This window comes from Saccharothrix saharensis (assembly GCF_006716745.1).
GTDB lineage: Bacteria > Actinomycetota > Actinomycetes > Mycobacteriales > Pseudonocardiaceae > Actinosynnema > Actinosynnema saharense.
The window spans coordinates 1,951,909-2,182,594 of record NZ_VFPP01000001.1 but is presented as its reverse complement, the minus strand read 5'-3'; the positions used below and the strand labels follow the sequence as shown (position 1 = coordinate 2,182,594).

General features: G+C 71.6%; 179 protein-coding genes and 3 pseudogenes (2 of these 182 running past the window's edge). 120 read left to right on the top strand and 62 right to left on the bottom strand.

The genetic code is table 11. From position 1 onward, the window contains the following. A protein-coding gene (locus FHX81_RS08640; RefSeq protein ID WP_141976732.1) for a galactose-binding domain-containing protein crosses the window boundary here: on the bottom strand, positions 1-748 show its 5' end (the start). 3,083 nt of this gene lie to the left of the window's left edge; the window shows 748 of its 3,831 coding nt (coding positions 1-748); the start codon lies at positions 746-748; the stop codon falls past the left edge of the window. 345 nt (positions 749-1,093) lie between these two features. Here FHX81_RS08640 and FHX81_RS08635 point away from each other — a divergent pair, with 345 nt between their 5' ends. The 4 genes from FHX81_RS08635 to FHX81_RS08620 all read left to right on the top strand — a co-directional run bounded on the left by FHX81_RS08635 (position 1,094) and on the right by FHX81_RS08620 (position 4,542). Further along, on the top strand, positions 1,094-2,674 hold the full coding sequence (locus FHX81_RS08635) for a PP2C family protein-serine/threonine phosphatase (RefSeq protein WP_246107703.1): 1,581 nt from the start codon (positions 1,094-1,096) through the stop codon (positions 2,672-2,674). Continuing rightward, the gene (locus FHX81_RS08630) at positions 2,671-3,735 is read left to right on the top strand and encodes a cobalamin B12-binding domain-containing protein (RefSeq protein ID WP_141976728.1); all 1,065 of its coding nucleotides are present in this window, start codon (positions 2,671-2,673) and stop codon (positions 3,733-3,735) included. Before FHX81_RS08635 ends, FHX81_RS08630 begins: the two co-directional genes overlap by 4 nt. Then, a complete protein-coding gene (locus FHX81_RS08625) occupies positions 3,732-4,085 on the top strand; it encodes an STAS domain-containing protein (RefSeq protein WP_141976726.1) in 354 nt (117 codons plus the stop codon). Before FHX81_RS08630 ends, FHX81_RS08625 begins: the two co-directional genes overlap by 4 nt. A gap of 247 nt (positions 4,086-4,332) precedes the next feature. After that, positions 4,333-4,542: a hypothetical protein gene (locus FHX81_RS08620; RefSeq protein WP_141976724.1), complete on the top strand. Its 210-nt coding sequence runs from the start codon at positions 4,333-4,335 to the stop codon at positions 4,540-4,542. Between the two features lie 488 nt (positions 4,543-5,030). Here the strand turns inward: FHX81_RS08620 and FHX81_RS08615 are convergent, their stop codons facing one another. The 5 genes from FHX81_RS08615 to FHX81_RS08595 form a co-directional block, all read right to left on the bottom strand. Then, positions 5,031-8,882, bottom strand: coding sequence for an nSTAND1 domain-containing NTPase (locus FHX81_RS08615; protein ID WP_141976722.1), 3,852 nt, complete (start codon positions 8,880-8,882; stop codon positions 5,031-5,033). 142 nt (positions 8,883-9,024) lie between these two features. Then, positions 9,025-10,002, bottom strand: coding sequence for a galactofuranose ABC transporter, permease protein YjfF (gene yjfF / locus FHX81_RS08610; protein ID WP_141983823.1), 978 nt, complete (start codon positions 10,000-10,002; stop codon positions 9,025-9,027). Positions 10,003-10,037: 35 nt separating this feature from the next. Continuing rightward, complete coding sequence (locus tag FHX81_RS08605; RefSeq protein ID WP_141976720.1) at positions 10,038-11,000, bottom strand: ABC transporter permease; 963 nt, start codon at positions 10,998-11,000, stop codon at positions 10,038-10,040. Beyond that, on the bottom strand, positions 10,997-12,508 hold the full coding sequence (locus tag FHX81_RS08600; protein WP_141983822.1) for a sugar ABC transporter ATP-binding protein: 1,512 nt from the start codon (positions 12,506-12,508) through the stop codon (positions 10,997-10,999). Before FHX81_RS08600 ends, FHX81_RS08605 begins: the two co-directional genes overlap by 4 nt. A gap of 140 nt (positions 12,509-12,648) precedes the next feature. After that, a complete protein-coding gene (locus tag FHX81_RS08595; protein WP_141976718.1) occupies positions 12,649-13,635 on the bottom strand; it encodes an ABC transporter substrate-binding protein in 987 nt (328 codons plus the stop codon). A gap of 483 nt (positions 13,636-14,118) precedes the next feature. On the opposite strand from FHX81_RS08595, the gene FHX81_RS08590 reads away from it, so the two are divergent. The 13 genes from FHX81_RS08590 to FHX81_RS08530 all read left to right on the top strand — a co-directional run bounded on the left by FHX81_RS08590 (position 14,119) and on the right by FHX81_RS08530 (position 31,761). Next, on the top strand, positions 14,119-16,092 hold the full coding sequence (locus FHX81_RS08590) for an immunoglobulin-like domain-containing protein (RefSeq protein WP_246107702.1): 1,974 nt from the start codon (positions 14,119-14,121) through the stop codon (positions 16,090-16,092). 275 nt (positions 16,093-16,367) lie between these two features. After that, complete coding sequence (locus tag FHX81_RS08585) at positions 16,368-17,354, top strand: LacI family DNA-binding transcriptional regulator (protein ID WP_141976714.1); 987 nt, start codon at positions 16,368-16,370, stop codon at positions 17,352-17,354. Between the two features lie 286 nt (positions 17,355-17,640). Further along, positions 17,641-19,296: a ribulokinase gene (gene araB / locus FHX81_RS08580; protein WP_141976711.1), complete on the top strand. Its 1,656-nt coding sequence runs from the start codon at positions 17,641-17,643 to the stop codon at positions 19,294-19,296. A 3-nt stretch (positions 19,297-19,299) separates the two neighbouring features. Further along, positions 19,300-19,953, top strand: coding sequence for an L-ribulose-5-phosphate 4-epimerase (locus FHX81_RS08575; RefSeq protein WP_141976709.1), 654 nt, complete (start codon positions 19,300-19,302; stop codon positions 19,951-19,953). A 20-nt stretch (positions 19,954-19,973) separates the two neighbouring features. After that, positions 19,974-21,482, top strand: coding sequence for an L-arabinose isomerase (gene araA / locus FHX81_RS08570; RefSeq protein ID WP_141976707.1), 1,509 nt, complete (start codon positions 19,974-19,976; stop codon positions 21,480-21,482). Positions 21,483-21,527: 45 nt separating this feature from the next. Beyond that, a complete protein-coding gene (gene chvE, locus FHX81_RS08565) occupies positions 21,528-22,637 on the top strand; it encodes a multiple monosaccharide ABC transporter substrate-binding protein (protein WP_141976705.1) in 1,110 nt (369 codons plus the stop codon). Positions 22,638-22,648: 11 nt separating this feature from the next. Beyond that, the gene (gene mmsA / locus FHX81_RS08560) at positions 22,649-24,175 is read left to right on the top strand and encodes a multiple monosaccharide ABC transporter ATP-binding protein (RefSeq protein ID WP_141976703.1); all 1,527 of its coding nucleotides are present in this window, start codon (positions 22,649-22,651) and stop codon (positions 24,173-24,175) included. Continuing rightward, positions 24,172-25,383: a multiple monosaccharide ABC transporter permease gene (gene mmsB, locus FHX81_RS08555; protein WP_141976701.1), complete on the top strand. Its 1,212-nt coding sequence runs from the start codon at positions 24,172-24,174 to the stop codon at positions 25,381-25,383. Before mmsA ends, mmsB begins: the two co-directional genes overlap by 4 nt. Positions 25,384-25,434: 51 nt before the next feature. Beyond that, on the top strand, positions 25,435-26,625 hold the full coding sequence (locus FHX81_RS08550) for a C39 family peptidase (protein WP_141976699.1): 1,191 nt from the start codon (positions 25,435-25,437) through the stop codon (positions 26,623-26,625). 226 nt (positions 26,626-26,851) lie between these two features. Then, positions 26,852-27,955, top strand: a complete 1,104-nt coding sequence (locus tag FHX81_RS08545; protein WP_211363430.1) for a right-handed parallel beta-helix repeat-containing protein — start codon at positions 26,852-26,854, stop codon at positions 27,953-27,955. Between the two features lie 748 nt (positions 27,956-28,703). Further along, complete coding sequence (locus FHX81_RS08540; protein WP_246107701.1) at positions 28,704-29,990, top strand: ABC transporter substrate-binding protein; 1,287 nt, start codon at positions 28,704-28,706, stop codon at positions 29,988-29,990. Continuing rightward, positions 29,987-30,919: a carbohydrate ABC transporter permease gene (locus FHX81_RS08535; RefSeq protein ID WP_141976691.1), complete on the top strand. Its 933-nt coding sequence runs from the start codon at positions 29,987-29,989 to the stop codon at positions 30,917-30,919. The genes FHX81_RS08540 and FHX81_RS08535 overlap by 4 nt, the downstream gene beginning before the upstream one ends. Then, on the top strand, positions 30,916-31,761 hold the full coding sequence (locus tag FHX81_RS08530) for a carbohydrate ABC transporter permease (RefSeq protein WP_141976689.1): 846 nt from the start codon (positions 30,916-30,918) through the stop codon (positions 31,759-31,761). Before FHX81_RS08535 ends, FHX81_RS08530 begins: the two co-directional genes overlap by 4 nt. A gap of 75 nt (positions 31,762-31,836) precedes the next feature. Here FHX81_RS08530 and FHX81_RS08525 read toward each other — a convergent pair whose 3' ends face one another. Further along, the gene (locus FHX81_RS08525) at positions 31,837-34,524 is read right to left on the bottom strand and encodes a lectin (protein ID WP_141976687.1); all 2,688 of its coding nucleotides are present in this window, start codon (positions 34,522-34,524) and stop codon (positions 31,837-31,839) included. Between the two features lie 660 nt (positions 34,525-35,184). Next, on the bottom strand, positions 35,185-35,487 hold the full coding sequence (locus FHX81_RS08515) for an ArsR/SmtB family transcription factor (RefSeq protein WP_211363429.1): 303 nt from the start codon (positions 35,485-35,487) through the stop codon (positions 35,185-35,187). Positions 35,488-35,548: 61 nt separating this feature from the next. Between FHX81_RS08515 and FHX81_RS08510 the strand changes: the two genes are divergently transcribed. After that, the gene (locus FHX81_RS08510; RefSeq protein ID WP_141983820.1) at positions 35,549-36,583 is read left to right on the top strand and encodes a flavin-containing monooxygenase; all 1,035 of its coding nucleotides are present in this window, start codon (positions 35,549-35,551) and stop codon (positions 36,581-36,583) included. Here FHX81_RS08510 and FHX81_RS08505 read toward each other — a convergent pair. From FHX81_RS08505 to FHX81_RS08495, 3 genes are read right to left on the bottom strand one after another with little or no spacing between them, the layout of a single operon-like run. Beyond that, positions 36,572-36,982: an arsenate-mycothiol transferase ArsC gene (locus tag FHX81_RS08505; protein ID WP_141976685.1), complete on the bottom strand. Its 411-nt coding sequence runs from the start codon at positions 36,980-36,982 to the stop codon at positions 36,572-36,574. The two genes, FHX81_RS08510 and FHX81_RS08505, sit on opposite strands and share 12 nt — an antisense overlap. Next, positions 36,979-37,689: an aquaporin gene (locus FHX81_RS08500; protein WP_141976683.1), complete on the bottom strand. Its 711-nt coding sequence runs from the start codon at positions 37,687-37,689 to the stop codon at positions 36,979-36,981. Before FHX81_RS08500 ends, FHX81_RS08505 begins: the two co-directional genes overlap by 4 nt. Next, positions 37,690-38,379, bottom strand: coding sequence for an arsenate reductase/protein-tyrosine-phosphatase family protein (locus FHX81_RS08495; RefSeq protein ID WP_141976681.1), 690 nt, complete (start codon positions 38,377-38,379; stop codon positions 37,690-37,692). A gap of 7 nt (positions 38,380-38,386) precedes the next feature. Here FHX81_RS08495 and FHX81_RS08490 point away from each other — a divergent pair, with 7 nt between their 5' ends. After that, the gene (locus FHX81_RS08490) at positions 38,387-39,508 is read left to right on the top strand and encodes an NAD(P)-binding domain-containing protein (RefSeq protein WP_246107700.1); all 1,122 of its coding nucleotides are present in this window, start codon (positions 38,387-38,389) and stop codon (positions 39,506-39,508) included. Positions 39,509-39,735: 227 nt separating this feature from the next. On the opposite strand, the gene FHX81_RS08485 is transcribed toward FHX81_RS08490, so the two are convergent. The 4 genes from FHX81_RS08485 to FHX81_RS08470 all read right to left on the bottom strand — a co-directional run bounded on the left by FHX81_RS08485 (position 39,736) and on the right by FHX81_RS08470 (position 44,878). Next, positions 39,736-40,110 carry an ArsR/SmtB family transcription factor gene (locus FHX81_RS08485; RefSeq protein ID WP_141983818.1) on the bottom strand — a complete coding sequence of 125 codons (375 nt, stop codon included), beginning with the start codon at positions 40,108-40,110 and terminating at the stop codon, positions 39,736-39,738. 457 nt (positions 40,111-40,567) lie between these two features. After that, the gene (locus FHX81_RS08480) at positions 40,568-41,626 is read right to left on the bottom strand and encodes an inorganic phosphate transporter (protein WP_141976679.1); all 1,059 of its coding nucleotides are present in this window, start codon (positions 41,624-41,626) and stop codon (positions 40,568-40,570) included. 261 nt (positions 41,627-41,887) lie between these two features. After that, on the bottom strand, positions 41,888-42,271 hold the full coding sequence (locus tag FHX81_RS08475) for an ArsI/CadI family heavy metal resistance metalloenzyme (protein WP_141976677.1): 384 nt from the start codon (positions 42,269-42,271) through the stop codon (positions 41,888-41,890). An 81-nt stretch (positions 42,272-42,352) separates the two neighbouring features. Continuing rightward, complete coding sequence (locus FHX81_RS08470; protein ID WP_141976675.1) at positions 42,353-44,878, bottom strand: molybdopterin-containing oxidoreductase family protein; 2,526 nt, start codon at positions 44,876-44,878, stop codon at positions 42,353-42,355. A 919-nt stretch (positions 44,879-45,797) separates the two neighbouring features. Here FHX81_RS08470 and FHX81_RS08465 point away from each other — a divergent pair. The 21 genes from FHX81_RS08465 to FHX81_RS08365 all read left to right on the top strand — a co-directional run bounded on the left by FHX81_RS08465 (position 45,798) and on the right by FHX81_RS08365 (position 72,172). Then, a complete protein-coding gene (locus tag FHX81_RS08465; RefSeq protein ID WP_170231979.1) occupies positions 45,798-46,520 on the top strand; it encodes a glutamine amidotransferase-related protein in 723 nt (240 codons plus the stop codon). Further along, on the top strand, positions 46,520-46,927 hold the full coding sequence (locus FHX81_RS08460; protein ID WP_141976673.1) for a cupredoxin domain-containing protein: 408 nt from the start codon (positions 46,520-46,522) through the stop codon (positions 46,925-46,927). Before FHX81_RS08465 ends, FHX81_RS08460 begins: the two co-directional genes overlap by 1 nt. 35 nt (positions 46,928-46,962) lie before the next feature. Further along, positions 46,963-47,715, top strand: a complete 753-nt coding sequence (locus FHX81_RS08455) for an SDR family NAD(P)-dependent oxidoreductase (RefSeq protein ID WP_141976671.1) — start codon at positions 46,963-46,965, stop codon at positions 47,713-47,715. Positions 47,716-47,802: 87 nt separating this feature from the next. Then, positions 47,803-49,122 (top strand): 3-phosphoshikimate 1-carboxyvinyltransferase, encoded by a 1,320-nt coding sequence (gene aroA / locus FHX81_RS08450; RefSeq protein ID WP_141976669.1) that lies wholly within the window; start codon positions 47,803-47,805, stop codon positions 49,120-49,122. Beyond that, entirely contained in the window at positions 49,119-50,702 is a 1,584-nt protein-coding gene (gene gpmI / locus FHX81_RS08445; RefSeq protein WP_141976667.1) for a 2,3-bisphosphoglycerate-independent phosphoglycerate mutase, read from the top strand. Before aroA ends, gpmI begins: the two co-directional genes overlap by 4 nt. A gap of 13 nt (positions 50,703-50,715) precedes the next feature. Continuing rightward, a complete protein-coding gene (locus FHX81_RS08440; RefSeq protein ID WP_141976664.1) occupies positions 50,716-57,660 on the top strand; it encodes a type I polyketide synthase in 6,945 nt (2,314 codons plus the stop codon). Continuing rightward, positions 57,657-58,796, top strand: a complete 1,140-nt coding sequence (locus tag FHX81_RS08435) for a ketoacyl-ACP synthase III family protein (RefSeq protein WP_141976662.1) — start codon at positions 57,657-57,659, stop codon at positions 58,794-58,796. The genes FHX81_RS08440 and FHX81_RS08435 overlap by 4 nt, the downstream gene beginning before the upstream one ends. Continuing rightward, positions 58,793-59,914 carry a phosphonopyruvate decarboxylase gene (gene aepY / locus FHX81_RS08430; RefSeq protein WP_141976660.1) on the top strand — a complete coding sequence of 374 codons (1,122 nt, stop codon included), beginning with the start codon at positions 58,793-58,795 and terminating at the stop codon, positions 59,912-59,914. The genes FHX81_RS08435 and aepY overlap by 4 nt, the downstream gene beginning before the upstream one ends. 78 nt (positions 59,915-59,992) lie before the next feature. Next, positions 59,993-60,910 (top strand): phosphate/phosphite/phosphonate ABC transporter substrate-binding protein, encoded by a 918-nt coding sequence (locus FHX81_RS08425; protein WP_141976658.1) that lies wholly within the window; start codon positions 59,993-59,995, stop codon positions 60,908-60,910. Positions 60,911-60,982: 72 nt separating this feature from the next. After that, positions 60,983-61,789 carry a phosphonate ABC transporter ATP-binding protein gene (phnC, locus tag FHX81_RS08420; protein ID WP_141976656.1) on the top strand — a complete coding sequence of 269 codons (807 nt, stop codon included), beginning with the start codon at positions 60,983-60,985 and terminating at the stop codon, positions 61,787-61,789. Positions 61,790-61,881: 92 nt separating this feature from the next. Then, complete coding sequence (gene phnE, locus FHX81_RS08415; RefSeq protein ID WP_246107699.1) at positions 61,882-63,531, top strand: phosphonate ABC transporter, permease protein PhnE; 1,650 nt, start codon at positions 61,882-61,884, stop codon at positions 63,529-63,531. 70 nt (positions 63,532-63,601) lie between these two features. Beyond that, positions 63,602-63,967 carry an ArsR/SmtB family transcription factor gene (locus FHX81_RS08410; protein ID WP_141976653.1) on the top strand — a complete coding sequence of 122 codons (366 nt, stop codon included), beginning with the start codon at positions 63,602-63,604 and terminating at the stop codon, positions 63,965-63,967. Between the two features lie 35 nt (positions 63,968-64,002). Continuing rightward, positions 64,003-64,851, top strand: a complete 849-nt coding sequence (locus FHX81_RS08405) for a permease (protein WP_246107698.1) — start codon at positions 64,003-64,005, stop codon at positions 64,849-64,851. Positions 64,852-64,895: 44 nt separating this feature from the next. Beyond that, a complete protein-coding gene (locus FHX81_RS08400; protein ID WP_141976651.1) occupies positions 64,896-65,393 on the top strand; it encodes a hypothetical protein in 498 nt (165 codons plus the stop codon). A 339-nt stretch (positions 65,394-65,732) separates the two neighbouring features. Further along, entirely contained in the window at positions 65,733-67,118 is a 1,386-nt protein-coding gene (locus FHX81_RS08395; protein ID WP_141976650.1) for an MFS transporter, read from the top strand. Between the two features lie 107 nt (positions 67,119-67,225). After that, complete coding sequence (locus FHX81_RS08390; protein WP_141976649.1) at positions 67,226-68,038, top strand: maleylpyruvate isomerase family mycothiol-dependent enzyme; 813 nt, start codon at positions 67,226-67,228, stop codon at positions 68,036-68,038. A gap of 17 nt (positions 68,039-68,055) precedes the next feature. After that, the gene (locus tag FHX81_RS08385; RefSeq protein ID WP_141976648.1) at positions 68,056-69,213 is read left to right on the top strand and encodes an acyl-CoA dehydrogenase family protein; all 1,158 of its coding nucleotides are present in this window, start codon (positions 68,056-68,058) and stop codon (positions 69,211-69,213) included. Positions 69,214-69,299: 86 nt separating this feature from the next. Beyond that, complete coding sequence (locus FHX81_RS08380) at positions 69,300-69,662, top strand: ArsR/SmtB family transcription factor (protein ID WP_141976647.1); 363 nt, start codon at positions 69,300-69,302, stop codon at positions 69,660-69,662. Between the two features lie 107 nt (positions 69,663-69,769). Beyond that, positions 69,770-70,147: an ArsR/SmtB family transcription factor gene (locus FHX81_RS08375; RefSeq protein ID WP_141976646.1), complete on the top strand. Its 378-nt coding sequence runs from the start codon at positions 69,770-69,772 to the stop codon at positions 70,145-70,147. 127 nt (positions 70,148-70,274) lie between these two features. After that, on the top strand, positions 70,275-71,450 hold the full coding sequence (locus FHX81_RS08370; RefSeq protein WP_246107697.1) for an MFS transporter: 1,176 nt from the start codon (positions 70,275-70,277) through the stop codon (positions 71,448-71,450). A 32-nt stretch (positions 71,451-71,482) separates the two neighbouring features. Next, positions 71,483-72,172 carry an arsenate reductase/protein-tyrosine-phosphatase family protein gene (locus FHX81_RS08365; protein ID WP_141976645.1) on the top strand — a complete coding sequence of 230 codons (690 nt, stop codon included), beginning with the start codon at positions 71,483-71,485 and terminating at the stop codon, positions 72,170-72,172. A gap of 88 nt (positions 72,173-72,260) precedes the next feature. On the opposite strand, the gene FHX81_RS08360 is transcribed toward FHX81_RS08365, so the two are convergent. Then, complete coding sequence (locus FHX81_RS08360; protein ID WP_141976644.1) at positions 72,261-73,586, bottom strand: NAD(P)-binding domain-containing protein; 1,326 nt, start codon at positions 73,584-73,586, stop codon at positions 72,261-72,263. A 96-nt stretch (positions 73,587-73,682) separates the two neighbouring features. On the opposite strand from FHX81_RS08360, the gene FHX81_RS08355 reads away from it, so the two are divergent. Then, positions 73,683-74,552 (top strand): helix-turn-helix domain-containing GNAT family N-acetyltransferase, encoded by an 870-nt coding sequence (locus FHX81_RS08355; protein WP_141976642.1) that lies wholly within the window; start codon positions 73,683-73,685, stop codon positions 74,550-74,552. Between the two features lie 305 nt (positions 74,553-74,857). Then, complete coding sequence (locus FHX81_RS08350) at positions 74,858-77,881, top strand: WD40 domain-containing protein (RefSeq protein WP_170231978.1); 3,024 nt, start codon at positions 74,858-74,860, stop codon at positions 77,879-77,881. 205 nt (positions 77,882-78,086) lie between these two features. On the opposite strand, the gene FHX81_RS08345 is transcribed toward FHX81_RS08350, so the two are convergent. The 3 genes from FHX81_RS08345 to FHX81_RS08335 all read right to left on the bottom strand — a co-directional run bounded on the left by FHX81_RS08345 (position 78,087) and on the right by FHX81_RS08335 (position 80,458). Further along, entirely contained in the window at positions 78,087-79,103 is a 1,017-nt protein-coding gene (locus tag FHX81_RS08345; RefSeq protein ID WP_211363428.1) for an endo-1,4-beta-xylanase, read from the bottom strand. Between the two features lie 371 nt (positions 79,104-79,474). Next, the gene (locus FHX81_RS42580; protein WP_281291778.1) at positions 79,475-79,858 is read right to left on the bottom strand and encodes an integrase core domain-containing protein; all 384 of its coding nucleotides are present in this window, start codon (positions 79,856-79,858) and stop codon (positions 79,475-79,477) included. Positions 79,859-79,873: 15 nt separating this feature from the next. Continuing rightward, positions 79,874-80,458: a hypothetical protein gene (locus tag FHX81_RS08335; protein ID WP_141976636.1), complete on the bottom strand. Its 585-nt coding sequence runs from the start codon at positions 80,456-80,458 to the stop codon at positions 79,874-79,876. Positions 80,459-80,787: 329 nt separating this feature from the next. Between FHX81_RS08335 and FHX81_RS42820 the strand changes: the two genes are divergently transcribed. Continuing rightward, entirely contained in the window at positions 80,788-81,183 is a 396-nt protein-coding gene (locus tag FHX81_RS42820; protein ID WP_425473877.1) for a nucleotide disphospho-sugar-binding domain-containing protein, read from the top strand. Here FHX81_RS42820 and FHX81_RS08325 read toward each other — a convergent pair. Together FHX81_RS08325 and FHX81_RS08320 are read right to left on the bottom strand one after the other, a co-directional pair. After that, positions 81,116-81,631 carry a mycothiol transferase gene (locus FHX81_RS08325; RefSeq protein WP_141976634.1) on the bottom strand — a complete coding sequence of 172 codons (516 nt, stop codon included), beginning with the start codon at positions 81,629-81,631 and terminating at the stop codon, positions 81,116-81,118. The two genes, FHX81_RS42820 and FHX81_RS08325, sit on opposite strands and share 68 nt — an antisense overlap. Positions 81,632-81,749: 118 nt before the next feature. Further along, positions 81,750-81,941: a DUF2795 domain-containing protein gene (locus FHX81_RS08320; protein ID WP_141976632.1), complete on the bottom strand. Its 192-nt coding sequence runs from the start codon at positions 81,939-81,941 to the stop codon at positions 81,750-81,752. 349 nt (positions 81,942-82,290) lie between these two features. On the opposite strand from FHX81_RS08320, the gene FHX81_RS08315 reads away from it, so the two are divergent. The 14 genes from FHX81_RS08315 (at position 82,291) to FHX81_RS08250 (ending at position 95,672) form a co-directional block, all read left to right on the top strand. Beyond that, the gene (locus FHX81_RS08315) at positions 82,291-82,908 is read left to right on the top strand and encodes a flavodoxin family protein (RefSeq protein ID WP_141976630.1); all 618 of its coding nucleotides are present in this window, start codon (positions 82,291-82,293) and stop codon (positions 82,906-82,908) included. 11 nt (positions 82,909-82,919) lie between these two features. Further along, entirely contained in the window at positions 82,920-83,990 is a 1,071-nt protein-coding gene (locus FHX81_RS08310) for an L-dopachrome tautomerase-related protein (protein ID WP_246107696.1), read from the top strand. A 25-nt stretch (positions 83,991-84,015) separates the two neighbouring features. Next, the gene (locus FHX81_RS08305) at positions 84,016-84,423 is read left to right on the top strand and encodes a four-helix bundle copper-binding protein (protein ID WP_246107695.1); all 408 of its coding nucleotides are present in this window, start codon (positions 84,016-84,018) and stop codon (positions 84,421-84,423) included. A 14-nt stretch (positions 84,424-84,437) separates the two neighbouring features. Next, complete coding sequence (locus tag FHX81_RS08300) at positions 84,438-84,596, top strand: zinc ribbon-containing protein (RefSeq protein WP_141976628.1); 159 nt, start codon at positions 84,438-84,440, stop codon at positions 84,594-84,596. 83 nt (positions 84,597-84,679) lie between these two features. Next, positions 84,680-85,891, top strand: a complete 1,212-nt coding sequence (locus FHX81_RS08295; RefSeq protein WP_141976626.1) for a zinc-dependent alcohol dehydrogenase — start codon at positions 84,680-84,682, stop codon at positions 85,889-85,891. Next, entirely contained in the window at positions 85,888-87,669 is a 1,782-nt protein-coding gene (locus tag FHX81_RS08290) for a thiamine pyrophosphate-requiring protein (RefSeq protein WP_141976624.1), read from the top strand. The genes FHX81_RS08295 and FHX81_RS08290 overlap by 4 nt, the downstream gene beginning before the upstream one ends. After that, complete coding sequence (locus FHX81_RS08285; protein ID WP_141976622.1) at positions 87,611-87,976, top strand: hypothetical protein; 366 nt, start codon at positions 87,611-87,613, stop codon at positions 87,974-87,976. Before FHX81_RS08290 ends, FHX81_RS08285 begins: the two co-directional genes overlap by 59 nt. 68 nt (positions 87,977-88,044) lie before the next feature. Beyond that, positions 88,045-90,552: a molybdopterin oxidoreductase family protein gene (locus FHX81_RS08280; protein ID WP_141976620.1), complete on the top strand. Its 2,508-nt coding sequence runs from the start codon at positions 88,045-88,047 to the stop codon at positions 90,550-90,552. Positions 90,553-90,555: 3 nt separating this feature from the next. Beyond that, positions 90,556-91,014, top strand: a complete 459-nt coding sequence (locus FHX81_RS08275) for a hypothetical protein (RefSeq protein WP_141976618.1) — start codon at positions 90,556-90,558, stop codon at positions 91,012-91,014. After that, positions 91,011-91,562 carry an HPP family protein gene (locus FHX81_RS08270; RefSeq protein ID WP_246107694.1) on the top strand — a complete coding sequence of 184 codons (552 nt, stop codon included), beginning with the start codon at positions 91,011-91,013 and terminating at the stop codon, positions 91,560-91,562. Before FHX81_RS08275 ends, FHX81_RS08270 begins: the two co-directional genes overlap by 4 nt. Before the next feature lie 125 nt (positions 91,563-91,687). Next, positions 91,688-91,903, top strand: coding sequence for a hypervirulence associated TUDOR domain-containing protein (locus tag FHX81_RS08265; protein WP_141976616.1), 216 nt, complete (start codon positions 91,688-91,690; stop codon positions 91,901-91,903). Continuing rightward, on the top strand, positions 91,900-92,208 hold the full coding sequence (locus FHX81_RS08260; protein WP_141976614.1) for a DUF3140 domain-containing protein: 309 nt from the start codon (positions 91,900-91,902) through the stop codon (positions 92,206-92,208). The genes FHX81_RS08265 and FHX81_RS08260 overlap by 4 nt, the downstream gene beginning before the upstream one ends. A 42-nt stretch (positions 92,209-92,250) precedes the next feature. Beyond that, complete coding sequence (locus tag FHX81_RS08255) at positions 92,251-94,584, top strand: phosphoketolase family protein (RefSeq protein WP_141976611.1); 2,334 nt, start codon at positions 92,251-92,253, stop codon at positions 94,582-94,584. Continuing rightward, entirely contained in the window at positions 94,581-95,672 is a 1,092-nt protein-coding gene (locus FHX81_RS08250; protein ID WP_141976609.1) for an acetate/propionate family kinase, read from the top strand. Before FHX81_RS08255 ends, FHX81_RS08250 begins: the two co-directional genes overlap by 4 nt. Before the next feature lie 192 nt (positions 95,673-95,864). On the opposite strand, the gene FHX81_RS08245 is transcribed toward FHX81_RS08250, so the two are convergent. Both FHX81_RS08245 and FHX81_RS08240 read right to left on the bottom strand, forming a co-directional pair. Then, positions 95,865-96,293 (bottom strand): PRC-barrel domain containing protein, encoded by a 429-nt coding sequence (locus FHX81_RS08245; RefSeq protein ID WP_141976607.1) that lies wholly within the window; start codon positions 96,291-96,293, stop codon positions 95,865-95,867. A gap of 386 nt (positions 96,294-96,679) precedes the next feature. Next, positions 96,680-97,492 carry a hypothetical protein gene (locus tag FHX81_RS08240; RefSeq protein WP_141976605.1) on the bottom strand — a complete coding sequence of 271 codons (813 nt, stop codon included), beginning with the start codon at positions 97,490-97,492 and terminating at the stop codon, positions 96,680-96,682. An 89-nt stretch (positions 97,493-97,581) separates the two neighbouring features. Here FHX81_RS08240 and FHX81_RS08235 point away from each other — a divergent pair. Continuing rightward, a pseudogene (locus FHX81_RS08235) lies at positions 97,582-98,149 on the top strand (phytanoyl-CoA dioxygenase family protein); the annotation flags it as partial. A gap of 943 nt (positions 98,150-99,092) precedes the next feature. Here FHX81_RS08235 and FHX81_RS08230 read toward each other — a convergent pair. From FHX81_RS08230 to FHX81_RS08205, 6 genes are all read right to left on the bottom strand, one after another. Then, a complete protein-coding gene (locus FHX81_RS08230) occupies positions 99,093-100,115 on the bottom strand; it encodes an ABC transporter substrate-binding protein (RefSeq protein ID WP_141976603.1) in 1,023 nt (340 codons plus the stop codon). Positions 100,116-101,412: 1,297 nt separating this feature from the next. Next, positions 101,413-102,276 carry a hypothetical protein gene (locus FHX81_RS08225; protein ID WP_141976600.1) on the bottom strand — a complete coding sequence of 288 codons (864 nt, stop codon included), beginning with the start codon at positions 102,274-102,276 and terminating at the stop codon, positions 101,413-101,415. Then, entirely contained in the window at positions 102,276-102,629 is a 354-nt protein-coding gene (locus tag FHX81_RS08220; RefSeq protein ID WP_141976598.1) for a type VII secretion target, read from the bottom strand. The genes FHX81_RS08225 and FHX81_RS08220 overlap by 1 nt, the downstream gene beginning before the upstream one ends. Positions 102,630-102,645: 16 nt before the next feature. After that, positions 102,646-103,173: a YbaB/EbfC family nucleoid-associated protein gene (locus tag FHX81_RS08215; RefSeq protein ID WP_141976596.1), complete on the bottom strand. Its 528-nt coding sequence runs from the start codon at positions 103,171-103,173 to the stop codon at positions 102,646-102,648. Between the two features lie 91 nt (positions 103,174-103,264). Further along, complete coding sequence (locus FHX81_RS08210; RefSeq protein ID WP_141976594.1) at positions 103,265-104,047, bottom strand: hypothetical protein; 783 nt, start codon at positions 104,045-104,047, stop codon at positions 103,265-103,267. A 343-nt stretch (positions 104,048-104,390) separates the two neighbouring features. Continuing rightward, positions 104,391-106,445 carry an acyltransferase family protein gene (locus FHX81_RS08205; protein WP_141983812.1) on the bottom strand — a complete coding sequence of 685 codons (2,055 nt, stop codon included), beginning with the start codon at positions 106,443-106,445 and terminating at the stop codon, positions 104,391-104,393. 588 nt (positions 106,446-107,033) lie between these two features. Here FHX81_RS08205 and FHX81_RS08200 point away from each other — a divergent pair. From FHX81_RS08200 to FHX81_RS08185, 4 genes are all read left to right on the top strand, one after another. Further along, on the top strand, positions 107,034-107,891 hold the full coding sequence (locus FHX81_RS08200; protein WP_246107693.1) for an SAM-dependent methyltransferase: 858 nt from the start codon (positions 107,034-107,036) through the stop codon (positions 107,889-107,891). A 109-nt stretch (positions 107,892-108,000) separates the two neighbouring features. Continuing rightward, positions 108,001-109,155, top strand: coding sequence for a PucR family transcriptional regulator (locus tag FHX81_RS08195; protein WP_211363425.1), 1,155 nt, complete (start codon positions 108,001-108,003; stop codon positions 109,153-109,155). 144 nt (positions 109,156-109,299) lie between these two features. Further along, positions 109,300-109,749 (top strand): NfeD family protein, encoded by a 450-nt coding sequence (locus FHX81_RS08190; RefSeq protein ID WP_141976592.1) that lies wholly within the window; start codon positions 109,300-109,302, stop codon positions 109,747-109,749. Continuing rightward, the gene (locus tag FHX81_RS08185; protein ID WP_141976590.1) at positions 109,734-110,747 is read left to right on the top strand and encodes an SPFH domain-containing protein; all 1,014 of its coding nucleotides are present in this window, start codon (positions 109,734-109,736) and stop codon (positions 110,745-110,747) included. Before FHX81_RS08190 ends, FHX81_RS08185 begins: the two co-directional genes overlap by 16 nt. A gap of 165 nt (positions 110,748-110,912) precedes the next feature. Here the strand turns inward: FHX81_RS08185 and FHX81_RS08180 are convergent, their stop codons facing one another. The 3 genes from FHX81_RS08180 to nhaA are packed head-to-tail and all read right to left on the bottom strand — an operon-like array spanning position 110,913 to position 114,272. Then, positions 110,913-111,503 carry an acyl-CoA-like ligand-binding transcription factor gene (locus FHX81_RS08180; protein WP_141976588.1) on the bottom strand — a complete coding sequence of 197 codons (591 nt, stop codon included), beginning with the start codon at positions 111,501-111,503 and terminating at the stop codon, positions 110,913-110,915. Then, the gene (locus FHX81_RS08175; RefSeq protein WP_141976586.1) at positions 111,500-112,894 is read right to left on the bottom strand and encodes an FAD-dependent monooxygenase; all 1,395 of its coding nucleotides are present in this window, start codon (positions 112,892-112,894) and stop codon (positions 111,500-111,502) included. The genes FHX81_RS08180 and FHX81_RS08175 overlap by 4 nt, the downstream gene beginning before the upstream one ends. A 28-nt stretch (positions 112,895-112,922) precedes the next feature. Further along, the gene (gene nhaA, locus FHX81_RS08170; protein ID WP_141976584.1) at positions 112,923-114,272 is read right to left on the bottom strand and encodes a Na+/H+ antiporter NhaA; all 1,350 of its coding nucleotides are present in this window, start codon (positions 114,270-114,272) and stop codon (positions 112,923-112,925) included. Positions 114,273-114,737: 465 nt separating this feature from the next. Here nhaA and FHX81_RS08165 point away from each other — a divergent pair, with 465 nt between their 5' ends. The 3 genes from FHX81_RS08165 (at position 114,738) to FHX81_RS08155 (ending at position 118,882) form a co-directional block, all read left to right on the top strand. Then, a complete protein-coding gene (locus tag FHX81_RS08165; RefSeq protein ID WP_246108235.1) occupies positions 114,738-116,795 on the top strand; it encodes an acyltransferase family protein in 2,058 nt (685 codons plus the stop codon). A 162-nt stretch (positions 116,796-116,957) separates the two neighbouring features. Continuing rightward, positions 116,958-117,605 carry a TetR/AcrR family transcriptional regulator gene (locus tag FHX81_RS08160; protein ID WP_246107691.1) on the top strand — a complete coding sequence of 216 codons (648 nt, stop codon included), beginning with the start codon at positions 116,958-116,960 and terminating at the stop codon, positions 117,603-117,605. After that, a complete protein-coding gene (locus FHX81_RS08155) occupies positions 117,602-118,882 on the top strand; it encodes a glycosyltransferase (RefSeq protein ID WP_141976580.1) in 1,281 nt (426 codons plus the stop codon). The genes FHX81_RS08160 and FHX81_RS08155 overlap by 4 nt, the downstream gene beginning before the upstream one ends. A 7-nt stretch (positions 118,883-118,889) precedes the next feature. On the opposite strand, the gene FHX81_RS08150 is transcribed toward FHX81_RS08155, so the two are convergent. Next, entirely contained in the window at positions 118,890-122,693 is a 3,804-nt protein-coding gene (locus FHX81_RS08150) for an NACHT domain-containing protein (protein WP_170231976.1), read from the bottom strand. Positions 122,694-122,712: 19 nt separating this feature from the next. Here FHX81_RS08150 and FHX81_RS40370 point away from each other — a divergent pair, with 19 nt between their 5' ends. The 3 genes from FHX81_RS40370 to FHX81_RS08140 all read left to right on the top strand — a co-directional run bounded on the left by FHX81_RS40370 (position 122,713) and on the right by FHX81_RS08140 (position 127,405). Further along, positions 122,713-122,946 carry a hypothetical protein gene (locus tag FHX81_RS40370; protein ID WP_170231975.1) on the top strand — a complete coding sequence of 78 codons (234 nt, stop codon included), beginning with the start codon at positions 122,713-122,715 and terminating at the stop codon, positions 122,944-122,946. A 398-nt stretch (positions 122,947-123,344) separates the two neighbouring features. Continuing rightward, on the top strand, positions 123,345-126,275 hold the full coding sequence (locus tag FHX81_RS41205) for an NACHT domain-containing protein (RefSeq protein ID WP_211363424.1): 2,931 nt from the start codon (positions 123,345-123,347) through the stop codon (positions 126,273-126,275). Between the two features lie 581 nt (positions 126,276-126,856). Continuing rightward, positions 126,857-127,405: an EF-hand domain-containing protein gene (locus FHX81_RS08140; RefSeq protein WP_211363423.1), complete on the top strand. Its 549-nt coding sequence runs from the start codon at positions 126,857-126,859 to the stop codon at positions 127,403-127,405. Positions 127,406-127,546: 141 nt separating this feature from the next. On the opposite strand, the gene FHX81_RS08135 is transcribed toward FHX81_RS08140, so the two are convergent. From FHX81_RS08135 to FHX81_RS08120, 4 genes are all read right to left on the bottom strand, one after another. After that, positions 127,547-128,611, bottom strand: coding sequence for a spore photoproduct lyase family protein (locus tag FHX81_RS08135; protein ID WP_246107690.1), 1,065 nt, complete (start codon positions 128,609-128,611; stop codon positions 127,547-127,549). Positions 128,612-128,884: 273 nt separating this feature from the next. Beyond that, complete coding sequence (locus tag FHX81_RS08130) at positions 128,885-130,108, bottom strand: hypothetical protein (protein ID WP_246107689.1); 1,224 nt, start codon at positions 130,106-130,108, stop codon at positions 128,885-128,887. Next, positions 130,105-131,619: an alkaline phosphatase D family protein gene (locus FHX81_RS08125; RefSeq protein ID WP_141976574.1), complete on the bottom strand. Its 1,515-nt coding sequence runs from the start codon at positions 131,617-131,619 to the stop codon at positions 130,105-130,107. Before FHX81_RS08125 ends, FHX81_RS08130 begins: the two co-directional genes overlap by 4 nt. Before the next feature lie 240 nt (positions 131,620-131,859). Further along, the gene (locus tag FHX81_RS08120; protein WP_141976572.1) at positions 131,860-132,867 is read right to left on the bottom strand and encodes a LacI family DNA-binding transcriptional regulator; all 1,008 of its coding nucleotides are present in this window, start codon (positions 132,865-132,867) and stop codon (positions 131,860-131,862) included. Positions 132,868-133,067: 200 nt separating this feature from the next. Here FHX81_RS08120 and FHX81_RS08115 point away from each other — a divergent pair, with 200 nt between their 5' ends. Together FHX81_RS08115 and FHX81_RS08110 are read left to right on the top strand one after the other, a co-directional pair. Then, entirely contained in the window at positions 133,068-135,791 is a 2,724-nt protein-coding gene (locus FHX81_RS08115) for an AbfB domain-containing protein (protein ID WP_141976570.1), read from the top strand. A 55-nt stretch (positions 135,792-135,846) separates the two neighbouring features. Continuing rightward, a complete protein-coding gene (locus FHX81_RS08110) occupies positions 135,847-136,146 on the top strand; it encodes a hypothetical protein (RefSeq protein WP_141976568.1) in 300 nt (99 codons plus the stop codon). Here the strand turns inward: FHX81_RS08110 and FHX81_RS08105 are convergent. Continuing rightward, complete coding sequence (locus FHX81_RS08105; protein ID WP_211363422.1) at positions 136,086-136,664, bottom strand: hypothetical protein; 579 nt, start codon at positions 136,662-136,664, stop codon at positions 136,086-136,088. The two genes, FHX81_RS08110 and FHX81_RS08105, sit on opposite strands and share 61 nt — an antisense overlap. 273 nt (positions 136,665-136,937) lie before the next feature. On the opposite strand from FHX81_RS08105, the gene FHX81_RS08100 reads away from it, so the two are divergent. From FHX81_RS08100 to FHX81_RS08085, 4 genes are all read left to right on the top strand, one after another. After that, on the top strand, positions 136,938-137,327 hold the full coding sequence (locus FHX81_RS08100) for a toll/interleukin-1 receptor domain-containing protein (RefSeq protein WP_141976566.1): 390 nt from the start codon (positions 136,938-136,940) through the stop codon (positions 137,325-137,327). Positions 137,328-137,338: 11 nt separating this feature from the next. Further along, entirely contained in the window at positions 137,339-140,785 is a 3,447-nt protein-coding gene (locus FHX81_RS08095) for an NACHT domain-containing protein (protein ID WP_211363421.1), read from the top strand. Positions 140,786-140,858: 73 nt separating this feature from the next. Beyond that, entirely contained in the window at positions 140,859-141,908 is a 1,050-nt protein-coding gene (locus FHX81_RS08090; RefSeq protein WP_141976562.1) for a sensor histidine kinase, read from the top strand. Next, complete coding sequence (locus tag FHX81_RS08085; protein ID WP_141976560.1) at positions 141,905-142,522, top strand: response regulator; 618 nt, start codon at positions 141,905-141,907, stop codon at positions 142,520-142,522. The genes FHX81_RS08090 and FHX81_RS08085 overlap by 4 nt, the downstream gene beginning before the upstream one ends. A gap of 2 nt (positions 142,523-142,524) precedes the next feature. On the opposite strand, the gene FHX81_RS08080 is transcribed toward FHX81_RS08085, so the two are convergent. Next, positions 142,525-143,724 (bottom strand): S8 family peptidase, encoded by a 1,200-nt coding sequence (locus FHX81_RS08080; protein ID WP_141976558.1) that lies wholly within the window; start codon positions 143,722-143,724, stop codon positions 142,525-142,527. A gap of 262 nt (positions 143,725-143,986) precedes the next feature. On the opposite strand from FHX81_RS08080, the gene FHX81_RS08075 reads away from it, so the two are divergent. Both FHX81_RS08075 and FHX81_RS40365 read left to right on the top strand, forming a co-directional pair. Next, on the top strand, positions 143,987-145,816 hold the full coding sequence (locus tag FHX81_RS08075; RefSeq protein WP_141976556.1) for a DNA/RNA non-specific endonuclease: 1,830 nt from the start codon (positions 143,987-143,989) through the stop codon (positions 145,814-145,816). Then, complete coding sequence (locus FHX81_RS40365; RefSeq protein WP_170231973.1) at positions 145,813-145,962, top strand: hypothetical protein; 150 nt, start codon at positions 145,813-145,815, stop codon at positions 145,960-145,962. The genes FHX81_RS08075 and FHX81_RS40365 overlap by 4 nt, the downstream gene beginning before the upstream one ends. A 60-nt stretch (positions 145,963-146,022) precedes the next feature. On the opposite strand, the gene FHX81_RS08070 is transcribed toward FHX81_RS40365, so the two are convergent. Continuing rightward, positions 146,023-146,607, bottom strand: a complete 585-nt coding sequence (locus FHX81_RS08070; RefSeq protein WP_141976554.1) for a CGNR zinc finger domain-containing protein — start codon at positions 146,605-146,607, stop codon at positions 146,023-146,025. 84 nt (positions 146,608-146,691) lie between these two features. On the opposite strand from FHX81_RS08070, the gene FHX81_RS08065 reads away from it, so the two are divergent. Beyond that, entirely contained in the window at positions 146,692-147,474 is a 783-nt protein-coding gene (locus tag FHX81_RS08065; protein ID WP_141976552.1) for an MBL fold metallo-hydrolase, read from the top strand. Between the two features lie 97 nt (positions 147,475-147,571). Here FHX81_RS08065 and FHX81_RS08060 read toward each other — a convergent pair whose 3' ends face one another. Then, complete coding sequence (locus FHX81_RS08060) at positions 147,572-148,579, bottom strand: TerC/Alx family metal homeostasis membrane protein (protein WP_141976550.1); 1,008 nt, start codon at positions 148,577-148,579, stop codon at positions 147,572-147,574. A gap of 235 nt (positions 148,580-148,814) precedes the next feature. Between FHX81_RS08060 and FHX81_RS08055 the strand changes: the two genes are divergently transcribed. Then, positions 148,815-150,311, top strand: a complete 1,497-nt coding sequence (locus FHX81_RS08055) for a glycoside hydrolase family protein (RefSeq protein ID WP_141976548.1) — start codon at positions 148,815-148,817, stop codon at positions 150,309-150,311. Positions 150,312-150,381: 70 nt separating this feature from the next. Further along, entirely contained in the window at positions 150,382-151,725 is a 1,344-nt protein-coding gene (locus tag FHX81_RS08050; RefSeq protein ID WP_141976546.1) for a hypothetical protein, read from the top strand. 123 nt (positions 151,726-151,848) lie between these two features. Here the strand turns inward: FHX81_RS08050 and FHX81_RS08045 are convergent. The 5 genes and pseudogenes from FHX81_RS08045 to rpmB all read right to left on the bottom strand — a co-directional run. Beyond that, positions 151,849-152,029 (bottom strand): annotated as a pseudogene (locus FHX81_RS08045) (GTP-binding protein); the annotation flags it as partial. 57 nt (positions 152,030-152,086) lie between these two features. Further along, positions 152,087-152,320 (bottom strand): 30S ribosomal protein S18, encoded by a 234-nt coding sequence (gene rpsR / locus FHX81_RS08040; RefSeq protein ID WP_141976544.1) that lies wholly within the window; start codon positions 152,318-152,320, stop codon positions 152,087-152,089. 9 nt (positions 152,321-152,329) lie between these two features. Beyond that, positions 152,330-152,626: a 30S ribosomal protein S14 gene (gene rpsN, locus FHX81_RS08035; protein ID WP_141976542.1), complete on the bottom strand. Its 297-nt coding sequence runs from the start codon at positions 152,624-152,626 to the stop codon at positions 152,330-152,332. Further along, on the bottom strand, positions 152,626-152,793 hold the full coding sequence (rpmG, locus tag FHX81_RS08030) for a 50S ribosomal protein L33 (protein ID WP_033439124.1): 168 nt from the start codon (positions 152,791-152,793) through the stop codon (positions 152,626-152,628). Before rpmG ends, rpsN begins: the two co-directional genes overlap by 1 nt. Further along, positions 152,793-153,032, bottom strand: coding sequence for a 50S ribosomal protein L28 (gene rpmB, locus FHX81_RS08025; RefSeq protein ID WP_141976540.1), 240 nt, complete (start codon positions 153,030-153,032; stop codon positions 152,793-152,795). The genes rpmG and rpmB overlap by 1 nt, the downstream gene beginning before the upstream one ends. A gap of 47 nt (positions 153,033-153,079) precedes the next feature. On the opposite strand from rpmB, the gene mrf reads away from it, so the two are divergent. Both mrf and FHX81_RS41200 read left to right on the top strand, forming a co-directional pair. Further along, positions 153,080-154,174 (top strand): ribosome hibernation factor-recruiting GTPase MRF, encoded by a 1,095-nt coding sequence (gene mrf / locus FHX81_RS08020; RefSeq protein WP_141976538.1) that lies wholly within the window; start codon positions 153,080-153,082, stop codon positions 154,172-154,174. A 51-nt stretch (positions 154,175-154,225) separates the two neighbouring features. Further along, positions 154,226-154,402 (top strand): annotated as a pseudogene (locus FHX81_RS41200) (HAD family hydrolase); the annotation flags it as partial. Positions 154,403-154,630: 228 nt separating this feature from the next. Here FHX81_RS41200 and FHX81_RS41195 read toward each other — a convergent pair. Next, positions 154,631-155,674, bottom strand: a complete 1,044-nt coding sequence (locus FHX81_RS41195) for a lytic polysaccharide monooxygenase auxiliary activity family 9 protein (RefSeq protein WP_246107688.1) — start codon at positions 155,672-155,674, stop codon at positions 154,631-154,633. A gap of 330 nt (positions 155,675-156,004) precedes the next feature. Between FHX81_RS41195 and FHX81_RS08010 the strand changes: the two genes are divergently transcribed. Then, a complete protein-coding gene (locus FHX81_RS08010; protein ID WP_141976536.1) occupies positions 156,005-156,682 on the top strand; it encodes a GNAT family N-acetyltransferase in 678 nt (225 codons plus the stop codon). 67 nt (positions 156,683-156,749) lie between these two features. Here FHX81_RS08010 and FHX81_RS08005 read toward each other — a convergent pair whose 3' ends face one another. Beyond that, on the bottom strand, positions 156,750-157,538 hold the full coding sequence (locus FHX81_RS08005; RefSeq protein WP_141976534.1) for an MOSC domain-containing protein: 789 nt from the start codon (positions 157,536-157,538) through the stop codon (positions 156,750-156,752). 151 nt (positions 157,539-157,689) lie between these two features. On the opposite strand from FHX81_RS08005, the gene FHX81_RS08000 reads away from it, so the two are divergent. From FHX81_RS08000 to FHX81_RS07980, 5 genes are all read left to right on the top strand, one after another. After that, positions 157,690-159,180, top strand: coding sequence for a serine hydrolase domain-containing protein (locus tag FHX81_RS08000; protein ID WP_246107687.1), 1,491 nt, complete (start codon positions 157,690-157,692; stop codon positions 159,178-159,180). Positions 159,181-159,302: 122 nt separating this feature from the next. After that, a complete protein-coding gene (locus FHX81_RS07995; protein WP_141976532.1) occupies positions 159,303-160,634 on the top strand; it encodes an extracellular catalytic domain type 1 short-chain-length polyhydroxyalkanoate depolymerase in 1,332 nt (443 codons plus the stop codon). Positions 160,635-161,078: 444 nt separating this feature from the next. Next, on the top strand, positions 161,079-161,471 hold the full coding sequence (locus tag FHX81_RS07990; RefSeq protein WP_170231972.1) for an SgcJ/EcaC family oxidoreductase: 393 nt from the start codon (positions 161,079-161,081) through the stop codon (positions 161,469-161,471). A gap of 56 nt (positions 161,472-161,527) precedes the next feature. Beyond that, positions 161,528-162,940: a hypothetical protein gene (locus FHX81_RS07985; protein WP_141976528.1), complete on the top strand. Its 1,413-nt coding sequence runs from the start codon at positions 161,528-161,530 to the stop codon at positions 162,938-162,940. Next, the gene (locus tag FHX81_RS07980) at positions 162,937-163,212 is read left to right on the top strand and encodes a 2Fe-2S iron-sulfur cluster-binding protein (protein WP_141976526.1); all 276 of its coding nucleotides are present in this window, start codon (positions 162,937-162,939) and stop codon (positions 163,210-163,212) included. Before FHX81_RS07985 ends, FHX81_RS07980 begins: the two co-directional genes overlap by 4 nt. Positions 163,213-163,321: 109 nt before the next feature. Here the strand turns inward: FHX81_RS07980 and FHX81_RS07975 are convergent, their stop codons facing one another. The 7 genes from FHX81_RS07975 to FHX81_RS07945 form a co-directional block, all read right to left on the bottom strand. Beyond that, on the bottom strand, positions 163,322-165,250 hold the full coding sequence (locus FHX81_RS07975; RefSeq protein ID WP_211363419.1) for a family 43 glycosylhydrolase: 1,929 nt from the start codon (positions 165,248-165,250) through the stop codon (positions 163,322-163,324). 67 nt (positions 165,251-165,317) lie between these two features. Continuing rightward, positions 165,318-166,286 (bottom strand): hypothetical protein, encoded by a 969-nt coding sequence (locus FHX81_RS07970; protein ID WP_141976524.1) that lies wholly within the window; start codon positions 166,284-166,286, stop codon positions 165,318-165,320. Between the two features lie 28 nt (positions 166,287-166,314). Next, a complete protein-coding gene (locus FHX81_RS07965) occupies positions 166,315-167,841 on the bottom strand; it encodes an OmpL47-type beta-barrel domain-containing protein (RefSeq protein ID WP_141976522.1) in 1,527 nt (508 codons plus the stop codon). A gap of 37 nt (positions 167,842-167,878) precedes the next feature. Beyond that, on the bottom strand, positions 167,879-171,847 hold the full coding sequence (locus FHX81_RS07960; protein WP_141976520.1) for a ThuA domain-containing protein: 3,969 nt from the start codon (positions 171,845-171,847) through the stop codon (positions 167,879-167,881). 32 nt (positions 171,848-171,879) lie between these two features. Next, entirely contained in the window at positions 171,880-172,926 is a 1,047-nt protein-coding gene (locus FHX81_RS07955) for a multicopper oxidase domain-containing protein (protein ID WP_141976518.1), read from the bottom strand. 972 nt (positions 172,927-173,898) lie between these two features. Beyond that, on the bottom strand, positions 173,899-174,987 hold the full coding sequence (locus FHX81_RS07950; RefSeq protein WP_425473807.1) for a polyprenyl synthetase family protein: 1,089 nt from the start codon (positions 174,985-174,987) through the stop codon (positions 173,899-173,901). A gap of 47 nt (positions 174,988-175,034) precedes the next feature. Further along, positions 175,035-176,213 (bottom strand): ROK family transcriptional regulator, encoded by a 1,179-nt coding sequence (locus FHX81_RS07945; protein ID WP_246107686.1) that lies wholly within the window; start codon positions 176,211-176,213, stop codon positions 175,035-175,037. Positions 176,214-176,441: 228 nt separating this feature from the next. Here FHX81_RS07945 and FHX81_RS07940 point away from each other — a divergent pair, with 228 nt between their 5' ends. From FHX81_RS07940 to FHX81_RS42815, 9 genes are all read left to right on the top strand, one after another. After that, a complete protein-coding gene (locus FHX81_RS07940; RefSeq protein WP_141976512.1) occupies positions 176,442-177,599 on the top strand; it encodes an inositol-3-phosphate synthase in 1,158 nt (385 codons plus the stop codon). Continuing rightward, positions 177,596-178,450 carry an SCO3242 family prenyltransferase gene (locus tag FHX81_RS07935; RefSeq protein WP_141976510.1) on the top strand — a complete coding sequence of 285 codons (855 nt, stop codon included), beginning with the start codon at positions 177,596-177,598 and terminating at the stop codon, positions 178,448-178,450. The genes FHX81_RS07940 and FHX81_RS07935 overlap by 4 nt, the downstream gene beginning before the upstream one ends. Then, positions 178,447-179,859: an EboA domain-containing protein gene (locus tag FHX81_RS07930; protein ID WP_141976508.1), complete on the top strand. Its 1,413-nt coding sequence runs from the start codon at positions 178,447-178,449 to the stop codon at positions 179,857-179,859. The genes FHX81_RS07935 and FHX81_RS07930 overlap by 4 nt, the downstream gene beginning before the upstream one ends. Next, positions 179,859-180,707, top strand: a complete 849-nt coding sequence (locus FHX81_RS07925) for a TatD family hydrolase (RefSeq protein WP_141976506.1) — start codon at positions 179,859-179,861, stop codon at positions 180,705-180,707. The genes FHX81_RS07930 and FHX81_RS07925 overlap by 1 nt, the downstream gene beginning before the upstream one ends. Next, the gene (eboE, locus tag FHX81_RS07920; RefSeq protein WP_141983803.1) at positions 180,707-181,816 is read left to right on the top strand and encodes a metabolite traffic protein EboE; all 1,110 of its coding nucleotides are present in this window, start codon (positions 180,707-180,709) and stop codon (positions 181,814-181,816) included. The genes FHX81_RS07925 and eboE overlap by 1 nt, the downstream gene beginning before the upstream one ends. After that, positions 181,813-183,222 carry an alkaline phosphatase family protein gene (locus FHX81_RS07915; RefSeq protein WP_141976504.1) on the top strand — a complete coding sequence of 470 codons (1,410 nt, stop codon included), beginning with the start codon at positions 181,813-181,815 and terminating at the stop codon, positions 183,220-183,222. Before eboE ends, FHX81_RS07915 begins: the two co-directional genes overlap by 4 nt. Before the next feature lie 287 nt (positions 183,223-183,509). Then, complete coding sequence (locus FHX81_RS07910; RefSeq protein WP_141976502.1) at positions 183,510-185,894, top strand: ricin-type beta-trefoil lectin domain protein; 2,385 nt, start codon at positions 183,510-183,512, stop codon at positions 185,892-185,894. Positions 185,895-185,998: 104 nt separating this feature from the next. After that, on the top strand, positions 185,999-188,833 hold the full coding sequence (locus tag FHX81_RS07905) for a carbohydrate-binding protein (protein WP_141976500.1): 2,835 nt from the start codon (positions 185,999-186,001) through the stop codon (positions 188,831-188,833). Positions 188,834-188,861: 28 nt separating this feature from the next. After that, entirely contained in the window at positions 188,862-190,559 is a 1,698-nt protein-coding gene (locus FHX81_RS42815) for a ThuA domain-containing protein (RefSeq protein WP_141976498.1), read from the top strand. 181 nt (positions 190,560-190,740) lie between these two features. Here the strand turns inward: FHX81_RS42815 and FHX81_RS07895 are convergent, their stop codons facing one another. Beyond that, complete coding sequence (locus FHX81_RS07895; protein ID WP_141976496.1) at positions 190,741-190,956, bottom strand: hypothetical protein; 216 nt, start codon at positions 190,954-190,956, stop codon at positions 190,741-190,743. Between the two features lie 166 nt (positions 190,957-191,122). Between FHX81_RS07895 and FHX81_RS07890 the strand changes: the two genes are divergently transcribed. From FHX81_RS07890 to FHX81_RS07880, 3 genes are all read left to right on the top strand, one after another. Next, positions 191,123-191,833 carry a class I SAM-dependent methyltransferase gene (locus tag FHX81_RS07890; RefSeq protein ID WP_141976494.1) on the top strand — a complete coding sequence of 237 codons (711 nt, stop codon included), beginning with the start codon at positions 191,123-191,125 and terminating at the stop codon, positions 191,831-191,833. Between the two features lie 125 nt (positions 191,834-191,958). Continuing rightward, positions 191,959-192,687 carry a hypothetical protein gene (locus FHX81_RS07885; protein WP_141976492.1) on the top strand — a complete coding sequence of 243 codons (729 nt, stop codon included), beginning with the start codon at positions 191,959-191,961 and terminating at the stop codon, positions 192,685-192,687. Between the two features lie 218 nt (positions 192,688-192,905). After that, a complete protein-coding gene (locus tag FHX81_RS07880; protein WP_141976490.1) occupies positions 192,906-196,367 on the top strand; it encodes a hypothetical protein in 3,462 nt (1,153 codons plus the stop codon). A gap of 15 nt (positions 196,368-196,382) precedes the next feature. Here the strand turns inward: FHX81_RS07880 and FHX81_RS07875 are convergent, their stop codons facing one another. Continuing rightward, a complete protein-coding gene (locus FHX81_RS07875) occupies positions 196,383-197,066 on the bottom strand; it encodes a PIG-L deacetylase family protein (protein ID WP_141976488.1) in 684 nt (227 codons plus the stop codon). 363 nt (positions 197,067-197,429) lie between these two features. Here FHX81_RS07875 and FHX81_RS07870 point away from each other — a divergent pair, with 363 nt between their 5' ends. The 5 genes from FHX81_RS07870 to FHX81_RS07855 all read left to right on the top strand — a co-directional run bounded on the left by FHX81_RS07870 (position 197,430) and on the right by FHX81_RS07855 (position 205,137). Then, on the top strand, positions 197,430-200,612 hold the full coding sequence (locus FHX81_RS07870; protein WP_141976485.1) for a LamG-like jellyroll fold domain-containing protein: 3,183 nt from the start codon (positions 197,430-197,432) through the stop codon (positions 200,610-200,612). Between the two features lie 638 nt (positions 200,613-201,250). Then, positions 201,251-201,400, top strand: a complete 150-nt coding sequence (locus tag FHX81_RS40360; RefSeq protein ID WP_170231971.1) for a hypothetical protein — start codon at positions 201,251-201,253, stop codon at positions 201,398-201,400. Positions 201,401-201,641: 241 nt separating this feature from the next. Then, a complete protein-coding gene (locus FHX81_RS07865; protein WP_211363418.1) occupies positions 201,642-203,093 on the top strand; it encodes an RICIN domain-containing protein in 1,452 nt (483 codons plus the stop codon). Between the two features lie 107 nt (positions 203,094-203,200). Continuing rightward, positions 203,201-204,247 carry a rhamnogalacturonan acetylesterase gene (locus FHX81_RS07860; RefSeq protein WP_211363417.1) on the top strand — a complete coding sequence of 349 codons (1,047 nt, stop codon included), beginning with the start codon at positions 203,201-203,203 and terminating at the stop codon, positions 204,245-204,247. 26 nt (positions 204,248-204,273) lie between these two features. Continuing rightward, entirely contained in the window at positions 204,274-205,137 is an 864-nt protein-coding gene (locus FHX81_RS07855; RefSeq protein WP_141976483.1) for a GDSL-type esterase/lipase family protein, read from the top strand. A gap of 45 nt (positions 205,138-205,182) precedes the next feature. Here FHX81_RS07855 and FHX81_RS07850 read toward each other — a convergent pair whose 3' ends face one another. Continuing rightward, positions 205,183-206,469 carry an APC family permease gene (locus tag FHX81_RS07850; RefSeq protein ID WP_281291719.1) on the bottom strand — a complete coding sequence of 429 codons (1,287 nt, stop codon included), beginning with the start codon at positions 206,467-206,469 and terminating at the stop codon, positions 205,183-205,185. A 145-nt stretch (positions 206,470-206,614) separates the two neighbouring features. Further along, positions 206,615-207,943 carry an amidohydrolase family protein gene (locus tag FHX81_RS07845; RefSeq protein WP_170231970.1) on the bottom strand — a complete coding sequence of 443 codons (1,329 nt, stop codon included), beginning with the start codon at positions 207,941-207,943 and terminating at the stop codon, positions 206,615-206,617. 411 nt (positions 207,944-208,354) lie between these two features. On the opposite strand from FHX81_RS07845, the gene FHX81_RS07840 reads away from it, so the two are divergent. The 9 genes from FHX81_RS07840 to FHX81_RS07800 all read left to right on the top strand — a co-directional run bounded on the left by FHX81_RS07840 (position 208,355) and on the right by FHX81_RS07800 (position 222,410). Further along, the gene (locus FHX81_RS07840; protein ID WP_141976478.1) at positions 208,355-209,941 is read left to right on the top strand and encodes an ABC transporter substrate-binding protein; all 1,587 of its coding nucleotides are present in this window, start codon (positions 208,355-208,357) and stop codon (positions 209,939-209,941) included. After that, on the top strand, positions 209,923-210,939 hold the full coding sequence (locus FHX81_RS07835; RefSeq protein ID WP_246107685.1) for an ABC transporter permease: 1,017 nt from the start codon (positions 209,923-209,925) through the stop codon (positions 210,937-210,939). Before FHX81_RS07840 ends, FHX81_RS07835 begins: the two co-directional genes overlap by 19 nt. Then, positions 210,936-211,784: an ABC transporter permease gene (locus FHX81_RS07830; protein WP_141976476.1), complete on the top strand. Its 849-nt coding sequence runs from the start codon at positions 210,936-210,938 to the stop codon at positions 211,782-211,784. The genes FHX81_RS07835 and FHX81_RS07830 overlap by 4 nt, the downstream gene beginning before the upstream one ends. After that, a complete protein-coding gene (locus FHX81_RS07825; protein WP_246107684.1) occupies positions 211,781-212,590 on the top strand; it encodes an ATP-binding cassette domain-containing protein in 810 nt (269 codons plus the stop codon). The genes FHX81_RS07830 and FHX81_RS07825 overlap by 4 nt, the downstream gene beginning before the upstream one ends. Next, complete coding sequence (locus FHX81_RS07820; RefSeq protein ID WP_141976474.1) at positions 212,587-213,243, top strand: ABC transporter ATP-binding protein; 657 nt, start codon at positions 212,587-212,589, stop codon at positions 213,241-213,243. The genes FHX81_RS07825 and FHX81_RS07820 overlap by 4 nt, the downstream gene beginning before the upstream one ends. A gap of 99 nt (positions 213,244-213,342) precedes the next feature. Beyond that, positions 213,343-214,620 (top strand): hypothetical protein, encoded by a 1,278-nt coding sequence (locus FHX81_RS07815; protein WP_141976471.1) that lies wholly within the window; start codon positions 213,343-213,345, stop codon positions 214,618-214,620. 106 nt (positions 214,621-214,726) lie between these two features. Then, positions 214,727-215,218 (top strand): DUF4396 domain-containing protein, encoded by a 492-nt coding sequence (locus FHX81_RS07810; RefSeq protein WP_141976469.1) that lies wholly within the window; start codon positions 214,727-214,729, stop codon positions 215,216-215,218. 263 nt (positions 215,219-215,481) lie between these two features. After that, the gene (locus FHX81_RS07805) at positions 215,482-220,038 is read left to right on the top strand and encodes a hybrid sensor histidine kinase/response regulator (RefSeq protein WP_141976467.1); all 4,557 of its coding nucleotides are present in this window, start codon (positions 215,482-215,484) and stop codon (positions 220,036-220,038) included. Further along, positions 220,035-222,410 (top strand): SpoIIE family protein phosphatase, encoded by a 2,376-nt coding sequence (locus FHX81_RS07800; protein WP_246107683.1) that lies wholly within the window; start codon positions 220,035-220,037, stop codon positions 222,408-222,410. The genes FHX81_RS07805 and FHX81_RS07800 overlap by 4 nt, the downstream gene beginning before the upstream one ends. 12 nt (positions 222,411-222,422) lie before the next feature. Here FHX81_RS07800 and FHX81_RS07795 read toward each other — a convergent pair whose 3' ends face one another. Beyond that, positions 222,423-223,100, bottom strand: a complete 678-nt coding sequence (locus FHX81_RS07795) for a DUF4097 family beta strand repeat-containing protein (RefSeq protein ID WP_141976463.1) — start codon at positions 223,098-223,100, stop codon at positions 222,423-222,425. A gap of 168 nt (positions 223,101-223,268) precedes the next feature. On the opposite strand from FHX81_RS07795, the gene FHX81_RS07790 reads away from it, so the two are divergent. Beyond that, positions 223,269-224,396 (top strand): sensor histidine kinase, encoded by a 1,128-nt coding sequence (locus FHX81_RS07790; protein ID WP_141976461.1) that lies wholly within the window; start codon positions 223,269-223,271, stop codon positions 224,394-224,396. Next, on the top strand, positions 224,393-225,043 hold the full coding sequence (locus tag FHX81_RS07785) for a response regulator (protein WP_141976459.1): 651 nt from the start codon (positions 224,393-224,395) through the stop codon (positions 225,041-225,043). The genes FHX81_RS07790 and FHX81_RS07785 overlap by 4 nt, the downstream gene beginning before the upstream one ends. A gap of 74 nt (positions 225,044-225,117) precedes the next feature. Here FHX81_RS07785 and FHX81_RS07780 read toward each other — a convergent pair whose 3' ends face one another. Further along, positions 225,118-225,390, bottom strand: coding sequence for a GlsB/YeaQ/YmgE family stress response membrane protein (locus tag FHX81_RS07780; RefSeq protein WP_141976457.1), 273 nt, complete (start codon positions 225,388-225,390; stop codon positions 225,118-225,120). Positions 225,391-225,601: 211 nt separating this feature from the next. Here FHX81_RS07780 and FHX81_RS07775 point away from each other — a divergent pair, with 211 nt between their 5' ends. Then, positions 225,602-226,378, top strand: coding sequence for an endonuclease/exonuclease/phosphatase family protein (locus FHX81_RS07775; protein WP_141976455.1), 777 nt, complete (start codon positions 225,602-225,604; stop codon positions 226,376-226,378). Positions 226,379-226,400: 22 nt separating this feature from the next. On the opposite strand, the gene FHX81_RS07770 is transcribed toward FHX81_RS07775, so the two are convergent. Further along, complete coding sequence (locus FHX81_RS07770) at positions 226,401-226,703, bottom strand: hypothetical protein (protein ID WP_141976453.1); 303 nt, start codon at positions 226,701-226,703, stop codon at positions 226,401-226,403. Positions 226,704-226,924: 221 nt separating this feature from the next. Between FHX81_RS07770 and FHX81_RS07765 the strand changes: the two genes are divergently transcribed. The 4 genes from FHX81_RS07765 to FHX81_RS07750 form a co-directional block, all read left to right on the top strand. After that, positions 226,925-228,217, top strand: a complete 1,293-nt coding sequence (locus FHX81_RS07765; RefSeq protein WP_246107682.1) for a cation:proton antiporter — start codon at positions 226,925-226,927, stop codon at positions 228,215-228,217. Positions 228,218-228,309: 92 nt separating this feature from the next. Continuing rightward, the gene (locus tag FHX81_RS07760) at positions 228,310-228,708 is read left to right on the top strand and encodes a hypothetical protein (protein ID WP_141976449.1); all 399 of its coding nucleotides are present in this window, start codon (positions 228,310-228,312) and stop codon (positions 228,706-228,708) included. A 14-nt stretch (positions 228,709-228,722) separates the two neighbouring features. After that, positions 228,723-230,180: a peptide MFS transporter gene (locus FHX81_RS07755; protein ID WP_141976447.1), complete on the top strand. Its 1,458-nt coding sequence runs from the start codon at positions 228,723-228,725 to the stop codon at positions 230,178-230,180. Between the two features lie 48 nt (positions 230,181-230,228). Next, on the top strand, positions 230,229-230,686 hold the 5' portion of the coding sequence (locus tag FHX81_RS07750) for a HEAT repeat domain-containing protein (RefSeq protein ID WP_141976445.1). Its footprint extends 226 nt past the window's final position; only the first 458 of its 684 coding nucleotides appear in the window; the start codon lies at positions 230,229-230,231; its stop codon lies off the right edge, out of view.

Here is a 230,686-nt window from a genome sequence, read left to right as displayed (position 1 = left end):
GCACCTCGAACTCGGAGATCTGACCGGCGGGCCAGGCGGTGTTGCCGGTGATCAGCAGCCGCACGTACCGCGTGGTCGCGGCGGTGAACTGGATGGTCACCGTGTTGTTCGAGGCCGGGTCGAACCGGTGCTGGCCGGCCGGGACGAGGTCGCCGAAGTTCTGGCCGTCGGCGCTGTGCTGCACGGCCAGCGTCTGCGTGCGCGCGCCCCAGTTCGCCGTGGGCAGCTTGAGCACGACCCGGTCGACCTTGACCGCCGCGCCGAGGTCGGCCCGCAACCACTGCGGGAACGCGTTGTTGGCGCTCTCCCAGTAGGTGGCCTGGTTGCCGTCACCCGCGTTGGCCGCCTGGTAGACGTCGTTGTGGCTGCTGGCGCTGTAGGTGGCGGCGAGCTTCGCGGTCACGTCGGCCGCCGCGCGGACGTCGATGTCCCGCACCGGCGCGCCGTCCACGCGCACGTAGCGCACCAGCGTGGGGTCGAAGTCGAACGTCTGGCGGTCGCCCGCGCGCGGCGCGGACGGCACCAGGGTGGCGAAGCCCCGGCCGTCGAGGCTGGTCTGGACGGAGAACGTGGACTCGTCGTCCGGCAGGGACAGCCGGACCTGGTCGATGCGGGTGGGCGCACCGAGGTCGAGCACCCCGGCGGACGGCGCGGCCTGAGCGGCAGGGGGGCTCAGGGTGAACGCGGTGAGGGAGAGGGCGAGCAGGGAGGCGGCAAGGCGCGAACGGGCGCGTGTCGTCGTTGACATCGTCGGGCAGGGCCCTTCTCTTAGGGCAATTCCGGGTTCTTGTCAGAAAGTTCCGCGTAGTTGTCGATTTCTTGCGTAACCGGCTCGCAGCGTTGCAGAGCAGCGTTCGAGAAGTCAACGGTCCGGGGCACGTCACCCGGTCGTTTCGGCCATCCGGCGCAACCCCGAAGCGCCGGGGCTGACCGGCGATGTTCGCAACGGGACTGGTCATCTGGCAGGCTGGGGCGGGTCGCAAGGCCGTCGTCAGCGACGGTGAGTCGGGTATACGAGTGAGGTGGAGGCGCCCGCGCGGGGGCCGACGAGTTCGTGGTGGAGACCAGTCCTGCCGTCCGGCGACCGGGAGGCGTGACCGACTTCGGGTGGTCGCGCGCGCCCTACCCGGCCGTGCTCGTCGACGAGACGGGCGTGGTCCGGGCCGTGAACGAGGCCGCGCGGCTGGTGTTCCCCGACGCGCGCCCCGGGTCGGTGCTGACCGACCTGGCCGACTGGCTCGTCCCGGCGCCGGGGGAACCGCACGCCGGACCGGTGAGCGGGGTGCACGGCGACCGGAGCTTCGAGGCGCACCCCGTCGGCCACGGCGACGGCACGGCGACGTGGTGGCTGGTGGAGGACACCGACGCCCGGCTCGCGCGGGAGGCGCTGCGCGTCGAGCGGGAGCGCACCGCGGTGCTCGGCGAGGTGTCGTCGGCCCTGCTGACCTCGCTCAACCCCGAGCGGTGCATGAAGATCACCGCCGAGCTCGCGGCCACCCACCTGGCCGACGCGGCCTGGGTCGTCGCACCGGGCGGTCGGCGCGACCACCCGGTCGCGTGGTGCGTGCGCGGCGGTGAGGCGGTGCACGAGCGGATACCGCTCGACCCGGTGGACGTGGCCGGCCTCGCCGAGGCGTTGCAGGGCTTCCCGCCGGTGCCGTCGCGCTGGATCGAGCCGTCCTCCGCGCCGGCCTGGCTGGTGCCCGAGGGGTTCGGCGAAGTGGGGTCGATCGTGGTGACGCCGCTGCCCGGCCACGGCGTCCCGGCCGGCGCGCTGGTGCTGCTGCGCCGCGTCGAGCAGCGGGCGTTCACCGAGGGCGAGGAGTCGTTCGCGCGGCTGTTCGCGGCCCGTGCCGGCGTGGCGATGTCGGCGGCGCGGATGTTCGCCCAGCAGTTGTCGATCACCGAGACGCTGATGCGCGAGCTGCTGCCCCCCATGCTGCGCAGCGTCGACGGCGTCGAGTTCGCGGGCCGGTACCGACCCGCGCTGGACACCGAGCGCGTCGGCGGCGACTTCTACGACGTCCACCAGGTCGGGGACGGCGAGTCGCTGGCCGTGCTCGGCGACGTGTGCGGCAAGGGGCTGGCCGCCGCGGTGATGACCGGCAAGGTCCGCACCACCCTCCAGGCACTGCTGCCGCTGGCGGGCGACCACCGGCGGATGCTCACCCTGCTCAACGGTGCGCTGCTCAGCGCGCACGACACCCGGTTCGTCACGCTCGTGCTGGCGTCGGTGACCCGCGTCGGCTCCGACGTGCGGCTGCGGGTGACCAGCGGCGGGCACCTGCCGCCCCTGGTGGTGCGGGCGAACGGCGAGGTGCACGAGGTGCCCACCCGCGGCACGCTGATCGGCGTCCTGCCCGAGGTGGACGCGGTGACCGCCGAGGTCGTCCTCGCGCCGGGCGAGACGTGCCTGCTCTACACCGACGGCATCACCGAGGCCGTCGGCGGACCGGTCGGCGGCGAGATGTTCGGCGAGGAGCGGTTGCACCGGGTGCTCGCGGCGTGCGCCGGGATGCCCGCGGACGCGGTGGTCGAGCACGTGCACATGGTCGCGTCGCAGTGGATCGGCGGAGGCGGCCACGACGACATCGCGCTGCTCGCGATCACCGCGCCGCGCGGCAGGCACCTGAGCGCGGTGGCCGACCTGGAGCCGGGGGAGCGGACCGCGTGAGCACCCCCGCGCCGGAGGCCGGCGGCTGCGCGCTGCGGCTGTGGGACGCCGTCGTGGACGGTGACGAGGACGGCGCGACCGAGGTGGTGCTGGGCGCGCTCGCCGGTGGGCTCGACGCGGAGGCCGTGCTGCTCGACGTGGTCGGCGCGGTGCAGCGGCGGGTCGGCGCCGAGTGGGCGGCCAACCGGCTGACCGTCGCCCAGGAGCACGCGGCCACGGCGATCAACGAGCGCGTGGTGTCCACGCTGGCCGTGACCGTGCGACGGCCACCGGTCCATCGGGGTCGGATCACCGTGGCCTGCGTCGACGGGGAGTGGCACGCCCTGCCCGCGCGGCTGCTGGCCGAGGTGCTGAAGCTGCGCGGCTTCCGCGTCGACTACCTGGGCGCCCAGGTGCCCGCGCCGCACCTGATCACCCACCTGCACAGCACCGGGCCGGACGCCGTCGCGCTGTCCGGCTCGCTGGCCACCCGGCTGCCGACCGCGCACGCCACCATCACCGCGTGCCAGGCCGCCGGGGTGCCCGTGGTGGTGGGCGGCGCGGCGTTCGGCCCGGACGGCCGGTACGCGCGGTTGCTCCGCGCGGACGTGTGGGCGCCCGACGCCCGCGCCGCCGCGGACCGGTTGGCGTCCGACCCGCCGTCCCGCCCGCGCGGCGGCTACCAGCCCATCGACCACCTGCCGCACCTGGGTGACCAGGAGTACACGATGGTCTCCCGCACCAGCGGGCAGCTCGTGAAGGCCGTGCACACGGGTCTGGAGCGGCAGGTCCCCGCGATGCGGTCCTACACCGACCTCCAGCGCCAGCACACCGCCGAAGACCTGGCGCACATCGTCGACTACCTCGCCACCGCGCTCTACACCGACGACGACACGCTGTTCACCGGGTTCCTGACCTGGACCGCGTCGATCCTCGGCGCGCGCGGCGTGCCGGCCCGGCACCTGCTGCCCGCGCTGGCGCTGCTCGTGACCGAGCTGCACGACTTCCCCCGCGCGAGGCGCATCCTGGGCGCCGCGCGCGACGAGCTGTCCCGCACCCTAGACCCCGGACCGGCCGCATGAACCCGCAAGCGTTGCAGTGCACCCTCGCCGTCCTCGACGCGCACACGGCGCGCATCGTCCTGTCCGGTGACATCGTCTACGACAACGGTGACCAGCTGCTGGTCATGGTGGACGAGCTGCTCACGGTGCACGGGGTGCGCGCGATCCGGCTGGACTGCGGCGGTATCGGCTTCTGCGACTCCTACGGGCTGTCGACCCTGCTCGCGGTGCGCCGGCGGGTCGCCGCCGCGGGCGCGCAGCTCGAGCTGGACAACCGGCGGCCCTCGCTCGACCGCCTGATGCGGCGGACCCACACCTTCCAGCACCTGACCGGCACCGTCGCGCGGCAGCGCGAGGAAGCCGACAGCTGACCGCGCGACGGACGAGGCCCGCCGCATGGCCGATCGGTTCACCGACCAACGCCGGGTGGCCGTCCCAACCGCCCCTTGAGGACGCGGGATTCACCCGAGTCGCTGCTGCACGTCCCGAGGTCACCCGGCAAGCCGTTGGCCGCGCCGCTGTGCGAAGAGATGGAACAACGCCCCGGCTCCGACGTCGCCGACGTGCGTCTGCACGACGACACCGCTGACCGGATGTCGACAAGCACACCCTGGGCTCATGCTGATTCAGGTTGTGCAGCAACGCCGAGGCCCCGTGGCGGGCACGTACAACGGCACCGACGTGCGGTTCAGCGACCTCGGCGAACAGGTTCGAAGGCGGCCGAGGCCGGCGCCACCCGCGCCATGGCGGCTCACCGCCCCAGCGACGGTCACCGACCAGCAAGGCCATAACCTCACCGCCACAGAAGTCGCGCCGCCGGTTACCTGACCAAGATCGACAGAAGTTGACCCGCCGGCACCGGATCGCTGTGTGGGCTGGGTCGTCGCTCACCGTCGTGCGCATGCTGAACCTGCTCCTCCGCGTCGGCGGCACGCGGGAAGAACCAGATGCGGTGGCTGGACGAGAACCTGCTGTCCGACCCCAGCCCAACAGCAGGCGACATCCACCAGGCTGCACGAGTTCACCGTCGAGATCGCCGTCCCGGCTAGCAGCCCTGCAGGCCGTCACCAACGACGCCACGAACCTCATCGCGACCATCCCGGACCAGCCCGGTTCGCGCGAGCGCACCCGGATGGGCCTCTTCGACCCTGAGGTTTCAGCACGTCGCCGGCGCGATCGACCACCTCTTCAACCGGCTCGCGACCTTCAACCACCTGAGGGACGTCCAAGCCGCGCCCGCCCTACGCGGCATCGGAACCGCCCCCGTGCACCGACGTGAGATCCCTACGGGCCAGCGGCCTCCACCCGGCCCGTGCTCAGCAGTACTCCTGGTAGGACATCTCCCCGAGGTAGGTGTTCCAGTTCGACTCGTCCACCAGGCGTGGGAACTCATCGCAGAGACGTGCGGCGGCCCGCTCGGGGTCCAACTCCCAGGTGTGCACACTCCTGTCGTGACCACCACTCGCCAGTGTGGTCCCATCCGGCGCCAGGTCGACAGTGCGAACGTATCCGTCGTGACCGCTCAGCGTCGCAACCGCCGCGGGCGCTCCCGGGTTCCGCACGTCCACCAACTCGATTCGCCCGGACTCGGTGGCCAACGCCATCAACGAGTCCTGGTTGATCATGATCGATCCGACATGGTCGTCGCCGTGGGTCGACACGGCCAAGAGACCGGGATTGGCGGGGTCGCGCACGTCCCACAGCCGCACCTTCCCGCTCGTCCCGCCCACGGCGAGTGTCGTGCCGTCCGGAGTGAAGGCCGCGGCCCAGATCACCTCGCTGAGTCTGGAAGTCCGTCCCACTTCCCGAGGCGTGTCCCGGTCCGTGACGTCCCACATCGTGATGACGTCGTCCTCGCTGCCGACCGCTAGCAGGTCGCGGTCGGCAGCTCGACCGATTGCGACCCTGGTGATCCTGCCGACCCGCTGTTCGAGTTGCCGACCGCCGGTGATCCGGCCGTCTTTGACCGACCACAGTTTGAGCGCACCATCGAACCCGCCAGTGAACAGGGCGTCCCCGTCCGCCGTGAGTACGGCGGTGACAACGCCGGTGTGGGGCCCCCGGGCACCGTGAGCGTCCGGAACGGCGTCGAGCAGACGAGGCCGAGCCCGGTCGGTGACGTCCCACAGCCGGATCGAGCCGTCCAAGCTTGCTGTGGTGAGGGTGGAATCATCCGGACTCCACAGGGTGACGTCTACGTTGTCGCCGTGCGCTTCCAGCGTGCTGAGCAGGCGCAGGTGACGGCGGTCTCGCGCGTCCCACAACTGGAACTTCCGGTCCATGCCGGAAGACGCGAGGACGTCACCTCGGTGGTTGAACTTCGTCGACAGCACAGGGCCGGCGTGGGCCGGCGCTATGGTCATGACGTCCCACATGCGGGCGGTGGCTTCGCCGCCCGCCGACACCAGCACCTTTGCGCGCGGGTCGATGGCGGCCGACGTCACCGGCGATCCAAGGCTGCTCTGCTCCGTGAGCAGGATCGGTGCTGTCGGGTCGGAGATGTCCCACCAGCGCGTGGCTCCGTCGTGGTTGGTCGTGGCGAGGTGCTTCCGATCGGGGCTGAACACGACGGCAGACACCCACGACGGCGCCCCATCGGCGACCTCGCTGACCTTTGTCAGCGGATCGAGGCGCCACAACGCCACCTTGCCCTCGGACGTGCCGGTGCCCAGGTAGCGCCCGTCGGGGCTGAACCCCACCGAGCGCACGCCCTCCGCTTGAAGCGTCGTGGCGTCGACTTCGTGGACGTTCAGCGTGTGGTCCACCCGCCACACCGTCACGGTGCGGTCGACGCTCGCGGTGGCGAAGGTCCGGCCGTCCGGGTGGAAGGCGACGCGGACCTCGTCGGTGTGCCGGTCGATGAGGCGCAACTGTCGTGCGTCGTGCGGGAGGAGCAGGTCCCAGAGCGTGGCCGTGTGGTCGGAACCGCCGACGAGGAGGAACCTGCCGTTCGCGCTCAGGGCGACCGAGCGGACCTCGCCGGTCACCTCGATCGTGTCGATGACCTTCACGTCGTCGGTCGTGGTGTCCCACAGCACCACCTTCCTGTCGGCCCCACCGGTCGCCATGAGGCGGCCGGTGCCGTCGAACGCCACCGATCGCACGGCGCCCTCGTGGCGGCTGAGCGTCAGTGGGTCGCGCGGCGCGCGGAAGTTCGTGACGTCCCAGAGGGTTACCGCACCGTCGTTGCCCGCGATCGCGAGCCTCGTGCCGTCACGTCCGAAGGCGACCGCCTCGATGTCGTCGGAGTGCCGCAACCGGGTCCAGATCGGTGACGGCGACCCCACGGCGCTCAGCAGGCCGCCCAACGCATCCGGCGTCGGGTGCATCCGGTACGCGGCGAGCTCGAGTTGCGCCGCGATCACCGGGTCGACGTCGCGCAACGGGTTTGCCGCGCCCGACGCCTTCCGCGAGTCCGCCATGTCCCTCAGGGCGTACGCGGTTTTGGCGGCGAAGTAGCCGCCGATCCCGATACCGAGCACGGCGATCAGTGACAGACCCGCGGTGGCGACCAGGCGACGGGCCCGGCGCGTGATGCGCCGGGCCTCGCGGGCACTCGCCTCGATGTACTCCCTTTCGACGTCGTCCAGCAGGTCCGCGCCGGCACGCAGGCGTTCCCGCGCGTCGGCGAGCGGGGTGCCGCGCAACAGCGCCCCGGCGTCGCGCCCCCCTTCGACCCACTGGTCGATGTTGCCGTTCAGCCGCGCCTTCCACGACAGGAACTCGCGGTGCTCCGCCAGCCACTCGGCGAGCTGGTCCCAGTGCCGCACCAAGGCCTCGTGGGCGATCGAGACGTACTCCGCGCCGTCGACGCCCCGTCGGATGACCAGGAGTCGTGCCGCGCTCAGCTCCGCGGCCAGTGCGCCCAACCCCTGATCGAGGCGGTCGAGCCGGACGGGGGACAGGATGTAGCCCCGGCCGTCGTCGTCGCGCGGACGGGCCAGGCGGACGAGCAGGTTCCGGAACCGCGCGGCGTCCGCCGGTGTCGGCATCTGCTCGTAGATCTCCTGGGCACGTTGGCGCAGCGCCCCCTTCACTCCGCCGAGCCGGTCGTACTTCTTGACCGTGAGCAGGCTCGCAGGCTCGGCCGCCCACAATTCGGTCAGCATGAACTCCACGAGCGGGAGTTGGGACGGTTGGCCGTCCGCGTGTCGGACGATCCGCTCGACCAGTCCGGGTTCGAAGTCACGCCCGACCTTCACCGCCGGTTCCCGGATCGCCTCGGCGAGCTCCCCGTCTGCCATGCGCCGGACCAGGAAACCGCCGCCCTCCACCACGTCCGCCGCACCGGGCAGGTCGTGCAGGTCGGCAGAGGACCGGACGGTGACCACCACCCGCGCCGCCGGGTCTTCCCGGACCAGGCCGAGCAGCAGTTCGAACAGGTCCCGCGCCGCCGCGGCATCGGACGCGACGAGTTGTTCAAACTGGTCGACGCACACCACGGCGTTGTCGCGGACGCCGGACAGCCAGGAACGGAGCTGGGAGTCGTGCGCGTCGAACACGACCACCGTTCTGCCCGCGGCGCGCAACGCGGGTACCAGTCCCGCGCGGACCAGCGATGACTTGCCGCTGCCCGAGTCGCCCTCCACCGCGAGGACTGCCCGCCGCGCCAGCCGGTCGACGAGCCTCACGACCTCGCGCGAACGTCCGAAGAAGTACTCGTGGTCGTCCTCGGTGAACGCGTCCAGACCTCGGTAAGGACAGGGCGGCGGCTGCAGCACGGCGAGCAACCTGACGACCAGTTTGTCGATCGTGCCGTCAATCGTGTTCTTTTCCAACCGGATGAACTGGATCCCGGCGAGTGCCGTGAGATCAGGTGGCAGGTCCTTGGTCTCGAGCGGGTCCGCCCCGTCGACCAGGACCGGGAGTACCGGGCGTTCGGCCGTCAGCATGAACCGGATCTCGCGGCGCACCCAGTCATCCGGGTTGTCGATCCCGCGTCGACCGCCATCCGACTTGGCCGTCCAGTTCGGGCCGATGACCGCGATGAGCACGTGGCTGCGGGCGAGTGCGTCACACAGGCGTTGTTGCCAGTAGTCCCCCACCCGGATGGAATCGTGCGAGTAGAAGACGTCGCGCTCGCCGAAGTGGTTGACGAGGCGCTCGACGATCCGCTTGGCTGCCCAACCCTCGTCACCATTGCGGAAGCTGACGAAGATCGCGCTCATCGTCCCCCCGGGTCGCGCAATGATTCTTGAGTCTGGCAGTGTCGTGCGACCGCACCAAGACCACTTTCGGGTGACTTGCAACGCCGAAGGCCCGCCGCCCGGGCCGGTGCCGGACGACGGGCCTCGAGTGGCCGGCGCAGGATCAGGTCTTGCGCACGATGATCCGCTGCAACGCGATGAACGCCAGCAGCAGCGCACCGATCACGATCTTCGTCCACCACGACGACAACGTGCCCTCGAACGAGATCAGCGTCTGGATCGTGCCCAGCACCAGCACGCCGACCACGGACCCGATCACGAACCCGACACCGCCGGACAGCAGGCTGCCGCCGACCACCACCGCGGCGATGGCGTCCAGCTCCATGCCCACCGCGTGCAGGCTGTACCCGGACAGCATGTAGAGGCTGAACAGCAACCCGCCCAGCGCCGAGCAGAACCCGCTGATCACGTACACGCCGATCTTCACCCGCGTGGTCGCCAGGCCCATCAGCCGAGCCGACGACTCGCTGCCGCCCACCGCGTACACCGTGCGCCCGAACCGCGTCAGGTGCAGCACGTACACCGCCGCCAGCACGGCCACCAGCGCGATCACCACGCCGTAGGTGATGGTCACGCCACCGGGCAGCTCGATCGAGCCCGTGGCCAACTCCCGGAACGCCGGGTCCTTGATCGACACCGACTCGACGCTGATCACGAAGCACAGCCCGCGGGCCAGGAACATGCCGGCCAGCGTCACGATGAACGGCTGCACGCCGAACCGGTGGATCACCCAGCCCATCGCCAGCCCCAAGCCGGACCCGGCGGCGAGCACCGTGACCACCACCAGCCACGCGGGCCACCCGGCCTGCAGCGCCGACGCCGCGATCATCGTCGACAGCGCCACCACCGACCCGACCGACAGGTCGATGCCGCCGGTCAGGATCACGAACGTCATCCCGACCGCCAACACGATCAGGAACGCGTTGTCGATGAACAGGTTCGCCATCACCTGCCCGGAGGCGAACCCCTCGTACCGGACCGAGCCGACGCCGAACGTGGCCACGAACACCACGAACGTGGCGATCACCGGCAGGAACCGCTTGGGCACGCGCACGAGCCCGCCACGCGCCCGGGACGGCACCGCGACCGACTCCGGCTCCACGACCACTGACTGCTTCACGCGGGCACCCCCTGCCTGACCCGAATCCGAACCGGCGCCTGCATCAGGCACACCGCGATCACCACGACCGCCTTGAACACCAGCGTGATCTCCGGCGCGATGCCGATCGTGTAGACCGTCGTGGTCAACGTCTGGATGATCAGCGCGCCGAGCAGCGTTCCGGTCAGCGAGTACCGGCCGCCCGCCAGCGACGTGCCGCCGATCACGACGGCCAGGATCGCGTCCATCTCGATCCACAACCCGGCGTTGTTGGCGTCCGCCGCGCTCACGTTCGAGCTGATCATCAACCCGGCCACGGCCGCGCACAGCGCCGCGAACACGTACACCGTCCAGATGATCGTCCGCGCCCGCACGCCGGCCAGCCGCGACGCCGCCGGGTTCACCCCGACCGACTCGATCAGCAGCCCCAGCGCGGTCCGCCGGGTCACCAGCGCCACCAGGCCCAGCACGGCCAGGCTGATCAGGATCGCGATGGGCAGCACCAGGAAGCCCGCGCCCACCTGGCGGTAGGTCGGCGAGTCGACCGTGACGATCTGGCCCTCGGTGATGAGCATCGCGATACCGCGGCCGGCGGTCATGAGCACCAGCGTCGCGATGATCGGCTGAATGCCCAGCACCGACACCAGGAACCCGTTCCACAGCCCCAGCAGCGCGCACAGCGCCAGCGCCAGGCCCATCGCCACCCACGGGTTGCCGCCGGCGGCGATGTGCGTGCACGTCACCGCGCCCGCGATCGCCGCCACCGCGCCGACCGACAGGTCGATGCCGCGGGTCGCGATCACCAGCGTCATGCCCAGCGCGATCAGCAGCGTGGGCGCGCCGTTGCGCAGGATGTCGATCAAGCTGCCGTACAGGTGGCCGTCCTGGAGCCTGATCGAGAAGAACGACGGCGTCACCACCACGTTCAGGATCAAGAGGGCGACCAGCGCCAGCACCGGCCAGAGCAGTCGGTTCTTCACGACACCACCGCCGTCTCCGCCACCGCGCCGACGCCATCCGTGCCGCCACCCGCGATGAGCGCCATCACGTCGTCCACGCCCGCTCCACCGTCCAACTCGGCCACCTTCTGCCGGTCACGCATCACCACGACGCGGTCGGACACGCGCACCACCTCCTCCAGCTCGGCGGAGATGAACAGCACGGCCATGCCCTCCGCGGCCAGGTCCGCGACGACCTTCTGGATCTGCGCCTTCGCGCCGACGTCGATGCCGCGCGTCGGCTCGTCCAGGATCAACAGCTTCGGCTGGGTCACCAGCCACCGGGCCAGCAGCACCTTCTGCTGGTTGCCGCCCGACAGGTTCCCGACCGCCCGGTCCGGGTCGGCGGGCCGGATGTCGAGCAGCTCGATGTACTTGGCCACCAGCTCGTCCGCGAGCTTGCGCGGCACGGGCCGGGCCCAGCCGCGCGCGGCCTGCATCGCCAGGATCAGGTTGTCGCGCACGCTCAGGTCGGCCACGATGCCCTCGGCCTTGCGGTCCTCCGACGAGAACGCGATGCCGACCTCGATCGCCGCCCTGGGCCCGGTCAGCCGCAGCGGCTTGCCGTTGACCAGGAGCCGGCCCGAGTCGGCCTTGTCCGCGCCGAACAGCAACCGCGCGACCTCCGTGCGGCCGGAGCCGAGCAGCCCGGCCAGCCCGACCACCTCGCCCGCCCTGATCTCCAGGTCGAACGGCGCGACCGAGCCCTTGCGCCCCAGCCCCTCGGCGACCAGCAGCGCCTCGCCGGGCGTGCCCGAACGGCGCTCGATCTCCTCCAGCACGCCCATCTCGCGGCCGAGCATCGCCGACACCAGGTCGATCCGGCTCAGCGCGGCGGTCATGTGCTCGCCGACCAGGCGGCCGTTGCGCAGCACCGTCATGCGGTCGGAGATCTCGTAGACCTGCTCCAGGAAGTGCGTCACGAACAGCACCGCGACACCCTCGTCGCGCAGCACCCGGATGATCCGGAACAGCTCCGCGACCTCGTCGGCGTCCAGGCTGGACGTCGGCTCGTCCAGCACGAGCACCCGCGCGTCGACCGCCACCGCCCGCGCGATGGCGACGAGCTGCTGCACGGCGATCGGGTGGCTCTCCAGCACCGAGCCCGGGTCGATGTGCAGCCCGATGCGCGCCAACAGCTCCGCGGCGCGCGCCCGCATCGCCTTGCCGTCGATGCGGCCGAGCTTGCGCGGCTCGCGCCCGAGCAGGATGTTCTCCGCGACGGTCAGGTTCCCGCACAGGTTGACCTCTTGGTACACCGTGCTGATCCCGGCGGCCTGCGCCTGCGCCGGACCGTGGAACGACACGGGCTCGCCGGCGTAGCGGACCTCGCCCGCGGCGAGCGGGTGCACGCCCGTCAGCGCCTTGATGAGCGTGGACTTGCCCGCTCCGTTCTCACCCATCAACGCGTGGACCTCGCCGGGGAACAGCCGGAAATCCACCTCTTGCAGGGCTTTCACTCCGGGGAACTCCACCGAGATGCCCCGCATGTCGACGACCGGCTCGGTCACCGGACAACTCCCCTCACGACAAGACCCTCACGACCCTCACGACCGGATCCTCACGTAAAAGACGGATGCGGCCCCCCGCCACCACACCCGGAGGGTGGCGGGGGGCCGCGGCTGGCGCATCAGTACTTGCGGTTGGGCAGCTCGGTCTTGGCCTGCTCGGAGGTGAACGTGGTCTCCTCGGTCACCACGCGCGGCGGCACTTCCTCGCCCGCCACGACCTTCTTCGCGAGCTCCATCAGCTGGTCGCCCAGCAGCGGGTTGCACTCGACGATGAAGTTGATCTCACCGGCGGCCAGCGCGGTCATGCCGTCCTTCACCGCGTCCACGGTGATGATCTTGATGTCCTTGCCGGGCACCTTGCCCGCGGCCTTGATGGCCTCGATCGCGCCCAGGCCCATGTCGTCGTTGTGAGCGTAGACCACGTCGATCTGCGGCACCGACTTCAGGAACGCCTCCATGACCTGCTTGCCGCCCGACCGCGTGAAGTCACCGGTCTGCGTGGCCACGATCTTGAGGTCCGTGCCCGCGATGGCGTCCTCGAAGCCCTTCTTGCGGTCGATCGCCGGCGCCGCGCCCGTCGTGCCCTGGAGCTCGACCACGTTCTTGGCGCCCGCCGCGTTGGCCTTCAGCCACTCGCCGGCCTTCTTGCCCTCTTCCACGAAGTCGGAGCCGAGGAACGTCTTGTAGAGCGACGTGTCGTCGGAGTCGACCGCGCGGTCGGTGAGGATCACCGGGATGTTCGCGCGCTTGGCCTCCAGCAGCACGGCGTCCCAACCCGTCTCCACCACCGGGCTGAAGGCGATGACGTCCACCTTCTGCTGGATGTAGGACCGGATGGCCTTGATCTGGTTCTCCTGCTTCTGCTGCGCGTCGGAGAACTTGAGCTCGATCCCGGCCTTCTCGGCGGACTCCTGGATCGACTTGGTGTTCGCGGTGCGCCAGCCGCTCTCGGCACCCACCTGGGCGAAGCCCATGGTGATCTTGCCGTCGCTGTTGGCGTTGGCGTTGCCCGACGACGACCCCGCGTCCCCGGATCCACCGGACCCGCACGCGGTCAACGCGGCCAACAGGACCGCGGCGGCGGCGGTCGTGATCTTCTTCAACACTGGTCTTCCTCCGTGTGAACCCGAGACACTGACGGGAACGGCGAACCGCGTGACGGTGGTCACCTGGGGCACAAGAGTGAACGCTCACAATCGGCCAGTCAACCCCTCGGAAACGTCAACTTTGCATCCTTGACATGTTCGTTAGGGCCGACCTATGTTAGCGCTCACTTTTGTGATGCGGCACACCCATACCTTCGGATGCCCCTGTTCCGCCGCGGCTCGGCGCCGCGCGCAAGACGAGAGCGACGCCCCATGGTCACCGTTCGTCATCGCCCACGCACCCTCGTCGCGACCCTCGTCGCGGCGGTGGCCGCGGCGGTTCTGAGCGCTCCGACGGCCTCCGCCGCCGACGGTCTCGTGCTCCACTACCCCCTCACCGAAACCCAAGGCGCCGTCGCTGCCGACACCTCGGGCGGAGGTCGCAACGGAACCGTTATCGGTGACGCCGCTCCGGGCGGTGCTGAAGGGCTCCAGTTGGGCGGCGTGACCGGGCACGTGAAGCTGCCCGACAACGTCCTGCGCGGACTGACCGAGGTCAGTGTTTCGATTCAGCTCCGCCTCGCGACCGACCAGGCGACGCCGTACTTCGTGTACGGCCTGGGCAACTCCTCGGGCACCGCGGGCAACGGCTACCTGTTCACCACCGGCAACGCCTACCGGTCGTCCATCGCGACCGGGAACTGGTCCACCGAGCAGACCGTGACAGCCGGTCGCGACCTCGCCCGGGGCGTCTGGAAGACGCTCACCTACACGCTCGGCGGCGGCACCGCCGTGCTCTACGAGGACGGTGTGGAGGTCGCCCGGAAGACCGGCGTCACCACCACCCCGGCGATGATCGGCGGCGGCACGACGACCGCCAACTACATCGGCCGCTCCGTCTACAGCGGCGACCGCCACCTCAAGGGCGCGGTCCGCGACTTCCGCCTCTACGACCGCGCCCTCAGCGCGGCCGAGGCGCACGCCCTCGGCTTCATCCCCGACGACGAGAAGGGGCGACGCGACCTGGCCTCGATCGACCTCGGCGACACCTCGGCGGTCACCGCGAACCTGACCCTGCCGACCACCGGCCCGTACGGCTCGACGATCACGTGGGGGTCCGGCGACCCGGCGGTCGTGTCCGCCGCGGGCGTCGTCACCCGCCCCGCACCCGGCAGCGCCCCCGCGACCGTGACGCTCACCGCGACCGCGTTCGACCGGACCCGCGACTTCCGGGTCACCGTCCGCCCGGAGCTCACCGACGACGAGAAGGTCGCCGAGGCCGACGCCGCCCTCGTGGTGTGGGACGAGGACGACATCCGCGGCAACATCACCCTGCCGACCACCGGCCCGCACGGCACCACGATCACGTGGAAGAGCAACAAGCCCGGGGTCGTCACGCCCACCGGTGAGGTCACCCGGCCCGCGTTCGGCGACAAGCCGGTGAAGGTGCAGCTGACCGCCGAGATCCGCGCCGGCGAGGAGACCACCCGCAAGAAGTTCAAGGTCACCGTCACGCCGCTGCCCGAGCGGCGAGCCTACGAGGGCTACCTGTTCGGCTACTTCACCGGCGAGGGCTCGGCCACCGGCGAGCAGGTCCACTTCGCCGCCAGCCGCGGCAACGACGCGCTCAAGTGGGACGAGCTGAACAAGGGCAACCCCGTGCTCACGTCCTCGTTGGGGGACAAGGGCGTGCGCGACCCGTTCATCATCCGGTCGCCGGAGGGCGACAAGTTCTACCTCATCGCCACCGACCTGAAGATCCACGGCAACGGCAACTGGGACCTCGTGCAGCGCAAGGGCAGCCGCTACATCGAGGTCTGGGAGTCCACCGACCTGGTGAACTGGGGTCGGCAGCGGCACGTCCTGGTGTCGCCGGAGACCGCGGGCAACACGTGGGCGCCCGAGGCGTACTACGACGAGTCGATCGGCGCTTACGTCGTGTTCTGGGCCTCGAAGCTGTACGCCGAGGACGACCCCGACCACGCCGGCAACACCCACAACAAGATGCTGTACGCGACCACGCGGGACTTCCGCACGTTCAGCGAGCCGCGGGTGTGGGTCGACCCGGGCTACTCGGTCATCGACTCGACCGTGATCAAGCACGGCGACGAGTACTACCGGTTCACCAAGGACGAGCGGAACAACTCGTCGTCCACGCCGTGCAGCAAGTTCATCCTGGCCGAGAAGTCGACGCGGCTGCGCGACACGTCGTACGACTTCGTCGCCGACTGCATCGGCAAGGGCTCGATCAACCAGGGCGAGGGCCCGACGGTGTTCAAGTCCAACACCGAGGACCGCTGGTACCTGTTCATCGACGAGTTCGGCGGTCGCGGCTACGTGCCGTTCGAGACCACCGACCTGGCCTCGGGCAAGTGGACCCTCGCGACCGGCTACGAGCTGCCCAGCCGGCCGCGGCACGGCACGGTCCTGCCGGTCACCAAGGCCGAGCTGGACCGGGTCCGCGCCGCCTTCCCCTGACCGGTCGGGGGAGTGGTCCTCGGGTTCCGACCGGGTCGACGCGCCATCGGGCGGCCGACGTGCCGCCCGATGGTGGTCACCCGGCCGGGTGAGTGCGACTTTTCGGTGGTGACGACGCGTCCCTGCGCTGGTGGGAACGGTCCCTGGTGGACAATGGACCGTGAGCACCTTCGCGGTGAACCGGGCGTGTTATCGCTAACATCACGTTCGAAGGCTGCAGTGTCGACAGGGGAGATGGGGCGGTAGTGGAGCACAAGACCTCGCGCGATCCCGCGATGACGGATGTCGCCCGGCTCGCCGGGGTCTCGCACCAGACGGTGTCGAGGGTGTTGAACGGGCATCCCAACGTCCGGGAGCAGACCCGGCTGCGCGTGCGCGCGGCCATCGCCGAGCTGGGCTACCGGCCCAACAAGGCGGCCCGCGCGCTGGTGACCGGCCGGTCCCAGCTGATCGGGGTGGTGGCGCAGAACTCCACCCTCTACGGCCCGGCGTCGCTGCTGGCCGCGTTCGAGGCGGCGGCGGCCGAGGCCGGGTTCGCGGTGAGCGTGGGCCGGGTGAACGTGCTGGACCGCAACTCCATCTCCGACGCCGTGGAGCGCCACCGCGACCAGCGGGTCGCCGGGATAGTCGTCATCGCGCCGACGGCGTCGGCCAACGACGCGGTCGGCGACGTGTCCGCGGGCATCCCGCTGGTCACCGTGGACGGCGACCCGGAGCGCTCGACCCCGTTGGTGACGGTCGACCAGGCGGCGGGCGCGTTCGCGGCGACCACCCACCTGCTGGAGGCGGGCCACCGCACGGTGTGGCACGTCTCGGGGCCGTCGGACTGGTTCGACAGCCTCGGCCGCATAAGGGGTTGGCGGTCGGCGCTGGAGACGGCGGGCCTGGAGGTGCCGCCCGTGGTGCCGGCGGACTGGAGCGCGGCCTCGGGCTACCGGGCGGGCCAGATGCTGGCCCGCATGCCGGAGGTGACCGCGATCTTCGCGGCGAACGACCACCTGGCGCTGGGCATCCTGCGCGCGATGAGCGAGCGCGGTCGCCGCGTGCCGCACGACGTGAGCATCGTCGGGTTCGACGACGTGCCCGAGGCGGCGTACTTCATCCCGCCGCTGACGACCATCAGGCCGGACTTCCACGCCGTGGCCAAGGAGACGCTGGAGCTGCTGCTGGCCCAGGTCGGCGACGGCGACGTGGGCGCGCCGCAGCGCAACGTGGCGCCGTCCCTGGTGAAGCGGGACAGCGTCGCGCCTCCCGCGCGGTGACCCCCCGACGGCGGCACGGCACCGTGCCGCCGTCGGGCCGTCCGGGGCGGCCGTATACCGTCACGCCACCCCGGGGTGGCGCCGCTCGGGGCGCCTCGAAAACGTTTCGTTCGAATTCCGCGCATCTGCGGCCCCGCGCGTGCCCCGATCACGCCTAGGCTGGGGTGGCACCGGGAGCGGGCCCCGAAGCCGATCAACCCCGCTCTTGTGCACGCTCACCACGTCTTTAAGGCCACGTTGCGGGCAGGTCTTGACGTCGTGAATGTTAGCGATAACACTGCTCATCATGGCGAGCGATCCATTGGTGGTGGGTGTCGACTTCGGCACGTTGTCCGGCCGCGCGGTGGTCGTGCGGGTGCGCGACGGCCTCGAACTCGGCACCGCGGTGCACGACTACCGGCACGGGGTGCTGGACCGGGCCCTGCCCGACGGGCGCCCGTTGCCCCCGGACTGGGCGTTGCAGGTGCCGCAGGACTACGTGGACGTGCTCAAGCACGCGGTGCCCGCGGCCATCGCCGACGCCGGGGTCGACCCGGCCGACGTGATCGGCATCGGCACGGACTTCACCGCGTGCACGATGGTCCCCGTCAAGTCCGACGGCACGCCGCTCAACGAGCTGCCCGAGTTCGCGGACAACCCGCACGCGTACGTGAAGCTGTGGAAGCACCACGCGGCCCAGCCGCAGGCCGACCGGATCAACCACCTGGCCGCGCAGCGCGGTGAGAGTTGGCTGCCCCGCTACGGCGGCCTGATCTCCTCGGAGTGGGAGTTCGCCAAGGGTCTGCAGCTGCTGGAGGAGGCCCCCGAGGTCTACGCGGCGATGGACCACTGGGTCGAGGCCGCCGACTGGATCGTCTGGCAGCTCGCCGGCACCTACGTGCGCAACGCGTGCACCGCCGGTTACAAGGGCATCTACCAGGACGGTTACCCGTCCGAGGACTTCCTGTCCGCGCTGAACCCCGATTTCGGGACCTTCGTCTCGGCCAAGCTCGACCACCGGCTCGGCCAGCTCGGCGACCGCGCCGGCGGGCTCACCGAGCAGGCTGCCGGATGGACCGGCCTCAAGCCCGGCATCGCGGTAGCCGTCGGCAACGTCGACGCGCACGTGACCGCGCCCGCCGCCCGCGCCGTGGAGCCCGGCCAGATGGTGGCGATCATGGGCACGTCCACGTGCCACGTGATGAACGCCGACGTGCTGGCCGACGTGCCCGGCATGTGCGGCGTGGTGGACGGCGGCATCGTGCCCGGCCTGTGGGGCTACGAGTCCGGCCAGAGCGGCGTGGGCGACATCTTCGCCTGGTTCGTCGCGCACAACGTGCCGCCGGAGTACCACGAGCAGGCCGCGGCGCGCGGCATCTCGGTGCACGAGCTGCTGACCGAGCTGGCCGCGCAGCAGCGCATCGGCGAGCACGGCCTGATCGCGCTGGACTGGCACAGCGGCAACCGCTCGGTGCTGGTCGACCACGAGCTGTCGGGCGTCGTCGTCGGGCAGACGCTGGCCACCCGCGCCGAGGACACCTACCGGGCGCTGCTGGAGGCCACGGCCTACGGCACCCGGGTGGTCGTGGACTCCTACACCGACGCGGGCATCCCGGTCACCGAGCTGGTGATCGCGGGCGGCCTGCTGCGCAACCCGCTGCTGATGCAGATCTACGCCGACGTGACGAACCTGCCGCTGTCGGTCATCGGCTCCGAGCAGGGCCCGGCGCTCGGCTCGGCCATGCACGCCGCCGTGGCGGCCGGCGCCCACGCCGACATCCACGCCGCCGCCAAGGCGATGGGCTCGATCAAGCGGGGCGCGTACCTGCCGATCCCGGAGAACGTCGAGGCCTACGAGCGGATGTTCGTGGAGTACCAGGAGCTGCACGACTACTTCGGCCGCGGCGCGAACGAGGTCATGCACCGGTTGAAGGCGCGCCGTCGCGCCGCCAAGGGGGAGTGACCGGTGTCCGTGATCGAAGACCTCCGCCGCACGGTCGCCGACCTGCACCGCGAGCTGACCCGCTACGAGCTGGTGATCTGGACCGCGGGCAACGTCTCGGCCCGCGTGCCCGGCCGGGACCTGATGGTCATCAAGCCGTCCGGCGTGTCCTACGACCAGCTGACCCCCGAGGCCATGGTCGTCACCGACCTGCACGGCAACCTGGTGGAGGGCGACTACTCGCCGTCCTCCGACACGGCCGCGCACGCCTACGTGTACCGGCACATGCCCGAGGTGAACGGCGTGGTGCACACGCACTCCCCGTACGCCACGGCGTGGGCGGCGCGCGGCGAGCCGATCCCGTGCGTGCTGACCATGATCGCCGACGAGTTCGGCGGCGACATCCCGGTGGGCCCGTTCGCGCTCATCGGCGACGACTCGATCGGCCAGGGCATCGTGGAGACGTTGCGCGAGAGCCGGTCGCCGGCCGTGCTGATGCGCAACCACGGCCCGTTCACCATCGGCAAGGACGCCCGGTCGGCGGTGAAGGCCGCGGTGATGCTGGAGGACGTGGCCCGCACCGTCCACTTCGCACACCAGCTCGGCACGCCGAAGCCGATCGAGCAGCACCACGTCGACAGCCTGTACGCCCGTTACCAGAACGTCTACGGGCAATGAGCCCACGAGGGGAGACCCGCATGTCGCCTGCTGGGAAGCCGCAGGTCTGGTTCCTGACCGGAAGCCAGCACCTCTACGGCCCGGAAACGCTCGAACAGGTCGCCCAGCAGTCGCAGCAGATCCAGCGGATGCTCACCGAGTCCGGCCGCATCGCCGCCGAGGTGGTGTGGCAGCCGGTGCTGACCGACACCGCGGCCATCCGCGACGTGATGCTCGCGGCGAACGCCGACCCGTCGTGCATCGGCGTGATCGCGTGGATGCACACGTTCTCGCCCGCCAAGATGTGGATCACCGGGCTGGACGCGCTGCGCAAGCCGCTGCTGCACCTGCACACGCAGCTCAACGAGGCGCTGCCGTGGTCGACCATCGACATGGACTTCATGAACCTCAACCAGGCCGCGCACGGCGACCGCGAGTTCGGGTTCATCCAGACCAGGATCGGCGTGCCGCGCAAGACCGTGGCCGGCCACGCGAGCGACCCGCTGCTGGCCGAGCGGATCGACGGCTGGGTGCGCGCCGCGACCGGCTACAGCCACCTCAACGGGATGAAGCTGGCCCGGTTCGGCGACAACATGCGCGGCGTCGCGGTGACCGAGGGCGACAAGGTGGAGGCCGAGCTGCGCTTCGGCGTCTCGGTGAACACCTACGGCGTGAACGAGCTGGTCGAGGTGGTGGACGCGGTCGAGGACGGTGAGATCGACGTCCTGGTCACCGAGTACGCCGACACCTACCGGCTCGCGGACGCGCTGCAGAAGGGCTCCGAGCGGCACGAGTCGCTGCGCTACGCCGCCCGCATCGAGGCCGGCCTGCGCCGGTTCCTCACCGACGGCGGCTTCGGCGCGTTCACCACCAACTTCGAGGACCTGGGCGGGCTGCGGCAGCTGCCGGGCCTGGCCGTGCAGCGGCTGATGGCCGACGGCTACGGCTTCGGCGGCGAGGGCGACTGGAAGACCTCGGCCCTGCTGGCCGCGGTGAAGGCGATGGGCGCGGGCACGGGCCGCGGCACGTCGTTCATGGAGGACTACACCTACCACTTCGGGCCGGGCGAGCCGAAGATCCTGGGCGCGCACATGCTGGAGGTCTGCCCGACCATCGCGGCCGACCGGCCGTCGTGCGAGATCCACCCGCTGGGCATCGGCGGGCGGGAGGACCCGGTCCGGCTGGTGTTCGACGCGGCGGCGGGTCCCGCCGTGGTCGTCGGCCTGGCCGACCTGGGCGAGCGGTTCCGGTTGGTGGCCAACGAGGTCGAGGTCGTGCCGCCGGACGAGCCGCTGCCGAACCTGCCGGTGGCGCGCGCGGTGTGGAAGCCCGCGCCGTCGCTGTCCACCTCGGCCGAGTCCTGGCTGACCGCGGGAGGGCCGCACCACACCGTGATGACGCAGGCCGTGGGCTCGGACACGCTGCGCGACTTCGCCACCATGGTGAACACCGAACTGGTGGTCATCGACCAGGACACGACGACCGCGTCGTTCGGCGACCGCCTGCGCTGGAACCAGGCGTACTTCCGACTCGCGCAGGGCCTGCGGTAGCGGGTCCTGGGCTTGCACCACCATCTAGGGAGAGAAGAAGAAACAATGAGGTTTCCGCGGATCGCCGCCATCGCCGCGGCCGGCTTGATGCTCGCCGCCTGCGGGTCGGCCGAGAAGACCGTCGACCAGCAGTCCGGGTCGTCGGGTGACGTGCTGGTCGGCGTGACCATGCCCACCCGGTCGTCGGAGCGCTGGATCCACGACGGCGACAACATCAAGAAGGCGTTGGAGGAGAAGGGCTACAAGGTCGACCTCCAGTACGCCGAGAACGACATCCCGACGCAGGCCAACCAGCTGGAGAACCAGATCACGAAGGGCGCCAAGCTGCTCATCGTGGCCTCGATCGACGGCACCGCGATCACCTCGCAGCTGCAGCAGGCGCAGGACGCCGACATCCCGGTCATCGCCTACGACCGGCTGCTGCGCAACACCGACAGCGTCGACTACTACGCCACGTTCGACAACTTCAAGGTCGGCGTGCAGCAGGCGACCTCGCTGCTGACCGGGCTGAACGTGATCAAGGCCGACGGCACCCCCGGTGACGCCAAGGGCCCGCTGAACGTCGAGCTGTTCGCCGGTTCGCCGGACGACAACAACGCCACGTTCTTCTTCAACGGCGCGATGTCGGTGCTCCAGCCCCACATCGACAAGGGCACGCTGGTCGTCAAGAGCGGCCAGACCGACTTCAAGACCGTCGCCATCCTGCGCTGGGACCCGGCCACGGCCCAGAAGCGCATGGAGGACCTGCTCACCTCCACCTACGGCGGTGACAAGGTGCACGGCGTGCTGTCGCCCTACGACGGCCTGTCCATCGGCATCCTGTCCGCGCTCAAGAGCAGCGGCTACGGCACGAGCGGCAACCCGTACCCGATCGTCACGGGTCAGGACGCCGAGGTCGCGTCGGTGAAGTCCATCATCGCGGGCGAGCAGTACTCGACCATCTACAAGGACACCCGCGAGCTCGCGGCGACCACCGTGAAGATGGCCGACGCCGTGCTGAAGGGCGGCAAGCCCGAGGTCAACAACGAGAAGGACTACGACAACGGCAAGAAGGTCGTGCCGTCGTACCTGCTCGAGTCGGTCATCGTGGACAAGGGCAACTACCAGAAGGTCCTCGTGGACAGCGGCTACTACACCGCGGATCAGCTGAAGTAGGTTTGCACACCATGTCCGACGAAATCCTGGTGATGCGCGGCATCACCAAGCGGTTCGCCGGGGTCACCGCGCTGCACGACGTCACGCTCGCCGTGCGGCGCGGTGAGATCCACGCGATCTGCGGTGAGAACGGCGCGGGCAAGTCCACGCTGATGAAGGTGCTCTCGGGCGTGCACCCGCACGGGTCGTACGAGGGCGAGATCGTCTTCGAGGGCGAGCCCTGCTCGTTCGGCGGCGTCCGCGACAGCGAGCGGCGCGGCATCGTGATCATCCACCAGGAGCTGGCGCTGTGCGGCCAGCTGTCCATCGCGGAGAACCTGTTCCTCGGCAACGAGCGGGCCAAGCGCGGGTTCATCGACTGGAACCGCACCAACCACGCGGCGGGCGCCCTGCTCGCCCGCGTGGGCCTGCGGGAGAACCCGACCACGCCGGTCCACGACCTGGGCGTCGGCAAGCAGCAACTGGTGGAGATCGCCAAGGCGCTGGCCAAGGACGTCAAGCTGCTGATCCTGGACGAGCCGACCGCGGCGTTGAACGACGACGACTCCGCGCACCTGCTCGACCTGCTCGACGGGCTGCGCGACGAGGGCATCACCTCGGTGATCATCTCGCACAAGCTCAACGAGGTGACCCGGATCGCCGACAGCATCACGATCCTGCGCGACGGTCGCACGATCGAGACGCTGCCCGCCCGGGACGTGACCGAGGACCGGATCATCTCCGGCATGGTCGGCCGCGACCTGGAGCACCGCTTCCCGCCGCGCACGCCCAAGATCGGCGACGAGGTGCTGCGGATCGAGAACTGGACCGTGCACAGCCCGTCCCAGCCGGACCGGGTCGTGGTCGACGACGCCACCCTCGTGCTGCGGCGCGGCGAGATCGTCGGTCTCGCCGGCCTGATGGGCGCGGGCCGGACCGAGCTGGCGATGAGCGTGTTCGGGCGGTCCTACGGCGTCGGCGTCTCCGGCCGGGTGGTCAAGGACGGCCGCGAGATCGACACGCGCACCGTCCGCAAGGCCATCGAGCACGGCCTGGCCTACGTCAGCGAGGACCGCAAGCGGTACGGGCTGAACCTGATCCAGGACATCAAGCTCAACGTGTCCGCGGCGGGCCTGCACAAGCTCGCCACGCGCGGCTGGGTGAACGAGAACGAGGAGCACTCGGTCGCCGAGCGGTACCGCGGTTCGATGAACATCAAGGCGCCCAGCGTGGCCACCACCACGTCGTCGCTCTCGGGCGGCAACCAGCAGAAGGTCGTGCTGGCGAAGTGGATGTTCACCGACCCGGACGTGCTGATCCTCGACGAGCCGACCCGCGGCATCGACGTCGGCGCGAAGTACGAGATCTACTCGATCATCAACGACCTGGCCGACCAGGGCCGCGCGGTGCTGGTGATCTCCTCCGAGCTGCCGGAGCTCCTCGGCCTGTGCGACCGGGTGTACGCCCTGTCCGAGGGCCGGATCACCGGTGAGCTCGACCGCGCGGAAGCCACCCAGGAACGCCTGATGCACCACATGACCCAGGGACAGACCTCATGACCACCAAGACCGCGGCCGCGCAGGCCGGCGCGCCGCAGCGCAGGTTCACGTTCAACCTGCGGCAGTCCGGCATCTACATCGCGTTCGCGTTGATCGTGGTGCTCTTCACGGTGCTGACGGACGGCGCTCTGCTCACACCGCAGAACATCTCCAACATCATCGTGCAGAACTCGTACGTGCTGATCCTCGCCATCGGCATGATCCTGGTGATCATCGGCGGGCACATCGACCTGTCCGTCGGGTCGGTGGTCGCGCTGACCGGTGCCATCTGCGCGGTGCTGACCGTCCAGATGGGCCTGCCGTGGCCGTTGGCGGTGCTGATCACGCTGCTCGCGGGCGCGGTGATCGGCGCGGCGCAGGGCTACTGGGTGGCGTTCTTCGGCATCCCGGCGTTCATCGTGACGCTGGCGGGCATGCTCGTGTTCCGCGCGCTCACCCTGACCGTGCTCGGCAACCAGGGCATCGGCCCGTTCCCGGACCAGATCCGCACCCTGGCCAACGGCTTCACCGAGGGCTACCTCGGCAACGTCGGCCTCGGCCCGCTGGGCGGCGCGGACCTCGTCAGCCTGCTCGTCGGGGTCGCGGTGGTGGCCGGGTTCGCGTTCAACCAGTGGCGCAACCGCAAGGCGCGGCTGAACTACGGCCAGGTCGTGGACCCGTTCCCGATCTTCGTGGCGAAGATCGCGCTGGCGGCGGCCGTGGTGCTGGCCGTGGTCGTGCAGCTGGCCCGGTTCCGCAACCTGCCGTGGGTGCTCGTGCTGCTCGCGGTGCTGGCGCTGGGCTACTCGGTGATGGCGAACAAGTCGGTGTTCGGCCGGCACATCTACGCCATCGGCGGGAACCTGCAGGCGGCCACGCTGTCCGGCGTGAAGGTCAAGCAGGTCACGTTCTGGGTGTTCGTGAACATGGGCGTGCTGTCGGCCCTGGCCGGCGTGATCTTCGCCGGTCGCCTCAACCAGGCGGGCCCGACCGCGGGCAACGCGTTCGAGCTGGACGCGATCGCGGCGGCGTTCATCGGTGGTGCGGCCGTGCAGGGCGGTGTCGGCCGGGTGGTCGGCGCCATCACCGGTGGCCTGATCATGGGCGTGATCAACAACGGCATGTCGTTGATCGGCGCGCCCAGCGAACGGGTGATGCTGGTCAAGGGCCTGGTGCTGCTGGCCGCCGTCGCCTACGACGTGTGGACCAAGCGCCGCGGTCGCGCGTGACCACTCTGTCGGATGATTACAAAGTAGTTCTCTAGCGCGACAATTCCCGACATGTCGCTGCGCGTCGTGTCGGTCCTGTCGGCCGTGCTCGCCCTCGGCTCCACCGCGGCTCCGCCCGCGGTGGCCGAGGGCGCACGCGTCGACTACCAGGAGTGGCGGTCGACCCGGCTCCTCCAAGGCGCGCACGAGGGCACCGCACCCGTCCCCGGCGGCCTCGCCATCCGCCGCCCGGTCGGCGTCCTCGACGGCTACGACTACGCGCGGTGGACGTCGCCGCGCCGCGTCACCGGCTTCGCCGCCACCCAGGCCGTCGCCTCGTGGAACGCCGACACGCCGCCCGGCACGTGGCTCCAGGTCGAGCTGCGCGGCGACGGCACCCCCTGGTACGTCATGGCCCGCTGGGCGCTCGGCGACCGGGACATCGAGCGCACGACGGTCTCCGGCCAGTCCGACGAGCACGGCTCGGTCGACGTGGACACCTTCCTGGCCGCGCGGCCGCTGCGCGCCTACCAACTCCGCGTCACCCTCTACCGCCTCACCGGCACCCGCACGTCACCGCTGCTGCGCATGGCCGGCGCGATGGCCTCCGCGATCCCGGACCGCTTCACCGTGCCCACCAGCGCACCGGGCGTCGCCCGCGGCGTCGAACTGCCCGTGCCGCGCTACTCGCAGAACGTCCACGAAGGCCACTACCCGGAGTACGACGGTGGTGGCGAGGCGTGGTGCAGCCCCACGTCCACCGCGATGGTCGTCGAGTACCACGGCCGCGGCCCGAGCGCCGACGACCTGTCCTGGGTGGACCCCGACCACGCCGACCGGACCGTCGACCACGCCGCCAGGCACACGTACGACCACGACTACCGCGGCGCGGGCAACTGGCCGTTCAACACCGCGTACGCGGCCACCTTCGGCCTGCGCGGCCACGTCACGCGCCTGCGCTCACTGTCCGAACTGGAGGGCTACATCGCCCGCGGCGTGCCCGTCATCACCTCGCAGTCGTTCCGGGAGGACGAACTGACCGGCGCCGGCTACGGCACCGCCGGTCACATCATGGTCGTCGTCGGCTTCACCGGGGACGGCGACGTGATCGCCAACGACCCGGCGTCCCCCTCGAACGACGCCGTGCGTCGCGTCTACGACCGCGCCCAGTTCGAGAACATCTGGCTGCGCACCAAGCGCCACCGCGCCGACGGCTCGGTCGCCTCGGGCTCGGGCGGCATCGCCTACATCATCAGCCGTTAGCCCGGAAGGCCGTACGCGTCGGGTCTTGACGGCCAATCCGTTATCCGATTCACTACCGGATATCCCTGGGAACGCTCCCAGGCCGACAGCTCGGTGGCGGCCCGTCACGTCCCTCGGCGGGCCGCCGCTGCTCCAACCACCACCGAAGAAGCCGCACCAGATCTCCGCCGCCACCAGGAAAGCGCTTACCAATCCAGGAGATCACCACATGAAAGCACTTCTCGCCGTGTCAGCGTTGACAGCGGCGCTGCTCCAGGTCTCCGCGCCCGAGGCCATGGCAGCCTGCGGCGACGGCACGTACCACGCCGAGGTGACCGGCTCCGGCAGCAGCTTCACCGCCCGCCGGGGCGGCAGCACGGTCTACACCGGCAGCAGCCTGCGCGCCGCGATGCAGGCCGCCAACGACAGCCTCACCGCCAACCGCACCTACAAGGAGCGGATCGTCGTCCGCGCCTCCGGCTCCATCCCCGCGGGCGAGCGCTACTCGATGCGCAGCTACACCACGATCGACGTGTGCGGCACCATCAACGTGACCGGCACCGGCTCCGGCGACTACGCCCCGATCTACGCGCGCGGCGTCCGCGACATCGAGGTCCAGAACCTCACCGTCACCGGAACCCCGCTGTACGGCATCTTCATGCGCAACGTCACCAACGTGGTGATCGGCAACGTCACCATGCGCCTCTCCCGAGGCCTGGGCGTCCGCATCGACAACCGCGGCGACACCAGCCAGTGGACCCGCAACGTCCGCATCGACTACGCCTACGTGCAGGGCGCCAGCAGCCACGCCGTGGAGACCTACGGCGTCGACGGCCTGACCATCGGCACCGTCGTGGCCCGCGGCGTCGGGGAATCCGGTCTGCTGCTCAACCAGACCATCAACGCCACCGTGGGCACCGTCGACGCGGAGAACGCCGGCACCGGCACGGGCTACGCCGCCTTCCGCACCGCCAACCGCAACGGCCGCATCGGCGACAGCTACCCGATCAACGTCCGCGTGGGCCAGGTCATCGCCCGCGGCGGCGGCCGCGGCATCTTCTGCGTCTCGGAGAGCGGCGGCCTCCAGATCGACCGCATCACCATCTCCAACACGGGCAACAACTCGATCCTGATCGAGAACTGCTACAACGTGAACGTCGCCGCCCAGGGCGGCAGCGTCACCGGCGGCGGCGAGATCCGCCTGGCCGCCCGCTCGGAGTTCCCGATCACCCGGGACATCACCATCCAGAACCTGACCGTCACCAACTCGGCCATCACCGAGAACCCCTGCGGCACGAACACCACGTTCCGCAACAACACCCTGGTCAACAGCCGCCAGAGCATCTGCTAGGCCCCGAACCGGGTTTTGTGCGGAGCCGGCAGGCCCGGCGGGACGCTCCTCCCGCCGGGCCTGCCGGCTCCGGCCTTCCTGGAGCACCCGTACAGGCCCCATGTCACTTCGAGCCGGGCTCCCTCCCCTCCCGGAGCCGTCCCCTCGTTCTGTGAACATCCCCCCATATGCCACGTCAGAACGCGAAAGAGTTGCGGTCCGATCACGCCCGCTTCCCACTCCTTGACACGACGCTGTGGCCCGCGACACAGTACCGCCCGTTTTGAACGGTCAAACGTCCGTCGAAGTGTCCGACCGGGTGCTCTCCGTGACCACGCGGCACCGGGTCGGACCGGGGGAGGGGGCAGGCCATGGCACGTCCCGGCTGTCCGGTGACGACCCGCCGGCCTGCGCTCGTCCACCCCACCCGCCCGCTTCTCCCTGCCCGCGCAACCTGCCCCACCGGTGATGCGGAACCTGCTGGACCCCGAAGTCACACCGAACGTGTTGATCGCGTGAATGATCCACTTGCTGTAGGTGTGCACCGGGAAGTACGCCACCACGGCCTCCAACCGTGCACGGACCTCACGGCGACGGGCCGGAACCACTCGCCGCCGCCTCCGTCGTGGACGGTGGACCCGCCGGCCGGCGTGACCGGCGATCGGGGCGTGCCGCTGCCCGGCGTGATCACCAGTCGAGTGATCACCGACCGGCGCAGCGCCCCGATCCGCTTGACAGAGCAAGACCTGAACGAATGGGAGTCTCGGTAATGGGCGTTCGGACAACGGCGGCGCGGGCAACCGCGGCGCTGGGTGTGGCGGTCCTCCTCGCGTCGTGCAGCAGCGGGGGGGACAAAGGCAACGAGCAGCCCAGCGGTGCGCTCGAAGGTCGGGGCGAGGTCACGTTCGCCACCGGCAAGGACACGTCCGGCAACATGCAGAAGCTCGTCGACGAGTGGAACGCCTCGCACGCGAACGAGCAGGTCCGGATCATCGAACTGCCCGAGTCCGCCGACGCCCAGCGCCAGCAGATGGTGCAGAACGCGCAGGTCAAGTCCGACGCGTACACGATCCTCAACCTCGACGTCGTCTGGACCGCGGAGTTCGCGGCCAACCGCTGGGTCGTGGAACTGCCCGCCGACCAGTTCGAGCTGGACAAGTTCCTCCAGCCCGCGGTCAAGACCGCGCAGTACCGCGACAAGCTCTACGCCGCGCCCGTCTACTCCGACGGTGGCCTGCTGTACTACCGCAAGGACCTGCTCGACGCGGCCGGCGTGAAGCCGCCGAAGACGTGGGCCGAGCTCACCTCCGCCTGCCAGGCGGTCAAGGCGGCGCAGCCCGCGATCGGCTGCTACGCCGGTCAGTTCGAGAAGTACGAGGGTCTGACGGTCAACTTCGACGAGGCCGTGCACTCCGCGGGCGGTGACGTGGTCGACTCCACCGGCAAGCCGGTGGTCGACTCGCCCGAGGCGAAGGCCGGGCTGGACTCCCTGGTCACCGGGTTCCAGCAGGGCATCATCCCGGAGAAGGCCATCACCTACAAGGAGGAAGAGGGCCGCCGCGCGTTCCAGGCCGGCGAGCTGCTGTTCCACCGCCAGTGGCCCTACCAGTGGAACCTGGCCGGCAAGACCGACGGCTCGTCGCAGGTGGCGGGCAAGTTCGACGTCGCGCCGCTGCCCGGCCTGAACGGCCCCGGCAGCTCCACCCTCGGCGGGCACAACTTCGCGATCTCCGCGTTCGGCAAGAACAAGGCCACGGCGCTGGACTTCATCAAGTTCTTCACCAGCGAGTCCTCGCAGCGCTCCAACCTGCTGGCCACCTCGCAGGCGCCGACCCTGGCGAGCCTGTACGACGACGCCGAGCTGATCAAGCAGTTCCCGTACCTGCCCACGCTGAAGGAGTCGATCCTCTCCGCGAAGCCGCGCCCGCAGGCCGTCCGCTACGGCGACGTCACGCAGGCCATCCAGGAAGCCGCCTACGCCGCGCTGACCGGTGAGAAGACCAGCGACGTGGCGCTGAAGGACCTGCAGGCGAAGTTGCAGGAGCTCCTGAAGTGACGGCGGTCGCCCGCCGCGCCCGGGGTGCGACCTCGGGCGCGGGGCGACTCGCCGCGGCGCTGCTGTCACCGACGTTCGTCGTCCTCGGCCTGGTGGTCGGGTACCCGTTGGTGGCGGCGCTGCGCGAGTCGGTGTTCCGGGAGGGCACCGACCTCGACGAGAGCGGTTTCGTCGTGGAGGGCTCGCGTTTCGTCGGCATCGACAACTACACCGCGATCTTCGCCGGTGACTCGGCCGCCCGGTTCTGGAACGCGTTCGGCAACACCACGCTGTTCACCGCGATCACGGTCGCGCTCGAAGTCGTGATCGGCGTCGCCATGGCGCTGGTGATGCACCACGCGATCCGCTGGCGCGGCGTCGTGCGGGCCAGCATCCTGGTGCCGTGGGCCGTGCCGACCGCGGTGTCGGCGCTGCTGTGGCGCTGGATCTTCCAGGCCGACGGCGTGGCGAACGCCGTCATCGGCCAGCAGGTCCTGTGGACCACCGAGGGCTGGCAGGCGAAGTTCGCGGTCATCCTCGCCGACGTGTGGAAGACCGCGCCGTTCGTCGGCCTGCTCGTGCTGGCCGGGTTGCAGATCATCCCGAACGACGTCTACGAGGCGGCTCGGGTGGACGGCGCGTCGCCGTGGCGGCAGTTCTGGCGCATCACCCTGCCGCTGGTGAAGCCCGCGCTGCTGGTGGCCGTGCTGTTCCGGGTGCTCGACGCGCTGCGCATGTTCGACCTGCCGTTCGTGCTCATCGGCAGCCGCAAGGAATCGGTGGAGACGTTGTCCATGGTCGCCTTCGACGAGGCGTCGAGCCTGCGGTTCGGCCCCGCGGCCGCGTACGCGACGATCCTGTTCGTCTACGTGGCCGTCACCGCGTTGGTGTTCGTGCGGTTGCTGGGCGCGGACGTCATCGGCGCCGCTCGGGAAAGGGCGCGCAAATGACCGCCACCCAGGGCACCAACTCGTTGCCGCGCAAGGTGCTGACCTTCGCCGGACTGGGCCTGATCCTGGTCTACTGCCTGGCCCCGTTCTACTGGATGGCCGTGTCGGCGTTCCGCCGCCCGTCCGACCAGTTCGAGCTGACCGCGCTGCCCTCGCCGTTCTCGCTGGACAACCTGACCGCGGTGTTCTCGCCCGGCGTCGGGTTCGGCCGGTCGCTGCTGAACAGCCTCGTCGTCGCCGGCACCACCACGGTGCTCACGCTGATCATCGGCGTGTCGGCGGCGTACGCGCTGGCCCGGTTGCACTTCCGGTTCAAGAACGCGGTCGCGGCGCTGATCATCGCCACGTCCATGTTCCCCGGCATCTCGCTGCTCGTGCCGCTGCTGGCGTTGTTCACCGACATCGGCTGGATCAACACCTACCAGTCGATGATCGTGCCCAGCCTGTCGTTCGCGCTGCCCCTCGCGGTGTGGAACCTGACCGCGTTCTTCCGGCAGATGCCGGAGGAGCTGGAGCAGGCGGCGATGATCGACGGCTGCACGCGCGGCCAGGCGTTCCGCAAGGTGATCCTGCCGCTGGCCGCGCCCGGCATCTTCACCACCGCGATCATCACGTTCATCGCGGCGTGGAACGAGTTCATCATCGCGCTGTCGATGGTCAACGACAGCACGATGCAGACCGCCACCGTCGCGATCTCCCGGTTCACCGGGGCGTACGGCTTCGACCAGCCGTTCGGCACGCAGATGGCCGCCGGCGTGATCGTGACCGTGCCGCTGGTCGTGGTGGTGCTGCTGTTCCAGCGGCGGATCATCGCAGGCTTGACCGCAGGAGGCGTCAAGTAGCCACCTCGCGGTGTCAACGGCCGGTCGCCACGTGTTGGGAGAGCCGTGGCGACCGGCCAATTCACCCCGTTCCCCTCAGGGCAGCCGCCACTGCTGGGCACCGGTCCCGTTGCAGTCGTGGATCTGGAGCTGGACCCCGTTCACCGCGTTGCTGTTCGGCACGTCGAGGCACTTGCCGGACGGTGAGTTGACCAGCGTCGACCCCTTGGGCCACCACTGCTGCGCGCCCGTGCCGTTGCACGTCCACAGCTGCACCTTCGCCCCGTTGACCCGGGCACTGCCGCTGACGTCCAGGCACCGCCCCAACGCCCGCACCGTGCCGTCCGACGCGAGGGTCCACTGCTGGGCGGCCGAGGAGTTGCAGTCCCACAGCCGCACGGGTGCGCCGTCGGTCGGACCCGCGGGCTCGGCGTCCGCGCACTTGCCGGCCAACCCGACGACCGCGCCGGACCTGGCCGGGTTCGGCCCCACGTCGAACGACGGCGGCGCGTCACCGGCACCGCTGCCCCAGCTCGACGCGGCCGTGCCCAGCGCGAACTCCAACGACCCTCCCCGCGCGACGAACGACGAGGGCAGCCACGCCTTCCCGGACGCCACCCCGTCGACCTTCAGCGACTGCACGTACTTCACGCTGTCGGACGCGTTCGGCGCGGTGATCGTGATCGTGGCACCGTTGCCCCGCTTGACGGTCGTGCTCGGGAACTGCGGGCTGGCCAGCACCAGCTCCGCCCGGCCCGGCGCCTGCGGGTACAGCCCCAACGCCGCCCAGACCGCCCAGGACGACATCTCGCCCAGGTCGTCGTTGCCCACCAGGCCCTCGGGCGTGGGCGGGAAGAGCGACGTCAACGCCCGCCGCACCACGTCCTGGGTCTTGTGGGGTGCGCCCGCGTACACGTACGCCCAAGGCGTGTTGAGCGTCGGCTCGTTGCCCAGGTAGGCGTAGGGCTTCCTGGGCCCGGCGTTCAGCTCCGTGAAGAACGTGTCCAACCTGGACACGACGGCCGCGTTGCCGCCCATCGCGTCGAACAGCCCCCGGTGGTTGTACGGCACCATCCACGTGTACTGGGCCGCGTTGCCCTCGACGTACTCGTTCTCCTGCGTCGGGCTGAAGCCCGGCCACGTCAGGTCGGTGTTGCGCGGCTGCACGTACTTGCTGCCCGAGTTGAACAGGCTGCGCCAGTTCTGGGCGCGCCGCAGGAAGTTCTCCGCTGTGCCGGTGTCGTTCAGCCTCGCCGCGAACTGCGAGATGGCGAAGTCCGCGCTCGTGTACTCCAACGTGGTCGCGGCCGAGCCCCACACGTCGGGGAGGCCCGTCGGCACGTAGCCGTAGTCGTTGAACTGCAACCACCCCGGCCGCTGCCGGATGTCGTTGACGCCCGCGACCATGCGCCGCAACGCGTCCGCCGTGTCGAAGTCCGTGCCGCCGAACGCGTGCGCGGTGGACACGATGATCGCCATCGGGTCGCCGCTCATCACGCCCGTGCCGCCGTTGGCGACCGTCCAGCGGTCGAAGTACCCGCCCTGCGCGGCCTGGTTGACCGCGGACTGCGCGATGTCCGCCGCCTCACCCGGGCCGAGCAACGCGATCAGCGCCACCTGCGACCGGTAGACGTCCCAGCCGGAGAAGTTCGCGTACTGGGTCCTGGTGGTCGTGTGGGTCTGCCGGTCGAACCCCGTGTACTGGCCGTTGACGTCGCTGAACACGTTGGGGTGCAACAACGAGTGGTACAGCGAGGTGTAGAGCGTGCGGAGCTGGGTGGTGGTGCCACCGGTGACGTCGATGCGGCCGAGCCAGCCGTTCCACGCCGCCCGCGCCGCGGTCCGGACCTCGTCGAACGACCGCGTCCCGGTCTCGGTCGCGAGGTTGGCCTTCGCGTTGTCCAGGCTCACGAACGAAATGCCGACCCGCGCCGTGACCGTCGTCGCGTTGAACGACACGAACGCCGAGGCGGCGAACGGCTGCACGTCCCGCGCGGCCGTGGACGGCGTGGGCACGTGCTGCGTACCGGCGGTCTTCGGTGCGGGCGCGACGCTGCCCCGGCTGCTGCCCTCGACCGCGCGACCGCCCGGCGTCACCTGGCCGTCGGCGATCGTGGCGGTGGTGGCGAACGGCTGGTCGAAGGTGACGTGGAAGTGCAGCCGGTACCGGTTGCCCGCGCCGCAGAACCCGCCGCTGTCGGTGTAGCCGGACAGGCTGTCGGTCCCGACCGTGATCGAACCGCTCGCCGCGTTGAACGCGCGGGCGGCGTCGACGTTCAGCGAGGCGCGCTGGCCGGTGGGGTAGGTGAAGCGGGCGACACCCGACCGCTGGTTCGCGGTCAGCTCGGTGCGGATGCCGTTGTCGAAGCGGACCGAGTAGTAGCCGGGGGACGCCTGCTCGTTCGCGTGGGAGAACGTGGAGTGGGCCGCGGGGGTCGTGCCCAGCGAGGGCATGAACGGCACGTTGCCGAAGTCGCTGCACCCGGGGCCCGACAGGTGGGTGAGGCTGAACCCGCGGATGCGGTTGTCGTCGTAGTGGTAGCCGCCGTGCTGGTGGGTCACCGTGTCGGGGCTCCACTGGAGCATGCCGAACGGCGCGACGGCACCGGGGAAGGTGTTGCCCGCGCCGCCGCCGTGCCCGAAGTCCGGGCCGCCGGGTTTGGTGCCGACGAGCGGGTTGACGTGCTGGGCGTGATCGGTGATGGCGTGCGACGTGCCGGTCACGACCGGGACGGCGAGCGCGGCGAGGGTGAGTGCGGCGACAGCCGCGGAGCGGAGACGCACCTGGAACCTCCGGCAGGGGTAGGAGGCCTGACAACGTTGTCAGGTGCCGATTCTCCCACCGGTGGAACAGCTCGGGAACCCGCTGCGCGGCCGAACGCCGTTGGGCCGGCGGTGTCCACCGGACAGCACCCGGATGCGAAGCTCTCTATAACTTCAGTGTGGACAAATTTCCACCTTCACCTCGCGGGCACCTGACCCGGAAGCGACCTTGGTCTCACCACTGTTGGCAAGCACCTACGACAACGCCCCCGCCTGGCGCGTCAAGGACGAGCTGTTCGCCCGGGGCCGACCCCTGCGCGAAGCGGGAACGCCCGACCCGGATCTTCCGCCGCACGGCCGGCGGCAGCCTGTGGGGTGCCAGTAGCCGGCCACGAAGTTTGCCTGGGGTTGGGCGGCTGCGTGCTCGTACTCGTTGATGAGGCTGCCGAGGACTGGTCGGCGGCGCATCGAGGTCCAGCCCCGCTCTGCGGTCGGGTGGTCGGGCCGTGGTGGTGGTAGTTGCAGGGGGTTTGGTGTGGAACCACTGCCCGCGCCACAGCCGAACCGGGTCCTGCCGCGTCTTCTGTGGAGATCGCACGCAACGGCGACCCCGACGCACGTCCGGGTAAGGCGATTCGCCCCGGCGTTCGGCGCCCGAGAAGTCGGCCGCCGGGTCGGGGGCTATTCGGGACGGGGCGGGCAGCAGGTTCCGAGGCGCTCCTGGAGCTCGGCGAGCGCGGTGGCGATGCCGGTCGGGTTGGCGCGGTAGTAGACGGTCTTGCCCTCGCGGCGGGACGTGAGAAGGCCGCCCAGGCGGAGCAGGGAGAGCTGTTCGGAGGCCGTGGAGTGGGCGATGCCCGCTCGTTCGGCGACCTGGCCCACGGTGAGCTCGGCGTTGCCGGTGAACTCCAGCACGAGCTGTTGCCTGGTCTCGCTGGCCATGGCCTTGAGGAAGCGGCGGGAGGTTTCACCCAGTCGGGTCACGTCGTCAGCGTGGCAGACATATCGTCATTTCGCGAATATCCGATACCATCGAATGGTGTCGATGAATGAGTGGGTCGTGGTCGGTGGCGGGCAGTCGGGACTGGCGGCCGCCTGGGCGGTGAAGGCGGCCGGTGGGCGGCCGGTGGTGCTGGAGGCGGAGGAGCGGCCGACGGGATCGTGGGCCGGCTACTACGACAGCCTCACCTTGTTCTCGCCGGCGAGGTTCAGCTCGCTGCCGGGGCTGGCGTTCGGTGGTGATCCGGAGCGGTACCCGCACCGGGACGAGGTGGTCGACTACCTGACCCGGTATGCGGAGTGGTTGCAGGTCGACGTCCGCACGGGGTGTCGGGTCGAGAAGGTGGTGGCCGGGGACGGCGGCTTCGAGGTGGTGCCGGAAGGTGGCCGGCGCCTGGGCGCGGGACGGGTGATCGCGGCGACCGGTGGGTTCGGCACGCCTCACCGACCGGCGTTGCCGGGGCTCGACCGGTTCACGGGCCCGGTCGTGCACGCGGCCGAGTACCGCGACCCGACGCCGTACGAAGGCCAGCGGGTCGTGGTGGTGGGTGCCGGGAACTCCGCGGTGCAGATCGCGGTCGAGCTGGCCGGTCACGCGCGGGTGACGCTGGCGAGTCGCAAGCCGGTCCGGTTCGTGCCGCAGCGCCCGCTGGGCCGTGACGTGCACTGGTGGTGGACGGTGACCGGGGTGGACCGCGCGCCGGTGGGGCGGTGGCTGCCTCAGCGGTTCTCCACGCCGGTGCTGGACACCGGCGTGTACCGGGCTGCGATCCAAGCCGGTCGTCCGGACCGCAGGCCGATGTTCACCGGTCTGGACGGCATTGCGGTGACGTGGTCCGACGGCAGCCGGGAGCCGGTGGACGCGATCGTGCTGGCCACCGGCTACCGGCCGGGTCTGGGGTACCTGGAGGCGATGGGAGCGCTGGACTCCGACGGCTACCCACAACACCGCGAAGGGTTGTCCACGACCCACCGGGGGTTGGGGTACGTGGGCCTGGAGTGGCAGCGCAGCCTCGCGTCGGCGACGTTGCGGGGTGTCGGGCGTGACGCCCGGTACGTCGTGCGGCGCCTACGAGGCTGAATCGAGCAGTTCGGCGAGCAGGGTGCGCACGCGGCGGTCGATGTCGTCGCGGATGGGCCGGACCGCGTCGACGCCTCGGCCCGCCGGGTCTTCCAGGTCCCAGTCGAGGTACCGCTTGCCGGGGAAGACGGGGCAGGTGTCGCCGCAGCCCATGGTGATGACGACGTCGGAGGCCTCGACGTCCTCGGTGGTGAGCCTGGACGGCACCTCGGCGGTGATGTCCAGGCCGAGTTCGGCCAAGGCCTCGGCGGCCGCGGGGTTCACCTCGTCAGCCGGGGCGGAGCCGGCCGAGCGGACCGTGACGCGGCCCAGCGCGTAGTGCTGGAGCAGGGCGGCGGCCATCTGGGAGCGGCCGGCGTTGTGGACGCAGACGAACAGGACTTCGGGCTTGCGGCTCAACGGACTTGCCCTTCGGTGACGGGTGCGGTGCTGTCGGCGGTGGTCCGGGTGGGGTAGAGCAGGCGCAGCAGTGGCACGGCCACCGCGATGCCGACGACCTGCGCCAGCACGTAGACCGGCACGGACGAGGGCGCGATCCCGGCGAACGAGTCGCTGAACACGCGCCCGACGGTGATCGCCGGGTTGGCGAAGCTGGTGGAGCTGGTGAAGAAGTACGCGGCCCCGATGTAGGCGCCCACGGCGGCCGGTGCGAGCGCGGCCCGTCCCGACCGGGCCAGGGAGAAGATCACCAGCAGCAGGCCCGCGGTGGCCACGACCTCGGACAACCCGTGTGCGGCCGTGGCGCGTTCGGTGGTGCTGATGCTGACCGGCGCGGCGTCGAACATGGCGTTGGCCAGTACCGCGCCGGTGACGCAGCCGAGCACTTGGGCCAGCGCGTAGGCGGGCACGTCGCGCCAGGCCAGGCCCCCGAACACCGCGTCCGCCACGGACACGGCGGGGTTGAAGTGGCCGCCACTGACCGGGCCGAAGATCAGGATGAGGGCGTAGAGGCCGACGGCGGTGGCGGCGGCGTTCTCCAGCAGTTGCAGGCCGACGTCGCCGGGGGAGAGGCGTTGGGCGGCGATGCCGGAGCCGACCACCAGGGCGGCGAGCAGCGAGCTTCCGAGGTACTCGGCCACCAGTCGGTGGTGCAGCGGGCGGGGCATTCAGGATCCCTCGGGAGCGGGGCGGACGGCGGGCACGAGGCGTTCGACGCGGTCGGCGAGGTCGCGGTAGGCGGCGTCGAACGCGTCCGGCGTGCCGACCGCGGCCGGATCGGGCACGGACCAGTGCAGCCGGTCGTCCTGGGCGGCGAGTTCTTCGTGGGCGCTGTCGCACACCGCGACGACCAGGTCACCCGGCCGCAGCACGTCGCGCAGGTGGTGGGGGCGGGCACGGGTGAGCGACAGCCCGTGCGTGCGGGCCGTGGCGACGGCCAGCGGGTGCACGCGTTCGGCGGGCCGGGTGCCGGCGCTCGCGGCGGGCACCTCGCTGCGCCGCTGCCACAGCGCCGCGGCCAACTGCGAGCGCGCCGAGTTGTGGCTGCACACGAACACCACGCGGGGAGCCTCCCGCAACCCGCTGGGCACGAGATCCGTCAGCGTGGACGTGCGCAGGCGCAGGTAGGTGCGTCGGTGATCGCCCTCCGACCGCGACCGCTCCACGATGCCCGCCTGTTCCAGCAGCTTCACGTGGTGGGCGAGCAGGTTGCTGGGCAACCCCAACCGGCGGCCGACCTCGCCGGGCGAAGCGTCACCGAGCACGAGGAGGTCGACCACGGCGAGCCGGGCGGGCTCGCCGAGGGCCGCGTGCACGCGTGCCCGCGCCACCGTGCCCGGAGGCCAGTCAGTATTCATTGACTCAATGATGCTTGAGCGGACGACCGGGGTCAACCCGTGCCGGACGAGGGGTGCGCGCCCCGCTCGCCGAGCTGGACCTTGCGGCCGCCTCGACCCGCCGTGCGACGATCTCGCCGACCTGGCCGAACGGGAGGCCGCGCGACGCCGGCCCGGCAGAAGTGGGGAAGCGCTGAACGTCATCGTCATCGGCGGCGGCCAAGCGGGACTGGCCGCGGGGTACCACCTCCGCCGCGCAGGGTTGGACTTCTCCATCCTCGACGCCCAACCCGGACCGGGTGGGGCGTGGCTGCACGGCTGGGACTCGCTGCGCCTGTTCTCCCCGGCCCGGCACAGCTCCCTGCCCGGCTGGCCGATGCCCCGCTACCCCCACGCGGGCTACCCGACCGCCGACCACGTCGTCGACTACCTCGCGGCGTACGAGAAGCGCTACGAACTGCCCGTCGAACGCTCGACCCGCGTGCGCTCGGTCCGCCGGGTCGACGGGGGCTACGACATCGACGGCCGCTTCGCCGACGCCGTCATCAGCACGACCGGCACGTGGTGGCGCCCATTCATCCCCGCCGCTGCCCGCGGCCTGCCCGGCCGCCAACTGCACACCGCCCACTACCGCAACCCCCGGCAGCTCGCCGGACAGCGCGTGGTCGTGGTGGGCGGCGGCAACTCCGGCGCTCAGATCGCCGCCGACCTGGCCGGTCACGTCGACCTGACTTGGACCACCCGTCGGCCGCCGCGCTACCTGCCCGACGAGATCGACGGCGAAGCACTGTTCGACATCGCCACCCGCCGGCCCGGCGGCGTCGGCGCACTCGGTGACATCGTCGCCGTCCCGCCCGTGCGCGAGGCCCGGGACCGAGGCCTGCTCAACCCCCAACGGATGAACCGCCACACCCTCGCCGGCGCGGACACCGTCATCTGGTGCACCGGCTTCCGCCCCGCGCTCGACCACCTCGCGCCGTTGGGCCTGCGCGACCGCGACGGCCAAGTCCGCGGTGAACCCCGGTCGCACCTGCTGGGCTACGGCGACTGGACCGGCCCCGCCTCAGCCACCTTGGTCGGGGTCGGCCCGACCGCCCGTGCCGCTGTGCGAACGATTGCCGACGCGCTGGGCGTCACGGCTCGCAGGTGATCACTCGATCAGGTGGGCTTGCTGCGGCCAGGTGCAGACGGCGCTCATACCCCGCACGGTCCACCCATGAAGTGGCCGCTGGTCGGTGAGCGCGCGGAGCGGGCCGAGCGGCCTCCGGGGATCGACCGTCGTCGTGATCGACCTGAACCGTCGACACCGGCCCGACCAACACGCCGTCGTCGGCTACTGGGCGTCGCGCATCGGTCGACCCGGACCGGACGCGGCCGTCAGCTGCACCGGCTGCTGTCGGCGCCGCACTCGTCCCCGCAGGCGTCCGTCACCAGTTGCAGGGGGCCGTCGGGGCGGAGCGTCTGCACCATCACGTCCATGCTGTCGGGCCGCAGGCTGTACCAGCTCCAGGTGCCGCGCCGCTCACGGTCCAGCACGCCGGCCTGCACGAGGATCTTGAGGTGGTGGCTCAGCGAGGACTGGGGGACGTCGAAGTGGTCGCGGAGGTCGCAGAAACAGGCCTCCTGGTCGGGCGCCGACCGGACCAGAGCCACCACCTTGAGCCGGATCGGGTCAGCCATCGCTTTGAACAACACGGCCGCCGACACCAGGTCGGTCCTGTCGGCGGAGGATTCCAAGGACAGCGCCGCCATCACCTCGCACCCTCCGTCGTCGTCGGGTTTCCCGAATCCATGGTGTCATCTCCCGTGCCGTGGGCGCACGCCGCAGCGGCGAGCCCTTCGGGTGGCCGGCGCGCTTCGCGCACAGGTCCGATGTGGTTGTGCCGCTGAGTCCTGATCGCATCGAAGGATCTGGATCCAGCGTGATTGTCGGCGAGCGGGCGGCACACGACCCACCTGGACATCGCCCGGGCGGGGACGCGGCGGTCGGTGCTGCGCCGCTCGACCTGTCGGGTGCCGTCGAGTTCGTCCGGAGTTCGGCTGGTGTTAACCCCTTCCTGGTGTGATCGGAGCCGGTGGTGGCTGTGCCGCCGCTGTCGTTCGCGGTGCCTCGCGCCGCGAACCGTGAGGTCCGTACCGCCGTGGTTGCGTCACGGCGGTACGGACCGCGGACGATGACCTGGAAGTTGCGTCTCCAGGTAACCGTGGGTCAACTGAGCAGCAGGTACGCCCCGGCGGAGACGATCGCGGCGAACGGTGGTGTGGCCAGCCAGGCGATCGCGAAGTCGCGGATCGTCTTCTTCTTGAGCCTGGACACGTCCGTGCCGGACAAGCCGGTGATCGCGCCGACCGACACCTGGGTGGTGGACATGGGCAGTCCCTGGAACGCGCCGAAGCTGACCAGGGTCGCGGTCGTGAGGTTGGCGGTGAAGCCCTCCACGTGGGACATGCGGATCACGTCATTGGCCATCCGGTCGGCGATGCGCCGCCCGACGACCAAGCCGCCGATCGCCATCACAGCGGTGACGGCGAGCAGCAACCCGGTGGTCGACATGCTGCCGAGCAGCGCGAACGATCCGATGGCGACGATCTTCGGCGCGTCGTTCATCCCCCGTGCGAAACCGGTGAGGCCGCTGGTGACCCAGTGCAGCACGGTGATCGCCCTGGCCCCGGTCGCCACCGCGGTCGACGCGGCTTCAGCGGTGCTCTCCACCGCCGTGGCGACACCGGTGGGAGTCCCGGTCCGATCCCCGGTGACGGGACGGGCGCGTGCCGCCGACCGCCTGCCGACGGCACGGTTGAGCCTTCGGGCACCGGAGGTGAGCAGCGCGGAGAGCACCCATGCGGCGCCGACGCTGAGCAGGAGCGGCTGCACGACCTTGGTCAACAGCGCCGCCCACTCGACGTGGTTGCTGGAGAAGAGCACTCCGGCACCCAGCAAGCCACCGACCAACGCGTGTGTGGTGCTCACCGGCAGGCGACGCCAGGTGGCGAAGCCCACCCACGCCACCGCTCCGGTCAGCACGGCAGCGGCGAAGGGAGCGGTCGGCGTTGCGGAGACGATGCCACGGGAGAACAAGGCGGTCATCTTCGAGGCGAACTGGAGTGACACGAGGCAGCCGATCGCCGTGGTGATCGTGCCCCAGATGATGGCGGTGCGGATGCGGGCCACGCCCGCGCCGGCCAGCGTCGCCACTCCCTTGGGGACATCGTTGCCGCCGTTGACCGCGGCGAGGGCGAGGACTAATACGAGTACGGCTACTTCCATGGGGCATCCTTCGGGTTGGCTCCGTCATTCGCTCGTCCGGTGGGCGAGACGGTTCAGACGTCCAGTCGGCGCACGGGTGAGCCCCGCTGGACAGCGGTGGTCCACCGTGCCGAGAGCTCGACGCACGCGGGTGGTGGATCAGGTCGGCGCACGCGAAAGGGCCGGACCACCACCTGTCCGGCACCTTGGGCGCACCGAGGTGGGTTCCGGTCGAGTCGCCGATCGCGTGTCGCCACCGCCTGACGCCGTCGCATGCCGGGCTCATCCACCGGCGATCGGGGCGTCCCCCTTCACGACGTAGACTTCCCACGGCTCTTTGCCGGGCCCTTCCACCCAGACCTTGTCCTGGACGGCGTAGCAGCACGTGGTCTCGTTCTCCACGGCTGTGTCCAGGCCTTGGTCGGACAGCCGAGTCGTCGCCGCCTGTACCTCGTCGGTGGACACGACCTCGACTCCGAGGTGGTCCATCACCGTGGACTGTCCGGGTTCACCGGCCAAGAGGACCAGCTTGAGCGGCGGCTGTTCGAGCGCGAAGTTGGCGTAGCCGGGACGCCGCTTCGTGGGCTCGGCACCGAACAGCTTGCGGTAGAAGTCGATGGACGCCTCAAGGTCTCCCACGCGAAGGGCGAGTTGCACTCGGGACATCGGTCCTCCTCCAAGGCGGGCGGTGTTGTGGTCGGGTGTCTCAAGTGCCGGACACCGGTGGACGCGGGTGGCTTGTGGCGATCACGCCTTCCTGACCCGGCAGGCGAAGCACTTGTAGGCCTGCTGCCCGGACAGGTTGTCGTGGAAGCGGTCGTCGACCAGCTCGTTCACCGGGCTGTAGCGGGGTTGACCGAACTGGTCACCGAACTCCTGCGCCGGACCGAAGGTGTTCGGTACGAAGATCGTGTCCTCGCGGATGCCCTCCCAGTGCAGCGCGGTGCCGGTCACCGCGCCCCGCGGGCTCTCCACGACGACCTCGTCGCCGTTCGCGATCCCCAGGCGCCCGGCGGTGCGCGGGTGGATCTGCACCAGGCGCACACCGTTGAGCTGCTTGCCGGTGTGCGTCCAGTGCAGCGCCGACGCGAAGTGCACGACGCTGGGACGTCCGGTGGTGCCCATCAACGGGTACCGCTCGTGCACATCGGAGTCGTTCGGCACGCCGATGGCGGCCTCGATGGTCAACGCTCGCGGGTTGACCGGGTTCGCCACGTACCGGGTGCCGTAGGCGATGGTCGGCAGCCCGCCGGTCACCTCGGGATGGGTGTAGAACACCGGTAACGCGCCGTGCCCGGCGGGACGCAACATCTCGTCCAGTTCCGGGGTGTGGATCTCGACCTTCCCGCTGGGCGTCAAGAAGCGCTTGCCCGCGTTGGCGGGGTTGAGTGATGCAGCGGCCTGGTACCACGACGGGTGGTCGAGGTAGAGCGCGCTGACGCCGGGGTGGCGATCATCGGGACACGGCCAGCGCAAGGGCTCTGCCAGCCCTTCCAGCCTCTGTTGGGACATGCCGCCCATCCCCGGGGTGTGCGCGACGAACTCCTGCCACAGGTCGGAGTAGGTCTTCCAGCCCGCGGGGAAGGCAGCTCGCCAATCGGAGGCGGGGCGTGTGCGGTCGCGCCGTGCCATGGCCCGCGCGAGGTCCAGCCAGATCTCCCAGTCCGGTTTGGACTCGCCGACCCGCGGCACCACCTGCTGTTGCCAGCGGATGCCGCGATCGTCGCGGCGCATGTACACGCCGTCGAGTTCCAAGCCGCCGGCGGCGGGCAGGATCACGTCGGCGTACCGGGCCGCCTCTTCCCTGAACAGGCCGACGTACACGTGGAAGTCGAGCTTCGCGTACGCCTCGCGGACCTTGTGCGTGTTCGCCGAGGCGATCAACGGGTTGCCCTGGTTGATCACCGCTCTGAGGCGGTACGGCGCACCGGACAGGATCGATTCGGCGAAGGAGTCCGGACCGACCGGTAGCGCCGGCTGGGTGATCGGCGGCGCGTCCACCTCCAGCGGGGGCAGGCGCAGCTCACCCGGCCAGGTGTTGTGCATGAAGTTGCACCCACCACCCAGCACGCCGATGTTGCCCGTGATGGCGGACAGGAAGGTCAGCGCCCGGTAGGTGTGGAAGGCGTTGAGCTGGTGGGAGATCCCGGCGTTGCAGAAGATCGCGGCGGGCTTCGCGCGGGCGTACTGCTCGGCCAGCCGTTCGATGTCACGAGCCGGCACGCCGGTGACGCCCTCCGCCCACCGCGGGGTGTAGCCGTGCCGGGTGAGGTGCTCCCGCAGCTGCTCGAAACCGACGACCCACTCCTCGACGAAGCGGCGGTCGTGCAGGCCGGAGTGGATGATCTTGTGCAGCAGTGCGAGCACGAGGGCGAGGTCGGTGTGCGGCTTCGGGCTGATCCACTCGTCGGCCCGCGCCGCGGTGGCCGTCCGGCGCGGGTCCACCACGACGATCCGGGCACCGGTCCGTTGCCTGGCCCGCAGCAGGTAGTCGAAGGTGACGGGGTGCGTCTCCGCCTGGTTGGTGCCCAGGAACAGGTGGAAACGTGCCGCGCCCAGGTCTTCCCGGCCGGTCGCGCCGTCCTTGCCGTAGCCGTTGGTGAAGTTGCTCAAGCCGAACGACGTGCTCAGCGCGTCGCCACCCGCGTCGTTGCAGGTGGGGCCGACGTCCGTGGCGTTGGGGCTGCCCAGCATCGTCAACATGCGTGCGGCCAGCGATCCCGCTCCCTGCGGTAGTCGGCCCGTCGCGCGGTTGGCGATCGCGTGTCCTTCGCCGTTGTCGCGCAACGCCAGGAGCCGGTCGGCGATCAGGTCGAGCGCCTCGTCCCACGAGACCGGGGTGAAGCGCGAGTCCGGGCTTCCCTTGGCCCCCGCTACCCGTTTGAGAGGCGTCGTGACCCGGGCGTGGTTGTAGGTGACCTGCGGCATCATCGGTGCTTTGACGCACAGGGATCCCGCTTGCACGGGGTCGGCGCGCTCTCCGGTGATCGACACGATCTGACCGGCTTTGAGGCCGACCCGCATCCGGCAGTTGGAGTTGCAGAACTGGCAGGCGGTCGTGACGACGCGGTCGGGTTCGAGCGCCGGTGCACCCTCGACGAAAGGCAGCGGGGAAGCGCCGGCGGGACCGGGCGTGATCGGTGGGGCCACGTCGCCGGCCGACGCGGGTGACGCCGTGCCGGCGGCGTGGTCGACCGTGCCGATGGACAGCGCCGAGCCGCCCACCACGGCAGCTCGGACGAACCCCCGCCTCGTGATCGGTGTTTCCCGCACCCGCGCTCCTGTCTGTCCGTTCTCCCGCCCGACGGCGCGCCGGTCGGGTACGTCGCCGTGCGAACGCGTGGCGGACCGGTTGTCCGCGGTGCGACCGCAGCCGGCGGCGCCACCCGCGCTCGCCCTGAGCGCGGGCGTGCAGATGGTCCGTCGATTGTCTGGTGGATTTACTGTGAGGACGGCTCACCGCATACGCGTGACACCGACTTCGCGGCCGCACCAGTCGGTGTCCCGTACCGGCAGTGCCCGCGACGCTACCTCGCGGTTCTGGAAGTGTCCAGGCGTCAAGCAGAACTCCGGCTGGATAACGGAAACGTTGAGCAACTATCTTGTTGTGGCTGGTCGGTGATTATTCCGATTGGAATGGCATCGCTCGACGGGGCGGTGGCGTGCGCTGCCCTCGGGTGCGGTTGTGCCCCCTGCGGTGCCGCACGGCTGTGGCGACCCATGTGGCCTGTAGCTGCGGTGTTGAGCGCCAAGGGCACGTCGGGGCGGTGTGGCCGCGGACGGCGCGGTCCGCCGAGGTGCGGAGAGGGCTTACCGAGATTCGTCCGTTCGGTGGAGTGGTGCTCTCCGCTGTGCGCCTTACCCTGGAACGGTAAGTGTCGATCCAAAATTGGGGATGGATAGCCGCTTCAGGGGGGTTCGCGAGGCTTCCTCGTCGGGCCTTATTGATCTTGTCTTAGCAGTTGAAATGTGTCCACCGCTCGCGTTGGTCGATTATGGCCGGCCATGCCAATGCGACGTGCGTGCTATTTCGCCGTGCCCGCGGGTGGTGCGTCGAGGAACACGGAGCCCGCGGCGACCACTGTGTGACGGCCGGATCGCCGCTTCCACCAACCGGCCCTCGACCACCCATCGATCGACCTCCGCAGGGCGCCGGCCACCGGCCCGAGCAACAACCGACGAGGAGTAGCGAATGCGCTCAGCGCCCCACGCCAAGGTGGCACTGGTCGGTGACCAGTACAACCACGACGAACCCGCGCACCCGAGGATCGAGGCACTGCTGCCCGAGTTGGGCTTCCACTACGAGTGGGTGCCCACCCGGGGGATCACCGACGACACCGACCTGTCCGGTTGGGACGCGATCTGGGTCGTGCCGGGCGCGCCTTACCACGCCCAGCAAGGCGTGCACCGTGCCATCCGGTTCGCGCGCGAGAACGGCGTGCCCTTCCTCGGCACGTGCGGCGGCTTCTACAGCGCGGTGCTCGAGTACGCGCAGAACGTCCTGCACATGGAGGAAACCGCGGAGCTGGGCGACGAGCTCGGCCCCATCGAGCAACTGATCCTGCCGCCGACGTGCGTGCAGAGCGCGGACCACAAGGTCGGGCTGTCGGTCCGGGAAGGCTCCAACCTGTCGGCCATCTACCGGGGTGCGACGCGGGTGCGTGAGATCCTGCAGTGCAACTACGGCATGGTCCAGGAGTTCCTCGACAAAGCCACTCAAGGCGACGTGCGCTTCAGCGCCTGGGACGACGCCGCCGCGCCGCGCGCCCTCGAAATCTCAGGTCATCCGTTCTTCACGGCGTGCCTGTACCAGCCCGAGCTGTCCAGCACGCCTGACTCGGTTCACCCGATCGTGCAGGGTTTCCTGGACGCCGCGGTGGCCAACGCCGGACGCAAGACCTCGGTGAGCGCCTGATGACACCGCTGACCGAGGCGCTCGTCGACGACCGCGCCGCTCACCCGCGTCCGCGGGCGCAGGAGTCGGCCGCGCGCAGGTGCTCGCACCCCGATTCGCTCGCGGCACCGGCGTTGTCCGGGACCGCGACGGCCGAAGCCGTCCGCATCGCACCGGGTTGGCGCGCTGTCCTGCGCACCAGCGCTGATCACACCGTGGAACTGCTGTGCGTGGAGAACACCGCCCAGGCGCCGCAGGAGTTCGCCCCGATCGAGCACTGGCCGTCCGCGCGGACCAGCGGGCATCCGATCACCTTCGTGAGCGGGGAGATCACCTCCGGCCGCACGGTCGACGGCGTCGACTTCTACACCGTTCCACCGGCCGGCTACCTCTGGTTGTGCTGCACCAAGGTCATCGGTCGGCGTTGAGCGCCTTCGACCACCACCACAGGACTGGGGACGACTTGCAACCGAGCGCCGTCATCACGGGCGCCGGCAGTGGCATCGGCGCGGCGACCGCACGCGGCCTCGCCGCCGCCGGGCACCGCGTCGTGCTCGTCGCTCGCCGGCTCGACCGGCTCGAAGCGGTCGCCCGCCGGATCCGCGACGACGGAGCCGAGGCCGTCGTGGCGGAGGTCGACGTCACCGACCAGGCCGCGGTGCGCGACTTCGCGGCATCGCTGCCGCGGTGCGACGTCCTGGTCAACAACGCGGGTGGCGCCATCGGCACCGAACCGGTCGAGGAGGCGCGACCGCAGGACTGGCGCGCCATGTTCGAGACCAACGTCATGGGCTCGCTCCACCTGACGCAGGCCCTGCTCCCGCAGTTGGTCGCCGGTGGCAACGGTGTTGTCGTCGTGCTGACCTCGACCGCGTCGTTCACCGTGTACGACGGTGGCGGCGGGTACAGCGCCGCCAAGCACGCGCAGCACGCCCTCGCGGGCACGCTGCGCATGGAACTGGTCGATCGGCCGGTCCGCGTCATCGAGATCGCCCCGGGCATGGTCCGCACCGAGGAGTTCTCGCTCAACCGCTACCGAGGCGACGCGGCCAAAGCCGCGGCCGTCTACCAGGGCGTCGCCCAGCCCCTGACGGCCGAGGACGTCGCCGACGCCATCACCTGGGCGGTGACCCGCCCACCTCACGTCAACGTGGACTTGCTGGTCGTGCGCCCGCGTGCCCAGGCCGCTCAGCACAAGGTGCACCGAGAGCCCTGAGCGCACCCACCCGGCGCCACCGCCCGACCTCACCGCCAAACCCGCACAACCGGCCCCCGAGCCGCCGCACAACGAGGAGCCAACCCCATGACGTCCACCGCAGACAACGCCGTGCTGTCGCTACCGGAGTGGGAGATCGCCACCCTCGACCAGGTGGACGCCTCGGTCCAAGTCCTCGGCTCGAAGAGCTACACCAACCGGTTCCTCGCGATGGCCGGCTTGAGCAGCCGGCCGACCACCCTGCACAACGCCCTGCTGTCGCAGGACACCATCCTGCTGTCGAAGGCGTTGCGCGCATTCGGCCACGTCGAGGTCGACATCGACGAGTCGAGCAACATCGTCACCGTCACACCCACCGGCAACCCCATGACCGCGCCCGCGCGGGAGATCCACATGGGCAACGCCGGGACGCCCATCCGCCTGCTCATCACCATGGCGGGGCTCGCCCGGGGACGCACGGTGCTCACGGGGAGCGACCGCATGCAGGAGCGTCCGATGGCGCACCTGCTGGAAGCGCTCGCGCCCTTGGGGGTGACGGCCACCGCGCTGCGCGGCAACGGCTCGCCGCCCATCGCGGTCGAGGGGCCGGCCCTGGTCGGCGGCGACACCCGGGTCGACGGCACGGTGAGCAGCCAGTTCACCAGCAGCCTGCTGATCAGCGCGCCCTACGCGCAGAACGACGTGCGGGTCGAGATCGTGGGCGACCTGCTGTCCAAGCCCTACGTCGACATGACCGTCGAGGCGATGAAGCGCAACGGCGTCGTCGTGGAGCGCGACGGCTACACGTCCTTCAGCGTCGCCGCCGGCCAGCGCTACCAGGCAGGTCAGGTCACCGTGGAGCCCGACGCCTCGGGCATGTCGTACTTCCTGGCCGCCGCCGCGATCCTCCGAGGCCGCGTGCGCATCCCCGGCATCACCCGCGCGTCCGTGCAGGGCGATGTCGGGCTCGTCGACGCGCTGGTGCGGATGGGCTGCACCGCCAACGCCGACACGGACTCGATCACGCTCGAGGGTGGCGCCCTCACCGGCATCGACATCGACATGTCGAACATGCCCGACGTCGTGCCCACCCTCGCCATCGTCGCCGCCTACGCCACGGGCAACACCCACATCACCGGCATCGGCAACCTGCGGTTCAAGGAGTGCGACCGCATCGACGCCGTGAGCACCGAGCTGCGCAAGATGGGCGTCACGGTCGACACCACGATCGACACGATGACCATTCACGGCGGTTCGGCGCCGCGCGGCGCCGTGATCGACACCTACGACGACCACCGCATCGCGATGGCCTTCGCCATCATGGGGCTGCGGACCCCTGGCGTCGTGATCAAGGACCCCGGCTGCGTCGCCAAGTCCTTCCCGACGTTCTGGCAGCGCCTCGACGGCCTGCGCCGAGGTGACGCGTGAGCGACCGGCACAACGGCATCCTGCTCATCCTCGACGGGTGGGGCCACGCCCCGCCCGCGCCGGGCAACGCCATCAGCGCGGCGGTGACTCCGGCGTTGGACGACCTGCTGACCAGGTACCCCACCGCGCTGCTGCCGGCCTCGGGCACTGCGGTCGGACTGCCCGACGGCGTGGTGGGCAACTCCGAGATCGGGCACATGGTCATCGGCGCCGGTCGTCCGCTGGAGTACGACAGCCTGTTGGTGCAGCGCCAGGTCGACAGCGGGGAGTTGCGCCGTCACCCCGACCTCGTCGCCGCGTGCACACGACTGGCCGCCAACGGCGGCGCGCTGCACCTGGTGGGGCTGTGCTCGGACGGCCGCATCCATGCCGATGTCGCCCATGTCGCCGAGTTGCTGCACGCTGCGGCCGACGCGGGGCTGCGGCAGGTGTTCCTGCACGCCATCACCGACGGTCGTGACGTCGCCGACGGCAGCGCCGGGCAGCACCTCGACGTCCTGCTCGGGCACGCGGACCGGGCGGGCGCGGGCAGGTGCGTGTCCGTCGTGGGCCGCAACTTCGCGATGGACAAGAGCGGCAAGGCGGACCTCACCGCGATCGCGTGCTCCCTCATCGTCGACGCCGAGGCCGAGCGGGTCGTGCCCGAGCCGCGGGCCGCGGTGGACGGCCAGGCCGGCGACCAGTGGATCCCGGCAACCGTCGTCTCCGGCGACGGTTCCCGCCACCCGGTCCGTGACGGTGACGTCGTGCTGTTCACCAACTTCCGCAGTGACCGCATCTCGCCGCTGGTCGACATGGTGCACACCCGGTTGCGGGACACCGGCCGCTCGTCCGTGCGGCTGCTCAGCCTCGCCCAGTACGACACCACGGCCGAGGTGGTCCCGCTGGTGCGCCGTGCCGATGCCTCCGGCGGCCTCGCCGACGCGCTCGAAGCCGCCGGAGTGCGATCCGTGCGGATCGCCGAACGGGAGAAGTTCGAGCACGTCACGTTCTACGTGAACGGACGGGACCCGTCGGCCCGCCCGTTCGAGGAGCACCAGCTCGTCCCCACCGCGGTGGGGGACGACTACGTCGCCCAGCCGCGGATGAACGTGGCGGAGGTCGCCCGCCGGGTGGTCGAGGCCGCTGAGCGCGACGACGTCGGGGTGGTCGTGGCGAACCTCGCCAACATCGACGTCGTCGGCCACACCGGTGACTACGAGGCCACCGTGGTCGCCACAGGCGCCGTGGACACCGCCGTCGCCACGATCTGCGCCGCCGCGCGGGCACGGGGCAGGTGGGTGCTCCTGGTCGGAGACCACGGCAACGCGGAGCAGATGGTCAAGACCGGCAACACGGGCGAACAGCGCCCCTACGGGGGCCACACCCACAACCCGGTGCCGTGCGTCCTGGTCCCGGCACCGGAGTCGGCCTACGCCCTCGACCCCCGGGTCACCGGTGCCGCGCTGCCCTCGGTGGGCCCCACGGTGCTGCAACTGCTGGGCCTGCCCGTCCCACCCACCATGACGGCTCCCCGGCTGCTGACCGAAGCCGCCGAACCACATCGTCGGCCGGTGCGAGCCGCACCAACCACCAACTGAAGGACTCGCGTCGATGAGGATCAAACCCGGGGCCGACACCGAGCACGTCACCGTCGGCGTCGCCACCCCGCAAGCCGAACCCATCGCCGTCATCGGCATGGCCGGGCGGTTCCCCGGTGCCCATGACCTCGACACCTATTGGGCGAACCTGTGCGCCGGTGTCGACGCCATCACCGAGATCCCGCCGGACCGGTACGACATCGACGCGATCTTCGAATCACCGCCTTCGTCGCCGGGGCGGACGAGCAGCCGCTGGGGCGGGTTCCTGGATCGGATCGACCAGTTCGACACCCGGTTCTTCGGAATCTCGCCTCGCGAGGCGTCGCGGATGGACCCGCAACAGCGGCTGCTCCTCGAGGTGGGGTACGAGGCGATCGAGGACGCCGGTCAGTCCGTGGACGACATCGCGGGGAGCAACGCGGGCACCTTCATCGGCCAGCTCGGCGGCGACTACTGGCACCTGCAGTACCGCACCCCGGAGCAGCTGGAGTTCTACGGCCTGACCGGCGCCGCCGCCAGGGCGATGACGTCCGGCAGGCTGGCGTTCGCCTTCGACCTGCGCGGGCCCAGCATGACCGTGGACACCGCCTGCTCCTCGTCCCTGACCGCCGTGCACCTGGCGGTGCAGACCATCCGGGCGGGTGAGTGCGAACTCGCGCTGGCGGGCGCGAGCAACCTGGTGCTGCTGCCGGAAGAGGGCACCGTCTACTCCGGGGCCAGGATGCTGGCCGATGACGGGCGCTGCAAGTTCGGCGACGCGTCGGCCGACGGGTTCGTCCGCAGCGACGGCGTCGGCATGGTGGTGCTCAAACCGCTCCGGCTGGCCCGTCGCGACGGTGACCGGGTGCGCGCGGTCATCCTCGGCAGTGCCGTGGGCAACGACGGTCAGAGCAGCGGCTACCTGGTCACCCCAGGCGTCGACGGTCAGCGGCGCGTGATCGAGCGGGCACATCGCCAAGCCGGGGTGGCCTCGGGCGACCTGGACTACCTCGAAGCACACGGAACCGGTACCAAGGTCGGCGACGCCGTCGAGCTCGAGGTGTTCGGATCCGTGCTGGGAAGCGGGCGACCGCTGGACCAACCGTGCCTGGTCGGTTCGGTCAAGACCAACATCGGCCATGCCGAGGCGGCGGCTGGCATGGCGGGTCTGATCAAGGCGATCCTGGTCCTCCAGCACGGCGTGGTGCCGCCCAACCTGCACCAGCACTCGCCCAACCCCGCCATCCCGTGGGACGCGTTGCCGATCCGGCTGCCGCGGGAGCTGGTCCCGCTGCCGGATCGGGGTCGTCCGCCCCTCGCCGGTGTGAGCAGCTTCGGCCTCACCGGGACCAACGCGCACGTGGTGCTGACCACCGACCACCCCGGCGTCGGTGAGCCCGCCGCCCCCGACGAGCCGGCGCCGGCCCTGTCCGCGCAACTGCTGACCCTGTCCGGCAACACCCCCGAGGCACGTGACGCCCTGGCGCGCTCCTACCTCGACTTCCTCGCCTCACCAACGGCCGACGCGCAGTGGTGGCGCAACGTCGCTCACAGCGCCGCGAGCCGCCGCACCCACCACGACAGCCGCTTGGCCGTCGTCGCCGACTCCCCGGCAGAGGCGGCCGCGGCGTTGCGCGACTTCCTCGACGCAGGAGCGGCACCGGGCGTGTCCGCCGGTGACTCCATCGACGAGGCCCGTCCCCGGATCGCGTTCGTCTTCCCCGGCCAAGGTTCCCAGTGGATCGGCATGGGCCGTGAACTGCTGGACACCGAACCGGTGTTCCTCGACGCCCTGCGCGGGTGCGACCAGGTCATCGCGGCCGAGAACGGCTGGTCGGTGATCGACCTGCTCCGCGGCCAGGACACCGACCGGTTCGCCGAACTCGACGTCATCCAACCCACGCTGTGGGCGATGGAGGTGGCCCTGGCGGCGTTGTGGCGCTCGTGGGGCATCGAGCCCGATGTGGTCCTGGGGCACAGCATGGGGGAGTCCGCGGCCGCCGTCGTCGCCGGCGCGCTCAGCCTGGCCGACGCCGGTGCCGTGATCTGCCGCCGCAGCCGCGTCGCCAAGCGCCGCAGCGGCCACGGCACCATGGCGTGGGTCGAGCTGTCCGCGACCGACGCCGCCCAGGCGATCGCCGGTCACGAGCACGAGGTGTCGATCGCGGCCGCCAACAGCCCGACGTCCACCCTGCTGTCCGGCGACCGGGAGGCGTTGGCCGCCATCCTCGCCGAGCTGGACCGACGTGAGGTGTTCAACCGCTGGATCAACGTCGACTTCGCCTCGCACGGCCCCCAGATGGACGAGATCCTCGACGACCTCCGGGCCGAGCTGGCCGGCATCAGGCCCCGCCCCGGCACGATCCCCATCCACTCGACCCTGCTCAACGACGTGGTCGACGGTTCGCAGCTGGACGCGCACTACTGGGCGCGCAACATCCGCGAACCCGTCGACTTCGTCGGATCGGTCACCGCCGAACTGGCAGCCGGCCCGATCGTGTTCATCGAGGTCAGCCCCCACCCCGTACTGGTCAGCTCCATCGACACGACCATCCGCGCGGTCGGTGGAGAGGGCGCTGCCGCTCCGTCACTGCGTCGCGAGGAGCGGGAACGCGCGACCATGCTCGCCACGCTCGGCGTGCTGTACACCCGCGGCGTGCGCATCGACTGGGCCGCGGTCACCGGCGGCGGCCATTTCGTCGACCTGCCGCGCTACCCGTGGCAGCGCGACTCCTACTGGTTCGAGCCCCGTGACGCCGAGCCCGTCCCCCGCAGTGCACCGGCCGCCAAGGCACCGGCGGTACCGGCTTCCCCGACGGCCTCTCCGCCATCGGCCGTCCACGTCCGGCACCCACTGCTGGGCGCGGAAGTCTCCGCGCCGCACGGGGTGCGCGCGTGGGAGGGCAGCGTCGACCTGGCGGACCACCCGTACCTCGCCGACCACCAGGTCCAGGGCGTCGCGGTGTTCCCCGGCACCGGTTACGTCGAGCTGGCGGCCGCCGCGGCCCGCGAAGTCCTCGGCGACGTGCCGGTGGCCGTCGGTGAGGTGACCTACCGCGAGGCGATCTTCCTGGATCGCTCCCAGCCCACGTCGATCCGAACCACACTCGACACGATCGGTGCACGGCTCCAACTCCGCGTCCACAGCCGCGCCGGTGAAGACGGGCCGTGGACGCTCAACGGTGAAGCCGTCATCGACCGGACCGCGCCGACGCCCCCGGCGCGGACCGCGGACGTCGCCGCTCTCCGGGCCCGCTGTTCACGCCACCAGGACGCCGAGGAGTTCTACGCCCGGCACGCGGCACGGGGGAACCAGTGGATCGGGTCGTTCCGGGGTGTGCGCGAGGTGTGGATCGGGCGGGACGAGGCTCTCGCCGCGCTGAGCGCGCCGCACGCCTTGCTGGCCGCGTTCGAGCGGCACCGCTTCCACCCGGCGCTGCTCGACGCCGCCGCGCACATGCTGGTCGCCGCCCGTCCTGACGTGGTCGAAGGAGAGGACGGAGCGTTCGTCCTCGGCGGCATCGACCGCGTGCTGCTCCACCGCGGGCCCGGCACCGACCTGTGGAGCCACGCGGTGCTGCGGCCGGAAGCACGCGCCGATTCCTTCACCGGCGACATCCGCGTCTTCGACACCACAGGTGCCCTCGTCGCGGAGCTGCTCGGCCTGCGGCTGCAGTACCTGCTCGGCACAGCCCCCGCACCGCTGACCGCGCAGGCGACCCGACCCGCCCAACCGGCCGATCGCCGACGGTCGCCGCACGAGCCGGCGACGCACGGCGCTTGGCTCCACGACCTGACGTGGATCCCCGTCGCCCGCTCGGTGGCGACGGGGACACCGGCGTCGAGCGGGGCGTGGTTGGTTCTCACCGACAGCGGGCCGGTCGGCCGGGCGGTGGTCCAGCGACTGCGCGACCGAGGTCGGCGGGTCTTCGTCGCGACGGCGGCCGCCACGCGCGCCACGGCGGGCACCGACCGCTACCGGGTCGACCCCGGTTCGCGTGACGACCTGCTGTACCTCCTGCGCGAGGTGGGCGCCGAGGCGCGGATCGACGGGATCGTGCACCTGTGGAGCCTGGACGCCACCCCACCGCACGACGCGGTGGACGCCGAGGTGCAACGCGCACAGCTCCTTGCCTGCCACAGCGTGGCCGCCCTCGTGCAAGCCCTCGACGCCGCCGCTCCGGCGAACGACCCGAGGCTGTGGATGGTGACGGGGTCCGCCCAGGCGGTCCTGCCGACGGACCGGGTCCACACCCCCTTCCAGGCCACCACGTGGGGGTTGGGCCGCACTCTCGCCGCGGAGCACCCCGCATCGAGGCCCAGCCTCATCGACCTCGACCGCCAACCGGCCAGCCTGCGATCAGCCGTCGAGCACATGCTGCGCGACGACGAGGAAGACCAGGTGGCGTTCCGCGACGGAACCCTCTTCGCCGCTCGTCTCGTCCGACGCGCGCCTGATCGGTCACCGACACCGGTGACCGCGCCCGAAGTCGGCGAGATCGCGATCAGCGTCACCCACGTCGGTCTGGCGTCAATGGACTCACCGGCGGGCACACCACCGGTCCCGGTCGAGGCGGCGGTGCACGACGTGGTCGGTGTCGTCGAACAGGTCGGCCCGGAGGTGCGGGACTTCCGGATCGGTGACCAGGTCGTCACCCTGGCCGAAGGAGCGCTCACGGGACGCGTCGTCGTGCCCGCCGCGATCGCGGCCCACAAGCCGGACGGGCTCAGCGGTGCCGAGGCGGCCACCATCCCGCACGCGTTCCTCTCCGCGCACCATGCCCTCGTCACGCTGGCCGGGCTCGAACCCGACGAGCACGTGGTGGTCCACCACGCCGATGGCCACACCGGTACCGCGGTGGCGCAGATCGCCCGGGCTCTGGCGGCCGAGGTGCACGCGATCACGGCGAATGCGGACGCCGGCCCCGGGAACACCTACGACGCCGTGCTCACCGCTTCGGCGGGCGAGGGCGCCGACGTCGTCGTCCAACCACCGCACGGCCCGTCGCTCCGGGAGTCCCTGCCGGTGCTGGCCCCGGCCGGCCGGTACGTCGCCTTCGGACGATCCGGCTCGGCCATGGAGCCGGAGGTGTTCGAGCGCAACCTGTCCATCCACGCCGTCGACATCGACGCGCTGCTCCGACGCAGGCCCGCCCGACTGGGGCATTCCTTGCGCCAGGTGTGCCTGATGTTCGACCAGGGGTTGCTGCGTCCGCTCCCGCACCGGCTGCTGACCGACGTGACCGCTGCGCACCTCGCCGGCTCCCAGCGGGCGACCGCCAAGGTGGTCGTGGAACTCCGGGAGCAGCAGCGGCCGAGCAGCGGCACGGCACCCCACGAGCGCACCGCCCCACCGTTGCGATCCGACGGCACGTACCTGATCACCGGTGGACTGGGCGGGATCGGAGCCCGTCTGGCCGGGTGGCTGGTCGACAACGGCGCCCGGCACCTCCTGCTGACCGGCCGCACGCAGTTGCCCCCGGTGGACACGTGGGACCGCCTGGACGAGCACGACCCGCGCACCGCCGGCACAGCAGTGCTGAGCGACCTGGCCTCACGAGGAGCGGACGTCGAGTACGCCGCCGTGGACGTCGCCGACGTCGATGCCATGCGCGTGGTCCTCGACGAGCGGGCGAGGTCGGGGCTGCCCACGTTGCGTGGTGTGTTCCACGCCGCGGGCTCGGTGGACTACACCCCGGTCCGAGACCTGCGGCCCGAGGACATCACCTCGGTGACCCGGTCGAAGGTCGACGGCGGATGGGCGCTGCACCAGCTCACCCGTGAGCGGGAACTCGACCACTTCGTGCTGTTCTCCTCCGCCGCGGCGATCCTCGGCTCACCGCTGCTGGGCAGCTACGCCGCAGGCAACGCCTTCCTCGACGCCCTTGCTCACCAGCGGATGAAGGACGGACTGCCCGCGACCGCGGTCAACTGGGGCTTCTGGAGCACGGTCGGCATGATGGCCCGCAAGGAGCGGGAGGACCACCGGGTCGTCCTCCCGCGAGGGATGGCCAAGTTCAGCCCTGATGAGGCGTTCGAGATCCTCGGCGACCTGCTCGATGCCGCCGACGCCCCGGTGGGCACGGTCGTGCTGCCGGTGGAGTGGCAGGAGTGGGCACGCAGCTACCCGCGAGCCGCCTCGGCGCCACTGCTGCGCCTCGTGCTCGGCAACCAGCCGGCGAACACACCCGCGCCGCGCGTCGACGTGCCCTCCGTCCGGCTCGCCGCGATGCCGGGAGCACGCGTCGTCACCGGGACGCCGGAGCCCCCGCCCGTCACGGCCACACCACCCGCCGCCGTCGTCACGGTCGTCGAACAACCCACCTCGGACCTGCCCATCGCGTCGGAAGCCGTGCAGCAGCGCCTGGTCGCATTGGCCGCGGAGGTGTTGGGGTTGCGGGCTGATCGGGTTTCGGCGGGTACGGCGTTGAAGAAGATGGGGATGGATTCGTTGATGGCGATGGAGTTCCGGACGCGGATCGAGCGGGAGTTCGGGGTGAAGATCCCGCCGGCGAAGCTGCTCAGCGGCGGATCCATCACCAGGATCGGCCAGATACTCGGCGAGCTCGGGGTCTCGGACGCCTCGTCCGCCGAACCCACGCCGGCGGGGACTCCTGCGCACACGACCGCGCCCGATCCCGATCCGAAGCCGGTTGCCGTCACCACGGTGGTCACACCGCCCGCAGTCGTCGCCGTCATCCCGAACCCGGTCGTCGATGCCGACGTCCAGCAGCGCCTGATCGGTCTGGCCGCGGATGTCCTGGGGTTGCGGGCTGACCGGGTTTCGGCGGGTACGGCGTTGAAGAAGATGGGGATGGATTCGTTGATGGCGATGGAGTTCCGGACGCGGATCGAGCGGGAGTTCGGGGTGAAGATCCCGCCGGCGAAGCTGCTCAGCGGCGGATCCATCACCAAGATCGCCGAGATCGTCGACGAGCAGTCGTCCACGATGTCGCTTCCGGGAGGGCAGGCACGGTGAAAACACCCGGCATCTACGTCTCCGGCCTCGGCGCGGTCATACCGGGGATCATGGACGCCCGTGACGCCGTCGAGCTCGGGCTCTACGACCCCGAGGACTACGAGTGGTTCGGGTGGACCGGTGCGGCGGTCGCGGGGGACACCCCCGCACCGGACCTGGCGGTGCGGGCGGCGCGACAGGCCGTGCAGCGCTCCGGACACAGCGGCGCGGACATCGACGTGCACCTGCACGCCTACAGCTGGGCCCAGGGCCCCATCGGGTGGTCACCACACCACTACATCCTGCGCCACATCACCGACCGGGACGTGCCGTCACTGCTGTTCTGGCAGGCGTGCAGCGGTGTGGTCGGGTCGTTGGAGGTCGCCGCCTCGTACCTCATGGCGGTTCAGGAGCGCAGGGTCGCCGTGGTCACCGGGGCCGACAACGTCGGCGTGCCGAACTTCAACCGGTGGGCGTTCGGCCTGCAGAACGGCGTGATCGGTGACGGCGCGAGTGCGGTCGTGCTGTCGAAGAACGGCGGCTTCGCCAGACTGCTCTCGATCAGGTCCGGGTCCACCTCCGACCTGGAACACCTGTACCGCGGCAACGAGCCGGTCTTCCCGCCTTCGCACGACAACAGCCGGCAGGTCGACTTCCGCGAGCGCATGGCGTCCTTCGGCGACGACACGGACACCAGCGTCGAGAAGGTGATCAGTCGCCAGGGTGAGCTCCGTGCCGAACTGGCGCTGTCCGCTCTCGCGGAAGCCGGCCTCGGTCCGGGTGACGTGAGCCGGGTGACCCACGTGTTCACCGGCCAGGAGAGCTATCTCAAGGTCATCCTCGACCCCATGGGGTTGCGCCCGGAGCAAGGACTGCTGGAGTTCGGCCGCCAGTTCGGGCACATGACCGTCAACGACCAGATCGTCGGCTTGGAGCACCTCGTCGTGACCCGGCAGGTGGGACCGGGGGACAACGTGCTGATGGTCGCCCACGGGGGAGGCACGTCGATCACCTGCGCGGTGGTCCGCATCCTGCACCAGCCCGACTGGGCTGACGGCAGGGCCACGACACCACCACCGGTGGCACCGAGCACCCCGGCGCCGCACGTCAACCGCGTGCGCCTGACACCGCCGCACAGCCGAGGAGGAGCGCGGTGATCACCGCGGAGAAGTTCTGCGACGCTCTCGACGCCCGGGGGTTCACCGCCGCGAGCGGCGTGCCGTGCTCGTTCTTCGGCGGACCGATCGCCCTGCTCGGCCAGACCCCTGGGCGTTACGTCGCGGCCGCGAACGAGGGAGCCGCGCTGGCCACCGCGGCAGGTGTCGCGCTCGCCGGTGGCCGCGCGTACGTGATGATCCAGAACTCGGGGCTGGGCAACCTGGTCAACCCCCTGACCTCCCTGGTCATGGTGTACCGGATCCCGGTGTTGACGTTCGTGAGCTTGCGCGGCTTCCCCGACCCGGACGATGACGAGCCGCAACACGCCATCATGGGACCGGCCACCGCGCCGCTGCTGGACGCGCTGGGGGCACCGCACCAGACGTTGCACGCGGGCGACGGACCAGCCGAGTTCGACCGGCTGCTCGACCACGCCCTGGCCTCGATGAACCAGGGGCAGTCGCCCTTCGTGCTGGTGGAGAAGGGCTCCGTCGGCAAGGTGACCGCACGCACCCCCGTCAACCCGGACCGCATCGACAGCGCGGACGCCATCAGGGCGGTGGTCGCGCTCGCGGGCGACAGCCCGATCGTGGCGACCACCGGTTACACCGGCCGTGAGCTGTTCGGCGTCGACGACCGGCCGGCCAACTTCTACATGCAAGGTTCCATGGGGCACGCGTCCTCGATCGCGTTGGGCATCACGACGACCGATCCGGACCAGGAGGTGATCGTCCTGGACGGTGACGGGGCGGCTCTGATGCACCTCGGGACCCTCTCCGTCATCGGGCACCGGCGTCCGGCGAGGCTGATCCACGTCGTATTGGACAACGGCATCCACGAGTCGACCGGTGGACAACCCACGACCGCGTCCACCACCGAGCTGGACGGGGTGGCGCTGGCGTGCGGGTACACCTCGGCGTCGCGCTGCGATGGCGTCCAGGCGCTTGAGCAGCGCATCGCCGCCGCCCGTCAGACCCCTGGACCGCACCTCCTGGTCGTCCCCACGCGGCCGCGCACGGGTCCCATGGCCCCGCGCGCCACCTCGGCCCACACGTCGACCGGCATCCGTGACCGCTTCAGCGCAGCCCTCGCCGCACACCGGACCGCCCAGGTCTGACCGGCACCCACCCGCCGCCGGCCGGGCTCGATCGGCTCGACGACCGTCCCCGGCAATGAAGAGAGAAGAGCGACCACGATGTTCAGCCACACCACGCTGTCGCGGCGCATCGCCGCGGCCGCGGCCGCCGCAGTGACTGCGCTGGGCCTGACCGCCTGCGGCGAGAGCGCCGCGAACAACAACGCCGCCACCGACCCCGAGACCATCGTGTTCGGCGTCATCCCGTACGAGAACGCCAACTCGATGGCGCAGCTGTGGCAGCCCGTCATCGACGTGCTCGAGCGGGAGACGGGCAAGACCATCGACTTCCAGGTGGTCACCGACTACGCGGCGCTCATCGAGGGCCAGCGGGCGAAGACCGTCCACCTGGCCATGTACGGCCCCCTGTCCTACGTCCTGGCCAAGGACTCCGGGGTCGGGATCGTGCCGGTCGCCTCCGAGGCCTATGCGCAGGGCGAACCGAGCTACAAGTCCTACCTGGTCACCAAGGTCGGCAGCGGCATCGAGCGGCTGGAGGACCTGCGGGGCAAGCAGATCTGCTTCGTCGACCCGAACTCGACCTCGGGCTACCTCTACCCCCTCGGCGCGCTGGCCGGGAAGGGGCTCAAGGAGAAGGTCGACTACAGCCACAAGTACGCGGGTGGGCACGACGCCTCGATGCTCGCGGTGCGCGACGGGGACTGCGACGCGGGCGCCGTCCGCGACACCCTGTTCGACAAGGTCCTGCCGGAGCAGGGCGAGATCAACCCCGCCGACTACGAGAAGATCTGGACGTCGGAGCCGATCGTGAACTCGCCGATGGCCATGATCGACACGCTCAGCCCGGACCTCCAGGAGAAGATCGTCGACGCCATCACGACCGAGGCGAACGCCACCGCCCTCGGTGTCGACGCAGTGGCGGGGTTCTGGGGTTTCATGCCGACCACGGACGAGTTCTACAACCCGATCCGGGAGATCTGCCGCACCACCCAGGCCGAGATCTGCAAGACCGGTTGAGCCCGACGCCCCGAGCAACCACTGCCCGACCGCCGTGAGCACGCCGCTCGCCGCCGATCAGTCGAGGACGACATGACAGCCTCTCCGCCGCCGTCGGAGTCCGTCATCCGGTTCCAGCAGGTCACCAAGCGCTTCGATCCCGACGTGACCGCGCTGGACCGCATCAGCCTGGAAGTCGCGCCGGGTGAGGTCGTGGTCCTGCTCGGCCTGTCGGGCTCGGGCAAGTCCACCTTGCTCCGGCACGTCGACGGCCTGCACCGGCCGACATCGGGCGCCGTCACCGTGCTGGGCACCGACGTCGGGCGGGCCAGACCCCGTGAGCTGCGGCTGCTGCGACGCCGGGTCGGCTTCATCTTCCAGCAGTTCAACCTCGTCGGCAGGCTCACCGTGCTGGAGAACGTCTGCACCGGCGCGTTGGGGCGCCTGCGCGGGCCCAGGCTGGGACTGCGCAGCTACCCCAGGGCACTGCGCCACGAAGCGATCGACCACCTGGATCGCGTGGGACTGGCCGACCAGGTGTTCCAGCGAGCCGACACGTTGTCCGGCGGGCAACAGCAGCGCGTCGCCGTCGCCAGGGCCCTGATGCAGCGCCCCGAGATCCTCCTCGCCGACGAACCGGTCGCATCGCTCGACCCCGAATCGGCCCGCACGGTGATGCAGTTGATCCGCGACATCGCCGAGGAACAGCGCCTGACCGTCATGTGCAGCCTGCACCAGGTCGAGATGGCGCTGTCCTGGGCCGACCGGATCGTCGGCCTTCGCCTGGGTGAGGTGGTCATGGAGGCGTCCACGGGGGCGTTGGACGCCTCGTCGGTGATGAGCGTCTACGAGAAGGTCAGCGCTCCGATGGCACCCGTGACCGCGGGCGAGCGCTTATGAGCACCGGAACCCCCACCCGCCCTCCCGCGACGCGATCGGGGGGAGGCCCGCCGCCGCGGCCCGCCGCACCACCCCTGCCACGGCCGCGCGGCGTGCTGACCGCGGTCCTCCTGGTCGGCTTGCCGGCGGCCGGGATCTGGTCGCTGGTGGACCTGCGCGTCAACGTCGCCACTCTGATCGACGGCTACGCCAACGGCGTGCGCTTCGTGCAGCGGATCTGGCCGCTGGAACCGCCACCGCTGGACGAGGTGCTGCGCCACGTCGGCCTGACCTTGTCGGCGGTGGTGCTGGCCACCGTCCTCTCGGTGTGCCTGAGCATCCCCTTGGCCTTCTGGGCCGCGTCGAACACCAAGAGGGGCGAGGGCAGCCGGCTGGCGGCTCGCAGCGTGATCGTCGCGGCCCGGGCGGTGCCCGACCTCGTCATGGCGATCGTGTTCGTGCGGCTGTTCGGCCTCGGCGTGCTGCCGGGGGTGCTCGCCATGGGCCTGCACTCCATCGGCATGGTGGGCAAGCTCTACGCCGACGCCGTCGAGCAGATCGACGAAGGTCCCCGCGAGGCGCTTCGAGCCGCCGGGGCAGGTCGCGCTCAGCAGTTGCTGGCCGGCGTCCTCCCGCAGGTGCTCCCGGCTTTCGTGGCCGTGGCGCTGCACCGCTTGGACATCAACATCCGGGTCTCGGCGATCCTCGGGTACGTCGGAGTGCTCGGGGTCGGCATGGAGATGTCCCACGCGTTCGCCCGGCTGGACTTCGGCCTGGGCATCTCCTGGGCACTGATCCTCGTGGTGCTGTGCGTCGTGGTCGAGTTGTTGTCCACGGCCCTTCGCCGAGCGCTGCTCGGCGACTCCGCCGAGTTCGACCGCCACAACCGGCACACGCTCGTGTCGGTGGTGCGTCGGCGGGTAGCACGTGCAGAACCCGACCGGCCGCGCGCGACAGCCGCGCGGGGGAGCGCGGCACCCGTGCGTGTCACCCCCGGGTGGACTGCGCGCCGGTTGTTGCGCACGGCCTACTGGGCGGTGTTCGCCGCTGGGCTGGTGTGGGCGGTGCAGGCCAGCGGGGTGCTCGCGAGCGGTCTGAGCGGGGGCGTCGGGGGAGCGGTTCGCACCGTCGGGTTGTTCTGGCCGCCCGGTGCCGCGGGTGTGCTGCCGCAGTTGGTGGAGGCCATGGTCGTGACCGTCCAGATCGCACTCGGGGCCACGCTCATCGGCGCCGTGCTCGCCCTGCCGGTCGGGTCGATGGCGGCGCGCAACGTCGCACCCAATCGGTGGGTCTACCTGATCTGCCGCGGCTTCGTGCTGGCTGTGCGCGGCTTGCCCGAGCTGGTCCTGGCCATCGTGCTGGTCGTCATCGTCGGTCTCGGGCCCGTGGCGGGAACGCTCGCCTTGGGCGTCGGCGCGATCGGCCTGCTGGGCAAGTTGGTCGCGGACTCCCTGGAGGAAGTCGACCCCGGACCACGGGACGCACTGCGCGCGTCCGGAGCTTCCCGTCTGCAGACCTACTTCACCGCCATCCTGCCGCTGAGCGCGCCGGCGATCGTCGGGCACGTCCTGTACCAGCTCGACGTCAACGTCCGTGCCGCCACGTTGCTGGGCATCGTGGGAGGCGGCGGGATCGGCTACATGCTGCTCCAAGCCACCCGAACGCGTGAGTACGAGGTCGTGACGCTGATCATGCTCATCACGTTCGGCGTCGTCCTGGTCGTGGAAGGCCTGGCGATGCTCCTGCGCAGACTGCTCCGCTGACCACAGCCGGCGCTGCTGATCAGCGTCGATGCAATTGACAACAGTCTTCGCTGTTGATAGGAATGGATGTATGGAAGAAGGCTTGGAGGTGCTGCTGCCCTCGAGACAGCTGACCAACCAGGAGAAGGCGCGGCTGCTGGTGCCGATGTTCAAGGCGCTGGCCGACGAGAACCGGATGACCCTCGCCCTGCTCCTGGCCGAGCGCCCGCACACCGTCAAGGAGCTGCAGGAAGCCACCGGCATGAGCCAGACGCTGGTCAGCCACCACCTCGCACCGCTGCGCGAGCAGCGGCTGGTCAACGTCGAGGCGCGCGGCCGGTCCAACGTCTACTCGCTGTGCTGTGAGCAGCTGGGTGCGCCGGTGCAGTGGTTGGCCACGCTGGCGGGGATGACCGAGCTCAACCCCGGCTGCTGCGGAACGGGGGTCGATCCGTGAGCGAGGCGTTACGGGTCACGCTGACCTTCGCCGCGTTGGCCGCCGAGCTCATCGCCCTGTTCCTCCTGGTTTCCATGGCGGTGGTGCTGCTCAACCGCAAGCTCGGCGAGAAGCGCCTGCAGTCCTGGCTCGCCGGTGGCACGTTCATGGCACCGCTCAAGGGCATCGCGCTCGGCGCGCTCACGCCGTTCTGCTCGTGCTCGACACTGCCCATGCTGCTCGGCATGCTGAAGGCGGGTGCGCCCTTCTCCGCGGCCGCCGCCTTCTTGATCTCGTCGCCGCTGCTCGACCCGATCATCCTCGGGGTCGTCGCGCTGCTGTTCGGCTGGAAGATCATGGTCGGTTACGCGGCCGTCACGTTCGTCACCACACTGCTCCTCGCCCTGCTGTGGGACAGGCTCGGGCTGGCCCAGGACGTCAAGCGCGTCCGCGTCGCCGGATCGGGTGAGCACGAGGAGCCCTGGCGCGGTTTCAAGCCGGAACTCCGCCCGGCGTGGGAGCAGACCAAGTCCGGCATGAAGCCCCTGCTCCTGCCGTTGTTCATCGGACTCTCGGTCGGTGCCCTGGTCTACGGGTTCGTGCCCGAGTCGTTCCTCCTCGACGTCGCCGGTCCGGGCAGCTTCTGGGCCGTGCCCATCGCGGCGGTCGTGGGCATCCCGCTCTACGTCCGCACGGAGTCGGCCCTTCCCGTCGGGTTGGCGCTCACCTCGGCGGGCATGGGGATCGGACCGGTCTTCGCCCTCATCATCGGCGGGGCCGGCGCGAGCATCCCGGAAGTCAGCATGCTCACGGCCGTCTTCAAGCCCCGACTGGTCGCGACTTTCGTCGGATCGATTCTGGCGGTCGCGATCACGGGTGGATTCCTGATTCCTTTGTTCGCCTGATCAAATCTAGGACGGAGAAAACGATGGCTACCAGCGGAGGCTTCTTGAAGCGCCTCTTCGGCGGAGGGAAGCAGGACGGCGCGGTCGGCAGTTGCTGTGGTGTCGTCAACATCGTTCCCGACGAGGACCTGCTCGAGGACGACGCCCGGGAAAAGGTCGAGTCGAAGGCGCCCGCACCCGCCGCGCAGGATCCGGCCTCGGCCGCGGGTGGTCCCGAAGTCCTCGTCATCACCGGAAGCTGCTGCAGCCCGATGGCCAAGCCGTTCGACGAGCGGGCGCTGCGCGCGGCGCAGGACGTGATCGCCGAGACCGGCGCGCCCGCCACCTTCCGCACCATCTCGGCCACGGCGGGCATGAACGGCGCGCTGTCGAAGGAGGTGCTCGACGACCTGACCGAGCGTCAGCGCAACGACGGCCTGCAGCTGCCGGTGCTCATGGTCGGCGGCGAGGTGATCGCCGGTGGCCTGATCAAGCCCGAACACGTCCGGGAGGGCCTGGTGAAGGCCGGTGCCCTTGCCCAGGACCAGCCAGTGGGCAACTGAGCGGATTCGCGGCTCCGCTGCCGCCGGACCGGTGCGGGTGTCGCCGGTCCGGCGCCCCCTGCGGATGTCCGGCCGAGTGCCGTCCGGAACTCGGCGGAAGCAGTCGATTCATCGAAGACGACGTTCTCATTCTTCACAGAAGGCGCACGGGTTATCCCGCGTGCCTGTTCGACGTATCCACGATCGGACTTTTCCCGATCGTCTGGAAATTTCTGGTACGGCTTGACAGGTAAAGTCACAGCTGTCACGGTTCGCAATGTGGCTTCAGCAAACGAACCGACTCCGGTAACCGAATCCGTGAATGCCGGCGTCGCCGGCGATCAGCGTTGGTCCGCGAAGATGTGGGCGCTGCTCGCTGTTCTTTGTCTCGCGCTCTTCCTCGACGGGCTCGACTACACGATGGCCGCCGTGAGCCTGCCGTCGATCGGCAGCGAACTCGGGATGTCCACCGCGGAACTGCAGTGGATCATGAACGGGTACATCCTCGGGTTCGGCGGGTTCCTGCTCCTCGGCGGTCGCACCGCCGACCTGCTGGGCAGGCGCAACGTCTTCCTGGTCGCCCTCGCCGTGTTCGCCGTCGCCTCCCTGCTGGGTGGTCTGGTCGACGACAGCCTCCTGCTGATCGTGACCCGGTTCATCAAGGGCGTCGCCGCCGCGTTCACCGCGCCGACCGGCTTGTCGATCATCACGACGACCTTCGCCGAAGGGCGTCAACGCAACCGCGCCCTGTCGATCTACACCGTCTTCGGTGCCAGCGGCTTCTCGTCCGGTCTGATCTTCGGCGGGCTGATGACCGGGATCGACTGGCGTTGGACCTTCCTGTTCCCCGTCCCGATCGCGCTGGTGGCGCTGATCGTGGGCATCGCCCTCGTGCCCAAGGACAGGCCCGCCGCATCCGGGGGTTACGACTTCCTGGGCGCCGTGACGCTGACCGGTGCGATGCTGATGCTCGTCTACACCGTGGTCACCGCTCCCGAGATCGGCTGGCTGCACGTCAAGACGCTGGTCGGGTTCGCCGTCGCCGTCGTGCTGCTCGCGGTCTTCGTCGTCGTCGAGCGGAAGATCCAGTACCCGCTGGTGCGGTTGGGCATCCTCGCCAACGGCGCACTGGTCCGGGCCAACCTCAGCTTCATCGCCCTGCTCGGTTCGTACGCGGCGTTCCAGTTCGTCGTGACGCTGTACTTCCAGCGGTCGTTGGCCTGGTCCCCGTTGGAAATGGCGCTCGCGGTGCTACCCGTGGGCATGCTCGTCGTCCTCGCCGCCCCGTACGCCGGGAAGCTGATCGGTCGCTACGGCACGCCTCCGGTCATCATCGGCGGCCTGCTGTCGCTGTCGCTGGGCCAACTCCTCTTCCTGCGCCTGGACAGCACCCCGAACTACATCCTCGACATCCTGCCCACCACGATCCTCGTGGGCATCGGCTTCGCGCTGACGTTCCCCTCGGCCAGCGTGCAGGCCACCGCGGGCGTGGCCGACCACGAGCAAGGCCTGGCCGCCGGGTTGCTCCAGACCTCCGGCCAGGTGGGCTCCGCGATCGTGCTGGCCGTGACCACCGCCATCATCGCCAGCTCCGGTTCCTCGGACCCGGCGTCCGTCGAGGCGTCGGCAGACGTCGTGCTGGCGCAGTTCCGGCCAGGACTGATCTTCGGCACCGTGATCGCCCTGGTCGGTTTGGCGGTCACCCTGGTGGCTCTGCTGCGAGCGCGATCCCGAGCGACCCGGTGATCGGCCACGGCGGCGACACGAACCGGTAGCACCGATTCCGACCAGGCGGGGTGTGCCTCCCCCAAGCGCACCCCGCCATCCCCACCAGTCGAGAACAGGAGCACGACGTGAGCTGGAACTTCCTGGAGCCCGCGAGCCGCGGCAACCTCGACATGGTGTGGCGACGCGAAGCCGACGGCCTGCTGGAGCTGGTGTCGGACCCCGCGTTGTGGGACGACCCGACCGCGGCGGGCCACTGGCGGGTCCGGGAGGTGGTCGCGCACCTCATCCACAACACCGAGGCCTACCTGCACAGCTTCCACCTGACCACGGTCGACGAGGAACCCGAGCCCCTGCTGTCCGTGCGGGACATGGCGAAGAACATGGACGCCGGAGCGCAGGCCCTGAGCGGGTTACCGCGCCAGGAGCTGATCGACCGGCTCCAAGGGGTCCTGAACTCCATGCTCGCCGTGACGGCGGAGCTCAGCGACAAGGACTGGACCGACCTGCTGGTACCGCACTGGTACATGGGACCGGTACCGGCTTCGTTCTTCCCGATCTGCCAGGCGCTCGAGTACATCGTGCACGGTTGGGACGTGCGCAAGGCCGTGCCGGGCATCCGACCGCTCGACGGTGAGGCGGCCGACCTGCTCGTGCCCCTGTGCTTCCTGATGTGGCCCAACACGAGCGACTTGGACGGGGTGAAGGAGCCCTTCGAGATCGGCGTCCGGGTGCTCGGCGGAGCCAACGCCGGTGACACCGTCGGCAAGGTGCGCCCGGAGGGCATCGAGTTCGTCCCGGGCGACCTGTCCGGCCTCACGGTCATCGAGTTCGACCCGGCAGGTCTGGTGCTCACCGCGTTCGGCAGGGCGGACGCGGGCACCGTGCGCGGCAGTCGAGACCTCGCCGAGAAGTTCCTCAACCTCTTCTTCCGCTTCTGACCCGGCAGGAGAGTCCCATGCCGAGCGACGTCCTGGACCGGATCCGCGACTACGTGCGGGATGAGCTGCTGGACCACCAGGACCAGCTCGACTCGATCGCGGAGATGCCCCTTGCCCGGCAGGTGAGGTTGCACCAGCTCGGACTGGCGAACTGGTGGCTGCCCAAGGACGCCGGCGGCTCGGGCTTGACCCTGGAAGACAGCGTGGACGTCGTTTCGGAGCTGTCCTACGGCGATGCGGGCACGGCCTTCACCCAGTTCATCTCCATCCTCGGCACCACCATGGTGTCGCTGTACGGCAGCCAGGCGTTGCAGGACCGGTACCTGTCGGCGATGGCCGCCACCGGTGGGTTCTGCGCGACGCTCGGCAGTGAGAAGGAGGCGGGCAGCAACCTGGCCGAGATCACCACGACGGTTCGTCGTGCGGGCGGCCACCTGGTGCTGGACGGTCTGAAGTACTTCTCGACGAACACGGCGTTCGCCCAGTTCCTCGTCGTGATCGCCCGCTCCGCCGACGTTCCCGACGAACACCTGGCCGTCGTGGTCCCCGCGGACACGCCGGGCATCCGCATCCTCAAGCGCTGGGAGATGCAGGGCCTGCGTTCCTCGGGCACCTATGAGGTAGCGCTCGACAACTGCCGGGTACCAGCGGACCACGCGCTCGTCGGACCGGGGTTGCGCCTGTTGGAAGTCGCGCTCAACGCCAGCCGGATCCTCATCGCGACCACCGCGGTCGGCGTGTCGCGGCGCATCCGCGACCTGTGCATGGACTACGCCGAGGAGAAGTCCTTGTACGGCGGCGTCCTCGCCGATCACCCGGTGTTCGCCGGGAAGCTCGGCCAGATCGAGATGCGGATCGAGGTGATGCTCAACCAGTGCAAAGCCGCCGCCCGGGAGTTCGACGCGTTGGTCGAAGGTCCGGCGGCCGCCGAGACGCTGGTGAGGAGGGGAACGCTGCGCTCGGCCCTGGCGGCCAAGATGTACTGCGGGCAAGCCGGTTGGGAGAACGCCACGGTCGGCTCCGAGGTGTTCGGCGGCTTCGGCTACACCCGGGAGTCGTTGATCGGCAAGCTGGTGCGGGACATCCGGTACGTGTCCATCGTCGAAGGAGGCGACGACGTCCTGCGGGAGCTGCTGTACAACCGCTACGTCGTCCCGGTGCCCAAACGCCTTTGACGGACGGCTGTGGTTCCGCGGCTTGTATCGACATCGATCAATCCAGCTCGTATGGTGAGGGCATGGGGACCTCTCGGGGTGTGGAGATGGACCGAATCGCCGTCGACGTGACCCGGCCGGTGGACGGAGCCGCCCCGGACCTCGTGAACCGCGCTGACGCCGCCGAACTGGCGGGCCTCTGCCACGCCCTGTCCGACCCCGACCGGCTGCGACTGGTCAGCGTCATCGCGGCCGCCGAGGACGGCTGGATCTGCGAGTGCCGCCTGCGCGACCAGGCGGGTGTCTCCGAAGACGCCCTCGTCCGGCACTTGGCCGTTCTGCGGGATGCCGGACTGGTGAAGGCGGAGACCCGTGCACCGTGGGAGTGGTTCGCGCTGCGGGAGGACCGCTTGGACGCGATCAAGTCGATGCTCGTGCTGTCGGGGACCCGCGATGCCGAGTTAGGCTGACGTCGCGCCGGACCGCATGGCGTGGGCCGTCCGGCAGGCGGGGCGCGTCCTTCCTCGTCGGATGGCATCATGGCAGCCTCCGCACGTGTCAGGCCCGGACGAGTGAGGTGGTAAAGCTGGCCTCCGTGTACTCCGGGCCTGCCTTCCTTGACCCGGCCGATGCCCAGGCCGCGGCGACGTTGTTCAAAGCGCTCGCCGATCCCGTCCGCATCCAGGTCGTGGCCATGGTGCGCAGGGCGGAAGGTGGCGAGATCACCTTCAACGACTTGGCGGACGAGTTCGACATGCCGCAGTCGTCACTCAGCCATCACCTGAACATCCTCGTCAAAGCCGGTGTCCTCAAGCGCGAGCGACGCGGCACGTGGAGCCACTACAAGGTCGAAACCGGGCCTTGGGCGTTCATCGAGCACCTGTTGCGCACCGGGGGACCGCTGGCCGTCGCGCCCAGCCGACGCCGCCGCAGCCACCCGCCCGACTGCCCTTGAACCCGCCGTCGAACCGTAGCGAGGCCCTTTCCCCGACGAACGTGGTGCACACGAACGAGTGGTCGACGAAGGTCGTCCAGCGGTGACCGGTCGTGCGGCCGGCTCGGCCGGAGGTGATTCCGCCGGCTTGGGACGAGTCCTCGTGTCGCTGTGCGTCACCCAGGTCACCAGTTGGGGAGTGCTCGTCTACGCCTTCCCGATCATGGCTCCACGGATCAGCTCGTCCACCGGGTGGCACCCGACGGCGGTGATCGCGGGATTCTCCCTGTCGCAGCTCACGTCCGCGCTCGCGGGGGTAGTGGTGGGACGGGTCCTGGACAGGCGCGGGCCGCGCCTGGTGATGACCTCCGGCTCGCTGCTCGGGGTGTTCGCCACGATCGGGATGGCGCTCGCGCCGTCGTTGCCGGTGTACCTGGTGATGTGGTTCCTGATCGGCGTGTCGACGAGCGCGGTGCTCTACCAGCCGGCGTTCGCCGCGATCACGCGGTGGTACGGATCCGCCCGCGTGCGGGCCCTGACGACCGTGACGTTGATCGGTGGCCTGGCCGGCACGGTGTTCGCCCCGCTCACGGCGGCGTTGCTCGCGAACCTCGACTGGCGGCGGAGCTACATCGTGCTCGCCTGCGTGCTCGCCGCGGTCACCGTGCCGCTGCACGTCTGGGGCTTGCGGCGGCCCTGGTCACCGGCGCCGGTCGTGGACGACGTCGTCGGGGGAGAGCCGGACGATCCGCGGCGCATCGCCCGGAGCGGGGCGTTCGTCATGCTCGTCGTCGCCATGAGCCTCGGTGGTTTCGCCGTCCATGCGGTGGTGGTCGCTTCGGTGCCGCTCTTCGCCGAACGCGGTATGTCGACGACGGTGGCCGCGTGGGCGCTGGGATTGGGAGGTGTCGGACAAGTCCTCAGCCGGCTCGGCTACGCGCGCCTCGCCAACCGCACCACGCCCCGCACCCGTACCGCGGGGATCCTGCTCGCGGCGGCGATCACCACCGCGCTGTTCGCGTTCGTGCCGGGACCCGTAGCCCTGCTGATGGGGATCGCGATGCTCGCCGGTGCGGCGCGTGGCGTGTTCACCCTCCTGCACGCCACCGCGATCACCGACCGTTGGGGCGCTGCCCACTACGGACGCCTCAGCGGCCTCCTGTCCGCGCCGTTGATCTTCACCGGGGCGTTGGCCCCCTGGGTGGCCACCGCGCTCGCCGGGGTTCTGGGGGGCTACCCGATCGTGTTCGGCTTCCTGGCCCTCCTGGCGGGCGGGGCAGCGGTGCTGTCACTCGCCGCCACGCCGTCGCGCCGGGTTCGTTGACGTGGACGCGCGGAATCAAGAAGCTTGACTGGATGACCGCCGATCTGCCGCCCGACCTCGTCGCCCGAGCGCAACTGCACCACGCGCTCGGTGAGCCGATCCGATTAGCCATCGCCGAACACCTGCTCCTGGGTGACGCCTCACCGAGCGAGATCGGCGCGAGGTTGGACCTGCCCAGCAACCTGCTGGCGCACCACGTGAAGATCCTGGAGCAAGCCGGCGTCGTCGAACGACTGCGCTCGGAAGGCGACCGCCGCCGGACCTACCTCAAGCTCAGCGACGCGGGAACCGCGGCAGGACTGCGCGCGGGCACCGTGCGTGCCGACCGGGTGGTGTTCGTCTGCGCCCGCAACTCGGCCCGGTCCCAACTGGCCGCGCGGCTCTGGCAACGCTACAACCGGGTGCCCGCGACCTCGGCGGGCGCTCATCCCTCCCGTCGCATTCACCCTCTTGCGGTCGCGGCGGCACGCAGCCGTGACCTGTCCCTGGAGAACGCGTCGGTGCACAGCCTGGACGAGGTCATCCGACCGGAGGACTTCGTGGTCGTGGTCTGCGACAACTCCCATGAGGAACTCGCCGACGCGCTGCCCGAGAGGTTGCACTGGTCGGTGCGGGATCCGGTCCGCGTCGGCACCGAGGAGGCGTTCGACTCGGCGGTCCGCGACCTGCAAGACCGCGTCCAGCGGTTGGCCCGAGTCGTCGAACCCCGCAAACCGACCTGATCGCCGCGACAGGCGCTCACCGCTACCGCGACGGCCAGGTGCGGAGCGCCGTCGTCCGACGCTCCGCCGGCCGTGCGTCGGGCGGTCGTCAAGCCCGCTTGCCCGGTGCCACCAGGTCCAGCACAGCCGGGGCAGGAGCGCAGCAGCCACCGGTCGACGCTGCGGGCCGAGCGTCGAACAGGTCGGAGCCACCGCACACGCCCGTCTCGGGCAGGGTCAGCTCGACCTTGCCCGCGGCCTCGCGGTCGCCGGCGATGTCCGCGGCCACGCTGCGGACCTGCTCGTACCCGGTCAGCGCGAGGAACGTCGGTGCGCGGCCGTAGCTCTTCATGCCGACGAGGTAGACGTTCGGCTCGGGCTGGCGCAGCTCATCGGCGCCGTGCGGGTACACGGTGCCGCAGGAGTGGACGTTCGGGTCGATCAGCGGAGCGAGCGCGGTCGGCGCCTGCAACACCGGGTCCAGCTCCAGACGGACCTCCGAGAGCCAGCTCAGGTCCGGGCGGAACCCGGTCAGGACGACGACCTCGTCAACCGGTCCCAGGCGGTGGCCGTCCTGCGACTCCAGCACCAGACGACCGCCTGGGTCGCGTTCCACGAGGCTGGTGCGGAAACCGGTGACGACTTCCACGTGGCCGGCCTCGACCGCCGCCTTGGCCTTGAGGCCGAGCGCGCCGCGGGCGGGGAGCTGGTCGGACTGACCGCCGCCGAAGACGTTGCCGACCGCGCCGCGGCGCAGCAGCCACGTGATGTGCGTGCCGGGGTGCCGTTCGGCCAGGCCCGCCAGTGCCACCAACGCGGTGAGCGCGGAGTGGCCACTGCCGGCGACGGCGATCCTCCGACCCGCGTACCGCGCGGTTTCGACGGACAGGTCGGGGACCCGGTAGCTGATCCGATCGGCGGCCGATCGCTCACCGATGGCCGGAAGGCCGTCACCTCCCAGCGGGTTGGGGGTGCTCCAGGTGCGGGAAGCGTCGATCAGCGCGCGAGCCGTGATGCGCTCTTCGCTGCCCGAGGTCTCGACGTGCACGGTCAGCGGCTCACTGTCGCGGCCCGCGTCGACGATGCGGTCACGGCCTCGGCGTGCCACACCCACGACCCGCGTGCCGAACCGGACGTGCTCGCCCAACGCGTCGGCCAGGGGCGCCAGGTACTGCGAGGCCCACTCGGCGCCGGTGGGGTAGGCCTCGGCCTCGGGCGCCGTCCAGCCGGACCGCTCCAGCAGGCGGCGTGCGGCCGGGTCGACCAGCTCCGACCACCGCGAGAACAACCGGACGTGATGCCACCGCGCCACAGCCGCCCCCGCTTGGGGACCGGCTTCCGGCACCAGCGGCCGCAGCCCGCGTTCCAGCAGCTGCGCCGCTGCTGCCAAGCCCACTGGACCCGCGCCCACCACGACTACCGGGAGCTCCTCCACGACCAGGTCTTTTCATCGATATTTCTCGATCAATTACTCGAATGTAGCAAGGGGCGTCGATTGACGCAACCATCGAGAACCATCGATAATCGCATCATGACGACGATGCTGCCCGCGGTGGGCCTCGCGCCCGAGGACGCCTCGACCTACGCCGAGTGGTTCGCCTGCCTGGCCGACCCGACCCGCGTGCGCCTGCTGCACACCGTCGCCACCCACCCCGGCGAGCTCACCGTGGGCGCGCTGACCGAGGCCGTCGGCATCAGCCAGTCGACCTGCTCGCACCACCTGCGCAAACTCGCCGACGTGGGGTTCGTCCGGCTGCGCAAGGAGGGCACCGCGACCCTGGTCTCGGTCAACCGGGCGTGCTGCACGGGCCTGCCGCACGCCGCCGACGCCATCATGGGCACCATCGTCACCAAGCCGTGCTGCCCGACCGACCTGCCCGCCGACGTCACCGTCCGCGCCCTGACCGAGGACGACTGGCCCGACGTGCGCCGGATCTACGCCGAGGGCATCGCCACCGGCGACGCCACCTTCGAGACGGAGACCCCCAGTCGCCGCACGCTGGAGTCGAAGTGGCTGCCCGGGCACCGCTGGGTCGCCGTGGTCGACGGCCGGGTCGCGGGCTGGACCGCCGCCACGCCCGTGTCGACCCGGGAGTGCTACTCCGGCGTGGCCGAGACCTCGGTCTACGTCGGCGACGGCTTCCGCGGCCGGGGCGTGGGCAAGTCCCTGCTCCACCGCCAGGTCACCGCCGCCGACCAGAGCGGGCTGTGGACGTTGCAGACCGCGATCTTCCCGGAGAACCGCGCCGGTATCTCTCTGCACCACTCGGCCGGCTACCGCACCGTCGGCGTTCGCGAGCGCATCGCTCAGCACCACGGCGTGTGGCGCGACACGGTCATGCTGGAACGCCGCGCCGGCTCCCCGTCCGTCCTCACAACGCCCGACCGCGCCACCTGCTGAACGCGGAACGAGCGGGCGGTCTCCCGGGAAGACAGTGGGCGAAGCTCACCTGTGTGCGTCCAAATGACCACTTGAACAGTTCCGCACTACCGTAGGAATGCGGATGAACCGTGGCCGCTTCTCAAGCGGCATCGCACTCCCATGCCACGACCGGTGCCGGCAGGATGTGCTCTGCCCGCCCACGTCAGCGCGTCGGGCGATGCCACCGGCATGAGGGCCGGCGGCCCGGCCCGGGAACAGTGGTCGCGGATCAGCATCTCGAGCAGGCGATCAGCCATCCGCACACCTCGTGGAGGATCTCTCCCATGGCGAGTGACCGCGCCGGCTATGACGCGTTCCTGTCCTACAGCCACGTGGCGGACATGCGCCTGGCCTCTGAGGTGCAACGTGGTCTGCATCGGTTCGCCAAGCGCTGGTACCGCCCCAGGGCGCTGCGGGTGTTCCGGGACCAGACCAGCCTGGGTGCCAACCCGGACCTGTGGCGAACCATCGAGAACGCGCTGGAGTCCTCCCGGTTCTTCATCCTGATGGCGTCCCCGCAGTCCGCCCGGTCGGTCTGGGTGGGGCGGGAGGTCGAGTACTGGCGAGCCAACCGGGAGCGCGAGACGTTCCTCATCGTGCTCAGCGAGGGGGAGATCCGGTGGGATGCGGCCGCTGGGGACTTCGACTGGGAGCGCACCACCGCGTTACCTCGCGCGTTGACCGGCTGGTTCGCGGCCGAACCGCTGTGGGTCGACCTCACCTGGGCTCGCGACCGGCCGCGCCTGTCGATCCGCAACAGCAGCTTCCGGTCCGAGCTCGCCACGCTGGCCGCTCCGCTCCACGGCGAGTCCAAGGACCGGCTGGACAGCGAGGACGACCGGCAGCACCGGATCGCCACCTGGCTGCGGTGGACAGCGGTGGGGCTGGTGGCGCTGCTCGGGCTGATCGCGTTCGTGCAGGGCCAGGCGGCGATCACCCAACGGGACCAGGCGCTGTCCCGGGCGCTCGCGGCGCGCAGCGAGGCGATCGGCGACACCGATCCGGACCTGTCCCGGCTGCTCAGCCTGGCGGCCGCCAAGATCAGCCCGACCGCCGAGGCGGCGACCAGCATGCTGGTCGCCGGCGGCCGGTCCGGGATCGCCCGACTGGACGCGGGCGGCCAAGCAGTCGGCGCGGTGGCGTTCAGCCCGGACGGCACCTCCTTCGCCACGGCGGCGGACACCGTGGTCCGACTGTGGGACAGCCGGACCCGTGCCCCGATCGGCGATCTGCCGGTGTTCTCCGGCACGGTCCGGTCGGTCGAGTTCAGCCCGGACGGCCGGACCCTGGCGGTCGCCGCACACGACAGCGGCGGCACCTTGTGGGACGTGGCCACGCGCCGGGTGGTGGCCACGGAGCTGGACGGCCGCCCCGCCACCGCCACGACCAACGACCACCCCGCTCCCGCCGAGGCGTACGCACCGGACGGGCGATTCCTGGTGGTGAGCATCGACAAGCAGCGGGTACGGCTGCTGGACCCGGTGACGCGGGAGCAGGACGGTGCCGTCATGACGGTCGCCGACTACGGCACTGCCGCCGAAGTGAGTCCCTCGGCCGTGTTCAGCCCGGACAGCCGCACGCTGGTCACCTCGGGGGTGGACGGCACCCTGCGCTTCTGGGACACCGCCACCCAACACCGGATCGGTGCGCCGGTGAAGGCGTACAGAGCCGATGGAGCCTCCCGGGTCGTGCCCGCCCTCGCCATGTCCCCGACCGGGGAGACGCTCGTCAGCGCGGGCGCGGACGGTTCCATCCGGTTCTGGGACGTCGGAACGCGACAGGAGAGCGGACCGGCCATTCCCGCACGCACCGAGGTCGACCGGTTCGGCAACGCACCGCCGGTCGCGTTCTCCCGGGACGGCGGGACCTTGGCCACCGGCGGCCAGGACGGCACCGTCCGGCTGTGGGACACCAGAACCCGGCAAGCCGTCGGTGATCCGCTGGCCGGGCACAGCAGGCAGGTCGCCTCGTTGACCTTCGGCCCGGACGGCCGCACGCTGATCAGTGGGGCCGTGGACGGCACCGCCCGGCTCTGGGACGTCAGCGGTCAACTGCGGGCGAACCGGCCGATGACCGGGCACGTCGGCCCGGTCTACGCTGCCGCGTTCAGCCCGGACGGCCGGACCCTCGCCACGGGCGGCGACTACGGGTGGAGCCCCGAGCAGGCCAGGAACCTGTTCTCCTGCGGACAGGACGGTTGGCGCCTGTGTCTGGCCGGCGCGAACTGGCTGACCACCTTCAGCGGAGTTCGCGGCGTACCGGCCGGCGGTGTGCTGAACGATGTCTTCAGCGGTGAAGTGCGTGGCGGCCTGGCGCTCTCGCCAGGCACGAACCCCGGGACCGACTGGGGAAGCGAAGGGCCGAGCGTGCGGCTCTGGGACGATGCCGACAAGCCAGTGGGCAGCCTGTCGACCGGGATCACCCGAACCGTTCGGTCGATCGCGTTCAGCCCCGACGGCACCGCGGTGGCCCTGGCCGGTGTCGACGTCTGGCGGGACGGCGACAAGCCGATCGAGCAGAGCGGCAGTGTGACGCTGTGGGACCTGCGCACCGGAAGGCAGCTCGATCGCCTGCTCGCGGGTGCGGTGGCCTGGTCGGTCGCGTACAGCCCGGACGGACGGTCCCTCGCGGTGGCCGCGGGGGACTCCGAGGAGGTCAAGCCCGCGGTGTTCCTGTGGGACATCGCGACGAAGACCCGGACGAGGACCCTGCTCGACGGGCCGCCCGCGGTCCGGGTCGTGTTCAGCCCGGACGGGCGGACCGTGGCCGCCGGCCGGGACGACGGCAAGGTCCAGCTGTGGGACCTCACAGACCCGGCACGCGACACGACGCTGACCGTGGCGGGCAACGGTCCGGTCGGTGGCATGGCGTTCAACGCGACCGGCGACCTGCTGGCCACCGGATCCGACGACGGAGTCATCCGACTGTGGGACACCACGACCCGCCGGCAGGTCGGGGAGGCCATCACCGGCCACACCGGGCCGGTGTACTCGGTGGCGTTCAGCCCGGATGGGCGACTGCTGGCCACCGGCAGCGGAGACACCTCGGTGCGGTTGTGGCACATCGGCAGCCGACGTCAGATCAGCCGGCCCTACTTCGGCCATACCCGCCCGGTGCGCGCGATCGCCTTCAGCCCCAACGGTGCGGCACTGGCCAGCGTCGGCGAGGACCACTCGGTGCGGCGGTGGGATCTCGGCTACACCAGCGACATCACCAGGACCCTGTGCGACACGACTCGACGCTCGCTCACCCGCGAGGAGTGGCAGCGTCATGTACCGGAGGTGTCCTACCAGGAGGTCTGCGGCTGAACCCCGTGCCGTGGGCGGGTCGGAGGCGGTCTGGCAGGGTGGCCGGGTCCTCTGAGGCGGTGGATCCGGGCCTCCGCGTTCGAACGCACTGGCTCAGTCGTATCCCGCGCGGGGGTCCAGCCTTCCGGAGGCGGCCCCCCGCGCTGAGCGCGCGTGGTCCCGCCGGGCCGAGGACCCGGCGGGACCACGCGACGACCGCCCTTGCCTACCGCCGGCCCGCGGCCGCCTCGTTCAGCGCGTCGAGCACCGAGAAGTACGCCGGCTTGCGGCTGTAGTCGGCGTCGATCAGCAGGGGCGTCTTGGCGGCGTTCCAGTAGTACTTGTCCGTCACGCCGCCCACGGTGATCACGGTGCAGCGCGGCACCGCCAGGCACGCGCTGACGGCCACGGCGTACCCCTTGGCCTGCGTCTCGCCGGAACCGGTCACGTTCAGCTCGGTCAGGTGCACGTCCACCCCGAGGTCGGCGAAGCGCCGGAGGTTCTCGGCCATGTCCTCGGGCACCCGGTGATCGCTGTTGAAGTACCCTTGGAAGCCGACGCAGTCGATCGGCACGCCGCGCGCGATGAAGTCCCGCACCAGCTCGTACACGGCGTCGGACTTCGGGCCGAACCCGTCGGTGTAGTAGTCGTTGTAGCAGAGCTTCGCGATGGGGTCGGCGGCCTCGGCCGCGCGGAACGCCTCCTCGACCCAGCCGTCGCCGATGCGCTCCTGGAACACCGAGTTGCGCCGGACCCCGCTGTCGCCGAACGCCTCGTTGACCACGTCCCAGTAGTCGACCCGACCGCGGAAGTGGCCCGCGACGCCGGCGACGTGCTCGCGCAGCGCGGCCAGCAGCTCGGTGCCCGAGCTGATGTTGACCACCCAGCCGGGCAGCTGGCTGTGCCACGCCAGCACGCTGCCGCGCACCGCCATGCCGCGGCTCTCGGCGTAGCCGACCAGGCGGTCGGCGGCGGCGAAGTCGAACTTGCCCCGGACCCGCTCGACGATGTTCCACTTCATCTCGTTCTCGGGTGTGACCTGACCGAACTCCTGGTCCAGCGTCTTGGTGTAGTCGGCGACGCCGAGCAGGCCGGCCGGGACCACCGCGCCGAAGACCCGGCCGGTGGCCGCCGCCGCGTCCTTGAGCGTGTGCGCGGCGGCGTGAGCTTGTGGTGCCGCGAGCAAGGCGGTCACCAGCAGGGCGGTTGCCAGGGGCGCCACGGCCCCGAACGGCTTCTTCACGCGTTCCTCCTCGATCCTCGTCGACCAGGCGGCGGGATGGCACTGCGGGACAGCACTGCGGGGCGGAAACTTTCGACAGTTTTGCAGATCTGTTTCGGAGGAGGGAGGTGCTGTTCGGGCAAAGACGGGGTAGGGACGTTCGGGCAACGCGGTCGGTGGCGCCTCGGCGCGACCGGCCTCGGCGTCCGGGCGTGGCGGGTCGCGGTGGGGCGAGCGGGCCGGGTTGCGCCGGGGCCGCGTGGACCTGGCGCGCGGGGTCATCGCGATCGATCCCCCGGGCACCGGGCCGACCAGCCGGAGGGCCACGTCTTCACCGGTCCGGACGGTGGGTCGCCGCGCCGGTCGAGGGCGGCCGTAGGTCCTGCCTGCGATCAGGCGGTTGCGTGTTCGTGCTCGTCGATCAGGCCGCCGAGGACTGGTCGACGGCGCACCGAGGTGCTGCCCGGCTCTGCGATCGGGTAGTCGGGTCGTGGTGGTGCGAGGTGCAGCGCTCGGTGTGGTCGGCGGCGGGGGTAGTCGGCCGCGTAGCGGTTCTGCACCGTTCGCAGGTGGTGTCCGCTGATGATGAGCAGCCGGTCGATGACTTCTCGCCGAACGGTTGCCACGAAGCGTTCGGCGTGGGCGTCGGCTCGTGGACACCGTGGTGGGGGAGACGGCCTCCGTCGACCCGCTGCCGTCCACGAAGCCCCCGGCTCCGCCCCGCTGCCCCTCCGCGCCGGTCCCGCCGGCGCCGGGAACCGGTACCGAGTACCGATCCCGGCACTGGCTGCCTACTCCGGGCGGGTTCGCGCCACCTCCAGGCCGTGGTGGGCGAGGTGGGTCGTCAGGAGCCGGGTCAGGACGGCCGCGACGTCGTCGGTGTCCAGTAGGCGATCGACCTCCGGGTTCCCCCCGGGGAACGGGAAGTGGCCGGGCAGGACCACGGCCCGGGTGAAGAAGTCGGACAGGACGTCGGAGAACTCGTGATCAGGGTGGGCGGAAGCGTTCTCGCCCAGCGCCGTCAGGCCGGCTTCCACGATCGTGTTGAGGTGACGTCGTCGCGCGTTCCGCCGGTGCCGAGCCTCGCCGGAGGGGTCCTCCTCGGTCGCCTCCACCACTCGGAACCCGCCGGGCCCGCCACTCGACCACCAGTCCGCTTCGCGGACCTTCGCCAGAGCCTGCTCCATCGAACCAGCGCGAACGTGGTCCACGCGTCTGACCCCGCCGTCGTGGCCTTCGACCTCGACCCGGTAGCGCGGCAGCTCGTTCTCCCGTGCTTCGCGCACGTCCTCCGACCCGTGGTGCAGGCGGTCGGGTCCGGCGCCTCCCGTGACCGGCAGCCCGTTCGCACTCCGATTCGGCGGTGACCCGTTCATGCGCCCTCCTCGGTCGACCTCGTGGGACTCGCTCGTCCTCGAATTGCGCCGGCGCATCAATGCCTGGCTTCGGCCGCAGGGCATAGCGTAGTGCGGCGGGCGGAACCCGACTGGCAACAGGAGTGGCAGTGGTGGGAAAAGCAGCGGTCTTCATCATGGTGTCGCTGGTCCTGGTCGTCGGCACAGCCGTGGCACAAGGGCTGCGCCCAGCGGTGTTCGCCCTGTTGGGATGCGTTTCGGCGGGGGCGTTGTTGCTCCTCGCCATGCGTTCCCGCTCCGGCAGGCGGTGACCCGGACCGGGCGTCCGGGGGACGGGCGCGCGGGGCGGGATCGCGCCACGGTCCGCACCGGGCGTCCACGTCATCGACCATGCGCCGCACCAGTGGTTGTTCCCGTGGATGAGCGCGGTCGTGCACCACGGGGGAGCGGGCACCACCGCCGCCGCGCTGGCCGCCGGCGTGCCGCAGGTCGTGTGCCCGTTCGTCGCCGACCAACCGCACTGGGCGCGCTGCGCACACGCCGTCGGCGTAGCACCACCACCGATCCGCCGACAACACCTCACCGCCACCGGGCACGGAAGACGGTGTCGTCCAAGCGGTCACCGCACTGGCCCAGCTCGACCGCCGGAACCTCGTCGAACGCGCGGCGTGTTCCGGGTCAGGTGCCGGGGAGGACGCCGCGCACGAAGGCGGCTTGGCCGACGTGCTGGAGGTCGTCCTCGATGACGCTGAGCAGCCGCACGGCCAGCGTCACGGGTGGGTCCCAGGACTCGTCCACGACCCGGGTCAGGTCTTCGGCGCTCAGGGCGCGCACGTACGCCCCGGTGCGCTCGTGCACCGCCCGGTGGTAGCCCAGCAGCAGGTCGGCGGGCGCGGTGACGGCGGCGACCTGGTCGCCGTCGTGCCCGTAGCCGGTGTCGTCGGCGGGCAGTGGCAGGGTGAAGCGCTTGGCCCAGTCGTCGGCCGTCCACACCTGCTCGGTGCCGGCGACCTCGGCCACGTGGTCGTCCTGGACGCGGGTGAGGTGCCAGACGAGCCAGGCGATCGGGTTCGCCGTGCCGCCGACCCGGTGGGCGAGCTGCTCGGGGGACAGGCCGTCCAGCACGCGTTCGACGGACTCGCGGACCCGTCCGAACCCGTCCAGCAGCACGTCCACCGCGGTGACCTCGCCCATGAGCGCCTTTCCTCCAACCGTCCGGTCCGCCACGCCACCGGCTGCTCCCGCCCGGTTCGCGCGGATTCAGGGGGTCGGAGTGGGGTTCGCCTCGTCCCGGCCCCGCCCCGTCGCGTTCCTAGTTCTGCTGACCGATGGCTTCGCTGATGTCGTTGGGGGAGTTGAAGTCGTCGCGCGGCAGGTTGCGCAGGGCTTCGAGGGTGTCGTCGTCGGCGCCCTGGGAGCGCGCGGTCTCGACGATGTCGTCCTTGGTGGCGGGGTAGTCGACACCGGAGAGGAACTTCTGGACCTGGATCGGATTGAGCGTCATGGCCACCGAGTACCCCGGCGTCGGTCGTCTGCACTTCCGCTTCGTCGTGGATCACGCCTGGCGTGGGCTGTGCGAGGACGGGGAATCACGGACCACTCGACCGGGTGCGCGTTGTGCGCCCGCGCCGGATCCGCGGCGAGTCCGACGAAGCCGTGAGCATGGCGTGGCGAACGGGAGCCCGCACCGGTCGGTCACCGCGCGTTCGCGCTGTCCCCTGGTGTGGCGGCGGTGTGGCTGTTGGCGCGCTGGTCGCGGGACGGATCCACCGATGGGTGATCCGCTATCGGGTGCGGGAGGAACCTCCGACGTCGCGCCGATTGGGGCCGGGCTGAGTGGGTAGGCCCTGTGCATGGCTCCCACGACGTTGACCGCGCTCGCGCTGACCTGTTCCCTCAAGCCGTCGCCCGCACCGTCGAGCACCGACAAGCTCGCCCGGCAGGTGCTCGACGAGCTGGCCGCGCACGGTGTGGCGGGCGACCTGATCCGGGTCGTGGACCACGACGTGCGCCCCGGTGTGGAGAAGGACATGGGCGAGGGCGACGAGTGGCCGGTGATCCGGGATCGGGTCCTGGCCGCCGACATCCTCGTCTTCGCCACGCCCACCTGGGTGGGCCACCCGTCCAGCGTGGCCCAGCGGGTGATGGAGCGGCTGGACGCCGAGCTGTCGGAGACCGACGACGAGGGCCGGCTGCTGACCTACGGCAAGGTCGCGGTGGTGGCGGTGGTCGGCAACGAGGACGGCGCGCACAAGATCATCGCCGACTGCTTCCAGGCGCTCAACGACGTGGGCTTCACCATCCCGGCCAGCGGCGGCACGTACTGGAACAACGAGGCGATGACGCCCAAGGACTACATCGAGCTGGAGCGGACCCCCGATCCGGTGGCCTCGACGAACAAGAAGCTGGCGAACAACGCCGCGCACCTGGCGCGGCTGCTGAAGCAGACCCAGTACCCGCCGGTCCAGTGAGGGGTGCCCGCGTGAGCGAGCTGGAAGTGGTCCACGAGTTCACCGGCCCGATGCCCACCGGGGTGAGCGTGTCGCACACCGGACGGGTGTTCGTGAACTTCCCCCGGTGGGGTGACGACGTGTCCGCGACCGTGGTGGAGCTGCGGGACGGTGTCGAGGTGCCGTTCCCCGACCGGGCGTGGAACTCGCCATCGGGTGATGACGACGACGGCGCGTTCGTGTCCGTGCAGAGCATCGTGGTGGACCCGGCCGACCGGCTGTGGGTGCTCGACACCGGCAGCCCGCTGTTCCGCCCGACCAAGCCGGGCGGTCCGAAGCTGGTGTGCGTCGACCTGGCCACCGACACCGCGGTCAAGGTGATCACGTTCCCGACCGACGTGGTCCCGGAGACGACCTACCTCAACGACGTGCGGTTCGACCTGCGTCGCGGTGAGGCCGGGGTCGCCTACATCACCGACTCGGCCGACTCCGGCCCCAACGGCGTCATCGTGGTCGACCTGGACAGCGGCGAGTCGTGGCGCAGGCTGCACGACCACCCCTCCACCAAGGCGGAGCCGCTGGAGGCGTTCCGCCCGGTCGTGGAGGGTGCCCCGTTCCTGGAGCGCCCCGCGGACGGCGGGCCGAAGCCGGTGTCGATGGGTGCGGACGGGATCGCGATCAGCGCCGACGGCACCCGCCTGTACTACTGCCCGCTGGCGTCGCGCCGCTGGTACAGCGTGCCCACCCAGGCCTTGGTGGACCGGACGCTGCCCGACGACGAAGTGGGGGAGCAGGTGGTCGACGAGGGCGACAAGGGCGGTGGCGCGGACGGCTTGGAAACCGACGACGCGGGCCGGCTGTACCTCACGAACTACGAGCACGACGCGGTGCTGCGCCGGCTGCCGGACGGCGCGGTCGAGACCGTGGCGCACGACCCGCGGCTCCTGTGGCCGGACACGATGTCGGTCGCCGACGGCCACCTCTACGTCACCGCCAACCAGCTGCACCGCCAGGCCCGGTACCAGGGCGGGCAGGACCGCAGGCGCAAGCCCTACCACCTGTTCCGCGTGCCGATCGACGCCGGACCCGTCCGACTCCGGTGACACCACGAGCCGAGGAGTGATCCGCTTGACCACCACCACGACGGCGATGCTGGAGGCCCACCCGGCCGGGATCAACCTGGACCGGGGCAAGCTGGCCGCGGCGATCGACGCGCTGATCGCCTGCGCCCAGGCGTGCACGGCGTGCGCGGACTCCTGCCTGAGCGAGAGCTCGGTGGCGGAGCTGACCAAGTGCGTGCGCACGGACCTGGACTGCGCCGACATCTGCGCCACCACCGCACGGGTGCTGTCGCGGCACACCGGGTACGACGCCGACATCAGCCGGTCGTTGCTGGAGGCGTGCGCGACGGCGTGCAAGTCCTGCGCGGACGAGTGCGAGGGTCACGCGGACATGCACGAGCACTGCCGCATCTGCGCCGAGGCGTGCCGCGACTGCGAGCGGGCGTGCCGCGACCTGCTGGCCACCATCAGCTGACGGAGGTCCGCGAGATGTCCGCTCACGCCGGGGAGAGGGCGCAGAAGACCGGGACGTTCCACTGCGCCGAGTGCGACGAGAAGGTGCACGTCACCCAAGGCGAGGAAATCCCGAAGTGCCCCAACGGGCACAGCGAGTTCGGACGTCGGACCCAGGAGCCCGGCAACGAGTGATGCGCGACGTGCCGACCGGGGTGGTGGCGTTTCGGCACCGGTCGCACGGGAAGCCGTCCGTGGACGACGACGGAGGAGACGGCATGAAGGCTGTGGTGTGGCACGGGACGGGGGACATCCGGTTGGACGAGGTGCCCGATCCGAAGATCCTGGAACCGAGCGACGCGATCGTGCGCATCACGCGCAGCGCGATCTGCGGCACCGACCTGCACCTGGTGCGCGGCACGATGCCCGGCATGGTGGAGGGCACGGTCCTCGGGCACGAGGCGGTCGGCGTCATCGAGGAGGTCGGCCCCGCCGTACGTGGGTTCACCCCCGGTGACCGGGTCGTGGTGACTTCCACCATCGGGTGTGGCACGTGTTCCTACTGCCGGGCCGGCTACTACGCGCAGTGCGACACCGCCAACCCGAACGGGCCGTCCGCGGGCACGTCGTTCTTCGGTGGGCCGGAGACGACCGGCCCCGTGGACGGGTTGCAGGCCGAGTACGCGCGCGTGCCCTTCGCCATGACGACCCTGGTGCGCATCCCCGACGCGGTCAGCGACGACCAGGCGATCCTGCTGTCCGACATCTTCCCCACCGCCTGGTTCGGCGCGCGGCTGGCCGAGGTCCGCAAGGGCGACAGCGTGCTGGTGCTCGGTGCGGGCGTGGTGGGGCAGTTCGCGATCGCCTCGGCCAAGCGGCAGGGTGCCGGGCGGGTGTTCGTGGTCGACGGCATCGCCTCGCGGCTGGACAAGGCGCGCGAGCAGAACGCCGAGACCGTCGACTTCACCCGCGAGGACCCCGTCGCGCTGGTCAAGGAGCTGACCGGCGGCATCGGCGTGGACCGCGTCATCGAAGCCGTCGGCGTGGACGCCCAGCGCCCCGGGACCGGCCCGGCCGCCGAGCAGGCCGAACAGCAGGCCGACCGGTTCGACCAGGAACGTCGACAGGCCGCACCGGACGCCAACCCCAGCGGGGACCGGTGGGTGCCCGGCGACGCGCCCAGCCAGGCCCTCCGGTGGGCGGTGCGGGCAGTGGCCAAAGCCGGCAGCATCGGGATCATCGGCGTCTACCCACCCGGCTTCGGCAGCTTCCCGATCGGCGAGGCGATGAACAAGAACCTCACCGTGAAGATGGGCAACTGCAACCACCGCCGCTACCTGCCCGAACTGCTCGACACCGTGGTCAGCGACACCGTCGACCCCACCGCGTTCATCACCCGGCACGAGGACCCGGTCGACGCGGTCGAGGCGTACGAGAGCTTCGACCGGCGTGAAGAGGGCTGGCTCAAGACCGTCCTGGACGTCGCATGAGCGGCACCGTCGCGGACGCGCTCGTCCGGCGCTTGCGGACCTGGGGCGTGCCCAGGGTGTTCGGCTACGCGGGTGACGGGATCGACCCGATCCTGGCCGCCCTGCACCGGGCCGGTGGCGACCCGGAGTTCGTGCCGGTGCGGCACGAGGAGATGGCCGCGTTCATGGCCACCGGGCACGCCAAGTACACCGGTCGGGTCGGTGTGTGCCTGGCCACCCAGGGGCCCGGTGCGATCCACCTCCTCAACGGGCTGTACGACGCCAAGCTGGACCGCCGGCCGGTGGTGGCGGTCGTCGGGCAGGTGGTGTCGACCGCGCTGGGGACGGGCTACCTGCAAGAGGTGGACCTGCACTCGCTGTTCAAGGACGTCTGCGGGCAGTACCTGCAGACGGTGTCCTCGCCCGAGCAACTGCCAGTGCTGCTGGACAACGCGATGCGCACCTCGATCTCCGAGCGGGTGCCGACCTGCCTGATCGTGCCGCACGACGTCCAGCGGGCCGACGCGGTGGAGGAGCTGCCGCACACCCACGGCGTGGTCGCGTCCTCGGCGGTCGTGGCCCGACCGCGCGTGCTGCCGCGCGAGGAGGACCTGCACCGTGCCGCCGAGGTGCTCAACGCGGGCCGGAAGGTCGCCCTGCTGGTCGGGCGCGGCGCGGCGGGAGCGGAGCGCGAGGTCGCCCGGGTGGTCGAGGCGCTGGGCGCGGGGGTGACGGCGTCGCTGGTCGGCAAGCCCGTGATCCCGGAGGACGCGCCCTGGCACACCGGGGTCATGGGCCACCTGGGCACCACCGCCTCGGCCGAGCTGATGGCCGGCTGCGACACGCTGCTCGTCGTCGGCAGCAACGACCCCTGGACCGAGTTCTACCCCGAACCCGGCCAGGCGCGTGCCGTGCAGATCGACATCGAGGCCCGGGTGGTCGGCAGCAAGTACCCCGTCGAGGTCGCGCTGGTGGGGGACGCCACCGAGACGTTGCGGGCGTTGCTGCCGCTGCTGGCGCACAACCCCGACCGCTCGTGGGAGCAGGAGGTGTTCACCTCCGTGGCCCGGTGGCGGCGGATCGCCGATGAACGCGCCCACGCCCCGGCCGACCCGCTCAACCCCGAACGCGTGGTGCACGAGCTGTCCCGCCACCTGCCGCTCGACGTGCGGGTGGCGGTGGACGTCGGCTCGGCGACCTACTGGTTCGCCCGCCACCTGGCGCTGCCCGCGGGCGCGCCCGCGCACACCTCCAGCTACCTGGCGTCGATGGGCTGCGCCCTGCCCTACGGCCTCGCCGCGAAGCTGGACGCGCCGGACCGGCCGGTCGTCGCCCTGGTGGGTGACGGCGCCATGCAGATGAACGGGTTGCTGGAGCTGATCACCGTCGCCGACCGGTGGCGGGGGTGGGCCGACCCGAGGTTCGTGGTGCTGGTGCTGCACAACCGCGACCTCAACGAGGTCACCTGGGAGCAGCGCGAGATGGAGGGCGACCCGCGCTTCCCGACCTCGCAGCGCGTGCCGGACTTCCCCTACGCCGCGTACGCCGAGCTGCTCGGGCTGCGCGGCATCCGGGTCGACTCGCCGGACGAGGTCGGCAAGGCGTGGCACGAGGCGTTCCACGCCGACCGACCGGTGGTCGTGGAGGCGATCGTGGACCCGGCCGTGCCGCTGCTCGCACCGCACCTGCCCGAGGAGAAGGTGGACAAGATCCACCAAGGGCTGGACCAGGAGCCCGAGGGTGACGCGGAACGGGAGCACCTGCGGCGGCAACGCGCCGACGAAGGACACGGACGGTGAGTGGTGGTGGGTCGGGCGGCGCCCCGGCCCACCACCGGCGCACACCTCCCGCCGAACCGGGCGCCGGGAGGGCTTCGCCGCCGCGCTGGTCGAGGCCGCGCCCGCGTTTCGCGGCCAAGCGGGCGGGTACCGGACCGGCATGGACAACACCACCCGAGCCGGTCCCGGAGAAGAAGCCGTGCGCGCCGGCCAGGCGAAGCCCGCCACCGAGCAGGAGGAAGGTCTCGGCGAACCGGACTCGTCACTGCCCGACGACGAGAGGGACGACGACCCGGGGGCACCTGAGGACGACCGCGGCGACGCCTGACCGCGACGGGCGTTGGCGGCCGTGGCGGGTAGCCGACACGGTGATCACACCGGATCGATGGAGGGCGCATGGCCGACCGGATCGCGGACATCTGGGGTGCCCGGACGCCGCACGCGAAGGACACCCCGTGGCCGGTGCGGGTGGACCTGCACCTCGACACGGGCCTGATCGAGTCGGATGTGGACCGGTGGGTGCCGTCGGCGTGCGTGTTGTGCAGCAACGGCTGCGGCTGCGACATCGCGGTCAAGGACGGGCGCGTGGTCGGCGTGCGGGGTCGCGCGGGTGACGTGGTCAACCACGGTCGCCTGGGGCCCAAGGGCCTCTACGGGTCGTGGCAGTGGAACGGCCGTGACCGGTTGACCCGCCCGCTGGTGCGGCGCGGCGGCGAGCTGGTCGAGTCCGACTGGGACACCGCGATGGACCTGGTCGTGCGACGCTCCAAGGAGTTGCTGGCGGAGACGGGCCCGCTGTCGCACGGCTTCTACACCAGCGGCCAGTTGTTCCTGGAGGAGTACTACACGCTCGGCGTGATCGGCAAAGCCGGTATGGGCACACCGCACATGGACGGCAACACCCGGCTGTGCACGGCCACGGCCGCGGCGGCGTTGAAGGAGAGCTTCGGCTCCGACGGCCAGCCCGGCAGCTACACCGACATCGACTCCTGTGACGCGATGTTCCTGTTCGGGCACAACATGGCCGAGACGCAGACGGTGCTGTGGGCGCGCGTGCTGGACCGGCTGCACGGCCCGGACCGGCCCGTGGTGGTCGCGGTGGACCCGCGCCGCACCAAGGTGGCCGAGGCGGCGGTGGAGTCCGGGGGCGTGCACCTGGCCCCGCTGCCCGGCACCAACCAGGCGCTGATGAACGGCTTGATCCGCGAGCTGATCGCCAACGGGTGGGTGGACCACGACTGGGTGGCCACCCATGCGCTGGGCTACGACGAACTGGCCGCCACCGTGCAGCCGTACACGCCCGAGCACGTCGCCGGGATCTGCCGGGTCGACCCGGACGACCTGCGGCGCGCGGCACGGATCTTCGGGACCTCCGAACGCGTGCTGTCGACCGTGCTGCAGGGCTTCTACCAGTCCCACCAGGCCACGGCGGCGTCGTGCCAGGTGAACAACCTGCACCTGCTGCGCGGGCTGATCGGCCGGCCGGGGTGCGGCATCCTGCAGATGAACGGGCAGCCGACCGCGCAGAACACCCGCGAGTGCGGCGCGGACGGCGACCTGCCCGGCTTCCGCAACTGGGACAATCCCGAGCACATCCGTGAACTGGCCGAGCTGTGGAACGTCGACCCGCTGACCATCCCGCACTGGGCGCCGCCCACCCACGCCATGCAGATCTGGCGCTACGCCGAGCAGGGTTCGGTCAAGTTCCTGTGGATCTCCGCGACCAACCCGGCCGTGTCGCTGCCGGAGTTGCCGCGCATCCGCGAGATCCTCGCGCGGGACGACCTGTTCGTGGTGGTGCAGGACGGGTTCCGCACCGAGACCGCCGAGTACGCCGACGTGGTGCTGCCGGCGGCGCTGTGGGGTGAGAAGCAGGGCACGTTCACCAACGTCAACCGCACCGTGCACCTCTCGGACAAGGCCGTCGACCCGCCGGGTGAGGCACGCTCGGACCTGGACATCTTCCTCGACTACGCCCGCCGCATGGACTTCCGCGACCTCGACGGCGCACCGCTGATCAAGTGGTCCGACCCCGAGGGCGCGTTCGTCGCGTGGCAGGAGTGCAGCCGCGGCCGGCTGTGCGACTACACCGGCCTGTCCTACGCCAAGCTGCGCGGCGGCAGCGGCATCCCGTGGCCCTGCAACGAGGACCACCCCGACGGCTGCGACCGGCTCTACGCCGACGGCGTCTTCCCCACCCACCCCGACGTGTGCGAGGACTACGGCCACGACCTGCTCACCGGCGGCACCACCTCGCCCGAGCAGTACAAGGCCCAACGCCCCGACGGCCGGGCCTTCCTCAAGGCCGCCGAGTACGCCCCACCGCCGGAGCAGCCGAGCGAGGATCACCCGTTCGTGGTCACCACCGGCCGCACGGCCTACCACTTCCACACCCGCACCAAGACGGGCCGTTCCCGGCAGCTGCGCCGCGCCGCACCCGAGCCCTGGGTGGAGCTGTCCGCGGCCGACGCCGCCGCCCTGGGCGTGACCGAGGGCGACCTGGTCCGCGTCGAATCACCCCGCGGCCACGTCGAGGCGCCCGCCCGCGTGGGGCGCGGACGCGACGGCGTCGTCTTCATCCCCTTCCACTACGGCTACTGGGACACCGACGGCGACGAGCACGCGCGTGCGGCCAACGAGCTGACCTTGACCGAGTGGGACCCGGTGTCCAAGCAGCCGCTGTTCAAGCTCGCCGCCGCGCGGGTGACCAAGCTGGCGGACGCCACGGGCCCCGCGCCCGCGCCCACCACCACGGCGTCAGCGCCGCACGACCGGGCGAGCGTCCCGGCGACCACCGGTGAGGACGACGTGCGCGAGGACGCGACCCCCGTCGACCCGCCCTCGCCGCCGCCGACCCCCGACCGCACCCCGAACGTGCTGCCGCACGCCGCGTCGAAGGGCTGACCCATGCACCTGGCCACCTACCTGGGACTGCTGCACACCTCGCTGACGACGCTGGCCGACGCGTTCCGCGAGGTCGGCCGCGGTCACGGCGAGGAGCCGGACGTGTGGCACACCTGCCAGGTCCTCGCCGGCCGCGTCGACCGGCAGGCCGAGGCGTTGGCACCGGTCGTGGAGCGCTACGGCGAGCACCGCGAGGAAGAGCCCGAGCGCCTGCACGCCGCCGAACTGGAGTCCACCCGCAGCGGGCCCGTCGGCCTGCTGCGCGACCTCCAGGACCTCTACACCCTGGCGAGCCTGGCCGACATCACCTGGACCGTCGTCGGCCAGGCCGCCCAAGGGCTGCGCGACCGTGAACTGCTCGACGTCGTCAACGCCTGCGAGCAGGACACCGCCCGGCAGTTGACCTGGCTGCGCACCCGCATGAAGCAGGCCGCGCCCCAAGCACTCATCGCCGCCCGGTGAGCGTCGTGGGCGAGGAGCCGGGCGGCGTGCTCGGAGCCGCCGAACGACGTGCGGGCCGCCTGGGAGCCGGGGGCTACGCCTTCGCGTTGTGCCTGGCGGTGCTCGCCGCGGTGGGCGGGGTCGCCCTGCTCGTCGAGCAGCCCTACCTGTTCCCCAGCCTCGGCCCGACCGTGATGCTGTTCTTCGAATCGCCCCGGCAGAAGTCGGCCGCGCCCCGCAGCACCCTGATCGGGCACGGCGTGGCGATCCTGGCCGGGGCGGGCTGCCTGGCCCTGTTCGGCCTGACCGAGCACCCACCGGTCATCCAGGAGGGCGTCACGGGTGCGCGCGTCGGCGCCGCGGCCCTCTCCGTGGCCCTGACCGCGCTGGTCCTGCGACTGCTGGACTGCCCGCACCCACCCGCCGGGGCGACCAACCTCATCGTCAGCCTGGGCCTGCTCACCTCGACCCGCGAACTGCTCGCCATCGCGGCGGGCGTGCTGCTGGTGACCGTGCTGGGCGTGGCCCTCAACCGACTCCTCGGTGTGGGGCAGCCGCTCTGGCGCTGACCACGTCCCCGGTGATCCGCGTGACCGCGGTCCGCTCGTCGCGGCGGCCATCCCACCGGGTGAAAGTGGCACGGCCGGCACCCCACCGCCGTGCGGGGGCCGGTCGGACGACACAGACTGCGCTCATGGGTGAGGAGAAGTTCGACAAGGGCGACGAGGTCACCTGGTCCAGCCACGGGCAGACGGTGCACGGCGAGGTGGTCGAGGAGATCACCGAGGACACCGAGGCGGCGGGCCGGACGGTGCGCGCCTCGGAGGACGACCCGCAGTACCGGGTGCGCAGCGACAAGAGCGGCAAGGACGCGGTGCACAAGCCGTCCGCGTTGAAGGACGACTCGTGAGCGGCGAGTTCGACGACGCCGTGAACATGACCGCGACCGAGCTGGAGCGGTGGCTGGCCACCGACGAGTCGAAGTCGGTCGGCCAGTCCGACGGCGGGGAGTCGGTCGGGCACGAGTCCGGCAGGCGCATCGTGGAGCTGCTGCGCAAGAAGAAGGCCGAGCTGAGCGACGACGACCAGGCGCACATGCGCAAGGTCGTCGGCTACGTCCACCGCCACCTCGCGCAGCGCCCCGGCGGGGACGTCGAGCACACGAAGTGGCGCTACTCCCTGATGAACTGGGGCCACGACCCCCTCAAGGACTGATTGCCCCGGTGTGCGTTTCGCGGCCACGGGTAATCCGGTTGCATGACGACCACGGCGCACGCCTCTGCCGAGACCACGCGCCGCTACCGGCGTGCCTGCGACTACGCCGCGGCGGCGATGATCTACCTGAAGGACAACGTGCTGCTGCGGGAGCCGTTGCGGCGGGAGCACCTCAAGCCGCGGCTGCTCGGGCACTGGGGCACCTGCCCCGGCATCACGTTCCTCTACAGCGGCTTGAACGGCCTGGTGCGGCGGACCGGGCAGCGGGCGCTGCTGGTCACCGGTCCGGGGCACGGCGCACCGGCGGTGCACGCGAACCTGTGGCTGGAGGGCACGCACGCGCAGTTCGACCCGGTCCTGTCGGTGGACGGCGCGGGGTTGGCGGAGCTGGTGCGCCGGTTCTCCTGGCCCGGTGGTTTTCCCAGCCACCTGTCCCCCGAGGTGCCGGGGGTGATCCACGAGGGCGGTGAGCTGGGTTACGCGCTGGCGACGGCGTTCGGCGCGGCCCTGGACAAGCCGGACCTGTTGGTGGCCTGCCTGGTCGGTGACGGCGAGGCCGAGACCGGGCCCACGGCCGGGGCGTGGCACGCCACCAAGTACCTGTCCCCGCGCACCGACGGCGCGGTGCTGCCGGTCCTGCACGTGAACGGCTACAAGATCTCCTCACCCACGATCTACGGCTGCATGGACGACGAGGAGCTGGTGGCCTACTTCAGCGGTGCCGGCTGGTCCCCGTACGTGGTGGACGTGACGCGCACCGACGACCCGGACGCGCTGCTGGCCGAGACGCTGGACCTGGCGCACGGCGAGATCGCCGCGGTGCGGGAGCGGTGGCAGCCGGGTGAGCGGGCGGTGTGGCCGATGCTGGTGCTGCGCTCCCCGAAGGGCTGGGGCGTGCCCGAGCACGACGCCGAGGGCAAGCCGCTGGAGGGGACCTTCCGCGCCCACCAGGTGCCGCTGGGCGGCGTGCACGAGGACGACGCGGAGTTCGCGCTGCTGGAGCGGTGGCTGCGGTCCTACCGGCCCGAGGAGCTGTTCGACTCCGAGGGCCGCCCGCACCGCGACCTGTCGGCCGAATTGCCGCCGGAGGAGCTGAGGCTGGGGCGGGTGCCCGAGGCCAACGGCGGTCGGCTGCGCCGCGACCTGCCGCTGCCCGACGTGGCGCGGTTCGCGGTGGAGGTGCCCGAGCCGGGCAGCGGATCGATCAGCGCGACGGGGACGGCGGGGGAGTGGCTGGCGGAGCTGGTCCGGCTCACCGAGGACCGCCGTGACTTCCGCGTGGTCTGCCCGGACGAGCTGGAGTCCAACAAGCTGGGCGCGTTGCTGGAGGCGACCGACCGGGCGTTCACCTGGCCGCTGCCCGACACCGCCGAGCACGTCGCGCCCGGCGGGCGGGTGCTGGAGGTGCTGTCGGAGCACCTGTGCCAAGGCTGGTTGCAGGGCTACCTGCTGACCGGGCGGCACGGACTGTTCCCGTGCTACGAGGCGTTCGCGTCGATCGTGGACAGCATGGTCAACCAGTACGCCAAGTTCCTGAAGGTGGCGGGCGAGGTGCCGTGGCGCGAGTCGGTGGCGAGCCTCAACTACCTGCTCACCAGCGAGGGCTGGCGGCAGGAGCACAACGGCTACAGCCACCAGGGGCCCGGCTTCATCAACAACCTGCTGACCAAGAAGGCGTCCACGACCCGGGTCCACCTGCCGCCGGACGCCAACACGCTGCTGGTCACCCTGCGGGACTGCCTGGCCTCCACCGACCGGATCAACCTGGTGGTGGCGGGCAAGAACGCGGGCGCGCAGTGGCTCGACCTCCGGGCCGCCGAGCGGCACTGCGCGGCGGGCGCGGGCGTGTGGGAGTGGGCGTCGACCGGCGGTGACCCGGACGTGGTGCTGGCGTGCGCGGGCGGCATCCCCACCGTCGAGGTGCTGGCGGCGGCGTCGATCCTGCGCGACCGCGCGCCCGAGCTGGGTGTCCGGGTGGTCAACGTGGTCGACCTGCTGTCGCTGGCCCCCGCCGACCGCCACCCGCACGGCTTGTCCGACGAGGACTTCGCCGCGTGCTTCCCCGAGGGCGTGCCGGTGGTGTTCGGGTTCCACGGCTATCCCTCCGCCGTGCACGAGACCCTGCACGGCAGGGCCGACAGCCGGCGCTTCCACGTGCACGGCTATCGGGAGGAGGGCACCACGACCACGCCGTACGACCTGCTGGTCGGCAACGGCATGAGCCGCCACGACCTCGCCGCCGACGCGCTGCGCCGCGCCCGTCGCGGCGACGACCTGGCGCAGCGGCTGCTCGCCGAACGGGACGACCTGCGTGCGGCGGCGCACCGCGACGGCGTGGACCCCGAGGAGATCACCGGCTGGCGGTGGGGCGCGTGAGCACCGTCCTGACCGTGAACGCCGGCTCGAACAGCCTCAAGGCGCACCTGGTCGACACCGGCAGCGAGGAAGTCCTGGACTCCGTCGACGTGGACGGCGCACCCGACTCCGACGAAGCCCGTCGTGCCTTGGACGACCTGCTGGACGGCGCCGACGACGTCGCCGCAGTCGGGCACAGGCTCGTGCACGGCGGCCCCGACCTGCGCGCGCCGACCCGGGTGGACGACGACGCCGTCGCCGCGGCCCGCCGTGCCGAGGCGTTGGCGCCGCTGCACGTGCCGCCCGCGTTGCGGCTGCTGGAGGTGCTGCGCGAGCGGCTGCCCGAGGCGCCGCACGTGCTGTGCCCGGACACCGCGTTCCACGCCGACCTGCCCGAGGTCGCCGCCACCTACCCGCTGCCCGCGCGATGGCGGGAGCGGCACGGCTTGCGCCGCTACGGCTTCCACGGTCTGTCGTACCGATGGGCGCTGGACCGGACGGCCGCGATCCTCGACCGACCCACCGAAGGGCTCAGCGTGCTGATGACCCACCTGGGCGGCGGCTGCTCGGTGTGCGCGGTGCGCGACGGCCGCAGCGTCGACACCTCCATGGGCTTCACACCGCTGGAGGGCGTGCCCATGTCGAAGCGCTCGGGCAGCGTCGACCCCGGCATGCTGCTGTGGCTGTTGCGCAACGGCCTCGACCTCGACACCCTCGAACACGGCCTCAACCACGAATCCGGCCTGCTCGGGCTGTCCGGCGGCAGGTCGGGCGACACCCGCGACCTGGTCGCCGCCGCGGCGGACGACCCGGCCGCGGCGCTGGCGCTGCGCGTGTTCGCCCACCGCGTGCGGCGCGAACTCGCCGCCGCGGCCACCTCGCTCGACCGGCTCGACGCGCTGGTGTTCACCGGCGAGATCGGCTGGGACCAACCCGAGGTGCGCGCCGACGTCGTGGCCGGCCTGTCCCTGCTCGGCATCCCTCGCGACCTGACCGCCGAACCGGACGGCGACGGACCGGTCAGCCCGCCCGACGCCGCGGTGCCCGTGCTCGTGGTGCGCCCGAGAGAGGATCTGCAACTCTGCCGCGACACCCTCGCCGCGCTGTGACCGGCCATCGGCCTCCGCCCCCGCACGACGGCCGACGGAGGTGCCGGCTGGTCCGGGACGGGTACCACGCCGACGGGGAACCCCGCGGTTGGCAACCCACATCGCGGACGCGGAGCGCGCGGGAGACAGCGAGCCGGTGGATCTTCCCGCCGCGCCGAGGAAGCGAGCCGCAAGGGGCACCGCCCGGAGCAGTCACAACATCGGCGGGACCAACCGGTAGCTCTCGCTGTAGTAGTCGCCGGTGCGTTGGCGGTAGCCGTCCCGGTCGGTGTCGTCCGGGTCGTACTCGGGTGCGTCCTTGATCTGCTCCTTGGTGCGGTCGACGTAGACCCTGCGCTCCTGGTGGTCGACCCGCTGCACGGTGCCGACGGGCAGGACGACCTTGCGGCCGAAGATCCACGGGCCGGTGTCGACCATCAGGCAGTCGGCGGGGACCTCGGCGTTGTCCTCGTCGACCTTGCCGATGGCCCCGTCGGTTGCCTCCACCGCGTAGCCGATCAGACCGGTGTCGGGACGGTCCCCGGTACCGGCGGTGTCGCGCCCGCGCTCGGCGCCGGTGTCGACGCCGGGCAGCCACGTCGGGTCGCGCCACGTCCAGGGGGCGAACGGGAACGGTTGCATCTCGGCCTCCGCGGTCGGGGGTCAACGTCGAGTACGGACTACCCCGGACCGCGACGCGGAACACGGGTACGCGCGGCGGCACCGGCGCTGAGGCCTTCCCGCCGTTCGACCACCCCGACCTGGCCGGTCGGCCGTGGTCGAGGTCGGTGCGGGCTGGTGGTGGAACGCCTCGACGGCGTGGCGGTGCCGAGGCCCGTCGTGGACGCGCCCTTCGCGGGCGACCTGCCCAGTGATCCGCCGGGTGGTACCTCTCGGCTTTCCCTGAGGGCCGGGGCCAACGACTCCCGCGGGCGTCCCGGGCAGCACTGCCGGGACGGCCCACTGGATCGCTCGGCGGCTGTGCCCTCGCGCGGTGGGCGCTCGAGCGTCGTGCCGTGAGCGCGGCGTCAGCCCTCGAAGTCCAGCTTGGCGTAGACGGCCGTGGTCCCTTCTCGAGCGAGCACTCCCCATCGGCTCGACAGGGCGTCGACCAGCAGGAGTCCCGCCGAGGGCCGCCACGGCCAGGACCGCCCGCGCGCCCGGTCGCGCACGGTGACCATCATCGCCTCGCCGAACTCGTCGAGGTCGAGTTCCAGGACGTAGGGCGCCGAGCCGTGAGCCACCGCGTTGTCGAACAGCTCGCCGGCGACGACGCCGACGAGCATGACGTCTTCCGGTGGCCAGCCGTCCAGGCGTTGCTCGACCCACCGCGCCACTTCCACCGACGAGACCGAGTCGTCCTCCCGGATCACCAGGACAATCGCGCCGTCACCGACCGCCACCGGGTGATCTTCCCACTCCGATCGGGCACGCACCTGACGGTAACCTTGCGATCCCGGCGGTCGCGGCTCGTCGATCACCGAGCACAGGGACCGCCGGGTGCGTGCCTGCCGGGGCGCGTCGAACAGCTCGTCCGGTGGTGCGGATTCGATGATCCGGCCTTCGTCGAACAGCAGCACGCGGTCGGAGACGTCACGGGCGAACTCCATGGCGTGGGTGACGCACAGCGTGGTGACGTCGAATGTCCGTGCGACGTCACGCGGCACTCTCATGTTCGGGAACAGGTCGTACTGCTGGAACACCATCGTGGTGTGCTTGCGCGTCTTGCGCAGGTGCTGCTCGCCGGCGGGAACGAGGCTGTCGCCGCGCCGCTCGTGGAGCAGCGGCTCACCGGCGAGGGTGATCGCGCCGCTGTCCGGTCGGGTGAGGGTCACCAGCATCCGCAGGATCGTGTCTCCCAGGGCGGGCACGGCCGATCGCGCCGGTCGCCATCGCGGACAGCTCGATGTCGACCGCGGGGAACAGATCGAGCCCTGACGAGGTTGCCGTGTTCCGCGACGTCGCCGGTCGGCTGCGCACCGACCCCGTCGTGCGGGCCGACGAGCGCACCGTCGTCGAGGAGCAGTCCGACGACGTCCGCTCGATCTTCGAGGTGCACCGGATCAGCGAGCTCGTGGCACGGCTCGCCGCTCATGCGCGCGGTGAGAGCGTCCATCGCATCGACCGACAACCACCCGTTCAACGGCGGCCTGATGCTGATGCCCGGCGCGCACCGCACCTTCGTGCCCTGCGCCGGCGGGACACCCGACGACCACTGCAGGTCGTCGTTGAAGGAACAGGAGATCGGCGTGCCGAGCCGGGCGAACCTCACCGCGTCGGCCGACGCGCACGGCATCGAGCAGTTCACCGGCCCGGCTGGCTCGGCGTTGCCGTTCGACTCGAACAGCACGCACGGCTCGGGCAACGACATCACCCCGTTCCCGCGCTCCACCGTCTTCGTGGTCAACAGCGTCGAGAACGCGCTGGTGGAGCCGTTCGCCGCGATCCGGCCGCGGCCGGACTTCGTCGCCTCGCGAGACTTCACGCCGATCGGGTGACGCCGAATGTCAGGTGTTCGTCAGGAACGGTCGCACTGGTCTGCGGCATGATGGTGTGGCGACTCGCGGAGGGCGGTAACCGCCGCGAGTCGACCACCTTCATCGCACCTCCGGACGGGTGAACAGCTCCCGGTGTCATCCGTCCGGGGGCATGCCATCGCTCGAGCACCTCATCGCAAGGTGATCGCAAGGTCGATGAACGGCCTTGTCGGTCACAGTGGTGGGAGGGCCGCGGGACGATGGGGGCTCGGAACGCGTGTCGGCCACACCGAGGTGGCCGACACCCGGCTTCCGGCGCCACCCTGATCAGAAAGTCGACCGACAGTACCGTGACCGCTATTCCTGTCGAGGGTGATCCCGCTGCCCTCCTGCTCATCTGCGACGATTGCGGTCGTCGGTTCGACCACGACATCGGCGAGATCTGGATCATGCTGTGGTCGCGAGCGCTCGCCGCGGGCTGGAAAGGCCGGGACCGGGCGATCGGTCCGCACCGTTGTGTCTCGTGTGCCGCCTGACACCGACCACCTTGCCGCGCGGGTGCGGAATCGTGAAGCGGCGGCCTCGGCGGTCGTTCGCCCACTTCAACCATCGCCTGGCCGACGACGCACCAGGGCGTGCACGCTGCTTCAGGTCCCCCGAGCCGCCTGCTGCACCGGTTCGGCGTCGCGGCGGGGGTCATCACCCGCTCGCGTGCGACGACCTCGCCGGCAAGCCGCCGCCAACCCGGGGCAGGACGTGGTCCACCCCGGCGCGTTCCGTCTCCGCGGTACCGGGTGGCCGACGGATGCCGCGCCGCTGCGGGGCAGCAGTCGCTCGGTACGCAGAAGCCGGCGTTCCGAGGGGCTGAGACCGCCGGCTCCGGTCGAAGCGACGTGTGGCGGGTGCCGGCGTCGCCGAGGCGCTGTCACCCACCACGCTTCCGGGCACGTCCCGAGCGGATCGGTCAGCTTCCCGGCGCCGGGGCGAGCATCAGTGCGACGTCGAACCTCGTCTCCAGCAAGCCGTAGGTCTTCATCAGGTCGGCCACGCGCTGGAGGCGGGTCGCGTCGAGCGTGGTGGGGAACTCGCCGAAGTGGACCAAGGCCGCGGTCTCCGAGTCGACCTTGGCGTACTCGGTCAGCAGTTGGCGCACCAGCGGTTGGTCGCCGGCGTCCCGCTGTCCCTTGACGAGGGCGCGCTGGAACGCGGCGACGGTGTTCGGGTTGGCCTGCAGGAACTTCCCGGTCGTGCCGTAGCCGGCGATCGGGATGCCGTCCGTCGGGCCCGACGCCGCGTCGAGCACCGCGATCTGACCCGAGTTGCGCTGGGCCCTGGTGATGAACGGCTCGCTGGAGAAGGCGGCGTCGACGACGCCGTTCTCGACCGCCGCCTCCATGTCGGGCAGCGGGACCTCCTTGAAGGTCACCTTCCCGGGGTCGACGTTGTTGGCTTCCAGAGTGGCCCTGAAGGTCAGTTCGGCGATGTTCCTGGTGGTGTTGATGCCGAGCGTCTTGCCTTCGAGGTCCTTCGGGGACTCGATGTCGGAGTCGGCCTTGGCCAGCACCAGGAACATCTCCGGCTTGGCCTGGTAACCGTCCATGATCAACCGCAGGCCGCCGACAGCCTTCGCGGACTCCTTGGCCTGGGCGGCGAAGAAGGACACGAAGTTGCCGAACGTCATGTCGAGGTCACCGTTGACCAGGCCGGGGATGGCCGCCGCCCCGCCCTGGATGGTGATCGGCTCGACCTCCAAGCCCTCCTGCTCGAAGTAACCCCTTCTGATCGCGATGTGGACCGGTGCGACGTCGATGATGGGGAGCAGGCCGAGCCTGATCCTGCTCTTCTCGACCTCGCCCGGTGCGGCAGCACCGGCGGTCTCCTCTGCGGCGCCACCCAGCACGCCGCAGCCGGCGACGGCGGCGAGCACCGCGGCCACGGACAGCGCGCCCGCGAGCCTCCGTGCCGGTGAACCGACACTTCGAACCATCTGAACATCTCCTGGTGAATGACCGGCTTTGCGGAAAGCCGAAGCACGGGAACAGCATGATGACCGCGTTTCGTTTTGCTCACGTGCCGCTTTCGCGGCAACGAAGAGGGGCGGTCGCCGATTCAATATACCGGTGCTGGTCGGATCGCCGGATCACGCACAGTGCGAAGTGAGTCGCCTTCGCCTTCGCCTTGGTATGTGAGCTTTTCTCCACTGTGGTCGGTAGCGCTCTTCCGGGTCATGTCGCTACCGCTGCCTCAGGCGCTCCTATGTGGCGCGCAATGGCAGTTTGCCGCTACCTCAGCCGGATGTCCGCATGGTCGCGGTCGACCGATCAGGCGAACTTGTCCGACGGATAAGCGACGCTTAATCGAGGATTGCTCGCTGATTCGATCTCCGGCTGGTCCGCTCCCGTTGCGCGGAAACGGAGGCCGAAGTCCTGCACATGACACGGGAGCACCACTCCACCCGCATCGCCCGAACTCCGGCACCGGATACCACGCCACCACATGCGCGTAGGTGTGCCGCGTCGTCGCCTCGACCAGGTGCGACGGCAACCGCACCACCATCGCATACCACTCGAACGACTGACGGGCGATCGGCATCGCGTGCGCGGTCGAACGTCTCAGTCGACCGCTCGCGACCCCGCACATCCCATTAGCACGCCGTGTAGCGCGCGAACCGACGCATCCGCACGCCGCCTCGAATGCCCCCACCCACACCAGTGTTCTGCCCGGATCCGGTGACGAGATTCCGCATCGTGAGGGTGGTGGGTCAGGTGAGAACCATGGGGGTCCGGTCCTGCCCTGCGCTTTCCCGACTCGCGTAGGTCAGAGCCGGTCGTTCGTCACGGTCGGACCGCGTTCCGCCGCGTTCCCGTCGCCACCAGGTCGCCGTTCGATCCGAGGTGCCCGAGTCGGTGCGAGGCGGCAGGTCGGATGTGAGTCGAGTCCGGTCCGCCGTCACCAAGTCGCTGTTCTGCCGAGTGTCCCTGGTGAAGTGGACTTGTCGCGTCCGGAGCCTGGTCTCGCGGTGCGAGCGGCTCGCTCACGTGCCACACCGACCTCCCATCGGACAACAGCACATCCGACAAGATCGCAGCATGGCCGGGATCACTCTGCCAGGAATTCCAAGCGGCTGTCGGCAGCGCAGCCTTCGACGCTCGGGGTGATCCGGCCGAGAAGTCGAAGGCTTGCGCTTCGCCTACCTCCGGAACCTCGCGCGACCCGTCCGTGCGGCAGCCGGTCGACGCCGCTCGGAGTGGCGGCGCGGTGTTCGTCGCGCGGGGGACCGGGATCTAGGCGGGGGCGGTTGCCTGGCTCTTCTTGAGCTCGTTGAGCGCTCGCCAGAAGGCGTCGAACAGGTCGCGCAGCTGGACCAGCCAGGTCAGCGCGCTGGACAGCGCCTTGCCGAGCGCCCTGAGCAGGCCGGCCACGATGCGCACCACCTGGGCGATCTTGGCCGTGGCCTGGGCGACGACCAGCGGCGCGGCGGCACCGAGGGTGCAGGCCAGTTCGATCGCCCAGCTGACCAGCGCGCCCGCCAGCGTGGCGAGCAGGTCGCGGATGGCGACCCGGATGCCTCCCACCACCTCGGCCATGGCCATGGTGATGCCCGCGATGCCGTGAGCGCCGCCCGCGGCGCCCTTGGCGATGCCGGCGATCGCATCGGCCTTGCGCAGGTAGCCGTCGGCGGCGTCGCCGGTCCAGGAGGGAACCCCGGTCCGGGCGGTCTGCTGGAACTCCTCGCCGAGCTTGAGCATCTCCTGTTCGATGTTGGTCCAGGTCTGGGCGTAGCCCTTGACCATGTCGGGGTTGCCGGTCACCGCGTGCAGCGCGGCCCGAGCCGGTTCGACGTGTTCGAGCATCCAGGAGAACAGCTGTCCGGCGACGTAGGCGATCGGGTCGACGGCCGCGCTGACCACGTCCAAGGCACCCGCGGCCACACCTGAGATGATCAGGCCCAAGTCGTTCTGGTCGATGCCCTGGGCGATGGTCCAGCCCGCTTCGAACGCGGTGATGCCGGTCATGAAGCCCGTGCCCCGCTCGGCGTCGGGCGCGCCCGTGTTCTCGAGCGGGTTGGCGTCCTGCAGGTAGTTGTTCCGCAGGTCGGACCGTTCGTCGACCAGGGGGTTGGTGCTGGCGTTGTCCACGTCGACCATCAGTTGCCTCCTCCGACCCGGGGCGCCGCCGACATGGCCTCCAGTGACCTGACCAGTGCCCGCATCACCGCGGTGATCTTCTCTTCGGCCTCGCGGTACACCTTCGCGGTGTCACCGAGGTCGGCCACCAGGCGGTGCAGGTTCTCCGCGGTGGCTTGGAGGGTGTCCACGCCGCGTTGCTGCGGTTCCCGGAGCAGGTCCGCGAACGGTCTGCACAGCAGTCCGTAGGCGTCGTCGAGGCTGGTGACGTGCCGGCCGGCGTCGGCGGCGGTGTCCGCGCGCGAAGCCAAGCCGTCCAACGCGGCCGCCTGACCGGCCAGTTCGGCGGAGTCGACGGTGAACCCGTCTGCCATGGTTTCCAGCCCTCTCTCAGCGCAGGAACGACCGGTCTTCCCAGCCGTCGTCGGGACCGTTGTCGCCCGGTGCCCGCCGGGGTGGACGCGGCGACGGGGGTGGCGGTACGTCGTCCTCGACCCGGCCGATGCGCATCTCGCGGTGCACCTCGCGCCCCGTGTCCGGCTCGACGACTTCGTGGGGGAATCGCTGCTGGTACTGGGCGACGAGGTTGCGGGCGGGCTCGTCGTCCGCCGGCACGGTCGCCGCGACGAGTGCCTGGACCTGCTGCCGCAACTTGGCCTGGGCGTTGTGCAGGGCGGCCATGATCTGGCCGGACAACGCGGTCGGTTCGGCACCGCGGGTGCGGTCGGACAGCGCGATGTCGGTGGGCACGCCGTTGCTGTCCACGGTGACCCGCACGGAACCGTCGGGGGAAGCGGCACTGGCGTTGGTGGCGTCCATCTGCTGCTGCAGGTCCCGGTACCGCTGGGCCCGCTGTTCGAGACCGGCGGCCCACTTGTCCAGCTCTTCGGCCGCTTTGGTGGGGTGGGGATCGATCACGGGTGACCTCTCTGGTCGAGCGCGGGCGCGGCAGGCTCGGACGTTAGCCGCCCGACGGCGTTCCTGTGAGTGTTTTGCCGTGTTCGTCCCGTTACCGGGTGGTCGCACCCCGTGCCCAGCGGTCTCTTCGGGTCAGCACCAGGTTTCGTACCAGCAGGGCGTCGTGGACGGGGATCATCCAGTCGCCGGAGGTGGTCCGCACCAGCACCGCAGGGCCGGGCGGCGCGTGGAGCGCGGTGCCGTCCGGCAGGTGCAGCCAGGTCAGCGGGGTGGGTCGCGGTGGCAGCGTGGTCAAGACGACGTCACGCAGGTCGGCGAAGCGGACGACGTGCTCGGCGCGCGGGCCGGCGCCCCTGCCCCGGTGCAGGCGGGCGGACCACGTGAGGCGGTCCGCCTCGACGTCGAGCCGCGCCGACGCCAGGTCGGGGGTGGCGAGCGCGAACCGGACGGCGAGCGCGAGCGTGACACCGGTGGCGCCCAGCTCCGGCACGACGGGCGTGGTCAGGGACCGGTTCGCCCGGTGGGCGAGCACGCAGGACGCGACCGCGCAGGCGAGCGCCGCGACGAACAGCGACCCGGCGAGCGCCTGAGCGATGCCACCGGAGGTCGAGGAGAGCGCGAGTCCGAGGCCGGGGATGACGCCCAGCAGCGTCTGGCCGCCTGCGACCAGGAACGCCGAGGGAAGCCAAGACGGTGGCTGTGCCAGTGCGCGCCGGCGCAACCGCCACGCGCCGCCCGCGGCGACCGTGGTCGCCGCGATCGCCGGCAGCGCCGCCCACCACGACCCGGCGAGCACGGCGAACGCCGCGCAGACGACCGCCACGGTCGCCGGCAGCACCACCGCCGACCACCACAACAGCGTTCTCGTCCGCATCCACCTCGGCTGCAGCGTCGATGCGGCGCCGAAGTCGGTCACACCGGGAATCGCGCTGGGGAACGCCATCAGGCCGCCGTCCACGGCGACGGGATGCGCGAGGAGGTCCGCTCCGGTCCGGAACGGCGCTTCGCCGGGTGACGCATGAGGCCCTCCGCCCACGTCGAACGGCCCACCGCGGTCGCGAGTGGGTGTGCCGACCAGACTTCCCGGCGCTCCGGAGGGGAAGATGCCCTACCCGGCGCCCGCCCCGCAAGCGAATGGCGGAAGTCGTGCCGGTTCGACGGGTGTGGACCGCTGTCCTGCGGTGACGGACGGGTGTGGTCCTCCGTATCGCCGCGGCTCAGAGGTTCCCACTCGCGCGCGCGAAGCGCTCGTCGAGCAGTCGTTCGAGGATCGGCGACATCGTGCTCATGTAGGTGGCGGTGACGTGGCTGTCGTCGAGGTAGACGTAGACGTTCCCGATGACCGGTGGGCAGCGGTCGCCGGGGCAGAAGTAGTCGCTGAAGTCGAGGAACTCCACGTTGGACGGCAGGTCGGGGAGGCGGGCGTACGGTGGTTCGGGACTGAGCACGTCGGCTCGGGGTGTGCCGCAGCGGGGCGCCTCCGCGCCGTGGGTGTTCGCGCACTCCGAGGGTTTGAAGAGGTGGCGCGGGTTGTCGCGCACGGCCGCGACGACGATCCCGGCTTCCTCCAGTTTCCGCCACTGGGCGACGAAGCCCGGTGGCGTCTCCTCGGTGAGCCCGGACCGGACGTCGCGGGTGCCGTTGGCCAGCACGAGGTCGGGGCGCAGGGACGTGATCTTGTCGACCGCGTCGGCGTTCCACTCGAGGCACTTGGCGTCACCGGGCATCGCGTTGGACTCGGTGGAGAACGGGCAGGCGCCCTTGTTCATGGCGATGACCTCCCAGTTGCGGCGTTTGGCGACCTGGTCGAGAGCGGCGAGGTACTGCTGCATGTGGGAGTCGCCGACGACGACGATCCGCTTGTCGGGTACGCCGGTGACCGGGCTGTGGCAGTACGTCAGCTCCTTGTTGTAGGAGGCAGTGGTGCAGGTGGCGCCTTCGATGCCGGCGAAGTCCTTGGGCAGGGCGACCAGCGGCGGAGCGACGGACGGGTGTTCCGCACCCCAGTACTCGAAGCCCGGTTCGAGCACCATGGCGCCGGGGTGGTCGGGGTCGTCGACGACAGCGGCGTGCAGGGCGGCCTTGCGTTCGGCGACCAGCTGCCAGCCACCGGCCGCCACGAGCACCGCGACCAGCGCGAGTGCGGCGAAGCGGTAGGCGCCCCACCCGGTGGCCGCGCGCAGCGGTGATCGGAGCACCGGTTCCTCCACGAGGTGGTGCGTGATCGCGGCCAGGGCCAGCGACAACCCGATGACGACCGCACCGCCGCGAAGCCCTGGTTCGTCCTGGTCGCGGACGACGAGGTAGAAGACCAGCACCGGCCAGTGCCACAGGTACAGCGTGTAGCTGAGGTCGCCCAGGTAGCGCGCGGGCCGGGTGGCGAGCAGCCGGTCGGCACCGAACGCGCTCCCGCTGCCGCCCGCGGCGATGACCGCGGCGCCGCACAACGTCGGCCACAGCGCGGCCCAACCGGGGAAGACGCTGCCGACGCGCAGCACGAGACCGCAGGCGACGAGCCCCACCAGGCCGACCCAGCCCAGGACGGGCCGCAGCCAGGTGGCCGGGGTGAGCACGACGAGGCCCAGCGCGAGCAGACCGCCGAGCGCGAACTCCCACGCCCTGGTGAGCGAGTGGAAGTAGGCCAGCGGCTGGTCGGTGGCGGTGAGCACCACCGAGAAGGCGAGCGAGGTGGCGAACACCGTCGACAGGCAGGCGGCCAGGGCCCGGTGCGGTGGGTGGCCGCGGCGGCGCGCGACGAGGACGACCAGCGCGACCAGGAGTGGCCAGACCAGGTAGAACTGGCCCTGGATGGACAGCGACCAGTAGTGCTGGACGACGCTGGCCTCGTTGTGCCGGCTGAAGTAGTCGGCCGAGTCGGCGACCAGTTGCCAGTTCTCCAGGTAGAGCGCCGCGGCGACGACCTCGCGGATGGTCTGGAACCACTGGTTCTCCGGCAGCAGCACGAAGCCCGCGACGAGGACCGCGACGAGGACGGTCAACGCCGCGGGGAACAGCCTCGTGATCATCCGTCCCCACAGCGGCCGGAACGCGATCCCGTCGCCCGCGGCCGCGCGCACCAGTTGGCCGGTCAGCAGGAAGCCGGAGATCAGGAAGAACACGTCCACGCCACCCGAGACCCGGCCGAGCCAGACGTGGTAGACCACGACCAGGAGCGCCGCGACGCCGCGCAGGCCCTGCAGCTCCGGGCGGAACCGGCCGGACGTGGCGGCGGACGCGTGGTGGCGGGCGCGAGCCGCAGTGGGGACGGGCACGGACGACTCCAGGGAACGGTCGGTCACGGACGCCGACCAGACTTCCCGGCACACCAGCCGCCCACCTGGCACGAGGGGTGCGGCGGGCCCACGCTACCGAGTCGGACGTGCGGCGGCCAAACCGGCAGGAGGGGGACCGGTCGCGTGGCGGACCGAGCGGTACGGGACACCGCGGACGGACCGGGGAGCCGGCGGGTGCTTCGGCGGGTACGATCGTGCCCGGTGTGCCGGGAAGCCTGGTCGGCGTGGGTTCGTCGCCGTCCTGGACCAGGAGCCGCTCATGACCGGGCACATCGCCGTCTTCCGCCACGACGTCCGCGGACGCGAAGCCCCCCGCCCCGTGCCCGACGATGATCGTCGATGCGGGCCGGTCGGCCGCCGACAACGCCGCCGACATCGCCGCCGAACGCCCTGTGCCGCCCGCCGAAGCGGGTCGTGCGCCGGCGGCCCGCGGTGCTGCGCGACGGCGCACGTCACCGGCGCGAGCACCCCACGACGGCCGAGTCGCACGCAGCGGGACCGGCTGGTGGTGCTCGGCACCGTCCCGGCCGCCGCCGGAGGGGTCGGCCGCGGGGGAAGGAGCCGGTCGTGGTGACCGGGGTGGCGGGCACGGCGGTCGGACCCATGGTGATCGCGGCCGTGGAGCAACACCGCTCGCCGGGGCAACGCCTGCTCCACGACCCGTTGGCGATCCCGGTGTTGCCGCCCCTGTCCAGGTGGGTGGCGCGCCTGGCCGGGCGACCCGCCGTCCGCGCGGCGCTGATCAGGGCGTCGGAGCGGGCCGCGCCCGGGGTGTGGGGCGGCGTCGCCTGCCGCAAGCGCTACATCGACGACCGGTTCACCCGGGCGCTGGATGACGGCATCGGATCCGCGGTGGTCCCGGGTGCCGGACCGGGCACCCGCGCCCACCGGTCGGCCGTGCCCGCGGACGCGGTGGTGTTCGAAGTGGACCTGCCGGTCAACGTCGCGCACAAGCGCGAGCGGCTCCCCGCCCACCGCCGGGTGGTCCTGGTGCCGGTCGACCTCGACAGCGAGGACCTGTCCGGCGTGCCGACGGCGCACGGTCGCGACTCCGGCGAGCGGTGCCTGGTCGTGTGCGAAGGGGTGACCCGGTACCTGACCCGGGAGGGCGTGCGGTGGACCTTCGACTTCCTCCCGGACCAGGCGCCCGGCAGCCGCCTGGTGTCCACCTACGTGCGGAAGGACGTCCTGGACGGGGACGAGATGTACGGCTCCGAGGCGCTGCACCGCCGGTTCGTGGCCGGACGGCCCGTCTGGCGGTTCGGGTTGCACCCGCACGAGGTGGGCGCGTTCCTGGCCGAGCGCGGTTGGCGTGAGGTCGAGCAGCTCGGGCCGGCGGAGTTCGACGCGCGTTACGTGCGCGGCACGGGGCGGACCGTGCCGATCTCGGCGCTGGAGCGCACCGTGCCGGCCGAGAAGCGCTGAGCGGGACCGCGCCGTGGTGTCCGGACGACCCGACCCGACGGAGGATCCGGCCGAAGCCGCCCCGGGGGCGGAAGTCGATCGCGCGGCCCGAACCGGACGGAGGGCGGCCGTGCCCGGGACGAGCGCGTTGTCGGAGGTCGCCGAACGCGCCGGTCGCGCCGCGCGCGGAGTGCCGGCCGACCTCCTCGACGGGTACCTGGAGGGCTTGGACGAGGTCAGCTCGACGCGGCGGCGGTTGGGCGCGGACCAACTCCGGGTGCGGCGGGAGGCGGGTGCCCGCGCGGCCGAGCGGGGCGTGCCCCTGCACGACGTGATCGACCTGCACCTGAGCGCCACGTGGTTGGCGTGGCCGTTGTTGTCCGGGGTGCGCGACGTGACCGACGTCGAGGTCGTCCGCGCCGCGGGCGAGGCGGTGTTCAAGGCCGCCGACAAGGCGGTCATGGCCGTGGCGGAGGGCTATGGAACCGCACAGCGCTGGTCGGTGCGCCAGGAGGAGTCGTTCCGCCGGGAGTTCGTCGACGACCTGCTCGACGGGCGCAACCCGGGCCGGCTCGCCGAGCGGGCGGAGCGGTTCGGCCTGCGCCTGGCGGGCAGCAACGTCGTCGCCGCCGTGGCCGCCTCGGAGCCGTTGGTGGACGGCGGTGAGGTCGCCAGGGCGGTGGAGAACTCGCTGCACGGTCGGCTCGGCTCTCGCGACGTCCTCATCACCACCAAGAACGACCTGCTCGTCTGCGTCACCCCCAAGGCGATGAGCGGGGCCCTCGACGAGTTCGTGCGCCAGGTTGCCGCGGCCCTGGGACCCGACCAGCCGTGGTCGGTCGGTGTCGGGCGCGCCCAGTCGGGACCGGGTGGCGTGGTGCGCTCCTTCGAGCAGGCCAAGTACGCGCTGGGGATCGCGGAGCGACTCGCGCTGCCCGGACGCGTGCACCGCGCCGGCGACCTGCTGGTCTACCAGGTGCTGCTGCGTGACAGCGCCGCGCTGGCCGACCTGGTGTCGGTCGTGCTGGAACCCCTGAGCGCTGCGCGCGGCGGCGCCGAGCCGCTGCTGGACACGCTGTCCGCCTACTTCGCGCACGGGCAGGTGGCCGCCGCGTGCGCCCGCCAACTGCACGTGGGCGTCCGGACGGTGACCTACCGCCTCCAGCGCGTCAAGGAGTTGACGGGGTACTCGGTGGAGGACCCGTCGCAGGCGCTCTCGCTGCACGTCGCCGTCCTCGGCGCCAAGCTGCTGGGCCTGCCGGCCTCCGCCGACCAGACCTCGTAGCCGCGTTCGTTGCCGGTGTCCGGCAATGAGCAGCACCTCCTGACCGCCGGGTTCCCCCGTTGTCCCGGCTCGTCGGGTGGTGGACCATTGAGCCAGGTCAAGGGCTTGAGGACGAGGGCGTTGGCCGGCGGGACGGAGCACTCCATGGACGCTTGGCTGGTCTGGCTGTTGCTCGGCTTGTTGCTGGGAACGGTCGAGGTTTTCACCTTCACCGCCGCGCTCGGCATCCTCGGCGGGGCCGCGTTGCTCACCGCAGGGGCCGCCGGTGTCGGGCTGCCGCCGCCGGCGCAGTTCGCGGTGTTCGCCGTCCTCTCGGTCCTGGGTCTGCTGCTGGTCCGCCCGTTGGCCCGCGAGCACCTGCGGGCGCCGCAGACCGCGCGGTTCGGGGTGGATGCGCTGGTGGGGGCGTCCGGTCACGTGGTGCGCGAAGTGACGCGGCACGACGGCCGGGTGCGGATCGCGGGGGAGGAGTGGACGGCGCGTCCGTTCGACGAAGGCCTCGTGATCCCGGAGGGCACCACCGTGGAGGTCCTGCGCATCAGCGGCAGCACCGCGTTCGTCTACCCGGGGAGTGGCTCGTGGAAGCTTCAGTGATCGTCGCCGTGGTCATCGCGCTGCTGGTGGTGCTGGTGGTGTTGAGCGCGGTGAGGATCGTGCCCCAGGCGCGGGCCCGCAACGTGGAGCGGCTGGGCCGGTTCCAGCGCACGCTGCAACCGGGGCTGAACGTGGTGATCCCGTTCATCGACCGGGTGCACCCGGCGATCGACCTGCGCGAGCAGGTGGTGTCGTTCCAGCCGCAGCCGGTGATCACCGAGGACAACCTGGTGGTGGAGATCGACACGGTGCTGTACTTCCAGGTGACCGACCCGCGTGCGGCGTTCTACGAGATCGCCAGCTACCTGCAGGCCGTGGAGCAGTTGACGGTCACCACGCTGCGCAACGTGGTCGGCTCGATGGACCTGGAGAGCACGCTGACCTCCCGCGACACGATCAACAGCCAACTGCGGGGCGTGCTCGACGACGCGACCGGCAAGTGGGGGTTGCGGGTGAACCGGGTGGAGATCAAGGCCATCGACCCGCCGCGGACCATCAAGGACGCGATGGAGAAGCAGATGCGCGCCGAGCGGGACAAGCGCGCCGCCATCCTGACCGCCGAGGGGCAGCGGCAGTCGCAGATCCTGACCGCCGAGGGTGACAAGCAGGCCGCGGTGCTGCGCGCCGAGGGTGAACGGGCGGCGGAGATCCTCAAGGCCGAGGGGCAGTCGCGGGCGATCGACCAGGTGTTCCAGGCCGTGCACCGCAACGATCCCGACCCGAAGCTGCTGGCCTACCAGTACCTGCAGATGCTGCCGCAGTTGGCGCAGGGGCCCGGCAACACGTTCTGGGTGATCCCCAGCGAGGTGACCTCGGCGCTGCAGGGCGTCTCCCGCGCCTTCACCGAGGTGCTGCCGAAGATCCCGGCTGACGAGCCCGCCGTCGCCACCGACGGTGCCGCCGCCCGAGCCGCCGACGACGCGAACCGGGCCGCGGAGGCCGCGGCGGAGGCGGCCGCGGACGCCGAGACCGCCGGCCGGGTGACCGCGCCCGCTTGACCTGTCCCCGACCACGGGGCGGTCCCCTGGAGGGACCGATCGCCGCACCGGAGCACTGCCGACCGAGGCGTGCTCCGGTGTGCTCGTCCGGGCCGGGAACGGCGCGGTGCCGGGCGGAGGAGGGGGACTTGGTCCATGGGTGGCCCGTCGTCGCCCGAGCGCAAATCAAGGCTCCTGCGCCAGGGCCGCGAACGCCTGGTCGACCAGTGAACGCAGGTCGTCGACGCCGTCTCGTTCGACCCATGCGGTCAGGGCGGTGGTGAGGGCGGCGGTGGCCGCCGCGGCGATCACGCGCAGGCGCAGGTCGACCGGTCGCCGTTCGCGGTCGGCGAGCGCGGCGGCGAGGAGGTCGCCGGTGGCGGCGGTGTTGTGCCACTGCCGCGCCCGCAGGGCCGGGGTGGTGACGACGAGCCGGGTGCGGGCGTAGACGGCATCGCGGTCGGTGTCGAGCACGGCGTCCAAACCGGTGCCCAGTGCGGCACGCAGCGCTTCGAGCGGGCTTTCTTCGGCGGGGCGGGCGCGGACCAGTTCGGCGATGAGAGGGTCGTAGTCGTCGTCCTCGACCACGGCTTCCTTGGTGGAGAAGTAGCGGAAGAACGTCATGTGGGACACACCCGCCGCAGCCGCGATCTCCTCCACGGTGGTCCGCTCGTAGCCCTGGTCGAGGAACAGCCGCAGCGCCTGCTCCTGGATCGCGCGGCGGGTGCGCGCCTTGCGCTGCTCGCGCAAGCCTCCCCGCCCTGCCTCGGTCGTCACCGGTCAAGCATGACCGCCAGCGCCCGGCGCAGTGCGTCCGGCTCCGGCTCGCCGCGCCAGGCCAGGTGGCCGTCCGGGCGCACCAGCAGCGCGTCGCCGTCCCGGTGCACGTGCCGGACGTCCCCGAGTGCGCCGCGAGCGAGGCCGGCGAAGGTGTCGCTTCGCGGTGCGGCCAGGGTCCAGCCGAACCGGTCGGTCGCCGCGAACCGCGGCACCCGGTCACCGACCCTGGGCCGCCGACCGAGCGGTGAGCGGGCGTAGCCGGTCCTCAGCTGGGACGCCCGTTCCCAGATCACCTTCTCCGCCACGGGCAGGGTCATCAGGGGGAACAGCACGCGGTCGCGCACGAGTCGGGCCACCGGGGACTCGCCCAGCACGAGCCCGGTGAGGCCGCTCGTGGCACCGAGCACCTCCTCGGCGACGGGCCGGCGCTCGGCCTGGTAGCCGTCCAGCAGCCGGTCACCGGCGCGCCCGGAGGCCACGAGCGCCAGCCGCCACGCCAGGTTCTCGGCGTCACCCAGCCCGGTGTTCATGCCCTGGCCGCCGAACGGGCTGTGGATGTGCGCAGCGTCCCCGGCCAGCAGCACGCGGCCCCGCCGGTAGGTCTCGGCCAGCCGGCGGTGGATCCGGAAGGTCGACACCCACACCCAGTCGTGGCGGGTCCGCACCCGCACTCCGGCGTGGCGCAGCGCGGCCCGGGTCAGGAACTCCGGCACGTCCTCGACGGCGGTGCCCGGAGCGGGAGCCATGAACCGCCACACCCCTCCGGGCAGCGGGAACGCGGAGAACATCTCCGCACCGCGCACCCACACCCCTACCGCGTCGCGGGGCAGCGGCAACTCCGCGCGGACGTCACCCAGCACGAAGTTCTCGACCAGCGGCACGCCGGGGAACCCGATGCCGGCCGCCTTGCGGACGGCGCTGTGCGCACCGTCGCAGCCCACCACCCAGTCGGCGTCGACCGGACCGGCCACCGTGGACAGCACGACACCGTGATCGCCCTGCGTGACGCCGGTGACCGCCGTGCCCCATTCGACGTACACGCCCAGCGCGGCCAGGCGCGTGCGCAGCCCGGCTTCCACCTCCGCCTGCGACACCAGCAAGCCGGGACGTCGCACCAGGGCCGTGGGCCGCCCCACCCGCACCTCGCCCGAACGCCGACCGCCGACGTGGACGACCACCCGTCGGATGCCCACCGACCTGGCCGGCAGGTCGCCCAGCGCGCCGAGCCGCTCCAACACCTCGCTGCCACGTGGTTGCAGCCCCAGCGCGCGTGACGTCGTCGCCGGGCCCTGCGCCGCGTCCACCACCCGCACCGCCGTGCCGAGTGCGCGCAGCGCGCACGCCGTCGCCAAACCCGTGGGACCGGCACCGACCACCGCTACGACCATGCGGCCTAGTGTTATCCACTAACAACTGTTAGTCAATAACAGGTCGTTGGTGCACGTCCGGGATGCCGTCGTGGTCCTCGTCCCGCGTTTCCTCCTCGTGGATGCGGCGGTAGACGCGGTTGCGGGCGCGCAGGATCACCGTGGCGACCAGCGCGGACAGCAGCGAACCGAGCAGGATGCCGATCTTGGCGTCGTCGTAGGGCCGGGTGCCCTCGCCGAACGCCAGCTCCCCCACCAGCAGCGACACGGTGAACCCGATGCCGCCCAGCACCGCCAGGCCCACCACGTCGACCCAGGCCAGGTCGTCGTCCAGTTCGGCCCTGGTGAACCGGGACACCAACCACGTGGCCGCGGTGATGCCGATCAGCTTGCCCAGCAGCAGTCCGACCACCACGCCGATGGTGACCGTGTCCGACAGCGACGACACGAACCCGTCGAACCCGCCGAGGGCCACCCCGGAGGCGAAGAAGGCGAACACCGGCACCGCCACGCCGGTCGACAGCGGCCGCCAGCGGTGTTCGAAGTGCTCGGCCAGTCCGGGACCCTCGCCGGGCGCTCGGCGGATGACCGGCACGGCGAAGCCCAGCAGCACGCCCGCCACCGTCGCGTGGACACCGGAGGCGTGCATGAACCCCCAGGTCAGCGCGGCCAGCGGCAGCAACAGCCACCAGGAGCGCACCCGTCGCTGCACCAGCACGGTGAACAGCGCCAGCGGCACGGCGGTCAGCAGCAGCGGCGTCACGGCCAGGTCGTCGGTGTAGAACACGGCGATGATCACGATCGCGATCAGGTCGTCCACCACGGCCAGGGTGAGCAGGAACGTCCTCAGCGCACTCGGCAGGCACCGCCCGATCACCGCCAGCACCGCCAGGGCGAAGGCGATGTCGGTGGCGGTCGGGATCGCCCACCCGGACGCGGCGCCCGGGGTGCCGAGGTTGACCAGGACGTAGCACACGGCCGGCACCGCGACCCCGCCGAACGCGGCGGCCACCGGCACCGCCGCCCGTCGCGGGTCGCGCAGGTCACCGGCCACGAACTCGCGCTTGAGCTCCAGACCCGCGACGAAGAAGAAGATCGCCAAGAGCCCGTCGGAAGCCCAGTGGCCGACGCTGAGTTCCAGGTGCAGCGGGGCGATGCCGAACTCGAAGCCGCGCAGCGCCTCGTACGCCGGCGCCCACGGCGAGTTCGCCCACACCAAGCCCAGCAGCGCGGCGACCAGCATGATCACCCCACCGACGGTCTCCAGTCGGAGGATGTCGGCGATGCGCTTGGCCTCGGGCCAGGTGCCCCGGTCGAACAACTTGGCGGCGGCGCGAGGCACGGGCGGCTCCCGGGGGTAGGCGGAACACGTCGCCGACCAGGCTTCCCGGCACACCATGCCCGCGCGGGCAACACCCCGACCGTACCCGCTGACGTGGGCCGACGCCCGAACCCGTCGATCACATCGTCATGAACACCAGGTGCCTTCCGTCACCGGGAGTGGCCACCCCCGGATCCGGGGTCGCTCGATCGGTGGGGCAGCAGGAACAACAGGGCGCAGTACCAACCCGAAGGCGAGCACGAGAGCCATGGCGGGATCCCGTCGTCGACGAACCACCCCACCACGGCGCGGCGGAGCGTGCCGACCAGACGTCCCGGCGCTCCGCGCGACAAGATGCCGCAGATCGGAGGGCAGCGCGAACCGGACGGTCGGCGTAACGGAAGCGCTGCCCGCATCGATACGGTGTGCGGCGCGGTCACCGGTCGGTGGCGGCGTGGTGTGCCGGGAAGCCTGGTCGGCGTTCGCGACCCGACGCACCCGGAGTTGATCTTGAAGTTCTCGCTCGTCCCGCCGAGCGCGCCCGTGTCACCCGCCGGTGCGCCGACCACCGGGCGTGCACGCGGCTACCGCCCGGAGTTGCAGGGCCTGCGCGCGCTCGCGGTAGTGCTGGTGGTCGTCTACCACGTGTGGCTGGGCCGGGTGTCCGGCGGCGTGGACGTGTTCTTCCTGATCTCCGGGTTCCTGGTGACCGGGCAGTTGGTGCGGGCGGCCGAGCGCGGCCGGGTCGAATTGGTCCCGCTGTGGGGGCGGATGGTCAAGCGCCTGTTCCCCGCCGCGTTGACGGTGCTGCTCGTCCTGGTCGCGGTGTGCGTGGTGGCGCTGCCGGAGAACCGCTGGTTCCAGACCATCCGCGAGGTCGTCGCCGCGGCGCTGTACCTGGAGAACTGGCAACTGGTCGCCGACTCGGCCGACTACTTCAACCGGCACAACGAGGCCAGCGTCGTCCAGCACTACTGGTCGCTGTCCATCCAGGGCCAGTTCTACCTGGTCTGGCCACTCCTGGTGCTCGCCGCCGCGTGGGTGGCCCGTCGCGCCGCCACCGGGGTGCGCCGGGTGGTGGCCGTGTTGCTGGTCGTCGCGTTCGGCGGCTCGCTGGCGTTCTCGGTGGTGCTGACGGCGGCGGACCAGCCGCTGGCCTACTTCCACTCGCTGACCAGGGTGTGGGAGTTCGCGCTGGGCGGCCTGCTGGCCCTGGCCGCGGACTCGGTGGCGCTGCGCAGGGGGGCGCGGGTGGCGCTCGGGTGGCTCGGCGTCGTGGGCCTGGTCGTCTGCGGGCTGGTGCTCAAGGTCGGCAGCGTGTTCCCCGGGTGGGCGGCGTTGTGGCCGACGCTGTGCGGCGCGGCCGTCATCGCCGCCGGTGCCACGGGCAGCCGGCTGGGGGCCGATCGGCTGCTGTCGGCCCGCCCGGTCCGCTACGTCGGCGACCTGAGCTACGCGCTGTACCTGTGGCACTGGCCGGTGCTGGTGCTCTACCTCGTGGTGCGGGGGCGCCAGGAGGTGGGGTGGCTCGGGGGCGCGGTGGTGATCGGGCTGTCGGTCGCGCTGGCCGTGGCGACCCACCACCTGGTCGAGGTGCCGGTGCGCCGTTCGCGAGTCGGCGAGGTCCGCGCCTGGCGTGCCCACGTGCTCGGCGCGGCGGCGATGGTGCCGGTCCTGCTGGCCGCGTTCGCGTGGCAGGAGGTCAGTGACCGCAAGGCCGCCTCCTACGAGCTGCTGGTCGACGACAACGACCACCCCGGCGCCCTGGCCCGCATGCCCGACTTCGAGTACTGGGGCTCCGAGGACGCGACCGTGATCCCGCCGCTGGTGTCGCTGCGCGACGATTTCGCCTACGTCGAGGGCGCCACGTGCCGGTTCTCCCCGCGCAACCCCCAAGACCTCGAGGTGTGCACTTCGCCCGCTTCCGCCGAGCCGGCCAGGCGGATCGCGGTCGTCGGGGACTCGCACATGCAGCAGTACCTGGCGGCGCTGGAGCCGATCGCGAAGGCCAGGGACTGGCAGATCACCTTCATGCTCAAGGGCGGCTGCCCGTTCTCGGCCGACGCCGACGCGATGCCCGGCGACGCCCGGTGCACCCGGTGGAACGCCGACCTCGTCGACGAGCTCGACGAGCTGCGGCCGGACCTGGTCATCGCCAACGGCACGCGCAACGTCCGCCTCGGGCTGACCGAGTCCACGCCGGAGGGGTTCGTCGCCCAGTGGCGCAAGCTGGCGTTGATCGGGCTGCCCTTGCTGGCCGTCCGGGACAACCCGCGGTTCTCCTCCTCGCCGGCGGAGTGCGTCGCGGGCCACGGCCCGGACCCCGCGGCGTGCGCGCCGCCCAGGGCCGACCTGCTGGCGCCGGAGCCGCCCTGGGCGCCGGAGCCGCCCTGGGCGGCTCTCCCGGACTTGCCGCCCAACGTGTCGTTCGCGGACTTCAGCGACTACATCTGCGAGGACGAGACCTGCCCGGCGATCATCGGCAACGTCTTCGTCTACCTCGACGACAACCACCTCAGCGCGACCTACTCGGCCACCATGGCACCGCTCGTGGAAGCCGTCCTGCTGCCCCTGCTGGGACTGGAAGAGGACGAGCCCTGACGTCGGACGACCGCGGAACACCGGCACCTGAGAGGTGGGCCGCGGCGTCGTCCCGCCTGCGACGCCGCCGCGTCACGTCCTCACCTCCGTACGGGGTGTGACATCCCTGCGGGGAATCCGACCTCAGGCCCGCAAAGGCGACATGAAGATCGGCGCCGTGCCGTGGCGCGGACTGAACATTCGTTCAATGATCTGTACATGTGTTCAGCGGAGTTGGACTTGACCGCGCGGGCCCGCATCCGTGACGCCGCCCTCGCGCGTTTCGGCCTCGACGGGGTCGCCGGCTCTTCGATGCGGACGATCGCCGCGGATGCCGGAGTGTCACCGGCCCTGGTGGTGCACCACTTCGGCTCGAAGGAGGGTTTGCGGCAGGCGTGCGACGAGTACGTGTTGTCCGCCATGGACCGCGGCGACGACTTGGACGGGGAGGCGCTGGCAGAGGTGCTGGCCGCGGCTACCCCGGTGCGGCGCTATCTGGGCCGCGCTCTGCTCGACGGCACCGACACCGCCAACGCCCTGTTCGCCCGGATCGTCGAGCGCACCGAACGGTGGCTGGCCGAGGGCGAGGCCGCCGGACGGGTCCGCCCCACGACAGACGCGCGTGCTCGAGCCGTGGTCTACGTGTCCTGGCAGCTCGCGCCACTGGTGCTGAACGAACAGGTCGGGCGGGTGCTGGCCGGGGACCCGGCCGAAATGGCCGTGGCGACCCGGGGTGCGCGGGCCGGGCTGGAGATGCTGACCGGCGGGCTGTTCACCGACGACCACTGGCTGCGCACCTTCGCTGAGCTCGATCGGGGTGAGCGCAAGTGAGGGCGCTGTTGGTCACCCACGGCACGCGCGGTGATGTCCAGCCGATGCTCGCATTGGCCGTGGCGCTGCGCCGCGCCGGTCACGGGGCCCTGCTGGCCGCACCCCACTCCGCGGCGGCGTTGGCGGCGGGACAGGACGTGGAGTTCGCCGGGCTGGACGAAGGTCCGAACCGGCTGCTCGACGACCCCCTGCTCCGGCAGGCCGTCGACGGCGGCTACCGCGGGCTGCGCGGCAAGGTCACCGCCGTGCGCACCGCGCGCCGCATCAAGCCGTTGATGGCCGACGTGCTGCGCGACCTGGGCGGCATCGCCCGCGGGTCGGCCGCCGACGTGGTCGTGCACACCCCGACCGTGCCCGCGCAGCACGTCGCCGAACTGCTGGACGTCCCCGCGGTGCTCGCCGCGCTGCAACCGGGTTGGGTGCCCACCGCGGCGTTCCCCTGTCCGATGCTGCCGCTGCCCAGGCTGCCGAAGATCCTCAACCGCGCCTCCTACGCCGCGGTGGGCGCGATGCTGCGCGCCTACGCCGGCACCACCGACCGGTGGCGGGTCGACCAGCTGGGACTGGCGCGCCGCCGCGGCGGGCACGACCTGCTGCACGACCGGCACGGACGCGACCGGCTGGTGTTGCAGGCGTTCAGCCCGCTGATCACACCCGTCGCCCCGGACTGGCCGAGCACCGTGCGCACCACCGGCTTCTGGTACCTGCCCGACACGCCGTGGACACCCCCGGCGGGCCTGGAGGACTTCCTGTCCGACGGACCTCCGCCGGTGTACGTGGGATTCGGCAGCATGGCCGGTCGCGATGCCGCGCGCACCGGCCGGCTCGTCGTCGACGCGGTCCGGGAGGCGGGTGTCCGGGCCGTGCTGGCCACCGGCTGGGGTGGGATCGCGCCACCGTCCGCACCGGGCGTCCACGTCATCGACCATGCGCCGCACCAGTGGCTGTTCCCGTGGATGAGCGCGGTCGTGCACCACGGGGGAGCGGGCACCACCGCCGCCGCGCTGGCCGCCGGCGTGCCGCAGGTCGTGTGCCCGTTCGTCGCCGACCAACCGCACTGGGCGCGCTGCGCACACGCCGTCGGCGTAGCACCACCACCGATCCGCCGACAACACCTCACCGCCACCACGCTCGGCGAAGCGATCGGCATCGCCGTGCACGACACGGCGATGCGCCTGCGCGCACGGGAACTCGGTGACGAGATCCGCACGGAAGACGGCGTCACCCGAGCGGTCACCGCACTGGCCGACCTCGGCCGCCGGAACTCCGTCGACTAGAACCAGTTCACCCGGTGCCGTACCCATCCTGGTCGGCCAAGCCACGGGTTGGAGGCTCATCTCCACCGCCCCGGGCCGGAAGTGCGGCTTCGCCGGCGCGACGTTCGGCGAACGACCCAGCACCTGGCGACTCGCCGGTTGCCTGATCGTGCTCGGCCCTGCGGCGTTCGTCGTCGAGGCCCGGTCCCGACACCGCGTCACAGCCGATTTCCTCGAGGATCGCGGTCAGGGCGTGAGGTGCGACTCGGAGGAGTTCGGGGATCGACTCGTGCCAGGGGCCGCATTGCAAGGCGTGGGCGACGAACCGCGCCGCACGAGGTCCGGGTGTAGCCGCGGCGAGGGTGCGCCAGAACAATGACCGGTCCGGGAGGTGGGTCAGTTCGGTGACCAGCGCCTCGGCCGGCCGGCTCGGTCCGGTGGCGAGGAGGGCGGCGGCCACGGTGGCCAGCCTCGCGGCGCGGCTGAAGTCGTACGGGGCGGTGCGGGCCAGGGCGGTTGCCCGTTCGACGTCGCCGCGGACCAACAAGGCGTTGACCACCCGTTCGAGGGCGAGGTCGCGGTCGGTCGGGTCTTCGATCGAGTGGGCGAGGGAAGCGGCGCGGTCGAGGTCCCCGACGCGCACTGCGGCTTCGACCAGGTACACCATGCCGTCGCCGACGGTCACGAGGGATTCCCAGCTCGACTCGCCGAGTTGGCCGGCGAGTTCGACGGCTTTGCGGGACAGGTGAGCGGACTCGTCCGGGTGTCCGGCCGCGTTCGCCACGGTCTGCACGATCCGCAGGCGCGTCCACGTGCGCCACTCGCGGTGAGCGCTCTGGTCGGCGCATTCCTGGGCCTTGACGAGCGCCAGGTTGGCCGCGTCCACGTGCCCGTCCTCCACCAGCCTCTCGACGAGTCGCAGCCAGCCCTCGGCCTGGAAGTCCGAGTTCTCGATGGCGGCGACCAACGCGACCGCGTCGGCGTGATCCCCGCTCTTGGTGCGGGCGAGTGCGATCGCCGTGGTCGCGCGTGCCCGCCACCAGGGATCGGTGATCACCCGCAGCAGGCGGTGGCACCGGTCCAGGTCACCGCCGGCAGCGGCGGCGTCGACGATCACCGCGCACGCCTGCGACCGGGAGGCCGACCTGCGGATCGAGGTGGCGATGCGTTCAGCCAGATCCAGGTCACCGGTGGCGACGACGGTACGGGTGATCCTCGTCAGGGTCTCGGCCCGCAACCGGGAGTCGTTGATCGAGCGCGCGATGTCCCACGCCCGCTCGGGTTCACGGGTCGCGAGTGCCACCTTGGCGTAGGCCTCCGCGCGGTCGCGGTTCTTGGTGGAGTCGCGGACCAGTCTGTCGGCCGTGGTGTGGTTTCCCATCCGAGCGAAGCCCTCGGCCATCGCCGTGGCTTGCGGGACGGTCAACCGGTGGCGGGCGGAACGGTGGGAGAGCAGGACCTCACTCGCCAGGGCGACGGCCGAGTCTCGGTTCCCGACCGCCGAGTGGGCACGGGCGACCGCGAGCAACGCCCCGGTGTACCCGCCGGCGCGGGCGGCCGACTCCGCGTCACGGACCAAGGTACGGGCCCTCCCGTGTGCCGCGGCCGCGGTGACGCCGGCTACGCGTGCCAGTGCGATGGCCCGCCCGAACGGCCACGTGATCCGTCGAGCGACTTCTTCGGCGAACTCCACTTCGGCGACCTCGGCCAATGCCTCTGCCAGGTGTCTCAGCACCTCGTCCTGCTCGTTGGCGGAGCGATCGGTGTGGGTCGGCAGGGCCGCGGCGGCGCGGAGCACCACGACCGCCGCGGGTCGGTCGCCGATCAGCGCCAGTGCCCTGGCCACGGCCACGACGGCGGCACAGCGGATGCCGTGCGAGAGCTCGCCCGGTGCCGTCAACTCCTGCGCGACCGACAGTGCGATGTGGTGGAGCCAAGGGTGACGCGCGGGGTCCGGAACAGCCCGGGCCAAGTGCCACAGGCACGCGGCTTGATCCCAGACCAGGCCTTGGGCGGGCCACACCCGTTCGGCCGGTTCGACCTCACCGAGTGCGGCGAACAACGCGAGCAAGGCAGGGTGGAGCGCCCTGCCGGCGGTGCGCTCGAGCCGGGCGGCCTCGGCCAGGACCGCGGCCCGGTCCGACCCCTCGGGCGAGCACTCCGCGAGCGTGGTCAAAGCCTGGATCCAGCGCCGCAGATCGGTGATCGCGGACATGGCGGTCATCGCCCGGTCGAACCGGCCGGCCGCGGCCCAGGCATGAACCAGGGCCGAGGACCACTCGGCGGCCTCGGCGGCGGCTTCGGGTGCGGCTCGGGGTGCGGCGTGCAGGTCGTCCAGCCGGGCGGCGAGCAGCTCGGCGCGGTCGCGGTGCCCACCGGCCGCGTGCCGGACGATCAGGTCCAGGAGCGCGTCGCGTTGGCGGTGGGCGGGGGTGATGCCCAGGGCCAGGGTCTCCGCGTGCTCCACCTCGCCGAGGTCGAACCACAGGCCGGGCAGGTCGGTGGGGATGGTGGCGTTGCGGCCGGTCAGGGCGTCGCGGTGGACGGCGAGGCGGGCGATCGCGGTCAGGTCGGTCTTGGTGGCGCCGCACGCGGTGTCGAGGGCGGCGGTGATCTCGGTCAGCGCGAGCACGTCCGAGCCGGTGACGTCCACCATGCGGTTGTGCCGGGTGCGATCGATGGCCAGGGCGAGCACCTGGGCCCGGTCGTCAGTGGGGTGGAAGGTCTTGGGGTAGTCCGCGAGCAGGTATTCCGGGGTGTCGACGGGCCAGCCGCGATCGCGATAACCGCCCGCCCACGCGCGCAGGCGGGTCCGGCGATCACCGAGCTCCGCCCCGGACAACTCGTGCGAGGCGGTCTTCAGCAAGGTGTCGTGGGCGAAGCGGTAGTTCTCGGCCCCCGTTCGCCAGCGAGGCGGGAAGGCGACGAACGTGCGGCCGGTCGCGGTGCGCAGGTGCTCGCCGATCAGGCGGGGTCGCCCGCCGGTGAGCTCGGCCAGGTCGCGGACCGTCAGCCCGCCCCCGGCGGCGACCAGCAACCCGAGCAGGTCGAGTTCCAGCTCGGTGCCGTGGAGCCACCGGGCCAGTTCGCGCTGAGCGTCGACGCGGACCACGTCGGCGTGCGCGGAGGGCGACAACTCGTGCACGATCGCCGGATCGCGGAGCGGGTGGCCGTCCGGGACGTCGTCCGGTACCGGTGGGCGAGGGCGAGCCGAGACGACGACCCGCAGTCCCGCGACGAGGGATTCGGGAAGCATGGCGGCGATGCTGTGCGCTGTGGGGCCGACGGTGACGCCGAGGTCCTCGTCCAAGCCGTCCACCACCAGGACCAGCCGCTCACCGCGGGCCTGGCAGTGCTCGGCGGCCTCGTCGAGCATGGCCAGCAGATGCGCGCCGCTGGTGGCATCGGTCAAGGGCCCGGGGACTGGCCGGTGCAGCAGGTCGCACAACTGCTCCAGGACTACCGCGATGAAACCGGACAGATCGCCGTGCTGGGGTAGCCGGGAGGTGACGAAGAACGACACCACGCGCACACCGGCCGGCGGGTTCACCACGAACCACGCCAACAACGCGGACTTCCCCGCCCACGCGGGCGCTCGGTACCACCAGTACCCGCCCGCCCCTGTTGCCGAGCAGAACCGCGCCAACTCGGCCAACTCCGCGGCACGGTCCCGAAGCTCATCCGGGGCGATCCCGCGCACCTGGCGCAGATAGGCGGACCGTGCCGACTGTCCCGACCTCACCTGCCCGACCTGCACCACCACGGCATCACGCCCGGCCTGCACCACTGTGGAGCCGTCCGCGGCGACACCGACCTGAACCGACTCGCCCACGCCACCCTCACCGAACCCCATGACCAACCGCCTCGTCGACACCGAGCACCACTCGACCGAGCCGGCCGCCACCGCACACCAGAACCGATCACAACGGCCACGGCAACGCAGAATTGCGGACACCCTTCGACGCCCGCCTGTGCCGCTGGAGAAGTCATCACTGCCGGTCAAGCGGACATCTGCACTCGTTGAGGATGCCGCCCAGCTGTTGTTGCGCGTGTATGTCGAGCCGGACGAACCGAGCATCCCGTGATCGCGCCGGACGGGATGTTCCGGTGTGGCGTATGCCCACCACCGGACGTGGCCGACGACCTGCCGGCGGGACGGCTGTCGCTGGGTGCCACCAGGCAGCTGCTTGCGCCGAGGAGCGGAAGCACGACGGGTTGATCTCGTGGCAGGATCCGAGCGCGGTCGAGAACGGACGGGAGCTACGGCGTGGGCATCCCGGACAACCGACCCGAACTGTGCGCTGGGTAGTCGAGTCCGACAGGGGATTCGAGGGCTGGACCAACAAGGACGAACACATGCCGGAAGCGACATCACCGTGCCTGCGGCTCACCGCTGCTCGAACGGCACCACTGGGCACCACAACACCGGCTTGCCGAAAGGTTCGGGATGGTGGAGACGACTGGGCACGCGGTTCACCGCACGATGATCTTGGTTGATGTCGAGGGCTTCGGGTCACCCGATCGGACGCTGCCGCACCAGTTGCGCACGCGGGCGGGGTTGTACGAGGTGGTTCGCGAGGCGTTGGCGGCGGCCGGGGTGCCGTGGGACGGGTGCTACCACGAGGACCGCGGCGACGGCGTGGTCGTGCTGGTCCCGCCCGAGTACCCGAAGGCTCCGCTGGTGGAGGTGCTGCCCGGGGCGTTGGCACGGGCGGCGAGCCGGCACAACGACCGAAGTCACGGTGCCGCGCGGGCGAGGTTGCGGCTGGCGGTGCACGCCGGGGAAGTCGCTTTCGACGAGCACGGCGCCACCTCGACCTCGCTCACCACCGCGTTCCGCCTCCTCGACGCCGCGCCGCTGAAGCGAGCCCTCGCCGAGTCGCCCGGTGTGGTGGCCGTGATCGTGTCCGAGTCGATCTTCCAAGAGGTCGTGCGGCAGTCGGCGATCGTGGATCCGGCGACCTTCCGGCCGGTCGAGGTGGCGGTGAAGGAGGTTCGCGAACGTGCGTGGATCTCCCTGCCGGACCGGCCGTACCCACCCGACGCCGCGGGTGCTGTCGTGGATGAGGAGTTGCGCGCCTACCTCAGCGCCGCGCGCAAGGTCGCCGACCGGCACACCTACTCCAGCGTCGACCTGGAGGACGGGCCCGCGCTGCCCGAGGTCCACGTGCCGCAACGCAGCCGCCGGTCCTCGGCCGCGGAAGCCGCGGTCGTCGAACCGGTCGAGGCGGTGATCGGCCGTGCCGAACGGCTGTGCCTGCTCGTCGCCGGCCCGGGTGGCGGGAAGTCGACCGCTCTGCGCATGCGACTGCGGGACGTGGCCGCCGGGCTGCTGGACGGCACGGGCGACCCCGGTCCGATGGTGCCGGTGTGGGTGAGCGCGCGCACGCTGGTGGACGAGGGGACTCCGATCGCCGAGGCACTGGCGGCGGCCACGAGCAGGCTCAGCAGGAACGCGCCCAGTCCCGGGCTGCCCGCCGAGCGGTTCCGGCGGAGCCCGTGGCCGGGAGCGCACTGGCAGGTCCTCGTGGACGACCTGGACGAGGTGCCCGACGCCGGGCAACGCCTTGCCGTGCTGGAGAAGCTGGCCAACGCCGCGGCCGAGGCGCCTCACCTCTACGGGTTCGTGGTGGCGACCCGTCCGTTGCACGGGCAGGAACTGGCGGTCCTCGGCAAGCGGGCACCGCACCACGAGTTGCTGCCCTTCACCCTGGAGGACCTGCGGACCTACGCCGAGAAGTACTTCGCCGTCCGGTGGGAGACCGCGGAAGCCGCCCGGCACGCCGGGCTTTTCGTCCGCGCGCTGAAGGCCGCGTCGCTGGAGGATCCCGCCGGCACACCCCTGATGGTGTTCATGCTGTGCCGGCTCTACCTCGCCGCACCGGAACGGTCCCTGCCCGTGGGGCGCACCGCGGTGTACGAGGCGTTCACCGACCTGGTGTACGAGAACAACCAGCACAAGCGGATCGCCGACAGCCACGAGGAGTTGATCGCACGACTCGTGGACCGCGTCCAGAGCCCGAAGGAGCGCGCCGCCACCGTCACCGCCGCACGGCAGGCCCACGCTGCTGTGCCCGAGCTGGTCAACCACCTCGCTCACCACTGGCGCAGCAGCCCCACCAGTCCGCTGGTCGAGGTGCTGGGCAAGCACGGGTCGGTCCGAAGGCCGCGCAAGATCCGTCCGGGGTGGTGGGAGGCGTTCCTGGAAGACCTCCTCCGGCTCACCGGGTTGCTGGTGCGCGGCGCGAACGGCCTCCGCTTCGCCCACCAAACCTTCCTCGAATACCACGCCGCGCTCCACGCCACCCGTGACCCGGCTCGGCGTGCGCGCACACTGGGAACGTTGGTTCCACCCGGTCGGGCGGACATGGAATCGGCGCGGTACCCCTCCCCCGAGGCGTCCTACCTGGGGTTCGTCCTCGACCAACTGCTCCTGAGCGAGGACACCGCCGAGGAGGCCGAACGGCGCCTGACGGCAGTGGCGGCACACGGGAGCATACGGACGATCCACTTCCTGGTCATCCAGGCGACGCACTTGCGGACCGCGATACCGGTGGACCCGCTCGTCGAACGGCTGCGTCACCTGATCGAGCACCGCTCGGTGTACGACCCGATCGACACCGTGGTGTACGCGGCAGCCTGGCTCTCGCTGTTCGACGGCCACCGCGAGGACGGCGCGGCCGTGCTGGCCCGGTTCGTGGAAGACGATGGCGAGCGGATCTGGGATCGCATCGAGGCCGCGAGCTACCTGGCCGCAGTGGAGGAGCACGAGGAGGAAGCCGCGCAGTGGCTTCACCTGTTCGTCGCCGCCGCACTGCTGGAGCCCGACGAGCGGACCAAGGCCGCTCAAGCGCTGGCTCGGATCGAGAGCCATCAGCAGTGCGCTGTCACGTGGCTCAACCGGTTCGCGGAAGCCGAGCACTGGAAGCCGGGAGACCGGGTAGCCGCCGCACGCGCGCTGGCGACCATACCGAGCGAGGTGCCGGCCGCGGCGGCGTTGCTCACCGCCTTCGCCGATGACCTCCCGACTGACGACGACCGCGTCGCGGCAGCGTGGTACCTCGCGACGATAGAACCCCGCGAAGCCGAGGGGGCGGTGCTTCTGCTCCGATTCGTGGAGGATCCCGCCACCGGCAGCACGGCGCGGACGTGGGCGGCCTGGGGATTGGCTCAAGTGGACGGCTTCGAGGAGATCGCGGTCGAGTGGTTGGTGACGTTCGCCCGACAACGGGAGGTACGCGGCGAGGCCCTGCAGCGGATGGCTGAAGTCGTGCCCGACGCTTGCGTGGCGGTGCTCGAACGCATCGCGGAGGATCCGGCGGAGCCGATGCCCACCCGGCGACTGGCGGCGGAGATCGCGACCAAGCGTGATCAATCTTTGAGGGACGGGGTTCGCATCTTCAGCACCTCGTAGGAGACGGGTGACGGTGCGCGGAGTGGTCGGCACGGCGCGGCGCGACAGAGCGGCATGACACGAGACCGCCACGTTGATATCGCCGGTCAAATTAATATCTTCAGTAGAGACTGAGTTCAACCGATCATCCAGATCGGTCCTCGCAAGAGAGAACCCGGCGTGAGTCGGGGACTGCGCCTCACACGCTATCCGGCCCCAACCTGTGAACAGGCGCGACCTCTTCGCCACCCCGGAGAGGCGTCGCTGCGAGGTTCCACCGTCGAAGTCCTGCCTCGGGGGAGCACACCTGATTCGCTGCCCGCTGGTCACCGGACACGTGCAGGCCAGGAGACCTGCTCGGGTGACGCGCCCTACCGACGGGGTGAAGCCGCTGGCCAAGGGCGGGGCGACGCTGCCACGGTCGGGTGTCGGGGGTACGACTCCCTGACCGAGGAGCGGACGATGGGCAACTCCCAACGGGACCACGTCGTGCCGGAAGGTGAGCCATGGCGCGCGGCGCCGCGTTGACCGGTCCGCACGGGTGACCAGACCACCGGCAGCTCGCGCTCGGCGTGGGTTCGACCGAGCAGAGGAGCGGGGACGTGTCAGACGCGAAGGATCGGAAGTTCACCATCCTGTTCGACTGGTTCGACCGGACGGGGGACGGCTACCTCACCTCCGAGGACCTCCGGGGCATGGCGGACCTGTTCACCAGCCTGCCGGGCGGTGCCGACCCCGGGAACGCGGAGCCGGTCCGGGCGGCGTTCGGGGACTGGTGGCGGCTGCTGGAGGCGGGTGACACCGACTCCGACGGGCGGATCACGCGGGAGGAGTTCATCGACCTGATGAAGTCCAGCGTGACCGCTCCCGGGAACTTCGAGGCGGCGGTCATCAGGATCGCCGACGCCTTCATGCGCGTGGTCGACACCAGCGGCGACGGCTCGCTCGCGTTCGACGAGTACGTGCGGATGTACGAGGGCCTCGGGATCGACCCGACGCACTCCGGCGACGCGTTCCGGCGGCTTGACCGCGACGGTGACGGCAAGATCGGCAAGGAGGAGTTCCGCGCCGCGATCACCGAGTTCTACCTCAGCGACGACGAGAACGCGCCGGGCAACTGGCTGCTGGGACCGCTCACCCAACCCGCCTGACGCGACGTGAGCCCGGGCCCGGCCCGTCGAACGGCACCCCACCTCGCGGACTGCGTCGTTGAAGTGGCTGCGAGGTGCGCCGCCGAGGTGCCTGTTCACCGAAGGTCGGGCGGCTTCTTCCCGATTTTTCCTCTTCAACCCTCAAAATGCATACCGAACCCTCAAATAAGGCGCACTCCGCTCGACCACCCCGAGCAACTCATCCAGCAACCCCCGCTTGAGCCCTCGTCGGTACCGAACGTTCACCCCACCCCCTTCACTCCGCTTCACCTCCTGCAACTCGGGCCGCCACAACACCTCCTCCGCTCGTGGGTGCCACCGCAGGTTCACCTCGTGCAACGCCTGGTTGTGGGTGAGCATGATGATCTCCGCCGCCAACTGCTCCCGCGTGGGCGCCGACACCGCGTCGCCCAACGCCTCCAACAACTCCCGCCAGTCCTCCAACCAACCGTCGTGCACCACCACCGGGCTGAGGTTGACGTGCACCTCGTACCCCGCTGCCCGGAAGTCGTCCAACGCGGCGAGCCGCTCTCCGACGGGACTGGTCCGAATGTCCAGGAGCTTCGCCGTCCGCTCGGGCATCAGCGAAAAACGCACCCGCGTGCGCCCCCGCGGATCCCACTCCAGCATTTCCCGGTTCACGTACTTCGTCGCGAACGACGCCTTCGCGGTGGGCAGCCCCCGGAACAGCTCCACCAGGTCCCGCACGTTGTCGCTGACCAGAGCGTCCACCGAACAGTCCGAGTTCTCGCCGATGTCGTACACCCACGCCGCGTCGTCCACCTGGCCGGGCTCGTCCATCGGCCCCTGCCGGGCGACGTGCCGCCTCAAGTACCCGGTGATCTGCTCGATGTTCGCGAACACCGTGATCGGGTTCGAGTACCCCTTGCGCCGCGGGACGTAGCAGTACGCGCACGCCATCGCGCACCCGTTCGCCGTGGACGGCGCGATGAAGTGCGCCGACCGGCCGTTGGGTCGGGCGCTGAGGGACTTCTTGACCCCCAGCACCAGCGCTTCCCGCTTGATCCGCACCCAGCGTTGGGCGTTGGCCTCGTCACCGTGCAGCTCGGGGATGCGCCAGTGGCTGTCCACCTCGACGCGTTCCGCCTCCGGGAACCGGTCGAGCACTTCTCTGCCGCGCGGGAGGTCGGCGGCGGCGGGCTCGAAGTAGATGCGGGTGGGGGAGACGAGGAGCTGCGGGGTCACACGTCCAGTGTCCGAACGGGACCGACAAGATCGCACGTCGGAGGGGGTCTTGTGGGGCGACTCACGTCGGAGTACGGCCGACCTTCGGCGCGGCGCGGGTGGTGCGGATCCGGCTCGGTGGTCGGGTCCGGCTCGATGTGACATGGGCCCGTGCGGGTACTCCAGGCAGGCCGAAGCCGGCAGCACCGGAGCCCATGTCACATCGAGCCTCCGCGGTTCGCGGTTTCGGCCCGATGCGCGATGGCACGGCAAGTCGGGAATCGCCGGGTCGGGTCACCAGGTGCTGTTGACGAGGCCGGTTCCCAGGTAGACCTGGTCGAATCCGTTGCCGTCGTTGTCGTCGGTGTAGACGACGGTGATCCGGCCCCAGGCGTCGACGCCGAGTGCGGGCTCGTCCTGGCGGCCCGTCGCCGTCGACACCGTGACCTGGCGCGGTAGGCGGCCCTCGACGGTGCCGTCGGCGTTGAGGCCTTGCGTCACCACGTCCTCGGCCTCCACCGACGACACGACGGCGTTGAGCTGGTCGTCGATGCCGATCTGCGGGTCCGTTCCCGGCACCAGCGCGTCCGCCTCCGTCCGCGCCGCCCCACCGGCCGCGAACGAGCGCACGCCCACCTGGGCCGTGCCGGTGTGGTCGGTTTCCCACGCCACCACGTGGTCGCCATTGAAGTTCGCTGCCACGACGGGTCGGCGTTGTTGGCCGCCGCCGTCGGAGTTGGCGGTGCCCTGTGCCACCTTCACGCCGCCCGAAGGGGTCAGGACCTTCCGGCCGATGTTGTAGTAGCCGTTGCCGTCGCCGTCCTCGTCCCACACCACGATGGCGTTGCCCGCCGCACCCATGGCCACGTCCGGCCGCTGGTGGGTGCCGCCCGTGGTGTGCACCTGGGTCTCGTAGGTCTTCGACGTCACGGACGCGAAGCCGGCCACCCGGACCGTCGCGTTCGTGGACGCCTGCTTGTCCTCCCACGCCACCGCGAAGCCGGTGCCGTCGGGATCGGCGGCGACGGCCGGGTTCAGCTGCTGCCCGTCGGCGGCGGCGTTGGCCCGCGCCGATCCGGTGACGGTGCCGCTGGTGTCCAGCGCCCGCACCTGGATGTTGTAGTAGCCGTTGCCCTCGCCATCGTCCGCCCACACGACGACCGCGGTGCCGTTGTCGTGCACCGCCACGTCCGGCTGGACGTGCCGCCAGTTGCCCGTGCCGCCGGTGGACAGCTTCTTCTCGTAACGGGACACGCCGTCCTTGAACAGCCGGACCCACACGTCGCTGTGCACGGGGTCGGTGGGCGTGGCGTCGTCGCGGTCGTCCTCCCAGACCACGGCGGTCCAGCCGTTGCGGACGGCGGACACGGCCGCGTTGTCCTGGTCGCCGGTGGCGGTGCTGTTGGCGGCGGACCACGTGGCGGCGGCCGACGCGGTGCCGGTGCCCAGCAGCATCAGCGCCGCTGCGGCCGGCACGGCGAGCAGCTCCTTCATCGGGCTCGGGTTCGCGTTCCTCATGGCGCCTGCAATCCGGGGTTGCCTGCCTGGACGACGTAGCTCTGCAAGGTCCGGACCGGGTAGTCGCGCGTGGTGACCCGGTCCAGGAATCGGAAGTCGACGTTCAGCTGGGTCGGGGTGGTGACGGTGCGGACGTAGCCGCGCAGGTTCTTGTAGAACTTCACGTGCGGGTTGAGGCTGGACACGCCGGTGTCGGTGGCGCTGCCGTCCCCGCCGGACGTGACGGACGTGGTCACCAGCTCGGTGCCGACGACCCGGTCCTGCGCGGTGTAGTCGTTCATCAGGTCGGCCGCCCACGACCGGTGCACGTCACCGGTCAGCACGACGGTGTTGCGCAGCCCCGCCGCGTCCCAGCCGCGCTGCAGCCGGCCCCGGTTGGCGCTGTAGCCGTCCCACGAGTCCATCGACCTCGCGCCGTCGGCGGAGGCCAACTTCTGCGCGAAGAACACCTGCTGCCCCAGGAAGTCCCACGTGGCGAGCTTCTGCCGCATGCCGTCGAGCAGCCATGCCTCCTGGGTGGCGCCGATCAGCGTGCGGGCCGGGTCGTCCGCCTCCGCGCACACCTTCGTGCCGTCACCGCACGCCTGGTCGTCGCGGTGCTGGCGGGTGTCGAGCATGTGGAACGTGGCCAGGCTGCCCCAGCGGATCCGGCGGTACAGCTGCATGTTCTCCGCCACCGGCGCCTGCGCGGCGCGCAACGGCATGTGCTCGTAGTACGCCTTGTACGCCGCCGCACGACGTGCCTTGAAGTCCCCGGCCGGGGAAGTGTTGGCGCGCACCAGGTTCGCGTAGTTGTTCTCGACCTCGTGGTCGTCCCACACGACCAGCCACGGCGCGGCGGCGTGCGCGGCCTGGAGGTCGACGTCGGTCTTGTACTGCGCGTGCCGCACCCGGTAGTCGGCCAGGTTCGCGATCTCCTCCGCCGACGGCGCGAACCGGCGCACCTTGGTGGTGGTAGCGCCACCTTCGTAGATGTAGTCGCCCAGGTGCAGGATGAGGTCCGGGTTCTCCTCGGCCATCCGCCGGTACGCGGTGAAGTAGCCCTCCTCGTAGTGCGAGCAGGACGCGAACAGCATGGTCAGCGACGGGCTGGTGCCGACCGCGGGCGCGGTGACGCCGCGGCCGACGGGGGAGATGTGCCCGGCGGCGCGGAACCGGTAGAAGTACTCGCGGCCGGGCTGCAGCCCCGTCACGTCGACGTGCACGCTGTGCGCCCACGACTGCGCCGCGGTGGCCGTGCCGCTGCGCGCGACCCGGGTGAACCGCTGGTCCGTCGCGACCTGCCACTCCACCGCGACCGAGGCGCTGCCCATGCCGCCGAGGCCGTCGGCGTTGAGCGGGCTGGGCGCGAGGCGCGTCCAGATGACGAAGCCGTCCGCGGTGGGCTCACCGGAGGCGACGCCGAGCGTGAACGGGTAGGAGATGGCGTTCGCGGTGGTGGGCGCGAGGACCGTCACGCCGGCGCTCGCGATGCCGCCGGCGATGAGCGTTCGTCGGGTCAGTGGGGACATCGGCGCTCCTTCGTGCAGGGCCGGGAAGAACGCGTTCCGGTACTGCGTACACGCCGAAGGTGATCAGTGGCCATCCCCGGCGTGTACGCCCGGTGGAGGGGCCGAAGTGCCGTCGCGCCCACCCGAAGTCGTCCGACGACGACACCGCAGGTGAAGAGCTGTCCAATTAGCCGATGTATTGGTTACAGAAGAACCTGCCGAATCGACCCGAGTTCATCCGATCGGGAATTCCCATGGCGGTCACGCCGCCGTGCCGCCGCCCGTGCTCTCCCGAACCTCGAGGGAGAACGGCGTGCGCACGTGCTCCGGCGGCCGTTCCGGGTCGTCCACGCGCCGCCGCAGCAGGTCCACCGCCGCCCGCGCGATCGCGGCCTTGTCCGGCGCGACCGTCGTCAACGACGGCAGGCTGTACGCGCCTTCCTCGGTGTTGTCGAACCCGACCACGGCCACGTCCGCGGGCACCCGCACGCCGCGTTCCGCGGCCGCCCGGACCGCGCCGACGGCCAGCAGGTCGTTGAAGCAGAACACCGCGTCCGGCGGCTCGTCCGCGGCGAGCAGGCGCGCCATCGCCTCCGCGCCGTCCCGGCGGTGGTAGTTGACCGCGGTCGCGACCAGCTCGTCGCGCACCGGCAGGCCGGCCTCGACCAACGCCTTGCGGTAGCCCTCCACGCGCTGCGCCGCCGTGCCGCGGTGCGGGTGCGCGCCGATCGCCGCGATCCGGGTGCAGCCCAGGCCGACCAGGTGCGCCACCGCCGCCCGTGCCGCTTCCACGTTGTCGATGCCGACGTGGTCGATCGGCAGGTCCACCGAGTGCTCGCCGAGCATCACCACCGGGATGCCGGGCGCCAGCTCGTCGAAGTCGCGCACCTGCAACGCCTCGGGGCTCACGATCGCGCCGTCGATCATGTGCGGGCCGAGCGCCGCCAGCGTGTCCCGCTCACCCTCGCGCGTGCCGAGGGTCTGCTCGATCAGGACGTTCCACTCCTGCTCCTGGGCCGCGCCGAGCACCAGCCCGGCCAGCTCCGCGAAGTACGGCACGACGAGTTCCGGCAGCACGAGCGCCACGAAACCGGTCCGGCCGCGGCGGAGGTTGCGGGCGCCCAGGTTGGGCCGGTAGCCCGTGGCGGTCAGCGCCTCCTCGACCCGGCGGCGGTTCTCCGGCTTCACGAACGCGTAGCCGTTGACCACGTTCGACACCGTCTTCACCGACACGCCGGCCAGCGCGGCGACGTCCTTGAGCGTGGCCAAGGGGCGCCTCCGGTGCTCCGGGTCGATGTCGGCAGGGCCGTTCTCGGGAACGACCGGGATCGTAGCCGGCCGGGGCACCGCTTTACAACGTTGTACCAACGATGTAAGAACGGCAAGTGACCCAGGTCACGAGCACCGGCACTCCTGAGCAACCAGAGCACCCACGTCACCAGCACACCCCTGCCGATCGTGGAGCCACCATGCGCAAGCTGTTGTCCGGCCTGACCGGACTGCTGGTCCTGAGCACCCTCGTCCTCGCCCTGCCCGGCACCGCCGCGGCGGCCGTCTGGCAACCGAAACCGGCGCCCCTGACGACACCGTGGACCGGCCAGGTGTCACCGACCAACGCGCTGCCCGAGTACCCGCGCCCGCAGCTGGTCCGGTCGGACTGGCTCACCCTCAACGGCGTCTGGGAGTTCGCCGGCGCGCCCGACCTGTCCTCGCCGCCGTTCGGCCGCCCGCTCGCCGAGGGCGTGCTGGTGCCTTACCCGATCGAGTCCGCGCTGTCGGGGATCAAGCGGCACGAGGACCACATGTTCTACCGCCGCACGTTCACCACGCCGTCCGGCTGGAGCGGCCGGCGGGTGAAGCTGAACTTCGGCGCGGTCACCTGGGAGACCCGGGTCTGGGTCAACGGCGTCAGCGTCGGCACGCACACCGGCGGCTTCGACGCGTTCTCGTTCGACATCACCAGTGCGTTGCGCGCCGGTGCGAACGAGGTGATCGTCGGCGTGCGGTCGACCGTGGACGGGAGCTCCTACCCGATCGGCAAACAGCGCCGGAACCCCGGCGGGATCTTCTACACGGCCGCGTCCGGCATCTGGCAGACCGTGTGGCTCGAACCGGTGGCGGCCAACCACATCACGCGCCTGGACACCACCCCGGACGTGCCCGCCGGCGTGCTCGACCTGGTCGTGCAGGGCACGGCCGGCCAGCAGGTGCGCGCCGAGGTGCTGACCGGCGGGCGTGTCGTCGGCACCGCCACCGGCACCACGGGCGCGCACCTGCGCGTGCCGGTGCCCAACGCGCGGCTGTGGTCGCCGGACGACCCGTTCCTCTACGACCTGCGCGTCACCCTGGGCAGCGACGTCGTGACCGGCTACTTCGGCATGCGGTCCCTCGGCAAGGCCGTGGTCGGCGGCGTGATGCGCCCCCTGCTCAACGGCAGGTTCGTGTTCCAGCTCGGCACACTCGACCAGGGCTACTGGCCGGACGGCATCTACACCGCGCCCACCGACGCCGCCCTGAGGTTCGACCTGGAACGGCAGAAGGCGCTCGGCTTCAACATGGTGCGCAAGCACATCAAGGTGGAACCCGCCCGCTGGTACTACCACGCCGACCGGCTCGGCCTGATGGTGTGGCAGGACATGCCCTCGCTCGACGCCGTGGACGACGTGCCCAACGGCCGCGCCCACTTCGAGTCCGAGCTGCGCCGGGTGGTCGACCAGCTCAAGGGCATCACGTCGATCGTGCAGTGGGTGCCGTTCAACGAGGGCTGGGGCGAGTACGACGCGGGCCGGATCGTCAACCTGGTCCGGTCGATCGACACCACCCGCCTGATCAACCACAACTCGGGCTCCAACTGCTGCGTCTCCGACCCCGACCCCGGCAACGGCGACGTCATCGACGACCACGCCTACCAGATGTCCGGCGCCACCCGGCCGCCCGACGCCAACCGGGTCGCCGTGCTCGGCGAGTTCGGCGGCCTGGGCCGGCGGGTCGTCGGCCACGAGTGGCAGCCGGGCGCCGGGTTCGCGTACGGCGACCTGTTCCCCGACGAGGCGTCGCTGACCGGGCGGTACGTGGAGATCACCAAGGAGGTCGGCCGGTTCGTGCACACCCGCGGCTTGTCCGCGTCCGTCTACACCGAACCGTACGACGTGGAGAACGAGGTCAACGGCTTCTACACCTACGACCGGCAGGTGCTGAAGGTCTCCGAGGCGCGGGTCCGCGAGGTCAACCAGCGGGTGCTGGCCATCGCGGCGGGCACCGAGGTGGGGCGTGGCGAGGCGATCTCGCTGCGCGTCACCACGGCCGGCCACACCGACCGGCACCTGCGGCACCGGGACGGGGTGGCGCGCACCGACGTGATCACCGACGACCTGGGCCGGCTGGACGCCACGTTCTGGGCCCGGCCGGGGTTGGCCGACCCGGCGTGCCTGTCGTTCGAGTCGCGCAACTTCCCCGGCAGGTTCCTGCGGCACTCGGCGTTGCGGGTGCGGTCGGACGCGGGTGACGGGTCGGCCGCGTTCGCGTCGGACGCCACGTTCTGCCCGCGCGCCGGTGCGGGCGGCACGGTGCTGGAGTCGCGCAACATGCCCGGTCACTACATCCGGCACTACCAGGAGAACGCGTACCTGGCGCGGTCCGGCGGACCGAACCCGTGGGACACCGCGACGAGCTTCGCGGCCGACACGACGTGGGCGGCCGTCGTGCCGCTGTGGCGCAGTGGCGCGGACCTGCCGCTGGACCAGGCGCGGTCGTTCCGGGTGACCACGGCCGGCTTCACCGACCGCTACCTGCGGCACCAGGACGGCCTGGCCCGGACCGACGTGGTGGCCCCGGGCAGCTCGGCGTTGCTGAAGGCCGACGCGACGTTCGTCGTGCGGCGGGGACTGGCCGAGCCGTCGTGCTACTCGTTCGAGTCGCGCAACCACCCGGGCCAGTACCTGCGGCACGCGGCGTTCCGCGTGCGGTTGGGGGCGTCGGACGGCACCGACCTGTTCCGGCGGGACGCGACGTTCTGCGCCCAGCCGGGGGTCGGCGGGGTGCGGTTGGCGTCGGTGAACGAGCTGGGCGCCTCCGTCCGGCACTACGCGGAGGAGGTGTGGGTGGCGGTCAACGGTGGTGCTCACGCCTACGACAACCCGACGTCGTACGACGCGGACGTGAGCTGGGCGGTGAGCGCGCCCTGGACGCCGTGACGCAGGTGTGAGTCCTTTGTGGACCCGCACGGCGGTGCTGCTACCGTGCGGGTCCATGAGGGGTTGGGCCGTGCTCGGCACGGTGCTGCTGTGCGTTCTCGCGCCGGTCGCGATCGTGTACGGGTTGATGGCGTTCACCCCGACGGGCAGCTGCGACTACTCCGTGTCGGGCGTGTGCTCGTACGGGCGGCTGCCGATGATCGTGGCGTCCGGCGGAACCGCGCTGGTGTGGGCCGCGTCGGCGGTGCTGACGTGGGTGGGCACCCGCGGCCGGCGACCCCGGGTGTACGTGCCCTACGCGGCGCTCGTCGTGATCGTGCTGCTGGTGGTGGTGGCCGGGCGGGTGGCCGGGTAGACCGATCGGGCGAGCCAGACCAGCGCCGCGCCGACGACGACGTGCAGGGCGCTGGTGAGCGGGGTGTCCGGCAGGCGTGCGGCGAAGGTGAGGACCGGCAGGGCGGTGGCGTACGCCCACACGGGCACCGGCGGGTGGACGTGCGCCCTGATCATGCTGATCCCGAACAGGACCGTGCCGACCGCGAACACCACCGCGCTGCCGCTCAGGACCGCCACGCTCGGTGCCGCGAGCGTCGGTTCGCCGAGGTGGAACAGCACGATGTTGAGCGCGTAGGCCGCCCCGCCGAACAACCCGAGCCCCACGAAGCTCACCGCGTACCCCACCGTGCCGAGCGTGGTGCGCGGCTGGCCGAGGAAGAGGGCGGTGACCAGCGGCGCGGCGAGCGCCGGCGACAGACCGATCACGAGGCTGGTGGCCGCCGTCTCCCCGACGAACCCCTCCACCGCCCCGGGCAGGCCGATGAACAGCCCCGACAACACACCGCAAACCGCACCGAACCGCATCAGGAACGTCATGCCGGGGACGCTATTGCCGCTGGTAGCGGCCTCGGGAGTGCCGGTCGGCCACTGTCGGGGGTGCCATCCGGCACGTGCCGCCGCAGCTCGCGAACGTCGGAACAGTCGCAGTCGACCAATGTGCATCCAGGGGAGATAAAGCTCTGCGAAGCTGATTGCGCCGCCCCGCTTTTGACCCGCGTAACACGCCGTCAGGTCGAGGCGATATAGGCCCGAGGGTCTGTGTCGAAGTGCTGTCCAGCCCGGGATCCTCGAAGCGGAGGGGAAGGCAGAATGGGCGTCAACGCTTTCATCAGTCATCGAGGATCCGACGCGTCGCTCGCCGAAAGACTGGCCACCGAGTTGAAGAATGCCGGTGTCGACGTGTGGCTGGACAACTGGGAGATCAACCTGGGTGACTCGATCGTCGAACGGATGCAGCAGGGTCTGTCGGGCAGTTCCTACCTGATCCTCTGCTATTCAGTCGATGGCGTTGCGGCGCCGTGGATCGGTCGGGAGTGGATGTCGGCGCTCGCTCGGCAGCTGGACGGTCATGCCGTCAAGATCCTCCCGGTCCGGCTCAGCGGTGGGCAGCCACCGGAGATATTAGCGGACATCAAGTACGCCGACCTCGTCCGTGATTGGGACGCGGGTGTCGCACAGCTTCGCCGGGCGCTCGTATGAGTACGCCTCGGGTGCTCGTGGTCGCTGCAGAGGGTGAAGAAGGGCTGGCCGATCTCCTCGCGGAGCCGATCGAGGCCGCGGGTTACCAAGTCATCCACCGCGGGACGCTGGTCGTCGGCGAATCCGTGCTCGCCGAAACCGAGAAGGCTCTGGCTTTCGACGGCCCGGTCGTGTTGTGCGGCACGATCCGCGCTGCGGGGATGCTCTGGACGTCCCGGGTCATCAACGCCGCGCGCAGCAGGGGCAACCATCGGGTCTACATCGTCCAGATGGAGCGCGACGCGGATGTGGACCGCTTCACCGTGGACGAAGTGATCGCGCGCTACGCCTCCGACCCGCAGCAGGCTATCGCGGGGTTGCTGCAAGCCCTCGGCAAGTACTACCCGTTGACGGAGTCGGACTCGCGGAGCAGCCACTCGGGTGCGGGTGATGTCGAAGAGAGCTACCGTCGGATAGCTCTGCGGTCACACGACATCATCGATCTGGCCAACCTACCGGAAGACGACCGGAACCTGGCGGCGAAGCAGTTCGAGCTCCGCCGCCTCTACGTGGCCCTTCGGGCTCAGCGGCAGACGTCCGGTGATTCCACGCAGGAGTGGGTGAAGAAGGCCGAGAAGGCGCGGAAGTGGACCAACGCCTCCGACGCCACGGATCGGCTGGCGATCGGGCAGTGCCTCGGCGAGTCGAAGCGGGTCGTCGTCCTCGGCGATCCCGGTGCCGGCAAGAGCACCCTCGTCAACTGGTTCGCGACGGCGTACCTGCTCAGGACGAGCAACTACGAAGCATGGAAGAACCTGCCGGACGTCGACACGCTACCCGACGCGGACTGGCTCCCGTTGGTCGTGCGGTGCCGCGATCTCGGCGCCGATCACCTGCTGGGTTCCATGAGCGACGCCATCCGTCAGGCGTTGCGGAAGCACGAGCTGTCGGACGACGACCTTGATGCCATGACCCGAATGCTCATGGATCGCTTGAAGGACGGCACGTGCCTGCTGCTGATCGACGGGCTTGACGAGATCGCCGACCCCGTTGCCCGGCGGAAGTTCTCCAAACAGTTGGAGAGGGTCCACGTGGCCTACCCCGACGCGCCGATCATCGTGACTTCGAGGATCGTGGGCTACCGCGAGATGGGGCATCGGCTGGGTCGCGGCTTCGAACACCTGGTGGTCACCGGGCTCAACCACGCCGACAAGACGGACTTCATTCGCCGCTGGGTCACCATCACCGAGGTGCCACACCGCCGGAAGAGGGTGACCGAAGAGCTCGTGGAGGCGATCCAGAGCAGCGATCGCATCTCCCGGCTCGCCGCGAACCCCATGCTCCTCACCACCATGGCCCTGGTGAAACGCAAGGTGGGCAAGTTGCCGACCCGTCGCGGCGACCTCTACTGGCACGCCGTCGAGGTCCTCTTGAACTGGCGCAGCGAGGTGGACCAACCCATCGAGAAGCAGGAGGCCCTGCCGCAACTGGAGTATATCTCCTACGCCATGTGCGATCGAGGGGTCCAGCAGTTGCGGGAAGATGAAATAATCGGCCTCCTGAACGCGGTTCGCGAGGAATTTCCGAATCTGCATGCGGTGCACAAGAGGGGATCGCATGAGTTCCTGCGCGAACTGGAGCGACGAACTGCGATCCTAGTCGAAGCGGGACGTGTGCGTCACGTCGGGGAATGGGTGCCGATCTTCGAGTTTCGCCACCTCACCTTCCAAGAATACCTGGCCGGTCGAGCGCTGGTGGAGAACCGTCTGCCCGACCGCGATAAATCATCGTCGCTGAGCGCGCGAGTCGCTCCGTTGGCAGGGCACACCAGTCGAAAGCGGAGGCCGCAGGGGACTGGCGAGGTCGTTGCGAGTGAGGCCTGGCGAGAACCTCTGCGCCTGTGCCTCACGTCGTGCCACGACGACGATGTCGATAACGCGCTTCTCGCCGTCCTGCGCGGATCCGGTGGACCGGAGAAGCCCGCCGTGCGCAGATCGCGAATCGTTCTCGCGGCACAATGCCTGGTGGACGAACCGAACGTGAGTTCCCGTGTCGCACTCGAGGTTCTCGAACAGTTCTCATCGTTATTCTTCAAGGTGAAGGTGGGGATCTTCGACAGTGTCTACCAGACGGCTATCGAGGTGCAGGGAAGCAGGTGGGGACGATCATTTAGATCGCTTCTGCTCGAAATCTTCAGGACTAAGTCCGACGCGCGCTGGATAATTTCCATGTTCTGGTTCCAGTCAGTAATTTTCTCGAGGCAGTTGCGGTCGCAGCCGTCGCGCACCCTTGCCTCGTTCAAAGCCGGGAACCGGATGGCCGGGATTGAATTCGCTCTTACCTGTGCCGGCCTGTTCCTGCGCAAACGCTTGTCGGGCGACATCATCTCCGGCCTCGTCGACATGTTAAACGAAGACACCTACCTGGCATCGGCTGCCTTGTTCGCGCTTGACTACGGTCGTTCGTTCGGTCGAACCGGGGAGACAAGTCTTTCGACCGACTTGCTACTGGCCCTCTATTGCAGGCACGACTTGGATGAGAATACTGAACGAAGTCTGACGGAAAGGCTTCGGGAGCGGAATGATCCGCGCATTCGAGTAGCATTCATCGATCGCTTGAGCGGGGCGCCTGACGTGCGAAAGGTGCTTGCCCTGTCCGGTATCGGTCGCGTCGGCAAACCAGAAGATCTCGATATCGTACTCGAATACCTGTCCGGCAGGGGGATTGATGTCAGGATAGCGGCTATCAATGCGCTGCGGGATCTGAACGAGAGAGCCGCGCTTCCTTACCTGGTCGAAGCCCTGGTGGACGAGAACAGTAGCATCCAACATGCCGCCGTGCGAGCTCTGGGAGGGCTGGCTGACCCGGCTTCCGAACCGCATCTGAGAGGGTTGATCCGGGCGGTCGATGTATCGGATGAACTTTTGTGCGACGTGCTCGTGGTTTTGGAGGCACTGCAGAGGCCTGAAAGCTTGCCGACGATCATAGAGGTCGCAGCACGCGGTGGAAGCGTTGCTGCAGCTGCTATAGGCGCTGCATCGAAGATCGGCGGACCCGATGCCGAGGAGTTGATCCTGGATGCTATCTCTAGCAGTGATATCCGGGCTCGTGATGCTGCACTGGAAGAACTCTACAGCGTCGGCTCCAAGTCGAACCAAGCACGAAAAATCTTCAATGCGATGCTTACGGCCGAGGATGTCGACGTTCGTGTCGCGACCTTCACTGGTTATGCGCGAGGCCTCGACAAGGTGGAACGCACGATATTGTCCCTAGACAAGGATGGCGTGAAGCCGTTCATCGATCCCGCTAATGCGTTGAGTGTGAGACGCATTCGGGAACTCGCTTCGGTCACGGGTATCACTCCGGAGGAAGTGCGGGAGAAATTGCTCGCGGTGTCGGATGCGTTGGGCTTGCGGTTGGTCGCAAGTACACGTGGTCGTCGGACGGCGGCGCCGCTCGGAGGTCCGGGCTCGACATGAGTGGCGCGCGACGATGGCCGCTCCGGCGTCGAAGGGGGCACCCGGCGGCTCGGGCGCGTCGTAGCCTACGGACGTGCGTCCTCTGCCGTGGTTGTCGCCCCTGCTGTGCGGGGTGGTGCTGGCCGTCGGGGGTTACGCCGGGTTGAGCGGGCTCGGGGAGGCGCGGTGGGTGCCGTTCGTCGGCGGGCTCGTCGCGCTCGTGGCGCTCGATGCGGTCGGGTCGCGGTGGGCGGGGTCGTGGGAGCGCGGGTCGGCCGGGGTCGGGCCGCGGTGGCGGCTGGTTGGGTTGACGGCGGTGCAGGCGGGGCTCGTGGTGGTGGTCGCGTTCGCCGACGGGTCAGGCATGGCGCGGGTGTTGTTCCTGCTGGTGCCGTTCGGGGTGTACTTCGCGTTCGGGCGGGTGGTGGCGGTCGGGGTCGGGGTGGCGGTGATGGCCTTCCTGGTGGTGGCGTTCCAGGTGACGGTGCCCGGGTGGACCCGGTCGGTGGGGCACGTGTCCGACCTGGTGATGTTCGGCATCGGGGTGGTCCTCGCGGTGGTGATGGCGGAGATGGCGGCGGCGGGGGAGCGGAACCGGGTGGCGCGGGACGTGCACGACGGGATCGGGCACCACCTCACGGCGGTGTCGGTGCTGCTGGAGAAGGCCGTGGCGTTCCGGCAGCAGGACGCCGAGGTGGCGGATCGGGCGATCGAGGACGCACGGCAGTCGGCGCGGCAGGCGTTGGAGGACGTGCGCACGTCCGTCCGGGCACTCCGCGAGCCCTTCCGGTTGGGCGACGCGCTGGTGCGGCTCACCGGACCCCTCGGGGCCGATGTCACGTGCACGGGTGACGAGTCCCGGTACGCGACCAACGTCCTGCTGGCGCTCTACCGGGCCGCGCAGGAAGGCATCACGAACGCCGTGCGGCACGGCGGCCCGGACGTCACCGTGACGGTGCACTGCGGCCCCCGCGAGGCACGGCTGGCCGTCATCGACAACGGGAGCGGGTTCGCACCCGAACGGGAGGGATTCGGCCTGCGCGGGCTCCGGGAGCGGATCGCGCAGGTCGGCGGGACGGTCGACGTGACGTGCGGAGCGGGCACCCGGCTCACCGTGGTGGTGCCGAGAAGGGCGGCGGCGTGAACGACGTGCGCGTGGTCGTCGTGGACGACCAGCAGCTCATCCGCGAGAGCATCGCCGCCCTGCTCGACCTCCAACCCGGCATCACGGTCGTCGGCACGGCCGGTGACGGGCGGGTGGCGGTCGAGGTGGTCGCGGCGCAGGACCCGGACGTCGTGCTGATGGACGTCCGGATGCCCGTGCTGGACGGCATCGACGCGCTCGGCCTCCTGCGCCACGAGCGGGCCAAGGTGGTCATGCTGACCACGTTCGACGACGAGGAGTACGTGGTCCGGGCGTTGCGGGGCGGCGCGAGCGGCTACCTGCTCAAGGACCGCCCGGCGGCCGAGCTCGCCGCCGCCGTGCGGCTCGCGCACGCCGGCGTCGTCCAGTTCGACCCGGCCGCGGCGGCCCGCCTGGCGGCCGCGGTGACGAGCGACCGCCCCGACGGGCTCACCGAACGCGAAGTGGACGTGCTGCGGCTGGTCGCCGCCGGCCGCACGAACCGCGAGATCGCGGGACGCCTGCACGTGAGCGAGGGCACGGTGAAGAACCACGTCTCCCGCATCCTCGGCCGGCTCGGCCTGCGCGACCGCACGCAGGCCGCCGTCTACGCCCGCGACCGCGGCCTGCGGTAGTCCTACACCGGGATCATCCCCATGAACAGCAACAGGTTCGGCGACCCCGTGCCCGGGTTGGTGATCACGCCGGGCGTCGAGTTGGCCCGCAGCGCCTCCGCCACCGCCACCGCCGAATCACCCGGGAACCGGTGCCGCCACAACGCCGCGACGCCCGCCGCGTGCGCCGACGCCGTCGAACCGCTGATGGTCGAGTACGCGGTGTCCGACGTACCCCACGCCGACGTGATGTTCACGCCCGGCGCCCACACGTCGATGCACGACCCGTAGTTGGAGAAGCTCGCCTTCGCGTCGTTGGCGTCCGTCGCCCCCACCGTCGTCGCCAACGGCGTGCTGCCGGGGGAGTACGCGCACGCGTCCGCGTTCGAGCCGCCGGACACCACCGAGTAGTGCACGTTCGCGGTGATCGACCGGGTGATGGCGTCGTTGAACGCCTGGTTCGCCGCACCGCCGAGCGTCATCAGCGCCACCGCGGGCCGGCCACTGGCCGCCGCGTCCCGGGTCGCCCAGTCGATCCCGGCGATGATCTGCGAGTACGTGCCCGAGCCCTGGCAGTTCAGCACCCGCACGGACACCAGCGTCACGTCCTTGGCCACGCCGGTGGTCCGGCCGCCGACCGTGCCGGCCATGTGGGTGCCGTGGCCGTTGCAGTCGTTGCCGGGCGGGGTGACGCCGCCGACCGCGTCGTAACCGGGCACGGCCGCGCCGTCGAACTCCTGGTGCGTGTACCGGATGCCGGTGCCGAAGACGTACGCCCGCACGGACGACGCGGTGTTCGGGTGGAAGTACTTCTTGTCCAGCGGCAGGGAGCGCTGGTCGATCCGGTCCAAGCCCCAGGACGGCGGGTTCGGCTGCACCACCAGGTCCTGCGCCACCAGGTCGTTGCCCGGCAGCCCGACCCGCAGGTCCTGCGCCACGTAGGCGACGCGCGGGTCGGCGGCCAGCCGTCGGGCCTCCGCCGCGCCGGCCCGCATCGCGAACCCGGGCAGCGCCGTCCCGTACGTGAACGTGACCTGCGGCGCGGCGGACCGGGCGGCGGCCAGGTCCGAGTGCCGCTTCAGCACCACGATGTAGCTGCCGGCCACGGCCTGCGGGTGCTGCGCGTACAGCACGTCGGCTTGCGGCACGGGTGCGGCATGGGCGGCCGGCGCGGCGAGGCCGGCCAGCAGCGCGCTCGCCACCACTACGTATCCGATCTTCACGGCTCCTCCAACAGGGCAGGGTGTCGTCGGGGAACGTGCTCGTCCTTGAACCACAGCACGCGCACACGTGCGGCGACAGGTCCGATCAGAGTTCAACGATCAGTCGTCCGATGGTCAACTTTCAGCCTTCTCGGTAGTGGAGACTGCATTCGGTGGCTACCTACTACGTCGAACGGGTGAATGCGGTGGGTCCGAGCTAACACCGGATCGGGGGACGTCGACAGCAAGGCCACCGACGCGCGCACACAGGGGGTTTGCGCTCATGGTCAAGAAGAAGAACGGTGTGACCGCCTCGCTGCGGCGGTTCGTGCGCACCAAGGGCGCGGACTACCTGCGGGACCCGAACGTCTCCTCGATCGGGATCGGCTACAAGGTCGCCGACGGCAAGCCGACGGACGAGATCGCCATCCAGTTCACCGTCCGGCAGAAGGCGGAGCCCGAGGCGTTGCGGGCGCTCGGCACCGCGCTGCTGCCGGGGACGATCGAGGTGGACGGCGTCCCCGTGCCCACCGACGTGCTGCAACGCGACTACCGCGTCGACTTCCACGTGGTGGAGGAGACGGTCAGCGACGTCCGCAAGACGCGCGTCGACCCGGTGGTGCCGGGCGTGAGCGTGGGTCACGTGCGGATCTCCGCGGGCACGGTCGGCTGCGTCGTGCACGACCGGGTCGACGGCACGCCGTACGTGCTGAGCAACTGGCACGTCCTGCACGGCCCGAGCGGCGCCATCGGCGAGGACGTGGTGCAGCCCGGCGTGCACGACGACAACCGCACCGACCGCAACCGCCTCGGCCGGCTCGTCCGGTCGCACCTGGGCGCGGCGGGGGACTGCGCCATCGCCACCATCGAGGACCGGCGGTTCGAGTCGGAGATCCTCGACCTGGGCGTGCGGATCGACGAGCTGGGCGAGCCGGAACTGGGCGACAAGGTCGTCAAGAGCGGTCGGACGACCGGCGTCACGCACGGCGTCGTCCGGCGCGTGGACACCCTGGTGAAGATCGACTACGGCCCGGGCGTGGGCCCGCGGCAGATCGGCTGCTTCGAGATCGGGCCGGACCCGGCGCGCCCGGCGGCCGGCGGCGAGATCAGCATGGGTGGCGACTCCGGTTCCGCGTGGGTGTTCAAGGCGGCCAACGGTCGGACCGGTCGGACCATGGCCGGCCTGCACTTCGCGGGCGAGGCAGGTGACAGCCCGGACGAGCACGCGCTGGCGTGCCTGCCCGGCTCGGTGTTCGAGAAGCTCGGCATCACGCTCAGGCCGCCGCGCGAACCGCAGACCCGCGCCGCGCTGGTCGGGTTCGACGAGAACTTCCTCGGCACGCCGGTGGGCGTGCCGGAGCTGGGTGAGGCGACCCGGGCGGACGCGGTCGAGCTGAACGGGTCCGTCGTGATCGACTACACGCACTTCTCGCTGGCGCAGAGCAAGTCGCGGCGGTTCGCGTTCTGGGTGGCGTGGAACATCGACGGCGGCGACCTGAAGTCCGTCAACCGCACCGGCATCCCGTTCGTGCTCGACCGGCGGGTGCCGGCCGAGTTCCAGGTCGGCGACGAGCTGTACCGGGGCAACCGCCTCGACCGCGGTCACCTGGCGCGGCGCGCGGACCTGCTGTGGGGGCCGAAGGCGGTGGCCGAGCGGGCGAACGTCGACTCGTTCTTCTTCACCAACATCACGCCCCAGATGGACGACTTCAACCAGAGCATGCGACAGGGCCTGTGGGGTCGGCTGGAGGACGCGGTGCTGTCCGATGCGGACGTCGACGACCTCAGGGTGAGCGTCTACGGCGGCCCGGTGTTCCAGTCGGACGACCGGGTGTTCCGCGGCGTGGCGCTGCCGCGCGAGTACTGGAAGGTGATCGCGTTCGTGTCGGCGGGCACGCTGACGGCGCGGGCGTTCGTGCTCACGCAGAACCTGAACCAGTTGGAATCGCTGGACCTGGACGAGTTCCGCGTGTTCCAGGTGCGGCTGGACGAGGTGGAGCGGCGGTGCGGCTTCACGTTCCCGGCGGCGCTGCGAGCCGCGGACACGCTGGTCGTGCCGGAATCGCTGGACGAGCGCGCACCGCTGGAGGCGTTGACCGACATCCAGTGGTGAGCGCCGCGACCTGCGCGCGTCCCGGCGGCAACGGCAGGTGGCCGAACAGCCGGGTCGCCTGCCGCGTCGCCCACACCGGCCGCCGACTGCCGAAGGTCGGCCGCTTCGCCGCGTCCACCGCGAGCGCCCGGCTGCGCCGCACGTAGTCGCAGATCTCCCGACCGGAATCCTCCCATCGGGCGACGGCGGACGCCTTCCGTCGTCGGTCAGCCGGCCTTCTGCGTGCGACGGGCGTAGGCGCGCGCGGCGCGGGCGCGGTCGCCGCAGCGCGTGGAGCACCAGTGCCGGCGGCCGTGGCGCAGCAGGTAGCGGTTGCACGGCGGCGAGCCGCACCGGGTGAGGCGTTCGGCGTCGGGGCCGGTGAGGAGGTCGGCCGCGTTGGCCGCGAGCGTCGCGAGGGCCCGGTCGAGGATCTCGTTGGTGGGGCACGGCGTCGCGCGGTAGGGGCCGGTCGTCTCGTCCCACTGCAACAGGGCGGCGGTGGGCGCCTTGCTCAACGCGTCGTTGACGGCGGACAGCGCCGAGGGCAGGGCGGGCACCTCGGCGACGCGTGCGGCGAACAACGACCTCAGGTTCTCCCGCAGCGAGCGCAGTTGGCTCGCGCACATCTCCCGCACCCCGGCGTCGGCCGGGGCGAGGCCGCGCTCGAACAGCCACTGGTTCGTCGCCGCGGGCGTGCCGAGCAGGTCGATGAACTGCCCGCCGGGCAGCGCCAGGGCGCTGTTGACGAAGTCGAGGGCGAGGTGGTCCTCCGCGCCCGGTGCGGGCGGCGGCACAGGCTCGTCGGTCACCCTCTCATGGTACGAGTTGTGTTTTTCCGTGAGAAGGGGCTACCGTCACTCACGGATAACCACTAGATCATCCGTGAGGTTCTGATGACCGACACCCTCGGCCGGCGGCTCGCCGTCCGCGTGCTCGGCGGTCCGACCGCCCTGTTCACCTACGGTGGGCTGACGTTCCTGACCGACCCGACGTTCGACGAGCCGGGCGAGTACCCGGTGCCGCGCGGCCTGCTGACCAAGACCGCACCGCCCGCCGCCGCGCCGGCCGACCTCGGCCGCGTCGACGTGGTCCTGCTCTCGCACGACGAGCACCCCGACAACCTCGACCGCGCGGGCCGCGCGCTGCTCGCCGACGTCCCGCTCACCCTCACCACGCCCGGCGGCGGGCAGCGGCTGGGCGGGGGCGCCCGGGGCCTGGCCGACTGGGAGCCCGTCCGGCTCGACCGCCCCGACGGCGGCTCGCTCACGGTGACCGGTGTGCCCGCCATCCACGGACCGCTGGACCGCGCGGAGGTCGAGCCGATCACCGGCCAGGTCGTCGGCTTCGTGCTGACCGGTGACGGCCTGCCCACGGTCTACGTCAGCGGCGACAACGCCTCGTTGGATGCGGTCGAGCAGATCGCCGCGCGCTTCGGCCCGGTGGACACGGCCGTCCTCTTCGCCGGCGCTCCCCGCTTCCCGATCCTGTTCGACGGCCGGACCATCGTGCTGGACAGCGCGCAAGCCGCGAAGGCCGCCGAGGTCCTGGGCGCGCGCCAGGTCGTGCCGGTCCACTACGACAGCTGGTCGCACTTCACCGAGGGCCGGGACGCCTTGATCGCCGCGTTCACCGCCGCCGGCCTGCGCGACCGGCTGACCCTGGGCGAACGCGGCTGACCTCGGACCGCCTGGCCGCCGAATGGGCAGGCGGCGGCGACCCGGCACAGGGGGGTGGGTGCCGTCGGTCGCCGCCGCCAAGAGGGGTGGGCCGTGATCAGTCCGGTGGGGCGGTCGGTTGCTCGACGCGGCGGCTGGAGCGCAGGCTCGTCACGGTGACGGTGGCGAGCACCAGGATGATCACCGCGAGGGAGAGCGGCGTGGGGATCTCGGGCACGGCCGGCCAGATCCCGTGCGCCCAGTGCAACACCAGCTTCGCGCCGATGAACGCGAGGATGATCGCCAGGCCGTGGTTGAGGTGGACGAGCTTCGCCAGCGCGGTGTGCAGCACGAAGTACAGGGCGCGCAGGCCGAGCAGGGCGAACGCGTTGGTGGCGAACACCAGGTAGGGGTCGTCGGTGATGCCGTAGACGGCGGGCACGGAGTCGACGGCGAAGACCACGTCGGTGGCGAACACCGCCACCACCACGACGGCCAGCGGCGTGAGCGCGCGTCGGCCGTTCTCGCGGACGGTCAGGCGGGCGCCCCGGTAGTCGTCGGTGACCGGCATCAGCCGGCGCAGCAGCCGGACCGACCGCATCCCGTTGATGTCACGCTCCCCGGCGTGCCCGGCCATCGCCTCGCGCAGGATCTTCACCGCCGACGCGAACAGCACCAGCCCGAACACCAGGAACGCCCACGTGCCGGCCGACAGCATCGCCGCGCCGGCCGCGATGAAGACGCCGCGCAGCACCAGCGCGCCGACGATGCCGTAGAGCAGCACCCGCTGCTGCACCTCGTTGGGCACGGCGAAGGCGGCGAGCAGCAGCATGAAGACGAACAGGTTGTCCACCGACAGCGACTTCTCGACCACGAAGCCGGTCATGAACTCCAGCGCCCGGTCCGCGTCGAACGCCTGCCACAGCCAGAACCCGAACGCCACCGGCAACGCGAGGTAGAACACCGACCACCCGGCGGCTTCGCGCAGCGACACCTCGTGCGGGCGGCGGGTGACCACGAAGTCGGCCACCAGCAGCGCCACCAGGACGGCGATGCTGGTCAACCACAGACCCGTCGACCCGATGGGCTCGGCCGGGCTCGCCGAAGCGGCGACGTGCACAGGCATCAAGGGCTCCTCGAACACCGAAGTCCGAGGTCTCCTTCACCCTTGTCGGGCGGCCTGCCGGGGACATCGACGAGATGTCCGTACTGACCGGCCAGACACTTGGGAAGTACTCCCCTCGGCGCCCATTATTGAGGACGGACGCCGATTAGTAAAGCAGTAGTAAAGGTCGACCGTGCCTGCACGGTCCGTGAGCACCGCTCACTCACATGTATGAGCGGCCACTAGACTGGGTGACGTGTCCCCGGGTCGACGGCTTCTCGCGCTGCTTGCTGCCTCCGCACTCGTCGGCACGGTCACCGCGTGCAGCGACCCGGTCGCCAGCGGTGCGATGCCCACCTCGTCCGCGCCGAAGAGCACGTCGTCCACGCCGGCCCCGCGGCCAACGCCGAAGAAGCTCACACTCGCCGTCGACAAGCCGCGCGAGAGCGCCGGCGTCGTGATCCAGGGCGCGGGGGACGCGCCGTACAACTACGCGCCCGCCGTGCTGCAAGAGGGTGGCCGGGTGCGGGCGTGGTGGTGCAGCCAGATGAGCATCGCGCAGCCCGGCGGCGACGACATCCTCCACAGCGAGGGACCGTCGGTGGACGGCCCCTTCAGCACGGCCGCGCCCGTCTTCTCCGGCAGCTCCACCGGGTTCGACGCGATGCACGTGTGCGACCCGTCGGTGGTCCGCGTCGGCGGCCGCTACTACATGTATTACACCGGCGCGTCCCGCGACAACCACGCCAACGGCAGCTCCATCGGCGTCGCCAGCAGCTCCGACGGCATCACCTGGACCCGCGGGAACAACGGCCAACCGATCGTCGTGCCCGCCAACGACGTCCTCCGCGAGAACACCTACGGCGCGGGCCAGCAGTCCGTCGTGCACGTCGACGGCTGGTTCTACCTGATGTTCACCGACACCACGGGCCGCGCGTCGCACCCGAACGGCGCCGGCCAGTACGTGCTGCGCTCCCGCGACCCCATGTTCGGCAAGGGCGTCGAGGCGTTGGGGGAGAAGGGCATGGCGCCGGTGTCCGCGACGAACCAACCGCGCACCCGGTCGGTGGTGGAGGCGTTCAGCTCGGACTGGATGTGGATCGACGCCGCGTCGGCTTTCGCGATCGCCCACTCGACCGACCACGGGACCACGATCACGTTCTGGAACGCCGACTTCACCCGCCAGCCGTTCGACCCGGTGCTGATCCCGGGCGTGTGGCGCGAGGGCCCCGGTCTGCTGCGCACCGCCGAGGGGCACGCGCCGATCGACCCGACCGACCCGTGCGGCCGGGTGTCGCTGGACGTGCTGCGCTCCACGGTGATCGGCGGGGCGAACGCGCCGACGGACATCCGGCACTTCGGCCTCGACGCGGTCGGCCTGGCCGGCTGCGCCACGAAGGCAGAGGCGAGCGCGCTCGACCGCTTCGCCGTGCCGTCACCGGAGAACACCGTCGACCTGGTGGTGGGCGACGAGGTGCTGCGCTTCGAACGCCGGTCGGTGGCCAAGGAACTCGCCCGCGGCGTGCTGGCGCGACGGCCCGCCGTGGTCGACTCGCTGCCGGTCGCGGCGCGCGTGCCCGCGGGCGCGGAGGCGGTGCGGTCACCGGACGGCGTGCTCGGGCTGCTGCTGGACGGGAAGCTGTGGGTCGTCGGTTCGGTCGACGTGGCGGCGCTGAACTCGTCCCCGATCACGACCGTGTCCGCCGAGCAGTGGTCGCGCTACGAGCGCGGCCGGGAACTCGTCGCACCCTGACCGGAGGACGCCCGCGGGGGTGCGGGTACTTTCCCGCTACCAAGTCGACTGGCGCAGGGGAGGGCCGCCGATGACGGTGACGACCGAGGACCCGCCGGTGAGCGGGGCACGGCGGCTGGCCGCGTTCGCCGGCAGCCTGCTGCCCCTGCCGGCCGGACCTCCCGCGCCACGCGGCCGGACCGCGACCGGGTACGCGCTCGCGTTCGTCGGCGCGCTCGGGTTCCTGCTGCTGTACCCGGCGGGTCGGGCCCGGCTCGACCACCTGTGGGCCGAGGACGGCGCGCGGTTCCTGCTGGACGCGGTGACGCGGCCCGCGTGGTCCAACCTGGTGGCGCCCTACGGCGGGTACCTGCACGCGCTGCCCCGGCTGGTGGCCGAGCCGGTCGCGCTGCTCCCGCTGGAGTGGGCCGCCGCGGGTTTCGCGGTCTCGGCGGCGGTGCTGCGCGTCGCGGTCGCCCTGATCACGTTCGCGGCGTCGGGCGCCTACCTGCGGTGGGTGCCGCTGCGGTTCGCGCTCGCGGCGCTCGTGGTCGTGCTGCCGGCCGGCAACTCCGAGCCGGTGAACAACATGACGAACCTGCACTGGTTCCTGCTCTACGGGATGTTCTGGGCGTTGCTGTGGCGCAACGCACCGCGGGTGCCGCTCGCGCTGTTCGCGTTCCTGGCCGCCCTGTCCAGCCCGCTGGGCCTGCTGCTCGTGCCGGTCGCGCTGCTGCGGCTGGCCCTGCCGCGCAAGGAGGTGCCCATCGCCTTCCTGGTGGGCGCGCTGGTGCAGGGCGTGGTGATGCTGTTCGCCGAGCGGACCCCTTACTCGCACGACGCGGTCGACCCGGTGCAGGTGGCGCTGGCGAGCGTGCTGCGGGTGCCGGTGGTGGCGTTCACCGGGTCGGAGCAGGTCGCCCGGATCTACCCGGGCCAGGGCAACCTGCCGGTCCTGGCCGCGCTCGTGGCGGCGGCCGTGCCGATCGCGGCGGGCCTGTGGTGGGGCGACCGGGCGGGCAGGCTGGTGGCGGTGCTGGGCGCGGCGCTCAGCGCGATCGTGATCGTCGTGTCGCTGACCGCCAACTGGGCCGCGGTGCTGCAGGTGCAGCAGCCGGACGTGGTGCTGGCCGGGCAGCGCTACAGCATCGCCCCGTGCCTGTTCCTGTTCACCGCGATGGCTGTCGGTTTGGCCTCCGTGCCCGCCCGGCGGTGGCAGCACCTGGGGGTGGTCGCCGCCCGGTCGGTGATCGCGTTCGTCGTGCTGGTGAGCGTGAGCCAGCACCTGCGTGACCCCGCGGTCGTGCTGACCGGGGTCCCGTGGGGTGACAGCGTCGCCCGGGCACGGGCGCAGTGCGCCGCGGGCGGGCCGGTGGGCCGGCTGGACCACGAGCCGGTGACCTGGTTCTTCGAACTGCCCTGCCGCCACCTCTGACCCCGCCGGGCGCGGCGGCGCCGGAACCCCACCCGGACGCCGCCGGTCAGCGGGAGGCGCGGGAGGAGGAACACGTGCTCGTGCGCGTCGACGTCGTCCCACGGGTAGCAGGGGGTCGGGGAACCGCCGCGTGCAGCAGGTGCAGCCGATGGTCAGCTCGACCAGGCGCTCGCCGCCGCGGCCGGCGACGAGCGAGGCGCCGGCGGCCTTCGCGGTTGGCGAGCACGTGGTTGAGCGGCGTGGTCTTGCCCGCGCCGAGGAAGCCGGACAACACGGTGACCGGGACGCCCGTATCGGGTGTCAACCTGTCGGGGGAGTGCGGTGCGCCCCGCCGTGGCGGCGGGGCGCACCCGGGGATCGGTCAGCGACCCTTGGTGGGGTAGGGGAGCAACGCCATCTCGCGGGCGTTCTTGATCGCGGTGGCGACCTGGTGCTGCTGCTGCGGCGTCAGACCGGTGACCCGGCGGGACCGGATCTTGCCGCGGTCGGAGATGAACTTGCGCAGCAGCGCCACGTCCTTCCAGTCCACTGTGGTCACGCCCTCCTTGTGCAGGACGTTCACGCGGCGCTTGGCCGGGCGCTCGGGGCGGGGCACGGTTCCCTCCTACCAGCTCGACTTGGTCACGCCGGGCAGCTCGCCCCGGTGGGCCATCTCGCGCAGCCTGATCCGGGACAGCCCGAACGCGCGGAACACCGCACGGGGGCGGCCGTCCACGGTGTCGCGGTTGCGCAGGCGGGTGGGCGACGCGTCGCGCGGCAGCCTCCCCAGCGCGCGCTGGGCCTCGGCACGCCGCTCGGGGTCGGTGCGGATGATCTCCTTCAGCTCCGCGCGCCGCTCGGCGTGCCGGGCGACGGTCTCGCGCCGCTGCCGGTCCTTGGCGATCTTGGACTTCTTCGCCATCAGCGCTCCTCCTTGAAGTCGACGTGCCGGCGCACCACCGGGTCGAACTTCCGCAGCACCAGCCGGTCGGGGTCGTTGCGGCGGTTCTTGCGCGTCACGTAGGTGTAGCCGGTGCCCGCCGTGGAGCGGAGCTTGATGATCGGCCGCACGTCGGTGCTCTTGGCCATCAGACCTTCACCCCCTGGCGGCGCAGCTCGGCCACCACGGCCTCGATGCCGCGCTTGTCCACGGTCTTGATGCCCTTGGTCGACAGCGTCAGCACGACGTGCCGGTTCTCGGAGGGCAGCCAGAACCGCCGCCGCTGCGTGTTGGGCAGCCACCGGCGCGAGGTGCGCCGGTGGGAGTGCGAGACCTGTTTGCCGTAGCCGGGCTTGCGCCCGGTGACTTGGCAGTGCCGTGACGACACGCTACCTCCAGTTTGAAACGACAATCGTTTCCGTTAGGCTAGCCCACATGGGAACCGAGGTCCTACTGGTGTCCGGCCTGGCGCGGCACGACGTGGCCGAAGAGGTCTGGCGCGCGACGCCGGGATCGGTGCTCGTCCGGCACGACCTGCGCGACCTGGCGCAGGGCGTGGTGCGCCGCTGGGTGGACGGCGAACTGACCGTCCTCGAACTGGCGCACGGCTGCGTCTCGTGCACCCTGCGCCTGGACCTGCTGCCGCTGCTGGAGCGCCTCGGCGGCCGGGTGGTCGTGCACCTGGACCCGGCGCTGGAGCCCGAAGCGGTCTGCTTCGCCCTGCGCGAGGTCGACGTGCGGGTGCACGCCGTGATCGCCGTGGTCGACCGCGCCACCTGGCTCGCCGACGCGACGGGCGACGACACGCTGGCCGAGCGCGGCCTCGGCGCGGTCGACGGCGACGAGCGGACCGTGGCCCAGGTGGTCGTGGGGCAGGCGGAGTTCGCCGACGCGATCGTGCTGACCGGTGGCGGCGGCGACCCGGTCCTGGGCGCCGTGCTGGACCGGCTGTCACCCCTCGCGCCGCGCCGGGACCGCGACCGGCTGGACGTGCCGGAACTGCTGGCCGCCATCCCCGAGGGCGCGCGGCGCGGTCGGTTCGACGACGGGTTCGGCCCCCTGCTGCACGGGCAACCGCCGCTGCGGCCGGCCCACGGCGTGGCCGTCGTCCACTTCACCGGGCGCCGCCCGTTCCACCCCGTGCGGCTGCACAAGGCCGTCGACGTCCTGCTCGACGGCGTCGTGCGCACCCGCGGGCGCGTGTGGCTGGCCGGTCAGCCGGACGTCGCGCTGTGGCTGGAGTCCGCGGGCGGCGGGCTGAACGTCGGCAACCTCGGGCCGTGGCTCGCGGCCGTGGACGACTGGTCGGAGTACCCCGCCGAGCGCCGGGCGATCGCGTCGGCGGTGTGGGACCCCCACTACGGTGACCGGTCGCAGGAACTGGTGGTCATCACCGCCTCCGCCGTGCCGGACGAGATCACGTCGGCGCTGCGCGAGGCGCTGGTGACCGACGAGGAGCTGGCGCTGGCCGACGAGCTGGAGTTCGTCGACCCGTTCACCGGGTGGCACGACGAGGTGGAAGACCGCTGAGGCGGGTCGGTCCGCGTCGGGGCGGTCACCGGGCTCACCGGCGCCGCGCCCGTCCTGCTCACCGGCGACCACCGCGCCACCGCCGACCGGCTCGCCGGCCGGGTCGGCATCACCGACGTGCGCGCCGGGTTGCTGCCGGACGAGAAGGTCGCCGCCGTGCGCGAACTCGAAGCCGACGGGCACCGGGTGACCGTGGTCGGTGACGGCATCAACGACGCACCCGCGCCGGCCGCCGCGCACACCGGCATCGCGATGGGTGGTGCCGGCGCGGACCTCACCCGGCCCGTCGCGTCGTGGTCGCCGACCTGGTCATCGCCGGCGCGTGTCATCGTCGGGCTCAACGGCCCGCGCCTGCTGCGCGCCGCCGCCTGGCGTCGGGCCGTCCGCGAGTCCGGGGGCGGGCACACCGCCCGGCCTGCCGCCCCGACGTGGTGCGGCCGGCCGGGCGTCGGGCGGTCAGGACGCGGTGCAGGTGAGGGACGGGGTGCCGAGCGCGCCGGAGGCGACGAAGCCGAACGTGGTGCTCGCCCCGGCGCCGAGCGCGCCGTTGTAGTTGACGTTGCGCGCGGTCACGGAGGTGCCGGTCGTCGTCGCGGCGGCGCTCCAGATCGAGTTGATCCGCTCGCCGTTGGCGAACGTCCAGGTCACCGCCCAGCCGGTGATGGGCGCGGAACCGGCGGTCACGCGCACCTCGGCCTGGAAGCCGCCGTTCCACTGGGACGTCGTGCGCAGGGTCGCGGAGCAACCCCGTGCCGGGACGTCCGTGGTCGTGGTGGTGGTGCTGGTCGTGGTGGTGGTGGTCGTCGTCGTGGTCGTGGTCTGACCGCCACCGGTGAAGTTGACGTCGCTGCAGAAGTAGTAGGACTGGTCGAGGTGGCTGGCCTGCCACACCGTGTAGAGGACGTGGTGGCCGGTGCGGCCGGGCGCGTTGACCTCGACCGGCGTGGTGCTGCCGGTGGCGATCCGCCCGGTCTGACCGACCAGCTCCAGGTCGCTCCAGCGCAGCTTCTGGGTCTTCGGGTCGAAGCCCTGCCGCGTGGCGTAGACGCGCATGTAGTCGGCGCCGTGCGACGACTGGTCGTGCAGGTTCAGGGTGAACCGGCTCGGGCGGTCGACGGTCTTCCAGTTGCCGGGCTCGTCGAACGCGGCGTAACGCCCGTTGTGCGCCAGACCGGCGCTGCACAGCTGACCGTCGGGGATGGCCGCTTCGTGGTTGCCGGCGACGCCCTCGCGGAACAGGCCGTTCCAGTTGTACATCGCCGACGAGTCGGACTGCCACGCCTTGTAGCACATGGGGTCTTCGGTGGCCATCTGCTGCGTCGGGCCGTTGGGCCACCGGTGGTAGCAGGCGTACTGGCGCGCGGGCGGGTCGCTGACGGCGCCGTGCGCGGACGCCGTGCCCGCGCCGAAGGTCGCCAGCAGGGTCGTCAGCAGCGCCAGGCAGGCGCCGAGCACCGCCGACACCCGCCACAGGGAACCGGGGCGGGACGGGACCCGCACGGTCAGCGCCCCTGGAGTGGGAGCGCTCCCAGAAGGGTGAAGCATGTCTACCGCCAAATCTTCGTTGATCGACGACGTGGACTTCAGCGGTTCCAGGTGTGATGCGCGGGAACCGGATGGCTGCCGGGCGTTGCCTCGCGCTCTTTCTGGGAGCGCTCCCAGCCTCGGTCAGTGTTGGCACGCCACCCCCGGTTGGCATCGGCCATTCGGGTGATGTTGCGCAAAGCCGCCGACTGGCCGGGGTCGCCCTGGTGAGAACGGTCGGCGAGGCGGCCACCGTTCGGACCCTTGCGCTCGCCGGTCGAGGTCTATTGCCATATAGTTGCAACAATGACGACCGGCTCCGCACCGACCGACACGACCCTCACCGACCTGGTCCGCCGCTGGGAGCGCGGCTGGAGCGCGTGCCGGGGCTGGGCCACGCCGCAGGAGGCGGGCGGCGGTCTGCACCTGCTGCAGCACCGCCCGGGGCGTTACCGTGAAATCCTCGCCCTGCACGACGATCCCGCGGTCGTGCGCGCCCTGGCAGACGAGGCCGCCGCCGACGGGAAGGCCACGTGGTTGACCGTTCCCACGACCGATCCCGACAACGTCGAGCGCGTCCTGCGGGACGCCGGCCTCCACGTCAAGCGCACCCGTGAGTGGCTGATGACCCGCGCCCTGGCCGACCACCCCCGACGTGCGGTTCCGGACCAGTACCGGACCACCGCCGGCGGGACCGGGGTGGTGCGCGTCGAGGTGCTGCACTCGTCCGGCGAACCGGCCGCGAGCGGTCAGGCCGCGATCACCGGCGAGGACGCCGTCCTCGACCGGATCGAGACCGTCCCGACGCACCGTCGCCGGGGCCTGGGCAGCGTGGTGGTGGCGACCCTCGCGGCGGCGGCCGTGACCCGCGGCGCGCGCCACGGCATCCTCGTCGCCAGCCCGGACGGGCAGGCGCTCTACGCCACCCTGGGCTGGACCGCCGCGTCGGCCGTCGTGATCGCCACCAACCAGCCGGACGGGTGACGCGTCACGGCGGGCCCGACGTGGGTCGTCCGCCGACACCGCGCCGAACGGCGGGTCGGACCTGCGCTCAACGCCATTCGGTGACGGTGACCTCGTCGCCCACCGCGATGTGGCCGGGTGTCAGTACGGAGGCCTTCAGGCCGAAGCTGACGCCGTCGGGTGCGCGGCGGTAGTCGGCCAGCGTGCGCAGCGGCTCGGGGCCGACGCGCACCCCGGTCGGCTGGTCGACCAGCGTGACGGCGCAGCGGATGGCCAACTCGCCGAAGCCGATCCCGACGCCGCCTACCGTCATCCGGCCCACCCGGTCCTCGGTGTGCGGCTCGGGCCAGCCGGTGATCACCACGTTCGGCCGGAACCGGTCCATCGGCACCGGTTCCGCGCCGCGCCGGGCGATCCGCTCGTTCAGGTGGTCCAAGGTGGACAGCGACAGGACGTGCAGCGCGGTGAGGTCGAGCCCGGCGCGGGCCCGGCTCTCCCGGGACGGCTCGCGCACCAGGCGGACCGGCGTGCCGATCGCCTCGGACAGCCACTCGGCCGCCTCGTCGCCCTGGTCGATCCCCGACCCCGGCCACTTCTCCACGTCGACCGGCCGGCCCGGCCCGTCCGCGATCACGTCCAGCACCAGCTCGCCCGCGCCCGGTGCGCTCAACGCGAGCTTCGCGCCGTCGTGCAGCACCCGGACCCGGACGGCCGCCAGCCGGGGCGCCTCGCCCTGCCAGACGGTCGACCCGCTCGGCCCGACCGGTGCGAAGAGCCGGTCGTGGACCAACCCGGTCGGCCCGACCTCGGCCCGGTCCACGACGACCCCGGCGCAGCCCTTGATCGGGTAGGACGTCAGCGCGTGGACGGTGGGCATGCGGTCAAGGTACTCGGCGGAAACGCTGCGGGAGCACGATTTCCCCGACCGGTCCCGCGGTCCACGCCACGGGTGCGCCGACGGTGGACCAGCCGGCGGACGACCGGGTGGAGGTCGGCGGAAGAGGGGCGCATCCGGGGGAGCCCGGTCGGTGGAGCCCGGGAGGATCAGGGACGACGCGGACCCCGCGGAGGTGCTGAAGCTGGTGGGCGCGATCGCCCGGGCGACCCGGGACGGCCCGGACCGCGCCGCACGGGCCGACCGCCCGCTCGCGCTCCTGCTCGCCGGCCTGCGCCGGCGCTGGGTCGCGGCGTCAGGGCCGTGTCAGCGCGGTGGCGGCCCGGTGTCAGGACGGCACGTGATCGTGGCTCCGGCGCGGGACGGCCGGTCCCGCGACGACGAGGAGGAGCGCGACATGGCGATCACGGCGGGTTCGGGTGTCGAGGACGGCTGGGGGAAGGTCGCGGACGTGTTCCGGGCGAACTTCGACGACCCCGGCGAGGTGGGGGCGGCGTGCTGCGTCTACGTGGACGGCCGTCCCGTGGTGGACCTGTGGGACGGCCTGGCCGACCGCGCCGCGAACCGGCCGTGGACCTCGGACACGGTCGTCCAGGTCGCGTCCACGACGAAGGGCGCCGCCGCGATCTGCGCGCACCTGCTGGTCCACCGCGGTCTGCTGGACCTGGACGACCCGGTCACCCGGTACTGGCCGGAGTTCGGGGCCAACGGCAAGGACGGGATCCCGGTGCGCTGGCTGCTGTCGCACCAGGCGGGCCTGCCGGTCGTGGACGGGCCGCTGACGTTCGAGCAGGCGTGCGACTGGGACCCGGTCATCCGCGCGCTCGAAGCGCAGCCCCCGCTGTGGGAGCCGGGCACCCGGCACGTCTACCACGCCGTCACCTACGGGTACCTGGTCGGCGAGGTCGTGCGCCGGATCACCGGCAAGTCCCTGGGCGCGTTCTTCGCCGAGGAGGTGGCCGGTCCGCTCGGGCTCAGCGCCTGGATCGGCCTGCCGGAGGAGCAGGAGCCGCGGGTGGCCGGGTTCGAGGACGCCGCGCCGTTCACGGTGGAGGAGCTGCTGGCCGGGATGATCGCCACGACCGGTCTCGACGCGGACACCGTGACCGCGTGGGTCCAGTCGATGTGGACCCCGGACGCGGTCCAGATGCACGCGGGTTCGCTCGGCGGGGCCCTGGACCCCACGACCGGCTACTTCCGCACGCGGGAGTGGCGGGCGGCGGAGTTCCCGGCCGCGAACATGGTCTCGGACGCGCGGTCGCTGGCCCGGATGTACGCGGCCACGGTGAGCGAGGTCGACGGCGTGCGGCTGCTCGACCCGGCGACGGTCGAGGCGATGACCGCCGTGCAGACCGACCGGACGCGGATGTACGGGGTGCCGGACGGGCTCGACCTCCCGGCAGACCGCTCCTTCAACATGTCCCTGGGCTTCTGGCGGTCCTGCGCGCCGCTGCCGATGGTCGGCCCGTCGTCGTTCGGCCACCCGGGCTCGGGCGGGTCGATCGCGTTCGGCGACCCCGACGCCCGCGTCGGCTTCGGCTACGTCACCAACCTGTGGAACTACCGCGCGGACGACCCGCGGGCCGCCGGCCTGGCCGCGGCCGTCCGGTCGTGCCTGGGCTGACCGTCCGGACCGCCTTCCGCCCGGGACCTGCTGAGACGCCGGCCGTTCCAAGGCTTGCCGACCCGAATCGTTTCGCTTGATACTTCGTAACGTTTCGGGTCACCGTCGACGCGGAGGAAGCGATGAAGCTGAAGGACGCGTTGGTCGGGGTGGTCGCGGCGGTCACCGGTCTGGTGGGCGCGACCCTGGTGGCGATGTCGTCACCGCCGGCCGCCTCGGCGGCGAGCCTCACCCAGGTGACGAACTTCGGCGCCAACCCGACCAACCTCCAGATGCACCTGTACGTGCCGGACCGGGTGGCGGCGAAGCCTGCGATCCTGCTGGCGATCCACTACTGCGGCGGATCGGGGCCGGGGTTCCACGCGCAGACGCAGTACGCGTCGCTGGCCGACCGGTACGGCTTCGTCGTGATCTACCCGACCGTGACGCGCAGCAGCAAGTGCTGGGACGTGTCCTCGCCCGCGGCGTTGCGGCGGGGTGGCGGCAGCGACCCGGTGGGGCTGGTGGCGATGGTCGACTACGTGAAGCAGCGCCACAACGGCGACCCGTCCCGCGTCTTCGCCACCGGCACCTCGTCCGGCGCGATGATGACCAACGTCCTGCTCGGCGACTACCCCGACGTGTTCGCCGCGGGTGCGTCGTTCGCCGGCGTCCCGTTCGCCTGCTTCGCCACCACCAACGGCTCCGAGTGGAACAGCCAGTGCTCGGGCGGCCAGCTCATCAAGACCGCCCAGCAGTGGGGCGACCTCGTGCGCGGCGCCTACCCCGGCTACACCGGTCCCCGGCCCCGGGTGCAGATCTGGCACGGCACCAACGACGACACCCTGCGCTACCCCAACTTCGGCGAGCAGGTGAAGCAGTGGACCAACGTCCACGGCCTGAGCCAGACGCCCACGTTCACCGACACCCCGCAGTCCGGCTACACCCGCACCCGCTACGGCAGCGGCGGCGGCCAAGCCCCGGTCGAGGCCATCAGCATGCAGGGCGTCACGCACAACATCCCCGTCGACGCCGCCCAGGTGATCCGCTTCTTCGGTCTCGACGGCACCACGCCGACGACGACCACCACCACGACGACCACCACCACCACCACCACGACCAGCACGACCACGACCACGACGACGCCGCCCGGCGGAACCGGCTGCCGCGTCGCGTACTCGGTGAGTGCCTGGAACACCGGCCTCACCGCCGCGATCACCATCACCAACACCTCCGCCACGCCGGTCAACGGCTGGAGCCTCGCCTTCACGCTCCCCGGCGGGCAGCGGATCACCGGCGGCTGGAACGCCACCTACAGCCCGACCAGCGGTGCGGTGACCGCCCGCAACGTGTCGTACAACGCGGCCATCGCCCCCGACGCCTCGGTGGGCATCGGCTTCCAAGCCGACCACACCGGCGGCACCGGCGAGCCCACCGCCTTCACCCTCAACGGCACGGCCTGCACCATCGCCTGACCCGGGGGCGGACATCCCGCCACTCGGATCGAGCCGGTGACGGCGGCCCTGATCGACAGGGCCGCCGTCGGATCACGTGCGTCATCAGGTAGCTCGCCGCGCAGCCGTCGAGCCGGGCCGCGACCGCGACGACCCGCGCCACCACGTCGTGCGGCCAGCGCCGGCCGGTCCCGTCGCGGGCGATCGGGCGATCTCGGCTCCCCGTCGTGCCTCGCGGCGTGGACTCGATCTCCACGATCGGGAATTGTTTCGAATTCCCAATACCGCTGCCACGGTTCGGAGTTCTCGTCAACCGCCATTCGTCGAACGCATTGTAGTGGTTCGGCGCATTGCCTTCCGGGTCGCGCGGAATAATTTGGCAGCCAGACGTAGGACGTGTATATCTCGATGGTGTGGTGGAGGTGGTCGACCGCGTCGGCGCGGCGAGCTGGAATGGGGTGCGAGTTGGATACCGCAGGAGTCGCGGAAGCGATCGAGGTCTTCATCTCCGGGTGGAACGACCACGATCTCGTCCGGCATTTCTCCGTGTTCGCCGAGGACGCGGACTTCGTCGATGTCGTGGGCCGGCGGATGCGCGGTCGGGCGGAGATCTTCGCCGACCAGTCGGCGCGGCACGCGCAGCGGTTCGCGGAAAGCTCGGTCCGCACGCTGGACCTGGACATCCGGATGCTGCGCGAGGACGTCGCACTGGCGCACTACCGGTGGGAGATGGTCGGTGACCGCGGGCCCGACGGAAGCGGTACCGGTGTGCGTCGCGGAATCTTCACGTTCACCCTCTGCCGCGAATCCGGCGCCTGGCTCGTGGTGGCCGCGCACAACACCGAATCGATCGTGTGAAGACAACTTCCCGAGCTGGAGGATAAGTGCGAGAAATGCACGTCATAGAGCATTCCATGTCCGCCGAACGGGCCGTGGTGCCGTTGTCCCGATTATCGCTCGAAGTGCCTCAGGCGGAGAGACGGATCCTGGGCGCACGCCCGCTGGAGGTGCCGTTGCTCGTGCTCGAAGGCGAGCGGCGAACGGAGTCGGTGCTCGCGCTGGCACCGCCGGCCGGCGTCCTGCTCGACTTCGCCGAACTGGGCCCGTTGGCCTCGGTCACGGCGCTGGCGTCCACCGAGACGGGCTTCCTGCAGACCCGCGTGCCCGTGTTCGACTTCCCCGGACCGCTGGGCCGGGTCGCGGAGCTGTGCCGCGCGGCGGGCGCGGAGATCGTCCGGCACGACGAGGTCGGGTTCCGGTCCTGGTTCGAGACCAACGCCGGGGAGTTCCCCCCGGTCGCCGAGCTCTGGCGGCACGCCCTCGACTTGCCGCCCGAGCGGCTGGAGGCGCTGCTGGTCCCGTTGATCTACCTCAACCACCTGTGGCGGCAGGGCAACCCCGAGCAGGACCCCGCGCTGGGCCCCAGCGCGATGCCCGACCCGCTGCACGAGCTGCTCACGCTCGTCGCCGCCGAGGTCGGCACGATCCCGCGGTTCAGCCAGATCGTCATGACCATGATGGCCTGGCAGCTCGACGGCTCGACCGACGGCGAGCCGATCACCCACGCCGACCTGGTGTCGCTGGACCGGATGCGCCACCCGTTCCGGCTGGACGAGGGCAACCAGAGCGAGCTGGACCTGTACCGGTCGTTCTTCGCCGTGGAGGCGTTCGGCGTGCCGCTGTACGGGTGGGGCGCGTACGCGCTGGAATGCGCGGCGGTGGACGACCGGGCCGGCGGGACGCTCGCGCTGACGATGGTCCGCGCGGCCCTGCGCAACGTCTACACGTACACGAAGATGCTGATACCGCGGATCGACGCGCACCAGTTCCGCCGGTTGCAGGTCACCTACGGCTGGGTCGGCGACGAGGTGAACGGCGTCGCGTCGGGCTACCAGCTGCCGTTCATGCTGATGCTCGACGCGCTGTTCCACGTCAACTACCGGCACGACGGCGTGGTGGCCGCGCGGGCGAACAACCTGCGGTTCGTCCCGGAGCACTGGAAGCGCTTCTTCCGCCTGGTCTACGACCGGCAGCCGGCCCTGAAGACCTGGGTCGCCGAGGCCGGTGACGCCGGCCTGGAGGCCGCCTACCTCGGCTGCGTCCAGCTCTTCGGCCTCTTCCGGCAGATGCACCGCCACCTCGGCGGCCAGGTCATCAAAGGCGGCACGACCACCGGCCGCATCTTCGCCGACGCGCACGACAACTACGCCAACTTCATGGACGAGATGGCCGCGCTGGTCGCGGACACCACCGCGACGGGTGATCTCGCGGCACCGGTGACGCCGGACAGCCCGACCGCCGCCGCCAGCCGCGGCGAGGCGCGATGATCACGGTGACCATCGCCGGCGAGCGGTTCGCCGTGCCGGCGGGCACCACCCTCCAGCAAGTGGACGACCTGCACCGCACCGCGCTGGTGTTCGGCTGCCGGGCCGCGCAGTGCGGCGCTTGCGTCATCCGGGTGACGTCCGGCGCGACGCACCTGAGCCCGCCCGACGAGGACGAACTGGTCGTGCTCGACGTGCTCGGCGTCGACGGCGACCACCGCCTCGCCTGCCAGTGCACCGCCTTCGGCGACATCACCCTGGAAATCGCCGAGTAACGCGGGACCTCGACGCCCGGTCGAGCCGCTGTCAGCCACTCGACGCGCCCCCTGCGGGCGGCCGGAGACCTGCGGCGAGCGCGTGGTCCCCGGCCGCCCCGCACCGACCTCAGCCGAACGCGCGCAGCTCGTAGACGCGGGTGGCCGGGTCGGCGTTCCCGGTCGGCGTGGTGACGTCGAGCCGGACGTAACGGCCCGCGACGCCGGTGACCGGGTGGACCGTGGTGGCCGCGCCGTTGCCCGTCACCCCGACCGCCCGCCGCCAGGTCGTGCCGTCGTTCGACACCGAGAGGCTGAACGCCCGGGTGTTGAAGCCCGCGTCCTCACCGCCCGCCTGCGCGTGGGCGACCTCGAACCGCGAGATCGACCGGGAGGCGCCGAGGTCCACCGTCAGCCACGCGCCCGGCACGGCCGAGCAGAACTTGTCGGAGTTGCCGCCGGTCACGGTGCCGTTGACCGCCTTCTCCGGTCCTTCGCCCGCCGCGCACGGCGTCGAGCCGGTGGCCGGTCGGCCCCGGGCGAGGTTGACCTCGCCGCCCACGGCCGGGCCCACCGCGACGTCGTCGAACGCCGCCGCCGCGTTGAACACCCGCACCCCGTTGCCGCCGGAGGCGAACGTCGCGTCGGTGACGCCGATCTTCGGCGTGGTCAGGTCGCCGACGTACACCCTGATCGACGTGCCGACCGCGGTGACCCGCAGCCGGTAGGTCGTGCCGACGTCCACCGCCAGCGGCGCGGACGCCAGCGGGGTCCAGGAGTTGTCGGCCCGGCCCAGCACGACGCGCCCGGCCGGCGTGATGCCCGCGTAGTAGCCGGCGTAGCCGTCGACGCCCACCGCCGCCCTGGTCGCCCGGAACACCAGCCCCGCGTCACCACCGCCGGACGTGATCGTCACGTCGGTGTCCTGGGTGAAGTCGCCGAAGTTGGTGTCCAGCAGAGCTTTGCCGCCGGCGGACGCGGCCGCCTGCAACCGTCCACCCGGGACGGTCCACGCGCCGCCGTAGGTCTTCCAACCGTGCGCGTTGTCGTCGGCGAAGTCGTCCTGGACCTTCATCGTGACGCGGCGGATCGTGCCGTCGGCGTTGAAGTGCAGCCGGTCGTAGGCGAGTTGGCGGTGGTTGCCGTCGGTCTCGCCCAACGGCCGGCGGTGGTAGACGATGTACCAGATGTCGGTGCCGGGCACGTTCACCACCGAGTTGTGGCCCGAGCCGCGCGCGACCGCCGGGTCCTGCGCGAGGACCTTGTCCAGCCGGGTGAACGGCCCGGTCGGCGAGTCCGCCATCGCGTAGGACACGGAGTAGTCCGGACCGGTCCACCCGCCCTCGGACCACATCAGGTAGTACTTGCCGCCCCGCTTGAACATCTGCGGCCCTTCGACGTACCCCGCCGGGGTGATCTCCCGGAACGTGCTGCCGTCGGGGAACGTGCCGAGGCTGACCATGTCCGGGTTGAGCTTCGCGACGTTCGCGCGACCCCAGCCGCCGTAGTACACGTACGCCTGGCCGTCGTCGTCGATGAACACGTCCTGGTCGATGGGCTGCGCCCCGTTGTGGAACTGCCCGATCAACGGCCGGCCGATCGCGTCGCGGTAGGGTCCGGCGGGGTGGTCGGCGACGGCCACGCCGATGCCGCCGAGCGCCGAGTCGCTCTGGATGTCGTTGGCGGCGAAGTACAGGTAGTACCGGCCGTTGCGGGCGATCGGGGCGGGAGCCCACAGCGCGTACCTCGCCCACGGGACGGCGGCGGTCGTCAGCACGTTGCTGTGCTTCGTCCAGTGCACGAGGTCCCGCGAGGAGAACGCGTCCAGGTAGGTCTGCTCGGCGTAGGTCTTGGACGTGGTCGGGTACACCCAGTAGGTGTCGCCGTGGACGATGGTGTCCGGGTCGGCGTACCAACCGTCCACGAACGGGTTGCCCGCCACGGCGGTCGGCAGGTCCGGCGCGGCGACGGCCTCCGCCCGGGGCGCGGCGGTGGCGACGCCGGCCGCGAGCAGCACGGTCAAGGCGGTGGTGGCGAGCTTCATCGGCAGGGTGGCCATCTCGGCGGCTCCGCTTCGCGGGGATCGACAGGGGACCGGCAGGGGTCGGCGGAAGATCGGGCGACGGTCAGAGACGGGCCGCGCCCTCGACCGCCGCGGACGCGCCGGCCCGCGCACGGCGCTCGCGCGCCCGTTCCCCGGCGGTGCCGCGCACCCCGTCGGCGGCGGCGGCGAAGGACGGCGCCGAGTGGTCGCCGACGACCCCGCCGCGGATGCTGTTGTTCGCCGCCACCTCGGCCACCGGGTTGTTCGCGGTCAGCCTCAGCACGCCGTTGACGATGTTGTCGTCCAGCGTCGTGCGGCCGCCGGTGGTGTTCGAGATGCCGACGTCCCGGGCGAAGTAACCGCCCGAGGCGCAGCTGTCGAGGCCGCCGTTCGGGCCGAGCTGCACGCCGCCGAGGTTGCCGGCGAACGTGGCCCGCCCGCCGACCGCGGTGCCGCACACGACGCTGCCGGTCGGGTTGTTCAGCACCGACAGCGCGCCGTCCACGAAGCTGTCGTGCAGGTCGGTGAAGTAGGCGGCGGTGGTGCTGACGTCACCGGTCACCTCGCTGCCGGTCACGCTGACCTCGCCGACGCCCGCGGTGAGGTCGCCGTCGACCGTCGAGCCCCGCTCGACGAACAGGAAACCCTCGATGGTGGCCGTGCCCTTCGGCTCGACGACCACGCCGCCGACGTCGGTGTTGCTCAGGTAGAGCCCGAAGCCGCCGGACGCCAGCGTGATGCCGCCGTCCACCCCGGTGTCGGTCGAGTCGAAGTAGCCGTCGGCGGCCACCCGGACCGCGCCGTTGACCGTGCCGCCGGTGATCACGAGGTTCGCGCCGGCGGCGACGCGCACGTTGCCGGTGACGGTGGTGCCGGTCAACGCGCACGACTCGCCCGGGGGCACGTACAGGTCGCTGGGCACCGTGACGGCACCGCCGCTGCCGACGCAGTACATCACCAGGTCGGCGTGCGCGTTCTGGGCGGTGCACAGCACCGACGCGGTGACGATGGCGCTCAAGGTCGCGAGCGCGGGTGCGGTCCGTCTGGCCATTGCGGTTCTCCCTGCTGCTGTGAAGGAACTACTCGCCGATGTCGGATCGCGAGGCCGCGCGCACGAGCACGGCCTGCTCCCGCGCGGTCAGCACGCCCCTGGCCACCAGGTCGGTGGTGACGAGGTCGACGTGCCGGACGAACGCGCCGTGGTCGGGGTGCTCGCCGTGCTGGTCGATGAGGTCGCTGACGGTGCAGCCGTCGCCGGTGTCGGCATTGGCGACCCCGGTGTCCTCGGCCCCGATGACCACCGTCGGGCGGGTGTCGGAGTCGGGGCAGGCGTCCGTCCCCGACGTGACCACGCTGAAGGACACCGACTTCGCCTCGGCGGTGTTGCCGGCCTTGTCGGTGGCCCGGTAGCGCACGGTGTGGCTGCCCGCCGTGCCGACCACGATGGCCGACGAGTACGCGGTCCACTCGCCGCCGTCGAGCGCGTACTCGACCCGGTCGACGCCCGACCGCGCGTCCGTCGCGGTGATCGTGACGGTCGCCTCGTCGAGGTAGGCGCCGTCGGGGTTCCTGGCCCCGGACACCGCGGCGGACGTCGTGGGCGGCTCGGTGTCGACCGGCGTGCCGACGACGGTGAACGCGACCACGCCCTCCGGCGAGGCGTTGCCCGCGTTGTCCGTCGCGCGGAAGTGGACCATGTGCGATCCGGGTGCGGTGACCTCGACCGGTGCGGTGTAGGCGGTCCACGGCCCGGAGTGCACCCGGTACTCCCGGCTCCGGACGCCGGAGCCCGCGTCGGTCGCGGTGATCGTGACGGTCGCCTTGTCCACGTAGTTGCCCTGCGCGTCCTCGGTGCCGGTCACGTCGGCGGCGACCTCGGGCGGTGTCGTGTCGGACGGCGGCTCGACCACGCGGAACGAGACGGAGCCCACCTCGGAGGTGTTGCCCGCCCGGTCGGTCGCCCGGAACCGGACGGTGTGGTCGCCGGGAGCCGTGACGCGGACCGGTTCGGTGTGGGGGGCGAAGGCGGCGTCGTCCACCTGGTGCTCGACCGACGCCACCCCCGAGCCCGCGTCCGAGGCGGTCACCGTCACCGTGGCGCTGCCGAGGTAGTCGCCGGCGGTGTTCTTCGGGCCGGTGACCTCGCCCGCCGCGGTGGGCGGGGTGGTGTCCTCGCCGCCCTCGGTCACGGTGAACTCGCCGGCCATCGTGCCGTGGCCGGGGATCGCGCAGAAGTAGCGGTACTTGCCCGGGGTGAGCGTCACCGCGGCCTCGTGCCTGCCGTTCCGCGCGTCGAACGGGTTGGCCAGCACGTTCAGCTCCACGTCGTGGTTGTAGCCGGGCGTGGAGGTGTCGAAGGTGAGCGTGTGCGGCATGCCGGTCGTGTTGCCGGTGGCCTCGCTGTTCTCGAAGACGATCTTCGTCGGGCCGGGCGCCGCCGTGGTCGGCGCGGACTTGTAGCGGGTGATGTCGCCGTCCGCGGTCCAGGTCAGCACCTGCTCCTGGGCCTGGACGGGACCGGCCGGCACCGCGGTGGCCGGGACGGCGGCGGTCGCGGCCGCCCACACCAGGGCGGCGGCCACCGCGGCGGTCGAACGTCGGAACATGGTGCACCTTCCCTGGGCGCGGACCGGCCGGACGCGGCTAGAGCGACCGCACCCGGATGTCGCGGAAATCGATCACGTCGGACGCGCCGTGGTTCTGCAGGCCGAGGAAGCCCTGGCTGAACTGGCGCAGGTCGGTCGGCGGGTCGCCCGGGCGCGACGACTGCCTGCCCGGCGCGTTGTCGAACTCGTTGACCACCACGCCGTCGCGGGTGATCGTGTAGTGCTGCCCGACGACCCGGATCTCGTAGTCGTGCCAACCGCCCTTGGCGGGCGCGCCGGAGGGCGGCAGGCCGACCGGGTCGAAGTTGTAGACCGACCCGGTCTTCTGCGGCTCGCCGGTCCCGCCGTCGTAGATCTGGATCTCATGCCCGCAGTAGATGGCCACCCACGCCGCCGACGTCCGCGCCGACCCGACGGTCCCGCAGCTGCCCGGCGGGCGTTGGTCCACGGGGGTGCGCGGGTCGGGGAACCTGGTGAACACGCCGCTGTTGGCGCGCACGCCGTCCGGTGACGCGTCGCGGAACCGGAGCTTCACCGAGAAGTCGCCGAACTGCTTGCCCGCGTACCACAGCATGCCCAGCCCGCCCGACGAGCGCAGCGCGCCGTCCGGCTGGATCGAGAACGACCCCGAGGGTGCCTGGACCCAACCCCGCAGCGACGCCGCGGTGCCGTCGAAGATCGGTTCGTACCCGGTGTTGCCCGCCGTGCCGATGTCGGAGCCCGCGGCCGCCCGTGCCAGCGCGGTGTTCTCGCGGGCGGTCAGCACGCCGTCGCGCCGCAACTCGTCGGCGACCTCGGTGACGTGCCGGACGAACGTGCCGTGGTCGACCCACGGGCTCTCGTCGTCGACGAGGTCGTTGACCGTGCAGCCGCCGCCGACCGGCTTGTTGGTCACGCCCGTGTCGGCCTCGCCGAGCCACACCGTTCCCCGGCCGTCCGGGACCGCGCAGCCGACGTCCACGGTGAGCGGCACGACCCGCGTCTCGCCGTCGGCGTAGGTGACGGTGAGCTCGGCCTGGTACCGGCCGACGCGGTCGTAGGTGTGCCGCGGGTCGGCCTCGGTGGACGACGTGCCGTCGCCGAAGTCCCAGCGGTGCGCCGCACCACCGGACTTCGAGCCGGTGAAGGCGACGGTCAGCGGCTTGCCCTGCACCGCGACCGACGTGGCGGCGGGCTCCGGCGTCTTCGCGCCGCCCCGGTAGGTGATCCGGATGAGCTTCTGGTTGGCGTGCAGGCTGAAGAACCCACCACCGTAGTCGAGCAGGTACAGCGCGCCGTCCCGGCCGAACTTCGCGTCCATCCAGCTCTGCAACCGGTCGTCGCCCAGGCCGCCGGGGATGATCGCGCGCAGGCTCTCGGCGAACGCCGGGGGAGCGGCCGTCGGCACGCCGGCCGGGTCGACGGTCACCGCGACCCGGTTGGCCGAGTTGGACTGGTCGCCGATGAACCACTTGCCGTCCCAGTACTCCGGCCACGCGACGCCACTGGCGGTGTCGACCAGCTCCCGGCGGTAGGTCGGGCCCGTCATGACCGCCTGGCCGCCGCCGCGCAGGTACGGCTGCGTGTAGGTGGCGTCGGCCGCCTTGTAGGTGGGGATGCCGCTGCCGTCCGGGCGGGCGGGGAAGACCGGGCCGCCACCGCCCGGCGCGTACCAGATCATGTTGTCCTTCACCGGCGGCAGGTCGACCAGTCCGGTGTTGCGCGGGGAGTGGTTCTTCGGCGCGTCGCAGTCGTACCAGCCGGTCAGCACGGTGGCGTCGGTGCCGCTGCGGTCGCGGTAGGGCTGCTTGTCGCCCATGCAGTAGGGCCAGCCGTGGTTGCCGGCCTCGGTGATGATCGTCGCCGTCTCGTACTTGGCCGGGCCGAGCTCGGGGCTCGGCTGCGTCGCGTCGGGGCCGACCCAGGCGGCGGTCAGCCACTGCGTCACCGGGTCGATCTGGAGGCGCGAGATGTTGCGCACGCCCATCACGTAGATCTCCGGCCGGGTCTTCTCGGTGCCCGGCGGGAACAGGTTGCCCGGCGGGATGGTGTAGGTGCCGTCCGGCTCGGGGTGGATGCGGATGATCTTGCCGTTCAGGTCGTTGGTGTTGCCCGCGGTGCGGCGGGCGTCCTGGAAGGACAGTCCCTGCCAGTCCGCGGTCCAGTTGTTGCCGGAGTAGCCCTGCGAGCCCAGGGACGAGTTGCTGTCACCGGAGCCGATGTAGAGGTTCCCCTTGGCGTCGAACGCCATGCCGCCGCCGGCGTGGCAGCAGCTGTGCTGTTGCACCTCCCACTGGAGCAGGTCCTTGCGGGTCGCCAGGTCGATGGTCCGGGTGGCGTGGTCGTAGGTCAGCCGCGACACGGTTCGCTTGCCGGTCCGCTTCTCCCGGTCGACGGTGTCGTGCGGCATCCAGTAGACGTAGAGCCGACCGTTCTCGGTGAACTCCGGGTCGGGCACGATGCCGAGCAGGCCCTCCTCGTTCTTGACCAGCTCGGTGCCGCTGCCGCGGTTGCCCATCACCGGCAGCGTGGCCAGCAGCTCCACCTGCTTGGTGGCCGGGTCGAACCGGTGGATGGTGCCGCAGCCCAGGCCGACGTCCGGGTTGGTCCACTCGACCACCGGGCCGGTCGGGCAGGCCGCCTTGCCGACGTAGAACACCGTGCCGTCCGGGGCGACGGTCAGGCCGTGCGGCTCGCCGATCTGGTCGAGCCGACCGGTCCGGTTGGCCGCGGTGAGCCGTTCGACCTCGTAATTCGCCGCGATGGTGGCCTGGCAGTCGGCGCGCACCAGGCCGGTCGTCCATTGGAGAGCGCCGGTCAGGTGGCTGCGGAAGGCCTGCTCGCCGTAGCCGTCCTCGGTGTGGCCCATGCCGGTGTAGAAGGACCGGCCGCCGTCGTAGTCGCGGCACCAGGACACCGGGTGGAACGGGCCGTTGGCGCCCGGACCGGGGTCGTAGTGCCGCTCCTCCACCTGGGCGACGGTGTGCACGGTGCCGACGGGATTGGGTTCCCAGTTGTACCAGCGGTCGGTGCGGGTGAGATTGAGCGGCAGGCCGTCGTTCGCCGGGTGCTGCCGGTCCAGCAGGTTCACCACCGACCGGTGCGGTTGCGGGTCCGGTATCGGCGTGGGGTCGCTCGCGTACAGGCGCAGGTCGGCGAGCTGGGTCAGCGGTTCGCCGGAGTTGGCCGTGACGGACAGGCGGTAGTGCTGGAACGACCGGGGCTCGGCGATGGTGAACGTGCGGCTCTGGAAGCGCTCCGCGAACGCCTGGCCGGTCCGGCGGTCCAGGTCGGTCCACGTCGTGCCGTCCGCGGAACCCTGCACCGTCCAGTCCTTGGGGTCGCGGCCGGGCGCGTCGTTGGCCGAGGTGAGCGCGTAGCGGTTCACCGCGGCGGCCGCGGGCAGCTTGACGGCCGCCCACGCCGTCGTGCTGCGGACCAGCCACTTGGTCTCGGGCTTGCCGTCGACCAGCATCTCCTTGGTCTCGTTCGGTGGGTTCTCCGCGCTCGCCGTCACCGCGCTCACCGTCTCGGGGGTGGCCGTGGTGCCGACCGGGCGGGTGCCGATGAGGCCGGTGAACCAGGAGGACTCGGGTTGCGCCTTCGCCGCGTCGGCCACGCCGAGGAACCCGCCGCCGGCCTTGACGTAGTCGCGCAGCACCGCTTCCTGGTCCCGGCCGAGCGGTGCGCCCGCCGCGGACAGGAACACCACTCCCCGGTACTTCGCGAGGTTGTCCGCGGTGAACGCGGCCGGGTCCGAGGAGGAGTCGACGCCGATGCCGTTGGCCGCGCCGATCTCGCGGAACGCCTGCGTGGCGCGGGTGACCGGGTCCTGCTGCTCGGCGGCCGGACCGTGGAAGACCAGTACGGACACCGGTGCGGCGGCGGTCGCCGGAACCGGCGTCGCCGGGTCGGCGGTCGCGGCGGTCAGCGAGCCGCCGAGCACGACCAGTGCGGAGGTCAGCGCGGTCGTCGCCCTCCGCGCCGTCCTGGAGCGGTTCCCGCCGGGAGACGTACTCGGCCCCATCCCTGACTCCTTCGTCGTCGCCCGTCGCGAGGTCATCGCGTCGGCGGGTGCTGGTGCGGCGCGTGCGCCCCGACCGGGGACGTCGCGCCGTGGTCGTGGCCGCGGAACCGGTCGATCGCCTCCTGCGCGCCGGGCGGCATGCTCCCGTCGGCGTTGCGCACCAGGAAGATCCCGGACATCCCGGTCTCCGAGTGGCTCTGCACGTGGCAGTGGTACATCCACGCGCCCGGACCGACGCCGTCGCCCGCGAGCACCTGGAAGCCGAACGAACCGCCGGGGTTGAGGTCCTTGGTGTCGACCACCCGGCTCGGGTCGGTCAGGCCTTCGAGCATCCCGGTGCGGTTGTCGGCCCACCGGTGCGCGTGCAGGTGGAAGGTGTGGAACTGGTTGCCGTGCCCGATCGCGATCCACTCGACCCGTTGGCCGAGGTTCGCCTCGAACAGCGGCGTGTGCGGCGCGACCCGGTTGTTCACCGTCATCTCGTTGAACACCACGGTGAACTGCTCGTCCGGCAGGATGTCGCCGCGCCGGCGCACGACCAGCGCGCCGTACAGCCCCCGCGCGATGCCCAGCGAGCCGTGGTCGGTGCCCATGGCGTGGTCGTGGTAGTGCCAGTAGCCCGCCGTGCCGGGCATCAGCCGCCTGCCCTCGGTGGCGGCCACCTCCCGTGAGCGCCAGGTGTACGTGCGCGTCTCGCCCGGGTTGTTGAAGGAGGCGTTGAGGGGGCTGCCGTCGGAGTCGACGCTGTAGTCCACGCCGTGCGGGTGGATCGACATCCGCCGGTCGGTGTTGTTGACGAGCGTGATCTCCAGTGTGTCGCCCTCGTACATCTCCAGCGTCGGGCCGGGGATCGTGGCCCGGCCGGGTGCGAGGCCGTAGCCGTACTCGTTGCCGGGCAGGGCCTCCGCGTACAGGGTGATCTTCCTGACCACGCCCGACTGCGCGGCGGCGCTGTGCCGGGGCGCCACCGGGCCCAGCGCCAGGGCGGCCGGCACGGCCAGGCCCGCCGTGCCGGTGGCCAGCACGGTGCGGCGGGACACGAGCCGGGTGAACCAGCCGGGTCGGGCGTGCTCGTCCATCGTTCTCCATCCGGGGTCGACGGCAGCGGTCCGGAAGCGGCGCGCCGGCTGAACAGGGCGCGTGCGTATTCAGGAATGGGCGGAACGCCGATTCCCCGCGTTTAATGGGCCGTCGCTCGCGCAAGTGCGCGGACGGCTGTCGGAGGTCGTTGTCGGCAGGTCGGTGGATCAGCGAAGTTCGGCAGTCTTTCGCAACATCCATCTGCAACTTATGCATGGTCCAGACAAAAGTGAAGGGCCGATCGGCCTAACGCACCGGACAGTCCTTGTCAGGTTCCGACGCCGATCCCGGCGGTCCCGGAACGGTTCCGTCGCGGGCGTGCGCGCGTACCGGACTTCTGCGCCCCGGGCAACCTCGCCGGCTCGCGTCGGGTGGCGTCACTGCTCGGGTGCCAGCCGATGCGCTGGTTCTACCTGCGGAGATGTTCCGGTGCGGGTGGAGGGTGGGGTTTCGGGGCGGGCGGCATCGGGTCACGCATCGCCGCGGGGTGGGGGATCGGGTGGCACCCGGATCGGGAGGCCGTGCGCCGGCGGGCTCCTCCGACCGCGGTGAATGCGGGTTCCCCCGATGGTCGCCGCCCGCATTCGGCTATCCGCACGGCCGCACGGCCGCGGCACACCTCGTGCCGGTCGACAAGAAGTCGGACCGTGAATTGATCGAGGAGAAAGAATGGGACAGGCGAATGCCCCTGCCGGCCGCCGCGTTGTCGGTGACCGGGGTGGATCGTCGCGCCGACCGCTGTACCCGCTCGCGCGCCGGTCCACGCCCTCACCGCCGTCGCGGAACTGCTCGACACCGTGCCGGGGGCGCACGACCACGACGTGGGGCCGGTCAGCGTGCGGCACGAGGTCGTCATCGACGGGGTCGGCCGCACGGCGTCGAAGCGGGCCCACGCGACGGGGTGGACCGGTACGTCGCCCCGGTTCTGCGCCACCCGTCGTGCGTGCCGGCGGCGGCGCGCCCTCGGCCGGTCAGTGGTCGCGGCGGACGATCGCGTGGGCCAGGGCGGTCAGCTCGGCGGCGGCCCGCGGCACGGGATCGACCGAGCCCAGGTGGCGCAGGGACGCGGCCAGGAGCGACTCGGCCTGCCGCTCGCTCCACGCCCGGCCACCGGCCCGCTCCACCAGGTCGGCGGCGCGGGCCGCGTCGGCGGCCGGGTCGAGCCGGTCCGGCTCCGCGGGGTCGGCTGCCCGGCGCGCGTCGGACGGGATCGGGTGCTTCCGGTACAACGCCGCCAGCTCGCGTCCGGCGGGCGTGTCGGAGGTCAGCGCGGCCACCACCGGCAACGACTTCTTGCGGGCCCGCAGGTCCGCGTGCACCGGCTTGCCGGTCCGGCCCGGCTCGCCCCAGATCCCCAACAGGTCGTCGACGTGCTGGTACGCCACACCCAACCGGAGGCCGAAGTCCCGCAGCCCCGCCACCACGACGGCTTCCGCGCCGCCGAACGAGGCGCCCAACGCGCACGCGCCCGCCAGCAGGCCGCCCGTCTTGCGCTCCACCATCGCCACGCACTCGGCCACCCCGACGTCCGGCTGGCGCTCGAACGCGAGATCGGCGTGCTCGCCCTCCACGAGATCCCGCACCGCCGCGTTCAGCACCCGCACACCGGTGAGCGCGGCCGGGTGCCCGCTCGCGGCCAGCACGTCGAACGCCGCCGCCAGCAGGGCGTCACCCGTCAGGACCGCCGCGTCCAGGCCGAAGACGTGCCACGCCGCCGCACGGTGCCGCCGGGTCCGGTCGCCGTCCAGGACGTCGTCGTGCAGCAACGTGAAGTCGTGCACCAGTTCCACCGCCGCCGCGGCGGGCACGGCGGCGCCGGCCGTGCCGCCGACCGCCTCGGCGGCCAGGAGGGCGAGGGCCGGCCGGATCGCCTTGCCGCCGGCCGCGTCGGTCCGGTGGCCGCGCTCGTCCCACCACCCCCGGTGGTAGCCGGCGACGAGCCGCAGCGGAGCGGGCAGCGCGTCGACCGCCTCCCGGAGCGCCGGCTCCACGAGACCGCGACTCCACGCCACCACGTCGCGCACCGGTCGGGCGCGGTCGACCGCGTCGGGTGACACCACGGCACCTCCAGCTCGGTGGGTCGGGCGCGGTCGGGAACCGGCCCGGATCAGGCCAGGTCGCGGTCCACCACGGCCGGTGACAGGACGTGCTCGACCACCATCGCCGCCGCGCCGAGGACACCGGCGTCGTCGCCCGCCTGGGACGGCACGATGCGCAGCTTCCCGGTCGCCAGCGGCAGGGAACGCCGGTAGATCGCCTCCCGCACGCCGGCGAGCAGCATCTCGCCGGCGAGCGCGACCGTGCCGCCCACGACGATCAGCGAGGGGTTGAACATGCTCACGCACGTGGCGAGCACCTCGCCGATCGTGCGGCCCGCCTCCCGCACGGCCTTGCCCGCCTCGGGGTTGCCCGCCCGGACCAGCGCGACGACGTCCGCGCTCGTGTGCGCCTCGATGCCGCCGGCGCGCAGGGACGCCGCGATGGCCGGCCCGCCGGCGACGGCCTCCAGGCAGCCGGTGTTCCCGCACCGGCACGGCACGTCGCCCGCGTTCGGGGCCAGGATGTGGCCGAGGTCGCCGGCCGCGCCCACCGCGCCGCGGTGCAGCATCCCGTTGCTGATGAAACCCGAACCGATGCCGGTGGCGACCTTGACCACGATGAGGTGCTCGGCGTCGGGGAAGCACGTCCGGTGCTCGCCGAGCGCCATCAGGTTGACCTCGTTGTCGACCAGGACCGGCACGCCGAACTCCGCGCCGACGCGCGCGGGCACGTCGTAGCCGTCCCAGCCGGGCATGATCGGCGGGTTGTTGGGCCGTCCGGTCGAGTGCTCGACCGGTCCCGGCAGCCCGATGCCGACGCCCGCGGGCCGCACCGAGTCGAGTTCGGCCTCGGTGAGCAGCGACCGCCAGGTGGCGACCAGCCCGGCCAGCACGGCGTCCGGGCCGTCGGCGATGTCCTGCTCCAGGCGGCGCACCGCCAGCGGCGCGCCGGTCAGGTCGGTGATCGCGACCGTGGCGTGGGTCGCGCCCACCTCGGCGGCCAGCACGACCCGGGCGCGGGCGTTGAACACGAACCGCCCGGCCGGTCGACCGCCGGTCGACGCCTCGTTGCCGCCGTCGCTGACCAGGCCCGCGTCCAGCAGCGTGTCCAGCCTGGCCCGCACCGTCGACCGGGCCAGACCCGTCACCGCGGTGAGTTCGTTGCGCGTCCGGGGTACGCCGTCGCGCAGCAGCCGCAGCAGGTCCCCGGCCGAAGCCGAGCCCAGGAGCGGGACGTCAGCGTTCACCGGACAATTGAACCAGAGGAAGCCGGACATCTGGCTGCTGGCCGCCGAAACCCTGCGGACTTTTGATTGACACCCGCCATTAGCCCCCTTAGCGTTCGCCACATGGCTGTGATGCGCCTAACACCTTGCGTGACGGGGCGTGCCGCGGCCACCCGAGGTGATCAAGCCGGCCACGGCCGTTCCGCGCCCGCGGCCACCACCGACCGAGCGGGTTGAGGAGGGCGGCCAATGGCGGACGTACCCACCGGGCTGTGGCTGATCGGCGCACGCGGATCGGTCGCGACGACGGCCATCACCGGGTTGCTCGCGTTGCGACGGGGCTTGGCGCCACCGACCGGGTGCGTCACCGAACTGCCGGAGCTGGCCGGCGTGCCGCTGCCGGGCTGGGACGACCTGGTCGTCGGCGGGCACGACGTGGTCGGCACGGCGCTGCCCGAGCGCGCCGAGCGGTTGGCCGACGGCGGAGTGCTGCCGCACCGGCTGGTCGAGGCCGTCGCGGGCGGGCTGCGCGCGGTCGACGGCGAGATCCGCGCCGGCTACCACCCCGTCACCCACCGGGGCAGCCAGGCGGACGCGGCCCGGCGGCTGGCCGCCGACATCACCGGGTTCCGCGAGCGGCACGGCCTGGCGCGGGTCGTCGTGGTCAACGTGTCCTCGACCGAACCGCCGGCCCCGGACGTGGCCGAGCACGACGACCTCGCGGCGCTGGAACGGGCGCTGGCCGACCCGGAGCGCGCGGTGCTGCCGCCCAGCTCGGTGGCCGCGTACGCGGCGCTGCGCGCGGGCTGCCCGTTCGTCGACTTCACCCCGTCCACCGGCATCGCGCTGCCCGCGCTGGACGAGCTCGCGCGCCGGGAACGGCTGCCGTACGCGGGTCGGGACGGCAAGACGGGGGAGACACTGCTGCGGACCGTGCTCGCGCCGATGTTCGGCGCGCGGGCGCTGCGGGTGCGGTCCTGGTCGGGGACCAACCTGCTCGGCGGTGGCGACGGCGCGACGCTGGAGGACCCGGCGCACGCGCAGAGCAAGATCGCGTCGAAGGCGCGCGGCCTGGACGCGTTGCTGGGCAAGGACGTCACCGCCCCGCTGCACATCGACAACGTGCCGGACCTGGGCGAGCGCAAGACCGCCTGGGACCACGTGTCGTTCGAGGGATTCCTGGGCGTGCCCATGTCGTTGCAGCTGACCTGGACGGGCATCGACTCCGCGCTCGCCGCGCCGCTGGTGCTCGACCTGACCCGACTGGTCGCCGCCGCCCACGCGGCCGGCCGGACGGGACCGCTGGGCGCGCTGGCGTTCTTCTTCAAGGACCCGCTGGGCAGCGACGAGCACCGGTTCGCCGAGCAGACCCGGGAGCTGTACCGCTGGGCGCAGGAGCTGGCGTGAGGGCGTACGCGGAGCTGGTCCGCGCGCCGGCGGCGCTGACCGTGCTCGGTGACACCCTCGTCGGCGCCGCCGCCGCCGGCGCACCGCTGCGCGGCAAGCGCTTGCTCCTGCCGTTGGCGTCGGTCGCGCTGTACTGGTCGGGCATGGCGCTCAACGACTGGGCCGACCGCGAGCTGGACGCGGTGGAACGCCCCGAGCGCCCGATACCGTCCGGCCGGGTCCGCCCCCGTGCCGCGCTCACCGCCGCCGCCGCCCTCAGCGCGACCGGTCTGGGTCTCGCCGCAGCCGCCGGCGGCCGGGACGCGCTCGCCGTCGCCGCGCCGCTCGCCGTCGCGGTGTGGTCCTACGACACCGTCCTGAAGGACACGCCGGCCGGACCGCTCGCGATGGCGGCGTGCCGTGCGCTCGACGTGCTGATGGGCGCGGGACGGGACCGGGTCCGCACCGCCCTGCCCGCCGCCGCCGCGATGGCCGCGCACACCGCCGGCGTCACGGTGCTGTCGCGCGGCGAGGTCCGCGGCGCGTCGCCCGGCACCGCCAAGGCCGTGCTCGGCGGCACGGCCGCGACCGCGGTGTCCGCGATCACCCGCCCGGTCCCGACCTGGCGGCACCGGCTGGGCGCGCTCGCGGGGGCCGCCGCGTACGCCGGCACGGTGGGACGCGCGCAGCTCGCCGCCGTGCGCGATCCCGGTGCGGGCGCGGTGCGCTCGGCGACCAGGGCCGGCATCCACGGCATGGTGCCGTTGCAGTCCGCGCTGCTGGCCCGCAGCGGTGCGCTGCCCGCCGCGGCCGCCGTCGCGCTCGTCCTGCCCCTCGCCCGCGCGTTGAGCCGGAAAGTGGGTCCGACATGACGTTCCGCCTCGGGTACGGCACCAACGGCTTCGCCAACCACCGGCTGGACGACGCGCTCGCCGTGATCGCCGACCTCGGCTACACCGGGGTGGCGCTGACGCTCGACCACCACCACCTGGACCCGTTCGCCCCCGACGTCGGGCGGCAGGTCGACCGCGTCGCCGCGCGGCTCGCCGAACTCGGGCTGAGCACCGTGGTGGAGACCGGCGCGCGGTACCTGCTCGACCCGCGCCACAAGCACCACCCGACGCTGGTGAGCGACGACCAGCCGGTCCGGGTCGACTTCCTGGTGCGGGCGCTGGAGATCGCGGCCGGGCTCGGGGCCGACTGCGTCTCGTTCTGGTCGGGCATCGTGCCGCCCGGGGTCGGCGAGGACGAGGCGTGGCAGCGGATGCGGTCCGGTGTCACGGCGGTCCTGGACGGCGCGGACCGGCACGGCGTGCCGCTCGCGCTGGAGCCCGAGCCCGGCATGCTGGTCGAGCGCTTGGACCAGGCGCTGCGGTTGCGCGACGAGCTGGGGTCGCCCGCCCTCTTGGGCGTCACGTTGGACGTGGGCCACTGCGTGGCGGTCGAGCCGGTGGACGCGGCGTCGTGCATTCGTCGCGCGGGTGATCTGCTGCTCAACGTGCAGCTGGACGACATGCTGCCTGGCGTGCACGAGCACCTGGAGTTCGGTGAGGGCCGGCTCGACCTGCCCGCCACGCTCGCCGCGCTGGACGAGATCGGCTACACCGGCCTCGCCGCCGTCGAACTGCCCCGGCACAGCCACGCCGCACCGGACGTGGCACGCCGGGCGATGAGCGCTTTGCGTGCGGCGTTACCCCACCCGTGGCTGGCACAGGCCGTGCGGTCCGTGCGGTCCGACCCGACGGCCATCCGCACCCTGTTCCCCGCCGTGGGCCGTTCGGTCGGGCGCACGCCGGTGCGAGCCGAGGCCGACCCGCTCGGGGTGGTGCACGGCACCGTGGACGACCGGGCCCGCGCGCGGCTGCTGGCCGCGTTCGCCGCGGTCGTCGAGCCGGACGCGGTGGCCGAGGAGCTGTCCGCGCTCTACCACCACGGTGACGACGCCGAGCGGCGCGGCGTCCTGCGCGCCCTCGCCGACATCGGGGCCGCCGTGCCCCGGACCGGTGTGGACCTGGTGAAGGACGCGTTGCGCAGCAACGACACCAGGCTCGTCGCGGCGGCGCTGGGGCCGTTCGCCGCCGAGCACCTCGACGCGCACACCTGGCGGCACGGCGTGCTCAAGTGCCTGTTCCTGGGCATCCCCGTCGACGCCGTGGCCGACCTCGACCGACGGGCGGACGCGGAGCTGCTGCGCATGGTCGCCGCGTACGCCGACGAACGGCGGGCCGCCGGACGCGCGGTGCCCGACGACGCGCTCGAACTGCTGAGGAGCGAGAGCTGATGCGCATCTTCGACCCGCACATCCACATGACCTCCCGCACCACGGACGACTACGAGGCGATGCGCGCGGCCGGCGTGCGGGCGGTGGTCGAGCCCGCGTTCTGGCTGGGCCAGCCGCGCACGAACGTGGGGTCGTTCACCGACTACTTCGACGCGCTGATCGGCTGGGAGAGGTTCCGGGCGGCGCAGTTCGGCATCCGGCACCACTGCACCATCGCGCTCAACCCCAAGGAGGCCAACGACCCCCGCTGCACGCCCGTGCTGGACGTGCTGCCGCGTTACCTGGCCAAGGACGGCGTGGTGGCGGTGGGCGAGATCGGCTTCGACTCGATGACGCCGGAGGAGGACGAGGCGTTCGCCCGGCAGTTGGAGCTGGCCGTGCGGCACGAGCTGCCCGCCCTGGTGCACACACCGCACCGGGACAAGGCCGCCGGCACCGCCCGCACGCTCGACCTCGTCCGCGAGTCCGGGCTGGCACCCGAACGCGTGCTCGTGGACCACCTGAACGAGACCACCGTGCGCGCCGTGGCCGATTCCGGGTGCTGGATGGGCTTCTCCATCTACCCGGACACGAAGATGGACGAGACCCGCATGGTGGCACTGCTGCGCGAGTACGGCCCGGACCGGGTGCTGGTCAACTCCGCCGCCGACTGGGGCCGCTCGGACCCGCTCAAGACGCACAAGACCGGGCTGGCCATGCTGGCGGCCGGGTTCGACGACGACGACGTGGACCGCGTGCTGTGGCGCAACCCGGTCGAGTTCTACGGGCAGAGCGGCCGGCTGATGCTGGACGACACCGCGCCCGAGAGCACGTTCGCCGGCAACTCGATCCTGCGCGGTGGCTCGTGATCCCGGCCTACTGCACCAACGTGCACCCGGCCGAGGACCTCGCCGGCGTCGTCGCCCAGCTCGACCGCTACGCCGTGCCGGTCCGCGAACGGCTGGGGGTGGACGAGCTCGCCCTCGGGTTGTGGCTGGCCGAACCGGTCGCGCGGGGACTCGCCGACGACCCGGCGGCCCGGCGCGGCCTGGCGGGGGAGCTGCGGGCCCGGGGCCTGACCGTGAGCACGCTCAACGCCTTCCCGTACGGCGGGTTCCACGACGAGGTGGTCAAGCACGCGGTCTACCTGCCGACGTGGACCGACCCCCGGCGCCTGGCCTACACGATGGAGTGCGCCACCGTGCTGGCCGACCTGCTGCCGGACTCCGCGGACCACGGCAGCATCTCGACGTTGCCGCTGGCCTGGCGCGAGCCGTGGACCGGCGAGGACGACGCGCGGGCCCAAGCCGCGCTCGGCGAGCTGACCGGCTTCCTGCGCGCCGAGGCGTCCCGGCACGGCCGACCGATCAAGCTCGCGATGGAGCCGGAGCCGGGGTGCGTGCTGGACACCGTGGCGGACGCGGTCGGGTGGCTGGCGGACCGGGTCGACCACGACCACGTCGGGCTGTGCCTGGACACCTGCCACCTCGCGGTGTCCTTCGCCGACCCGGTCGAGGCGGTGAAGTCGATCCACGCGACCGGGCTGTCGGTGGTCAAGGTGCAGGCCTCGGCGGCGCTGGAGGTCGCCGAACCCGGCTCGGCGGAGGGCCGGGACGCCATCGCCGCGTTCGCCGAACCCCGCTACCTGCACCAGGTCCGGGAGAACACCCCGGACGGCGTGCTCGCGGCCGACGACCTGCCCGAAGCGTTGACGTCCCTGCCGGCCGGACACCCGTGGCGGGTGCACTTCCACGTGCCGCTGCACGCCCAGCCGTCCGCGCCGCTCACCTCCACCACCGACGTGCTCCTGGCCGCGATGGGCGCGGTCCGCGCCACCGCCGACGCCACGCCGCACGTCGAGGTCGAGACCTACACGTGGACCGTCCTGCCCGGCTCGGACGCCGTCGACCTCGCGGAGGGCATCGCCGCCGAACTGCGGTGGGCGGCGGACCACCTCGGCGAAGGGAACCCCGGATGAACCCGCTGGTGGTCGTCGACGTCGTCGGCATGACACCCGCGCTGCTGCCGCACATGCCCAACCTGCGCGCGCTCGGGCAGCGGGGGTGGCAGGCCGACCTGGGCACCGTGCTGCCCGCCGTCACGTGCAGCGCCCAGTCCACGCTGCTGACCGGCCTCACCCCCGCCCGGCACGGCATCGTCGGCAACGGCTGGTACTTCCGCGACCTCGGCGAGGTGCACCTGTGGCGCCAGCACAACCGCCTGGTGCGGGGCGAGAAGCTGTGGGAGACCGCGCGCCGCCACCACCCCGGGTACCGCGCCGCCAACATCTGCTGGTGGTACGCCATGGGCGCGTCCACCGACATCACCGTCACCCCGCGGCCGATCTACCACGCCGACGGCCGCAAGTCGCCCGACGCCTACGTGCGCCCGCCCGCGCTGCACGACGAGCTGGTCGCCGAACTGGGCGAGTTCCCCCTCTTCCAGTACTGGGGACCGACCGCGGCGCTCAAGTCCAGCGAGTGGATCGTGGGCGCGGCCCGACGCGTGCTGCGGGCGCAGCGACCCGACCTGCTGCTGGTCTACGTCCCACACCTGGACTACGACCTGCAGCGGTACGGGCCCGACGCCCCGCAGTCGGTGCGCGCGGCGGTCGACGTCGACGCGGCACTCGCGCCCCTGCTGGCCGACGCCGACGCGGCCGGCGCGACCGTCGTGGCCTTGTCGGAGTACGGCATCACCGCCGCCCGCCGACCGGTCGACATCAACCGCGCGCTGCGCGCCGCCGGACTGCTGGAGGTCTACACCCAGGCCGGCATGGAACTGCTGGACCCCTGGACGTCCCGCGCCTTCGCGGTGGCCGACCACCAGGTCGCGCACGTCTACGTCGCCGACCCGGCCGACGTGCCGCGCACCAGGGCCGTGCTGGCGGAACTGCCGGGAGTGGACGTGGTGCTCGACCGGGAGGCGCAGGCGACCGTCCACCTCGACCACGAACGCTCCGGCGAACTCGTCGCCGTGGCCGAACCCGACGCCTGGTTCACCTACTACTACTGGACCGACGACGACCACGCCCCCGACTTCGCCCGCGGCGTCGACATCCACCGCAAACCCGGCTACGACCCCGCCGAACTGTTCTTCGACCCCGCCGACCGCCTCGCCAAGGCCAAAGCCGGTCTCAACCTGGCGCGCAAGAAGCTCGGGCTCCGCTACGCGATGAACGTCGTGCCGCTCGACCCGACGTGCGTGCGCGGCACGCACGGCAGGTTGCCCGACCGCGCGGCCGACGGCCCGGTGCTGCTGTGCTCCGACCCGCGCGTGCCGGACGCGATCGAGCGCACCGGCCGGATCGACGCCACCGACGTGCGCGACCTCCTGTTGGCGCTGCAAGGGATCCCGGAGTCGGAGAAGGAGGTCGCCCGGTGAGGTAGCGGCCACACCGGGTGGCCCGGAGGGCCGGCACCGCACGGGTGTCGGCCCTTCGGCGTGCGCGCGCAGTCCAGTCCACTGTGGACTGTGAATGCCGCCGTTCGTCGTACTTTTGTCTTTCTTGAACAGTCTTTCGTTGACTCCGTACAAAAGTGGTCTTACGGTCGGCTCGCCGGTGTGACCTGCGCTACAGACACCGGTCCCCGGAGCGTCCTGTGCTCCACCGAACCCCTTGCCGAGTCGAGTCCCCTGCTCACCGGCTTAGCTCAAGGGAGAAGCCCGCCATGCCGTCCCCTGCCCGGCGATCGCGGTGGCCTCGGGCCACCGTGCCGCTCGCCTCGGTCGCGCTGCTCGCGACCGCGTTGCTGTCCGCCACACCTGCCGCGCACGCGGCCCCACCGCCCCAAGAGCCCGGTGTCACGCTCCGGGTCTACGACATGCAGACCAGCCTGACCCAGCTGTGCACGCTCAAAACCGGCCAGACGCCCAACGTCGACAAGCTGATGCCGACCGTCAACTGGACCGCCAACGGCGACTTCGGCCTCACCGACCACTTCGTCTCCGAGGTCACCGGCAACGTCAACATCACCACCGCGGGCACCTACGCGTTCCGCCTCACCAGCGATGACGGCTCACGCCTGCGGATCGACAACACCGTGGTGGTCGCCAACGACGGCCTGCACGGCCCGGTGGCCAAGGACGGCTCGATCGCGCTCACCGCCGGCTACCACGCGCTGCGGATCGAGCACTTCGACGACGGCGGCGGCCAGCAGCTCACCCTGGAGTGGCGGCCGCCCGGCGCGTCCGGGTTCACCGTCGTGCCCAACTCCGCGCTGAGCACCGACGCGGGCGTGGTGCGGGTGACCGCTCCCGGCCGCAAGGAGTGCGAGACCGGCGCCGACTCCCCGGGCGACGGCCTGCCGCTGACCGGCGTGCACCCGAACTACACGCTGACCAACCTGCGCCCGACCGGCTTCCAGCCGCAGGTGTCGGGCATGGACTGGCTGCCCGACGGCCGGCTCGCCATCACCACGTGGGGCGGCAGCGACACCACGGTCGGCGAGGTCCACCTGCTCAGCGGCGTCACCGGCACCACCGACCCGTCGAAGGTCCGCACCCAGCGGATCGCCACCGGGTTGCGGGAGCCGATGGGCATCAAGTACGTCGACGGCAAGCTCTACGTGTCGGAGAAGCACCGGCTCACCGAGCTCAACGACACCAACGGCGACGGCGTGACCGACAACTACCGCGCGGTGGCGACCTGGCCGTTCGGCGGGAACTTCCACGAGTTCGCGTTCGGCATGCTCTACCGCGACGGCGCGTTCTACCTGAACCTGTCCGTGGCGATCAACCTCGGCGGCGCGACCACCGACCCGCAGCCCGCGCCCAACCGCGGCACCACGATCAAGGTGGACAAGGCCACCGGCGCGGTGTCCTACGTCGCCGGCGGGCTGCGCACGCCCCACGGCATCGGCTGGGGCCCCGAGGGCGGCATCTTCGTCACCGACAACCAGGGCGGCTGGCTGCCCTCGTCCAAGCTCCTGCACATCAAGCAGGACCGGTTCTTCAACCACTACACCAACCCGGCCGGCCCGTTCGACAACCGCGCCGTCACCGCGCCGGTGCTGTGGCTGCCGCAGAACGAGATCGCCAACTCGCCCAGCAACCCGGTCCAGCTCACCGCCGGGCCGTTCGCCGGGCAACTGCTCTTCGGCGACGTCACCTACGGCGGTCTGCAACGCGCGTACCTGGAGAAGGTCAACGGCGAGTACCAGGGCGCGGTGTTCCGCCACACCCAGGGCCTCGAAGCGGGCGTGAGCCGGATCAGCATCGGCCCGGACGGCGCGATCTACACCGGCGGCATCGGCGCGGGCGGCAACTGGGGCCAGGCGGGCAAGCTCTCGCACGGCCTGCAGAAGCTGACCCCCAACGGCGCCAACGCGTTCGACATCCTGGCCATGCGCACGGTGGAGGGCGGCTTCGAGCTGGAGTACACCCAGCCGCTGTCCGCCACGACCGCGCAGAACCTCGCCGCGAAGTACCAGGCGACGCAGTGGCGCTACCACGCGACCTCGGCCTACGGCGGCCCGAAGATCGACCAGAAGACGCTGCCGGTGACGTCCGCGACGCTGTCCGCCGACCGGAAGAAGGTCGTGGTCAAGCTGTCCGGGTTGCAGGCCGGGCGCGTGGTGCACCTGCGCTCGCCCAAGCCGTTCACCGCCGAGTCCGGGCAGTCGCTGTGGAGCACCGAGGCCTGGTACACCCTCAACGCCGGGATCGGCCTGCCGCGCACCGGTGAGATCCGCGGCATCGCCAACAAGTGCGCCGACGTGGACAACGCGGGCACCGCCGACGGCACGAAGATCCAGCTGTGGACCTGCAACGGCACCAACGCCCAGCAGTGGACCGTGCCGGGTGACGGCACGCTCCGCGTCCTGGGCAAGTGCCTGGACGTGCAGGGCGGCAACACGCCGAACGGCACCGTGACGCAGCTGTGGACGTGCAACGGCACCGCCGCCCAGCAGTGGACCGCCCAGGCCGACGGCACGCTGCGCAACCCGCTGTCCGGTCGCTGCCTGGACGCGGCGGGCGTGAGCAGCGCGGACGGCACGGTGCTGCACATCTGGGACTGCCTCGCCGCCGTCAACCAGAAGTGGACCCTGCCCTGAGATGACGGCACCGAGCGGGCTCGCCGGTCACCCCGCCGACCGGCGAGCCCCGTTCGGCGACCCCTCGTTCCCCGTTCGGACAGCGACGTCTGGAAGGACCCGTCATGATCAGTACCCTGCGCGCGCCCACCCGCATAGGCGCTGCCGCCTTGCTCCTGGTCGCCGCCGCCACGGCCACCACGCCGACCGCCGCGGCCCGGAGCACCGCGCCCCGGGCCGAGACCACCGCGCCCCGGGCCGCGGCCCCGGCGTTCCAGCAGGTGACCCTCGCCAAGGGCGCGGCGGAGATGGGCGAGCCGATGTCCATGACCGTGCTGCCCGACCGCGCGGTCCTGCACACCTCCCGCGACGGCACGGTCCGCCACACCGACGCCGCGGGCAACACCAAGGTCGCCGGCAAGCTCACCGTCTACGCGCACGACGAAGAGGGTTTGCAGGGCATCGCCGCCGACCCGAACTTCGCCACCAACCGCCACGTCTTCCTGTACTACGCACCACCACTGTCCACACCGGCCGGTGACGCGCCCTCCGACGGCACCGACTTCACCGCGTGGAACGGGGTCAACCGGCTGTCCCGGTTCACCCTCAACGCCGACGGCACCCTGAACCAGGCCAGCGAGAAGGCGGTGCTGGACGTGCCGACCAGCCGGGGCATGTGCTGCCACGTCGGCGGCGACATCGACTTCGACGCCGCCGGGAACCTCTACCTGAGCACCGGTGACGACAGCAACCCGTTCGCCTCCGACGGTTACAGCCCGCTGGACGAGCGCGCCAACCGCAACCCGGCCTTCGACGCCCAGCGCACCAGCGCCAACAGCAACGACCTGCGCGGCAAGCTGCTGCGGATCAAGGTCAACGCCGACGGCGGCTACACCGTCCCGGCGGGCAACATGTTCGCGCCCGGCACCGCGGGCACCCGGCCCGAGATCTACGCCATGGGCTTCCGCAACCCGTTCCGGTTCACCGTGGACAAGGCGACCGGCGCGGTCTACCTCGGCGACTACGGCCCGGACGCGGGCACCACGAGCGCCACCCGGGGCCCGGCCGGCCAGGTGGAGTTCAACCGCGTCACCGGGCCCGGCTTCTACGGCTGGCCCTACTGCACCGGGTCGAACACCACCGCCGAGACCTACAACGACCACAACTTCGCCACCGGCGTGTCCGGGGCCAAGTACAACTGCGCGGGCGGTGCGGTGAACGACTCGCCGCGCAACACCGGCCAGCGGACGCTCCCGGCGGCCAAACCGGCGTGGCTCAAGTACGACAACTGCTCGCCGGCCGCGTTCGGCTGCGGCAGCGAGTCGCCCATGGGCGGACCGGTCTACCGCTACAACCCGAACCTGAACTCGGCGGTGAAGTTCCCGCAGTCCTACGACGGGCACTTCTTCGCCACGGAGTTCGGCCGGCGGTGGATCAAGGACGTGGTGGTCAACGCCGACGGCAGCGCCGGTGCGATCACCGACTTCCCGTGGACCGGCACGCAGGTCATGGACTCGGCGTTCGGCCCGGACGGCGCGCTGTACGTGCTGGACTACGGCACGGGCTGGTTCGCGGGCGACGCCAACTCGGCGCTGTACCGGATCGAGCACGTGTCGGGCGGCTTCGCGCCCATCGCCAAGGCCGCGGCCGACCGCTCCACCGGGCAGGCACCGCTGACCGTGGCGTTCTCCTCGGCCGGGTCGTCCGACCCGGACGGCGACGCGATCACGTTCGCCTGGCGGTTCGGCGACGGCGGCACGTCCGCGGCGGCCAACCCGCAGCACACCTACACCGCCAACGGCAGCTACACGGCCACGCTCACCGTCACCGACAGCACCGGGCGCACGGCCACCGCGAGCGTGCCGATCACCGTCGGCAACACCGCGCCGACCGTCACGCTCCACCTGCCGCAGCACGGACAGCTGTTCTCGTTCGGCGACGCGGTGCCGTTCCGGATCACCGTCACCGACCCCGAGGACGGCGCGGTCGACTGCTCGCGGGTCAAGATCAGCTACATCCTCGGGCACGACTCGCACGGCCACAAGCTGACCGAGGCGACCGGGTGCTCGGGCACCGTGCAGACACCGCAGGACGGCGAGCACGACCCGAACGCCAACATCTTCGGCGTCTGGGACGCCGAGTACACCGACAACGGCGGCGCGACCACGCACACCCAGCACGTGACGCAGCCGAAGACCCGGCAGGCCGAGCACCACGGCACCTCCAGCGGCACGCAGGTCGTCGACCACGGCCCGGCGCACGGCGGCAAGACCGTCGGCCACATCGACAACGGCGACTGGATCGCGTTCCAGCCCTACGCGCTGTCCGACGCCACGTCGTTCAGCGCGCGGGTGTCGTCGGCGGGCGCGGGCGGCACGATCGAGGTGCGGGCGGGGTCGGCGACCGGCACGCTGCTCGGCACCGCGACCGTGCCGGTGACCGGCGGCTGGGAGACGTTCACCGACGTCACCACCGCGCTGACCAACCGGCCCGCCGGGACCACCACGCTGTACCTGGTGTTCAAGGGCGGCGCGGGTTCCCTGTTCGACGTCGACGAGTTCACGTTCACCACCGGCGCGCGCACCGGTCAGATCACCGGCATCGGCGGCAAGTGCGTGGACGTCAGCGGGGGCAGCACGGCCGACGGGGCCAAGGTCCAGCTGTGGACGTGCAACGGCACCGCGGCGCAGCGGTGGACCGCGTCGGCCGACTCGACGCTGCGCGCCCTGGGCAAGTGCCTGGACGCGAAGTCCGGCGGCACGGCCAACGGCACCGTCACGCAGCTGTGGACGTGCAACGGCAGCGGCGCCCAGCAGTGGGTGGCGCACCCGGACGGCACGCTGCGCAACCCCCAGTCCGGCCGCTGCCTCGACGCCGCGGGGGTGAGCAGCGCCGACGGCACGGTGCTGCACCTCTGGGACTGCACCGCCGCCGCCAACCAGCGGTGGTCCGCGCTCTGACCGCCACCCACCCGACAAGGAGCAACCGATGACCCGACTGCGAACCGCGTTGGGGGCGATCACCGCAGCGGCGGTGATGGTCCTGGCCGCGGCGCCCGTCCCGGCGCCCGCGGCCGATCCCTCCTACAAGGTGCTGGTCTTCTCCAAGACCGCGGGGTTCCGGCACTCGTCCATCCCGAACGGCGTCCAGGCCATCCGCGACCTCGGCGCGGCCAACAACTTCACCGTCACCGCGACCGAGGACGCCGCGGCGTTCACCGGCGCGAACCTGGCCCAGTTCCGGGCGGTGGTGTTCCTGTCGACCACCGGTGACGTGCTCAACGACACCCAGCAAGCCGCCTTCGAGTCCTACGTGCGCGCCGGCGGGGGCTTCGTCGGCGTGCACGCGGCGTCCGACACCGAGTACGCGTGGCCGTTCTACGGCGCCCTCGTCGGCGGCTACTTCCACTCCCACCCGGCGATCCAGCAGGCCACCATCCGGGTGGAGGACCGGGCGCACGCCTCGACCGCCCACCTCGGAGCGGACTGGGCGCGCACCGACGAGTGGTACAACTTCCAGGCCAACCCGCGGCCGAACGTCCACGTGCTGGCCCGCCTGGACGAGGGCACCTACTCGGGCGGCAACATGGGTGACCACCCGATCGCGTGGTGCCAGACCTACCAGGGTGGCCGGTCCTGGTACACGGCCGGCGGGCACACCGAGCAGACGTTCGCCGAACCGGGTTTCCGCGCCCACCTGCTGGGCGGCATCCGCTACGCGGCCGGCATGACCGACGCCGACTGCCGGGCGGAGACCGGCTACTCACCGCTGTTCAACGGCAGCAACACCACCGGGTGGAGCCAGGCCGGTCCGGGGGGCTTCACCGTCGCCGACGGCACGCTCACCTCGCAGGGCGGCATGGGCCTGCTGTGGTACTCGGCCAAGGAGTTCCGGTCGTACTCGCTGAAGCTGGACTGGAAGCTCGCCGGCGACGACAACTCCGGCGTGTTCATCGGGTTCCCGCCCAGCAGCGACCCGTGGACGGCGGTGAACAACGGCTACGAGATCCAGATCGACGCCACCGACACGCCGGACCGGACCACCGGCTCGGTCTACGGCTACCGGTCGGCCGACATCGCCGCCCGGGACGCGGCGCTCAACCCGCCCGGCGAGTGGAACACGTTCGAACTGCTCGTGCAGGGCGAGCGGCTCCAGGTCTTCCTCAACGGGACCAAGGTGAACGACTTCACCAACACCGATCCGAACCGCAGCCTGGTGCAGGGCCACATCGGGCTGCAGAACCACGGCACGGGCGACGACGCGTCGTTCCGCAACATCCGGGTCAAGGAGCTGACCACCGGCACCCGGACCGGCCGGATCACCGGGATCGGCGGCAAGTGCGTGGACGTGTCGAACTCGGGCACGGCGGACGGCACGAGGATCCAGCTCTGGACGTGCAACAGCACGGCCGCCCAGCAGTGGACCGTGCCGGGTGACGGCACGCTCCGCGCCCTGGGCAAGTGCCTGGACGTGCAGGGCGGTGGCACGGCCAACGGCACGGTGACGCAGCTGTGGACGTGCAACGGCACGGGCGCGCAGCAGTGGGTGGCCCAGGCGGACGGCACGCTGCGCAACCCGCAGTCGGGTCGCTGCCTGGACGCGGCGGGGGTCAGCAGCGCGGACGGCACGGTGCTGCACATCTGGGACTGCCTCGCCGCCGTCAACCAGAAGTGGGTCCTGCCCTGAGCGGTGCCCGATTGGTGGGGTGACCGGCAGCGCGCCGGTCACCCCACCGGGTTGGCACGCCGTCTCGACTGCGGGGCACCACCGGTGCGTGTGAGGATGCCGCGACGCGTGACGTCGATCCCGGCCACCTCGGCCGGTGGTGTCGTGCACACCGCCGTCGTCGCCGTGGCGTGACCGGCCGTCAGGCGCCGATCCGCAACCGGTCGAGCCGGTGGTGCGCGAGGTGGTACAGCATCTCGGTGAGCGAGTCCCGGGCGACTTGGCCGTCCAGGTCGCGGCGGGCGGCGAGCACCGTGCCGGACACCACCTCCCGCGGCAGCACGCCGTCGAACTCGGCGGTCAGCGCGGAGAGCGCGTCCCGGCAGTGCCGGTCGGGCCGGTCGGGTCGAGTGGTCAAAGCAGGCTCCCACGTCCGCGGTTCCCCTCCAGGATGCGACGGCCGTGCACCTCTCCACCTGACGACTGGCTGACGATGTGACGCATCCGACGGCCGACCGCGGCATCGGGTGGGTGCCGCGGAAACCGGTCGCCCGACCCGCGCGGCGGGTCCTACAGTCGACCGAATGGATTCGAGCACCTTCGCCGTGCCCCACACCCTCGCGAACCTGAAGTCGTTGCTGCCGCCGCCTCCCGCGCGCGTCCTCGAGGCCGGTTGCGGCCGCGGCGCGCTCGCCGCCGCCCTGGCCGAGGCGGGCTACGACGTCACCGGGGTGGACCGTGACGCCGACCAAGCCGCCGCGGCCCGGAAACGCGGTGTGACCGTCATCGAGGCCGACGTGCGTGACGTGTCCGGCGAGTACGACGTGGTGCTGTTCACCCGTTCCCTGCACCACGCGGACGACCTCGACGGCATCCTGGCCCACGCCCGCGCGCTGCTCGCCCCGGGCGGGCAGCTCGTCGTCGAGGAGTTCGCCTGGGACCGCGTGGACCGGGCCGCGGCCGACTTCCTCTACGACAACGCCGCGCTGCTGGTCGCCGCCGGCCTGCTCGACGCCGAGACCCCGTCCGGCGACCTGCTCGACTCCTGGGTCACCGGCCACGACTTCCTGCACCGGGGCTCCGCCATGCTCGCCGCCCTCGACCGCGTGGGCTCGGGCCTGGCCGTGGTCGAGACCTCCGTGCTGTGGCGGCTGGTCAACGGTCGCAGCGGGGTCTGGACCGAGCCGGCCACCCGCGTCGCCGACGTCCTCGACGCGGTCCGGCGCGCCGAGGAACGCCGCGTCGCCGCCGCCACGCTCCCGGCCGTCGGTTTCCTCGCCTCCGTCCGCCGGTGACGCCGAGCAGGGCCGGCGGGCGGTGACCGGACGCGGTCCTCGGCGGCCCGGGAACCGTTGCGGGCGTGGATAGGCTTGTTGGCACGGGCGGCCGGCGAAGCATCCGGTGGTGAGGGGAGGACCCGATGACACCTCAACCGTGCACGGACGGCACGTTGCGGCACCTGTCCGTGGATCTCGACCACGACGACAAGTCGGAGGGCGGGCAGACGGGTCTCACGCTGTGTTCGGCCCCGGAGCGTCCGGTCTGGGGCGATGATCAACGGGCGATCGACGCCGCGTACGAGGTGTACCGCAGCGACACGGTTGTCGACATCGCCGCGTTGCCGCCGTGTGCGGAGTGCCTGCGGGTGGCGGAATCGCTGCTCGATCCCGACACGGCGCCGCCGCTGCACCGGAGGCCTCCCCGGCCGGAGTTCGCCTCCGGGTTCACCGGTGACGAGATCCGGGGCTGCCTGCGCATCGACGTCGCCACCGGCGCCACGCTCGGCAGGCGGGCCGCCGTGCACTTGCTGAGCTCCACCGCGGTGCCGGACCAGCCGGGGTTCGGTGACCTCGTGGCCATCACCGACCTGCCCTGGGACGACGGTGAGATCGTGCGGATGGGGCAGGTCACCGAGTGGGCGGCGGTGGTCGGTTTCGCGGCGGCCGCCGACGTGCCGGACCGTGACCGGACGATGGTCGAGGTCGCCGCGAGCCTCGCCGGTGGGCCGCCGGTCGACCTCGCGAGCACCGTCGGCCTGGTGGACGACCCGGCGGCGGCCCGGCGGGTGATCGAGGCGATCGCGATCGGCATGGGTCACGGCGACCGGTGGGAGCTCGTCGAGAGGCCGGGCCCGAGCGCCCACACGTGATCGCGGTCGGGGAGCCCCGGGCTCGACCCCGGAGGCGTCGAGTGGCCGCTGCGGCGGCAGGGCCGCTCCACCTCGACGAAAATGCCGTGATGCCCGCAAGGATGCGGAATTCGGCTCGTCGTTCATTCGTCATCACAAAGTCTTCGCGCCCTTGAGTCGTGAATAATCGGCACGTGGGAGCGAGCGGGAATCCGGGTGGGGGAGCGGCTGACGGGTCGGTGACCCAGTCGGCCGACGCCGGACCCGCCGGGTTCGTGGTCCAGGCGGGACGCGACGTGAACCTGCGGACCGGTGCGCCGGTGACCACCCGCTACCGCCACCAGGTCAAGCGGATCGTCCCGGCGCGGTTGCTCGACCGGGACGCGGAGCTCGCCGAGCTGGCGGCGTTCTGCTCGGGCGCGTCTCCGGGCGGCTACCAGTGGTGGCGGGCGGAGGCCTGGGCGGGCAAGACGGCGTTGTTGTCGTGGTTCGTGCTGAACCCGCCGCCGGGGGTGCGGGTGGTGTCGTTCTTCGTCACGGCGCGGTTGGCGGGTCAGGCGAACCGGACGGCGTTCGTGAGCAACGTGCTGGAGCAGCTGCTCACCCTGGTCGGCGAGGAGAAGCCGCAGTTCCTCGACCCCGCGACGAGCGAGGCGCACCTGTTGGGGCTGCTGGAGGAGGCCGCGGCGCTGTGCCGTGAGCGGGGTGAGCGCCTGGTGCTGGTCGTGGACGGGCTGGACGAGGACCAGAGCGTCACGGCGGGGCCCGACTCGCACAGCATCGCCGGCCTGCTGCCCGCGCACCCCGCCGAGGGGTTGCGGATCGTGGTGGCGGGACGCCCGGACCCGCCCGTCCCCGGTGACGTGCCGGACGACCACCCCCTGCGCGACGGCGACGTCGTGCGGCGGTTGGGGTTGTCCGAGCACGCGCGGGCGTTGCGCACCGAGATGGAACGCGACCTGAAGTCGCTGCTGGCCGGTCCCGACCTCGGCCGGACGCTCCTGGGGCTGGTGGTGGCGGCCGGCGGCGGCCTGACCGCCGACGACCTGGCCGAGCTGGCGCACACCGGTGCGTGGCAGGTCCGCGACCACCTCAAGACGGTGTCGGGACGCAGCTTCACCCGCCGTGACAGCGACCTGAACCCGGGTGCCGACCCGGAGGTCTACCTGCTGGCGCACGAGGAGTTGCAGGTCACCGCGACCGAGATGCTCGGCCCGGCCGGACTCGCCGCCCACCGCGCGGTGCTGCACGACTGGGCGGCGGGCTACCGGCAGCGCGGCTGGCCGGCGGGGACGCCGGAGTACCTGCTGCGCGGTTATCACACGATGCTGCTCGCCGTCGAGCCGGACCGGGCCGCCGCGCTGTGCGCCGACGGTGCGCGGAACGAGCGGCTGTTCGAGCGGACCGGCGGCGACAGCGGCGCACTGACCCAGATCACCGCCACCCTGGACGCCCTGGTCGGCGCCGAGGTGCCCGACCTCGTCGCGATCGGCCGCTTGGCCGTGCACCGCGACTTCCTCAGCGACCGCAACACCCACGTCCCCCCGGCCGTCGCGGGCGTCCGGGTCCGCATGGGCCAACCCCGCCGGGGCAGCGCACTCGCCCGCTCGATCCCCGACCCCCACCGGCGGGCCCTGGCGCTGGTCTCGGCCGCCGAAGCCCTCGTGGCCGAGGGGCATCGCGACCAGGCCGCGGACCTGCTGGACGAAGCGGTGGAAACGACCGGTTCGATCCCCGACCCGGAGCGGCGGAGCTCGGTGTCGGCGGCCGTGGGCGTGGCCTGCGCCAAGGCCGGTGACCACGACCGCGCCGCCCGGATCGCCGACTCGACGCCGCACCACGACCACCGCAACGACGTGTGGACCGCGGTAGCGGTCGCGGCGGCCAAAGCAGGGCACCACGACCGCGCCCTGGAGGTCGCCCGGTCGATCCGCGACTCCTTCCGCCGAGGTCCGGCGTTGGGGCTGATCGCCGTCGAGCTGGCTGAGCGCGGGCACGACGACCAAGCCACGCACCTGCTCGCGGAGGCGGAACGGACCGCCCTCGGGATCATCGACCACTACCTGCGCGTCGTGGCGTCCACGCAGGTCGCCGTGTCGTGGTCGGATGCGGACCGACCGGACCGGGCCGGGGAACTGGTGGACGGCGCCGTGCGGACCGCGCGGTCGATCCCCGACACCCATCGGCGGACGTTGACGTGCGCGCCGATCGCCAAGGCCCTGGCCAAGCTGGGACGCTCGGACGAAGCCGTCGACGCGGTCCGGAGGATCCCCGACGTCGACCGGTGGAACCCGGTCCTCGTGTCCGTAGCGCGGATGTTGGCCGCGGCGGGGCGCGAAGCCGAGGCGGGCCGGCTGCTGGACGACGTCGAGTGGACCTCCCGCTCGATCACCGATCCCGAGGAGCGGAGCGCCTCGCTGGTGTCGGTGGCGGGGGCGCTGGCCGAGGCGGGGCACCACGACCGCGCGCACGACCTGCTGCACGAGGCGTTGCTGACCGCCCGCTCGATCGCCGGGCACCGGCCGGACGGCCCGGTGGTGGCGTCGGCGGCCGTGCGGCTGGCCGAGGCGGGTCACCACGAGCAGGCCGGGCGGATGGTCGACCGGGCGCTGGAGTTCGCCCACTCCGACAACCGACTGAACCCGCTGGTGTCGACGCTGGTCTCGGCCGCCATCGCCGCGGAGCGGCTGGGGCTCGGCGATCACGCCGCGGACCTGCTCCGGGAAGCGGAGGAGGAAGTCCGGCGGCCGGGCGCCGACTCCGAACTCGTGGTGGCGTCACTAGCGGCGATCCCGATCGGTTGGGCGCGGATCGGGCACTACGACACGGCCGTGCGGCGAGCGGGCGCGATGCCGTCCGCGGGGCGGGAACAGGCGCTGTCCGGGATCGCCTGCGCGCTCGTGGCGCGGGGCGACCACGATCGGGCCGTGGCACTCGTGCTCCACGAGCGCCGGTCCGACTTCTACCCCGAAGCCCTGGCGGAAGTCGCCCAGGCCATGGCCGCTCCGGGCAACCGCGCCGGCGTCGAGAAGCTGCTCGACCACCTCACAGGGCTCGCCCGCGCCGAAAAACCCGTGCACGGGAGCCGCATCCTCTTGTGGGTGGCGAGAGTCCTCATCCTGATCGGGAACCGCGGGGACGCCGAGGACCTGGTCCGCGAGATGTTCGACCAGCTGGGCTCCGAGGACCTGCGGTTCATCGAGCACGACATGGCGCTGCTGCTCAGCCAGGTGCTGGCGGACCTCGGGGACCACGAGCGGGCGCTGCGGATCGCCCGAGGGATCGCGTTCGGCGAAGATCGGGCGAAGGCACTGGCGACGCTGGCGGAGGCGCTCGCCGTCGCCGGGCGACACGACCAGGCGATGCGGCTGGTCGACGAAGTACCCGAGGCCGACGTGCTGTCCAACTGGCGGGCGCGCAACCGCATCGCGGAACAGATCGCGGCCGTGAGCTTCCTGGCCGGTCGCTGTGACCAGGCAGCGGCCGCGGTCCGATCGGTGGGTGGAGCCGAGAACCGGTGCCGAGCGCTGATGAGGCTCGCGCACGCACCCGTCGCGCCGGAGCACGCGACGCAGGCGCTGCGCTTCGCGGCACAGGCGTTGCGGAGCGAGCACTGGAGCACGGCGCTGGACGACCTCGCCGCCGTCTCGCTCCCGACCCTGCTGGCGATGGCCGAGGAGTTCACCGCGCTGGCGGACTGAGGTGACGGGCCGCGCTCAGCACCTGCCGGTCGTCACCGCCGCGACCGGTGGTGGGGTGAGGCGTTGGCGGACGACCTCGAACGGCTCCACGGCGGGGTGGCCGCTCAACCAGCCGAACCACGCGTCCTTGAGGGCCAGGTGGTCCTGTTGCAGGTAGGGGCGATCGGCCTGGCTGCGGTGCAGCTCGATGGCGCGCTGCCGCACCCGGGCCAGGTGCTCGGTGACCGGGTGGAAGGCCGTCGGCGTGAACGACTGGCCGCTGCTCGGCGTGCGGTACCAGCACAGGCTCACCCCGGACCGGCGCAGCGCGGCGCGGACGATGGCGCTCGTGGCGCGGTGGTCCTGGTGGGTGTCGTCCGGGTGCGGTGCGAGGACGACGTCCGCCGCGTCGACGTGCTCCTCCAGCCAGCGCACGCGGGCCCGCGTGACGTCCAGGCTGCCGTCGTGGCCGGACGGGTCGGCGACGAGGTCGGCGCCCAGCGCCACCGCCGCCGCCTTGGCCTCGGCGGTCCGGACCTCGTCCACTCCGGTCATCAGGGCGATGGTCACCCGGTGCCCGGCGGCGGCGTAGGCCGCGAGCAGGCAGCCGGCGCCGTACTCGGCGTCGTCCGCGTGCGGCGACACCCCGACGACGTTCAGCGGTCCGAACAGGTGCGGCTCGGGCAGCGCGGCCGCTCTCGCGTGAGAACGTTCTGACATTCGGAATTCCGCTCGCTTTCCGGTCGGGGTGGCCACCGAGATCGGGAGGTACCGTACTCCTCGTCACCGGTGTCATCGACTCACCGAATCGGGCGATATGTCCGGCGGAAAAGCGCACGCGAATGATGAACGTGGTCGTTCCCATTTCCTTGTGTCATTCGTTCGGGTGATCTTGAGCAGCGGGCCACCGGGCCCGCACCGCCACCGCCGGTCGCCGTGGTGGTCCGAACCTTTGTGCGAGGTTGATCGGTCGGCACATGAGAGCGCTCCCAAAGGTGCAGCTTGTTGTTGTGTTCTGCGGAACTCTGTGGATAGATGAACGACGTTGTGATGGGCCTCAGAGTCGAGCCCGAGGAGAGTTCCATGACCCCTGCCGCCAGACGGCTCCCCGCCCTGCTCCTGGCACTCCTGCTCACCCCCGTCCTCGCCCTGCCCGCCACCGCCGCCGCGCCACCCGCGCACGGCCTCAAGGGCGAGTACTTCCGGATGTCCTCACCCGGCGCCCGCGACTTCGCCCAACTCGGCGGCACCACCCTCGACCCGAACGTCGACTTCGCCGACCTGACCGGCACGTTCGGGCGGCTCACCGGCCGCACCGAGCACACCACGGCCCGCTGGACCGGCAGCCTCACCGCACCCGCCACCGGCGACTACACGTTCCACGCCATCGGCGACAACGGCTTCCGCCTGTTCCTCGACGGCGCGCCGGTCATCGACCACTGGGTCGGCGACTGGGACGTCGAGCAGCACAGCGCCCCGGTCCACCTGGTCGCGGGCGAGCGGCACGACTTCCGGATGGAGCTGTTCCAGGACGTGGGCGGTGCGAACCTGCGCCTGCGCTGGTCCACCCCGGCGCTGGCCAAGCAGCCCGTGCCGGAGACCGCGTTCCTGCCGCCCGCCGACTTCCCGGTCTACCCGGTCGGCCTGACCGTGTCACCGGACGGCCGCGCCCTGGAAGCCGCCTTCGACCAGCCGGTGACCGCCCTCGGTGACCTGGAGTCGCACCTCGAGGTCGAGGTCGACACCGTGCCCTTCCCGATCGAGTCGGTCGCCGTCGACCGCCGCGACCGCACCAGGGTGATCGTGGAGCTCGGCGCGACCGTCCAGCGGCCGCAACGCGTCCGCGTCACCTACGACGGCAACGGCGGCCTGGTCGTCGGCGCGGAGACCGTGCCGCAGGTCATCCGCACCGCGGCCAACACCTCCACCCGGCGGCTCAGGACGGAGTGGGGCGAGGAACTGGACCGGAACAACCCGCTGCCCGAGTACCCGCGCCCGCAGCAGCAGCGCGACCGGTGGCTGAACCTCAACGGCCGGTGGGAGTTCTCCGCCGCCACCGAGGGGCAGCAGCCCGCGTTCGGCCGCGCCCTGCCCGAGCGGATCACCGTGCCGTTCCCGGTGGAGTCCCAGCTCTCCGGCCTGGAACGCCACGAGGACCACATGTTCTACCGCCGCCACTTCGAGGTGCCGCGCGACTGGCGCGTCGGCCGGGGCCAGCGGCTCAGGCTCAACTTCGGCGCGGTCGACCACCACGCCCGGGTGTGGGTGGACGGCACGCTCGTCGCCGAGCACACCGGTGGCTACACCGCGTTCACCGCGGACATCACCGACGCGCTGCGCGGCGGTGGCCGGCACGAGCTGATCGTGGCGGTCACCGACACCACCGGCGACAACCAGCCGATCGGCAAGCAGTCCCGCAACCCCGGCGGCATCGTGTACACGTCGTCCTCGGGCATCTGGCAGACCGTGTGGCTCGAACCGGTGCCCGACAGGGCAATCGACGACGTGAAGACCACGCCGGACGTCACCGGCGGCACGCTCGCCGTCCGCGTGTCGTCCTCGACGGCGTCCCCGGACGCCGAGGTCACCGCCACCGCCCGGGACCACCGGGGCCGCGAGGTCGGGAGGGTCACCGGCAGGCCCAACGCCGACCTGACCCTGCCGGTGCCGAACCCGCACCTGTGGAGCCCGGACGACCCGTACCTGTACGACCTGGACGTGTCCCTTGTGGACGGGCGCAGCCGGGACGAGGTGGAGAGCTACTTCGGCATGCGCTCGATCGGCGTGCGCACCGTCGCGGGCTTCCCGAAGCTCGTCCTCAACGGCGAGCCGGTGTTCTCGCTGGCCATGCTGGACCAGGGCTTCTGGCCCGACGGCCTGAACACCGCGCCCAGCGACGAGGCGCTGGCGTGGGACATCAAGGCGCAGAAGGACCTCGGGTTCAACGCGCTGCGCAAGCACATCAAGGTCGAACCCGCCCGCTGGTACTACCACGCCGACAAGCTGGGCATGCTGGTGTGGCAGGACTTCGTGAACGTCAACGTCACGAACGAGACCGGGCAGCAGGCGTTCCTGACCGAGGGCAGGCGCGTCATGGAGCAGTTGCACGACTCGGCCGCCGTCATCGGCTGGATCGTGTTCAACGAGGGCTGGGGCGAGTGGAACCGGGAGGAGACCGGCCGGATCACCGAGTCGGTCCGGGCCGCGGACCCGTCCCGGGTCGTCAACGCGCACAGCGGCGTCAACTGCTGCGCGTCGAAGGGCGACTCGGGCAAGGGCGACGTGATCGACCACCACGACTACAACAACACCGACCCGGCGTGGCCGGACGCCACCCGCGTCGCGATGGACGGTGAGCACGGCGGGTTCACCCTGCGCACGCCCGGCCACCAGTGGCCCGGCGCGCCGGCGGTCATCTACAGCGGCGTCGCCGACAAGGCGGCGCTGACCGCGAAGTACGTGTCGAACACGGAGACCTTCTACCTCGACGCGGCCGGCGCGGAGCTGTCCGGCTCGGTCTACACGCAGATCACCGACGTGGAGACCGAGTTGAACGGCCTGTGGACCTACGACCGGCGCGAGATCAAGGTCAACCCCGGCCCGGTGCGGGACGTCAACCGCAGGGTCATCGCGGCCGGCGCGGCGGCGGCCGAGCGCACGTACGACGGCCGGGGGTCGTGGTCGCTGGACGGCAACGGCGACGACAGCGGCGGCGCGGCGAACCCGGTGGCGCTCAGGGGTGACGCGGCGTGGACGACCGGTGTGCGCGGGCAGGCGTTGGCGTTCGACGGCGACGGCGACTACGCCGAGACCGCCGGACCGGTGCTCGACACCACCGGCTCGTACTCGGTGTCGGCGTGGGTGACCCTGGACTCGCTGCCCGGCAACTACGCCACCGCCGTCAGCCAGGACGGCCGGCGCGTGGAGAACCCGTTCTACCTGCAGTACGGGCAGGGCGGGTGGGCGTTCAGCGTGCCGGGCGGCCGCCGGGCGACACTGGCCGCCACCCCCGAACCGGGCCGCTGGTACCACCTGGTCGGCGTGCGCGACGAGGCGGCGGGCGAGACGCGCCTGTACGTCGACGGCGTGCGGGTGGCCGCGATCCCGATCGGCCCGGACGAGGTGAGCACCGGCCCGCTGGCCATCGGTCGCGCCAAGTACGCCGGTGCGCGCGGCGACTACTGGCACGGCTCGGTCGACGAGGTCCACGCCGTCGACCGAGCCCTGTCCGACGCGGAGGTGGCCCAGCAGTACACCGCCCGCTAGACCCGGCACACGGGGCCGCGGGACAACCGTCCCGCGGCCCCACGCACGCCGTGGGTCCGCAGCGTGCCGGTGTCGACCGGGACAAGGCCGCCGGAGGCGCGTGAGCAGGAGCCGCGATCCCCGATCCGAACGAGTGATCCCCGGCCGAAGCCCCGAGCGATGCGGTGGGGGTTCGGCATGCTCCGGGGGTGGTCGCAATCCGGCGGGGTGCCGCCGGGCGCACGTTCGCCGTGGCGAGCGGTGGACGGGTGGTGGCGCGGTGACGTCGACACCCTGCGGGAGGTCGCGCTCGGACGAGTGGTGCACGCGGTGACGCGGAACTCCTGGTGGAGCGGTGGTCGGGGTCGCGCTCCACCAGGAGTTCCCTTCCTCCGGCCCGGAATCGACGTCCGATCGACGGGACGGCTCTCGAGCGGAGGGAATCGCGGCGTCGGTCAGTGGCGGACGGGTGGTCGGGGTTCGATCGGGCACCCACAGCATCGCCCGCGCGACCGGCCGTCGGAAAGGCCTGCGGGCTTCTACCGCACTATCGGGAGCCGTCGTTCACCCGCCCGCTCTCACCGTTGTGGGTTTCCTGGGTTGTCGGTGACAGATCGAGCCGGTTGTCCCGCCCGGCGCGGGCGCGCCACAATCGCGGGATGGATACCGGATTACTGGTGACCGTCATCGCCACCGCCCTGGTCCTGCTGACGCTCGTCGTCCTGGTCGTCCAGGAGCACTACTCGCCACCCCGTCGCTCCGACGACGAGCCCGGGCCGGAGACCTCGGGCGGCGGTGGCGGCGGCTGATCCGCCGCGACCCCGTCGGCGTCACCGTCCACTGTGCACTCGGCGGATCGTCCGGAAAGGGTGATACGTCACCATCATCGAACGTGTTCGACGCACCGGCCCATACGAGATGCGGCCGTTGACCACGACGGGGAGCCGACGCAAGCCTTTCGCCGAAGACGTCCTCTCGTCCGGCGGCCCGGCCGCCGAGCCGACTCAGGCGAAAGGCACGAACATGACACTGTCGTCATGCGGTGCGGTCATGCGATCGGCGCTCGTGGTGGTCGTGGGCGCGGTCGTCGCGCTCGCACCGGTCGCACCGCGGGCCCAGGCGGCCACCGTCGACACCACGGCGCACTACGCGGTCGTGGCCCGGCACAGCGGCAAGGCCATGCAGGTCCAGTCCACGGCCGACGGCGCCGCCGTCGTGCAGGCGACCAGGACGGACTCGGCCGCGCAGCAGTTCCGGTTCGTCGACTCCGGCGGTGGGTACTACCGGCTGAAGTCCCGCTACAGCGGCAAGGTCGTGGACATCTCCGGCTCGTCCACGGCCAACGGCGCGAACGTGGTGCAGTGGACCGACACCAACGCCGCCAATCAGCAGTTCAGCCTGGTCGACACGGACGCCGGGCACGTGCGGATCGTCAACCGCATCAGCGGCAAGGCGCTGGACGTGTGGGAGCGCTCGACCGCCGACGGCGCGCGGGTGTCCCAGTACGACGTCAACGGCGGCACGAACCAGCAGTGGCTGCTGGTCCGGCTCGGTGGCGGCACCCCCGGCGGCAACGGCTCGCCGACCGACCCGAACGTGAAGTACTTCGGCCGCTGGAACACCGCCGACCCGACCGCGCACGTCTCGGAGTGGGCGGGCGCCTACGTGCTCGTCGGGTTCACCGGCCGCACGGTGAAGCTGAGGCAGCGCAACGCGATCGACTTCTACGTCAGCATCGACGGCGGGCCCGACGTCTCCTACGTCAACCGCAGCGGCACGGTGAACCTGACGCCCACGCCGCTGGCGAGCGGCAACCACACCCTGCGGGTGTCCTACCGGCCGATCGCCGGGTCCTACCGGGGTGACGCGGTGTTCCGCGGTGTCGAGCTGGACGCGGGTGCGACCACGTTCGCGCCGAGCGTGCCGTCGAAGATCATCGAGTTCGTCGGCGACTCGATCACGGTGGGCCAGCAGTCGTCCAAGCAGGCGCTGACCGCCTACGGCTGGCTGGTCGGCGAGCGCCTGGGCGCGGGCCACACGCAGATCGCGGTCGGCGGCGCGTGCCTGGTGTCGGCGGCGGACGGCTGCATCGGCATGAGCGACCGGTTCCTGCGCACCGGCCTGCAGGCCGACGCGGCGAACTGGGACTTCTCCCGCTACCGCGCCGACGCCGTGGTGATCAACCTCGGCACCAACGACGTCGGCCACAGCGTCACCGGGCCGCAGTTCCAGGCCGCCTACGTCACCCTCCTGCAGCGGGCGCGGCAGAAGTACCCGAACGCCACGATCCTGGCGATGCAGACCTTCCGCAAGCGCTACATCCCGGAGACGCAGGCGGCCGTGCAGGCGGTCAACGACCCTAAGGTGCGGTTCGTCGACACCACGGGCTGGATCGTCGAGTCCACCGACACCACCGACAACGTGCACCCGAACGACCAGGGGCACCGCAAGATCGCCGATCGGCTCGCGCCGATCCTCTCGGCGGCGCTCACCACCGGCTGAGCCGTCGCACCCCGCTCCACGTCCGGGCTCGCCTCCTGACCCGGGCGGGAGCGGCCTGCGCGCACCCCTCCCCACCACGCGGGTGAACCGCAGCAAGAAGTACACCCATGCCCTCTCGGACCGCCGTCCTGCGCTCGATGACGGCCGTGGCGCTCACGGCCGGCGCGCTCACCACCCTCGGCACCGCTCCGTCGCACGCCGCACCGGCCGGCTGCACCGGCACCGGGCCGATCACCTGCCGCTACGACGTGGCACCCGGCAAGTACGACGTGACCGTGCGGCTGGGCAGCCCGTCGCGCACCGCCACCACCGGCATCACGGCCGAGGCCCGCCGCCGCGTGCTCACCGCGGTCGACACCGGCGCGGGCCAACTGCTCGACCGGGTCGTCACGGTCAACGTGCGGCAGCCCGAAGGGCAACCGACGGGCCAGGGCGGCACCGGTACACCCGGCTTGACCCTGGTGTTCGACGGGCGTTCCCCGGCGGTCGAGGCGATCACCGTCCGGCCGGTCCGGCCGCCGGCGTTGTTCCTGGTCGGTGACTCGACCGTGTGCGACCAGCCCACCGCCCCCTACACCGGCTGGGGTCAGGTGCTGCCCGCGCGCCTGCGCGAAGGGCTGTCGGTGGCCAACTACGCCGACTCCGGCGAGAGCTCCGGCTCGGTGCTGGCCAACGCGGCGCTGTTCCCGGCCGTGCGGTCGCAGACCCGCGCGGGTGACACCGTCGTGATCCAGGTCGGCCACAACGACAAGCGCACCACCGCCACCGCGTTCCGCGACAACCTCACCCGCATGGTCCGCGAGGTGCGCGCGGCGGGCGGCGCGCCCGTGCTCGTGACGCCGCCGGTCCGCCGATTGTTCGACTCGGCCGGTCGGCTCACCGGCACCGCCCGGCACGTCAACGAGCTGGGCGTGAACCTGCCCGACGAGGTGAAGGCCGTCGCCCGCGCGCAGGGCACGCCGCTGGTCGACCTGACCACGTCGTCCGCGAACCTCGTCCAGCAGCTCGGGGTGACCGGGTCGGAGAAGTTGTTCCTGACGCGGGAGAAGGGGGACAACACCCACTTCTCCGAGTACGGCGCGGCCGCGATGTCGGCCCTGGTGCTCGACGAGGCAGTGCGGCTCGGCGTCATCAGGTCGACCCAGGTCCGCTGAACCAGCCGGTACGACATGGAGGATCGATGAGGATTTCTTCGCTCACCAGGAACCTGGCGGTCGCGGTGGCGGTGTGCGCCGCCGCGGCGGTCGTGACCACGCCGGCGCAAGCCGCGTCCGCGCCCGCACCCTGCGCCGCCACCGACCGGACAGGTCCGGGGGCCGCCGCCGCGCCGTTCAAGGTGTGGCTGGCCGGTGACTCCACCGTGGCCAACCCGAACTCGGGCGTCAGCTGCCCGGCGGGCTGGGGCAGCCAGTTCGACCGGCTGTTCAACGACGACGTCACCGTGGTGAACAACGCGGTGGGCGGGCGCAGCATCCAGACCTGGCTGTACGAGTCGAACGTCAAGAGCACCATGGACTCCACCGGCGAGTGCGTGGTCAGCCCGCGGACCTACGCCTCCCGCTGGGCCACCATGCTGTCCGCCAACGGCATGGCGGCGGGGGACTGGCTGATCATCCAGTTCGGCATCAACGACGGCGACCGCAACTGCCCCCGGCACGTGGGCACCACCCGTTACCGCCAACTGCTGTCCACGATGGCGCGCGAGGCCAAGGCCCGCGGTGTGAAGCCGGTGTTCGTGACGCCGGTCGCCGCGATCCGCTGCTCCGGGTCCACCGCCGTGGGCAACCGCGGGTTCGTGTCCGAGACGATCGCCCAGGCGCAGGCCGACCAGGTGCCGGTCATCGACCTGCACCAGCGCAGCGTCGCCCTCTACAACTCGCTGCGCCTGTGCCCGAACAACGGCGACTACGCGCAGGGCGCGGTCGGCGCGTTCTTCTGCAACGACCACACCCACTTCGAGGCCGCCGGCGCGGCACGCATCGCCGAGGTGGTCGCGCGGGCGCTGCGCGAGCAGGGCATCGGCCTCGCCTCGTCCCTGCGCTAGCACCCGTTCCCCGTCGACCGGCCCGGCGAGCACGAGCCGGGCCGGTCACGGGTGGCGGGTCCGCCCGGTGAGGCGGCGGACGAACCAGATCACCGCTCCGAGCCCGACCACCACCACGCCCGTCACCACGGAGGCGGTGGGCAGGGTGGCGGCCAGCACCACGCAGCCGACCAGGCCGACGACCGGCACCGCGCGCGGCGGGCGGCCCTCGTCCGGGCGCAGGGTCCAGGCGGAGGCGTTGGCGACGGCGTAGTAGACGAGCACCGCGAACGAGGAGAAGCCGATCGCGCCACGCAGGTCGACCACGCCCACCAGCACGGCCACGGCGAGGCCCACGGCGACCTCGGCGTGGTGGGGCACCCGGTGGCGGGGGTGGACCGCGGCCAGCGTCCGGGGCAGGTGGCCGTCGCGGGCCATGGCCAGCGCGGTGCGGGAGACGCCGAGCACCAGCGCGAGCAGCGAGCCCAGCGCCGCGACGGCCGCGCCGACCCGGACGACCGGCGTCAGCCACGACCAGGAGCCCGCGGCGACCGCGGCCGCCAGCGGGTCGCTCGCCGCGGCCAGCCGATCGGGCCCCAGCGCGGCGAGCACGGCGACGGCGACCAGCGCGTAGACGACCAGGGCGATGCCGAGCGCGATCGGAACGGCCCGAGGGATCGTGCGCCGCGGGTCGCGGACCTCCTCGCCGAGCGTGGCGATGCGGGCGTACCCGGCGAAGGCGAAGAACAGCAGCCCGGCCGACTGGAGGATGTCGCCGACGCCCGCGCCGGGGAAGGGCCGGAAGTTCCCGCCGGCGGCCGTTCCGCCGGTGAAAGCCGCAACCACTGCTGCTCCCAGCACGAACAGCACGACCACGACGATGACCCGGGTGACCCACGCCGACTTCTGCACACCCCGGTAGTTCAAGGCGGTCAACGCGAGCACCGCCACGACCGCGAGCGCGGTCCGGGCCGGCCGGTCGGCCTCCGGCAGGGCGTAGGCGGCGACCGTGAGGGCCATCGCCGCGCAGGAGGCCGTCTTGCCGACGACGAACCCCCACCCGGCCAGGTAACCCCAGAACGGCCCCAACCTCTCCCGCCCGTACACGTAGGTCCCGCCCGACGCCGGGTACCGGGCGGCCAGCCGCGCGGAGGACGTCGCGTTGCAGTAGGCCACCACGGCCGCGATCGCCAACCCGAGCAACAACCCCGCCCCGGCGGCCCGCGCGGCGGGGCCGAAAGCGGCGAAGACCCCCGCGCCGATCATCGAGCCGAGCCCGATCACCACCGCGCCGCCGGTGCCCAACCGCCGGGCGAGCCGCGGTGCGGTGGGGCGGTCGGGTTCAGGGGACACCGGGGTCGTCCTTTCGCCGGGGCCGGGCCGACGCGAAGCTTACGGCGAGGTCAGCGACCACCGCCGTGGCGGAGGGCTCGGTGTGCTCGCCCGACGCGCACCACGCGGCCAGGTCGCGGGTGTCGCGGATCGCGCGCGAGGCGCGTCACGGCACCATCTTGGCCCGCATGCTGTCCCGGAGCCGGTCCGCGAGGCGTTCCAGCTTGGCCGGGTCGACGTCGAGCAGCACCCCCGCCCGCTTGACCGGACGGCCCCGCACCCACACCGAGTCGACGTTGGACGTGTCCACCTGGGTGACGACCGTGGCGACGGGGTCGTGGTCGGGCATGGCGTTCACGCGGTCGGTTCGGATCAGCACGATGTCGGCGTCCATCCCGGGTCGCAGTACCCCTACCCGGTCCGCGCGACCGAGGGCTTCCGCGCCGTTGGTGGTGGCGCAGCGCAGGACGTCGTAGGCGGTGACGGTCGGGTCGAACGGGGCCGCGGGGTCGTCGGGGTAGGCGCTGATCCTGGCTTGGGCCAGGGTGACCCGCATCTGGGAGAACATGTCGCCCGGTGAACTGGCGACGATGTCCGCGCTGAGGGAGGGCGCGAGCCCGGCGGCGAGGAGCCGGGCCGTCGGCGGGTGGCCGTGCCCCATCACCATCTCCGAGTGGGCCGCGACCGAGACGTGCCCGCCGGTGTCCGCGATCCGCCCGAACTCCGCGTCGGTGCTGTTCGTGCAGTGCACGTAGGTGGTGTCGGGCCCCATCAGGCCCGTCCGGTCCAGGATCGTGATGTCCTGCGACGGAATGCCGGGGACGCGCATCCCGGTGTGCACGTTGAGGCGCGCGCCGATGTCGCGGCCCAGGCGCCAGTCCGAGATCAGCACCTCAGGCGGGTTCGACACCGGCCCCCTCAGCCCGAGCCCGAGCGTGACGAGCCCGTCGGTGCCGCCGAAGTACCGGGCAGCCACCCGCCGCGCGTCCTCGGGGTGCGGGGTGGTGCTGTGGAAGAGGTGTTCCACGCCCGCGGGCCAGCCGTACGCGTAGACGCCGCGGATGCCGCTCTCCAGCAGCGCGGTGATGCCCGCGTCGGCGTGCTCCGGGGTGTTGATGATGTTGGCCCAGTCGACCACGCCGGTGATGCCGGCGTCGAGGAGCTGGTAGCAGCCGAGCAACGTGGCCGCGTGGACCTCCTCGGCCGTGACCGACGAAGCCATGCCCACCAGGATCCGCCGGAAGTAGTCGCCGAGGGTGCAGTCGGCCAGTTGCCCCCGCATCGCGGTCTGCCACAGGTGCCGGTGGCTGTCGACGAACCCGGGCAGGACGACGCACCGGGAGGCGTCCACGACCTCGACGTCGGGTCCGGCCTCGACCCGCTCGGCCACGTCGCGGACCCGGCCGTCCACCACCAGGACATCGGCTTCCGGGAGCACGCCCACGCCGGCGTCCATGGTGATGACGCGTCCGCCGCGGATGACGAAGTTCGACATTCCGGCCCTCTTTTCATTCCCGATGAAACCGTCGGGGATTCGTTCCGAGGAAATTCGACCATGGGTGATGGCCGTAATCAACAAAACGAATATTCGTTTTCTGTGCCCTGTCTCCGCAGGTCGATGCGCGATCTTCGCGGTCGGCGGGGGGTGTGGCGAGGTAATCGATCGACCTCTCCTCGGATGTGATCGAAATGGTCGAAGCCTCTCGGGTTCGCCCCACGACATGCGGTCGTCGGCTCGCCGGGCCGTGCCGAGTGGGGTCGGCCACCGCGGCGCGAGGCTCCTCCCGTCGCCGTGCTGGTGGGTGATGTGGAGATCACATTCGGTTGTGACCCCCGTCATCGTGTGCACTAATGCCTGCTGGTGGTTGTTACCTATCTTTGGCAACAACGGTGGAGGGGGAGGGCTGTGCCCGGTTCTGCTTGGTTGCGCGCGGCGGCTGTGGTGGTGGTCGGGGTCGTCCTGGCGGCGTGTTCGGGCGAAGGGCGTCGAGGGGCCGGCGGCACGCCCACCGAGTTGCGGTTGGCGATCGGTGGCGAGTCCGAGGAGGGCTACGACCCGACGCTGGGCTGGGGTCGGTACGGCTCACCGTTGTTCCAGTCGACGCTGCTGGCCCGGGACGCGGACCTCGACCTGGTGAACGACTTGGCCACGCGCCACGAGGTGAGCCCGGACGGTCTGGTGTGGACGGTCGACATCAGGACCGACGCGAAGTTCAGCGACGGCGAGCCGGTGTCCGCGCGGGACGTGGCGTACACGTTCACGGCGGCCGCCAAGAGCGGCGGGGCGACCGACGTGACCGTGCTGCGGGAGGCGGTCGCGGTGGACGAGGACACCGTGGAACTGCGCCTGACGAAGCCGCAGAGCACATTCGTGAACCGGTTGGTGTCGCTGGGGATCGTGCCCGAGCACGCGCACGGGCCGGACTACGCGCGGGAGCCGGTGGGCTCCGGGCCGTTCGTCCTGGAGCAGTGGGACGAGGGCCAGCAGCTGATCGTGCGGCGCAACGACGCCTACTACGGCGCGAAGCCCGCGTTCGAGCGGGTGGTGTTCGTCTTCACGGGTGAGGACGCGAGCCTCGCCGCGGCACGCTCGGGCCAGGTCGACGTGGCCGCGCTGCCGCCCTCGCTGGCCACCGGCGAGATCCCCGGCATGACCCTGACCAGGGTGAAGTCCGTGGACAACCGGGGCATCGCGTTCCCGTTCCGGCCCGACGAGGGGAGCACGACCGCCGAGGGGCGGCCGATCGGTGACGACGTGACGTCGGACCAGGCGGTGCGGCGGGCGGTCAACGTCGCGCTGGACCGCCGGGCGCTGGTCGACGGCGTGCTCAACGGCTACGGGCGCCCGGCCACCGGTCCGGTCGACGAGCTGCCCTGGCACGAACCGGCCGCGGCGGTCGGCGACAACGACCCCGAAGGCGCGAAGCGGACCCTGGAAGCGGCCGGGTGGATCGACGCCGACGGTGACGGCGTCCGCGAGCGCGGCGGCACCAGGGCGGAGTTCCCGCTGCTCTACCCCGCCGGCGACTCGCTGCGGCAGGGCCTGGCCCTGGCCGTGGCGGACATGCTGAAGCCGGTGGGGATCGCGGTGACCCCGCAGGGCGAGAGCTGGGACGTCATCCGCACCCGCATGCACGCCGACCCGGTGCTGTTCGGCTGGGGCAGCCACGACGCGACGGAGATGGTCAACCTCTACTCGTCGGCGCAGGCGGGCGTGGAGCTGTGGAACGCCGGGATGTACCGCAACCCCGCGGTGGACGCGGAGCTGGACGCGGGAATGGCGGCGACGGACCCGCAACAGGCCACCGCGCACTGGAAGGCGGCGCAGCGGCTGTTCGGGCCGGGCGCCGACGCGGCGTGGGCGTGGCTGGTCAACCTCGACCACACCTACTACGCCGACGCGTGCCTGGACCTCGGCGAGCCGCAGGTCGAGCCGCACGGGCACGGCTGGCCGATCACGCAGGGCATCGCCGGGTGGCGCTGGACGTGCTGACCACCGCACCGCGGGCACGTCTGGTGGCTGCCCGCGCCTCCCGCCTGGTGCTGCTGCTGACGGCCGTCGCGGTCGCGTCGTTCACCCTGATGGTGAACTCGCCGGTCGACCCGGTGGCGGCCTACGTCGGCGCGGACGTCGCCTCGCTCGGCCCGGAGCAGCGGGCGCTGATCTCCGCCCGCTGGGGGCTGGACGACCCGGCGCACGAGCGGTTCCTGCGCTGGTTCGGCAACCTGCTGGGCGGGGACTTCGGCTTCTCGCTGACGTTCAACCGGCCGGTGCTGGAGGTGATCGGCGACAAGTTCCTGGCGAGCCTCGCGCTGATGGCGCTGGCGTGGCTGCTGTCCGGCCTGCTCGGCTTCGCGCTGGGCCTCGTCGCCGGTGTGCGTCGGGGCCGGTTCGCCGACCGGGCGATCACCTGGTTCTCGTACGCGCTGGCGTCCGCGCCGACGTTCTGGGTCGGCCTGCTGCTGCTCTACGTGTTCGCCGTGTCGTTGAACTGGGCACCGGTGTGCTGCGCGGTGCCGATCGGCGTGCCGGCGGACGAGGTGGGACTGGGTGACCGGCTGGCGCACCTCGCGCTGCCCGCGATCACGTTGAGCGTCGTGGGGATCGCGCCGGTCGTGCTGCACACCCGCCAGGCGGTGGTGGACGCGCTGGCCTCGGACCACGTGGCGTTCGCGCGGGCGCAGGGCGAACGGGGCTTCGGCCTCGTGCTGCACCGGGTGGTGCGCAACGCCGCCGCGCCCGCCCTGCTGCTCCAGTTCGGCTCGCTCGGCGAGCTGTTCGGCGGCTCGGTGCTGGCCGAGCAGGTGTTCTCCTACCCCGGCCTGGGCGCGGCGACCACGACCGCGGCCTTGGGGCAGGACGTGCCGCTGCTGCTGGGCATCGCGCTGTTCACCACGGTGCTGGTGTTCACCGGCAACCTCGTCGGTGACCGCGTGCACGCCGTCCTCGACCCGCGGTCGAGGCTGACCGACGTGCGGGGGCGACGATGACGACGGCCGTGCCGACCGCGGTGGGACGGATCGACCGCCGCACCCGCACCCTGCTCCTGTTGGGCGTGTCCGCACTGGTGGTGCTCGGCGTGCTCGTGGCCGGTTCGGTGGCCGAGGAGGCCGCGCGGACGACCTCGTTGGGGGAGCGCAACAGCGCGCCGTCGGCCGGGCACTGGTTCGGCACCGACTGGCTGGGCCGCGACGTGCTGGCCCGCGTGCTGTCCGGCCTGCGCATGAGCCTGGTCGTCGGCACGACCGCCGCCGCGATCTCCGCCGTGGTCGCGCTCGTGCTGGCCTGCGCCGCCACGGTCGGCGGGCCGAAGGTCGACGCGGTCGTGGGCTGGCTGGTGGACCTGTTCATGGCGTTGCCGCACCTGGTGCTGCTGCTCCTGCTGGCGTTCGCGCTGGGCGGCGGCACGGACGCGGTGATCATCGCGGTGGCGGTCACGCACTGGCCGCACCTGACCCGGGTGCTGCGCGGACAGGCCAAGCAGGTGGTCAACTCCGACTACGTCACCGTGGCGGTCCAGTTGGGGCGCGGCCGGTGGTGGGTCGCCCGCAAGCACGTCGCCGGGCACCTGGCCGGGCACTTCCTGGTCGGCCTGGTCCTGCTGTTCCCGCACGCCATCCTGCACGAGGCCGCGCTGTCGTTCCTCGGCCTGGGCGTGGACCCGGCCGAGCCGTCGACCGGCATCCTGCTGGCCGAGTCCATGCGATTCCTGTCGGCGGGCGCGTGGTGGTTGGCCGTGCTGCCCGGCCTGTGCCTGCTGCTCCTGGTCAAGGTCGTGGACGGCATCGGCGAGAACCTGCGGTCGCTGCTCAACCCCAGGAGCCACCACCTGTGACCACCGCACCGGAGAGCCCGCTGCTGGACATCCGCGCCCTGACCGTCTCGTTCACCCAGTACGACCGGGGCCTGCGCCGCCGCACCGTCACCGCGCTGACGGGCATGGACCTCACGGCCGACCGGGGCGAGCTCGTCGCCCTGGTCGGCGCCAGCGGTGCGGGCAAGAGCCTGCTCGCCCACGCCGTGCTCGGCATGCTGCCGCCCAACGCGACCGAGAGCGGCACGGTGCGGTTCGACGGCGTCGTGCTCGACCCGGCGGCACGCCGCGACCGGGCGGGGCGCGACCTCGCCCTGCTGCCGCAGTCGGTGACGTTCCTCGACCCGGTCACCCCCGTGCTCCGCCAGGTCCGCCGGTCCGCGGAGCTGGCCGGGCGACCGTCGCCGGACGTCGTCGCCCGCACGGCGCTCGACGACCGCGGGCTGGGACCGGAGATCCACCGGCGGTACCCGCACCAGTTGTCCGGCGGCCAGGTCAGGCGCGTGCTGACGGCCATGGCGCTGATGGGCGACCCCGCGCTGGTCGTCGCCGACGAACCGACACCCGGCCTACCCGCCGAGGCGGTCCGCGCCGCTCTCGCGGACCTGCGGCGCATCGCCGACCAGCACCGCGCCGTCGTCCTCATCACCCACGACCTGGCCGCCGCCCTGGAGGTCGCCGACCGGGTCGTGATCTGCCGCCACGGCCGCACCGTCGACGAGGCGCGCCCCGCCGACTTCCACGCCGACGACCTGACCCACCCGTACACCCGGGCCCTGTGGCACGCCCTGCCCGCCAACGGGTTCCGCAGCCAGGAGGACGCATGACCCTGCGTGCCGACGACGTGTGGTTCCGCTACTCGCGGAAGTCGCCCTGGGTGGTGGCGGGGGTGTCGCTCTCGGTCGAGCCGGGCGAGGTCGTCGGCCTGCACGGTCCCAGCGGCGCGGGCAAGAGCACCCTCGGCCGGCTGCTGTCCGGTTCGCTGACCCCGCGACGCGGCGAGGTGTCCGCCGACGGGCGGCCGCCGCGTCCCGGCCGGGGCACACCCAATCCCGTGCAACTGGTCGCGCAGCACGCCCTCCTGGCGTTCGACCCGCTCTGGAAGATCCGGAGCAGCCTGGCCGAGACGGGCGTCGCGGACGACGTCCTCGACGGGATGGACCCGGCACTGGCCCCTCCCGAGCTCCTGGACCGCTTCCCCCACGAGATCAGCGGCGGCGAGGCGCAGCGCGTCAACCTCGGGCGGGCACTCCTGGCGGACCCGCGCTTCCTGGTGGCCGACGAGATCACCGCCAGCCTCGACCCGATCAGCCAGGCCGAGGTCTGGCGGCTGCTGCTCGCCGCCGCGGACGCCCGGGGCATCGGTGTGCTGGCCATCTCCCACGACCGCCCGCTCCTCGACGTGGTGGCGCACCGCGTCCTCGACTTCGGCGACCTCGTGCCGACGGGACCGTGGCAAGCCGCGCACACGTCCGGCTGACGCATTCGTGCCCGATGGAACGCGGGAGGTGCCCTCGTCGTCGAAGCCGCCGAAAGCCGTGAGCGGCCGTCTGACCGAGGAGGCGATCCAGTGTCGCGCATGCCATCGCCACCGCCGTACCCGCGTGGTCCGGGCCTGCCCGGACCGGCCGGCGGGCCGCAGCCCTGGCCCGCCTACCCGACCGGACCGGCGTGGCCCTCCCCACCGCCACCGCCGCCGCGGCGCAAGAACAGGGCGGTGTGGGTGGTGCCGGCGCTGGTCGTGGTGCTGGCGGCCGCCGGCGTCACGGCCTGGGCGACCCTGAAGGGCGATGACGACCGGGCGGCGGGCGGAGGTGGTGACGCGTCCGGCGACGTGTCGTGCTCGGGCGAGTACTGCCTCGGCGAGTACCGGTACGTGAACGCGTGCGGCCTCCTCGACCCGTCCAGCGTCGCCACCCGGATCGGACCGATCGGTGACGACGGCCTCCAGGTGAGCGAGTCCTACTCGGACCCCCTGCCGACCGCCGACCCGGCGTCGCCGCCGAAGTGGCCCTTCTCGGCGAGGTCCCGCTGCGACATCAGGCCCGTCGACCACGAGCGGGCGGCGTTCCGCTCCGTGTCGTTGGACCTGGAGCAGTACGCGAAGGAGGGGGTGGTCGAGCGGGGGTCCACCGAGCAGGGCCGGTCACTGCCCGGCGTCGAGGGCGTCGCCGTGCGGGACGAGGACGGCGCGGTCGAGGTGTTCGGCTCGGTCCGCAACCTGCGCTTCCGGCTGAACCTCGTCTGGACCACCAGGAAGCCGCCGATCCCGGAGTCCACGCTGACCGCCCTGGTCGACGCCGTGGTCAAGGGGGTGGCCGACGGGCCGAGCGCGCCCGCGGAGCTCGGCGTCCTGCGCGACGGTGGCCGACAGGTCGTGACCGACGCCTGCACCGTGTTCACCGGAGCGGACTTCCAGGACGCCGTGCACTACGCCGTCGACCCGACCAACGTCGACCGCTCCTACCGCACGGCGTCGTCGGGTCCGATCACCAGCACGTGCCGGCGGACCACCGCCCCGACCGACCGCGAGCGGCCCGCGCCCGAGGGCACCACGTACATGGACGGGGCGATGTCGCCGAAGGTCACCGTGACCCGGCACCCCGACGCCGCGGCGGCGCGGGCGGCGATGGGCGTGGACCGCCGAAACATCGACGGCGCGGTCGACCTCCCCGGCATCGGCGACGGCGCCGTGTTCGGGGTCGCGGCCTCCGCGTTCACCCTGGAGTTCACGCGCGGCTCCCACCAGGTCCGCATCGACTGCGGCCTCACCAACGGCAACGCCGACTGGACGCCCGCCGACATGCGCGCCCGCCTCGAACCCCTCGCCGCCGCCATCGCGGCCCGCATGCCGTGACGCGGGCGGACGCCCGAGCCGCGCCGCCCGGCTGGACATCCCGCGCGACCGTGCTAACCTCTGGTTAATTACCCCCTGGGGGTATGTAGCACGACGGGAGTCGACCATGAAGCACGAGCACCGCGGCCATGGGGGGCACGACCACCACGCGGGTCGGACGAGCGTGAGCTGGGGCATGGCGGCGTCCGCGACCCTGCACTGCCTGACCGGCTGCGCCATCGGCGAGGTGCTGGGCATGGTGATCGGCACGGCACTCGGCTGGGGGACCGTGGCGACGATCGCGCTGGCCGTGGCGCTGGCGTTCGTCTTCGGCTACGCGTTGACGATGCGCGGTGTCCTCAAGGCGGGTGTCGGCTTCCGGCAGGCGGTGAAGGTGGCGCTGGCGGCGGACACCGTGTCGATCATCGTCATGGAGGTCGTGGACAACGGCGTGATGCTGGTCGTGCCGGGCGCCATGGAGGCAGGGCTGTCGAGCGGGCTGTTCTGGGGCGCGCTGGCGTTCGCCTTCGCGGTCGCGTTCGTGGTCACCGTGCCGGTGAACAGGTGGCTCATCGGCCGCGGTCGCGGGCACGCCGTGGTGCACGCCTACCACCACTGAGCCGCGGATCGCCGAACGACGGGACCAGTGCTGTCCACAGTGGATTAACAGGGTGAGTGGCCCGGTTCCCCTCCGGCCGTTCCCTTAAACGTCGACTGCGTCACACAGCGCCCCGGGCGGTGTCCCGGTCGTGGCGGCGCTGGTCATCCGGGTCCGACCGGTGCTGTGTACCGTGTCACGAGGCTGCCGGCTGCCGTTACGCGCCAGACGCGTCAGCTGGTCTTCTGCCAGGTCGTCGGGCACGGAACAGGGGCGGGGCGGACATGGGTGACACGGCGGCCGAGGCTTCGCACGCCACGGACACCACGTCGTCGGCGGTGGCGACGGCGGACAGACCGGAGCTGCGGCAGTTGTTGGCGGGGCTCACGGCGGTGCGCGACGGCGACTTCGGCACGCGGCTGCCGGACGACGCCGACGGCCTGCTGGGCGAGATCGCGACCGTCTTCAACGGCATGGTCGACCAGTTGTCCCTGTTCACCTCCGAGGTGACGCGCGTGGCCCGCGAGGTCGGCACCGACGGCCGGCTGGGCGGCCAGGCCCAGGTGCCCGGCGTGTCGGGGACGTGGGCCGACCTCACCGACTCGGTGAACGCCATGGCCGGCAACCTGACCAGCCAGGTCCGCGACATCGCCCAGGTGGCGACCGCGGTGGCGCGCGGCGACCTGTCGCAGAAGATCGACGTGGACGCGCGCGGCGAGATCCTGGAGCTGAAGGAGACCGTCAACACGATGGTCGACCAGCTCTCCTCGTTCGCCGACGAGGTCACCCGCGTGGCCCGCGAGGTGGGCAGCGAGGGCCGGCTGGGCGGTCAGGCCGAGGTGCCCGGGGTCGGCGGCGTGTGGCGCGACCTCACCGACTCGGTGAACTTCATGGCGGGCAACCTCACCGACCAGGTGCGCAACATCGCGCAGGTGACGACGGCGGTGGCCCAGGGCGACCTGTCCCAGAAGATCACCGTCACCGCGCGCGGTGAGATCCTGGAGCTGAAGAACACCATCAACACGATGGTCGACCAGTTGTCCTCGTTCGCCGACGAGGTGACCCGGGTCTCCCGTGAGGTGGGCACCGAGGGCGCGCTGGGCGGTCAGGCCGACGTCAAGGGCGTCTCCGGAACCTGGCGCGACCTCACCGACTCGGTGAACTTCATGGCGGGCAACCTGACCGCGCAGGTGCGCTCGATCGCCCAGGTCGCCACGGCGGTGGCGCGCGGCGACCTGTCCCAGAAGATCACCGTCACGGCACGTGGTGAGATCCTGGAGCTGAAGAACACCATCAACACGATGGTCGACCAGTTGTCCTCGTTCGCCGACGAGGTGACCCGGGTGTCCCGTGAGGTGGGCACCGAGGGCCGGCTGGGCGGCCAGGCCGACGTCAAGGGCGTGTCCGGCACCTGGAAGGCGCTGACCGAGTCGGTCAACGTCATGGCGGACAACCTCACCGCGCAGGTGCGCTCGATCGCCCAGGTGACCACGGCGGTGGCGCGCGGCGACCTGTCCCAGAAGATCCGGGTCGACGCCCGCGGCGAGATCCTGGAGCTCAAGGAGACCATCAACACGATGGTCGACCAGCTCTCGGCGTTCGCCGACGAGGTCACCCGCGTGTCCCGCGAGGTCGGCACGGAGGGCAACCTCGGCGGGCAGGCCACGGTGCGCGGCGTGTCGGGCACGTGGAAGGACCTCACCGACAACGTCAACGTGATGGCGTCGAACCTGACGGGCCAGGTGCGCTCGATCGCCCAGGTGGCGACCGCGGTGGCGCGCGGCGACCTGTCGCAGAAGATCACCGTCGAGGCCAAGGGCGAGGTCGCGGCCCTCGCCGGGGTGATCAACACGATGGTCGACACGCTGTCCGCGTTCGCCGACGAGGTCACGCGCGTGGCCCGCGAGGTGGGCACCGAGGGCATCCTCGGCGGCCAGGCCCGCGTGCCGAACGTGGCCGGCACCTGGAAGGACCTGACCGACAACGTCAACTTCATGGCGAACAACCTGACCAACCAGGTGCGCAACATCGCCCAGGTCACCACGGCGGTGGCCCAGGGCGACCTGACCCGCAAGATCGACGTGGACGCGCGCGGCGAGATCCTGGAGCTGAAGACGACCATCAACACGATGGTCGACCAGCTGTCCGCGTTCGCCGCCGAGGTCACCCGCGTGGCGCGCGAGGTGGGCAGCGAGGGGCGGTTGGGCGGTCAGGCCGAGGTCGAGGGCGTGTCGGGCACCTGGAAGCGCCTGACCGAGAACGTCAACGAGCTGGCCGGCAACCTGACCCGGCAGGTGCGCGCGATCGCCGAGGTGACCAGCGCGGTGGCCGAGGGCGACCTGACCCGGTCCATCACCGTGGAGGCGTCCGGCGAGGTCGCGGAGCTGAAGGACAACATCAACTCGATGGTGGGGTCGCTGCGCGAGACCACCAAGGCCAACCACGACCAGGACTGGCTCAAGTCCAACCTCGCCCGGATCTCCAGCCTCATGCAGGGCCGGCGGGACCTCGAAGTGGTCGCCGAGCTGATCATGGACGAGCTGACGCCGCTCGTCGGGGCGCAGTACGGCGCCTTCTACCTCGCCGACGACACCGCCGACCGCCCGGAGCTGCGCCTGATCGGCTCCTACGGCGCGCCCGACGAGGGCCGCCCGGAGCGGTTCCGGTTCGGCCAGTCGCTGGTCGGCCAGGCCGCCCGCAGCCGGCGCACCATCGCCGTGGACGACATGCCCGCGGACTACGTGACGATCTCGTCCGGCCTCGGCGCGACCGCCCCGACGAACCTGGTGGTGCTCCCGATCGTGGTCGAGGAGCAGGTGCTGGGCGTCATCGAGCTGGCGTCGGTGCACCACTTCACCGCGGTGCACCGCGACTTCCTCGACCAGCTCATGGAAACCGTCGGCGTCAACGTCAACACCATCGTGGCCAACGCGCGCACCGACGAGCTGCTGGAGGAGTCCCAGCGGCTGGCCGCCGAGCTCCAGGCGCGCTCCGGCGAGCTCCAGGTGCGGCAGGAGGAGCTCCAGCGCTCCAACGCCGAGCTGGAGGAGAAGGCCGAGCTGCTGGCCGTGCAGAACCGGGACATCGAGGCCAAGAACCTGCAGATCGAGCAGGCGCGGCAGGAGCTGGAGACCCGCGCGCAGCAGTTGGCGCTGGCCTCGAAGTACAAGTCGGAGTTCCTGGCCAACATGAGCCACGAGCTGCGCACCCCGTTGAACAGCCTGCTCATCCTCGCCCAGCTGCTCGCCCAGAACCCGACCCGCAACCTCACGCCCAAGCAGGTCGAGTACGCGGGGATCATCCACTCCGCCGGCTCCGACCTGCTCCAGCTCATCAACGACATCCTCGACCTGTCCAAGGTCGAGGCGGGCAAGATGGACATCACCCCGGAACGGGTGCCGCTGCGCCGGCTGCTGGACTACGTCGAGGCCACGTTCCAGCCCATGACCAGCCAGAAGAGCCTCGCGTTCCGGGTCAGCACCGCGGCCGGCGTGCCCGCGGACCTGCTCACCGACGACTCGCGGCTGCGGCAGGTGCTGCGCAACCTGCTGTCCAACGCGGTGAAGTTCACCGAGGCGGGCAGCGTCGAGCTGCGCATCGAACCGGCCGACCCGGGTGAGCTGCCCGCGTCGGTGCGCCACCACGGCTCGGCGATCGCGTTCCGCGTCGTGGACACCGGCATCGGCATCGCCGAGCAGCAGCTCGAGTCGATCTTCGGCGCGTTCCAGCAGGCCGACGGCACCACCAGCCGCAAGTACGGCGGCACCGGCCTGGGCCTGTCGATCAGCCGGGAGATCGCCTACCTGCTCGGTGGCGCCATCACGGCGGAGAGCGTGCTCGGCGACGGCAGCACGTTCACCCTCTACCTGCCCGTGGCGCGGCCCGACTTCGAGAACGTCGCGGACCGGCCCCACACCACGGCGGTGGACGACGCGTCGGCGACCGACCCGGCCGAACAGCCGCCGGCCCCGTTGGTGGTCGACCCGCCCCAGCAGCGCCGCCTGCTCGTGGTCGAGGACCGGCCCCAGGGCCTGCTGTCGCTGGTGGTGCAGAGCGCCGTGGCCGACCTGGCCGACAACCACGACCCGCGCGGCCCGGTGCAGGTCGTCACGGTGGTCGGCGCGCAGGAGGCGGCGGCGGCGCTCGCGGCGGACCCCTGCCACTGCGTCGTGCTCCAGTTGGACATGCCCGACGGCGAGGCGGTGCGGTTCCTCGGCGCCATGGACGGCGATCCGGCGCTGCGCGACGTGCCGGTGCTCGCGCACAACAACCGGCGGCTGGACCCCGAATATGAGCGGGACCTCCAGGCGCGCATCGGCCGCCGCCCGCTCGAACTGCTCTCCAGCCTGGACGAGCTGCGGGAGCGGGTCGCGCTGCACCTCAACGCCGAGGTGCCGGGCGACGTGCTGCCGCTGGTCCGGCCGCAGGACTCGGTCGAACCCGCACCGCAGCGCCGCGACGGGCAGCTCGCCGGCCGCACCGTGCTGATCGTCGACGACGACGCCCGCAACCTGTTCGCCCTCAGCAGCATCCTGGAGCTGAACGGCCTGAACGTGGTGCACGCCGAGAACGGCCGCGAGGCGATCGACGAGCTCGGCAGGCACCCGGCGATCGACCTGATCCTGATGGACGTGATGATGCCGGAGATGGACGGCTACGCGGCCACCGCGGCGATCCGCGCCATGCCGGAGCACGCGCACCTGCCGATCATCGCGGTGACCGCCAAGGCCATGCCCGGTGACCGGGACAAGAGCCTCACCTCGGGCGCGAACGACTACATCACCAAGCCCGTCGACGCCGACGACCTGCTGGCCAGCATGCGACGCTGGTTGCAAGCGTGACGGGCCCGGTGCCGGAGACCGACCGGACGCCCGCGGGGGACGAGTCCACCCTCGGCCGGTTGGCGGCGACCGTCGACCGGCTGCGCCAGGAGGTGGACGCCGCCCACGTCGCCGCCGACGGCCGGGCGCTGGTGGAACTGGCGAAGGGCATCCTGGTCGAACGACTGGGGTGCGGCCCGATGCAGGCCGCCCGGCAGTTGGCCGTGATGGCCGACCAGGCGGGCGTGAGCCACCTGGAACTGGCCGCCGACATCGTCAACCAGGCGGCCGAGGACCACCTGACCGAGGTGGCGGGCCAGCTCGTCCACGCCGCCGACCAGGCGGACCACCCACCCGCCCCGTCGACGGCGGTGCGCCTGCGCACGGCCGAGAGCGGGGTCTCCGCGGCCGACGACACCCAGCGGGTCGCCGAGTCGCTCCTGGAGCACGCCCTGGCGCCGTTGGGCGCCACCGCGGTCGCCATCTGGTCCGCGGCCACCGACTCGTCGCTGTCCCTGGTGGGAGCAGTCGGGTTCACGGCCGAGGAAGCGCGGCGCTGGCACTACGTCCCACCCGGTGTGGCGACGGCCGCCCGGCGCGCGCTGGACCGGCGCGGCACGGTGATGGTCGACCTCGGTCCGACCGGCCCGTCCACCATCGGGGACGCCACGGTGCGCGACGGCAGCCGGATCGTCACGCCCGCGGGAGCCGGTGGGCGCATCCTGGGCGTGCTGGAGGTGTGCTGGCCGTCGCGGTTGGCACCGCAGCCGGCGCGGATCCTGCGGCAGATCGAGGCGCTGGCCGAGTTGTGCGCGCACACGCTGGAGACGGGCGTCCCGGCGGTGCAGCGGGTCGTCGAGCACCCCGCCGTGCCCACGGCCGACCTGGTGGAGCTGGTGGACCTGGCCGACGGGCTGTTCGACCCGGCGCTGGTGCTGCGACCCCACCGCGACGGCGAAGGCCGGCTCACCGACTTCCGCGTCCACCACGTCAACGGGCACTTCGTCGACCTCGCGGGCCGGCCGCGCAGCTCGGTCAGCGGCGGCCTGCTGCTGGAGGTGTACCCGATGACGGCGGGGCCCGGCCAGCTGTTCGACAAGGTCGAGCACGTCTACGCGACCGGCGAGCCGTTCCGCGCCAAGCAGATGACGCTGCCGGCGCTGGTCGACCAGGTACCGCTGACCGTGGTGGCCGACGTCGCCATCAGCCGCTACGGGGACTCGGTGCTGCTCCTGTGGCGCGTCCGGGACGAGGCTGCCCGGTTGGCCAGCCTGCTGCAGCACGCCCAGCGGCTGGGGCGCATCGGCGGGTTCGAGGAGAACGCGGCCACCGGTGAGATCACCTGGAACAGCCAGCTCTTCGCGTTGCACGGGCTGCCGCCGACCGCCGACCCGGTCCCGCTGGCACAACTGGCCGCGCACGCCCACGAGGATGACGCCGCCGCCATCGGGCGCTTCCTGCGCACGGTGCTGAACCACCGCCGACCCGCGTCCGTGGCGTTCCGGTTGCTGCGCGGCGACGGGGTAACCCGGCACATCCGGGTGATCGCGGAGCCGATGCTGGACGCCGCCGGCCGGCTGGCCGCGATCCGCGGCGCGTACCAGGACGTCTCGTCCCAGCACTGGACCGAGGTGGCGCTGTCGGCGACCCGCGACCAGCTCGCCCACACCGAGCAGCAGGCCGCCGAGCAGAACCGGCTGGCGCTGCAGCTCCAGCAGGCGATCATGCCGCCCGCCCAGCCGTCGATCGACGCGTTCGGCCTGCGCATCGCCGTGCGCTACCGGCCCGCCGAGCAGGAGCACCTGGTCGGCGGCGACTGGTACGACGCCGTCGTGCTGCCGTCCAAGCAGGTCCTGGTGTCGGTGGGCGACATCACCGGCCACGGCATCAAGGGCGCGACCGGCATGGTGGTGCTGCGCAACGCGCTGCGCGGCCTGGCCGCGACCGGGGCCGGACCGGCGCAGCTGCTGGGCTGGCTGAACATCGTGGCCCACCACCTGACCGACCACATCCTGGCCACCGCGGTCCTCGGCCTGTATGACCCGGAGACCAAGGTGCTGCGCTGGGCCCGTGCCGGGCACCTGCCCCCGGTGCTGATCCGCGACGGGCGGGCCTCCACCCTGCCCATGCTGCGGGGAGTGCTGCTCGGCGCGCTGGCGGAGACGCAGTACGAGGAGGGCCAGGTGCAACTGCGACCCGACGACACCCTCCTGCTCTACACCGACGGCCTGGTCGAACGCCGGGACAGCAACCTCGACGACTGCATCGACTGGCTGCTCACCACGTCCGAACGCCCGGTCACCTCACTCGAAGGACGACTCGACCACCTGCTCGAGCACAGCCGGGCCGACACCGACGACGACACCTGCATCGTCGGTATCGGCGTCGACTGACCACCGGGCCGGTCAGTTGCCCGCGAGGCTGTGGGCGGTGATGTCGCCGTACGAGGTGGTCGCCCGGATGTCGAGCCGGGTGGCCGTGTCGCCCGCGTTCACCAGGGTGTTGTGGACGCGACCGCGGGACGTGCCGGCGTCCAGGGTGGCCGGCGTCCCGTGAGCGGCGGCGATGGAGATCGAACCGGCCTCGGTGCGCAGCACGACCGCGCCGCCCACTGCCTCGGCGATGCGGATGTCCCCCTTCCGGTTGTCGATCTCCGCGGGCCCGCCGAGGCGGTTGACCAGGACGTCACCGGCGTGCGCGGTGAGGCGGAGGCTGTCGACGTCGTCGAGGGCGATCGCGCCGTGCGCGCCCTCGAAGGTGACGTCGCCGAGCCGTCCGGCGGTGTGCACCCCGGCCGCGCCCGCCCGGCCCTCGACGCGGGAGCCGGCGGGCAGGTGGACGATCACCTCGACCGACCCGGAGGGGCCGAGGACCTGGTTCTTCGTCGGGCCCTCGACCCGCAGGACGCCGTCGCGGTACTCGACCGCGGTCTGCTCGGCGGCCTTGACGTCACGGCCCTTCGAGGCGTCCACGGGGCGAACCTCCACCGTGGTGTCGAACCGGTCGCCGGCGACGAGCCGCACGAGCCCGGCGGGGATGTGGACGACGGCCGAGATCGGGGCGGGGGTGGCGAAGGTCTGCATCGTGTTCTCCTGTGTTCCGTTGCTCGTCCTGCTGACAGGAACCACCGTCGCCCGCCGTCCTGACACCGGACCGCCACCGCGCTGACACGGCCCCTGACACGCCGGACCCGTCACCTCCCGCTCGTGTGACGGCGAGACCCGGTGCGCACGGCCAGTAGGATCGGCGCGGTGATCGGTCTTCGGCGGGTCCCGGAGCTCTGGCGCCGGTACGCGCTCTGGTACCCGTTGATCGGGTTGGGCCTCTTCGTCGGGTCGCTCGTGCCCGCGCTCCATGGTCAGGGCACCCAGTTCGGCGGCATGCCCGCCCGCCCGTACGACCAGCTCACCGTCGTCGCCGTGGCGCTGCAATGCCTCCCGTTCGTCCTGTGCCGACGGTGGCCGGTCGCGTGCCTCGCCGTGGTGTCGCTGGGTTTCGCGGTCGACCAGTTGCGCGGCTACCACACGTTCGCGGGCACGGCGCTGGTGATCGCGCTGCTCGTCGCCGCGGCACGGCTGGAGCGCGGGCGGTGGGTCGCCGCGCTGGTGTTCTCCGCGGCGTACGTGGTCCTCGCGCTGCTGTTCCCGTTGCTGGGCGGGGGCGAGCCGGTGGCCGAGGTGGTGACGTTCTACCTCGCGCTGGTGCTGGTGGCGAGCGCCGGGTCGTGGTTGCGCGCCACGAGGATCGCGGAGGCCGAGCGGCGTCGCCGGGTCGCCGAGGACACCCGCGCCGCCGAGCGCGCCCGCATCGCCCGCGAACTGCACGACGTCGTGACGCACCACGTGACGGCGATGGTCGTGCAGGCCGAGTCGGCCCGTTACCTGACCGCGGAACCGGAGCGGCTGGACGAGTCGCTCACCGCCGTCGCCGGGACCGGACGGCAGGCGCTCACCGACCTGCGGCACCTGCTCGACGTGCTCAACCCCGACCACACCGCACCGCCCGTCGGCGGGTTGCGCACGTTGGTGGAGCAGACCCGTCGCGCGGGCCAACCGGTCGAGTTCACCGAGGACGGCACGGCCAGGGCCGGTGGCAGCGCGGGTCCGGTGGTGTACCGGGTGGTGCAGGAGTCGCTGACCAACGCCCTCAAGCACGCTCGCGGCAGTCGCACGTCGGTGCGCGTGCGGCACGGCGAGCGCGAGGTCACCGTGGAGGTCAGCACGGACGCCGTCGCCGCCCCGGCCGTCCCCCTCGGCGGCGGCGGACGCGGTCTGGCCGGTCTGCGCGAGCGGATCGACCTGCTGGGCGGCGAGTTCAGCGCGGGCCACGACCCGAGCGGTTTCCACGTGCACGCCCGCGTCCCGGAGAACTCGCGGTGATCCGCGTGCTGGTCTGCGACGACCAGGTGCTCGTCCGCACCGGCCTGGTGACGATCATCGACGCCCAGCCCGACCTCGAAGTGGCGGGCGAGTGCGGTGACGGGCGGACCGCGGTCGACCTCGCGCGCCGGCTGGACCCGGACGTCGTGGTGATGGACGTCCGCATGCCGGTGCTCGACGGCATCGCGGCCACCCGCCTGCTCGCGGGCGCGGACGTGCCGCGGCCGGTGAAGGTGTTGGTGGTGACGACGTTCAACCTCGACCAGTACGTCTACGAGGCGCTGCGGGCCGGGGCGAGCGGGTTCCTGCTCAAGGACGCGCCACCGGACCGGCTGCTGCACGGCATCCGCACGGTGGCGTCGGGCGCGGCGCTGCTCGACCCGGAGGTGACGCGGGAACTGGTCGGCAGGTTCGCCACCCGCATCCGACCGGTCGCGCCGAGCGCGCCCGGCACCCGGTTGACACCCCGGGAGCTGGAGGTCCTGCACCTCATCGCGGACGGCCTGTCCAACAGCGAGATCGCCGCGGAGCTGGTGCTCAGCCCGGAGACCGTGAAGACCTTCGTCTCACGCATCCTGACCAAGTTGGGCCTCCGCGACCGCGTCCAGGCCGTCGTCTACGCCTACCGGCACGGCCTGGTCGGCTGACCGCTCCGGCGCACGGGAACAAGCGTCGGGCCCGCCGGTGTTCGACCGGCGGGCCCGAGCGTTCCGGTGTGGCGTCAGCCGTGGGCTCGGTGGCCCCGGCTCGTGACCAGGTGGTAGACGGCCAGGACCACGACCGAGCCGAGGATGGCCAGCAGCCACGTGCTCAGGTCGAAGAAGCTGCCGATGTCGGAGCCGAAGATCGCCCGACCGATGAAGCCGCCGATGATGGCGCCGACGATGCCCAGCAGCATGGTGATGACGATGCCGCCCGGGTCCTTGCCGGGCATGACGGCCTTGGCGATGGCGCCGGCGATGAGACCCAGAACGATCCAACCCAGGATGCCCACGGTGCTTCCTTGTCCTCGTGCCACGCCGACTCCTGCGACGCGGCGTGATCGTTACCGGCACCGGGTTGCCCAACTCCGCCGGGTTTCACACCTTCGGTGCGCGACCGGCGGGAGAACGGTCGTCCGCGGTGGCGGTTCGCGCAGGCGTCCAGGCGGTGAACACTCGTCGCGAGGTCTGCGGATCCGTTGCTCCGATCAGCACAATCAGGCCGTGATCCGACGTCTTCCGCTCGCCGCGCTCTTCGGTTGCCTGCTCGTCGCCGGCCTGCTGTCCCCGGGAACCGCCGCGGCCGGGCCCGCGGCGGCGCGCCCGCCCTATTCGTTGCTGCACATGAACGTCTGCGCCAGCGGTTACGCCGGCTGCTACGCCAAGACCGAGTACCCGAGGATCGTGGACGAGGTGGTGGCCCGGATCGAGGCCAACGACGTCAACGCGGTCACGCTGAACGAGGCGTGCAGCGGTGACGTCGCCGAGATCGCCGCCCGCACCGGTTACCACCACCGCTTCGCCGCGGTCGTCTACCGGGGTGCGCCGCTGGCGTGCAAGGCACCGGAAGGACGGGGCGTGTTCGGCAACGCCGTGCTGACCGAGGAAGCGATCCGCGCCTCCGAGGACGCGCCGTTCTCCGTGTTCACCGGTGTCGAGCAACGGCGTTGGCTCTGCGTGACGACCGCCCGCCGCGTCGACGTGTGCACGACCCACCTGTCCACCGGCGGCGAGGCGCCCGGCACGGCCAACGCGGCGCAGTGCGCGGAACTGACCGCCGTGCTGGCCGCGCGCACCCGTCCGACCCTCTTCGCGGGCGACGTCAACCGCCGCGCCTCGTGCGCCCCGCCGACCCACTGGACGCTGACCGACGCGGCCGCCGTCCAGGCTCCCGGCATCCAGCACGCCTACGGCACCCTGGCCGGGCCGACCCTGGAACTGGAACCGACCACCTACACCGATCACGACGCGCTCGTGGTGCGCGCCGGCCTGCGCCGCTGAGCGGATCGACCCCCGGACGGGGTCAGGGGTTCACGGTGCCCCGGACCTCGACGGGGCGGTTCCCGGCCGTGCCGCGGTAGGTGTAGACGCCCCGCGCGTCGCGGTCGGAGGCGGCGAGGGCGAGGTCGAGGACGGCGGCCCAGTGCACCAGGCGTTCCAGCACCTCGGGCGTCGGGCAGGACGCGGGCACCACCCCGCGCAGGACACCTCGTAAGTCGATCTCCCAGTGCAGCCCCCGGCCGTCGAGCACGGGGGACACGGCGGTCCCGTACCGGTTGACCGCGTCGGTCAGGGCGGTGTTCACGATCTGGGTCAGCGGTGTCAAGGCGGCACCATCTTCCGGCTGGCGGGGCGGGGACCGCCGTCATCATCTCCGCACCGGGGCTGACACGATCGAGCGATCCTCAGCCCCTCGTGTCCCGGGCTGACACGGTCGTGACCTGCGGATCGGCTCCGTCCCGCATGGACGACGCCCGGAGTGGGTACCTCGAGGCGTACGCGGTCGAATCGGTGTTCGAGCGCGGTGCGACGGAGAGGAGCGGCCTGGTGGGTCCGGCTGCCGTGTACGCCGGCGCCGGTGTGGCGACCCTCCTGGCGGCGTTGCTGCCCCGGGTGCTGGGCCGTGCCCCGATCTCGATGCCGATGGTCTTCCTGGCGGTCGGCGCCGTGGCGTTCGCGGTGGTCGAGCCGCTGCCCGACCCCGATCCCACCCGGCACGGCTCGGTGACCGTCCACCTGACCGAGCTGTGCGTGATCATCTCGCTGATGGGCGCGGGGCTCGCGCTCAACCGGCCGTTCGGCCTGCGCCGCTGGGCCACGACCTGGCGGCTGCTGGGCATCACGATGCCGCTGTCCATGCTCGCGGTCGGGCTGCTCGGCTGGGGCGCCCTCGGCTTCGGCCTGGCCTCGTCGTTGCTGCTCGCGGCGGTGCTCGCGCCCACCGACCCGGTGCTGGCGGGCGAGGTGCAGGTGGCCGAACCCGCGGAGCACCCGGACGACCACGGCGAGGACGAGGCGAGGTTCGCGCTCACCTCGGAGGCGGGGCTCAACGACGGCTTGGCCTTCCCGTTCACCTACGCCGCCGTGGCGGTCAGCGTCGTCGGCGCGGCGCCGTCCGCCTGGCTGCCGCAGTGGCTCGCCGTGGACGTGGCGTGGCGGTTGGCGTGCGGCGTGCTCGTCGGGCTGCTCACCGGGTGGGCGCTGCGCAAGCTGTTCTTCGCCGCGCCGTCGGAGAAGCTGCGGCTGGCCGAGCACGCGGAGGGCTTCGTGGCGCTCGCCGCCACGTTCCTGGCCTACGGCCTCACCGAGCTGGCCGAGGGCTACGGTTTCGTCGCCGTCTTCGTCTGTGCGTGCACGATCCGGGCGGGGGAGCGGTCCCACGGCTACCACCGCGTGCTGCACCAGTACGTGGAGCAGGTCGAGCGCATGCTCACCGTGTTGATCATCTTCCTGCTCGGCGGCGCGGCGGTCACCGGGCTGCTGGCGGGCACCGGCTGGCGCGACGTGCTGGTGGCGCTGGTCGTGCTGCTCGTCGTGCGGCCGGTGGCCGGTCTGATCGCCCTGGCGCGGGGGCGGACCGGGCCCCGGGAACGGGCCGTCATCTCGTTCTTCGGCGTGCGGGGCGTCGGGTCGCTGTTCTACGTCGCCTACGCGGTGCAGGCCGGGCACTTCGCCGACCAGGACCGGATCTGGCGGGTGGTCGCGCTGGTCGTGATCGGGTCGATCATCCTGCACGGCATCACGGCGACCCCGGCCATAGGGTTCCTGGACCGCCTGCGCGTGCGCGCGGCACGCGACCGGCACGGCGACCCGGACGAGGCACCCCGCACCCCCGTCTGAGGGCGGGGTCGTCCGACCGCGGGTCCGGACGGGAGACGCCGATCGGGTGACACTGCCGTTCCAACCGTGCGGCTGCGGGGTAGCCGCACGGCATGGACGGTTCGCGGACGGCCGCCCTCCTCGGCGTGGTCCTGCTCGTGACGGCGTGCGGGCAGCCCGCGCGGGAGCCCGGCCCGACCGGGTGCGCGGGCGGGGTGCCGTCGTGCGCCCCGTCCACCGCACCCCCGTCCACCGCGCCCACGACCCCGGCACCGTCACGTCCGGTGACGGTGCTGCGCGGCACGGTGCAGGCCGGCGTGGAGGCGGGGTGCCTGGTCCTGGCGACCGACCGGGGCCGGTTCCTGCTCCTGGGCGGCGACCCGACCGTGCTCCGCGAGGGCGCCGAGGTCGTCGTGGAGGGGGCGACCCGCCCGGGTCAGGCCACGACGTGCCAGGAGGGCACGCCGTTCTCGGTCAGCGCAGCGCGGGCCGAGCCCGCCACCACCCGATGAGGCGAGGTCGCACGATGAGCACGACGGCGGAGCAGGACCAGAGCAGGGGCTTCTTCGGTCACCCACGCGCGCTGGCGCACCTGTTCGGCGTCGAGATGTGGGAGCGCTTCTCGTTCTACGGGATGCAAGGCATCCTCACGATCTACCTGTACTACCGGGCGGCGGACGGCGGTCTCGGGCTGTCCGAGGGCACCGCGACCAGCATCGTCGGCGCCTACGGCGGGCTGGTGTACCTGTCCACCATCGTCGGCGCGTGGGTGGCGGACCGGCTGGTCGGGTCGGAGCGCGTGCTGTTCGCCAGCGCGGTGCTGATCATGTTCGGGCACGTGGCGCTGGCGTTGCTGCCGGGGTTCGCCGGGGTGGGCGTCGGGCTGGCGGCGGTCGCGCTGGGCAGCGGCGGGCTCAAGGCCAACGCCACGGCCCTGGTCGGCTCGCTGTACGCGGAGGGCGACGAGCGTCGGGACGCCGGGTTCTCGCTGTTCTACCTGGGCGTCAACCTCGGCGCGTTCGTGGGCCCGCTGCTGACCGGGTTGGCCCAGGAGGAGCTGGGGTTCCACTACGGCTTCGGCCTGGCCGCCGTCGGCATGGCCGCGGGCCTGACCCAGTACTGGTTCGGCCGGCGCAAGTTCGGCCCCGAGGTGAACGTCGTGCCCAACCCGCTGCCGCCCGCCCGCCGCCTGTCCGTCGTGGGCGTCGCGGCGGCCGTCGTCGTGGCGGTCGTGGTGCTGGTGCTGACCGGGGTGGTCCGGCCCGCCAACCTCGCCGACGTGGTGATCGTGGTCATCGTCGTGGCGTCGGTCGGCTACTTCGCGGTGATCCTGTCCAGCCGCCGCATCAGCCGGGTCGAACGCCGCCGCGTGGTCGCGTTCATCCCGATGTTCCTGGCGAGCTTCGTGTTCTTCGCGTTGTTCCAGCAGCAGTTCACCGTGGTGGCGATCTACGTCGACCAACGGGTCGACCGCACGTTCTTCGGCTGGGAGATGCCGGTGTCCTGGGCGAACTCGATCAACCCGGTGTTCGTGATCCTGCTGGCCGGGGTGTTCGCGGCGGTGTGGACCAGGCTCGGGCCGCGGCAGCCGTCCTCGCCGGTGAAGTTCGCCCTCGGCACCGTGCTGATGGGGTTGGCGTTCCTGCTGTTCCTGCCCACGGCCGGCGGTGCGGCGAACAGCACGCCGCTGCTCGTGCTGGTCGTGATCCTGCTCGTGTTCAGCGTCGCCGAGCTGCTGCTGTCGCCGGTCGGGCTGTCGCTGTCGACGAAGCTCGCACCCGAGGCGTTCCACACCCAGATGGTGGCGCTCAACTTCCTGTCGATCGCGCTCGGCACCGCCACCGCGGGCTCGCTGGCCAAGTACTACAGCGCCGACCACGAAACGACCTACTTCACCGCGGTCGGCGGCGCGGCCGTCCTCTTCGGCGTCCTGCTCGCCCTCGCGTCACGGCCGATCCGGCGGTTGATGAGCGGTGTGCACTGACCGGGCTTGACGTTGACACTGTGACAACGTCTTCACTGGGTCGAGGAGGTGGTCCCCATCAACACGACCCTTGACGACACCCGGGACGTCCTGCTCGACGCCGTGCGCGCGGGGGAGTCCTCGACGCGGCTCCAGGCGGCGCTCGCGATCGGCACCCGGCGCGACCCCGGTCACGTCGAGGCGCTCGTGGCGAGGTGCGCGGTCGAGCCGGACTTCTTCGTGCGCGACATGCTCACCTGGGCGTTGACCCGGTTCCCGGCGGAGGTCACGGTGCCGAGGCTGCTCGCGGAGCTCGATTCCGGGCGCTCCCAGGCCCGCAGCCAGGCGTTGCACACGCTGTCCAAGATCGCGGACGCGAGCGCGTGGCCCGCGATCACGCCGGCGGTGCTGCACGACGCCGACGACGAGGTGGCGCGCAGCGCGTGGCGCGCGGCCGTCGTCCTCGTGCCGGACGGGGAACGGGCGCGGCTGGCCGCCGACCTGGCCGAGGAGCTCGGGCGCGGTGA

What these genes read in the sequence shown, in the direction of transcription:
- FHX81_RS08625 (WP_141976726.1), top strand. Translation starts at nt 3,732, where the DNA reads ATGAACCCGCAAGCGTTGCAGTGCACCCTCGCCGTCCTCGACGCGCAC.
- FHX81_RS08620 (WP_141976724.1), top strand. Translation starts at nt 4,333, where the DNA reads ATGCTGATTCAGGTTGTGCAGCAACGCCGAGGCCCCGTGGCGGGCACG.
- FHX81_RS08615 (WP_141976722.1), bottom strand. Translation starts at nt 8,882, where the DNA reads ATGAGCGCGATCTTCGTCAGCTTCCGCAATGGTGACGAGGGTTGGGCA.
- FHX81_RS08600 (WP_141983822.1), bottom strand. Translation starts at nt 12,508, where the DNA reads ATGCGGGGCATCTCGGTGGAGTTCCCCGGAGTGAAAGCCCTGCAAGAG.
- FHX81_RS08585 (WP_141976714.1), top strand. Translation starts at nt 16,368, where the DNA reads ATGACGGATGTCGCCCGGCTCGCCGGGGTCTCGCACCAGACGGTGTCG.
- araB (WP_141976711.1), top strand. Translation starts at nt 17,641, where the DNA reads ATGGCGAGCGATCCATTGGTGGTGGGTGTCGACTTCGGCACGTTGTCC.
- araA (WP_141976707.1), top strand. Translation starts at nt 19,974, where the DNA reads ATGTCGCCTGCTGGGAAGCCGCAGGTCTGGTTCCTGACCGGAAGCCAG.
- chvE (WP_141976705.1), top strand. Translation starts at nt 21,528, where the DNA reads ATGAGGTTTCCGCGGATCGCCGCCATCGCCGCGGCCGGCTTGATGCTC.
- mmsA (WP_141976703.1), top strand. Translation starts at nt 22,649, where the DNA reads ATGTCCGACGAAATCCTGGTGATGCGCGGCATCACCAAGCGGTTCGCC.
- mmsB (WP_141976701.1), top strand. Translation starts at nt 24,172, where the DNA reads ATGACCACCAAGACCGCGGCCGCGCAGGCCGGCGCGCCGCAGCGCAGG.
- FHX81_RS08550 (WP_141976699.1), top strand. Translation starts at nt 25,435, where the DNA reads ATGTCGCTGCGCGTCGTGTCGGTCCTGTCGGCCGTGCTCGCCCTCGGC.
- FHX81_RS08540 (WP_246107701.1), top strand. Translation starts at nt 28,704, where the DNA reads ATGGGCGTTCGGACAACGGCGGCGCGGGCAACCGCGGCGCTGGGTGTG.
- FHX81_RS08530 (WP_141976689.1), top strand. Translation starts at nt 30,916, where the DNA reads ATGACCGCCACCCAGGGCACCAACTCGTTGCCGCGCAAGGTGCTGACC.
- FHX81_RS08510 (WP_141983820.1), top strand. Translation starts at nt 35,549, where the DNA reads ATGAATGAGTGGGTCGTGGTCGGTGGCGGGCAGTCGGGACTGGCGGCC.
- FHX81_RS08500 (WP_141976683.1), bottom strand. Translation starts at nt 37,689, where the DNA reads ATGCCCCGCCCGCTGCACCACCGACTGGTGGCCGAGTACCTCGGAAGC.
- FHX81_RS08495 (WP_141976681.1), bottom strand. Translation starts at nt 38,379, where the DNA reads ATGAATACTGACTGGCCTCCGGGCACGGTGGCGCGGGCACGCGTGCAC.
- FHX81_RS08490 (WP_246107700.1), top strand. Translation starts at nt 38,387, where the DNA reads ATGATGCTTGAGCGGACGACCGGGGTCAACCCGTGCCGGACGAGGGGT.
- FHX81_RS08485 (WP_141983818.1), bottom strand. Translation starts at nt 40,110, where the DNA reads ATGGCGGCGCTGTCCTTGGAATCCTCCGCCGACAGGACCGACCTGGTG.
- FHX81_RS08480 (WP_141976679.1), bottom strand. Translation starts at nt 41,626, where the DNA reads ATGGAAGTAGCCGTACTCGTATTAGTCCTCGCCCTCGCCGCGGTCAAC.
- FHX81_RS08475 (WP_141976677.1), bottom strand. Translation starts at nt 42,271, where the DNA reads ATGTCCCGAGTGCAACTCGCCCTTCGCGTGGGAGACCTTGAGGCGTCC.
- FHX81_RS08465 (WP_170231979.1), top strand. Translation starts at nt 45,798, where the DNA reads ATGCGCTCAGCGCCCCACGCCAAGGTGGCACTGGTCGGTGACCAGTAC.
- FHX81_RS08460 (WP_141976673.1), top strand. Translation starts at nt 46,520, where the DNA reads ATGACACCGCTGACCGAGGCGCTCGTCGACGACCGCGCCGCTCACCCG.
- aroA (WP_141976669.1), top strand. Translation starts at nt 47,803, where the DNA reads ATGACGTCCACCGCAGACAACGCCGTGCTGTCGCTACCGGAGTGGGAG.
- FHX81_RS08440 (WP_141976664.1), top strand. Translation starts at nt 50,716, where the DNA reads ATGAGGATCAAACCCGGGGCCGACACCGAGCACGTCACCGTCGGCGTC.
- FHX81_RS08425 (WP_141976658.1), top strand. Translation starts at nt 59,993, where the DNA reads ATGTTCAGCCACACCACGCTGTCGCGGCGCATCGCCGCGGCCGCGGCC.
- phnC (WP_141976656.1), top strand. Translation starts at nt 60,983, where the DNA reads ATGACAGCCTCTCCGCCGCCGTCGGAGTCCGTCATCCGGTTCCAGCAG.
- FHX81_RS08410 (WP_141976653.1), top strand. Translation starts at nt 63,602, where the DNA reads ATGGAAGAAGGCTTGGAGGTGCTGCTGCCCTCGAGACAGCTGACCAAC.
- FHX81_RS08395 (WP_141976650.1), top strand. Translation starts at nt 65,733, where the DNA reads ATGTGGGCGCTGCTCGCTGTTCTTTGTCTCGCGCTCTTCCTCGACGGG.
- FHX81_RS08385 (WP_141976648.1), top strand. Translation starts at nt 68,056, where the DNA reads ATGCCGAGCGACGTCCTGGACCGGATCCGCGACTACGTGCGGGATGAG.
- FHX81_RS08380 (WP_141976647.1), top strand. Translation starts at nt 69,300, where the DNA reads ATGGACCGAATCGCCGTCGACGTGACCCGGCCGGTGGACGGAGCCGCC.
- FHX81_RS08365 (WP_141976645.1), top strand. Translation starts at nt 71,483, where the DNA reads ATGACCGCCGATCTGCCGCCCGACCTCGTCGCCCGAGCGCAACTGCAC.
- FHX81_RS08355 (WP_141976642.1), top strand. Translation starts at nt 73,683, where the DNA reads ATGACGACGATGCTGCCCGCGGTGGGCCTCGCGCCCGAGGACGCCTCG.
- FHX81_RS08350 (WP_170231978.1), top strand. Translation starts at nt 74,858, where the DNA reads ATGGCGAGTGACCGCGCCGGCTATGACGCGTTCCTGTCCTACAGCCAC.
- FHX81_RS08335 (WP_141976636.1), bottom strand. Translation starts at nt 80,458, where the DNA reads ATGAACGGGTCACCGCCGAATCGGAGTGCGAACGGGCTGCCGGTCACG.
- FHX81_RS08325 (WP_141976634.1), bottom strand. Translation starts at nt 81,631, where the DNA reads ATGGGCGAGGTCACCGCGGTGGACGTGCTGCTGGACGGGTTCGGACGG.
- FHX81_RS08320 (WP_141976632.1), bottom strand. Translation starts at nt 81,941, where the DNA reads ATGACGCTCAATCCGATCCAGGTCCAGAAGTTCCTCTCCGGTGTCGAC.
- FHX81_RS08315 (WP_141976630.1), top strand. Translation starts at nt 82,291, where the DNA reads ATGGCTCCCACGACGTTGACCGCGCTCGCGCTGACCTGTTCCCTCAAG.
- FHX81_RS08300 (WP_141976628.1), top strand. Translation starts at nt 84,438, where the DNA reads ATGTCCGCTCACGCCGGGGAGAGGGCGCAGAAGACCGGGACGTTCCAC.
- FHX81_RS08295 (WP_141976626.1), top strand. Translation starts at nt 84,680, where the DNA reads ATGAAGGCTGTGGTGTGGCACGGGACGGGGGACATCCGGTTGGACGAG.
- FHX81_RS08290 (WP_141976624.1), top strand. Translation starts at nt 85,888, where the DNA reads ATGAGCGGCACCGTCGCGGACGCGCTCGTCCGGCGCTTGCGGACCTGG.
- FHX81_RS08280 (WP_141976620.1), top strand. Translation starts at nt 88,045, where the DNA reads ATGGCCGACCGGATCGCGGACATCTGGGGTGCCCGGACGCCGCACGCG.
- FHX81_RS08275 (WP_141976618.1), top strand. Translation starts at nt 90,556, where the DNA reads ATGCACCTGGCCACCTACCTGGGACTGCTGCACACCTCGCTGACGACG.
- FHX81_RS08265 (WP_141976616.1), top strand. Translation starts at nt 91,688, where the DNA reads ATGGGTGAGGAGAAGTTCGACAAGGGCGACGAGGTCACCTGGTCCAGC.
- FHX81_RS08255 (WP_141976611.1), top strand. Translation starts at nt 92,251, where the DNA reads ATGACGACCACGGCGCACGCCTCTGCCGAGACCACGCGCCGCTACCGG.
- FHX81_RS08245 (WP_141976607.1), bottom strand. Translation starts at nt 96,293, where the DNA reads ATGCAACCGTTCCCGTTCGCCCCCTGGACGTGGCGCGACCCGACGTGG.
- FHX81_RS08240 (WP_141976605.1), bottom strand. Translation starts at nt 97,492, where the DNA reads ATGCTGGTGACCCTCACCCGACCGGACAGCGGCGCGATCACCCTCGCC.
- FHX81_RS08230 (WP_141976603.1), bottom strand. Translation starts at nt 100,115, where the DNA reads ATGGTTCGAAGTGTCGGTTCACCGGCACGGAGGCTCGCGGGCGCGCTG.
- FHX81_RS08225 (WP_141976600.1), bottom strand. Translation starts at nt 102,276, where the DNA reads ATGGTCGACGTGGACAACGCCAGCACCAACCCCCTGGTCGACGAACGG.
- FHX81_RS08220 (WP_141976598.1), bottom strand. Translation starts at nt 102,629, where the DNA reads ATGGCAGACGGGTTCACCGTCGACTCCGCCGAACTGGCCGGTCAGGCG.
- FHX81_RS08210 (WP_141976594.1), bottom strand. Translation starts at nt 104,047, where the DNA reads ATGCGGACGAGAACGCTGTTGTGGTGGTCGGCGGTGGTGCTGCCGGCG.
- FHX81_RS08190 (WP_141976592.1), top strand. Translation starts at nt 109,300, where the DNA reads ATGGACGCTTGGCTGGTCTGGCTGTTGCTCGGCTTGTTGCTGGGAACG.
- FHX81_RS08175 (WP_141976586.1), bottom strand. Translation starts at nt 112,894, where the DNA reads ATGGTCGTAGCGGTGGTCGGTGCCGGTCCCACGGGTTTGGCGACGGCG.
- nhaA (WP_141976584.1), bottom strand. Translation starts at nt 114,272, where the DNA reads ATGGTGTGCCGGGAAGCCTGGTCGGCGACGTGTTCCGCCTACCCCCGG.
- FHX81_RS40370 (WP_170231975.1), top strand. Translation starts at nt 122,713, where the DNA reads ATGACCAACCGCCTCGTCGACACCGAGCACCACTCGACCGAGCCGGCC.
- FHX81_RS41205 (WP_211363424.1), top strand. Translation starts at nt 123,345, where the DNA reads ATGATCTTGGTTGATGTCGAGGGCTTCGGGTCACCCGATCGGACGCTG.
- FHX81_RS08130 (WP_246107689.1), bottom strand. Translation starts at nt 130,108, where the DNA reads ATGAGGAACGCGAACCCGAGCCCGATGAAGGAGCTGCTCGCCGTGCCG.
- FHX81_RS08125 (WP_141976574.1), bottom strand. Translation starts at nt 131,619, where the DNA reads ATGTCCCCACTGACCCGACGAACGCTCATCGCCGGCGGCATCGCGAGC.
- FHX81_RS08115 (WP_141976570.1), top strand. Translation starts at nt 133,068, where the DNA reads ATGCGCAAGCTGTTGTCCGGCCTGACCGGACTGCTGGTCCTGAGCACC.
- FHX81_RS08110 (WP_141976568.1), top strand. Translation starts at nt 135,847, where the DNA reads ATGAGGGGTTGGGCCGTGCTCGGCACGGTGCTGCTGTGCGTTCTCGCG.
- FHX81_RS08105 (WP_211363422.1), bottom strand. Translation starts at nt 136,664, where the DNA reads ATGACGTTCCTGATGCGGTTCGGTGCGGTTTGCGGTGTGTTGTCGGGG.
- FHX81_RS08100 (WP_141976566.1), top strand. Translation starts at nt 136,938, where the DNA reads ATGGGCGTCAACGCTTTCATCAGTCATCGAGGATCCGACGCGTCGCTC.
- FHX81_RS08075 (WP_141976556.1), top strand. Translation starts at nt 143,987, where the DNA reads ATGGTCAAGAAGAAGAACGGTGTGACCGCCTCGCTGCGGCGGTTCGTG.
- FHX81_RS08065 (WP_141976552.1), top strand. Translation starts at nt 146,692, where the DNA reads ATGACCGACACCCTCGGCCGGCGGCTCGCCGTCCGCGTGCTCGGCGGT.
- FHX81_RS08060 (WP_141976550.1), bottom strand. Translation starts at nt 148,579, where the DNA reads ATGCCTGTGCACGTCGCCGCTTCGGCGAGCCCGGCCGAGCCCATCGGG.
- FHX81_RS08050 (WP_141976546.1), top strand. Translation starts at nt 150,382, where the DNA reads ATGACGGTGACGACCGAGGACCCGCCGGTGAGCGGGGCACGGCGGCTG.
- rpsN (WP_141976542.1), bottom strand. Translation starts at nt 152,626, where the DNA reads ATGGCGAAGAAGTCCAAGATCGCCAAGGACCGGCAGCGGCGCGAGACC.
- rpmG (WP_033439124.1), bottom strand. Translation starts at nt 152,793, where the DNA reads ATGGCCAAGAGCACCGACGTGCGGCCGATCATCAAGCTCCGCTCCACG.
- mrf (WP_141976538.1), top strand. Translation starts at nt 153,080, where the DNA reads ATGGGAACCGAGGTCCTACTGGTGTCCGGCCTGGCGCGGCACGACGTG.
- FHX81_RS08010 (WP_141976536.1), top strand. Translation starts at nt 156,005, where the DNA reads ATGACGACCGGCTCCGCACCGACCGACACGACCCTCACCGACCTGGTC.
- FHX81_RS08005 (WP_141976534.1), bottom strand. Translation starts at nt 157,538, where the DNA reads ATGCCCACCGTCCACGCGCTGACGTCCTACCCGATCAAGGGCTGCGCC.
- FHX81_RS07995 (WP_141976532.1), top strand. Translation starts at nt 159,303, where the DNA reads ATGAAGCTGAAGGACGCGTTGGTCGGGGTGGTCGCGGCGGTCACCGGT.
- FHX81_RS07985 (WP_141976528.1), top strand. Translation starts at nt 161,528, where the DNA reads ATGTCCGCCGAACGGGCCGTGGTGCCGTTGTCCCGATTATCGCTCGAA.
- FHX81_RS07980 (WP_141976526.1), top strand. Translation starts at nt 162,937, where the DNA reads ATGATCACGGTGACCATCGCCGGCGAGCGGTTCGCCGTGCCGGCGGGC.
- FHX81_RS07975 (WP_211363419.1), bottom strand. Translation starts at nt 165,250, where the DNA reads ATGGCCACCCTGCCGATGAAGCTCGCCACCACCGCCTTGACCGTGCTG.
- FHX81_RS07970 (WP_141976524.1), bottom strand. Translation starts at nt 166,286, where the DNA reads ATGGCCAGACGGACCGCACCCGCGCTCGCGACCTTGAGCGCCATCGTC.
- FHX81_RS07965 (WP_141976522.1), bottom strand. Translation starts at nt 167,841, where the DNA reads ATGTTCCGACGTTCGACCGCCGCGGTGGCCGCCGCCCTGGTGTGGGCG.
- FHX81_RS07960 (WP_141976520.1), bottom strand. Translation starts at nt 171,847, where the DNA reads ATGGGGCCGAGTACGTCTCCCGGCGGGAACCGCTCCAGGACGGCGCGG.
- FHX81_RS07955 (WP_141976518.1), bottom strand. Translation starts at nt 172,926, where the DNA reads ATGGACGAGCACGCCCGACCCGGCTGGTTCACCCGGCTCGTGTCCCGC.
- FHX81_RS07940 (WP_141976512.1), top strand. Translation starts at nt 176,442, where the DNA reads ATGGCGGACGTACCCACCGGGCTGTGGCTGATCGGCGCACGCGGATCG.
- FHX81_RS07930 (WP_141976508.1), top strand. Translation starts at nt 178,447, where the DNA reads ATGACGTTCCGCCTCGGGTACGGCACCAACGGCTTCGCCAACCACCGG.
- FHX81_RS07925 (WP_141976506.1), top strand. Translation starts at nt 179,859, where the DNA reads ATGCGCATCTTCGACCCGCACATCCACATGACCTCCCGCACCACGGAC.
- FHX81_RS07915 (WP_141976504.1), top strand. Translation starts at nt 181,813, where the DNA reads ATGAACCCGCTGGTGGTCGTCGACGTCGTCGGCATGACACCCGCGCTG.
- FHX81_RS07910 (WP_141976502.1), top strand. Translation starts at nt 183,510, where the DNA reads ATGCCGTCCCCTGCCCGGCGATCGCGGTGGCCTCGGGCCACCGTGCCG.
- FHX81_RS07905 (WP_141976500.1), top strand. Translation starts at nt 185,999, where the DNA reads ATGATCAGTACCCTGCGCGCGCCCACCCGCATAGGCGCTGCCGCCTTG.
- FHX81_RS42815 (WP_141976498.1), top strand. Translation starts at nt 188,862, where the DNA reads ATGACCCGACTGCGAACCGCGTTGGGGGCGATCACCGCAGCGGCGGTG.
- FHX81_RS07890 (WP_141976494.1), top strand. Translation starts at nt 191,123, where the DNA reads ATGGATTCGAGCACCTTCGCCGTGCCCCACACCCTCGCGAACCTGAAG.
- FHX81_RS07885 (WP_141976492.1), top strand. Translation starts at nt 191,959, where the DNA reads ATGACACCTCAACCGTGCACGGACGGCACGTTGCGGCACCTGTCCGTG.
- FHX81_RS07875 (WP_141976488.1), bottom strand. Translation starts at nt 197,066, where the DNA reads ATGTCAGAACGTTCTCACGCGAGAGCGGCCGCGCTGCCCGAGCCGCAC.
- FHX81_RS07870 (WP_141976485.1), top strand. Translation starts at nt 197,430, where the DNA reads ATGACCCCTGCCGCCAGACGGCTCCCCGCCCTGCTCCTGGCACTCCTG.
- FHX81_RS40360 (WP_170231971.1), top strand. Translation starts at nt 201,251, where the DNA reads ATGGATACCGGATTACTGGTGACCGTCATCGCCACCGCCCTGGTCCTG.
- FHX81_RS07865 (WP_211363418.1), top strand. Translation starts at nt 201,642, where the DNA reads ATGCGATCGGCGCTCGTGGTGGTCGTGGGCGCGGTCGTCGCGCTCGCA.
- FHX81_RS07860 (WP_211363417.1), top strand. Translation starts at nt 203,201, where the DNA reads ATGCCCTCTCGGACCGCCGTCCTGCGCTCGATGACGGCCGTGGCGCTC.
- FHX81_RS07855 (WP_141976483.1), top strand. Translation starts at nt 204,274, where the DNA reads ATGAGGATTTCTTCGCTCACCAGGAACCTGGCGGTCGCGGTGGCGGTG.
- FHX81_RS07845 (WP_170231970.1), bottom strand. Translation starts at nt 207,943, where the DNA reads ATGTCGAACTTCGTCATCCGCGGCGGACGCGTCATCACCATGGACGCC.
- FHX81_RS07830 (WP_141976476.1), top strand. Translation starts at nt 210,936, where the DNA reads ATGACGACGGCCGTGCCGACCGCGGTGGGACGGATCGACCGCCGCACC.
- FHX81_RS07820 (WP_141976474.1), top strand. Translation starts at nt 212,587, where the DNA reads ATGACCCTGCGTGCCGACGACGTGTGGTTCCGCTACTCGCGGAAGTCG.
- FHX81_RS07815 (WP_141976471.1), top strand. Translation starts at nt 213,343, where the DNA reads ATGCCATCGCCACCGCCGTACCCGCGTGGTCCGGGCCTGCCCGGACCG.
- FHX81_RS07810 (WP_141976469.1), top strand. Translation starts at nt 214,727, where the DNA reads ATGAAGCACGAGCACCGCGGCCATGGGGGGCACGACCACCACGCGGGT.
- FHX81_RS07805 (WP_141976467.1), top strand. Translation starts at nt 215,482, where the DNA reads ATGGGTGACACGGCGGCCGAGGCTTCGCACGCCACGGACACCACGTCG.
- FHX81_RS07795 (WP_141976463.1), bottom strand. Translation starts at nt 223,100, where the DNA reads ATGCAGACCTTCGCCACCCCCGCCCCGATCTCGGCCGTCGTCCACATC.
- FHX81_RS07760 (WP_141976449.1), top strand. Translation starts at nt 228,310, where the DNA reads ATGGACGGTTCGCGGACGGCCGCCCTCCTCGGCGTGGTCCTGCTCGTG.
- FHX81_RS07755 (WP_141976447.1), top strand. Translation starts at nt 228,723, where the DNA reads ATGAGCACGACGGCGGAGCAGGACCAGAGCAGGGGCTTCTTCGGTCAC.